The following is a 230,686-nucleotide window of genomic DNA, read 5'->3' on the forward strand; positions in this document are numbered from 1 at the left end:
CGAGTAGAGCCATACACAAAAAGCTATGGCTTAATGAGCGATAAAAAAGATACATTACAATCAAGCTTGGATATTATTGTTAGGCAGCAAAAAAACCATGAAGTGTCTATGGAGCAAGTGTATCAACGTTACTTGTCGCAGTTTACACAAATGCAACAGACTATTGCGCAATTAGAATCTACAATGGGTCAATTTGGGAGCTAAACATAGATGTTAGATTTAAATGATGGCTTTTCAGCCTATAAAAGTACATCAGTAGATGCAAAAGCGGCCAGTGCCGATATTCATAAATTAGTTTTGATGTTATTTGATGGTTTTTCAGATGAGCTTGAAAAAGTCACTGGCCACATAAAACAAAAAAGATACGATAAAAAAGCAGAAAGTATTGAAAAGCTGATGCGTATTTTAGGCGGGCTTGAGGCCTCATTGGATCTTGAAAAGGGCGGTGAGGTAGCGCAAAACATGCAAAACCTTTATCAGCATTGTGGGCAAGCATTATTACAAGCCAGTATGAAGAATGACTTGAGCTATATTGACTCCACCCGTGTAGTGATGACCAACTTGCAAGAAGGGTGGCAAGGCTTAGGCACACAGTAAACGTTTAAAAGCCAGCTACCCATAGCTGGCTTTTTTATTTTAAATTCAGCTGCTTTTTAAACTTCCTCTATTACCTAAGTGACCATCCTACTGCTAATTCATGACAGATTACTTCCTTCCTAGGGGGAAGTTCCGCTTCCGCTTTTTACTGCTTTTATTTAATTTAACGTTAAAAAACAAAGGTTTAATCTTGGCTTGCTTTTTGCTAAATGAAATGTGAACTTATAATGAATTTAGTATTGCCAATGGAACACTCTCAAAAATACGCAGCGCAAAAAATGGAACAATTACTTAGTGCTATGGAAAATGCTATCCATGAGAGTAATTGGTATCAAGTTAAAGCAGCCGATAAGCAGTTACTTGCACTTTACACACAGTTACAAAGCATGCCTTGGTTTAGTTCAATGGTAGCTGAACAAAATAACTTAAAAGCACGTTATGTTGACTTAATTGACCTTGTGGGCCAAAAGCAAGCGGCCATTAAAGTACAAATGCAGCGCCATCAAGAGGATAAAGAGGGCTTAATGGCTTATAAAAAAGTACAACAAGGACAGTCGTTATGAGTATTCAAACAAGTACAATGGTGTCAAAGGCTGACTTTGGCAGTGTTGCTAATAAGCAAAGCATATTAAAAAGCAGCTCACCAGCAGATGCGCAAGAACAACAGAACGAGCTTGTGCCATTTTCGCTTTCTTCAAAGCAGCAGCAAGCAAAACAGCAAAAATTGCATGTTGAGCAACCTCGCGAGAGCTCAGAACAGCTAGCTCAAGAAGAAGTCACTGAAGAATTGGATGAAATAATAAATCCATACTTTTTTAGCACCGCTAATTATAACCTCGATAACAATAAAAAAAACGCGCCTGTTATGACTATACTTAACCCAAATAATAACCTTTTAGTTGATATCGACACTGTAGTAGTGGAAACACCACCAGTACAGCTTGTTATTGATGAGCAGTTAAAGAGTAAGCCTTTAGAGACTCAGCACGAAGTCAGCATTGTAGCTCAAGAGCCCGCTAAAACTGCGCTCGCACAAAATACGACTGTGCATAGTGATGCTTTAACTGTGCCTGCTGCAGCTATAAACGTAGCGCCAGCGGATACACTCGTTAATAAAGAATTAAACACACTCGATTTAGCCAAAACACCACAAACATTGTATTCACAAGCGCTTTTGAACCGATTAAATCAACCATCAGTAATGTCGAACACTTATGGACAAGCGCAGTCAAGTAGCTTAACCAGTGAGCAAATATCCACACAACCGAGTATTGGGCTCAGTAAACTCGAGCTTGCTGCGCTGTCACAAAATCCGCAATCGAAAATATTTAATGCTGAAAGCCGTGAAGGTAGCAGTCAAAAATCAGCATTAGTGAGTGCTTTCTCATCTGCCGCCACCGCACCAGAAACCTTTGAGTGGCAAAAAGAGAAATTAAAAGAGGCACCTAGTGAATGGGGGCAGCGCTTATTACATGTACTTGGCGATAAGGTAAAATTGCAAATAGGGCAGCAGCTACAGCGGGCGCAAATTAGATTAGACCCTCCTAACCTCGGCAGTATTGAAATATCTATCAATATAGAAGGGGATAAAACTTCAGTCAGTTTAATTACGAGTAATACGCAGGTAAGAGATGCCATCGCGCAAACTTTAGAGCAGTTACGCCAGTCTTTGTCGCAAAATTCGAATACCACAGTTGATGTTAATTTGAGTGATAAACAGCAGCAATCTCATCACCAAAATGACAATGACGACATTGCAAGTAATCACACTGAGATGCCTGTACAGGATGATGACAGCAACACTCGCGCATCTAAGCTGCAATCAGACTCGTTAGATTTATTAGTATAACTACCTTGGATTAAGAGAGATAAAAGTGAAAAAAATAATAATAGCCCTAACTGTAATTGTACTTATTGCGTCTGCATTTTTTGCGGGACAGTTTTTTAACGGCAGTGACTCATCAGAAGAAGGCCCGCAAGCCGATATAACAAAGGTTGAATATCATCAAATGGAGCGCTTCATTATAAGCGTATCAGAAGGGTCAGTTGCGCGTTATTTAGTGCTCGACTTAGTACTTGTAACTTCGCCGTCTATTTTCAATACAGGGACAGAAGCGATGGAGCCGCTAGTGAGAAATGTACTCGTAAAACAGTTTGCTAATATGAGCCACAGCCAAGTAAAAGAAGCTTTTAAAGATATCGATGCAATTCAAAAAGATTTACTCGAGCAGTTTAATGTGGTTTTAGCAAATGCGGTTTCAGTTCGATTAGATAACGTACTCGTTACGAACGTCTTCATTCAATAGGTCATCGCTATGATGCTGCAAGAAGAGTGGGGTGAGTTAATAACAGAACCACCAGTCACCTTTACACCACAAAAAGAGACGCAACTATTATCGCAGTACGCTTACTTGGTTAATCGGGCGGCTGCACACATGCGCACTCAAGTGGGCATTATTGTCGATAGTGATGATATTTACCAAATAGGCATTATTGCGCTGCTTTCGTCTATTCGTCGCTATGGCCGGGATTTAGATGAGAAATTTGCTGCATTTGCGTTTAAGCGTATTCGTGGTGCTATGTTAGATGAATTTAGGCGTGTCGATTGGCGCCCTCGCCAGTTGCGGCAGCAGTCTCATCAGCTTCGTGATATGAGCCGTTCATTGCAAAAAAAGCTTGGTCGTGATGCAACAGACACCGAAATGTGTGAGGCGTTAGGGATTAGCCATAAAGAGCTTATTCAGCTGCATTACAGTGAGCAAGCTGAAGCATTTGATAGCCTTGAAGCGCTATTGGAGGCTAATCCTAACTTAGCACTTACCTGTGCACATACACACGAAAAAGAAGAGACAGCAGCCACCCTCAAAGTGGCGATGAGCAAACTAAATACCCGAGAAAAGCTGCTCTTACAATTATATTACATGCACGAAATGAATATGAAAGAAATAGCATTAACGCTCGATTTAACCGAGGCACGTGTTTGCCAACTTCATAAACAAGCACTTGAAGCGCTCACACAAACGCTTCAAAAAATCTAATACCTAAGGAATAAAGAATGCAAAGAGTTATAGGTTTAATAGTAGTACTTGCAACAGTATTAGGTGGTTTTGCGTTTGCGGGCGGCAACATCGCCACTATGTGGCAGCCATACGAGTTTTTAATTATTTTTGGCGCAGGCTTAGGGGCGCTAATTGTGGGTAATTCAAAATATGTACTGACAGAAATGTTATCGCAATTAAAGTATCAATTTATTAGTGGTAAAGGAACCGATACGTCTGAGCTTTACCATGACTTACTACTGGTTATTTACTCTTTATTAGATTTAGCCAGAGTGAAAGGTATAAAGGGATTGGATGAGCATGTTGAAAACCCAGAAACTAGTTCTATTTTTCTTGCTTACCCAAAGGTGTATGAGTTCCCTCAGCTAGTAACTTTTATTTGCGATAACTTGCGTTTATTTAGTATGGGAAAAATCAACTCGCATGACTTTGATGCCATGTTAGAGCAAGAGATTTACACCATTGAAGAACAGCGTCTTAAGCCTTCTCATTCACTGGCTAATATAGCTGAAGCTATGCCTGGTTTTGGTATTTTAGCAGCGGTTGGCGGCATTATTATTACTATGCAGCACCTTGATGGACCTTTAAGTGAAATTGGCTACCATGTAGCCGCGGCGTTGGTGGGTACTTTTATTGGTATTTTTGCTTGTTACTGTTTAATTGCACCGCTTGCCTCAGCGATGGAGCAGTATGTAAAAAAACAAGTGGCGATGTTTGAGTGTGTGCGTGCCATGTTAGTGGCGCATGCTAAAGGGCATGTGCCTATTGTGGCGACTGACTCAGGCAGAAAATTAATTAATGAAGAAATTAAACCGACCTTTACCACCATGGAAGAGTGGATCACTAACAAGGCGGCTTAATAATGGAAAACAAAAATCAAGAAATCATCATCAAACGCTCACGTCGAAGAGCAACCGAAAAGCCTCATGGTGGTGCTTGGAAGGTTGCCTTTGCCGATTTTACTTTGGCGATGATGGCGTTTTTTATGGTGATGTGGATTATGGCGATTACCAATGAATCAGAGCGTGAAGAAATAGCACACTACATGCGAACTCACTCAATTTTTGATGGTGGCCCCGCTATTTTTGACCCTCAAAATAGCCCATTCCCCGTTGATTTAGGGGGTTCTCCTTCAGTAATTAAACACCTAGAGTCTGGAATTACGCCTCCGGACTCTCCAAAACCTGGAATGAGTGAAGTATTACAAGTGCCCGATGGCACCGTTGAGCCTAAAGCTGGGCAAGGCGAGAAGTTAAACTCAGCGATTGATAGCCAATTTGAAGCTTCATCTGAGCTGAGCTTATTACTGGAAAGTATTGAGGAACTTAGTAAAGAAGAGTTACTAAAAAATAACTTACTAGTTGAAGAAGTGCCCCTGGGGCTAAGAGTGATCATTAGAGACGACAAGCATCATCAAATGTTTGAACGCTCAAAGTCGCAAATGACCCCATTTTTTGAAGATCTGTTTCTATACCTTGGCGGCTTAGTTAAAGACATTAACAACAAAATTATTATTTCTGGGCACAGCGATGCCAGCTTATTTGTTGATGGCAGCTCTCGTAATTGGGACATTTCTGGCGATAGAGCGCAGCAAGCAAGAAAAGTAATGACTATGGGCGGAATGCCATCAAGTCAGGTGCTTCAAGTAAATGCGTTTTCATCAAATCGGCCAATTAATAAAGAAAATAAGAAAGCCAGCGAAAACAGACGTGTTGAACTGCTGATCTTAACTAAAGATGCGCAGGATAAATTTAACCAATTATTTGATGATAGCAACATTAACAATCCGATAAAAAAAGCGGCTGGTGCGGCAACGGCTAACAAACCCGTGCTACGTCTTGAAGAGAATTATGAGTAACCAACCAGACACTAAACGAAGTTACAAAAGATGGAACTTAAACCTCAAAGATAATTACGAGCCTGAGTCAGTTCAGCTTGGCGGAGTAGGCGTGCAGTTATTACGCCGTTGTTTTATTGATATTTCACTATGCCATGGTGTGGCAAAAGATATTAGCGTGGGCGGTGTGGGTTTATTAGTGCCTGCTGAAAAGACGATCCCCAATAAAATTATTGTGGTGTTTGATAAAACTAATCGATTGGCAGGCAAGGTGATGTATCGTCGTGCAGTGAGTGAAAAATTAATGTTTTTAGGGGTTGAGTGGATAAGCAAAAATGAGCGCTTACGCAGCGATATTGTTAATCGTTTACAGTTACAAGCCCAATTGAAAAAAGCCAAAAAGACGAGCATAAGCTGAATATAAATGAATCAGGAAAAACAGTGGTATGAGTAAAACGTTAAACGCTAAAACAAAGCTAATTAAAGCGAAAAATTCTGAGCATATTACTCCATTTGCACTCACGCTTGAGCAAAGAGCATATGAACAAGCACAACAAAAAGCAGCGCACATAAACGTTAATATTCGTAAAACTTTGGAGTTAGAGCTAGCCCAATTGTTTAACGACAGCCGTTTTGATGTCGAAATTTCGCCTTGTTCGCATTCGGTTATTAACAGTTGGTTTAAAGAATCCCCAAGGATATTTCTTGCCTGTCCTTTATTTGCGCCTACTCAAGGTGAGGCCTATTTAGCGCTTGATTATCAAAGTGCATATAAAACAGCGGATTTATGCTTAGGTGGGCAATTTAATAATGTTAACAGCACAGAGCAAGTCTCTGACGAGGTGAATAACGAATTAAGCTCAACAGAAAGCCGTATTTGTGGTCGTTTACTACAGCGCCAAGTGCAGGGCATTCAAGGCTTATTATTTAGAGAACGCTCAGCGTTATTAGGTGAGATACAAAAATCTCATACCTTACCTGAAGCATTACAATACTTAGCCTTTAAAGTGCGGTTTATATTAGAAAACCAAGTAATAAGTTGGTTTTTATGGCTGCCAATTAGCTTTTTTTGCGCAGCTGATAGCGAGCAAGATTTTGCAAATAGTAACACACTCAATACTGATATGTGGGCACAGTTTGCGGTGCAAGGTCAGATTGAAATGGCAAAGAAAAAAGTCACTTTAAAGCAATTAAAAGCTTGTGTGGCCGGCGGTGTATTACCCATTGAACTTAACGAAGCAGCGCTATTTAACCTAGGCCATAAACAAATATTTAAAGGCCAAGTCGTTGAGCAAGAGACTGGCTTAGCATTTCAAATTACACAATTATCAAATAATACAACGAGTAACTAAATTATGAACGAGAACCTTGATAGCGCCTTAGCGGGCTTAGAGCTTGATGCTTTTGATGGATTTGATGACAAATCTGCTGATAAAACTAATGAAGGGAATATGTCATTTTTTCAAGATGTTCCTTTACTCGTCACTCTTGAAGTAGCAAGTACTGAAATTACCTTAGGCGAGCTTAGTCAAGCCAAAGAAGGCGATGTGCTTAAGCTAGACAAAGTAGCTGGTGAAGCGCTTGATGTAAAAGTGAATGGGGTATTTTTTGCTAAAGCAGAAGTGGTAATGGTTGAAGGGCAGTATGGTTTGAAATTTGCTCAAACAGATACCGCAAAGGATCAGTAAACAAATGAATAAACGCGTAATTTTTAAAGTTAGCCTACTGTTAATCATGTTGTTTTTACCAAGCTGGCTAAATGCAGAAGAACTTACGCTGTTTTCTCTAAAAGATACGGCCGACGGACAAGACTACAGCGTTAAACTGCAAATACTCTTATTAATGACGGTATTGAGTTTATTGCCTGCGCTACTGATGGTTTTAACGTCGTTTACCAGAATCATCATTGTATTGGCGATTTTGCGCCAAGCTATGGGGTTACAACAAAGCCCGCCGAATAAAATTTTAATTGGCATCTCACTGATGCTCACTATGTTGATTATGCGACCAGTTTGGCAAGACATTTATCAAAACGCGTATACGCCTTTTCAGCAGCAAACCATAGGATTAGAGGAAGCTTTACTCACCGCAGAAAAGCCTTTGCGTGCTTTTATGCTCAGACAAACTCGCGAAAGTGAATTACGCCAAGTGTTATTAATAGCCAATGAGCCAACCACTCTCACCGCGCAAGAGATTCCGTTTGAAGTGTTAATGCCTGCGTTTGTATTAAGTGAGCTCACAACGGCCTTTCAAATTGGCTTTATGTTATTTATTCCTTTTTTAATCATTGATTTAGTTGTTAGTAGTGTGCTGATGTCTATGGGTATGATGATGCTATCACCGCTGATCATCAGCTTACCGTTTAAGCTCATGGTATTTGTACTTGCCGATGGCTGGTCAATGATAGCAGGTACGCTGGCAGCAACATTTGGAATGTCACCATGACCCCAGAAATGTCGGTAGAGCTTATTTCAAGCGCAGTTTACACCATCATAAAACTGATTTTAGTCTTAATTGTGCCGGGTTTAATACTTGGTATTGTGGTGGCTATTATTCAAGGTGCGACCTCTATTCAAGAGCAAACCCTAACGTTCTTACCGCGTATGTTATTAACCTTATTAATGGTGGTATTTGCGGGACATTGGATGCTACAAATTATGATTGATTGGTTTGATAAGCTCAAATTTATGTTACCTGGGGTATTTGGTTGAGCTCATTACTCTCTTTAACGTCTACTGATTTAGTTAGCTGGATGGGCACGCTTTGGTGGCCATTTGTACGTTTTTCTGCACTTTTATGGTCTATGCCGGTATTTGACAATCCGGCGGTAACGCCACGCTCTCGTATTTTAGTGTCTATGATGTTGGCTTTTTTAGTTGCTCCGCAGTTACCACTTGCACCTGCTATTGACTTGTTTTCTTTAGATGCCGCCATCTTAACCTTCGAACAAATTATTTTTGGGGTAATGATGGGGTTATCGCTGCGTATTTTGTTTGAAGTAATGGCAATGATAGGGCTGATCTTATCCATGCAGATGGGCTTATCAATGGCGCTTGTTATGGACCCCGGCAGTGGTAACCAAGTGGCATTATTGGGACAGTTATTTTGGATTATGTGTGCATTACTGTTTTTTGCCGCAGATGGTCACTTAATAACTTTGCAGGTTATGGTAGAGAGCTTTCATAGCTTTCCGATTGGTCGCAGTATTTATGAGTTTGATATTCAGGCGATTATTATGTTGTTTGCGTGGATGTTTTCCTCTGCATTATTGCTGTCGCTACCAGGGATAGTCGCCATGTTATTGGTTAACTTAACTTTTGGTGTAGCAAGTAGGGCGGCGCCGTCATTAAATATTTTTGTATTGGGTTTCCCTATGTCGCTATTGATGGGGTTTTTCTGCGTATTTATGACCTTAGAGTACACAGGAAGTGCGTTTTCAAGGCTAACGTATCATGTGCTAACAACCTTTGCACAAGCGATGAGGTAGCGGTATGTCTGAAAATAGCTCGCAAGAAAAAACAGAACAACCCACAGAGAAACGGCTAAAAAAAGCCAAAGAAGACGGCCAAGTCGCGCGCTCAAAAGAGCTCAATACCGCTATTTTATTAATGGTTAGTATTGCTGGGTTATTGTGGTTTGCCAATTTATTTTACAGCTTATTTGTAAACTTAATGAACAGTACTATGGTGCTGGATCACTCTATTATTAATAATAAAAAAATGATGCCCATCGCGTTGGGTGACGCCATTATGAATATGCTATCGACTCTCACGCCGTTTTTATTATTAAGCTTTTGCGCAATGTGGATCACTGGGTGTTTACCTGGTGGGTTTGTGTTTTCAAAAAAACTCGTGGCGCTAAAAATGAGCAAGCTCAACCCACTAACCGGGTTAGGCAAAATGTTTGGTAAACAGTCGTTAGTAGAGCTACTTAAATCAATACTAAAAATAACCTTACTGGCGATTTGCTTATATACCTTTTTAACTAAGCTGTGGATGCAGCTGATGGTATTACAAAACTTAGATATAAAAGTGGCGATAGGCCAAGGCATTGAGTTGTTATTTTTATCGTTAATGATCACGGTAACTTTACTACTTTTTATTGCAGTTATTGATGTGCCTTTTCAGCAAAAACAGATTGCTGATAAAATAAAAATGACCCACCAAGAAGTAAAAGAAGAGCGTAAATCTTCAGATGGTAGCCCTGAGATAAAAAATAAAATTCGGCAAATACAATATCAGCAATCGAATAGAAAAATTGAAGAGCGTGTTCCCACTGCTGATGTGATTGTCACTAATCCTACTCATTATGCTGTGGCAATAAAGTACAGTGAAGAAGCGGCTAAAGCCCCTTATGTTGTCGCTAAAGGCGTAGATGAAATGGCGCTGAGAATACGCGAAGTCGCCCGCATGAATAACAAAGAAATTATAGAGATCCCCGCATTAGCACGGGCTATTTACTTTTCGACTCGGGTCGACCAAGAAGTGCCCAACGGCTTATACAGTGCGGTTGCCTATGTACTGACCTATGTATTGCAATTAAAAGCATACAAGCAAGGGCGAGGACAAGCACCCGCCGCATTGCCTGAATTAACAATCCCTAAAAACTTACAGAAACCTTAGATGTTGGAGTTATAATTTGAACTGGCGCAGTTTTACTCAACCTTATACCGCTATTCCTATTTTGCTGTTAGCTGTTTTGTCGATGGTTATTTTGCCATTACCAGGATGGTTATTAGATGCATTATTTACCTTCAACATTGTATTGTCGGTGATTGTATTGTTGGTCGCTGTGTCTACTAAAAAGCCACTCGATTTTTCTGTATTTCCGACTATTTTGTTAGTCGCTACCTTGATGCGTTTAACCCTAAATATTGCCTCAACACGTGTGGTGTTACTGCATGGCCATGAAGGCTCAGATGTGGCAGGTCGCGTTATTCAGGCCTTTGGTGAAGTGGTTATAGGCGGTAACTACGTCGTTGGTATTGTGGTGTTTGTTATTTTAATGGTGATTAACTTTGTGGTTATTACCAAAGGCGGTGAGCGTATTTCTGAGGTGGCTGCACGCTTTACTCTAGATGCCATGCCCGGTAAACAAATGGCAATTGACGCCGATTTAAATGCCGGATTAATTGGCCCTGAGCAAGCAAAAGAGCGACGCAGTACTATAGCCCAAGAGGCCGATTTTTATGGCTCTATGGATGGCGCCTCTAAGTTTGTGCGCGGTGATGCCATTGCCGGTTTAATTATATTAGTGATCAACCTGTTGGGCGGTGTATCAATAGGTGCTTTCCAACATGGTTTAAGTTTAGCCGAAGCGTTCCAACGTTTTGCGCTGTTAACTATAGGTGATGGCTTAGTTGCGCAAATTCCTTCGTTATTACTCGCGGTTGCTGCGGCAATTATTGTTACGCGTATGAACGATGAAGGCGATGTAAGTGAAGCAGTAGGTAAGCAGTTACTTGCCTCTCCGCGTGTTATTTTTACTGCTGCATTAATTATGGTTACGCTTGGTATTGTGCCAGGTATGCCCACTGTCGCCTTTTTAGGGTTTGCCGCGCCATTATTTTATGTTGCTTGGCGATTACAACGCTCTCTCCCCGATAACTCTTTAATTGAAGCCGAACAAATGACCGACACCATTTTAAGTGAGCAACAGGCTAACTTAGAATGGGGAGATATTTCTCATGTTGATAAGTTGTCGGTTGAGCTTGGCTTTCGTTTGGTTTATTTGGCCGATAAAGACAAAGGGGAAGAGCTGGTAAAAACCTTAAGAGGTGTGCGTAAAAATCTTTCTGAGCAACTTGGATTTTTATTACCGGAGATCAGAATAAAAGATAACCTAAAATTAAATCCACAAGAATACAAAGTAAACTTAGCCGGTGTGCCTGTTGCAAGTGCTAATGTAAACGCCAAAGAGTTACTCGCGTTAAATACCGGTGATGTATACGGCAGCTTAGATGGTGAATTAACCACTGATCCTGCTTATGGGCTTGAGGCCGTTTGGATAAAAGATGACAGCAAAACCCAAGCATTAAATATGGGTTACTCTGTGGTTGATTTAGGCACCATTATTGCTACTCATACCGGCAAAGTGATCAAAGAACATTTAGATGAGTTATTTAGTTATGAAGACGTACAAAAGCTAAATGAACGGCTAAAAGAAATCTCACCTAGCTTAGCCGAAACCTTCGAAAAAGCATTACCGACTAATTTACAGCTAAAAGTGATTCGTTTACTACTAAAAGAACACATAAGTATTAAAGACATAGTCACTATTGCCGGCACATTAATAGACAGCGTAGAGGTAACTAAAGATCCAATTTTGCTGGTTTCAGACGTACGCTGTGCACTGCAAAAAGTATTGGTAAAACAGGTGATGGGTAATCGTGATGAACTCAGTGCTTACAGCCTAGATGAAAAGCTAGAAAGCACTTTACAAAGCTCACTTGATCAAGCCATGCAGGCGGGCAAAGTAGTACTAGATAGTTTTGCGGTAGATCCTAATTTACTGGGGCAATTTCAACGCACCATGCCGATGATAGTCGAAGACATGAAATCAAGAGGTGTAACACCAACATTAATTGTGGTTCCACAGCTAAGACCGCTGCTGGCACGTTATGCTAAAACTTTTACTAAAGGCAGCTTAGTCGTTCTTTCTTATAATGAAATTCCAGATACTATCCGCGTAGATATACTCGGTTCGTTAGGATAAATAGTTGTAAATGTAGTGTAAAATGAATTGACTATGAATTTTATAGAGTAATGTTTGCATTTAGTGATATTTAGCTATAGTCTACTGTTTTTATTGTACATAATTACTAGTTTTTATGTTGGTTTAAAATAATGCATAAGTAAATTAAACGGCAAACTATGCGAAAGCATAGGACGCAAAGCTCCCAGTCTAAGGCAATCGCTACGATCGTGGGGTTACATTAACTTAGTGATATTCATTAATACTGTGTTTGTATTTGTTGTATTTCGCTATTGATTTAAAAAACTTAATTGTTCTATTTAACTTTATACGGAATATACATGAATAGATTAACTCAGCTTATTAAATTTGCATTGCCCTGTGTTGTGTTTGTGTTGCCGCAGGGGCACGCATCAGAGCAAAATCTGGTGCAAAGCTACGAAAACTCCACCTGGTCAGTCAGTAGCAACCCGTTTGCTTGCTCTCTCAAGCAGCGCTTTGATAATTATGCGCTACTTGAAGTGAAATCAGTACCTGCACAACAGCAACAACTTGTATTTACTTGGCTTTTACAAGATAAACCGATAAAAAGTTTGCATGTTCTCTCTCGTAAAGCCGATTGGCAGCCAGCAAATACAGTTCTCACGCCGTTAAACTTTATGTCTAAAGATATTAAAGACAATGAAATACAATTTTCTGCAGATATGACCCCATTACTTCGCGTTATTAAGCAGGGCGGTTGGTTAGACAGCATTATAAACTTTGGTGATGAACAACTTCGCCTTACCTTTACTAATACCCATAGCGATAAAATAGTTGCAGATTATCAGCAGTGTTTAGCTAGTTTATCTCCGCTTTCTTGGGAGCAAGCACGCGACCATCAATTACAGTTTGCTAGTGGGCAGCGCACAGTAACAACGGCTAAAGATCTTAAATTTTTAAAAGATTTAGTGCGTTACATCTCTTTAGACAGCCGTGTAAGTAAAGTACTGGTTGATGGCCACACGGATAATACGGGCTCGCCGCTATCAAATCGGCTGCTTTCAAAAGAAAGAGCAGATGACGTTGCTGCCAGACTCATTGAATTTGGTTTACCAAAAGACATGTTAGAAGTAAGAGCGCATGGTCAACGTTATCCCATTATAAAAAATTCAGAGCAGGGCGCATCGTCTAATCGCCGTGTTTTAGTTCGTCTTTTCCGACACTCAAGTTAATTGCACCGCAAAGGAATAATATGAGTCAAAGATACCTTTTATGGATCAGTGAACAACAGCCAACGTCTGAAATTCAGCAGGTTGTATTTGCCGAAAACTTTAAGTTTCTGCATACAAACTCCATCAGCGATGCGGTTAGTCACTGCCTTACCAGTAAGCCAGAGCTTGTGTTTGTTGATGCAGATACTCAACAGCTCGAACTGGTTGAATTAGTAAAATTACTGCGTAAGACATGCCCCACTTCGCAAATTGTGACGTTAGTCGATTCTTCACAAAGTGAAATTGCTTCAAAAACAATTAATGCCGGTGGCGCAGTTGATTATTTATTAAAACCTTTCTTTGCAGAACAGCTTAAAAAAACAATCAGAAACACTGATTCAATGAAGCATGGGTTTGAAGATTTAATCGCTGCTTCAACTAAGTCACAGCAAGTACTTCGTTTGGCTAATCGCGCAGCTCAAACCGCCGCAGGGGTGTTGATCACCGGCGAATCGGGAACAGGTAAAGAGAAGTTAGCGCACTTTATTCATAAAGCTTCAGAGCGTAGAGATAAGCCATTTATTGCGGTTAACTGTGCCGCTATTCCTGAAAATATGCTTGAAGCCATGTTATTTGGTTTTAATAAAGGCGCGTTTACCGGCGCGGTGAATGCTCAGCCAGGTAAATTTGAGCTGGCCAATGGCGGTACTATTTTACTTGATGAAATTACTGAGCTGCCATTGGAACTTCAAGCTAAATTACTGCGCGTATTACAAGAGCGAGAAGTTGAAAGACTCGGCAGTCATCAAAAAATAAGTTTAGACATTCGCATTATTGCCGCCTCTAACCGCGTATTGCGTGAACAAGTTGAGCAAGGCGCTTTTCGTGAAGACTTATTTTATCGATTAGATGTATTACCGCTTAGTTGGCCTGCACTTCGGGATCGTATTGATGACATCATCCCATTGGCACATCACTTTATAAAAAAATACGGCAGCTCTGAATTCCACATTAGCAAGCAAGCCGAAGATGTGATGCTTTGTTACAACTGGCCGGGCAATGTACGAGAAATTGAAAACGTAATCCAACGAGCTTTAGTGATGGCCAGAGGCGTTGAAATTCAGGTTGAAGATTTAAATTTACCAGCATGCTCACCAGTGGCAGTCGATTTCTGTGCTTCTCAGTTAAAAGAGAATAAAAAGCAGGCGGAGTTTGATTATATATACAGTTTATTGAGTCGATTTAAAGGGCATCGCACCCAAACTGCACAGGCGCTTGGCGTAACTACCCGAGCATTAAGATACAAAATTGCCGCTATGCGTGAATGCGGTATTGATATTGATGCAATTGCATAATTTGAAGGAAAAAAAGAATGTCGCCAATTGAAAGTCAACAAATGATGCTGGGCAAAATGATGGACATGCAAAAAATTGCAGGTCCAGAGAGTATAGAGCCGGCTGCTATCAGTAATCAAAATGTAAATATTAGTGAAGATTTTAAGCATGTTATTCGCTCTATCAACGCCCAACAAAATATTGCCGGTGAGATGGTTAAAGCCGTTGATACTGGTGAAAGTGAAGATGTGGTAGGCGCAATGATCGCTAGTCAAAAAGCGGGGCTTAGTTTTTCTATGCTGATGGAAATGCGCAATAAAGTGCTCAATGGCATTGATGATGTCATGCGCATGTCACTGTAGAGGCTGATATGAAAGGAGAATTAGCAAAAGTACCTGAGCAAAATGAGAGTAACCTAAAAGAAAGAGTGGTTAATCTCTCAAACAAATTAAACTTCGGCAACTCAGGTGACAGAAGTGTTGCAACTATTGCATTGTTAGCCACCTTAGTGGCGGCGACCATAGTCCTTATTTTATGGACCTCGGCTAAAAACTACGTACCGCTTTACGGTAATCAAGAAAGCTATGATAAAGCCAATATTTTAGAAATTTTAGATAAAGAACAAATCACGTTCCGCATTGATACCGACAGCGGTAATATTTTAGTGCCACAAGAAAAACTGGCTGATGCGCGAATCACGCTTGCGGCTAGAGGAATAAAAGCCTCTATGCCTGAGGGTATTGAGAATATTAGCGACAAAGTGTCTATGGGCACTAGTCAATTTATCGAATCTATGCAATACCAGCATGCCTTAGAAGGTGAGTTGGCACGCACCATTATTAACATGCAAGGCATACGTAATGCGCGCGTGCACTTGGCAGTCCCCAAGCGTAGCTTGTTTGTTGGTCGTACAGAGCAAAAAACCGCAGCGTCTGTGATGGTTGATTTAGCGCCAGGGCATGAGCTTAAACCAGAGCAAGTGGAAGCCATTATTGCACTGATTATTGGCAGTGTGCCTGGGCTTGATTCTCGTTCTGTGTCGGTGGTGGATCAGCGTGGTAAATTACTCAGCGGCGACTTATTTGATACCACCCCAGTAGGCAAAGAAACCGATAAAAAGCTCGCCTTTATTGAAAAAGTTGAGCGCAATATAGAGCAACGCGCCTCTATAATGTTGTTGCCAATTTTGGGTGAAGGTAATTTTAGAATTCAGGTTTCCAGTGATGTTGATTTTAGCGTGGTAGAAGAAACACGTGAAATGGTTGATCCACAAAATGTATTAACCCAAGAGTTTATTAAATCAGATAGCACCTTAGATCAACTGGCGGCGGGCATTCCTGGCTCTTTAGCTAATGAGCCACCTGTGCCTAATGAACAAGCTGAAGATGAAAACAACGAGCGTACTTCACAACGAAGTGAGAGTAAGCGACAGTTTGAAAATGGTCGCTCAGTGACTCACACCCAATTTGAAGTAGGCCGTATTAAAAACATGAGCTTATCAGTACTTATTAATGAGCAAGTAGCTGGAACAGCTGATGGCTGGAGCGAAGCAAAGCTCGCTTCATTAGGTGAAATGGTAAAAAAAGCCACGGGGTTTAACGACGCACGCGGCGACCAATTTAACATCACTAGCTTTGCCTTTGTAGAGCAAAAGATTTTAGCACCGGGTGAAGGCCTTGAGTGGTGGCAAATGCCCGAGCTTAAAGAGTATGCTCGTTATATTGTGGGTACTTTAATTAGTTTATTACTGATTTTATTTGGTGTGCGTCCTTTAGTTAATCACTTGATAAAAGGTAAAAGTAGCGAAGCAAACAACGCCATGGCAACCGCTGATAATGAAGTTAAATCAGCCTCTGCAACAGAAAGACAAAGCAGTCCGCTTGATGACGCCATTAATGCTAAATCGCAAATAGAAAACTTAACCGCCAAAGAAGGCGAAAGCGAACATCAAAATATGTCGTTACCGCAAATAGGCAATGACTTTGAAGAACAAATAGCGCACATGCAGTTACTTGCTAATAAAGAAACCGAGCGTGTCACGTCGGTAATAAAATATTGGGTAGAACAAGGAGTTGAAATTGAATCAAGAAAAGCTTGATAAAGGCTCACAATTACCGGCGTTAGATCGCGCCGCTATTTTATTGCTAAGCATGGGCGAAGAAAATGCCGCCAGTGTTATTCGTAAATTAGGCCGCCGTGAAGTACAGGCTATTTCTGAGCGCATGGCTAAAATTTCAAATGTTACTCAACAGGATGTTGCAGGCACCTTGAGTGAATTTTTTGATTGTTACCGCAATGAAAGTGGTGTCAATGGCGCGTCGCGTGTGTATTTAGAGCGAGCACTTGATAAAGCCGTCGGCCGTAAGCTTGCCAAAACTATGCTTGATGATATTTATGGTGGTGCAATGAATGACGATTTACGTCGTTTAGAGTGGATCCCGCCAGAGCTTATAGTACGCTTTTTAGATCAGGAACATGTGCAAATGCAGGCGCTGTTTTTGGCCTTTTTACCCCCAGAGCAAGCCTCAGCCATTATTGTACTGTTTCCAGAATCGAAGCATGATGATTTACTGTACCGTATTGCCAGCCTTCGTGAAGTGAGCGAACACGTTATTGATGATGTGCGTTTAACGCTTGAATCGTGTATTGAATTTGTTGGCCGCCAAGTAGGTGCACAAGTGAATGGTGTCGATAAAGCGGTAGAAATTATGAATCGTTACAACGGTAATAAGAGCCAAATTATCGAACTCATGAAAAAACATAACACTAACGTAGCTGATGAAATACAAGAGAAAATGTACGACTTTGATGGCTTAATTAAGCAAACAGACGAGACACTAACCTTGTTGCTTAATGACATTCCAGATGAGTTATGGACGATGTCGTTAAAGGGTGTAAACAGTGAGTTTTTAGCGCGTGTTTTAGGTGCATTACCTAAACGTTTAGCGCAGGTGTACCAACAACAAATTGATGGTTTAAGCGCGCAACCACTGAGCAAAGTGATTGCCGCCAGAAAAGAAATTATGTCGATAGTAAGAGACATGAGCAAACAAGGTGATATTGAATATCGCTTATTTGAAGAAGAGACCGCAGGCTAACTATGAGTCAAGCATTTAGGTTTCCCACTTTAAATAAAAATGAGCAACATCAAACGCTGCAAGAGCGTTTAGATGCTGCTCAGCGTGTTGGTTTACAGCAGGGCTTTGAAAAAGGTCTTGCGCAGGGGGCAACCGATAAGCAAAGTGAGTTAGAGCAACAAATGGAGCAACAAATAGAGCTACGGGTTGCTGAACGTCTTGAAGCGCAAAAAACACAGCTTATTGAACGTTTTAACACTTTATTTGATAAAGCTAATAATGAGCTACTTAACTTTAATGATGAGTTTAAACAAGACCTTGCCTTAATGATAAGTACCTTGGCTGAGCACGTTATTGACTGCGAGCTAAAAGTACGCCCCGAAATACGCGCGCAGCTTATTGAAAAAGCCATTAACTTGCTTAGCAATCGCGATGTAGTAACAAAAATTATGTTCTCAGGGGCTGATCGTCACTTTTTCGATGATGCACGTTTAGCTGAGTTTTCGGTGCCGACTTACTTTGATGAGGCTCTGATCAGTGGAGACGTTGAACTGGTGGCAGAGCAACAAACACATCGATTTTCTTTTTCAGAGCGATTACAAAGCCTTTTGGATGAAGTGATACCTGAAATTTTAAAAGCGCAACCGCATGACTAACCCACTTCATACTTGCTTAAAGTCTGCGCTGAAAGCGCTAACCCCGCCTGAATTAGTTAAAAGTTATGGCCGCTTAACGCGAGTAAATGGTTTAACGCTTACCGCTACCGGTGGGCAATTTGCTATGGGTGAAAAATACCAAGTAGAAAGTGTTGATGGTCACTGGTATGACGCTGAAGTCGTAGGCTTTAATCAAGATGAAGCCTATTTAATGCCCCTGAAAAAAATACAAAATTTATATTCAGGTGGACGCGTTAGGCCAGTTATAAAAAACACTCATGTGGCTATTTCTGAAAAGTTATTAGGGCGTGTGCTCGATGCGCAAATGCAGCCGATTGATAACTTAGGCCCACTTGAACAAGACAGCACAAAAAACGCCAGTAAATTGGGTAACGATTATTCTTTAACGCCGCTGGAGCGCAAAGGCGTTATCGAGCCGTTAGATGTGGGTATTCGCGCCATTAATAGCTTATTTAGTGTGGGAAAAGGCCAGCGTTTAGGGCTATTTGCAGGTTCGGGTGTAGGTAAAAGTAAGTTGCTTGGCATGATGACCCGCTTTACCTCTGCCGATGTGGTTATTGTAAGCCTTGTCGGTGAGCGTGGTTGGGAGGTAAAAGATTTTATTGAGCAAAGCCTTGGTAAAGAAGGCTTAAAAAAAGCCATTGTAATAGCATCGCCAGCAGACGATTCTCCCTTATTGCGTATTAAAGCGGCCGAGCTTAGCCATAAATTGGCGGCCTATTTTAGAGATAAAAATTCAAATGTATTGCTGTTGATGGACTCATTAACCCGTTATGCGCAAGCACAGCGAGAAATTGGTTTATCGGTAGGTGAGCTGCCTGCATCCAAAGGATACCCGCCATCGGTATTTAGTAAATTGACTCAACTGGTCGAGAGTTCGGGTAATAGTGAAAAAAGCAAAGGCAGCATGACCGCCATTTATACAGTATTAGCTGAAGGCGATGATCAACAAGATCCAATAGCCGATAACGCCCGAGCAATTCTTGATGGCCATATAGTATTGGATCGCACCTTAGCAGAAAAGGGGCACTATCCGGCCATTAATATTGGTTCATCGATTAGCCGAGTAATGCCAAATATAGTAAGTGATGAGCAGCTAAGCTTTTGTTATAAATTGAAAAAGCTTTATAGCCGCTATATGCAAGTGCATGAGCTTATTCCTTTAGGGGCGTATCAAGCAGGTAAAGATCCGGAACTCGATAGTGCGGTAAATTTGTACCCACAAATCGAATCATTTCTATGCCAAGGGTTGAACGAACAAGTGGATTTTTCACAGTCAATAACTCAATTAAATGCAGTGATGGGTAAACTGAATGCTTAATAAATTTTTAGGATTACAACAACAAAAATTAGATAAAATGCTGGCCGAGCAAACTCAGTTGCAACAAAGAAGTAACCTAGAGCAGCAACGCTTATCGCAGCTTCAGCAGCACATAAACAGTATGGATAAAAACCAGCAAATGAGCTCGGCGCTGAGCTTACAAAATTTATCAGGGATGAAGCGTATTTTGTCTGGCTTATCGACGCAGCAACAAGCGCGTATTGATGATTCACAGCAAGATGAATTACGTCAGCAGCAAGCTTGTTTTAAGCAAATGAGCTTCACCAAAGGCATAGAAGGGATTGTGAGTAATAGGCATCGTGCTGATCAAAATAAAGCGCAGCAGCAAGAGGCTAAAACGTTAGACGAAATGATCAGCCAAGCACATAGTCGTACTCTGCATAAATAACTACTAATTTTTGCTACAATGGCGGCAAAGTAATTTAGGGTAAATAGCGTGCTGCCGGTTCAAGAAATATATACTTCACTCATTGATGCTTTAAAAGCCAACCCAATCACCTTACTGCAAGCGCCGCCTGGTGCTGGTAAATCAACATGGTTGCCATTACAGCTTATGCGCGATGGGCATTATAAGCACATCGTCATGTTAGAGCCGCGGCGCTTGGCAGCAAGAAATATTGCTAACTATTTAGCGCACTGCCAAAACGAAACGCTAGGGCAAAGTGTCGGTTTACGGGTGCGAGGTGAAAGTAAAGTCAGCACACAAACTCGCCTTGAAATAGTTACCGAAGGCATGCTTACGCGCATGTTACAAAATGATCCTGAGCTTAGTGATGTTGATTTACTTATTTTTGATGAGTTTCATGAGCGTTCCATCGCAGCAGATACCGCACTGGCTTTTGCTTTAGAATCGCAAGCGGCACTGCGTGAAGATTTAACCATTATGTTGATGTCGGCCACCCTTGATAGCGAACGCTACACTGGGTTTTTTAATTGCCCAGTAATTCAATCAAACGGGCGAAGTTACCCCATTGACGAAATATATTGCCCAATAAAAGATGAAAGCCGCTGGCTTGATGCTATTCCACCAATAATAAAACAAGCACTCAATGAGCAAACAGGCAGTGCGCTGGTATTTTTACCTGGCCAGCGTGAAATACTGCGAGTGCAGCAAGCGTTGATCGACTTGCCCAGTAATTGTATTGTTGCCACATTATTTGGCGAACAAGATAAAGCCAATCAACAAGCAGCAATTGCACCAGCGCCTCAAGGGATGAGAAAAGTAGTATTAACGACCAATGTTGCCGAAACAAGTTTAACCATTGAAGGTATTAGAATTGTTGTTGATAGCGGCAAGCGCCGTGCAGCCAGCTTTAATTTAAAAACCGGTGTCACTGAGCTCACTACGCAAAGTATATCGCGTTCATCGGCAGTACAACGCGCAGGGCGTGCAGGACGAATAGAACCAGGGGTTGTGTATCGGTTAGGTTCCAAACAAACTTTTGAAAGACGAAACAGCCACGATAACCCTGATATTCTTACCTCAGATATTAGCCAACTGATGCTTGAGGCGAAGCAGTGGGGCGCAAGTATTAGTGAACTCACCTTACTTGACCCGCCGAGTGAGCAACAATGCAGCCAAGCTACTAATTTATTATCTATGCTTGAAGCCATAGATAGTAACGGTAAGCTCACCACGCTGGGTAGTAAAATGTTGGGCTTTGGTGCCGATATTCGCTTAGCGCATATGTTATTAAAAGCGCAAATGTTAGAACCACAGTTAAGTGGGATTTATCGCTTAGCTATTTATTTAGTGGCCTTACTAGAAAGCCGAGTTAGCACTGCCAATGAGCTCAACCTAGCACTGCATAGTCAACAACAACGACCACATCCGGTGTTTAAGCAGCAATTAAATTATTGGTTAAAACGCTTAAAATTTACCGACAGTCGTACAGATTTAAACACTGAACATTTAAGCTTATTAGTGTCGCTTGCCTATCCAGATCGGATTGCTAAAAAACGCGGCAATGGCTACTTATTAGCAAATGGTGCAGGGGCTGAACTAAACCCTGATTATTGGCATAAAGACGAATATATAGCTATTGCCAGTATGGGCGGGCATAAAGGCGGGCGAGTTTTTGCAGCCACGGCGCTAAATCCATTAGCACTTAAAGAGTATTTACCGCATTTATTCACTGAGTTGACTCGCTGCGAGTTTGATGAAAAAGCCGCTCGGTTTATTCATCAAGATGAAGTAAAACTTGGGGAAATTACCCTTAGTAGCCAACCAAGTAAACATAAGCTTGATAAAACAGAGCGGGCCAAGGCATGGCTTAGTTTGTTTGCCAAACAGGGCTTTTCACTGTTTAACGAGCAAAAAGAAAGTGAGCAACTACTTATTAGAATGTGCCTAGCCAGCAAATTGATGCCAGAACAGTTTCCTATTATTAATCAGCAGCAGCTCATTGAAACAGCAGGTGATTGGTTAGGGGTATACCTTGAAGATATTAAAACCCTTGAGCAACTTAAAAAGTTTAATTATTTTGAGGCACTACAAAACAGTTTTAATTGGCAACAGCAAAGCGAGCTAAAATCTTTACTCCCACTGCGACTAACAGTACCAAGTGGCTCTAACATAAAAATTGAATACCAACTTGATGGCCCCGCCAAGCTCAGTGTGCGCATGCAAGAAGTATATGGTTTAACCAGTACACCTATGTTAGCTAACGGTAAATTAGCATTGCTAATGGAGTTGTTGTCTCCAGGCAAGCGTTCACTACAGTTAACCCAAGACTTAGCACATTTTTGGGATAGTAGTTACCGCGAGGTACAAAAAGAGATGAAAGGGCGCTACCCCAAGCACTTTTGGCCAGACGACCCTGCCAATAGCGTTGCCACCAATAGAGTAAAAAGCAGAATGTGATCACGCTTCCTTAATGTCGCTTAATGTTAAACGTTGACCATACAAATAACGAACATTTTTGGGCGTTTTACAAGCACTAAACTATTATTACTTTAATGCTGATATTTTACTGGGTAAGACTTATTACCCTAGTGTACATATGAGCCGTAAGGTAGCGAGCGTTTGTAACTAATTGAAGATGCAGCTAACAATCTAAAAGTGATAATAGAGGGAACATGCATGAAAGGCGTTATCTTTAGAGGGCTTGAGGCACTGGTTATTGAAAAATGTGGCATGGCAGCATGGGACGACTTACTTGAAAAAAATGCACCGGAGGGTCGTGTTTATATTTCTGCAGAAAGTTATCCAGATGAAGAAATAGTTGGTTTAGCACAAGATGTAGCAACTGCACTTTCTATGTCTATGCCAGAGGTATTAAAGGCCTTTGGAGAGTATTTATTTTCTCACTTAAAGGCACGTCATCCAAGCATTGTTGCTAACTTTAATTGCTTTGCTGATCTCATTATTGGTATTGATAAAGTAATTCATGTTGAAGTCGCTAAGCTTTATCATGAGCCTAATTTACCTGAAATTGACGCCCAAATTATTGAAGACGGGCTTATTTTAATGCGTTACAACTCTAAGCGGCAGCTTTGTATGTGCGCCGAAGGGCTTATTTTTGGTGCTGCGTCTCATTATGGAGTTGATGTTAAACTTAACCATGCTCAGTGTATGCATGATGGGTTTGATTCGTGTTTAATTGAAATAAAATATGAGACTCCCCATGGCTGAAGACGACTACAATTATAAAAAAGCGTATTTGCGCGAAAAATCAGCTAGAGATCAATTAGAAACCCTACTAGAAGACAAAACACGGGCATTGTTTATTGTTAATCAAGAGCTGGAAGAAAAGCTCGAAACGGTCAAAAACCAACAAATAACCTTAATGCAAAGTGAAAAAATGGCTACGCTAGGGACACTCTCTGCTGGCATGGCCCACGAAATAAATAACCCGCTTGCTTACATAACCAGTAATGTAGAAAGTATAAAATTTATAAAGCCCGTGTTGGTTTCGCTAATGACGGCGGCTCAACAATTTGTAAATAAATCGATTTCAGTATCGCAGTTAGAGTCTATTTTAGTTCAGCTCAATCAAGAGAACGATTTAAGCTTTATTGTGGATGATATTGATGACTTAGTTAATGATACCCAAGAGGGTTTAGAGCGTATCGCTCATATTGTTAGTAACCTTGTCGACTTTGCAAGCCTAAAAGACAACGTAACTGCAATGGCAGATATTACAGAATCATTAAATGGCACGCTAAAGCTACTCGAAAACCAGCTGGGAACGTGTGCTATAGAGTTACACATTGAAAAGTTACCTCTAACACAGTGTAATATATCATCTATGAAACAAGTTTTTGTAAACTTATTAATTAATGCCAAACACGCCTGCGACGACTTGCGCGATCAGCAAGGGAAAATAATAGTTAAGCTGTTTGCCGATAAAAACAATATTTACATAGAGGTGGCAGATAACGGCTGTGGAATGGACGCTGATACACTTAAACAAATGTTCGATCCTTTCTTTACCACTAAACCCGTAGGCCAAGGCACTGGTATGGGAATGGCTATGGTTTATAACATACTCAAAGAGCACAATGGCACTATAGAGGTTGAAAGTGAAGTGGGTAAGGGGTCTTTAATACGTTGTGTAATAGCTATTACTACATAACTTTGTAAGCTTAAAGTTTACAATATAGGCATGGCTACAATGTGTGTTGTGGCTATTGAGCGTAGGTATAAGTATCTTAACTCGACACTTCTTGTCCGCCGTGTTGCTCGGCTAAATCATCAAGTTCGGCAACGGTATAATCAAATCCGCTTTCATCATATTCGTAGCTTACTTTAACGCTGTCGCCGCCATTAAAAAGACGTGTTTTTACGTCATTGACTGGCCAATCTTTTAATTCGTGTAAAAAGCGGTTGGCTACTTGTGATGACTCAAACCGGTAACTAATCTCTGTTTTCATAAATAATAATACCCTGATAATTTTACCCCCGTAGTTTGTTGATTTTTACCAAGGAGTCAAGTTATCTACTTTAAAAGGGCAATAAATTATGACTTTATAGATACTTATCGGTCATAGTAATCTAAATTGGAGTGTTAACAGTATAAAGCTGTTTAAAAAACAATAACCATATAACAATAACGGAGTAGGCAATGAAACATTTAGTGACCTTAGTTGGGCTTATCGCTTTTTTAATGGTGGTACTACCGGGACCCCTTTATAAATTTAATATCGTTGAACTAGGCACTGCTTTTGCCGGTTTTAGATTAGGTGTTTATGTCGGTGGAGCAGCATTAGCCTTATTATTAGTTCAAGTGCTATTTATGCGTAAAACAGTGAGCTTAGCCAGTTCAGTGATCACTGTTATTTTTGCAGCAGTTGCTATTGCAATGCCGCTTAACATGATGAATACAGCAAAAAGTGTTCCGCCAATTCATGATATTTCTACCGATTTAATTAACCCTCCTGAGTTTGTTGCGGTTGTGCCTTTGCGTGCTGATGCACCTAATCCTGTTGCATACGCGGGAGAAGAAACGGCAGCGCAACAACGAAAAGCATACCCAGAACTAAAATCGCTCGAGTACAACCAAACGCAACTAGAATTAGTGGCAGCTACAACAAAAGCCATGGAAAACCTTGGTTGGGAACTGGTTAATAGCGATGTTAATAATGGCATTGTTGAAGCAACAGACACCACAACCTGGTTTGGCTTTAAAGATGATGTTGTCGTGCGTATTAACGACAAAGGCAGTAAGCGTGTGTTAGACATACGCAGTAAATCTCGCATTGGTAAAAGCGATTTAGGCAAAAATGCCCAGCGTATTAAAACCTTGATTGACGAGTTAAACGCCGTTGTGGTGCAGTAATTGATAAAAATAGCCCAGCATTATGCTGGGTTTTTTGCAGTTGCTACGTCAGTTCATGTTCAGAGCTGATAATGCATACTGTGTGAGTTATAAATTTTAATAAACTATGGAGTTATTATGAAAACAGTCGGATATGCAGCAAAAAGCCAAGGTTCTGAACTTACAGAGTTTTCTTTTGAGCGCCGCGATTTACGAAATAACGATGTAGCAATAGAGATTTTATATTGTGGTGTCTGTCATTCAGACTTACATGCAGTGCGAAACGATTGGGGTGGCAGTAACTACCCATTAGTACCAGGGCACGAAATTGTTGGTAAAGTAATTTCGGTTGGTAGCGATGTTACTAAATATCAGCAAGGCGATACCGTTGCTGTAGGCTGTATGGTTGACTCGTGTCAAAGCTGCGACCAATGTCATAATCACGAAGAGCAATTTTGTCGTGAAGGCATGGTTGGCACTTACAGTGGCAAAGACAGAATAAATGGTGAAATGACTCAAGGTGGCTACTCTAAGCATGTAGTGGTGCGTGAAGAATTTGTGCTTTCAGTACCTAAAAATTTAGAGCTATCTCGCGTTGCGCCTTTATTGTGTGCTGGCATTACTACTTACTCACCGCTGCATAAATGGGGTGTTAAAAAAGGCAGCCGTGTTGCAGTTGTCGGCCTTGGAGGGCTTGGCCATATGGCGGTTAAAAATGCCGTGGCAATGGGTGCAACGGTTACGGTTATTGGCCGCACTGAATCTAAAAAAGAAGATGCTATTGAGCTAGGTGCACAGCACTATTTAGTGTCGAACAACGATGATGAAATGAAAGATGCGCAATCAGCGTTTGATGTGATCATTGATACTATACCGGTAAAGCACGACCTATCACTGTATACACCGCTACTTGATATTGACGGCACGTTAGTGATTGTTGGCCAAGTAGGCCCTGTTGATGAGCTAAACACAGTGCCATTGTTAATGGGTCGTCGTCGAGTGGCAGGATCCTTAATTGGTGGCATTGCAGAAACACAGCAAATGCTCGATTTTTGTGGTGAGCACAATGTATTACCTGAGTGTGAAATGATCAATATAGATGAAATTAACACCGCTTATGAGCGCATGGAACGCTCAGATGTGCGCTACCGTTTTGTTATTGATATGGCGTCGATTGACGTTTAATGATCATATAAATTAACCTTAAAAAGAGCCGCATAGCGGCTTTTTTTCGTTCTTAATAAATAATGGTCTGAGACTCTATAATTTATGTAAAAACAGCGGCGATAAAATTGAATTTAAAGTATAGCTTAATTAGTTTTTAGTAATGAAAACAGAATTAAATTTAAAACAACGCCAAATTAAAAATACTAGCTACTTGGTTAAATGTACCTTGATTTGGTTACTCACCTTAGCGTTATGTAGCTTTGGCCCGACATTAATTTGGGATCGCGCCGAGATAATTAGCGGCTTTTTTATAGTTGTAAATGTAATAGCCGGCATTGTAATGATTTTGGCTAACAAACGTTACTTACAGGGGATGGATGAGCTGATGCAAAAAATACATCTCAGTGCCATGGGGTTTACCCTAGGTGCAATATTGGTAGGTGGGCTTGCGTACACTAATTTGCAATTGAGTGGCTTAATTGATTTTAAAGCACAAATATCCGATTTAATGTTTTTAATGGGGGCAGTGTATTTAATTAGCGTGTATGTGCTTAATAAACACTATTGCGCAGGTGATGAATGAAAAATCGATTAAAAGTATTAAGAGCCGAGCATAACTACACCCAAGCAAGGTTGGCCGAGCTGCTAGATGTTTCTCGCCAAACTATTAATGCGATTGAAAAAGGTAAGTTTGATCCCAGCTTGCCACTGGCCTTTAAGGCAGCAAGGTTGTTTGAGTTAAAAATAGAAGATATTTTTGACGACGAACAGGGTTAAAAATTAACAAAGTGCGACAATATGTCGCGCTTTTTAGATTGCTACAGCAAGTATAATTTACCCACAAAAATTTTGTGGTAAATCAATAATGACTGATAAAAAAAATTCTTTAACCTCTTATTTATTATCCCCTTTAGCGCTTGTTATAAGTAGCGTATTATCGCCAGTTGCTTTTGCAGATGACACCTCAATTGAAGTGATTGAAGTGCACGGCCAAGCACAAAATAAACACCTATCATTAGGCTCATCTGAATCGCTATTAACCGATTTAGGAGTGGACTTTTCTGCTGCTGGTGGCATGGCCAATTTACCTGTTTTAAATGGTTTAATGGGCGATCGAGTGGCGGTACTGGTTGATGGGGCGCAAATCACCGCCGCCTGTGCTAACCAAATGAACCCGCCACTGTCTTATATTTCAGCCAATCAAATTAGTAGCTACAAAGTGGTTGCAGGTGTTTCTCCAGTAAGCGCGGGAGGCGATAATATTGCAGGTGTGATTGCTGTTAATTCTATTTCACCTCAGTACAGTGAAAACAGCGAACTTGCATGGCATTCAGGTTATGTGTCAGCCCAGTACAACACCCTTGATAACGCCAAAAAGGTCGGCGCAGGTATGCGCATTGCCAGCAATGTACTTAGTTTTAATTATCAAGGTGCGTTCAGCGATGCTAACAGTTATGAAGATGGTAACGGCGATTTAGTGCTCGATACCCTATACCGCGCGCAAAACCATAGTTTAAGTGCTGCCATGCGCGATGATAAGCAACAATTAGTGGTTAAGCTAAGTCATCAAAAAATACCCTATCAAGGCTTTGCTAATCAATATATGGATATGACAGATAACACCAGCTATGGCGCTGTTGCCCAGTATCAGCGTGCTTTTACAAGCAGTGAGCTTGAAGCGCAGTTAAATTGGCATAACGTAAAGCATGAAATGGGGTTTTTTAGCGCAGAAAAAACCGGAAAAATGCCCATGAAAACTGATGCTGAGGATATAAGCACCCAGTTAAAATGGCGACTAGCGCTTGATAACAACAGCCAGTTACTACTCGCGCAAGAGTATCACCACATGAAATTAGATGACTGGTGGCCTGCAGTTGAAGGCTCAATGATGATGGGACCAAATGACTATAACAATATTAATAATGGCCGGCGTCAGCGTATTGCTTTGCTTGGAGAATATGAAAGCCAACTAAATACTCGCTGGTGGTTAAATGCAGGCATTCGATTTGAAAATGTAATGACCAACACTGATGATGTGCAAGCATATAATGCAGGCATGGCTGCAATGAATGCAATGGCCATGGCGATGCCAAGTGATGCAATGGCCGCTAAAAAGTTTAATAACCAAAGTAAAAAACAAACAGATAATTTAGTTGATGCAAACGTGCTGATTAATTATCAACTAAGCAATAACGACGAACTACAAATTGGCTTAGCCCGTAAAAATCGTGCGCCTAATTTATACGAACGCTACAGCTGGGGCGTAGGTAATATGGCCACCACCATGATTGGATGGTACGGCGATGGCAACGGCTATATTGGTAATATAAACCTTAAACCAGAAACCGCACACACGCTAAGCAGCACGTACACCCGCATGGCAAAAGATGACAGCTGGCGTATAAGTGCTAACGCGTGGGTGAGCGATGTAAATGATTATATTGATGCCAACATAGTAAGAAGCTTTAACCGCACAGCGTTTGCTGCCAATACCCGTAATGTACTTATGTTTAATAACGTAGATGCCAGGCTTTATGGTGTAAAGCTAGATGCGGTTTTAGCACTGCATGAGTCTAAGCAGTATGGTAACTGGTCATTAAAAGCGAATATTAGCAACACCCGTGGTAAGCGCGATGATACTAATCAGCCGCTTTATCAAATTAAGCCGCTGCAAACCCAATTTGCCATTAACCAGCAAGTTGGCCGTTTTGAAAACGCACTCACGTGGCAGTGGGTCGATAGTAAAACTCGCGTAGATAGTAACCGCCTAGAAAACCAAACTGAGCAGTATCATTTACTTAATTTAAGCTCAAAAGCCAGTTGGGATGCACTTACCGTGAGTGTTGATATTACCAATCTGCTTGATGAGTATTATCAATTACCACTTGGTGGCGTAAGTATTGCTGAGTTTAAACAAGACATGTCGCAGGGCTTTAATCAATTAGCAGGGCAGGGGCGCTCTATAAATTTAGCCATGAGTTACGCGTTTTAAGATGATAGAGTAAGTTAGTATAAGCCGTCAGATTCGATTTTAGGTTAATCGAGTCTGACGGTTTATTGCCATTTTTCTAAGAGCGTATATTGAATAATCAAGCTGTTTGAAGCTGGTTTGTATGATATTTAAACTATTATTCACATTGCCAATTATTTAAATGCTCAATAATAAAGTCATCAATCTTTTTATGGATTGAAATATTATCTTGATTAACTAAATAGCTAATGTTGATATTTTCGAACTCTATATCTCTAAAGCAGCTATAATTATCTACCGCGCTATATCCGCAGCTACCCCAATACAAAAAAGTATTTTCCGATTTAGTATATAAAGTGAAACTATATTTTTCATGTTCAACAGGAATATACAGATCTTTAGCATCAGAGAATGTATTAAAAAAACTAGCATTAACATTACGCTCAAGCTTTCGATGAGGCAGCAGGTTAACCGATATAAAGTTATTCAATGGGCTTTCATCATTTTGATAGTCAACGGGCTGAAACTTCTTTATATGTTGAACAACATAATTAGCTGGAAAGAACAAAATAGGAGCCTTTGATAATTCCTTATCAAGTGCGTTGTCACCCTTATTTGAGTTAATAAAACTTGCTTCTGAAAGGTACTTATTAGGAAAACATCTACCTTGCCATTTTGTTTCAGAATTATTCTCATTACAGCCTGTCATGAGTAAAGTTAGGACTAAAACCATTTTTTTCATCGTCTTGATAACCTATGTTTGCATTACAATCATTGTAATGTGATTTTGGCTGTAATTTTTACGTACCAGTAGCATTTCAGTTAACTACCTTGCTGACGTAAATTAGTACTTGTTTGTAGCTTTAAGCTGTCCTCTGAATTACTTTTCCATTAAAGCGAATTTAACTAATTAAAACAACAAGCCTATTAAATCGTTACTTATTTATACTTTAAATACATACATTACTGCTTGTGACAAAAATCTATAAACTGCTTTAACAGCGGGTTTTTGTACTTGTCTTTATGCATTACTAACCAAAACTGCCTTTGCATGGGGTGGTTTAAATTAAGCTGTGTAACACGGCCATCTTTTAGGGCATATTGCGCAGCAAGTGATGATAAACATCCTAACCCTAAGCCATTTGCTACACAGTTTATAAGCGCTTCTGTGGTATTGAGCTCTACGCTTTGCGTCCAATTTTTAATTTGTGGCGCAAGGCTATGTAAAAAGAAGGAACGCGAGCCTGAACCAGGTTCTCTTAATACCCATTGGCTACGATTAAAGTCGTTAAAGCTAAGTTGCTTTTTTGCAGCCAATGGGTGGTTTATTGGGGCAATAATACACATGGCGTCATGGCTAAACACATTAGAGACTAAATCGCTTTGATGGGCTTGGCCCTCAATAAGTGCTATATCGAGCTCGTAATCTATAAGTTTTTGACAAATAAGCGTCGAATTGGAAATCAGTATTTGTTGTGAATAATGCTGTCGCTGTGCTCTAAATTTGCTTAGTAAAGCAGGTAATACATGATTACCAATCGTGTCGCTGGCACCAATTTTTAAAGTTCCGCTGGCAGGGGCGTTGTCTAAAAACAAGGTGTCGATAGTGTTTGCCCGATTTAATAGTTCATCAGCAAGGGGCAGTAGTTTTTGCCCTTCTTGATTTAATAATAACCGATTATTTACACGATCAAATAATGGATGGCCTAACTGCTTTTCAAGTTCGCTAAGCGCCATACTCACCGCCGCTTTAGATAGAAACAATGATTCAGACGCTGCTGTAAGGGTGCTGTGCTGGGTTATGCCGACAAATACTTTAAGTTGCTTAAGTGAAATATTCATTATGCTATGTTTAGTTTGCCTGAACGTGTGTTCTATATAATTAGATTTAACTTAACAAAATGCAAGCGTAAACTTCTCTGTAAGTTACAACCACAGGGTGGAATAGAGATGTTTAAACATATAAAAACAAAAGTATCTGGTGCACCAACACCAATGGGCGGTTTGGCATTAGGTATTGCCAGCCTAGGTTGGGCTTGGGAGAGTATGGCTAACCTAAATGGCGTAGCACAATATACCGGTGCCGCTATTGCGAGCGTATTATTGCTATTGTTAACACTTAAGTTTTTATTACATCCTCAGCTGCTTAAAGCCGATTTAGCCCATCCGGTTGTGGGAAGTGTGGTGCCTACTTTTGCTATGGCTACTTTAGTGGTGTCTAATTCTTTAGGGCAGTTTTACTCCCTTGCGGGAGATGTGCTTTGGGTTGGTGCATTTTTATTGCATTTGGTGTTTTTAATAAGCTTTATTGCTCATCGCGTGATTGAATTTAAAATTGAGCATATGGTGCCAAGCTGGTTTGTACCGCCGGTTGGGATCATTGTTGCCGATGTCGCGTTTTCAGGGAATCCGGCTCTGCTATTTTTAGCACAAGGGGCGCTTTATTTTGGCATGCTGATGTATGCAGTTATGTTGCCTATGATGATTTACCGGATCATTTTTGCTGCGCACATTCCTGATGCTGCACAACCTACATTGGCTATTTTAGCGGCGCCAGCAAGTTTATCGTTAGCTGGTTACTTTACAGTTATCAGCGAGCCGTCACCGGTTATTATTGGCTTGTTATTTGGAATTGCGGTACTGATGACCTTTATAATTTACGTCGCATTTTTTAAATTACTGCGCCGTCCATTTTGCCCAGGTTACGCTGCCTTTACTTTCCCTATGGTTATTGGTGCTACCGCGTTATTTAAACTCGCCGCATGGATGCATACAGTGGGAATTGATTTGCAGTTTGTTAAGCAAATACAGTATTTAGCAACGTTTGAATTGATTGTGGCAAGTGGGGTAGTTTGCTATGTGGCGGTTCGTTATTTGGCTCACTTTAAGCTTTTTAACACTCAATTTAAGCCTCTCACCCTATCGCAATAACGATTAAGCGCTTGTTTGCACTACCTCGGTAGCACCGTGCTCAATTGCTTGTTCGGCATCTTGCTCAGCAAGCTTTGCGCGCTCTGCTTTTGAAACATAAGTCGGTTTGTTGCTTTTATGCAGCTTGGCATTAGCGCGCTTATCTTTCTTTTGAAACTTAGTAACGATTTTTTTTCTGCGATTCATGATTAACCCCATAATTTTGAGCTGCGCATTATACAGGCATCTTGTTCAAAGCTGTTAGATAAATTATAAGCTTTGCTTGTGGGTCTGCCGCAAAGCGCTGTTTGTCACTTTACAAGGAGGTTATAATTAATGCTCTTTGTTGTTAATTAAATGGAATCTGTTTTGAACAAGCTAGCTTTAGCAAGTATTGCCTTATGTGCATTTAGCGCTCATGCACAATTAAATAAACACAGTGAAAGCGTGGCCGATTACGCAGTTAATAACTATCAAAATGCACAGGTGCATACGCTTACTAATTTAGTATCGTTTCCTACGGTTAATAAAAGTGAGATCAGCGCACCACAAAACCCCGACTTTATAGGCTTTAAAGCATTATTAAAAATGAAAGCCGCTGAACTGGGCTTTGACTACCAAGATTTAGGCTATACCGTACTCATAGGCATGGGTGAGCAAAAAGAAAAAGTAACCATAGTGACTCACGGCGATGTACAACCTGCAAACGCCAGTAAATGGAAACAAAGCCCATTTATTATTGATACCTCAGAGGCGGGTAAATTAGTTGGCCGAGGTACCGAAGACGATAAAGGCGCTATAGCTACCGCTTTATATGCGATGAAAGCCATAAAAGATAAAGGCATAACCCTTGATAACCGCATTGAGCTGATGGTTTATTTGGCCGAGGAATCTGATTGGGGGCCTTTAACCGAATTTATGAAAACCTATGAGCAACCAAAGTATGCAGTCACAATTGACGCCTCATATCCCGTGGTGGTTGCTGAAAAAGGCTGGAGCTTAATTGCGCCAACATTTGATGCAACATCACCACAAACCGATGTGTATGTAAGCAATGTAACGGGTGGTGCCTTTGCTAGCCAAATCCCTGAAGATGCCAGCTTAACTTTGCATAATGCGAGTACTGAATTAGTAGCTCAATTAAAACAAACAGCTAAGGCACTTAAGAGAGTAGAGTTTACCTTTGATGATCAAACAGATGGAACTTTAATTAGTGTTAAAGGCATGTCGGCACATTCATCTGAGCCAGAGTCAGGTGTTAACGCCATTGCTTATTTGGCTGAACTATTTAAAGCCGTTGAGCTTGAAAACAACAGCGACGGTCAGCTCATTAAGTTTGTAAACCAGTTAATTGGCCTAGATATTCACGGTAAACAATTTGGTGATATTGCGTATAAGCATGACTTTATGGGGCCAATGACGGTAGCGCCCACAGTTATTGAACGAGACGGTAATAACCTAACGTTAGCGGTTAATGCTCGTCGTCCTATGGGTAAAGAGGCTGACTTACTAGATCAGCAAATTAATAGTGCGCTTACCCAATGGCAAGCTGATAATAAAGTAACATTAGCTAATGTTAAAACCACCATTGGCACACCTATGCTGCTTGATGACGCACCTCATGCACAAAAGTTACTTGATATTTTTAAACATTTTACTGGTGATCAAGGCGCAGATTTTGTCTCTATTGGAGGTGGTACTAACGCTAAATTATTTGATAATGCCGTATCGTTTGGCCCATCAATGCCGGGTAAACGCTATACAGGTCACTCAGAGCATGAATTTATTACGCTTGAGCAACTAGCACTTAATTTACGTATGTACACCGCAATGATGATAGAGCTGGGTAATATGTAATTAACCAATAGCAAAAACTAAAAAACCGCCTTGATGGCGGTTTTTTTATAACAACTAAATGTTATTGAAAATTAACGTCTGGTAAGCACTCAAAGCCTGGTTTGGCAAACAAGTAGCCTTGCATTAATTCAATGCCGACACTTTTTAGCCAGTGATATTCTTCAACTGTTTCAATGCCCTCAGCCAGTGCCATTACGTTTAGCTCTTTGAACATATTTAAGCAGTTACGCACAATAGTTTGGCGTTTTGTGTCTTTGTCGATATCGCGTATAAGTGCCATATCGAGTTTAATAATATCTGTTTGAAAGTCAGCTAGTAAGTTTAATCCAGAATAGCCTGAGCCAAAATCATCGGTAGCTGTTTTAAAGCCTAATTCTTGGTAGTAGCTTACAACCCGCTCAACGTGGCTGCTGTCTTCTATTTTTTCAACTTCAGTAAATTCAAACATAATATTAGTTGTAGGGAAGTTGTACTTTTTAGCCGCTTCTAGGGTAGTGCGAATACAGCGCTCAGGCTTATAAATAGCGTTGGGTAAAAAGTTAATGCTTAGCATGGTGTTTATGCCTAGCTTAGAGGCAAGTGCAATAGCTTTAATTCTACATAATTGGTCAAAGGTGTAGCGGTTGTCGTCGTTTACTTGGGAAATAATAGAGAAAGCCGACTCGTTGTTTAAACCACGAACCAATGCTTCATAGCCATAAATAGTGTTGCTCTGGCAATTTATAATAGGCTGAAACGCCATGGTAAAGTCAAAGTCTAGTTCGCTAGAATCAGCGCAGTTGCTACAAGATACTTTTTCGCAACTTTGTGATTTTTCGTTCATGCATCCACCTTTGTATTTAACCAACACTAAAAGATGGTTAAGTTTTTTATAATCCTAACAAAGTATTGAGATTTTACATAATTATATTAGTAAACATTAATATAACTCATAATAAAGTTTTTATTTAATTCATGAAAAATTAGCAGTAAGGTTATGCTAAAACATAATCTTACTGCTACGCAAAAAGTATAATTGGTTTACAAAATTAGTTAAGTGTTGCCGTTAGCTTTATGCTGGTATTGAGTAGTTTTGAAATCGGGCAGCCTTTTTTGGTGTCTTCACACAGGGCTTGAAATTGCTCATTGGAAATATCAGTAATTTTTGCATTAACTACCAATTCAATTTCACTCACCGCAAAGCCATCGTCTACTTCATCTAAGCTTACTGTCGCTTTGGTGCTTATATCGTCAGCAGTAAAGCCTGCTTCTCCTAATGCCAATGATAACGCCATACTAAAGCAAGCACTGTGGGCTGCACCAACTAGCTCCTCTGGGTTAGAACCGGGCTTATCTTCAAAGCGAGTATTAAACCCATACGGCTGGTTATCGAGTGCACCACTTTGAGTTGATATAGTACCTTTACCACTTTTAATATCGCCAGACCAATTTGAGCTTGCCGTTTTTTTAATTGTCATCATGTTCTCCTTGTTTAATGTAAGTTTTTCAGCATTGATATCAGTTGTATGTAAAATAATCCGATAATTGCTTAAAAATGTACGTAGTAACATGGAGGCTGCAAGATAAACGCCAATCTCTATTTGCTACGTTTACATCGCTCAGAACAATAAATAACGTTATCCCAGTCTCGTTGCCATTTTTTACGCCACGCAAACGGTTTATTACACACAGGGCATATTTTTTCAGGTAGGGTTAGTTTTTTATGTGCCATAGTTATTTGTCTGACTGCTTTTTGGATTTACGTACCGAGGGAGTGATGGCTACATGTTTTTTTAGTATGGCATGAATAGCACGTTTAACATCGCTACGCTCTCGGTATTGCCACAATCGCTCGCGTGCCTCTTTAGATGCTCGAGTTAAATCAAGCATCGGCTCTGGGTAATCTTCACCAAGTTTAAAGTCGTTAAATAACGCTTCCATTGGCGTTTGTTGCCAGGGTTGATGTAAATATTCAATGGGGAGCTTTTCAAGTTCGGGGCACCATTTTTTTATAAATGCGCCGGTTGGGTCTTGATCTTCAGATTGTTTAATGGGGTTGTAATGGCGAATAGTATTAATGCCAGTAACCGATGCCTGCATTTGTATTTGCGGATAATGAATACCTGGCTCAAAGTCTAAAAAGTAATTAGCCAGCGGAAAACTTGCCTGTTGCCAGCTGATGTTTAAATGATGGGTTACAAAGCTCACCAGCATAGCGCGCATTCTAAAGTTAATATAACCGGTGGCTTTTAAACAGCGCATGCAGGCATCAATAATAGGAATACCGGTTTGCCCCTGTGCCCAGCGTTCAATATCGCTAGTAACCTTAGCGTCATCACGATACGGAAATGCATGGTAACCCGGATTTAAGGCTTTAAATTCCATGCTGCATTCGCTTTCAAACTTTTGCATAAAATGGCAATGCCAATGCAGGCGAGATACAAACGCAGCAAGCGGACGCTTCCAGCCTTTTTTATCGGGATGGGTTGAATGGTATGCGTCTATCGCCATTTGATACACCTGCCTAAGACTAATATTGCCCCAGGCTAAATAGGGCGAAAGCCTAGAGCAATGCGTGCGGCTCAAGCTCGGGCTAGAGATCCCTTTTTGATAGCCTTTACCGCGCTCGGCAAAAAAACTGTGCATAACATCGCGGGCAAGTCGCGGCCCTCCATATTGAAAGTTGTCATCGTCAGCTGTGTAACTGTCTGGTAATTCTGGCGATTGGTAGTGTGTGAGTGTCACTGTTTTAATGTGTTTCCAATCTGGGATGGCAATTGGCGCTTGCATTGTTTGTTGCCAGCATTCATTCCAATTATTGCGATTTTTTTTACCCCGAATGACAGCCCCCGTTGGTGACTCTAACCAGTTAATCTGATTATGTTGGCACCATGCTTTAATCGCTTTATCGCGTTCAAATGTATTATTTAAGCCGATTTCTTGGTGACTAAAGAGATTAATTATTTCAAACTGGGTGTGTAGCTCTTCAAGCAACGACTGCATATTTTGTTTAAATATGTACACGCAGCTATTAAAGCGATCAAGTTGTTGGTTTAAATCACATAGCGACTGATACACAAAGCGCCAATGTCGCTCGTTATAATGAGCATCTTCGAGTAACAGCGGCTCAAAGTTGTACAGCAATAATGTTGGAAGCCCATTGCTAAACGCATGTTTAAGCGGTTGATGATCGCTTAAGCGTAAATCGCGTTTAAACCAGACAATGTTTATTTTTTGGCGCATGAAATTAAACTATTTGCTAACGGTGTAGTATTAATGAAGATCCAATCTATAAGTACGTATTGCCTAGTACTAGGGTTTAGTTTTTAACTTAAAAGTGAGAAATAATGTTTTTAGATTTAATGCAAAACAGCAACCGCTCTGTTTATAGCTACTTAGTTGGCGGTATTAGTCCACGACCGATTGCATGGATAAGCACGCTAAGTAGTGAGGGGGTAAGCAATATTGCACCTTACTCTTTTTTTACCGTAGCAAGTTGTCAGCCTGCAGTGTTAAGTGTTACTCAAGTTAACCCCAGCGATAAAGCCAATAAAGATACACTGACAAATTTACTAGCCACCAAAGAATGTGTGGTTAATATTGTTAGTCATGCCTTAGTAGAGCAAATGAACCAAAGCTGCGCTAATTACCCTAATAATGTCAGTGAGTTTGATGAGGCCAGCATAGAGAGAGTCACAAGCCAGTTAGTTAATCCGCCGAGTGTTGCAGCTTCAAAAGTACGCTATGAATGTAAGCTTCGAGAAGTGATCACTATTTCAGATGAACCAAGCGGTGGCAAAATGATGCTCTTAGATGTAGTGGGAATTTTTATAGATGACGCCACGTTGGTAAATGGCTACATAGATCCGACACGTTTAGATGCAGTAGGTAAAATGGGCGGCGATTACTTTAGCACCACCAAAGATAAGTTTGTATTAAAACGCCCACAACTTTAAAGGTGAGCGCTTTAATTACATTAGGTTAAACAGCACGCTATTTACTCTGTTTTTGGTAAAAACAGTGCACTCATTGCACCCAAAAACCCTAATCCGCTGTAAAGCAAAATAAGCTCTGCGGTTGATAAAAACGATTCTAATAAGCCTATGCTGCCCAACATCAGTAATAAAACCCCAATAACGGTATTACTAACCGACACATAATCGGTGCGTTTGTTACCCTCTGCCATATCGACGAGGTACGTTTTTCGCCCTAAGCGTACTCCTTGGTGCGCAACTGAGAGTAAAAAGTACAAAATAGGCATAGCCCACCAATTTAGTAGCAACTCGTTATACCAAGTTGCAATAACAAATACAGCCAGCCCATTAATGGTAACCAAAGTGGCACTGAGTACTAGCACTCGCTGGCTAGATAAGTCGCTTAAGCGTCCCCAAATCGGCGCTGAGACTAAGCTTGCAAAGCCGGAAACGGCAATAAAGGTGGCAAGTAAAGAAAATTCAAACGACTGTTTACTGGCTAAAATAATATAAAATGGAGCGCTCAATGCTGAACAAAGCAGTAGGGCACGTGTAATAACAAAATGCGCAAATTGCTTATCTTGGTACAAAATTTTTAACTTTGAAAACGCATGCAATAGACCATTATTTGCCCCTTCGGTAGCGCCACTATATTCATTAATTTGTGCGTAAAAAAACGCGGCAATCAGCCACATCAAGGCACCCAGTAGTAAAGCGATGATCACAATATCTTGATCTTTTTGCTGTGAAAAAAACCACATCATGAGACCAAACGTTAAGGTAGCAAAACCGGCAATACTTGCAGCAAGCCCGCTAATATTACCGCGTTGCTGTTTAGGAATAACTTTGCCCAGCACATCTTTTGCAGCGACAGAGTTAAACCCTCTAGCAAGGCTAAATAAAATTAATAAGCCAATAATGGCGTAGCCTGCTTGTGCGCCTTTGAGGGTAAACGCCACCGCAACCATGGCTAAAATGCATCCTGCTTGCATCACTGCACCTATTACCCATACCCATTTACGAACGGGGAGTTTGCGAATAACGTTAGCAATAGCAAGTTGGGGCAGTAATGAACCCGATTCTCTGATTGGTACTAACCAAGTAATAAAACTCGCTGGTACATTTAAGCTTTGCATTAACCATGGCAGCGTTATTTTGGGGTTGAGTAGCGCATCAGCAAACTTACTAAACAGCTGGCTAATGAGTAAAATAATAAAATTACCGGGTACTTCCTGACAGGCATTGTCGTCGATGGCTTTGCAAGCTCGGGCGTCTTCTTCATTGTTTAAACGTTTATAAATTTGCTCTTTTGTTAGTTTTTTCACAATTAATAACTACGCTATCAGTGTAAATATTTAGATATATTAAGATGGTATGCTTAACTTTTCTACTTTTAGGGTTAAAAAGTCATGTTACCTGCTAAGAATGAAGGAGCCCCTAATAAACACAAAAAATCAGCTAAGCGCTGATTTTTTATTTTTACTAAACTGGAGCCTTATTCAAAATCACGAGCACTGTGGCGCTCTGCGAGTTGTTCATCTTCTGCTCCCCAAGTACGGTTAACGCGACGGCCTCGTTTTACACCTGGGCGCGCTGCTATTTGCTTAGCCCAACGAACCACATGGGTATAAGATGCAACATCTAAAAATTCAGCGGCATCATATAAGTCGCCTAATACCAGTGAGCCATACCATGGCCATATGGCAATGTCGGCAATTGAATATTCGCTGCCTGCCATGTATTCGTTGTCACTTAAATGGCGGTTTAGTACATCTAGCTGACGCTTAGTTTCCATGGTGAAACGGTCAATCGGGTATTGCATTTTGGTTGGCGCATAGCTGTAAAAGTGACCAAAGCCGCCACCTAAATAAGGCGCCGATCCCATTTGCCAAAACAGCCAATTACGACATTGTGTTTTAGCTTGAAAATTATTAGGAATAAGCGCATCAAACTTTTCGCCAAGGTATTGTAAAATAGCGCCTGATTCGAATACAGGGGTTGCTGGTGTTGTAGAGTGATCCATCAACGCAGGTATTTTTGAGTTTGGGTTTATATCAACAAAATCAGAGCCAAACTGGTCGCCTTCACCAATATTAATTAAATAAGCATCGTACTCAGCCTCAGTAATACCAAGCTCTAATAGCTCTTCAAACATAATACTGACTTTTTGCCCGTTGGGGGTCGCTAATGAGTAAAGCTGAAATGAATGTTTGCCAATAGGCAGTGTTTTATCGTGAGTTGCACCTGCAATTGGGCGGTTAATGTTTGCAAATTTACCGCCACTTTCATTGTCCCATGTCCATACTTTTGCTGGGGTGTAGTCGTTGTTATCACTCATAAATAGCCTCTAATAGTTTAAACGTGCGTATTTGCTTTGCCCGTTGTTGCTTTTAATTTATCTGCTTTTGCTAATTTATACCCTAAAAAGAATCCACTAAGTGCGCCAAACAGATGGCTTTCAAACGAGATATGCAACCGCTGTGGAAACACGCCCCAAATAAAGCCACTGTATAAAAAGGCCACCACCACGGCTATAAAAATAGATTTAAAAGAACGTCTTACAATGCCATAGCATAAAATAAATCCCCATAACCCATAAATAACGCCACTTAAGCCGACATGAATATTGCCACGAGCAAACATCCATACCAGTAATCCACCGACTAATGCGGTGAATATAAATACACTATAAAAACGCTTTACGCTGTATTGGCAAATTAACCAGCTTAAAACAATGAAGGGCAGCATATTACTAGCAAAATGCCACCAGCTACCGTGTAAAAAGGGAGCGCAAAGAATACCAATCAGCCCTTGAATGCTGCGTGGGTAAATACCTAAACCATTTAAACTAATGCCTGGCAGGCTGTTAATTAGTTGCAACACAAAACAAATAGTCACAATGCTTATAATGGCAAAACGGGTGCTGCTAAGTAACGACAAGGTGGATGGTTTATTTTGCATACGGTGCCCTTATTTATAGTAAGAGTGGCCAGTATAGGAATAGTGGTGAGTAATGAAAAGCAAATTAAAAAGCACAGCGATTAAACTGTGCTTTTTATACTGATTAATTGTAATTAACCAAGCTTGGTAAGTAATTTTTTAGCTGCTAGCTCAGAGCTTGCAGGGTTTTGACCGGTGATCACTAAACCGTCTTCAAGCGCAAGAACGCCCCAGTCGTCGGTTTTTTGATAGTCACCACCTTTTTTAATCAGCTCGTCTTCGACTAAAAATGGCACTACATCTGTTAATTGAACAGCGGCTTCTTCAGTGTTACTAAAGCCGGTAACTTTTTTACCCGCAACCAATGCATTGCCATCAGCATCTTTTGTATTTAAAAATGCGGCGCTCGCATGACACACTGCTGCCACTGGCTTTTGTAATTTTACAAAATCTTCGATGAGCGAGATTGAATCTGTGTTATCTACTAAATCCCATAATGGGCCATGGCCGCCTGGATAAAATACCGCATCAAAATCTGAAGCATTCAGTTCACTTAGTACTTTTGTGTTTGCCATTAATGCTTGCGCTGCACTGTCGTTGTCGTATCGCTTGGTTGCATCAGTCTGGAAGTCGGCTAGTGTACTGGTTGGGTCGATTGGTGGTTGACCACCGTTTGGTGAAGCTAGAGTGATTTCTGCGCCAGCATCTACAAATGCATAATAAGGGGCGGCGAATTCTTCTACCCAAAAACCTGTTTTTTCACCGGTATTGCCTAAATCAGCGTGTGAAGTAAGTACCATTAGTATTTTCTTAGCCATTATTTTTTCCTTCTGATGATTTAAAATTGTAATCTTTGCTTAGCAATTACTATATGCACTAACCCAACCTTAAACAACGATGATAAATTTAACTTTATTGATTTAATAATTGATACAATTGAAGGGTTGAAGTTAAAACCGCACTGGAGCGTCCATGAAAGTCTCGTTTGAACAATTAAAAAGTATGGTGGTATTTGCACAAATAGTTGAGCAGGGCAGTTTAACGGCAGCGGCAAAGCAACTAGGGTTAACGCGGGCAGTAGCCAGTTATCATTTAAAAAAGCTAGAAACGCAACTTGAAGTAACCTTGCTTAATCGTTCAACACGAACTATGGCGCTTACTGAAGCCGGTATAGCTTACTATGAGCGTTGCCGAGTTATTACCGAGCAGGCTAATGCTGCCAATCAACAAATAGAAAATATAAAAAGTGAACCCCAAGGATTATTAAAAATTAGTTGTCCAGTTAATGTGGGGATGCAATTAATAGTGCCTGCAATTAATACCTTTAAGCGCCAATACCCCAAAATTGATATAGATTTACAGTTAACCGATGACGTGGTGGATATTATTAAACACGGGTTTGATTTTGCAATTAGAGGAGTTGCGCTGCGCGATTCAAACCTACAGGCAACGAAGTTAACCACAATGAGTACCTGTATTTGTGGCGCGCCTGATTATTTTTCGCATTATGGCAAGCCTACTACGCCCGATGAATTAGCACAGCACCAGTGGGTGGTTTATCAGCTAGGGAGCAAAACCTTGACCTTGCAAAAAGACGGTAAAAAAGTCGACATTACCATGCAAGGATCGCTCAGTACTAATAACGCCGCTGCACGGACTGCATTTGTAGAGGCAGGACTTGGCATAGGGCGTATACCGCTATACGATGCATGGCCAAAAGTACAAGCGGGTTTACTGCAAATTATAATGGACGACTACAAAAGCAAAGACATTGAGTTGTATGGAGTTTTCCCGCCGGGGGCGACGGGATCTAAAAAGTTACGCTTGTTTATTGATTATTTAAAAGCGTACTTTGTAAAACAGCATACTGCATTAGGTATGCGTAAGGGCTAGCGCTCGGTTAAATAAGGCAACAGCCTGTTGATACATAACTATGGCGAGAGCTGCATCGTATCGCTCGCCTTCATCACGCATAAAGGCATGTTGCGCGTTAACTTCTTGCCATTGGTAATTTATACCAGTACGAACAGCTTGCTGGTATATTTTGTCTCGGCCATCTTGTGGTACATGAGGGTCTTGTTTACCCCAAATAAAATGAATTTCACCGAGTATGTCGGCCATGCGTTCAAATGAGTTATTACCGGGTTGTGCGGGCAGTGTATTACTGTGTATATCGGTGGCGTATAAACAAAACGCGGCTTTTATAAGTGGGTTTAAAGCGGCTCTGTAAGCTAAATGCCCACCAATACATACACCCATAGCTCCCACGTTTCCTGAACAATAACTTTGGCGTTTTACAAACTCGATAAGGCTTTGTGTGTCGCTATCATGATGCTCTAAAGGTTTAGACCATTTATCGTTATTACCTTTATCTTTACCTTCGTCATCATAAGTCAGCACAGTTCCGATAGGGTTAAGCTCATGAAACACTTCTGGCACAAGTACCACAAAACCATGACTGGCTAAAATAGCTGCACTGCGGGCAATAGGTGCCGTTTGCTGGAAAATTTCAGAATAAAAAATAATGGCAGGGTATTGCCCCGATGTTTGTGGGCGGTAAATAGTGGTTCGCATTAACCCTGTAGGCGTTGGTAAGTCAGCGTTATGGTGTTGAATGATCATAAAAGCGCTCAGTAAAATAAATATAATAGCTGAGCGCGGTCAAATAAACACGCCCTAAAGTTTAAATACTTGCAGGCATTTTATTGCAACTGGCGTAATAGCTAACCGTAGCTGGCCAATCAGAAAATATACCGATTACACCAACCTCTTTTGCAAGTACATCAACCACGGCCATCATGTCACCATCGTTATCTATAACATCACTAATTGACTGGTAATAGTATCCGCCTCCATTATTCAGCGGCCCTGAACGTTCAAGACTCCATGCAATAATATTAAGGCCTGCGGCTTTAGCATCAATAGCGTACTGTGATGGCACGATATTACTTTCATTATCTATGGTTAATAGCATCCAAATGGGTGGAGCAATAATTTTAACACCGTCATTAAAAAGCGAAGCCATACTAGGTTGCCATGTGTCGGGGTTGTTAGGATCAAACCCTGCATCGCTATCTCGGCCATCTAAATAAACGCTTTGCGCTGCAAATTCAGGGTTAGTATTAATCCAATATTGTACGTCAGCTAAATTAAATGATTGCGGAAAAACACGCGAAGCGGGTACCTCCATTTGCGTATATTCATCTAGCATTTTTTGTGCGTATTGCGTTTGGGTCATACCGTTAAAGGGCATACTCACTTGAGGTGATTTAAGCTCTGGGGTCATTTTTACTCCGAGCTGTTTAAATAGTGCAATACTTTGTTTGTGGGTCATGAGTGTACCTGAGGTGGCGTATAAGTCAGTGCGCCAACTTGCTGTACCTTTCATGTAATCGCTAACATTAGTGGCACTGGTGTTTGCGCCATCCATTTTACCCTCAAGGGTTAAAAACTCTGCCAAGCTAATATCACTGGTACAACATTTAGCTGAAGCAGGCGTGCCACTGCTAGAGTTTGCTGGAGTAAATGGCTCACTGCATTTAGCCGCAAGTTCTGGAATAGCTAAAATGTTAGTGGTGGTGTGCAAGTCGCACTGAGAATGGCGGCATACTAGCTCTTTATCATTGGTAAAGGTTACATCGCATTCGACAATACCGGCGCCCATACGAGCAGCCGCTATGTAAGACTCTTTTGTGTGCTCTGGGTATTGCATGGGGGCACCACGGTGACCAATTGAAAAATCAGTACGATAAAAAGGGCCTTCTTTACACGATTCTAATTGTGTTTTTAGTGCGCTGTCAGCCATATCGTCAATTAAGTAGTCGGGGCGAGTACCTAGTTGCGTATTGGTGCCTTGTGCCACTTCAACAATAACCGGGGTAGGTACTTCAACAATTTCAACGTCAGTGTTGGTAACAACCACTTCTTTTTCGACTATTTTTACATCGTCATCACAGCCAGCGAGTGAGCTTAATAATAAAAAAGTTGTTAGAAAAGGTATGCGCTTCATTATTTGTCCTTAAAAATAAAAGTGGACGCTACCTTACTAATTATTAATGACAATTTCACTACAGAGTGATTAATTTGCTGATTTAACCATTATTTGGTTTACCACCAAGGCAAACAGCATCACTCCCGCGCCAATAGTTAATCTAAGTAGGTCTGCGTCTCTATTCCAAATAAGCACATTAACAATTATACCGGCAGGAATAAGCAAGTTGTTCATCACCGCCAGCGCGCCAACATTAACAAGCGTCGCGCCTTTATTCCACATAAAGTAGCCTAAACCGGAGGCCACAATGCCTAAATAAATCAGTATGCCCCATTGAGTTGAGGTACTTGGTAATTTGTTAAGATCACCAAATAAGGCGTAACAGGCGCTTGCAACAATTAGTGCGCCAATAAAAAACCAACCAAATACGGTTTTATCATCGAGTTGTTTATTAAGCATTAATCGTTTGTAGGTTACTTGGCCGATAGCAAAACTAATATTAGCGCCTTGAACCAGTAGTAATCCGACTAAAAAGTTACTGTCTAAGTTTTCATAACGAATGGTAATAGCCCCTAACACGGCAATAAACGCGACGATAAAAAACTGCGGATTAAACTGTTTATTTAGCGCATCGTTTAAAAGCGTAATGTAAAGCGGGGTCATTACAGTAAATAACAGCACTTCTGGCACACTTAAAAACAAAAATGAGTGGTAATAAAAGCCATACATAACCCCCAGTTGCAGTGCTCCTATCAGCATGAGTTTAAACGCAAGTGGGGTAGGGATTTTCTTTAAAAAAGGCAAAAATACTAACGCTGCTAAAGCCACACGAATTAGCACACTAAACCACGCATCAACTTGGCCTGCTAAATACACACCAATTAAACTAAACGAAAACGCCCAAAGAAGGGTAACTGCAAATAAATAGCCCATAACACTCATCTTGTTTTAAGTAATGGTGTCAGTTTATCTGTTATATATTGTTCTATAAACAATAAAAGCCCGCAAGCGGGCTTTTGTATCAGTTGCTTAAAAATATTAATTAATCAACTAAACCACGGCGCTTAAGCAATGCATCAGTCGTTGGTTTTTGACCTCTAAACTCAATGTAGCTTTGCATTAAGTCACGGCTGTTACCTTTTGATAGGATCTCTTTACGGAACTTATCGCCATTTTCGCGCGTTAAGCCACCGTTGTTTTCCATATGAGCAAAGGCATCAGCGGCAAATACTTCAGTCCATAGGTAAGCGTAGTAACCTGCTGAGTAACCACCTGCAAACGTATGGCTAAAGTAGTTTGATTTGTAACGAGGTGGTACAGGGTAGTAATCGATACCGTGTGCCTTTAGTGCTTCGCTTTCAAACTGTTGTACATCAGTTACTTTTTTATCAGAACCAAATGAGTGCCATTCCATATCCAGTAATGCTGCAGCTAAATATTCAGTGGTACCAAAACCTTGGTTGAACTTTTGCGACTCAAGTACTTTATCAAGTAGTGCTTGAGGAATTGGCTCACCTGTTTTGTAATGCTTAGCGTAGTTAGCTAATACACTTGGCTCAATCATCCAGTCTTCATGTGCTTGTGATGGAAATTCAACAAAATCACGCGCTGTAGCAGTACCTGCTAGGCTTGGGTATTTAACGTCAGAGAATAAACCGTGTGCTGCATGACCAAACTCATGGAACATAGTCGACACTTCGTCAAACGTCATTAGCGTTGGCTCGCCTTCTGCTGGCTTTGGAATATTTTGTGCGTTATAAATAACCGGTTTTGTGCCTTTTAAGCCGCTTTGGCTTACGTATGCACTCATCCATGCACCGCCACGCTTACCTTCACGTGCATATGGGTCCATGTAAAATAAGCCTATTGCGCTGCCATCAGCATTAAATACTTCAAACGCCATGACGTCTTCGTGATAAAGCGGTAGGTCTTTACGCTCTTTAAATGTAATGCCGTAAAGTTTTTCCATTGCAAAGAATAAACCGTTATGAATAACCGATTGCATTTCAAAGTAAGGCTTAACTAAGGCTGGATCTAGGTCGTATTTTTCAGCACGAACTTTTTCTGCATAGAAAGACCAATCCCATGGTTTTAGTTCAAAACTTTCACCAGAATCGTTAATTACTTTTTGAATCGCTTTTGCTTCTGCTTGCGCTTTTTCAACTGCTTTTGGCGCGAGGTCATCTAAAATACCGTACACGTTATCAGTGGTTTGAGCCATGCGTGAAGTCATTACATACGAAGCCCAATCTTTAAAGCCTAACAGTTCTGCTTTTTGTGCACGTAGGTTAGTTTCTTTAATAATGATAGGGCCGTTGGTTTTAGCTGCACGGTTGGTTGATGCTTTAAAAATCTGCTCACGCAGTTCACGGTTTTCAAGGCTAGATAAAATAGGCTGTTGTGTGGTGTTCACTAGGGTGATCATGTAGCCGTCTTTGCCTGCTTTTTTAGCAGCTGCTGCAAGACCTGCAATTTCACCTTCAGATAAACCAGCTAGTTTGCTTTTATCTGTTACTAAAATAACGTCTTCTTTAAACGATTTTAATACGTTTTGAGAAAACTCCGTTGATAGTTTTGCAAGCTCAGCGTTAATTTCACGCATTTTTGCTTTTTCAGCATCATTTAGTTTAGCACCCGCTTTAACAAATTGTTTGTAGTAAAAATCAACAAGACGTTGATCTTCAGCGCTTAACTTATCTTTGTTGTCGTATACTGTTTGTACACGTTCGAACAATGCACCATTTAGATAAATGTCATCAGAGTGTGCTGAGAACACAGGCGCCATTTTTTTATCAATGCGCTGGTACTCATCGTTAGAAATAAGACCTGATAAGTTGTAGAAAGCAGCTGATGCGCGGTTTAATAGCTCACCTGCAAGTTCCATTTCTACCAAGGTATTTTCAAAAGTAGCTGGTTCTGGATTATTAGCAATTGCCATAATTTCTGCATTATGTTGTGCAATACCTGCATCAAATGCAGCTTCGTATTCAGTGGTACCAAACTTATCAAACTCAGGAGCCATGTATTGCAATGGGCTTGGTTTAAATAATACATTGCTTGCGTTGATATCTTGCACTTGTGCTGTGCTTTGTTGTTTTGTTTCTTGGGTGCTTTCAGAAGAACAGGCAGATAATAAAAGTGCACTAGCAATCGTAGTGGCGATCAGTGTTTTACGCATAATAACTCCATAAAAAATAGTAGCCGAAATAGGCTTTTCGAGTCGAAAACCCAGTTAACTTACCAAATTTTGACTTATATACAACAAAGTTTATCGATTTAAAGCGGGATTTAAACGCAAATTAGGTGATAAAAACTCGGTATGTAAATAAAAAAGTAGAAAAATACAGCAATTATGCAATTAGCTTTAAGTTTGTTGCTGCGTATTTAAGCTAACCGCATGCTAAACTTGGGGTATTATTAGCGCATAAAAATAATCGTTTGTGTGCGACCTTACACATGGAAAATCAATGAACTTAGAACAAATTAATCACATTCTCGCCTTCGTATTGTTTAGCTACAACGACATTCACATTACCGTGGCAAAAGTAATTCAAGTGCCGCTAATTTTGTTTACTATGTGGGTTGTGGTGACTCAGATTGGCAAGTTAATTAAAAAGTCATTACTTGCACGAAAAATGAGCCCAGATGCAGTGCATTTATTCACGCGTTTTTATTTCATTTTAAGTATTGCGATTTTACTTTTTACCTCCCTTGAGGTGCTCAACATTCCATTAACCGCATTTGCCTTTGTATCGGGTGCCATTGCCATCGGTGTGGGGTTCGGTGCACAAAATATTATTAATAACTTTATTAGTGGCTGGATATTAATGTGGGAGCGGCCAATCCGTATTGGCGACTTTTTAGAGGTTGGCACTGCTAAGGGGGTGGTTGAAACCATTAATACTCGCTCTACTCGTATTCGCAGGAACGACGGTGTTCATATGCTGATACCCAATAGCCAGTTATTAGAAAACACAGTTACCAACTGGACGCTTATTGATGGTAATGCGCGCTCATCTGTGAGCGTAGGCGTAGCTTATGGCTCTGATGTGTTATTAGTTAAAAAGTTAATTCAGCAAGTATTAGATGAGCATGAGGCAATATTGGCAACGCCTCAATCAACCGTATTGTTTGATGATTTTGCAGATAGCTCGCTAGTTTTTAATGCTATTTTTTGGGTGTGCGCTGAATCAGAAACTCGATTAAGACAAGTCCGCAGTGATATTCGTTTTAGGATTTATGAAGTGTTTGACCAACATGATGTGGTGATTGCATTTCCACAGCGAGATCTTCATATTGATGGTGAAATTGTTCTTAAACGCTCATTAGTGAAAAAGTAGTATTTAAAAAAGTGTCGCGTTATTCCGCTATATTTTTTAACAACTCAACGTAAGGACATATGTCCGCTTTTTGGTTGTTTAGTTGCTAAAAGTACACTAAATGTCGGGATAGTGCGGTTAAGTGTTAAAAATAAGTTTAATTTTTAGTGTTCAGTATGCAGTAAATAAATTACACCATGATATAATCTTGCGCATTCAGTCAGCCTTATTTATGCCGTTTTTGTACTCTCGGTAATAAGGTCCGCGCCGCATAGAGCAAGTCGCGAAAAATTGACTGAATCCGTAATTATTTAATTGCGCAACACATCAACCGTTGAACAAGAGTGCACTAAAAAGGTTAACCCCGACATGAAAGCAATGAAAAGATCTACGTTAGCAACCCTTATCAATGCAACGTTGTTCTCTGCCGTAGCAGGTACGTCAATTTCAGCCGTAGCTGCTGAGCAAGAAACTACTGCTAAGAAGAACCAACTAGAAGTTATTCAAGTTACTGCTCGTAAACGAGTAGAAAACGCTCAAGAAGTGCCTGTTGCTGTTTCAGCCTTGCAAGGCGATAGCTTAGATGCTTACAGCTCAGCTGGTATGGATATTCGTTTTATGAATGCGAAAATCCCAAGTTTATCTATTGAATCTTCATTTGGCCGTTCATTCCCACGCTTTTATGTACGTGGCCTTGGTAACACTGATTTCGATTTGAATGCTTCGCAACCAGTGTCGCTTGTGGTTGATGAAATTGTACAAGAAAACGCAATCTTAAAAGGTTTCCCTGTATTTGACGTAGCACGTGTTGAAGTGCTTCGTGGTCCTCAAGGTACATTATTTGGTCGTAATACACCGGCTGGCCTAGTTAAATTTGATACCGTAAAACCAAGTCAAGAATTTGAAGGCTATGGCTCTGTATCTTACGGTAGTCGTGGTGCTGTTGACTTTGAAGGCGCTGTTGGTGGTTCATTAACAGATCGTTTATCAACACGTGTTTCAGTACTTTGGCAAGATAAAGACGATTACATTGATAATCGTGCACCAGGTTTTGAGCAAAAAGATGCCTTAGGTGGTTACACTGAACAAGCAGCCCGTATTCAATTTTTATATGAAGGTGACGATTTCACTGGATTATTTAATTACCATGTTCGTGATTTAGATGGCTCTCCAATTGCCTTTCGTGCTAACACTATCAAACCTGGTACTAACGATTTAGTTGATGGTTTTGAAAATGACGTGGTGTATCACGATGCCGCATCTCGTGCGACGCAGCAAGTGGAATCGCAAGGTGCAAGCCTTAAGCTTGAGTGGGACTTAGCTAACCATACAGTAACGTCAATCTCTGGTTGGGAAAGTGCAGAAATTTACTCTCGTGCTGACATCGATGGTGGCTACGGTGGGTTCTCCATCAATGATGTTCCAGTTGCAATGGGCCCTGGTTTTATTCCTTTCTCTTCAGAAAGTGCTGATGGTATTCCAGACCAAGACCAATACACGCAAGAACTTCGCTTATCAAGCAACTTTGCTGGTGACGTAAATTACCAAGTGGGTGTTTTTTACTTCGACGAAGCATTAACAATTGAAAACTTTAGCTATGATACAGCCAATAATGGCGTATTAAACGGTTTTGTTAGTCAGCAGCAAGACACTAAAGCATGGGCTGTATTCGGCTCAGTTGATTACACTATTACTGATGATTTAAAAGTAACCGCGGGTCTTCGTTATTCAGATGATGAGAAAGAATTCTCAGCTAACCGCACGCTTAGCCCAATTGGTGGTGCAGCGACTTATATCGAAAAAAATGTTAGCGATGATCACGTAAGCTGGGATTTATCAGCTAACTACAAAATCAACGATGACGTAAACTGGTATGGCCGTATTGCTAACAGTTTCCGCGCACCAAGTCTTCAAGGTCGTATCTTATTTGGTGATGAAGTAACCGTTGCTGATTCAGAAACTGTTACCTCGTTTGAAACAGGTATTAAATCTGATGTGTTAGATGGCCAAGGCCGTGTAAATGCAACAGTATTTTATTACACTATGGATGACCAGCAGCTAACGGCAGTGGGTGGTGGTGCTAACTTTAACCGTCTATTAAATGCTGATAAAACAACCGGCTATGGTTTCGAAATTGATTCTGAGTGGGTGTTAACTGACGAATTAAATGCAACCTTCAACTTAAGCTACAACAAAACTGAGCTTAAAGATAAAGATTTAGCCGTTGCAGTGTGTGCACAGTGTACTGTTACTGATCCTACGTTCCAAGTACCAGGTGCATTTGGTCCTGAAGATCGTGCTATTTTAGATGGCAATAGCTTACCGCATGCACCAGAGTGGATCTCTAACATCACACTTCGTTACACTAAAGAACTCGCTGAAGGTGATTTCTTTGCTTACGCTGATGTGTCGTACCGCAGTGAGATTGACTTTTTCTTATATGAATCAGTTGAGTTTGAGGGTAAGCCACTGACAGAAGTAGGTTTACGTGCAGGCTATGCATGGGCGCAAGGCGATTACGAATATGAAGTATCAGCATTTGTGCGTAACATGTTTGACGAGCAGCAGACGATTGGTGGTGTTGATTTCAACAACAATACAGCCATGGTTAATGAAGAGCGTTACATTGGCGCTGAGTTTAAAGTTAACTTTTTCTAATCGATAAATTTAACGTTAAATTGTAATTATTGATAAAAGCCTGCCTAGTGCAGGCTTTTTTATTTTGGTAGAGCTGCTAAAGTAGCGCCCATATGTTTATTAAAGAGAAAAAGTAATGGCTGGATTTTGGAATTACCGTGTAATTTATTGTGAAGCAACCAAAGATGAAGCTGCGCAATATCAAATACACGAAGTGGAATATAACCTAAATGGTAAAGTAACTAACTGGTCAGAAACTGGTGCAGCACCATTTGGAACCACATTAGATGCGTTAAAAGATGATGCTGAGCGCTTAAAAACCGCCTTCGAAAAGCCGATACTTAAAGTAATGCGCAAAGCCCGAGGTTATGAGTTAGTTGATGTAGATACCGGCGAAGACGCTTATGCTGAGCCGCCAGCAGGTTTGGCTGAGTAACACAAATTATTAAAAGGTGCCTTGGCACCTTTTTTATTACCTAAAGTTTAGGTTAAATAACCAGGAGAAAAGAATGTCAATTGAAGCGGTATTATTTGATATGGATGGCACTTTGGTTGACTCGGAAAGTGTGCACTATAACTGCTGGAGCCAATTACTTGCGCCTTTTGGTGTGTGTTATAAAGAAGATGATTTTTGTAGGCGCTTTTCGGGACGTCCCACTATTGACGCTGCAAAGGAAATAAAACAAGTTCATAACTTGTCTGTAAGTAGCCGCTATTTAGCGGATGAAAAATATCGCTTATTTAGTGAGTACGTTAAAATCAATTTACCGCCTTTAATGCCTTATGCTGAAAATGTTCTGTTAGCGGTTAAAGAGCAAGGTTTAAAAATGGCGTTAGTAACAGGCAGCGCAAGGCATGAAGCTGAGCCAATACTAAAAGGATTAGGGTTTTATAATTTATTCGATACCGTTGTTACTAAAGATGATGTAATTAATCCAAAGCCTGCCGGTGATCCCTACTTATTAGCACTTAAAAATATGCAGGTTGCTGCACAAAATGCGATTGCCGTTGAAGATACTTTCACCGGTGTAACCGCAGCGAATAATGCTGCTTTAGCTGTGATAGCTATCGCTAATAAACATACACAGGAGCACGACTTTAGTAAAGCAACACAGCAAATGCAAAGCTTTGAAGAATTTTGGCACTGGCTTCAATCTCAACTATAGTTTAAGCCATATTTAAATTTGCAAGGATGCAGCAATGATTAAAGCAACGCTGTTTACTTTTTTAACCCTCATTAGTTCGGGCTTATTGGCGCAATTGCCTCCAGTGCAACTTGCTAATGTTTACGATGAAACTAAGCATGAAGATATTCGTCAATATTTGGTGAGTGAAAAGTATGACGGAGTAAGAGCAATCTGGACGGGAAAGCAGTTTGTAACCCGTCAAGGCAACTCCATAAACCCGCCTAAGTGGTTTACCGCTCCTCTGCCAGACGTTTGGCTAGATGGTGAGTTATGGACCAAGCGGGGTCAATTTTCTGTACTCGGTGGTATTGTCAGAACAAAAATACCCAACGATTTGCAGTGGCAAAGTATTACTTATCAGGTATTTGATATGCCAGATGCCGGTACGCCTTTTCACCGTCGTTATCAAAATTATCTGTCACTCATTACTAAGCTAAATAGCCCCCATATTAAAGCGGTTAAGCAATATCAATTTAGCGACAACCAGCAACTCAGTGATTATTTTAATCAGGTTACTAAACAAGGCGGCGAGGGCGTTATGCTTCATTTAGCAGAGGCTAAGCATACAACTGGTCGCTCTAGTGCATTGTTAAAACTCAAGCCATATTTAGATGCCGAAGCGTTAGTAATTGAACATTTACCGGGTAAAGGTAAATACACAGGAATGCTTGGCGCATTGAAAGTACAGACAAAACAGGGGCTGATATTTTCTATTGGCACGGGTTTTAGTGATAAAGAGCGAAAGTATCCGCCAGCTATAGGCTCAACAATTACTTATCGGTACCACGGGTACACTAAAAATGGCTTGCCGCGTTTTGCCAGCTTCTTACGGGAAAGACCCGAAAAATAAAGAGTGTAGGCCAATTCAGTATATATTTTTTAGCAATTATGCTAAATTGCGCGGCCTTTTTAGTGATGTTTGGTGATCTATGTTTGTTGGTTTTGATTATGGTAGTTCTAATTGTGCTATGGGTGTTTTAAACGAAGAGCGTGTTCAGCTCATTCCTTTAGAGCAAGGCAAACATTATCTTCCATCAACTCTATACACACATCATAGTGCTTTAGTCGTTGATTTTGTAGCGCAGCATTTAAACGGCTCAGATCATGAGCATGGCTATAAAACCGCGCGCCAACCCTTGCTTAATACACTCCCGCGAATTAAATCAGACCTAGATCTACAAGCCGGCGATGAGACTCTATTTATCGGCCGTGAGGCGATTAGTGAATATGTGCAATTTCCTGAGGAAGGTTATTTTGTAAAATCCCCTAAATCATTTTTTGGCGCTACTGGTTTAAAGCAAGGACAAATTAATTTTTTTGAAGATATTGCCACAGCAATGATTTTAAAAATAAAACAACGTGCTGAATTATCGTTAGGGTATACGCTGAGCCAAACTGTTATTGGTCGCCCAGTGAATTTTCAAGCGGTTGGTGGTGAGCAGTCAAACCAACAAGCCGTGGGTATTTTAACACGCGCAGCAAACCGAGCCGGCTTTAAAGATGTTGAGTTTTTATATGAGCCACTTGCCGCGGGGATCGATTATGAAAGTGATTTAACGCAAGACCAAAAAGTGCTAGTAATAGATATTGGTGGTGGTACAAGTGACTGTTCATTTGTACAAATGGGGCCAAGTTTTAGGAATAAACAACAACGAGACGCAGACTTTTTGGCACATAGCGGAAAGCGAGTAGGCGGTAATGATTTAGATATTGCTCTGAGCTACCATGGTTTGATGCCGTTACTTGGCTTAGGCAGTACTTTTAAATCGGGTTTACCATTACCTAACCAGGCATTTTGGCAAGCATGTAAAATTAACGATGTGAATTTACAAAGTCAGTTTTATAGTGCTCAGCATTATCGTGAACTGAGTGCACAGCTACGCGATGTGAGTGCGCCCGATTTATATAAACGGCTAATACATTTACAGCAAAATAAACAAGGACATCAATTAGTTCAACAAGCTGAAGCGGCAAAAATTGCATTGAGCTCGTCTGAAAACTTTAATTGTGATTTAACATTTCTAGATTCATCACTTGATAAAGATATTTCTATTAATGAATTAGCATTAGCCGTTGACGATAGTATTAGCCAAATAGTGACATTAGCAAAACAGGCCATTGCAGATGCAAACACTACCCCAGATGTAATTTATTTAACGGGTGGTAGTGCGCAATCACCACTGATCAAAGCGGCTTTAAAAACCCACTTAGGCGACATTAAAATGGTTAACGGTGATCACTTTGGCAGTGTCACCGCTGGTCTGACTAAATGGGCGAGTATGCTTTATAAATAAGCTGTTATAAAGAGATTTGTCGGGTTGCGAGGTACTTTTCGTAATCTGGCAAAGAACGCTCAAATTCGCTGTCCATAAGGGGAGAACTTAGTAACATATCAGCGCTTACTTCATTACAAGCAACAGGAATGTTCCACACCGCGGCTAAACGAAGCAATGCTTTTACATCGGGGTCGTGCGGCTGAGATGCCAGAGGGTCCCAAAAAAAGATTAATACATGAATTTCATGTTCCGCTATTTTAGCACCAAGCTGCTGATCACCCCCCATAGGTCCACTGAGTAATTGTACGACATTCAAACCGGTGGTTTTTTCTATTAAATGTCCGGTTGTACCAGTGCCGTATAGCTTATGTTTACTTAGCATTGGAGTGTGTTTTTCACACCATAATTTTAACGCGGCTTTTTTTCCATCATGTGCAACAAGGGCTATGTTTTTCTTAGCTGGAAGAGATTGTATTTTTTGGTCCATGCTGATTCTTATTAGTTAGAGTAATAAATTGATAGCCAATGCAATAAATACAATGCCTGTGAACCTATCTATCCAGAGCTGGCTATTTGGGTGGTTTCTAAAAAACTGGGCTATTTTATCGCCGAAATAAATATACGTGCAGTCGATAGGAAAAGCAAAGATTGGATAAAGCAGGCCAAAAAAAGCCAGCTGAAAAGTTGCAGATGACAAGCTAGGGTCTACAAATTGTGGGATAAAAGCAATAAAAAACAAAGCTACCTTAGGGTTGAGTACTTCGGTCATCATCGCTTGAAACATCACGTTTTTGTTTTTACTAGTTGTAACATGAGGCTTATCGTCTTGCTCGCAAATGGGGGGCACAAAGGTGCCTTTAAGCATCATAAACCCTAAATAACATAAATAGGCTGCACCTGCATACTGTACGCTGGCATACGCTGTTTCAGAGGCTTTTAAAATAGCGCTTAAGCCGACAACCGCAAAAAATGTATGTACTACGCCACCTAAGGCAAAGCCAAAAGCACTTTGCATACCTGCTTTTCGTCCATTAGCAAATGTTTGTGCCATTAAAAACGCGTTTGATGGTCCAGGCGCAACGGCCATTAAGAAGCTGGCGAGTAAAAATGAGAGTAAAAAGTCAGGATTGATCATTGCACTTGATTCAAAAGAGGTTGGTAGTTAATGTTATCAAGCATATAGAAAAATAAAAAGCGGGCATATTGCCCGCTTGGTAAAGAGTTTTAACTACAGTGCTAATTGCCTGTGGTGATTACTATTCACAGGCTCAGCAAACGTATTTTATTAGGCATATTTAGTATAACGAAACAGTAAGTAAGAAAAGGGAATTAATAATAAAAAGTGTGTGCCTATAAGCTCGGGTGTAGATAAGTTTAAATATTGAGTAATAAACACCAATAAACTTGCCCCACTCATTTGCATCGCTCCTAAAAGAGCTGAGGCGGTGCCAGCTTGCTTAGGGAACAGACTTAAAGCTCGTCCAGCGGCAGAGCCAAGTGTTAAAGCAAAACCAAAGGCAGCAATAAACATAGGGATCATTAATGCTAATGGGGTTTTATATTGGCTTAATACTAGCATCAGTAAGCCTGCACTCACTAACAACACAAGACCTGCTTTTAGTGCTCTTTTTGGTTGGCGTTTAATGTAAATAGGCATGATAAAGCTAGCAAGAATACTAAGCACTGCATTAAGCGAGAACCAAAAGGTAAAGTCGGCTACGCTGCCCCCTAATTCAGTAATAAGCCAACCAGGAGCCAATGTTACAAATACTAATATAGCTGACATAGTGACCATACATAGCAAGCTATTAAATAAAAATAACGGAGTTGAAATAATTGGGATAAAGCGCCTTAGATCTAAGATATGCCCCTGGTAATGGCTGTCTACTGGGCGTGTTTCTCTAAACAATAATAAGGTGACAATAAATCCTAATAATGCAAAACCAGTTAGAAATAGAAAGTTCATTTGCCAACCAAACTGCACGGTTAACCACGCACCTAAAATGGGTGCTAACGCTGGAATAAAGCACACGATCCCGTTTAGGTAGGTAATTATTTGGCCACTGCGTTCACTACCAAACTTATCTCTTACTATTGCAAAAGCAACAACAAAGGTGGCGCATGCGCCTAACCCTTGAATTGCACGAGCAAACATCAGTATTAAAAAGCTAGGAGCATAGTATGCACCTAATGCCGCCAGTCCATATAAAGTTACACCGGTTAAGGCTACCGGCTTACGTCCAAAACGATCAGCAAGAGGGCCTGCAATTAATTGCCCCAAACCAACAGTAAGCATAAAAATAGCCACCGTTTGCTGTACTTGTTTTTCGCTCACTGAAAATTGCTCTGCAATAGTAGGAAAGGCAGGTAAATAAATATCAATGCCCATAGGACAAAAAATGACGAGTAACGCTAAGATCAGTAATAAAATTAAGTTTGGTTTAGCGGGCTGTGTTTGCATCAGGTCTCCTTTTGTCGGTATTTTAAGTGGCGACTGATGAAAAAGAAAGGGCTTATGACCGATGCATCAGACATGTTACCTACTTTTAACTTTATTATGATTATTTTTGTTTAAGTATCACACTTCTTTAAACTGATCCGATGTGTTAATTTGCTTTTTAAGCAAAGACAATGGAAAAACAATAATGAGTAATGAGTCTGCATTAATAAAAACGTGGCATAAATTTAAAAAGCTGCCGTTTGGTAACTGGCTGTTTAGTAAAGCCGTATGTTTTAAAGCGCCTTACTTTGGCTCTATGAAACCTACTATTTTAGATTTAAAAGCAGGGCACTGTAGTGCTGTGGTTAAAAACACACGCCGTGTACACAATCACATTGGCACTATTCACGCTATCGCACAATGTAATTTGGCTGAGCTGTGTGCGGGGGTGATGGTTGATGCAACGGTACCTTATAAAACCCATCGTTGGATCCCTAAGGGAATGACAGTACAGTACCTGGCTAAGGTAGACACAGACGTTACTGCTATCGCTGAGATTGACTTGCCTCATCAATGGATTGATAAAGAAGATTTAGTCGTACCGGTAAAGCTTTACAATACGCGTAACGAACTGGTTTTTACCGCAGACATAACCATGTATATAACACAGAAAAAGTAAGTGTATAAGCCGCTAACGGGATTTTAAAGAGGTGATTAATGGTTTAGCCAAACAGGCAGGCTAAACCATTATAAACTAATGTAGCTAGCTTTTAGCAGCAGGCTGCTTATTTACAAACGAAAGCCCACTGTCTTCATTATCAACAATGGCTTTTACATCGTGAACCGGTTTTGGCTTATCTTTAGTATGTTCAATGACTTCTTTTTCAAAGCGCTGCTTTAAACTACCTTCAATAATAGCACCTGCTTCTATGCTCAGGGTGTCGTGAAAAATATCGCCAAGTACATGAGCATTATTTTCAATTTTTACTTCACTTGCATTTAAAGAGCCTATAATTTTACCTTTAACAACAACACTACTTGCCTCAACAACGCCTTCAACAACACCTGAGGTGCCTATTACTAAATGTTCGGCTTTAATGTCACCGTCGATTCTTCCGTCGAGCTGCACTTCGCCTTGGCTTACTAAAGAGCCCGTTATACGCACATCGTTAGAAATGATTGAGGGAGTGTGACTCACTCGCTTAATGGATGAGTCTGTTTTTACTTGTTTATTTTTACCAAACACGAGAAAGCGCCTTTGTTATTTTTAGTGGATTGACATGCTTGTCGTCTATTAATACTTCATAGTGTAAATGAGTACTTGTACTTCTTCCGGTACTGCCCATTAAACCAATTATATCGTGCTTTGCAACAACCTGGCCTTTTTTTACTTTAATTTTGTTTAAGTGACCAAAGCGAGTCACAATACCGTTTTTATGCTCTAATTCGATAAAGTTACCATAACCGCCATTACGCCCTGCACGAAGAACAATGCCATCGGCAGGGGCAAAAATTTCTGTTTTATGCCACCCAGCTAAATCAATACCTTTATGAAAAGCGCGTCTTTTATTCATTGGGTCTTTTCTAAGCCCAAAATTACTAGAAATGTAATACTTAGCAGCAGGCAAAGGCAGAGTGTTTGGCAATGCCGTTAAAAAGCTCTCAAGCTGGTTTAACAGCAATAGCTTATCGGCAATAGCAAGAAAAGTACTTGGTATTTTACTTTCATCGAGTATATCTAGCGGGCCACCTTGCGCCGTTGTTTGTGTGCTTAATGTTAGATGTTGCGCCAGTACGTTCTCAAGAACCGTGCCTTGAAGCATTTCTATAATCGCATTGTGCCGTTGATTAATCAGCGCAGCCAATAACGTGAAATTAGTATCGTACTGCAGATTTAGCATGATATAGCGCTGCTCAAAACTGGTTAAACTGTTTTGTGCATGCTTATTTTGTGTTTTATCTTCTTCGAGCGGCTCATGAAATTCGCTTTCGTTCTCATTAATAGGAGAAGATTCAAGCTCACCCTCTAATTTTATTGCATCTTTACTTATAGAAGCTGGGAGTGATTCAATCATACCTTGTAATAAAGCTTGTTTTTGTTCTAGTTCAGCTAACTGCTCTTGTTGCAATGCGTAGCGTTGTTGCTGTTGCTTTACTTTTTGTTGCCATTGTACTTGCTTATCAAGCTGAGTTTGCTCGATATGAGAAATTTGGTGTGTTTGCATGTAAACACGGATACTCGAAATACTGATCCATGCAATAGCAATGAAAATAATAGCAAGCACAGAAACCTGTAACCAAGGCGCCAAAACAACATGCTTTACTTCACCATTTTGGCGAATAAGCAGCTGACGAGCTGGAAAATGCTTATGAAAGAAAGATTTTATAAATACAGGCATGTTACATATACACTGGCTATTAACGGATTTAAGATAGCAATTTGAACTAAAAAAGCCAGAAAAAAATTGTAACTTCGGCTTAATTAATAAAAAAGGGCGGCTTATTCAGCAACCCTTTCTTATTAGTTTATTGATTTTATGTATTAATTTGCTGGTAGTATGGTGCTCTCCACTGAGCCAAAGCCAATTCGTGCAAAGCCTTCTTTTTCACACCAGCCACGCATTATAACGTTGTCGCCGTCTTCCAAGAAGCTACGCTGTTCGCCGTTGCTTAAAGTTATTTTTTCTTTGCCACCACGAGAAAGCTCAAGTAATGAACCCGCTTCTTCGTGAGTAGGTCCTGATTGCGTGCCAGAGCCCAGCATATCGCCTGGCATAAAGTTACAACCGTTTACGGTATGGTGAGTTACCATTTGCGCTACAGTCCAGTATGAGTGCTTAAAGCTAGACTTAGACACTTGAGTTGGGTTGTAGCCTTCATCACGCATTTTTTGCGTTAGAATTTTAACATCCATTTGAATATCAAATGCGCCTTGATCACGGTTAGCCGTTGATTCTAAGTACTCTAGTGGCTGCGGATCGCTTTCATCACGCGTCCAACTTGTTCTGTATGGTGCAAGTGCTTCGGTGGTTACAATCCACGGAGACACGGTTGATGCGAAGTTTTTAGCTAAGAATGGACCCAGTGGTTGGTATTCCCATGCTTGTAAGTCACGTGCTGACCAATCGTTGAAAACACAAAAGCCGAATACATGCTTTTCAGCATTTTCAATTGCAATAGCATCGCCAAGCTCATTACCCTTACCTAGATAAATACCTAGTTCCAGTTCGTAGTCAAGGCGTTTACATGGGCCAAATGAAGGAACTTCTGCATCTGGCGCTTTAGTTTGTCCTTTAGGGCGATGAAACTGCTGTCCAGACACGCCAATAGACGATGAGCGACCATGATAACCAATCGGCACCCATTTGTAGTTTGGTAGTAAGGGGTTATCGGGACGGAATAAACTTCCTACGGCAGTCGCATGATAAATTGATGTATAAAAGTCAGTGTAATCGCCAATGCGACACGGTAGAGCAAATTCAATTTCGGTTTGTGGTATAAGCGCTTGTGCTAGTTGATCTTGATGAGCAGAGCCTTCACGTAATGCTTTAGACAGTGCTAAACGAAGCGCTGACCAATATTGCTCACCTAATCCCATAAACTCGTTCAAAGTCGGGTTACTTGCAGATGCAACGGCTGTTTGGGCGTCACCTGAAAAAATACCGAGTTCATTTACTTTTGCTAAATCAATAACCTGATCGCCAATGGCAACAGCACCACGAAAAGCTTCATTGCTATTTTTGCGACGTACTTCTGCAAAAGGTAGGTTTTGAATAGGGAAGTCACATTGTGCATCATTTGCTGATGCTACCCAGCTAGTTAAATTTATATCATGGGTTTCGTTAATTAAACTCATTACATTTCCTTTGGTTTAGTTGGTCGCGCTTATCAGTATAAATATCAATTTATTAAATAAGAATATAGCACCCGTTAATTTCATCTATTACTTAGCTATATGGTGATGAAAAGCGCGATTTAAACACACAGAGAGATAGTTTTACCTCTCAATTACGATTAAACGACAAAAAGCAGCGAAATACGCTGCTTTTTAAAGTTACTTTATTTGCTTATAAAACGCCGCGGCGTTCTTGATCTCGCTCGATTGATTCGAATAGCGCTTGGAAGTTACCTTCACCAAAGCCGCCATCATCAACTCGTTGAATCATTTCAATGAAGATAGGACCAAATAAGTTTTTAGAGAAAATTTGCAGTAAATAGCAATCTTCGCTTTGGCTATCAACAAGGATTTGATGTTCACGGATTTTTTCTTTGTCTTCTTTAACCCATGGAACACGGTCAAAAATAGTATCGTAGTACTCTGGAATAATATCTAAAGTAGCGATAGTCGATTTATCAAGTTTATCTAGTGAGCTTACTAAGTCGTCAGTTAAGAACGCTAAATGCTGCACACCTGGGCCATTGTATTCACCTAGGTATTCATCAATTTGGTTATTGTCGTTGCCTTTACCTTCATTGATTGGAATAGAGAAGGTGCCACATGGTGATTTTAATGCATATGAAAGCAGGGCTGTTTTTTGGCCCTTAATATCAAAGTAACGCACTTCGGTAAAACCAAACACGTCTTTGTAAAAGTTAGCCCATGTTTCCATAGTACCTTTATATACGTTGTTGGTTAGGTGGTCGATACGTAAGAAGCCTTTACTCTCTACTTTGTTTGGCTCGCTCAGATCTTCGAAATCATTATCGTAAATAGAGCCTTTATCTCCAAATTGTTCAATAAAGTAAATTAAGCTATCGCCAATGCCGTAAATAGCAGGGTACGGTAAGTCTTTATTAGCTGCATCAGTAGCTGGCTTAGCGCCGCGCTCAACCGCTGCTTCAAACGCTGCTTGAGCGTTCTCTACACGCCAGCCCATAGAACAAATTGCTGGGCCGTGGTTTTTAGCAAACTCAGCTGAAAAGCCGTCGCGTTCATTATTTAGTAAAAAATGAATATCGTTTTGGTTGTAATAAACAATGTCTTTACCTTTGAATTTTTTTAATTTTGAAAAACCAAAATCGGTAAACACTTTGTCCATGTAATCGGCATCGGGTGTTGCGTATTCAGTAAACTCAATACCAACCAAACCTAAAGGATTATTTACTTCACTCATTATAATTACTCCCGCAATTAAGCACTGCGATTATTAGTTATCGTATTGCCTGCATGATTAACTAGATTACTGCTTTGGGGAAGAGGGTGTTGTGATTTAGTAAATAGCGCGTGTGTAAATTTTACGGGACGGTTAGCAAAGCATGACATTTATTTACATACGAGCCTAGGTAAGTAAAAATTAGCTAGCTCGGATAATGTACGTGTTTTTTATGTATGTTACTGAATTTATTTGTTTTAAATTTAATTGCCCATCTGTTTTTTTAGTTCTTTCACACTAAAAAAAGAGTGGTTTTTGTATTCTATTGTTTACACTCAACCTGAGCGTAGCTGCTCACAACATTAACAAAGCAATAGATACTGAGGGTTTGATTCACTAACTTCATTTACTGTGTAGTATTACATTGTAACAATTAGGTTAGTTAGCCATAAAAATACCCCCTGCAGTTAGCTGCAGGGGGTATTTAATATCATTAGTCAAAGCGCATAATTACGCACTGTGATAAACCTAAATTATTGTGCTGGTGCGGTTTGTTCTAAACCTTGTTTTTCCCATACCTTAGCTTTGAAGCTCATCAGCACTAAGATGATACCTACACCGATACTAAATAATGCAATTTGTAAGTAAAGGTTAGGAATTTCTGCAACATTGTTAGGATCAAAGTTACCAGCAAGTAAGCCTGAAATTACGTTACCAATTGAGTATGTCAGTACAAATACACCCATCATTTGACCCGTATAGCGACGAGGAGATAATTTACTTACCGCACTCAATGCAACTGGGCTTAAACAAAGCTCACCCACTGTATGTAAGAAATACGTAGTAACCAGCCAGTAAGGAGCTACTTTTAAGCCTTCAGCTGCGTAATGCGCTGCCATAAACATAACTAAAAAGCCTGAAGCCATAATAACTAAGCCCAACGCACATTTTACGCTGTAAGTAGGCGAAACCATTTTCTTAGATAAATTAATCCAAAGAGCGGCAAAAAATGGTGATAGGGCAATAATAAATAGCGAGTTTAAAGATTGGAACCAAGTCGTTGGAATTTCAAATGTGCCAATAAGACGGTCTGTGTAGTCACGAGCAAATAGGTTTAATGAAGAACCCGCTTGTTCAAAGCCAGACCAAAAACACGCAGAAGCGACACAGACTAAAAATAGCGCCCACATTCTTTGCTTTTCAGCGTCGGTTAGTTTGCCTTTGAAATAAACAAGGCCAAAGTAAATGAAAAAGATAACAGTAAATACAACTGCTGTGTAACCTGCAACAATAGTCGGGTTAATAACTATAGCGCCTGTCATCGCAGCAGCAGTCACACTGGCAACAACAATTACAAACGCAGCAATACCGCCCCATGCGCGTGAAGCACCTTTAGGGCTTAATGGATTCGCAGGTAACGAGCTATGTTCTGGTAAGTTATTAAGTGTACGTTTGTATTGTATTAAACCAATAGCCATACCTACAGCAGCTGCACCAAATGCCCAGTGCCAGCCTACGTTTTCCATAAAGTAACCACAAACGTAGTAACCAATTAAAGAACCTAAGTTAATACCCATGTAGTAAATAGCGTAACCACCGTCACGGCGTTCATCTTCGTCAGTATAAAGCTGACCAACCATGGCACTGATATTAGGTTTAAGTAAACCAGTACCCGTTGCGACAAAGATTAAACCAATGAAAAAAGAATATTCATGCGGAACGGCTAAAATAATGTGGCCACACATGATGATGATACCGCCGTACCATACTGCTTTTTGACCACCAAATAATCTATCTGCTAACCAGCCACCAGGTAAACCTAAAAAGTATACTGAACCTGTGTATAAGCCATAAATTGCAGCAGCAGAAGCAACGGTAAATCCTAAGCCTTCTTGTTGTAAACTTGCTGTCATAAATAATACGAGCATAGCTCGCATACCGTAGTAACTCATTCGTTCCCACATTTCTGTGAAAAACAGGGTTGAAAGTCCTTTAGGGTGACCAAACCAGCCACTGTCAGAATTTGAACTCATATTTACTTCCTAATTCATTATTGTTTTGATGACCTTGTGGTTTTTTATTTAGCTAAATTGTTACTTCTAAAAAGTATAATAAATGCTCGATCATCAGTGTTTTTATGCAGCTAAGGTAATGGTTTGCTAAACGCAGCTATACGTTTAGGTAAGAGTCACACCCTTATCCTAGTTACAATTGCGCTTAAGTATACATAGACCTTTGTACGAGGGGAAGCGTTGAGCGCGCTATCACACATCCGTTATGTAATTGTTAAATACCAACACCTAAAGTTCTAGTTGTTGCACTAAACACCTAAACTTATCAAAAAAGATATTTAACAACACAGGTAACATTGTCTTTGCAAAGCTATCTTTTATCCGGTTTTAAGTTCTATTGAAAAAATATAAAACCGCTTTATTTACGGGGGGTTACAAGCATCAAGTTATTCAACAATCGTTAACCTTTACTACTTTATTTTAATAATCACCGTTTAGATTAAACATGAGCAAATATTAGCGCATGCACAGCAGTGATTAGCCCATTGCAGAATATAATTTATACAAAGTTAGTTTGGCTATATTTACATGTAATGACCCCCGACTTTTAGTGAGCAGCCAAGATTAAATATTTTAAGTGCTTGAAAAAGCGCTCTAGGGAGTAAAAAAACATTTTTCGTCCAAATTTCTTTACAATAAACTATGCTGATAATCATAGTTAGCGTATTATTCACGCCAATTAGTTTTTTCCTTACCTGAGGGTGTATGCGTTTAGATATTCACTGTGCAGACCGAGTTGGTATTGCTCAAGAGATTCTTAATATTTTAGTTAGCTACAATGTTGACTTGAAAGGAATTGAAGTCGACTCAGTTAATTGCCGTATGTATGTGAGTTTTCCTGAAATTGAATTTGAACAATTTCAAAAAATTATGCCTTCAATTCGATTGATCGATGGTGTACATGATGTACGTACCACCGCGTTTTTACCTTCTGAACGTGAGCACAATGAATTAAACACCTTATTAAGAGCACTGCCAGATGGTGTTATATCTATTGATGCTAAAGGCTGGGTGCGTTTGTGTAACGACGCGGCGTGTAAAGACTTACAGCTAACAGAAAAAGAAGTCATTGGCGCCAATATCAATAATTTACTTAAAGGTTTTAATTTTACCCGTTGGTTAGAAGGCAAAGAAGTACTTGGGCAAACTACCCGTGTAGAAGTGGCAGGTGAAGACTTTATTGCCGATATTTTACCTATTGCTGTACCACAAGGCAGTGAGGGGGATGTATTAGCGGGTGCGGTAATTAATATAAAATCGCAAAGCCGCCTAGGTCAGCAAGTGAGTGCGTTTAGACGCTATGGCCAAGAAAGCTTTGCGACAATTCACAATTTTAGTACGGCGATGCGTCGTGTTGTACGCGAAGCGCGTAAAATGGCGCAACTTGAAGCCCCTATTCTTATCACCGGTGAAACCGGCACAGGTAAAGAGTTATTAGCGCGAGCTTGTCACTATGCATCTAACCGCTCAGTAAAACCGTTTATTGCTTTATCGTGTGCCTCGTTACCAGATGATGTTGCCGAGTCAGAACTTTTTGGTTACGCCGGATATGAAGAAAATGCAGCGCCTAAACGCGGTGTACTTGAACAAGCGGATGGTGGAACAGTATTTTTAGATGAAGTGGGTGAAATGTCGACTCAGCTCCAAACTAAATTACTGCGCTTTTTACAAGACGGTACGTTTCGAAAAGTAGGCGACGAAAACGAAGTTAAAGTAAATGTTCGCATAGTTGCTGCTACCCAAAAAGATTTACCTGCAATGGTGCAAGAGGGCGTATTTAGAGAAGACTTATACTATCGCATTAATGTACTAACGTTAGAAATTGCACCACTGAGAGATCGTAAAGCCGATGTTGGCCCACTTGCCGAGCACTTTATTCAAAAATATGCGCAGCAAAATGGCCATACTGTGCCTGAGCTATCTGAAGAATGTTTAACGTTTTTACAAGATTACCCATGGCCAGGTAATGTGCGCCAATTAGAAAATGCTATTTACCGTGCGGTATCGTTGTTAGAAGACAGTGAATTGCGAGTTGAGCATTTACAACTGCCGACCTTTACTCATGATTTAGGCTATTTAGAGTCTGATTTTGAGGGCTCGCTTGATCAAGCGGTTAAGCGTTTTGAAGCTACCTTATTGCGTAAGCTTTATCCAGCTTATCCAAGTTCACGTCAGTTAGCTAAGCGCTTAGGGCTGAGTCATACAGCGGTAGCTAATAAACTACGTGATTACGGTATTAATCGTAAAACGGTTAAAGTTTAAAGATAGATATTAAAACAACCTTTCTTAGTGATTGACCCCTTGGTGTAAAAATACCCTAGGGGATCAATTGCTATGATACACTCACAAAAAACAAACTGGTAAGACCTCTACTGTGAACTTATATTTTAGACTGCTGCTATTATTTTTCAAAATTAAACGTAATCGTGATTATCAATCATTGTTAGACACGGTTGATATAGACTACAAAGCACTGCCAAGTGACTGTGATATTAATTTGCACTTAACTAATTCACGCTATTTAGCAATGATGGATTTATCGCGCACATGGATGACCGAGCGAGTTGGTTTACTAAAGCAAATAATGAAGCGTCGTTGGTTTCCTATTGTTAATGCAACCGCCATTACTTATATCCGTGATATTAAGCCTATGCAGCGCTTTACCATTAGTACCCGTTTAGTCGGCTGGGATCATAAATACTTTTATATTGAACAAAAATTTCATTCAGAGCGTGGCTTACATGCAATTGCCTATGTACGTGGCGTATTTAAAAGTAAAAAAGGGGTGGTAAGCGTTGAGCATATGCTGGAGGTTGCTGGTTTTGAAGGCGTAGCACCTATTTTACCGGCAGAAATAATTCATTGGAAAGAAATGCTTGAGCAAAAAAAAGTAAATAACTTACCTCGTTAATTACACGCAAAAAAAAAAGGCCTTACGGCCTTTTTAACACACACATAATCGTTATTAAAACGAGTATTTAAGACCAAACATAGCTACAACAGGGTCAAGTGACACGGTTGAAGTTAATGCTTTTGCGCCATTAGCATATACAGTCGCATCAGTATCAATATCCATGATAGATACCATAGCGTGTAGGCCCCATTTCTCATCAATCTTGTAGTTAGCACCTACTTGAGCAACAAAACCAAATGAATCATCTAGTTTTACTTCCACGTCGTCAGTATTTAAAGTTGCTTTAAGTGCTGCAGAAGGCTGCTCGTCAAAGAACGTCGTGTAGTTAATACCTACACCAACAAATGGACGAAGTGCGTAGCTGCTGTCTAAAAAGTGGTATTGTGCAACCAGTGATGGTGGTAAATGTTTAATGTCGGCAATTTTATTACCAGCTAAACCGCCTGTACCTTCTACATCATGAGAGAATGGCGTTGCTGCAATAAGCTCTAACACCCATTGGTCGTTAAATGCATAATCTACAGTAATACCTAACTGAGTATTTGAATCACCTTTTAAACCAAGAGTAGGTGCTTCGTTAATCTTTGAGCCATCGTTATCAGGGTTAACATTAATTGCGCCAACATTAACGCTAAAGTTAGCGTGTGCTGCAGGAGAAAGAGCTAGTAAAGAAGTAAGTATTGCAATGCTTAGTTTAGTTTTCATGTTGTTCTCCGTGAACTACTGTGTGACTATTTGTTGATTGAGGCTATTATCGCTCGAGTTTAAAAATAAAAACCTGTTCTAGATCAAAGTTTCAAAAGCGTATAAGTAAAGAGCCTCTATTTATTGATTTAGATTAAACTTTTACTTACTTAGTGCTCAAAAATTATTGACTGATCACTTAAATACCGGCCGTAAACGAAGTATTCAGAATATAATCAGCTAGTTTTGTTAAACTAAGTCTATGTTCACGGTTTAATAAAAGTAAGCGGCCTCATGACTCCCTCTGGTCAACTATTTCTTCAAGGCTCTATTGCCAAAGCGCTATTAAAATTAGGCATTCCTATTGTCCTCATTAATATTTTGCAGTCTGCTTATCAGCTTACAGATGCTTTTTGGGTTGGCCGGTTAGGGGCTGCGCAAGTGGCTGCTGTATCTATTAGTATGCCTGTCACATTTTTAGTTATTGCGATAGGTTCAGGATTTGCTATGGCTGGGGCGATTTTATCAGCCCAATACATGGGGGCAGGACAACAAGATAAGGTTAACCATGTTGCCGCGCAAACGGTGTTAATGGTGACATTAGTTGCACTATTACTTGGGTTACTAGGCTATGCATTATCACCTTATTTTTTAACCTTACTGGGGGTTGAAGCGGCCGTATATAGTGATGCGCTTAAGTTTATGCATGTATCTTTTATTGGCGTTATTTTTGTATTTATTTATGCCATGTTTCAATCGCTGATGCGGGGTATTGGGCAAACTAAGGTGCCGTTAATTATAGTCAGCACAACCGTGTTACTTAACTTTATACTCGATCCGTTATTCATATTTGGCTATGGTCGTTTTGAGGGGCTTGGTGTGATGGGCGCTGCGCTAGCAACATTGGTTACACAGAGCTTAGCGGCGCTTGCGGGCATCATTATATTTTTACGTGGTCGCCATGGTATTCAATTACAGCTAAAAAGCTTTTACCCCGACTGGCACTATATTAAGCGCGCTTTTTTCTTGGGAGCGCCAGGCTCTATTGAATTATCGACACGTGCATTTGGTTTGATCATCATGTCATTTCTAGTTGCCAGCTTTGGTACTACGACAATTGCTGCTTATGGTGTTGGCTCTAATATTTTGCAAATGGTGATGATCCCCGCTATGGGCTTATCAATGGCGGTATCAACCTTGGTTGGGCAAAATATGGGGGCTGGTAATATCAAGCGGGCTGAGCAGATCACTAAACTTGCTAGTGTGTGGGGCTTGTTAGGGCTCTCATGTGTTGGCGCCATTGCATATTTATATGCAGATTCATTAGTTGCATTTTTTATTCCTGACGATAATGACGTTATTACTAATGGGGCGCAGTTTATTCAAGTAATGTGCTTAAGTTGGGGTGGAATAGGGGTGCAACTTTGTATTGTTGCTGCTTTTCGTGCCTCAGGTAATATGCTCAATGCAATGGTTATCGCGTTATTATCACAATGTGTAGTGCAGTTCCCTGCCGCTTATATTCTTTCTAATCATACTGAGCTTGGCGATCAAGGCATTTGGTATTCTTTTGCAATTACTAACATAACCATCGCATTGATAGCATTTGCATGGTTTATGCGTGGCTCTTGGAAAAAAACCAAGTTAACTAAAGAAGATAAGCACATAGTGCAGGTTACACGAGAAACATTAATAGAAGAGGGCGCACGTTAGCTAGTAAATTCATAATGCGGTCATAAAAAGTCGTTGTAATAAATACACTGCTAAAACGAGGTGTGTTTATTATGACAAAAGCTATCAATACAAAAGCACAAGCGCCGTACTTAACTATTGCACAGTTAAAAACAGTGAGTCACTTACAAACTCTGATCCGATTTAAATCGATTACTCCTAATCCAGCTGGTGGCATTGAGTGGCTTGCGAACCACCTTACTGAGTTAGGCTTTAGTACAGAGCAATTTAGTTCTAATAATGTGACAAACTTAATTGCAAAAATAACCTTTGGGGCAGGCCCCGTGGTGGCATTTTCTGGCCATATTGATGTGGTACCCGCAACGCAAGGTGGCTGGTTAGCCGATCCGTTTGGTGGACACATAATTAACGATGCAATTTATGGGCGTGGTGCCGCCGATATGAAAGGAGGCATTGCCGCGATGCTTAGTGCAACGCAGACGTTAATAAACAGCGCGCAGCAAAAGCAGGGAACATTATTTTGGCTGATCACCTCAGATGAAGAAGGTGAGGCGGAGCATGGCTCTGTGTTGATTGCCAAGCGATTAGCACAACAGGGCGTTGTGCTTGATGGCTGTATTGTTGGAGAGCCAACCAGCCACCTGCAGGTAGGTGACACTATAAAAAATGGTCGACGTGGAGCCTTATCTGCGCGATTAGCTATTCAAGGAAAGGCTGGGCATGTAGCCTATCCTGAGAATACCATTAATGCTGCGCACATCAGTGCTGAAGTGGTTAATAGACTCACACAAATAGACTGGCCTTTAGATGAACTTAGTTCAAAAACAACGCTGCAAGTCACCGGTATTAATATTGATAATGTGCTAGATAACCTCGTGCCAGCTCAGTGTGATATTACTTTTAATATTCGCTATAGCCATGGGTATAAAAGTAAACATGTTAAGCAACGTGTGTTTGCTGCACTGAAGGATTTCAGCGAGCATTTGGTTATACAGTGGGAGCGTCCATGTGAACCCTATTATACAAGCCATAAGATTGAGAGTTGCTTACTCGCTCAGTTAGAGCAGGCAATTTTTAAAGTGACGGGGAATTATCCTTTATTAAGCACCAGTGGTGGGACGTCGGACGGACGATTTTTTGCACAGCAAAAAACACAAGTCATAGAGTGTGGGGTACGAAACCATAGCATTCATCAGGTTAATGAACATGTACCGATTTGCGACTTGTTAGAAATAGAAAAGATTTATACGCAATTACTCGATGGTATTTTTACTCAGCCTTGAAGTATTAATAACTATTAAAGCGCCGCTTAATGCCGCTTTAATAGTTATTCGATTAAGGGTTAACGCTTTAACTTGCTGATGCTGATTTATCAGTACCCAAGTAGCGCTTTGCTTTGCTTGGTTTTACTTTTTCAAGATCAACCAATACTAGGCCATCAATACAATTATTGAATTGTGGATCAATACTAAAGCTTAAAAATTTAACACCATTTGGTTCGCATAGCTCTGTATATTGTTTAAATAGTGTGGGTACATGCGTGCCCATGTTAGCGAGTATGTGTTTAAGCTCTACAAAATCTTCTTTTATATTATTACCCTCGAACAAGTTAGTGCACTGAGTTTGCTGATCAGGTGTGTGACGAAAAGCATTGTTAGGCGTTGCGAGTGATTTTTCACAGCCATAATAGTGCTGATAATAATGCACTAATAAAGACTTTGCCTGCTCAGGTAGTGCGTTTGACACACTCACCGCACCAAATAAGTAACGGTATTGAGGGTAGCGATTTATAAAAGCGCCAATACCATACCATAAGTAGTCGAGACTTTTTCTGCCCCAATATTTAGGTTGTACAAAGCTTCGGCCTAGCTCTATGCCTTGTTTAAAATAAGGATTCATATCTTGGGTATAATTAAATAGGCTATCGGTATAAAGCCCACTTTGTGAGTGTTGTTCAATCACATCCTGTGCACAAGCTAATCGGTAAGCACCCACCAACTCTAGTGCATGTTCATCCCACAATACTAAGTGCTGATAGTGCATATCGTATTTATCTATGTCTCGGCGGTTTCCACTACCTTCACCTACAGCCCGAAAAGCGATTTCTCGTAAGCGGCCCAGTTCACGAAATAAGGGAGAGCTTCCTTGGTATTGGTACAAATAAATCACCATGCCATCACTGGTTTTACCTAAATGTTCGCAGCATTCTATGGCTTTTTTTAATTCTTTTTTACATTCAGGAGAGGCGATCGGAGCATGAGTTTTTAATGGTAGCGTTTTTTTTGTGGTTAAACGGTATAGTTGCTTACGGATTAGCTCAACCACTTCTTTGTCTTTTAAGTCTGGGATTAAATAAGACTCAGGGGCAATAGAAGCGCCAATTTCAAACTCGAGTGATTTTTGACGTTGCTTAAACATTTCTTTTACCAGTAACAAGCTAGCCAGTGGTTTATAAAGCATTGATGCGCCGTAAAACAGCGGGCTATTTCTGGCTTTAATATAAATAGGCAAAATAGGGCTGTTAGCCTTTTTTGCAATGCGTAAAAAGCCACTGTTCCATTTGCAGTCTTTTATACCCGTAGGACGAAGTCGAGAAACTTCACCGGCAGGGAAAATAAGTAACGCTCCTTCATTTTTTAAGTGCTGGTGGATATTACTCAGCTCTTGTTTTTTACTTTGCCCTGATAGGTTATCAACGGGTAGTAATAACGAATGCATGGCGTCAACGGTCATTAACATACGGTTAGCCACCACTTTTAAATCGGAACGCACTGTTGATAACACATTAATTAATGCAAGTGCATCTAAGGATCCGATAGGGTGGTTTGCAATAATGACAATTTTCCCTTCACTGGGAATGTTTTCTATTTGCTTAGCTTTGTAGCGAGTTTCAAAGTCAAGTTCATCAAGCACTTGCTCTACAAATTCTATTCCTTGAAGGTGGGGATAGGCAGTTGCAAAGTTTGTAAATTCTTGTTCATGTAATAAGTAGCTAAGACTTTTCTTTACCATTTTTTTTATTTTAAATGAGTTAGTTAACTGTGGTAAATTGGTTGCTATTACTTTATCTACACTGATCATACGCACCTCTTTTTTTATACTAGGCTAAGGCCAATATGTTTAGCTTAGAGTGCGGATATGACAATACGCGGTCAGTTGTGTGACTTTTTAAAACCGTTTACCTACTATTGAATTGAACCGTACCAGTACTACTATTTAGGGTTACTTTTTAAGGAATCATCATGTCAGTTTTAGTCGCGATTACCGGTCGAGATAACACAAAATTAATTGCAAAAATGCAATCACAATTACCCAACATTCAAATTGAGCAGCTTGATGACTGCAAAGATTTTGCAGGTGTGGAATTTGTACTGGCTTGGAATGCGCCCGCGTCTTTATGGCCAAAGTTATTAAATTTGAAAGCGGTGTCATCGTTTGGTGCTGGGGTTGATAGTATCGATTTAAGTTTACTACCTGCACATGTTGAAGTGGTGCGGATTGTCGATAAACAGTTAGCCAACGACATGGCTGAATATGTACTTACTCATGTATTAGCGCAAAAATTGCGATTAAAAGAATATTTCTTAAAACAACAGCAAAGTGAATGGAAGCCCAAAAGAGCGTATAGGCACGATCGAGTCAGTATTTTAGGGTTTGGCGAATTAGGCCAAGCATGCGCCCAAAGGTTGGCTAATAATGGCTTTAAAGTTAATGCTTGGAGCCGAAGCCCTAAAACATCAACGATAGCAGCACTCTACCATGGTGATCAGGGACTAAATGATATGTTAGTGAATACAGATTATTTAATCTGTCTATTGCCACTTACTAGCAATACCAAAGGTATTATTAATCAACAGTTGCTTAAGCAACTTCCTGAGCACGCCGTGTTAATTAATGTGGCCCGAGGTGAGCATGTCGTTGAAGCTGATTTGCTCGATGCGCTCAATAACGCACGTTTACTAGCAGCAACGCTTGATGTATTTGCCAGTGAGCCACAACCAAGCAAACACCCTTATTGGCAACACCCAAATATTACTTTAACGCCGCACTGTGCTGCGTTGTCAGATCTAGATAGTGTTATTGAGCAAATAGCAGAAAACATTTTGCGTTTGAAAGCGAGACAACCATTAATAAATTGTATTAATAAGCAGCAAGGTTATTAATTTAGAGTTATTGGCCTTCAAGGATTAAAATTTGTTTAATTTTTAACAGAAACAGCTTGTTAACATTTGTAATTTTTACTATTGTTAAAAGCTGTTCTAACAAAAATAATAAATAGGATGAATTATGAAACCCAATCAAGGGGGCGCAAAAATTAGCATTGTGGTTGTATCTATCATTATTTTAGGAATATCTGCGTGGTTTAATCAAGCTAATGCAGCAGCGTTGATGCTTAACTAACCCTTATTAGCACAGCAAGATTTAACTGCGCTTGCTGTGAATTTCTCTGTTTTGATGCTTTTTATCATCACTCTTCTTTAGTAAGACATATGTTGCCCCACTTCCTCCATGCTGCCTGAGTGCAGTATGAAATGCTAAAACACAAGGAATTGTTTGCAGCCACTGATTTACGTAACTTTTTAAAATCCCCGGTTTGGCTTTATTTTTAATACCTATTCCATGACGAACAAGAACCATTCTTATATTGCGCTGGTGGCAATCTTTAATAAAGGCAAGCAACGAAGCATGGGCATTTTTCAAAAGTTGCCCGTGTAAATCTAATGTCGCATCGAGCTGATATTTAGCTAATCTTACGTTTTTAAAAACCGGGCTTTGCACGCCATCCCGTTTAAAACTTAATATGGCGAGTGGGTCGAGCAATTCTAGTGGTTCATCTAACGAATTAAATTGTTCACTGCTTAAATTTAATTGTGCCGCTTTGTTTTTTTCTTGCTGAGCGATAACTGTTTTATGGTTTTTAGGTGGCAATGTCACTGTATCGTGACTGATAGGGGTAACATCTTCCATGGAGGATAAGAATAAATCGAAATCTGACAACGGCATGGGCTTATCTCAAAATAGGCAAGGGTCTGTTGACCTTTGCGGATTAAAATTTGTTCAAACTAGGGGTGGTTTAATCGCGGCGCGAGGTTTGTAACCTAGTGGGCTAAGTAAAAACCGAGCAACAAAGAGTAAATCGCCCTTAGGTAGAACCCAAAGGGCAGCGCCTGTTTGGCATTGATGCTGCGTTATCACCTATTTATGGGGAATAACCACACCACATAGGCTCTGCCTTGCCTAAATACCAAACAGACTGCTGAAAATTTAACCTTGAAAGGTCAACAGACCCAATACGAGATAAATTTTAACTTAGTTCAAACTAAGACCCAAGATTTTTAAAGCTGTAGAATAAAAAAAGCCCAGAAAAACTGGGCTATAAAATATTCTAAGGGGAAGTAATTAGTGCTGAGATACAGTAAATTGTCCAAAAGTATAAACTTTAAACAAATAAAATGTGTTGATCAAAACTAAACTCATATTTGAAATAATACTCGACGACATAAGATCTAAGCTAAATGATAAGAATAACAAACCACAAGCACTAATCGCTGCAACGCGAAGCAGTGTCAGTTGGTTAATAAAGAATGCACCTAAACCTAGTGCAAGTAGTAATGTATTTAAAAGCCAATCTAGCTCGTTTAGCATGGTCGTTTCAATAGTTCAGTTGTTGAAAAAAGGAGCGCCATTATGTTGATCTTTTGCACAGCTTTCAACCAAGTAATTTTAAATTTTCAGATTAGTTTTTTTAATGTTAAAAGTAAGTAAGCAATACTGAAAATATTCCTTTCTCAGCAATAATTCGATATTTTTGGCAGCTCTGCGGTTGCTGTAAATCAATACATAGGTAAAGGGTTCTATGCTCCTTATCCAGTCGCGGGTGTAGGGTTGAGTCCAGTAGTTTTGGTTCGCTTGAAAACAACCCTGGCCAATACACACTTTGGCTTACCATAGATGATTTTTTATAAGTAAGTAAACTCGGCTTTGGTATTAAAACAAGTATAAATAATAATATCGCGAAAATAAAAAGCAGGGTCAACTTGATGCCACACTTTGCGCTACTTGAGTGTAGTTTTAATTGTGAGCCAGTGTTTGCAAGCTTATTACTGGATCTTTGTTTAACAGTAGCGGCTTTATTTTTTTTGCGGCGACTTTTTTTTGTGGTTTTCGACATAAAGCAAATCTGGCCTTTTTAGCTTAGCCCTCTATAATAAAGTAAATATTTGTATTTTAAGCAAATCACCAACTTCGCAGACATGGCTTTAGCCTATAAGGATTGTATATGAATACGCAGCTATCTATTTTAATAGTTGACGATGTTAGCACTGTGCGTAGCTTTCTAAGTCAAACATTAATGCATTTAGGGATAGAGAATGTAAAAGAAGCGTCAACGGCCGCGCAGTGTATTAGCGAGTGTCGCGCAGCCAATTTTAATATTATATTTTTAGACATAGAACTACCTGATGGCGATGGTAAAGAACTTATTGCGCAAATTAATGAGTTATCACCAGAGACAAACGTGGTGATGGTGTCGGCTCATTCAGGCGTTGAAAATGTGAAGGATGCGATAGAAAGAGGGGCAAAAGGGTTTGTGGTTAAACCATTTTCACCAAAGAAAATTGCGGCGATGTTGAAAAAGTTTTATCCAGAGCTTGATAACGTTTAAGAGGCGTATTTATTTTGGGCAAAAAAAAACCGGCAAAAGCCGGTTTTTTTAATCTTGCAAAAACAAATTATAGCGCTTTAATTTTAGCAGCTAAACGGCTCTTATGACGAGCAGCTTTGTTTTTGTGGATTAGACCCTTAGTTGCGTAACGGTCTAGGATAGGTGTAGCAACAGAAAAAGCTTGCTGTGCAGCTTCTTTATCGCCAGCTTCAATAGCTACGATTACTTTTTTGAAGTAAGTACGCATCATTGAACGACGGCTTGCGTTGTGCTGACGGTTTTTTTCGCTTGTGATAGCGCGTTTTTTTGCAGACTTGATGTTAGCCAAGGTTTGCTCCTAACAATCTTAAATAAAGCTTAAATTAAAGGCCGTGGAATATGCCTGTTTTTATCATGAATGTCAATTTAATTTTAACAATTCAAGAAAAACTGCTCCTTATAACGAACATCAATTTGCCGCTTTAGCAGTTAATAGCGCTATTGTAACAAAGCAAGGGGTTCCAGCCTAGTGCTTTAAAGCGATTTATAAAAAAGACTATGGCATAATTAACTTAATTGCTGGTTTTTAATATGGATTTATAGTGTCAAAAGGTTTGTTTCGTTCTGGGATGATTGTAAGTGCAATGACAATGATCTCGCGTATTTTAGGGCTAGTACGAGATGCCGTCGTGGCTAATCTGTTGGGCGCAGGCGCTGCGGCCGATGTATTTTTATTTGCTAACCGTATTCCTAATTTTTTACGCCGTTTATTTGCCGAAGGGGCTTTTGCGCAAGCATTTGTACCGGTATTAAGTGAAATTAAACAGCAGCAAGGCGATGAGAAGGTCAGAATATTTGTTGCCCAAGCCGCCGGCACGTTAGGCACTATTTTACTGATAGTGACACTTTTTGGTGTAATAGCATCACCTGTTATTGCTGCATTATTTGGTACTGGTTGGTTTATTGATTGGTGGCAAGGGGGGCCTGACGCAGAAAAGTTTGAGCTTGCCAGTTCGCTATTAAAACTTACTTTTCCTTATTTGTTTTTTGTAAGCCTTGTGGCGCTCAGTGGCGCGGTGATGAACGTTTATAATCGTTTTGCCGTTGCGGCTTTTACCCCGGTGTTACTCAATGTATCCATCATTAGTTGTGCCATTTTATTACACGACCAATTTTCTGTAGGCGCTTATGCATTAGCCGTTGGCGTGTTTTTAGGAGGCGTGGTACAGCTATTATTTCAACTGCCGTTTTTGTATAAAGCAAAAATGCTAGCGCGCCCGCGCTGGGGTTGGCAAGATGAAAATGTGAAAAAAGTACGCAAGTTAATGCTTCCAGCCTTATTTGGTGTATCAATTAGTCAAATTAATTTGCTGCTCGATACAGTAATAGCCTCGTTATTGATGACGGGCTCTATCGCTTGGCTATATTACTCAGATAGACTGATTGAATTTCCACTTGGTTTATTTGGCATCGGTATTGCGACGGTTATTTTACCTGCGTTGTCAAAATTACACAGCAGTAAAAAAAGTAGCGACTTTCAACATACCCTAGATTGGGGAGTGAGGTTTGTGATTTTTTTAGGGCTTCCAGCAATGATAGGATTGATGATTATAAGCCCGCTTATTATTACCGTGCTGTTTGATCATGGCGCTTTTAAAGAAGCGGGTATTGATCATGTTAAGGCGGTGAGCTTAGGGGTGGTTGCCTACTCAGTGGGATTAGTCAGCTTTATGTTAATTAAAGTGCTCGCGCCTGGGTTTTATTCTCGCCAAGATACTAAAACACCGGTACGCATTGGTATTATTACTTTGGTACTAAATATGGTGTTTAATATTATGCTGGCCCCATTTATTGGCTATTTAGGTTTGGCACTGGCAACCTCAATGTCGGCAAGTTGTAATGCCTACTTACTGTATCGACAGCTTAAAAAAGAGAATGTTTATCAGTTTTCCAGCATGAGTGGCTACTTCACTTTGAAGTGTTTGTTGGCAAGTATAACAATGGGCGCATTGGTTTGGTTTACCAGTAGGCAATATGACTGGGTTAGTTGGCACTTTAGCGAACAAGTTATGTTATTGGTTGTGTTATTAATTATTGCGATTGTTAGTTACTTTTTTATGTTGTTTTTGATGGGTGTTAGACTAAATACGATAAAAAGTGTAGCAATTACTGAATCAAATTAAAAAAAAGATTATAATCGGACACTCTGCGGCCCGAGGTCGCATTTTATCGCTCGCTGAAAAAGGCATTAGGTGGCATGGAGCTAATTAGAGGTATACACAATATACGCCCACAACACTTTGGTTGTGTGCTGACCATTGGTAATTTTGATGGTGTTCATTTGGGTCATGCTGCCGTATTAAAAGGGCTTTTAGCTGATGCAAAAGAAAATAATTTACCCAGCACCGTAATGTTATTTGAGCCTCAGCCACAGGAGTTTTTTGCAAAAAATAACGCTCCGGCTAGGCTGACTCGACTGCGTGATAAACTTCGTCTATTGAGTAACTTAGGAATTGAACGCGTTATTTGTATTAGCTTTAATCAGGCTTTTGCAAACATGCATGCTGAGCAGTTTGTTAGCGATATTTTAATTAAAAAGCTGGGCGTTAAAGCATTAACGGTTGGTGATGATTTTAGGTTTGGTAAACAGCGCCAAGGTAACTTTAGTCTATTGGCAACTATGGGCACCCAAGTGGGAATGAGTGTTAAAAGCACTGCCAGCTTTAGGCAATTAAATGCTAGAGTAAGCAGTACCTTGATACGAGAAGCACTTGCTGAAGGTGACCTAGTTAGTGCAAAAGTTATGCTTGGGCATAATTATGCAATATCTGGACGTGTTATTCATGGCTGGAAAAAAGGCCGCGAACTGGGTTTTAGAACGGCAAATATTGCGCTAAAACGTCAAGTTTGTCCGGTCAATGGTGTATTTGCGGTTCAAGTGATGATCGCAGGAAAGCAAGTTTTTGGGGTGGCTAACATTGGAAACAAACCCACGTTTAATGGAACTCGTGCCTTATTGGAAGTTCATCTTTTTGATTTTGCACAAGATATTTATGGACAATTTATGCATGTGGAGTTAATTGAAAAGCTCCGCAATGAGAAAAAATTCGAGACATTAACACAACTGACGGCACAAATAGCAACCGATGTTGCCGCCGCTAAGCAGTGTTTTGGTTTAAATTAGGTAGCCGATAGAAACGGAAAGTAGGATTAATGAGCGACTACAAACATACTTTGAATTTACCGGAAACAATGTTTCCAATGCGTGGCAATTTGGCACAACGTGAACCAAAAATGCTTAAAGCATGGTATGAAGACGACCTATACGGTCAAATTCGCAGCGCGAAGAAAGGTAAAAAAACTTTCATTTTGCATGACGGCCCTCCGTATGCAAACGGCGATATCCATTTAGGCCACTCAGTAAATAAAATATTAAAAGATATTATTGTTAAGTCTAAAACTTTATCAGACTTTGATGCGCCATACGTACCAGGTTGGGACTGTCATGGTTTACCAATCGAGTTAATGGTTGAGAAAAAAGTTGGTAAACCCGGTGTTAAGGTAACTGCGGCAGAGTTTCGTGAGAAATGTCGTGCCTATGCTAAAAAGCAAGTGGAAGGCCAAAAAGTAGACTTTAAACGTTTAGGCGTTTTTGGTGATTGGGATAAACCTTACCTAACAATGAACTTCGACTTTGAAGCTAATGCCATCCGTGTACTGGGCCGCATTATAAAAAATGGTCACCTTCATAAAGGTGCTAAGCCTGTGCATTGGTGTACAGATTGTGGTTCAGCATTAGCTGAGGCCGAAGTTGAATACCAAGATAAACAATCTCCAGCTATTGATGTACGTTTTACTTTTACAGATCAAGATGCGGTAGTTAATGCGTTTGATTTAGCGGCTGGCCATACAGGAACAGGTAGCGTAGGAACCGTCATTTGGACTACGACACCATGGACTTTGCCTGCAAACCGTGCGGTAGCTGTACATGCTGATTTAGAATACGCGCTAGTACAAGTAGAAGATGAAGGCGTTCAGCAACGTCTTATTATAGGTTCTGAGCTGGTTAAAGATGCGATGGATCGTTTTGGTTTTAACCATTTCCATATCCTTGGCTATGTTAAAGGCGCAGCACTTGAAAACTTAACCGTAGCACACCCTTTTTACGACTTTAATGTTCCTGTTATTGTTGCTGAGCACGTAACAACAGATTCTGGTACGGGCATCGTGCATACTGCACCAGGTCATGGTCAAGAAGATTTCGTGGCTGGTCTTGAGTACAACCTTGAAGTAGCTAACCCTGTTGGCGCAAATGGTGTGTACTTACCTGATACTGAATTATTTGCCGGTCAACATGTGTTTAAAGCCAATGCGAGTGTAATTGAGGTATTAAAAGAAAATAATGCCCTAATGCATCACCATGCATTAACGCACAGTTACCCACATTGTTGGCGCCATAAAACGCCTATTATTTTCCGTGCCACACCACAATGGTTTGTTAGCATGGATCAGGCTAACTTGCGCCAAGATTCACTGGCTGAAATTAAAAATACTCAGTGGTTACCTGAATGGGGCGAAAGCCGTATTGCTAACATGGTTGAAGGCCGCCCTGATTGGTGTATTTCACGCCAACGTACTTGGGGTGTACCTATTGCGCTGTTTGTTGATAAAGACACGGGTGCATTACACCCAAATACTCAAGAGCTGATTGAGCAAGCAGCAGCGCTTGTTGAAAAGTCAGGTATTCAAGCTTGGTATGACTTAGACCCAGCTACTTTACTAGGTGAAGAAGACGCACAACAATACATGAAAGTGCAAGACACACTCGATGTGTGGTTTGATTCAGGTGTAACTCATGCCTGTGTTGTTGATGCGCGTGAAGATTTAACCGGTCCTGCTGATTTATACCTAGAGGGTTCAGATCAACACCGTGGTTGGTTTATGTCATCAATGATGACCTCTGTGGCAATTAATGGTCATGCACCTTACAAGCAAGTACTTACGCATGGCTTTACGGTTGATGAAAACGGCCGCAAAATGTCTAAGTCATTAGGCAATGTTATTTCACCACAAAATGTGATGAATAAACTAGGTGCTGATATTTTACGTTTATGGGTAGCATCAACTGATTACACGGCAGAAATGACGGTATCAGATGAAATATTCAAACGTTCAGCAGATCGCTACCGTCGTATTCGTAACACTAGCCGTTACTTACTTGCTAACCTTAGCGGTTTTGATCCAAAAACAGATCAAGTTGCTATTGATGATATGGTTGAGCTTGATAAGTGGATTGTAGGGCGTGCTGCACAGTTACAAGATGACATTTTAGCGGCGTACGATAGCTACCAAATGCTATTAGTGACGCAAAAGCTAATGAACTTCTGTACCGGCGAGTTAGGCTCGTTCTACTTAGACGTTATAAAAGATCGTCAGTACACGGCAAAAAGTGACAGTCATGCACGTCGTTCTTGTCAAACTGCGCTGTACCACATTGCTGAAGCGATGACGCGTTGGATGGCACCAATCATGAGCTTTACAGCACAAGAAATTTGGGAAGCACTTCCAGGTGAGCGCAGTGACTATGTATTTACTTCAACTTGGTATGAGGGCTTACAAGCACCAACTACGACCAAGTTTAGTAATGAAGATTGGCAAGCTATTTTAAATGTGCGTGACGAAGTGAACCGTCTGCTAGAAGCTGCACGTAAAGAAGAAGTGATTGGCGCTACGTTGCAAGCAACGGTTAACCTGTTTGCAAGTAAAGAACTTGCTGCAAAACTGGTTGCACTAGGTGATGAACTTCGCTTTGTGTTACTCACTTCAGCTGTAAATGTTACTGAAGTAGAGAGCCAGCCTGCAGATTCACAAGCAACCGAAATTGAAGGTTTATACATTAGCGTATCAGCAACTGATGCTAAAAAGTGTGAGCGCTGTTGGCATTATAGTGAAGATGTAGGTATTGAACCTGCGCACCCTGAAATCTGTGGTCGTTGTGTTAGTAACGTTGACGGTGAAGGTGAAAAGCGTCAATTCGCTTAGGAGTTGTTTTTAGTGAGCAAACTAGCCCAAAAAAGTGGTTTAGTGTGGCTTTGGTTGAGTCTATTACTACTAGTAATAGACTTTGCCAGTAAAACACTGGTTGTAAACACCATGGCCTATGGTGAGTCAATTAATCTACTGCCTGTTTTTAGTATCACTTATGTACATAATTACGGTGCAGCTTACAGCTTTTTAAGCGAAGCGGGTGGCTGGCAACGTTGGTTTTTAAGTGTAATAGCAATTGCAATTAGTTGTTTGTTGGTATGGTGGTTAAAGCGCCTTCCTGCGTCTAATAAAGTATTGTGCGGTGCATACTCGTTAGTGTTAGCGGGTGCTATTGGTAACTTATACGACCGTGTTGCTTATGGTTACGTTATTGACTTTTTACATGTGTTTTACGAAGACTCACATTTCCCCGTATTTAATATTGCAGATTGTGCTATTTGTGTAGGCGCTGCGTTATTACTATTTGACGCCTTTACAGGCGAAGAACCAAAGGAGCATAAAGCATGAGCCAAGCTGTAATTGGTGAAAACTCAGACGTTATTTTTCATTTTTCTATTAAACTAGAAGATGGCTCTGCCGCTGACTCAACAAAAGTGCATAACAAACCTGCCAAGCTCACTATGGGTGATGGCAGTTTAACCGCTAACTTTGAAAAATGTTTGCTTGGCCTAACTGCGGGTGAAAGCAAAACATTTGAGCTTGAGCCTGAGGATGCCTTTGGTCAACCCAATCCAGATAATATTTATTATGTAGATCGTAGTAAGTTTGGTGCAGAAACACCGGCTAAAGTAGGTGCGATTATTGCGTTCACTCAACCTGATGGTACTGAACTTCCGGGTTTGGTTCGTGAAGTGCAAGGTGAGTCAGTTACTATCGATTTTAATCACCCATTAGCGGGTCAGCGTTTAACGTTTGAGGTTGATATTATTGAGGTGCAAGGCTAATGGAAATATTATTAGCTAATCCACGAGGCTTTTGCGCCGGTGTTGACCGCGCAATTAGTATTGTTGAGCGCGCTTTAGATATTTTTGAAAAGCCAATCTATGTGCGTCACGAAGTGGTGCATAACCGTTATGTGGTTGATGGTTTAAAAAATCGCGGCGCCGTATTTGTTGAAGAACTTGATCAGGTTCCTGACGATAGTATTGTTATTTTCAGTGCTCATGGTGTATCTCAAGCTGTTCGTGCAGAAGCTAAACGCAGAGAGTTAAAAGTATTTGATGCAACCTGCCCATTAGTGACTAAAGTGCATATGGAAGTAACCCGTGCTAGTAGAAAAGGCATTGAATGCATTTTAATTGGTCACCACGGACACCCTGAAGTTGAGGGTACCATGGGTCAATACGATAACCAGCAAGGTGGAATTTATCTTGTTGAAACAGTCGATGATGTATTAAAGCTTGATGTAAAAAATGCGGATAATCTTTTTTACTGCAGCCAAACAACTCTATCAGTAGATGACACTGCCGATGTGATTGATGCTTTACGTAGTAAATTTCCCACAATTGATGGTCCACGTAAAGATGATATTTGCTATGCAACACAAAACCGCCAAGATGCGGTTCGTGATTTAGCTGATAAAGTGAATGTGTTATTAGTTGTGGGTGCTAAAAATAGCTCTAACTCTAATCGTTTACGGGAACTTGCCGATAAAATGGGTACACAAGCCTACTTAATAGATGATGCTAGTAATGTTGAAGCATCATGGTTTGATGGTATCAACAGTGTAGGTGTGACTGCCGGTGCATCAGCTCCTGAAGTATTAGTTCAGCAAGTCATTACACGCTTAAAAGAGCTTGGTGGCAAACAAGTAACAGAAAACCCAGGTGAAGAAGAAAACATTGTTTTTGCTGTGCCAGTAGAGCTGCGTTAGTCTATTAATAGATAAAAGGAGGGTCGAATGAGTAAGCAACTGACACCAGATGCACTACTTTTTTCGGCCCTTTTTAATGAGCGTGGTGTACTTGCATCCCTCATAGTAACCCAAGTCGTGGCTATTATTTTAGCTTTTGCTCCTAATGCTGGCGGTGACATATGGCTGCATTTGGGAGAGATTAGTTTATTTCTCCATGTAACCGTATTAGTAAGCACCTCTTTTATATATATTTGTCGCCGATTTCTTGCAAAACAGCCTCAGTTTATTCAGCTTAGTTTTTTTATTGCTGTATATAGTTTGAGTACTGCTTTATTTAGTCTGGCTTTTTCTTATATTGCTTTTGATATAGAAAACGAAGAACAACTTACGTTTTTTGTGTTACGTAATTGCATTATTGTATTTTTGCTTACCTTACTTTTTGTACAATTTTTGCTTATTCATTTTGAAAAAGAGCAGCAAGCCAAAGCACTCTCTCGTGCAGAGCTTGATGCTTTGCAGGCGCGGATCAGACCCCATTTTTTATATAATAGTTTGAATACGGCAGCAGAATTAACGCATCATGATGTTGAGGCTGCAGAGCATGCTATTTTAGCATTAGCGGCGCTTTCGCAGGCTGCAATGCGGTCAGGGCAAAGTGTATTACTCAGTGATGAAATAGTATTAACTAAACAATATATTGCTCTTGAGTCATGGCGTTTTGCTGAGCGCTTACAGGTTAAGTGGTCATTACCAGAAAATCTCCCTGCGCTCTATATTCCATATCTAACATTACAACCTTTGGTAGAGAACGCAGTATGCCATGGTGTAGAGCCCAGCCAAAGTGGTGCTACCATTAGTATTGAGCTGCATGTTACAACACATTATTTAACCTTGATTGTGACTAACCCTGTACCTATTGAAGCCGCTAATACTAGAGAGCATAACGGTATGGCAATTGATAATATCCGTTCTCGTTTAAGTATTTATTATAAAGATCAGGCGCAACTGACAATAACTAACAAAGAAAATAAATTTAGAGTTAAAGTGGTTATTCCAAAACAAACAGAGCACATGTTATGAATGCACTGATTGTAGATGATGAGCCTTTAGCCAGAGCACGCTTAAAACGTTTACTTAGTCAGAGCCATACATCTATTCAAGTGCAAGGTGAGGCCGGTAATGGCAATGACGCTTTAATAAAAATAAAAAAACTTCAGCCTGATTTAGTGTTTTTAGATGTTGATATGCCAGGCTTAAATGGCATCGAAGTGGCCAATCAACTCAATAGCTTTGCGGTTCCGCCGGCAATTATTTTTATAACTGCTCACCCTGAGCATGCACTTGATGCGTTGCAACTAAATGCAGCAGGGTATTTGGTAAAACCTATATCAGTAAAAAGTTTGCAACATGCATTACAACAGCTAGGACGTTTAAACAGAGTACATCTGCAACAGCAACAAACAGAAAAAGTAACGTATCAACTGGCTGGCACTATCAGAAGTGTTGAAATAGAGAGTATTTTTTATTTTAACGCAGAGGAAAAGTATACCAAGGTTGTGTTTGATCAAGGGGAAGCTTTAATTGAGGACAGTTTAAAGCATCTTGAAATGCAATACCCGCATCATTTATTAAGAATTCATCGACATACTTTGGTGAATAAAAACAAAATTATTGCCCTACATACGCTTCAAAACCATCAACATGTTATTGAACTTGATGGTTGTACTACTTTGTTAGCTGTAAGTCGTCGAGCACTCAAAAGCGTAAAAAGTGAACTTTAATACGCCTACCTATTAACCGCTTATCAACATAATTAACCGTTAGTCATGGTTCTAGTTGAATCTAATCTGTAATTGCATACACTTATTATCAGGTAATTATTATTTGGTTTTACTATGTATTTGAGTACGTTTAAATTGCAAAAAGGTTTTACCCTTATTGAAGTCCTAATTGCGTTTATTATTCTCAGCTTTGGTTTATTGGGCGCTGTAGCCCTGCAAGCAAAAGCAAAGCAAGCAAGCTTTGATTCAATGCAACGTGCTGCTGCTGTTGCGCTTGGTAATGATATTATTCAACGTATTCGAGCTAATGATACTTCGCAGCTCGCGACCCTTTACGATGTAGAGTTTACTAGTGAAACCACTAAGAAATCGTCTAAAACATGTTTTACAAGCTCATGTAGCAACGCGCAAATAGCTAGTTTAGATATCGAGCAATGGAAACGTGCTATTCGAGCCCGAGAGAATACCGGATCACTTGATGGTGCAACTGTGTGTATTAACCCTGAAGTGGTAGCGGGTTCTGGTGGGAAAGCATATAACCTTGAGGTTATTGTTTCTTGGCAGGGTCGACAAGAATTTAAAGCAAGTGAGGCGACAGGTAAGATTGGTTGTGGCGTCGCAGATAAAAAGCGTCGCTTAGTCGTGCTTAATAGCTATGTATACGTTAGGAGCTAAAATGAAGCAAACAGGATTTACACTCATTGAAATGATGATATCTCTATTTATAGGGGGATTAATTTTGGGTGGGGTAATGTTTACTTATATCGGTATGAAAGTAACCACCAAAGACACAATGACTATAGGCGAGTTACAAGAGTCAGGCCGTTTAGCTATAAATATTATGCAACGAGATATTGAGCAAGTTGGTTTTTGGGGAACATTTTATGATGATTCATTTACCGCTGCAAACACATCATCATTGTCAAATCCTACTAATGACTGCTTTGAAGGAGCTAACAATGGCAGTTTTCCAGATTTAACGAGTAGTAGTAACTTTAGATCTTTATACGCTAAAACGGCGGCAAGTTCTAATGAGCTCAACTGTGTAAAAAACCCAATTAAAGGGACTGATATTTTACAGGTTAAGTTTTTACAAGGTAATCAACTAGAAGTTGATGCCTCAGGTGTTAATGAAACGCAAAGCGATGAGAATTATTTTATTGCTGAGCAAGAAAATGCACGCTTTGAGCGAGGTATTGTTGACCCTACTAGCGTAAATATCAATGCGTCGGTATGGCCGTATAGTCATCACAGCTATTATATTGCAGAGCAAACTTATACGGTAAATAATAAGAACCTTACTGTACCGGCACTAATGCGAAAGCGTTTAGTAGGCGGGTCTATAAATACTGAAACTATAATGGAAGGCGTGGAAAATATGCGTTTTGTTTTTGGTTTAGATACTACCAACGATAGTCGCGTTGATATCTATAAAAGCATCAGTGATATGAACGCCAGCGACTGGGAAAACCGTAGAGGTATTTTAACAGTACAAGTTTTCTTACTGATCAGAGCATTGCAGCCAGATCCAGGCCTTAAAATTAAGAACCAAACGTACATATTAGGGGAAGATGCTAATAGTCGCTCTCTTACTTTTTCAGATAATTTCAGACGAACTGTTTTCACGACGACTATTCGTTTAAATAATGTGGGAGCAAATTTATGGCGTATTTAACTCATATGAAAAAGAAACAACAGGGTGTTGTACTTATTACAGCACTTATTATGGTGATAGCAGTGACAGGAATTGCGGTTACTTTAATGAGTAGCAGCAGTATTGATATTAAAATTACAAATGCAGCTCAAGAGCGTGAAGTTGCAGAAAATCAACTAATTGGTGAAGTACAGCGCATTATTGCTGATGAAGCTAGTAAAGGGGCTGCTAATCAGTTCTTTTTAACCCCTGAAGAAGTATCAGATAACGGTGTTGTTATGGCTGAACGCGATGATATGAAAAGCAATATGATTAACTTAAACAATGGTGTACTTGATTTAGAATGCCCTCGTCGTTTTAATTTTACTGCTGGCATTTCATGCAACATGGTGCAAGTTTCTACAACCATAGAGTACGGCTCCAAAAGTAAACACCAACTAACAATTGTTACCGGCGTAGCCCAAGAGATGGCTAGCATAAGTAAGGGGTTTTAATATGAAACTTACACTAAACAGAATGTTCATGCCTATATTTGCAATATTAATTGGCATGTCAGCTCATGCTGAAGATATAGAGCTGTATGTTAACCATAATGTGGAGACAGATGAAAAGCCACGCGTAATTATGATTTTTGATACATCAGGCAGTATGGCTTGGGATGTAAACGATGGCAATGCCTGTTACATGAGAAGCGGTAATCGTTATTACGAGGTCGATTGTTTTGAAAGTAAAGACAGCTATAAACGTAATGAGCAATGTTACAAACGAACTAGCTACTACAATTATGAAGCCACATGTAGTGATAGTCGTTTAAGAGTTGCACAAAATGCGATTACGCAATTAGTGAACGATAATGATGATATTGAATTTGGTTTAATGCGTTTTAATGGCAGTAGTGGCGGTTATGTACTAGCCAGAGTAGGTGCTGAAAAGTCAACGTTGCTCAATAAAATTGATGAGCTACCTGCTAGTGGGTCAACCCCATTAACTGAAACATTATGGGAAGCGTATTTATACATAACAGGCCAAGATGTTTACTATGGCGATAACACTAATAATCGAGATTTTACCGCTGAGTCATCAGGAGTTTATAAATCACCTTTTGCCCCAGTAGCGGGTGAGCCATTACGTTGTGACAATAGTATCAACATTATTTTAATGACAGATGGAGATCCTACCAACGATTCTAATAGAAATAATGACATATTTAACCTTCATGAGGATTATTTTTCTGAAAATGCGCCTGTTGTCAGCAATAGTTATTTGGCAGCGCTGGCAAAAATTATCCATGGTACAGATGATGTAAAAGTTGATTTGTATAGCAAAACCAATAATGTACTAGATATTGGTCGTGTATTTCCTATTGGCTTTGGTACTGGAATGAGTAACTCAGGTAAAAACTTACTTACTGAGACTGCAGACTATGGCGGTGGGCAATATTTGCATGCCAATACTGCAGCACAACTGTCAGACGCACTTAAAAATACGATTTCTCGTATTCGTGAAGTAAACGATAGTTTTTCATCGCCATCAGTGGCCAGCAATAACGTAGACCAAACTCGCAGCCGTGATGCTCTTTACTTTGCTATGTTTTATCCTGAAACAGGGGCTCGCTGGCGTGGTAACCTCAAAAAGTTAAAAATTACAGGCAATCAGATTGTTGATGCGACTAACAAGCTTGCTCTTAATAGCGACGGTTTAATTTCAAAAGATGCAAAAACATTTTGGCTACCTGCGGGCCAACCCGCTGATGGTAATGCGGTTGCACAAGGTGGCGTAAATCATTATCTAAGTACGATAGATCCACTAGCTCGTAATTTATTCACTGAAAATCAAGGCTCTATTGTTAGCTTTGATACTTCGGTTGTCAGCGATATTCTTAGTGGTATTGTTGATAACCCGCTAACCTTAACAAGCCAAGATGTTAATTGGGCTAGAGGGGTCGACGTTGATGATGAGGATAAAGATGGCTCTTCGCAAGATCAACGCTCTGATATTTTTGGCGACCCATTACATTCCAAGCCTATTGCTATCGACTATGGCAGTGATGATATACGAATTCTTATAGGAACAAATGCCGGGTTTTTACATATGTTTAAAGATGCTGGCGAGACTGTAAGCGAAAGTTGGGCGTTTATACCTTCAGCATTATTTGACATTATTAAGCCACTCAGAAATAAACAAGCAGATAGCAAGGTATATGGCATGGACGGCCCTATCAGTGTTTACTTTAGTAATAAGAGTTTGAATAGCGAAGGTTTAAATGACGGTATTATAGATGCTAGCAAAGGAGATGCTGTTTGGGCTTTTGCTGGTATGCGTCGTGGTGGTAAGAATTACTATGGCTTAGATATTACAAATCCGAACCAGCCAAAGCGCCTTTGGAGCAAACCAATTGAAGGCGGCAAAGGCGATTTTACGGAATTAGCACAAACATGGTCAAAACCGCAAATAGCTTATATTAAAGCTTTTGGTAATAAACCTTTACTCGTATTTGGTGCAGGTTACGATACAAATAAAGACGCGGCTATAAGAGCTGAGGATTCCCGTGGTCGAGGCATTTATATTGTTGAAGCAAAAACAGGTAGCTTAGTGTGGGCATTAACCCCAAATAGCAATGGTTTTAAAGGTAAACATAGCATTGCCGCTGATTTAACTACGCTTGATTCAGATTATGACGGCTATATTGACCGAATTTATGCTTCAGACACCGGTGGTAATATTTGGCGAATTGATATGCCAGGAGAAGATAGCAGTGAGTTTAGTCACTTTAAACTTGCTGAGCTTGGTAGCAATCAAAATACCCAAGACAGGCGCTTCTTTTATAAGCCTCTGATTGCGCGTACTTTGTTTAGTAAAGTAACAGAGACGACCATCAACGGTGATAAAGTTATTACCCGTTTAGATACTCCTTATGATGCTGTTGTTATCGGCAGCGGCAATCGTTCAAAACCAACGAATACAAATGAGCAAGATCAGTTGTTTATGATTCGTGATGAAAATACGCTGACACGCTCATTTAAAATCAATGCGCCTGCGGCAGTTAAACCCTCCGACTTAATGATTATGAACGATGACCCGTTTGGTAATACTTTAGATGACATAGATGGTTTTAATCTTGTTGAAGCTGAGTTGGCAAAAAAGAAAGGGTGGCGCTACGAATTAGCCAAAGGTGAAAAGTCATTAGCTGCAGCTACCGTTGTTGGCGGAGTTGCTTATTTTACTTCTTTCACGCCAGCATCTGATGCCGTTGTAGAGAATCAATGTTCTTTAAGTGGAGGCGGTGGTGCGCTTTATGCGTTTCATTTGCATTACGGTACAAAGGTGTATGAACAGCTCAAATTTGTAACCAGTTACGATGTGCCCGATACACCACAGCTATACTTTGGTTCTTCTTGCGTGGATGCTAATACCGATGGACAGTGTGATGATGGTCCTGATGGTCCTGATGGTCCCGATGGTCCTGATGGTCCTGATGGTCCTGAAAGGAAGCCACCCGAAAGTAAATTTTATTTCCCTGGTCCTTTAATTAAAGGTGATTCCAAACCATTTGTACCCGGTAACATTTCAGGGCCTGGTCTAAAAATCGAAGATGGAACTATAAAGTTACTAGAGAGTGGCAACAGTGGCTTTGGCTTTAAAACGCAGCAAACATATATTTATAAGCGTGAAGAAAACGATGAGATAAACAATTAAGGGCTGTATATGAATAAGACACAACAAGGATTTACATTAATTGAGGTAATGATCACAGTAGCGATTGTTGGCATTATTGCCGCAATTGCATTGCCGAATTACACAGAGTATGTAAAAAGGGCATCACGCGCAGAAGCTGCATCTGCGCTGTTAGATGCGGCAAATAAGCAAGAGCAATACTTTGTAGATAACCGAGTTTATTCAACTTCGTTTAGTGACTTAGGTATTCAAAGTAAAACTGAAAACGGGCATTTTGAGTTAGCAATAAATGTGGTTAATAGTAATGAATTTACAATTACAGCGAAACCCATCGCTGGAGCTGTTAAAGGGGATGCTGATTGTACTGAATTGTCTATTAATGATTTAGGCTTAAAAGGGGCTAAAGGCAGCAAAGGTAAATCAGATATAACCTATTGCTGGGGTAGATGATGCTAATTAACCTTACTCTGAATTGTATACCTATCTCAAGCAGCTATTTTTAGCGCTAATTGCGTTGAACCTACTTGCAATAGGCCAGCTACTGACGTGAAGTCTGGCTTTTTACACTGTAAACCCCCTAACTAGAATTCAGGTTAGTTATTTTTGCATCTATTTGTGGACTTTATCCTTATGCGACCTGTTTGACTTATAGATAGAGCAAGCCCTTCAAGGTTTGCTTTTTCACTATTAGGGCAATAGATAAAAGTACCATTTTGAAAGCCATTTAAAGAGCCGTCGGGTCTAAAAGTTATTGCAGTTCGGGGGTACTCTAAGCTATCAGAGGGATGGGTATGTTCAAAGGTACTAATAAGACGTTCGTCATTATCCAAAGATGTTGACTTGTCATGATCAGTAAAAAGTGACACACCCGTGTGCCACTCACCATCTAAACATTGTTTATCTTTCAAAGCGCACAGCGTTACGTAGTTGCCATGCTCTATAGCATAAAGACGTGCTAAATTAATATTTCGGTGTAATAGACTAACCTGATTATCTGCGCGATTGAGCGCCAAGAAGTCAGGAGCAAACGACAAAGAGAGTTGACTCAGTATTGCAATAACTAAAATGGTTACTAGTAATTCTACTAACGTAACGCCATCGTTTTTGTGAACACTTATAATTAACTTCATCCCTGAAGCCTTACATTGAACAGTCCATTATATTAGTTTAGTAAATAATCAAAAAACGACAAAGTATGAAATGGCTTTTAGCTGCAGGTTTGAGTTGTGTCACCTATATAAAAAGCAGTTCCTGATTGAGACAGTGTTAACCCTTTATTATTTTCATTAGTACCATTAGGGCAAAAAATAAAATTTCCAGGTTTAGTGGTGATACGACCGCTGGTGTTAAACCGTATCCGTCTATCTCCAGCTGTGAATGTTACCTTATCATTAAGGCTAATTTTTTCCATGACGCGAATTAAGCTGTCAGAGGAAGAATTATATTGACCATCATTATTTGCATCAATAAAGGTTATAATAACTTTATTACGATCCCACCTTGCTCGGCATTGCATACTATCATCATTGTTTTTAACCTCCGAATGCTGAGCTGCACAAATAACCACAATCTCATCAGTACTAGCCGCTTGTGAGCGCGCAAAACTAATATTACGCTTAAGCTCCAATAAAAAGTTTTCGCCTCGATTTTCTTCCAGCATATCGCTACTATTCCATATTGCAATACTTGCTATTATTGCAACAATAGCAACGGTAACCATTAACTCTAATAGAGTAAATCCTGTATGCTTGGTTTTCATATAAATCTCATTAACTCGGTGATGTTGAAAGGTCAACAGACCCTAGTATAGTTATTTTTATTAAAATAATCATACCATGATTATTTTTCACCTGTGCTATTCAATCACTTTGTTTGCTATGAACCTCATGATTGTCTAAAATCGAGGCAACTGAGGCTTTCAAAAGTAACTAATATGAAAAAAATAGAAGCAATCATTAAACCGTTTAAGCTCGATGATGTGCGCGAAGCACTATCTGATGTTGGCATTACGGGTATGACAGTAAGTGAAGTCAAAGGGTTTGGTCGTCAAAAAGGTCACACCGAGCTATACCGTGGCGCAGAGTATATGGTTGATTTCTTACCAAAGGTAAAGTTAGATATTGTGCTTGGTGATGAAGATGTTGAACGCGCTATTGATGTGATTGTTAAAACCGCACAGACAGGCAAAATTGGTGATGGTAAAATATTTGTCACTGAGGTAGAGCGTGTTGTTCGTATTCGTACTGCAGAAGAAGATGAAGACGCGATATAATCGTAGTCTTGAGTAAAAAAGGCGCTACTTTTATTTGAAAGTAGCGCCTTTTTCGTATTATTTATTTCTACTGTTAAATTTGCGCGTTTGCGCTGCATTCTCACTTAATTCAGTCAATCCAAGCTTATCGTAGCTTTTTTCCATCATGGCTAGTGCCGCATCCAAGTAGCTACTTTGTGAGTAGTGCTCTACCACAAACTTACCGCGATTCGCAGCTGCTAAATAGGCTTCACGTTCGTAGTAGTAAGTCGCAACTTTTAGCTCGTAACGTGCCATGCGGTTTAATAGCCAAACTAAACGACGTTTTGCTTCTGGCGCATAGTCACTTTCTGGAAAACGTTTAACTAAGGTTGATAGATCGGTATAAGCTACACGGGTACGTTTAGCGTCTCTGTCGGCTCTATCTACACCAAAGTACTCTTGGAAAGCATTTTTATCCGCTTTAATATTAACCAAGCCACGCATGTAGTACATGTAATCTAAATCTTTGTGGTTTGGGTTTAAGCGAATAAAACGGTCAATGGTAGCAAGTGCCTGCTCTGTATTACCTGATTGGTAATGTGCGTACACTAAATCCATTTGTACTTGTTTTGAAAACGGGCCAAACGGGTAGCGAGAATCAATTGCCGCTAACAGTTCAATTGCACGTGCGTATAAACCAGAATCAAGCGTTTGTTTTGCATCTTCATATAGTGCTTGTGCTGATCTGTTTGGTACTCGTTGAATGTCTTCTTGGTCAGGTGCAGACGAACAAGCCCCTAAACTAAGCACTGAAACTGAAAAAACAATGGCGAATGCACGTTTCCCTATTTTATTTATCATTTTATTTGTTACCTTCGATGTCTTCGGCTAGGCCAAGTGGGTAAAACCGAGTAAACTATGCGTATTATGTTATGCTTTTATTAAAAGCGATTCTAACCCAGTCAAGCAAAGCTTGCACTGGTAAATTGGGTAAAGTTACTAATGTCAGAGCAAATATCTCTCCAAGCCGAGGTCCCAACAGACTTAGGTGGTAAACGTCTAGACCAAGTATTAGCACAATTGTTCCCTGATTATTCACGATCACGGATAAAAACGTGGATTTTAGATGATAAAATCACCGTTGACGGCGAAATTTTCAACACCCCGCGTGAAAAATTACTCGGTGGTGAAGTTGTGGCTGTTGAAACAACAATAGAAGCACCTCGTGAATACGAAGCACAAGATATCAAATTAAACATCGTTTATGAAGACGATGATATTTTAGTTATCAATAAACCAATGGGATTAGTGGTTCACCCTGGTGCAGGTAACCCTGACGGTACGGTGTTAAATGCATTACTTCATCACTTCCCAGAAATTATTAACGTACCACGAGCGGGTATAGTTCATCGTCTTGATAAAGACACAACGGGTTTAATGGTTGTCGCGAAAACGATTCAGGCACAAACTCATTTGGTTAAAGCCTTACAAAAGCGCGAAAATTTCACACGTGAATATGAAGCCTTATGTAATGGTACTATGACCGCCGGTGGTATGGTTGAAAAAGCGATTGGTCGTCATCCAACTCAACGTACGCACATGGCTGTTCATGAAATGGGTAAACCAGCGATTACGCATTACCGTGTGGCAGAAAAGTTCCGAGCTCATACTCGTTTGCGTTTACGCCTTGAGACCGGACGTACACACCAAATTCGCGTGCATATGGCTTACTTAAACCATCCACTAATTGGCGATCAATCTTATGGCGGCCGTCCTCGTCCACCAAAAGGAGCAACCCCTGAGCTGTTTGAGTTACTGCGTAGCTTTAAGCGTCAAGCGCTGCATGCTGTAAAATTAAGCATTGCTCATCCAATTACTGGTGAAATGATGACCTGGCAAGCACCTATTCCTGATGATATGGTCCAGATGACACAAGCACTGCGCGAAGATACAAAAGCAAATCCAGATATAGCTAGTTAATTATGTCTGGCTTATCAGCTACATGGCAACCTATTCAGGGTGTAGGCACATTGAGTACTACACGGGATGGAGGTGTGTCAAAGCCTCCATTTGATAGTTTGAATTTAGGGTTACATGTAGGTGATAACAGCCAAGATGTATTAACCAATCGAGCGCATGTAAATAGTTACATACCTAATCCTGCTGTTTGGTTAAATCAGGTTCATAGCGCTGATGTAATTTTAGTGGATGAAGCGTTTGACGCTAATCACATACTGACGGGGGATGCGCTTTACACGCAGTTACGCAATCAACCTTTAGCTATAATGACCGCTGACTGTTTACCTATTTTACTTACCTCAAGCGATGGCCAAGAAGTGGCTGCAATTCACGCAGGTTGGCGAGGATTAGTGCAAGGAATTATTAATAATACAGTTAGCTGTTTTAAACATGAGCCAGCGAATTTACATGCGTGGTTAGGTCCTGCAATAGGAGCTAACCGATTTGAAGTCGGCCAAGAGGTCGTTGCAACATTTACAGCCAATAATCCAGCTTTGCATGATGCGTTTAAACCTCAAAATAACGATAAATATTTAGCTGATATTTATTACATTGCGCGTACTTTGCTAAACCAACGGGGTGTTGTGAATATTAGTGGTGGTGAATACTGTACGTTCTCTCAAAAAAATCAGTTTTTTTCTTATCGACGTGACGGCCAAACCGGTCGTATGGCAAGTTTGATCTGGCGCAAGTAAATTACTATTAAGTGATTATTTTTCCCTCAATACCTTGAACAAATCCGCTAACATACCCATTTATAAAGTAATTCGTTTTTTTATAGGTAAACCCCCATGCGTTTAGATAGATTTACAAGTAAATTTCAGTCTGCGCTTTCAGATGCGCAATCATTAGCGCTAGGTCGCGATCATCAATTTATTGAACCCGTTCACCTTATGTATGCTTTATTAAAGCAAAGTGGTTCAAGTGTGCGCGCCTTATTTGCACAAATGGGCATTAGCGTGGATGAGCTCAATACTAAACTATCTCAAGAGATAGAAAAATTATTTAAAGTAGAAGGTGTTGGTGGCGATGTGCAATTGTCAAACAACATGGTTTCACTTATTAATCTGTGTGACAAGTATGCCCAAAAACGCAAAGATAAATATATCTCAAGCGAACTGTTTGTTTTAGTTGCATGTGAAGATAAAGGGCCGCTTGGCAGTGTATTTAAAGCACTTAATATCACCGCTAACAAAGTTGAAACTGCCATAGAAGCAATTCGCGGTGGTCAAAAAGTTGATGATCCTAATGCTGAAGAAACTCGTCAAGCACTTGAAAAGTACACTATTGATTTAACTGAGCGGGCGGAGCAAGGTAAGCTTGACCCTGTAATCGGCCGTGATGATGAAATTCGTCGCACCATCCAAGTATTACAACGCCGCACCAAAAACAATCCTGTGTTAATTGGTGAGCCTGGGGTGGGTAAAACCGCGATTGCCGAAGGGCTTGCGCAACGTATTATTAATGGGGAAGTGCCAGAGGGCTTAAAAAACAAGCGCGTACTCTCGCTTGATTTAGGCGCGTTGGTTGCTGGGGCCAAATACCGAGGTGAATTTGAAGAGCGTTTAAAATCAGTTTTAAATGAATTGGCCAAAGAAGAAGGCCAAGTGATTTTGTTTATTGATGAAATTCATACCATTGTTGGCGCTGGTAAAAGTGATGGCGCTATGGATGCGGGTAACATGTTAAAACCTGCATTAGCACGAGGAGAACTTCATTGCGTAGGTGCAACGACCTTAGATGAATATCGTAAATACATTGAAAAAGATGCTGCACTTGAGCGCCGTTTCCAAAAAGTATTAATTGAAGAACCATCGGTTGAAGATACTATCGCTATATTACGTGGTCTAAAAGAGCGTTACGAATTACATCACTCAGTGGAAATCACCGATCCGGCAATTGTTGCTGCAGCGCAGTTATCACATCGCTATATTAGTGATCGCCAATTACCTGATAAAGCAATTGATTTAATTGACGAAGCGGGCTCTTCTATTCGACTGCAAATTGATTCAAAACCTGAAGCCTTAGATAAGTTAGAGCGTCGTATCATTCAGTTAAAAATTGAAGATAACGCCTTGGCTAAAGAAAAAGACGAGGCGAGTCAAAAGCGCCGTGCAGAAATGGTTGAGCTGATCACTGAGCTTGAGGTGCAATACCGTGAACTCGATGAAGTATGGAATGCCGAAAAAGCGTCTTTGCAAGGTACGCAAGTCATTAAAGCTGAGCTTGAACAGGCACGACTTGATTTAGAAGTGGCACGCAGAGCAAGCGATTTACAGCGCATGTCAGAACTGCAATATGGCCGTATACCCGAGCTTGAGCGTAAGCTTGATTTAGCATCACAAGCCGAAATGCAAGAAATGAGCTTACTTAAAAACCAAGTGGGCGAAGATGAAATAGCTGAAATTTTATCACGTTGGACCGGTATTCCGGTGGCACGTATGCTTCAAGGTGAGCGTGAAAAGCTATTGCAAATGGAAGCGCAATTACACAATAAAGTGATAGGGCAAGATGAAGCGGTAGTTGCTGTGGCCAATGCCATCCGTCGTTCGCGCGCAGGGCTTGCTGATCCGAATCGTCCTATTGGCTCATTTTTATTCTTAGGGCCAACAGGGGTGGGTAAAACAGAGCTAACAAAAGCGTTGGCTGGCTATATGTTTGACACCGAAAGTGCCATGGTGCGTATAGATATGTCTGAGTTTATGGAAAAACACTCAGTCGCACGTTTAGTCGGTGCGCCTCCAGGGTACGTAGGTTACGAAGAGGGCGGTTATTTAACCGAAGCTGTTCGTCGTAAACCTTATTCGGTTATTTTGCTTGATGAAATAGAAAAAGCGCATCCAGATGTGTTTAATATTTTATTACAAGTTCTTGATGATGGTCGTTTAACAGATGGTCAAGGCCGTACTGTTGATTTTAAAAATACGGTTATCATTATGACCTCTAACTTAGGTTCAGACATTATCCAAGAGCAATCGGGGAGTAATGACTATGACGAGCTTAAAGCTAAGGTAATGGGTGTACTGCATAATGAATTCAGGCCTGAGTTTATTAACCGTATTGATGAAACAGTAGTGTTCCACTCGCTTGCACATAGCCATATTAAAGAAATTGCAGATATACAGTTAAGTAAATTGCGTGAACGATTAACTGAGATGGGTTATTTACTTGAATTGACAGATGCTGCGCTTGAGCGGATTGCTGCTAGTGGTTTTGACCCGGTTTATGGCGCTCGCCCACTTAAGCGTGCAATACAACAAACTATTGAAAATCCGTTAGCACAAAAGCTGCTTAATAATGATTTTCAACCAGGCTGCATCATTGTTATTGATGCAAGTGGTGAGGGCTTAGAGTTTACTAGCCGATAATCTGAGCACAGTAAAGAGCCGCTGAAAATAGCGGCTTTTTTGTTTTTGATTCAAAGGAGTGGATTAAACTTTAAAGGTAAGCAGTAAATCATTTACTTTTCGTGAGCCTTCCACCAATTCAGCAGCGCCATGCGCTACGCTATAACTAAGCTGTAAATTGTCATCCCCCAAACCTTTAATTTTTTCAACATTGCTGCCAATGTCTCTACTTACCACTTGTTGTTGCTCTGCGGCAGCTGAAATATCGGTGGCAAGCTGTGAAATTTCACTAATTTGAGTAAAAATACTATCCAGCTCTTGCTGCGTTTGACCTGTAGTGTTCACACAGTCATCGGCTTGTTGTTTTGTGCTCTGCATGATTTTAGACCAGCTAAACAAGGTATCTTGAATCTCTTTAATGGAGCTATGAATTTGTGCTGTGGCGTTTTGAGTACGTGAAGATAATGCGCGCACTTCATCAGCGACCACCGCAAAACCCCGACCATGCTCACCAGCACGGGCAGCTTCAATCGCAGCGTTAAGTGCTAACAAATTGGTTTGCTCTGCAATGCCTTCTATTTCACTCATTACCTGACCAATTTTATCGGCCTCAGAGGCAAGTCCTGTGGCTGTGGTTGCCGCTTGCTCAACTTGCATAGCTAAGTCAGATACCATTTTGCTATTATCGGCAATATGACTTTTTATATCAGAGCAGCTTTGATAAGTGATCCCCACTTTATCTGCGGTATTATTAGTATTATTAGAAATTTCACCAATGGTGGTGCTCATTTGTGACATTGCAGTGGCTATTTGCTCAAGCTGAGTTCCCTGAGAGGAAATTCCTTGTTCGGTCAGCGTAGATTGCTGATCTAAGCCTTGAGCAATTGTATTAAAACTCAAGGTTGAGTCTTTAACACGACCGAGTACCGTTTTTAACTTGGCGCAAAGCATTTGCTCTCGGTAATCACTAATACTGTGAGGGTGTGAACCACTAAATACATAACGAGACACCGAATCAGCCTGACTCTTTTGCTGCTTTAGGGTCGCAGGTGTTGCTATTAGTTCATCATAATTTAAAACTAGAATGATAATACACACCATCAAGTTAACCGCTGCAATCGCGATTGATCCCCAAATAGCAACACAGGCTAACCAAACTAAAACACCGGCTATGCTTAAGCCTTGTCTGAGTGAGGTGTGTTCACGCCAGCTAAATAGTGACTGATTAGCGTTAATTTTGGCATACAGTTTCTGTGCTCTGCGTTTTGCGCGTTGCGAGAGTTTTACACGCACAGACTGATAACCAATCAATTGGCCATGTTCAAAAATAGGTGTTACAAATGCATCAACCCAATAGTAACGGCCGTCTTTACATAAATTCTTTACAGCTCCTCGCCACGAATGGCCTTGCTTTAAGGTGTCCCACATTTCTTTAAATGCCGCCTTAGGCATGTCAGGGTGGCGAACTATATTGTGGTTTTTATTAATGAGTTCATCCATTTCATAGCCAGCAATACTGCAAAATTCATGATTAGCATAGGTAATAACACCTCGAAGATCGGTTGTTGAAACTAACTCTTGCTGCTCTTCAAAAGTGACTTCTTCATCTATCAAGCTTTGATTACGACGCATAGTAATCCTTTATCATCCTTTATTGGGGTGGCTATTGTAATTACTAAAACTAATGTACGTTAGTGATAAGTTTTAAATAGCGGTAGTAAGTCATTTTTTTTGATGTTTTTATGATCTTTATCAATTTTAAGGGTAATTGAATTTTTTAATTATGACAAACTTTTAACAAGAGATTCACCCTTTCGCATGGGGGGGAATAATACGTTGTTGGTAGGAGAGGATTGTGGCAAATAATATGTAAAAGAAATTGTATATTGCTGGTGGCAATGGCAAGATTATCTTTTATAGCGTGAAACAAAGCGTGTTTAAAATTCATTAAAAACTATATCTAATAAATTCATATAGTTTTTTCTTCATTTAATCTTGAGTAAAGGTAATTAGACCCCATAACCTCATGATTAAGCCACTTGGCTCGAGGAAACTTTTTTTTGGCAACTTATAATTTAAAGAACACGCTCAACGCGCTATCTAATGCAGATAATCAGCATGCTATTAAAGGTATTATGCGCGGTATTGAGAGAGAATCACTAAGAATTAAACCTGATGGTTCTATTTCTAAGCAAGCTCACCCTGAAGGGGTTGGCTGTGCGCTTACCAACGGACATATCACGACTGACTTTTCTGAGTCTTTACTTGAGTTTATTACACCGGTTAGCGAGTCATCAACGCAAACGTTACAACAGCTAAAAGATTTACAAAAGTTCACCCTAGAACATATGGGCGATGAACTGCTGTGGCCAATTAGTATGCCGTGTTTTATAAATCATCAGGACGATATTGTATTAGCACAATTTGGCGATTCTAACGTTGGTAAAATGAAAACCTTATATCGTGAAGGTTTAAAGAACCGTTACGGCAGTATGATGCAAGCGATTGCCGGCGTGCACTTTAATATTTCTTTTCCAGAAACGTTATGGCAGTCACTACACTCACTAAAGCAAAGTAGCGCGAAGCTTGAAGACTTTATATCTGATGGGTACTTAGCATTAATTCGCAATTTTAAACGCGAGTTGTGGTTAATTAGTTACATGTTTGGTGCGTCACCGGCATTGTGTAGTTCATTTTTGCAAGGGCGTAAAAGTGATTTACCGTTTAAAAAGCTAGGTAAAGGTACTTTATATTTAGAAGTAGGCACGGCGCTTCGATTAGGTAATCTAGGTTATACCAACAGTGCACAGTCATCATTACGCGTGATGTATAACTCATTAGATGAATATGTAGCAGGGCTTAAAAAAGCCATAAATACGCCTTCAGATATTTATGGCAGTATTGACGACTACACCAGTGCAGAGCCAAAGCAATTAAATAAAAATATTCTACAAATAGAGAACGAGTTTTACTCGCCAATTCGCCCCAAGCGTAATGCTAAAAATGGTGAAACACCCACCGATGCTTTACTAAGAGCGGGTATAGAATATATTGAAATTCGTGCATTGGATGTTAACCCATTTAGTGAAGTAGGCATTGATTTAGAGCAAATACACTTTTTAGATGTATTTTTAACCTATTGTTTATTAAAAGACTCAGCGCCTATGGACTGGGAAGAGCAAGCGCGAAGCACTGAAAATCTTGATACAGTAGTAAACCAAGGCCGAGAAAAAGGCCTAATGCTTAATTTTAATAATGAGCAGCGCAGTCTTGAATCATGGGGTGATGAAATATTTAATCAGCTCGTTGATGTTGCTAAGTGGATGGATAGCGCGTACGGGGTTGATTATTACTCAAACACTATTAAGCGCATGGCAACGTGGGTGCATAATCCTACATTAACTTATTCAGGGCGTTATGTTGAGCAATTAAAAGCATCAGGGCTAGATAATGGTCATTATGCACTCTCACTTGCTCAAAAGTATAAACAAAGCCATGATATAGCCAGTTATACTGAATTCTCAAAGTCGTGGTTAGCGCAACAAGCGACAGAGTCTTACCAAGCTCAAAAAGCAATTGAGCAAGCCGATAATCAATCATTTACTGCATTTTTAGATACATATTTTAGTAAGTAGTAGGCAAAAAAAACGCAGCTCATAGTAGCTGCGTAAATATTCTTTAGGGATGAAACAATGCTGTACTGCTGCATTCATAGATTCAGACCCACGCTTTTTTAAAAAGTTCAGTGAGATCTTAAAAAATGAAAAAAAATATTATTACTTTATCTCTAATGCTTACTTTAGCGGGGTGTGCCACTGCGCCACCTAAGCAACCCGAAGATATTTGTAAAATCTTTGAAGAGAAATCTGACTGGTATTTTGATGCTAAAGACGCGCAAGATAAGTGGGGCTCTCCCAAACACGTATTAATGAGTATGATGTACCAAGAAAGTTCTTTTCGTCATGATGCCGCGCCACCCATGGAATACTTTTTATGGATAATTCCAACCGGCCGCGCAAGTGATGCCTATGGTTATTCTCAAGCTAAAACTCCAACTTGGTCTGATTATATTCGTGAAACAGGTAATAGTGGTGCTGATAGAGATGAATTTGAAGATGCGATCGATTTTATGGCGTGGTTTGTTTATAAAACTCACAAAGTTAATGGCGTTTCTAAATGGGATGCTTACGCACAGTATTTAAATTATCACGAAGGGTGGGGCGGTTATAAGCGAGGCACTTATCGTAAGAAAAAGTGGTTAATGAGCGTTGCCAATAAAGTAAAACATCGTGCAAGCCGTTATGGAGCACAGCTAAGACGCTGTGAGGATGATTTAGACAAAGGTTGGTTAGAGCGTTTATTCTTTTAACTAATCTAAACCCAGATTAATAAAAAAGGAGCCATTTGGCTCCTTTTTTGTTGGTTTATTTTTTACGTTTATTGGGCTGAATTTTAACTTGTTTAATCATGTTTTCTTTCACTTCAAGTACCTCAACCGGATAACCTGCAATACGAATGCTTAAGTTAGCATCAGGGATGTCTTCTAAGTACTCAACAATGAGGCCACTTAGCGTTTTAGGGCCATCTAATGGGAATTCCCAACCCATTTCTTTATTTAAGTCGCGTACGTTAGCACCACCATCAACAATATAAGAGCCATCATTTTGTGTGGTTACTTCTTCACTCGGTGTACGAGTTTGAGTAGTGGTGAAATCGCCCACAACCTCTTCAAGAATATCTTCTAGAGTAACTAAGCCTTGGATATCGCCATATTCATCAACAACAATACCAATTCGTTCTTTTGATAATTGGAACTTCAGTAGTTGGGTGTTAAGCGACGTTCCCTCAGGAATAAAGTAAATTTCACGTACAGCGCGCAGTAGCGAAGGTTTATCGAATTGCTCTTTAGTAAGAAGACGCAATGCATCACGAGAGTGAATAAATCCCACTGCATCATCTATATTGTCGCGATATAAGAGTACGCGAGTATGTTGAGCATGAGTCAGCTGTTTACTAATTATTTTCCAGTCATCGTTGATATCAATCGCCACAATTTCATTGCGGGGTATCATAATATCTTCAACGGTAACCTGTTCTAAATCTAAAATTGAGGTCAGCATACTCTGGTGGCGCGCCGGGATCAAAGCCCCTGATTCATTAAGCACGGTTTTTAATTCTTCTTTACTCATGCTGTGCTCATCTATTTGTGCAGCACTAATACCAAATAAGCGTAATATGCCGTTGGTCATCCAGTTAACAACAACCACAAACGGGAAGAGTATTTTTAACAAACCTTTGAGTATCACAGAGCTGGGAAAAGCGACTCGCTCAGGATAGAGGGCAGCCAGTGTTTTTGGCGTTACTTCAGCGAAAATTAGTACAACAAGTGTTAATGCACCTGTCGCTATCGCAATACCTAAATCGCCATACAAGCGTATACCAATAATGGTAGCTACCTGAGCTGCCGCAATATTAACCAGGTTATTACCAATGAGTATCAGACCTATCAACCTATCTGGTCGACTCAGTAATTTACTAACGCGTTTCGCAGCACGATGGTTCTCTTTAGCGAGGTGTCGCAAACGAATACGGTTGATTGACATGATTCCGGTTTCTGACCCGGAGAAGTAAGCAGAAAAAAGCACCAATAAACCTAATATGATAAACAGGGTACTTGTCGATATGTCGTCCAACGATGGATCCTTTTTTTATAAACCAATGCGTATTAAGCTAGAGTGAGCTTTCAGAGTCAAGTTAAAACTTATTCAGGACCACTTCTTGTATAAAACGGCTACCAAAATAAGCGAGTGTGAGTGTAAAAGCGGCAATCATTATACTAACTACCACTACTTTTCCTCGCCAACCACGTTTTACATGGCCAACCGCAATTGTAGTGAAAATGGCCCAAGCAACTAAGGATAGGATTGTTTTGTGAATAAACTCTTTGGCAAACATGCCATCTAGAAATACAAATCCGGTAATAAGCGCCACACTTAATAATACGGTGCCTAAGTTTAATAACTGGTAAAGTTGGCGCTCTACTACCATTAGCGGCGGTAAGTGACTGTGAACTATCGCTAGGTCTTTTCGTTTTAAGCGTTTATCAATAAAGTAAAACTGTACGCCATACAAAGTTGCAATAATTAAAATGCAGTAGGCTAATAATGACAGTGATATATGCGCAACTAGCGCCAGCTCTACATTAATACTTTGTAATAGAACATGATGAGGGATAAATAAGCTAGAAATTGTTAATAGCGCAGCAAAACCATAAACTACAGGTAGTAGCAAGGTCGCGGGAAACTTCAAAGAAACGGTAGTAACACACAGCACGATAATCCAGCAAGTCAGCAATGCCACATTAACAATGCTTAAATCTTGTCCATCAGCTCTAAATACCGAATTTACTAAAAGCAGCATGTGCGCCAAAATAGCGACCGTACTGAGTATAATAGTAACTTTTTGGCTCGGGCCCTGATGATGAAACAACCGCGAAAGCACGTGAGACGTTGCTAACACATAAAATAAACTGGCAATAATAGTTAAACTAATAATCAGCATTTTGCTTTGGCCACTTAATTGAAGTCAAATAATTCGTGTTCGTTATGTGGCCATTGTATTTTATAGCAAAGCAAATGCATAGACCCTGTAAAAAGAAACTCAATAAGCAGCATTTCAGCACTGTATTGTATGCCACCATTTACGGTATACTATTTCTAATTGAATTTTAATAACATCGACCTTATTAATAGAGTTGATTTCAACGTCTTTTCGGAACCGTTACATGTTTGAGAACCTCCAAGAACGATTAGGTAAAACCCTAAAAAATATTAGTGGCCGTGGCCGCCTAACTGAAGACAACATTAAAGATACACTTCGTGAAGTGCGAATGGCATTTTTAGAAGCCGATGTGGCGTTGCCTGTTGTTCGCGAGTTTGTAAAACAAGTAAAAGAACGCGCAGTGGGTATTGAAGTTACTAAAAGCTTAAGTCCTGGCCAAGTATTTATAAAAATTGTGCGTGAAGAACTTGAAAAGGCCATGGGTGAAGCTAATGAAGAGCTAAGCCTTAACGCGCAACCTCCGGCTGTTGTGATGATGGCGGGTCTTCAAGGTGCTGGTAAAACAACCAGTGTGGGTAAACTGGCTAAGTTTTTAAAAGAGCGCAAGAAAAAATCTGTGCTGGTAGTGAGTGCCGATGTTTACCGTCCTGCGGCAATTAAGCAGTTAGAAACATTAGCGACAGAAGTAGATGTAGAGTTTTTCCCAAGTGACATTTCACAAAAGCCAGTTGATATAGCACAAGCTGCTATTTCTCACGCGAAAAAGAAATTTATTGATGTGGTATTAGTCGATACTGCAGGTCGCTTGCATGTTGATAATGACATGATGGATGAAATCAAAGCGCTTCATGGTGCAATTAACCCAATCGAGACTTTATTCGTTGTTGATGCAATGACAGGTCAAGATGCTGCAAACACTGCAAAAGCATTTGATGAAGCTCTACCGCTTACCGGTGTGATTTTAACTAAAACAGACGGTGATGCCCGTGGTGGTGCTGCGTTATCTATTCGTCATATTACCGGGAAACCTATTAAGTTTATGGGTGTTGGTGAGCGTACTGATGCACTTGAACCTTTCCACCCTGATCGTATCGCCTCACGTATTTTAGGCATGGGTGATGTACTTTCATTAATCGAAGAAGTCGAGATGAAAGTAGATAAAGAGCAGGCAGAAAAAGTAGCGAAAAAAGTATTTAAAGGTGATGGTTTTACACTGGATGATTTTGCTGATCAATTAAAGCAAATGAAAAATATGGGCGGCATGATGTCGATGCTTGATAAACTGCCAGGCATGCAAAACATCCCAGATGCAGTAAAAGGCCAAATGGGTGATAAAACCTTTATTCAAATGGAAGCGATTATTAGCTCTATGACGAAAAAAGAGCGTGCACGCCCTGAAATCATTAAAGGTTCGCGTAAAAAGCGCATTGCAGCTGGGTCGGGTACTCAAGTACAAGAGATCAATAAGCTGCTTAAGCAGTTTACCCAAATGCAAAAAATGATGAAAAAAATGAAAGGTAAAGGTGGCATGCAAAAAATGATGCGTGGCATGAAAGGGATGTTACCACCGGGAATGATGGGTGGCGGTGGCCCGAAATTTTAAGAATTTAAGCTTTAACATCTCCAATATGAGACAAAAAGTAATCAATAAAGAGGCAAAGTGCCTCTTTATTGTTGAATAAACTATGCACAGAATAGCTTGTTCACATACTTTTTCTTCTTGGATCACGGTTTAATCTACTAAACTGCCTTTTTGCATCACTTCTTACTTGCATTGTTGCTAAAAACTCGTACAATTCACCGGCTCCCCATACTGGGGAGTAAATCTTATTAATGAAAACAGTCAATCTATTTAGAGGACGGTATGGTAACTATTCGTTTGCAACGTGGTGGCGCTAAAAAACGCCCTTTCTATCAAATTGTGGTTGCGGATAGCCGTTTCTCGCGTGACGGTCGCTTCATCGAGAAAGTTGGTTTCTTTAACCCAATCGCTTCGGGTCAGGAAGAAAAACTTCGCTTAGATTTATCTCGTGTAGATCACTGGGTAGGTCAGGGCGCAGGTCTTTCAGATCGTGTAGCTAAATTAGTTAAAGACGCTCGTAAAGCGGCTTAATAGGCGTAAGTGTAACCATGAGTCAAGAGAACACCTCATCAATAATTGTCGTAGGAAAGCTCGGCGCCCCTTATGGTATAAAGGGCTGGCTTAAGGTACATTCATTTACTGATGATCCCGCAGGGATCTTCGATTTCAGCCCGTGGTTGATAGGGCAACAAGGTAAATGGCAGTCCTTAGAAGTGGTCGACTGGCGTCGCCACAACAAAGGCTTTATCGCTAAATTTGCGCAAGTAAACGACAGAGACGAAGCAATGGCTTATACCCATGCAGAAATCTCAATGGATGCAACGCAATTACCAGAACTCCCGCAAGGTGAGTTTTATTGGCGAGATCTCATTGGCATGTCGGTTATGACTGATAAAGGTTATAATCTTGGCATTGTTGATGACTTGATGGAGACAGGCTCAAATGACGTACTGGTTGTTAAAGCAAACAGTAAAGATGCATTTGGTCAATCGGAGCGTTTAATTCCTTTTTTAACTGACTCAGTTATAAAAGAGGTTAAATACGACGTGAAAGAAATTACCGTAGACTGGGATCCTGGGTTTTAATGACTCAAACTAGTTCATTATGGGTTGGGGTGATAAGCCTTTTCCCGGACATGTTTGACGCAATTACCCAACAAGGGGTTACTGGTCGCGCAGTAAAAAATGGATTAATCGATTTTAACTGCTGGAACCCACGAGACTACGCTTTAGACAAGCATAGAACCGTAGATGATCGTCCTTACGGGGGCGGACCCGGTATGTTAATGATGGTTAAACCATTAGAAAAAGCCATCCTTGATGCTAAAAAAGCGGCAGGCGATGGTGCTAAAGTAATTTATATGTCCCCACAAGGGCGCAAACTTGATCAGCAAGGAGCTAGCGAATTAGCTAACTCTGAAAAACTGATTTTGATTGCCGGTCGATATGAAGGTGTAGATGAGAGAATAATAGAGTCATACGTTGACGAAGAATGGTCAATTGGTGATTTTATTTTGAGTGGTGGTGAACTACCAGCCATGACACTAATTGATGCAGTAGCGCGATTAGTGCCAGGCGTGTTAGGACACAATCAATCAGCAGAGCAAGACTCATTTTCGGATGGCTTGCTAGATTGTCCTCACTATACACGACCAGAAACATTGGACGACAAACAGGTTCCTGCTGTATTACTCAGTGGTAATCACCAAGCGATAGCAAAATGGCGGCTTAAGCAGTCATTAGGTAGAACTTGGTTACGACGTCCTGACTTGTTGCATAACCTAGCTCTGACTGAGGAGCAAGCGGTATTACTCGCAGAATTTCAGCAAGAGTACCAAAAAGCTTGTGGCTAGAAGACAGTTACACCTAGGAAAGTGAGAAACATAATGGCAAAAGTAAACCAAAATATTATTAAAGCGCTTGAAGAAGAGCAGCTTAAAACAGACGTACCTGCATTTGGCCCTGGTGATACAGTGGTTGTACAGGTAAAAGTAAAAGAAGGTGCTAAAGAGCGTCTACAGGCCTTTGAAGGTGTTGTAATCGCTAAGCGTAATCGTGGTCTTCACTCAGCATTCACAGTTCGTAAAATCTCGAACGGTGAAGGTGTTGAGCGTGTATTCCAAACGCATAGCCCTCTTATCGATAGCGTAACAGTTAAGCGTCGCGGTGCAGTTCGTCGTGCTAAGCTTTACTATCTACGTGAGCGTTCTGGTAAATCTGCACGTATTAGAGAAAAACTTAACTAATACGCGCTGTTTATCAACGCAAAAAAACGGGTTGCAACCTTTGGGTTGCAACCCGTTTTGGTTTTAATGCTATTGCGATTTTTTAGCGCTATATTTAAAAACCAATACACATCTTCAAATCACAATATCTTCTTACTTCTTGCAAAAAATGATGTACAAAAATGAATGATAAAACGATAGTTACACACAACGGCAATTTTCACGCAGATGATGTTTTTAGTATCGCTGCGCTTAAAATTATTTTCCCTTCTTTTACCCTGATCCGCACACGCGATAATGCGATTATTAATGACGCCGATGTGGTTATTGATGTTGGCGGTCAATATGACCCACAAACTGACCGATTTGATCATCATCAACGTGGCGGTGCTGGCGCTCGTGAAAATGGTATTCCTTTTTCGTCATTTGGCTTGGTGTGGAGAAAATATGGCTTAGCAATATGTGATGATAACCAAGATGTGGCGAATGCGGTGGATGCAGGGCTTGTATCAACTATTGATGCCATTGATTGTGGTCATGTTGAAGGGGTTGCTACAGGCATTAGCTTAAGCCAAACAATTTCTATGTTTAACCCAACATGGGAAGAGGAAAGTGATTTTGATACTGCTTTTGATCAAGCGGTTGAATTTGCACACACTTTACTGATTCGTTTTGTAGCTTCTGCCCGAGGTGGTTTAAATGCTAAAAAGATTGTTGCTCAAGCAATAAAACAAGCTGATGATCCTCGATTAATCGTGTTAGAGCGCTATACTCCGTGGAAAAAAACCGTACATAGTTTATCTGATGAGGCATTATTTGTTGTCTACCCATCTCATTCTGGCAAGTGGATAGTGCAAACGGTGCCTGCAGAATTAGGCTCTTTTGAAGACAGAAAGTCATTACCTTCACCATGGGCAGGATTATCAGATGAAGAATTTCAAGCGGTAACCGGTATCGATGATGCTATGTTTTGTCACAATGGCTTATTTATCGCTGGTGCAGAATCATTCGACAGTGTTATGTCGCTTGCGGCTATGGCATTAGAATACTAGTCCTTTTAATCGCGTGCTGATTATTTGTTAAAAGTGGCTTTTAGCCACTTTTAATATTCCCCTACTTAACTCAAGCTAGCCTATTGCAACTCAATTCAATGTAGTTAGCGCTGAAATAGCTGCTTGAGATAGATTTATTATCTCGTGTTCAGGTTACTTACTGCCTTACCCCACTCCACTCCACTCCACCTTGGTCTTAGTTGATAGACAGGTGGCGATCTTTTCCATAATTTGCCTTTTAACCCCCAACGTATCCTGTTAGTATTTATCGTATTGATTAGTTTACTTTTTTGTAATTATTAATTTACGATTTTGCTTTTTTGGGATGGAATGAGAACGTGGCAGAGATAAGTGATTTAGCGCAGCTAAGAACAGACATAGATGAATGCGATGCGCAACTGGTTGCCTTACTTGCAAAACGCAATGGCATTACTCAACAAATAGGCGCAATAAAACAACAAACTGGCGCGCCATTACATGCACCCGATAGAGAAGCCAATTTATTAGCTGCGCGACGCCAAGAGGCTATTAATCAAGGTGTGAATCCTGATTTAGTTGAAGACATTCTCAGACGCATGATGCGTGAAGCTTATCAAAATCAACAAGCCAAATTAGCCTGTGCCGATCCACGATTATCGCCAATTGTTATTGTTGGCGGTGAAGGGGCCATGGGGCAGTTATTTGCAAAACAATTTCAGCGCTCGGGATACGAAGTCAAAATTTTAGATAAAGCGCAGCAATCGCAGGCAGTCGATATTCTAAAAGGTGCAAAACTGGTGATGATCAGTGTACCAATAAATGCCCTTGAAACAGTTGTTAATGCACTACCGAAACTTGATGATGATTGTTTGCTGGTTGATATTACATCAGTTAAACAAGCCCCATTAACGGTACTTAAAAAAGTACATAGCGGGCCTGTTGTTGGCTTACATCCCATGTTTGGCCCTGATATTTCTCATTGGGTGAAACAAACTGTGGTGGTATGCGAAGGGCGCAGTCATGAGGTGGCGCAAGGGTTATTAAAGCAGCTACAAATATGGGGTTGTCAGTTAGTTGAGCTAGATGCTAAAAAGCATGATGAAGCAATGCAAATTATTCAGGTTATGCGCCATTTAACCACCTTTGTGTACGGTCAGTTTTTAGCAAAACAGGGGCATACACTTGCCGAGTTAAGAAGTTGCTCATCACCTATTTATCAATTAGAGCTAATGATGGTTGGCCGTTTATTTGCGCAATCGCCAGAGCTATACACCGATATTATGTTAGCGCAATTTGACAATGTCGAAAGCTTATTAGCGCAGTATCAGTCGCTGTTTTCAGAGACGCTTGAAAAGCTAAAAGCAGGAGATAAGCCCGCATTAATTGATGCTTTTGCAGATGCAAAGTCTTACTTCTCAGATTCAACGGCGCATTTTTTAACCCAAAGCCGTAGTTTATTAAATAAAGCGAATGATGCGAAAGTACTCGATTAAAAAGAATAGCTCCGTGAAAAGAAAAGGGCCGCTAGGCCCTTTTAATATTCGATTAGTTTTCAACACTAACAGCTTGTAAAGACTCACTTTGATAACAACCAAGTACACGAACATATTGAGTGTGCTGTTTAAGCTCTTCTAATGCATGCTTCACTTGGTTATCGATTAAGTTAGCCTCCAAGTCTACATAAAACACTTCTTCCCACGGATTGCCAGGAGTGGGCCGAGACTCTAGTTTCACTAAATTAATATTATGCTGTTTAAAAATCATTAACGCATCGGCAAGCGATCCGGCTTGTTGTTTGGTTGACATAATTAAACTGGTTTTAGTAGGTATTTGAGTTGATACTTGCAGTGGTTTTCGTGCAACAACAATGAAGCGGCTATGATTTTCTTTTTGATTGGCAAGATTCGCCTTGATCACTTCAAGGCCTACATTTTTACCAGCTTGCGCTGAGCCGATAGCTGCACTGTTTGGTGTGTCAAGAGCTGACTTTAATGCACTTGAGGTCGAATCACAGGTTTCATGTTGAAGTTCACCAAGACCCTGTAAAAAACGACTACACTGGGCAAAGGGTTGTGGGTGTGCAAATACCTTAGTTAATTGGCTTAACTCAGTTCCTGGGGCTGCTAATAAGCAATGCTCAACGCTATGAGTAACTTCACCGACAATAGAGACTTGTGCATGCTGCAGTAAATCAAATACTTCATTAATACTACCCGAACTGGTATTTTCAATTGGCAGTAAGCCAAAGTCGGCTTGACCTTTTTCTACTTTACCGGTGATTTCTTCAAATGAGGTGCAACCAATTTCAACTAATTTACCCTGGCGACGGCTAAAATATTTATGACATGCAAGCTGACTATAAGAGCCTTGACCGCCTAAATACGTTACGCGATGGGTTTCACTGAGTGCGTCAGGGTTTAAATTCTTTTGAAGCATGGCTTGTTGATGCAATACGGAGTCTTCTAATATCGTTTGAAACACGTTGTTAACGTAGTAAGCGTCAAGCCCTAAGGATTTGCCATAGCCAATAAGTTTTTCGAGCAAAGCCAGTTCACGGGCCTCATCACGAATGGGTTTATTATTTGCAATTTTATATTCAACTACGCCATGACTAATGCGGCGTCGCTTTGCTAGTAAAACAAGTAAATCGGAGTCGATTTCATTTATATCGTGCCTGAGAGTATCAAGTACATCGTTGCTCATTTGGTTTTCCTCATTCCAAAAATATCACTGATTTTGCAGTGAAAATAAAAAAGCCTCCCAGTTGGGAGGCTTTACTATTCGATTGATTTTATCTCACAAACAGGGAAGCCTCTTCTATATAAAGAAGCTAAAAAAAGAAAAAAAAGTGTGTGAGTAATTTATATTCATACCCTTAATGTATGAAGTGTCACTCCCAATGTCAACAAGCACTTACCTGATGTGGATTTTTTACCTAATATATGTACAAAAGGCGTTGTTTTTTAAAAGTTTATAAATAATTTATAATTCTGATTTAAGTTCTGGTATATTTCTATTACTTACGAAAATAATAATTATAAATAAGGTTGGCTTTTTGTGTATCGACGCCCTCCATCTCGATTTGGCATAAACTCACTCAGTGTAAAGTTATCATTGTTGATCTCTGGCATCTGTTTAGTGGCAGGTATTTGCGCGGCTGCATTAATGCTCAAGTCAGAAGAAAAACAGCTTGTTTTTGAAGAGCATGAGGTATTAAAGCAATCAAATGAATTATTAATAAACCAGTTTAACAACTTGATAGCGACCAAAGTTAAAATAGCAGAGCAAGCTAATATTGTTGTTAGCGAGCAGCTATTTGAGGGCCAACTGTCTTTTAAAAATAATACTACACAGACAATGCAGCTCACCAATGATGGCTCAGTGCGCAGTGCATCAGCGGATGGACTATCAGCCGCGTTTATTCCCCAAGCTGCATACTCTCCCTTTTATAAACAGCTAATTGCTGATTCTGAATCGCTTTGGAAAGTTATTTCACCTACGTTAATTCAAGATTTCTATAATTTTTACCTTATAACTGAAGATAACTTTATTCGTGTTGCACCACCAAACTGGGCACTTAATGTTCCCGGAGATTATACGTTTAATCAAAGTGAAAGCTTTAATTACGCTAAGTCGTTAACCAATCCACAACGTGATCCGCAGTGGTCTAGGGTTTACTACGATAACGTATGGAACAAATGGGTTGTGAGTTTAATTGTCCCTATTTATAACGATGATGAGTTTTTAGGCGTTACAGGCAGCGATATGTCACTCGACTCCTTAATATCGCAATTACCCGTAGGCGGAAAAGAAAAACACCTTGTAGTATTTGATGAGCAAGGGCAATTATTAGCGCACCCAAACTTAGGTTCTGATAGTTATACAAAATACGGTGAGACAGGTAAAAAGCTGCTACCAGAAGACTTTATTTCCCCAGAACTAAAGCGCGTAATTGATAGCGCTGGACAAATACAGTTACCAGAATATGCCGATTCATTTTCACTAAATGATGAAGACTATATTATCAATATTCACAAAGTGGAAGGCGTAAACTGGTATGTGGGTGTATATCAAAAACGTTCCTCAACGTTATCGGCATTGAAAGATTTAAAACTTAAGTTTTTTGGTTTATTTATTCTGTATGCCATTTTAGTTGCTTTACTATTACACCAAGCACTTTACCAATTGGTATTAAGACGCTTACATTCGTTGGTTTATGCAGTTACTAACTTCGGTAAAGGTCATCTAGAAATTGAGTTTCCAAAAGAAAACAAAGATGAAATTGGCACGCTTAATGGCTCATTCAAAGACATGACCATTGAAATACGTAAACTCATTGATGGCTTAAATCAGCGTATAATAGAGAAAGAAATCGCGGAGAAAGCAGCAAACCGCTTATCTAAAGCGGTTGCGTTCTCGGGTACGGGCGTGGTGATCACCGATGAAAATTTTGTCATTGAATACGTTAATCCAAAAATGTTGGAGATGACTGATTTTGTCGAGAATGATTTCTTACGCCAGCCATTACTGACAATTATTGCCAATGAGATGACCATGTTGGTAGAGGATATTGACATTGATTTGCGTAATCGTAATTACTGGCGAGGAGATACGCTTATAGAAGCGCTAAATAAGCCGCCAATATGGGTATCGCTCAGTGTGTCACCTATTCGAGAAGATGGTGGTAAAATCACTAGTTACGTGGCATCAGCACAAGATATTTCGTTTGTGAAAGAAAGTCAGCGAAAAATGGAACAGCTCGCTTATTTTGACACACTAACTGGGCTGGCTAATCGTACATTCTTTAGAATGCAACTTAGAAAGTCGATGGCGCTTGCTGAAAGAGGGCGTTACTCGTTTGCTTTATTTTATTTTGATCTGGATGAGTTTAAGCGTATTAACGATACCTTAGGCCATGATGCGGGCGATCAGCTATTGGTTGAAGTGGCAACACGCTTAAAACAGCGCTTACGAGCGGAAGATACCATAGCCCGTTTAGGGGGGGATGAATTTGCTGTTCTACTTAGTGGTATTGAACATCAAAAAGAAGCATCTGAAGTCGCTGACACTATACAAAAAACCTTAAATCAGCCGATAAAACTTGGCAGCAATGAAGTGATTGTTAGTGCAAGTATTGGTATTACCTTAGCGCCTTTTGATAGCCTAGAAGAAGATCAGTTATTAAAGCATGCCGATTTAGCTATGTATGAAGCAAAAGCCAAAGGGCGTAATACCTTCCATTTTTATAGCCAAGATTTAAATGCAGCAGCTAATGAACGATTATTCCTAGAAAATGAGTTGCGTCATGCGATTAAAGAAAAGCAACTCACGTTACATTACCAGCCACAAGTTGATTGTCGCGATAATAGCGTGGTGGGGTATGAAGCATTACTTCGTTGGTTCCATCCTACGCAAGGGTTTATTCCTCCGACTAAGTTTATTCCGATAGCTGAGGCAACGGGTTTAATTGTGGAGCTCGGTAAATGGGTGCTACAACAAGCGTGTGAGTTTACGAAGCGACTAGAACAACAAGGTAGAGCAAGTAATATGTCGATCAATCTGTCAGCAAGACAGTTTAAAGACGCAAGCTTAGTGCCTATGCTGAAAAAAATAATTATAGAGACGCAGATTAATGCTAAAAGTCTGCATCTTGAATTAACCGAAAGCATGCTGATGGGGAATGTTGAAGCGGCTATTGAGCAGTTACATCAACTTAAAAAGTTGGGTATCTCAATTTCTATTGATGATTTTGGTACGGGTTATTCTTCACTTAGTTACCTTAAGCGTTTCCCTGTCGATATTCTTAAAATTGATCGCTCGTTTGTCAAAGATATACCTGAGGATGATAACGACATGGAGATCACTGCGGCCATTATTGCTATGGCACAAAAGCTGAAGCTTGATGTAGTTGCCGAAGGGGTCGAAACAATCGAGCAAGTTGAGTTTTTACAAAACAATAATTGTTTTATTGTTCAAGGCTATTATTTTAGTAAGCCAGTGGCTGAGGATGATATTCCCGCATTATTTGATCAATTAGCAGCGCTAAAAATTATTAAATAAGCAAGAATTGCGGGTTAACCACCCGCAATTTTTACTTTAAATTTTAATCCTTCTAAAATCGCTTTTAATTTGTCGCGATCATCACCTTGTACTTCAATAACACCTTCTTTTACTGCGCCCCCTTGGCCCATCTTACTTTTTATTGTTTTTGCTAACTTTTTCAAATCATGCTGTTGTGGATCAAGACCAACAACCAGCATTACACCTTTACCTTTTCGGCCTTTGGTTTGACGTTCTATGCGAATTGACCCGTCTTTAAATAGTTTTACATCCAGTTCTTTTTCTGGCTTTGGCTGATCAATTCGCCCTGTTGCTGTTGAATACACTAAGTGACTATCACTCATAATTAACCTACTTAAGATTGAATATAATAATGCGGCAAATAATAACAAATTTGTGAAGCAAAGGCGTAATTTTTGCACCTAAGCTGAACACCTTTTAATGCCCCCAAAGATAAAGCAACCAGTTTAAATACCGCAATTATATCTATGAATAAAAGTGTTTAAAGATTTTAAAAAAGCACTTTAAATTGGCTAGCACTATAAAAACATCCATGCTACTATTTCGGCATTATAGATGTATGGACGTCCAAATGGTTAATTCTTACTTAGAGTATGCTCAACTTAATGTTGAGCCACAGTTAATTCACGCTGAGCTAGAAAAGCTTGAGCAATACCTAAATAAAAATGCTGCACCAGCCGTGCGTTGGGAATATCAAATTCCTGAGCTAGGTGAAGGTGGGGCATGTAGTTTATTTGGTTACCTACAGGATGAGCCGTTTAAACTAAGCGATTATGTCAGCCAAAGTACGCAAACAACTGAAAAATTAGCGCAACTTCAATTGATTGTTGACTACGTCATTGAAAACACAAAGCTTGATTGGTACGGCATTTATCAGAATACCCACACCAATGAAGGGGAGCAGTTATTAAAGCTGGCTTATTTTGGTGCGCCGAGTCGTCCTTTATTTCCGCTTACTGCTGAATTTGCGACTGCCAGCAATAACGTTCAAGTAGCGCTTAGTGGTAAAGGGCGCGTTATTAATAATGTTGAGCAGTATTTAGCGGCAGGCGGTGAATATTACACCTGTGATCCGAAAGTAAAAGCAGAAGCCTGTTTACCGCTATTTAATGCACAACATCAGTGTATAGGTATTGTTGATGGTGAAGCCTTCAGCACTGATTTTTTTGATAAAGCGACGCTCGCGTTATTAATTGCGTGCTGCATTAAAATTCCTCACTTTTTAGTGTAAATAACACTAGTCAATCTAGTGAGTTTTTATGTTAAGCTTATCGCAACAGCTAACCCCTAAATAACGAAGAGATAGCCAATGTTCTCAGTATTAAAACCATTACCAACAGACCCTATTCTTGGCCTTATGGCGGCCTACAAGCAAGATACTAACCCAAATAAGATTGACTTAGGGGTTGGTGTATATAAAGACGAGCAGGGGAATACCCCAGTATTAAAGTCAGTAAAAAAAGCAGAAGCATTTCGTTTAGAAAATGAAATGAGCAAATCTTACATTGGTCTTGCTGGTAATTTAGATTACTGTCAACAAATGGAAAATCTTCTACTAGGTGAACACCCTGCATTATTAGCTAACCGCGTACGCACAGCACAAGCTCCTGGCGGTACTGGTGCACTTCGTGTTGCTGCAGAATTCATTGTACGTTGTAATCCAGATGCAACTGTATGGGTAACCAATCCAACGTGGGCAAACCACATTAGCTTATTTGAAGCTGCAGGCTTAACGGTAAAAGAATACCCATACTACGATTACGAAAACAAAGATTTATTGTTTGATGAAATGGTTGAAACACTAACACAGGTGCCTAAGGGCGATGTGGTGTTATTACATGCATGTTGTCACAACCCAAGTGGTATGGATTTAAACGAAACACAATGGAATACTATTGCTGAACTTGCAAAAGATGTGGGTTTTACGCCATTAATTGATATTGCATATCAAGGTTTTGGCTCTTCTTTAGAAGAAGATGCGAATGGTTTACGTATTTTAGCCAATGCGGTTGAAGAGTTGATCATTTGTTCATCATGTTCTAAAAACTTCGGCTTATACCGTGAGCGTATTGGTGCCTGTTCAATCATTGCAAAAGACAGTGCAACAGCTGATATTTCAAACTCGGTGTTATTAAGTGTGGTACGTAGCATTTATTCTATGCCGCCAGCGCACGGTGCAGACATTGTAAACACTATTTTAAGCAGCACAGAATTAACGCAGCTATGGCACAGTGAACTTGATGAAATGCGTAACCGTATTAATGGTTTACGTAGTTTAATTAAAGACAGCCTGGCAGCAAAAGATATTGCTCAGGACTTCTCGTTTATTGACCGCCAACACGGTATGTTCTCTTTCTTAGGTATTAATAAAGAGCAAATCGAGCGCCTACAAAAAGAATACGGTATTTACATTGTCGGTTCTAGCCGTGTTAACGTAGCAGGTATTAGCCAAGCAAATATCAACTACTTTGCTAACGCAGTTGCTGATGTTTGTAAGTAATCAGTAAGAAGCTTTGGCTTTTAAATAATAAAAAAACCGCACACTCGTTGCGGTTTTTTATTGTTTCTATAATGGCTTAAAGCCAGCGAATAGCACCTGAAATACGTTCATTATACATATCAACTGGTGAGCCAAGGCTTGCAATTAGCACGGTATCGGCCTGTTTGCCACGATTTATATGGCCAGCATAGCGAGAGTCATTAAAATCATCAGAGCCAATTTCAAAAATTTGGTTATCGCTTGGCACAATAAACACGGTCATAGGCCCAAAGTCAGACTCAAACACTAAATGTAAGCCTCTCTCACCTTGAAAATCGCAAAAGGTAACGTAAGTGACTTTACCAGGCAAATCACTAATTTGACCGCCAAGTAAAGCCAGCTTTTCATTAACAGCTTGTATGCTAATTGGTTGAGTCTTATTTAATGCATAAATTTCATGGTAAACATGAGCTAGTGCATGCTCACCAGCCGTTTGATTAATGCTTTGCTCTTCGCTAAACATAAACGCACTGACTGCAATCACAAATGAAGCCGCTAAGGCCAAATGTACTCGGTCAAACTTAAACCATGAGCGTGCACTAACCACGTTATCCTTTTGCTCAAGTTCATCTGTTCTGGCTTTTTCTTTTAACGAGGTATTTAAAATAATTCGTTCAGCAAGATTGTCAGGCACAGGGATTTCAAGCGCATTGTCGAGTTGTTTATCGAATGCTTTGCTTTCATTCAAAAATTGTTGTCTGTCGGCACTGCTGTTTGCAAATTCCTGTAGCTCTTTGTCCAGCTCATTTGGCTGCGCAATTGTGCGGCGACGAAACTCAAGTTCATCCATTATTTTGATGCTCCTTTAAGTTGTTCATCATCACGGCTTAATGCCTCTTTAAGTTGATTTTTTGCTCGAAATAAACGTGTCATGACCGTATTTTTATTTAAGTTAAGAATGTCTGCAATTTCATCTCCGGTGCAGCCCATTACCACCTGTAGCAACAGCGGCTCTTTGTATTCATCAGCCAATAAAGAAATTTGTCGCTGGATAACGGTTTGTTCCATTGCTGTATCTAAGCTATGGCTGGTTTGATCCACTAGTGTGTCGTTATCTACATCACTGTAATCAAATTGCTTGCGCTCAAAGCGTCTGGCATTCTCACGCCTTAAAATGGTCAGCAACCATGGCTTAGCTGCTTTTTGGTCGAGTAACGAATCAAGCGAGCGCCATGCACGTAAAAAGGTTTCTTGCACTAAGTCATCCGCAATAGTCGGGTCGTTACATAACCAGTAAGCAAAGCGATAGAGTTCCTTGTGATAAACATGAACCAAGGCTTCGTAGCGTTGTTGTTTTTCAGCCATATTTATTAAGACCCGATCATTCGATTTTTTATTTCCAAACATAAGTACTTTTTAATTAAAATTATTATAGGCCAAAAAAGTAACTAAGATTCTTATTAAGAATATAGCTCTTTTAACGCAGATGATGACTTAGCTGTGTGCGATTGATGTTTTTTTAATAAACTAACAATCGCTTCTAAATCAGTGCTGGCCGATTGGTTACCGTACAACTGTGCTTGTAAATTATTTACCTGCGCAGTGAACTGCGAGTTGTTTATCATAGCGCATAAATGGGTGAGAGCTCCTACCTTTTTATCTGTTCGAGTTAGCGCGTATAGATTAAGTGCATCGTAAAATGCTTTATTATCACGGCTTTTAGCAAGTATTTGCAGTGTTTTTAATTCTGCTTGCTGATTGCCTCTATGATTTGCTTGCGCCGTTTGTTGCGCTTCTTTAGCTGAGCGTTTTATAAAGTAAAGAACCAGGGTCACAATCCATAATACGTAACCTAATACGGCTACAATAATAAGCCATAGAGGCGTACTAGTATGGCGTTGCACGCTGAGCGCTTGCTGCGTTGGCTCTGCATCCGTGTTGTTTAAATTACTTTCAACGGGAGGGCTCAGCGAGTTTGCTGGTGCTGTGGTGCTTGGTGTTACCGTAATTGTGCGCTCTGGTAAAGTTGCGTAACTAATTCGGTTCATTTTGGTGTTATACCAAGGCAGGGTAATTTCAGGCAATGTATAGGTGCCTGGGGTTTGTGGAAGTAGCGCAAATGAGGCGCTTTGCTGTGATACCACTCGACCATCGCGCACTGCATTATTAGTTTCTTTTTCATCCGGGTAGCTGCGAATACCATCAATAGTAGGCATATCAATTTCGGGTAGTTGCTCTTTAGTCACCCCTAAGGCGGTAAGCATAATAGTGCGTGTTATTGGCGTGCCGGCTTCAACGGTATTATCGTCTGGTTGCCATTGCTCGGTTAGACTTACTAATTCACTGGGTAACCAATCACCTTGATAATTCTCAGGGATGGGTTTGATTTCGATCTGTTGTTCATCGCCAAGTGCCGACACCTCTAGTTGGCGATAGTTTTGTTGAACACGCCCTTGAAAAACAGGTGCTTCAATGATGTATGCACCACTTTTTTGCGGCTGAATTAAATAATTACGAGTGATCACTAAATAACGTTTACCGTTAACCAGTTCATAATCTTCACTTTGCTTACCTAGCTGGGTGAGTTGAGCATCTTCCATGCTTGGTGTGCTTAAGCTGCCATCAAGTAGCTCTTTAGCTAAGTAAAGTTTAATGGTGTAAACGCCAGCCTCTTGCACAAATAAGCTGTTATTTGTAAGCGAGCTTTTTAAAAATATATCATCATTTTTGCCCGCATCGCTGCTTCGCTCTTTAACCGACAAGTTTATCGGTTGAGAGCTGAGCCCTGCAACACTAAAAGAAGGAATTGTGTATTCGCCAGCTTTGCGAGTCATTAACTTAACAGACCACGATGTTTGTTTTTTAATGCTGCCGTTAATAATGTTGGTGCGGCTACTTAAGCTCATAGGGCCGACTACGAAATCCTTTAACAGCGCTGAAGTATCGGGTTGTTGCCCTTTGATTGAATCATCAACGCTAATATTGAGCATAAAAAACTCACCCGCCAGTACCGGGTTTTTATCAACGCTTGCCTCTAATGAAGTGGCGGCCATTAATGGCATGGCAGTTAATAGCAATAAACAGCAAAATAATCGCATTACCATGATTTTTCTACTCCTGTTGGACGGCGTTGATATTGTCTTTTTTGGGCTTCTAATTGCATTTTGTTTCTTAATAAAATAGCGGGATCGTCGGGCACTTTTCTTAGTAACTGATTTAGTTGCTGTGCTTTCTCTTTTTCTTCATTAGTAAGTTCAGCCGCCTGTGCCTGCATAGCTTGTTGTTGTGCTTGCTGCTTTTGCTCATCAGATGGCGGTTGCTCATTCATTTGATTGGGTTGACTCTGTTGCTCGTCTTGCTGAGGCTTACTATCGTCGTCTTTGTTCTCGTCTTGCTGGTTTTGTGATTGAGCTTGCATGTCAGGCTGATTTTGCTCATCTGACTGCTCGCCAGATTGGCTTTGTTGATCTTTTGATTGCTCCGAGGGTTCACTCGATTGCTGCTCTTCACTGTTTTGGCTGTCATCTTCGCTTTTATCTGCGTTATTTTTATCGCCATTTTTTTGCTGATCTTGTTTTGATTTATCTGCACCATCTTGACTTTGCTCATCTTGATTTTGCGAATCATTTCCTTGTTGGTTTTCCTGGTCTTGCTGTTGCTTAAGTAACTGCTCAACTAACGCTTGGTTATCGGCTGCTTGGGTAAAATCAGACTGTAGTGATTGCGCTTGTTTGTAAGCGTTTATAGCAGCATCTAATTGTCCGGCTTTAGCCAGTGTATTACCGTAATTGTAATAACCAGTGGCTGATTTATCTTGACTAAATTCGTTCAGAGCGCTTTCAAACTGACCTTGCTGATACAATGCAGCGCCTTTGAGAGCGCTGGACTTCGCTTGCGCTGCTTGTTGATACTCTTGGTTGTTGTAAGCTTCTAATGCACGCTGATCGGTATTTTTAAATAGTGTTGGTAACTCTACTGCATGAGCATTTTGCTGAGGTATAAAGCTTAGCAATAGCACCGCACCAATAAACGCAGAGCGTCTAAATAAGTATAGAGCTAAGGGCAGTAAAATAAGCAAGCCATAAATGCCAGCATCGATTCGCCACAAGGCTAAATTGGGTTTTTCACTTTTTAGTATTTCACTGTTTGCTTGCGGTGAAAAAATGGCAATATCACTATTGCTTGGTTGATAATTAGCGTACTGGCCGCCACTATTTTTTGCTAGTCCTTTAAGTAAAGAACCATTGAGTGTGGGCACTACAATTTGGCCGTAACTATCTTTTAAAAATCCGCCTTCAGGTAACTTTATTGGTGCACCTTGCTCAGTGCCAATACCGTAAATATTTAGTCGATACTGGCTACTGTTAGTAAAACCACTTATATCACTTTGCTGTTGTTGTTCAATACCATCGGTGATCAAAATAATATCACCATCTAGGTAGCCTGCTTGAGTGAGCAGCTCTTGTGCCATGTCTAAACCTGCCAGCACGTTTGAGCCTTTATCAGGCATAATTTCAGGGCTTAAGCTAGGAATAAGGTTGGCGAGGGTGGTTGCATCATTGGTCAGTGGAGAAATGGTATAGGCAGTGCCTGCGTAGGCTACTAATGCAGTATCACCTTCTTTAAATAACTCAATCATATCGAGGGCTTTAAAGCGAGATTGCATTAATCTATTAGGAGCAATGTCGGTGCTATACATAGAGTACGACATATCCATTACAATAACGCGGGCACTTTTGCTTTGAAATACAGGGACTTGTTTTTCCTCAAAACTTGGGCCTGCACTAAATATAATGGCTAAACTGCAAAATAACGCAACTAGCCACAGCGGCTGACGAGCCTGATTATTTGATTCACTCATAACAAATTGTGCTAAATGTGGCGCAATAAGTGGCGCCGATTGGGCTTTTTTCTCTTTAAGCATGGCAATAAAAAACAGCCCTAGCGCAGGGAGTAGCAGCCATAAAATAGCGGGGCGAATAAATTCAAAATCCATTAGCTTGGCTCCTTCAATGCACGTACTGTTTTTAAAAATGCCATTGCACTTATTAATAGAATGGCCAGTAATAACGGATAATAAAACAAGGCTGTTTGCGGGCGAAAGGTTTGCTCATCGGCACTAATTGGCTCGAGTTTATCAAGCTCTGCATAGATTTGTTGCAGCCCAGCGACATCTTTGGCTCTAAAGTACAGACCTCCGGTTTGCTCGGCAATATTTTTCAGTAAGCTCTCATCTAAATTACTTCCTCCAGAGCCCATATTAAATAAACTAAAACCACGTGGGTTATCAGAGCCGACTCCGATGGTGTACACTTTTATGCCTTCTTCACGAGCCAGTAATAGGGCATCTTCGGGGTCAAGGTTTCCTGCGGTGTTTTGTCCATCTGTTAGTAACACCACAATGCGATTACTTTCTTTTTTACTAGCAAAGCGTTTAACCGATAAACCTAAAGCGTCACCAATAGCCGTGGCACGTCCTACTAAACCTATTTGTGCTTCAGTAAGCATTTTGCTGACGGTTTTTACATCACGGGTGAGAGGTGTTTGCAAAAACGCGGTATCACCAAACAATATTAGCCCAAGTCTGTCGCCTTGACGCTGCTCTATAAAATCGCTAAGCACTGCTTTAACCATAGTTAAACGGTCAACATATTGGCCATTATAAGCCATGTCTTGTTCTGTCATTGAGCCCGATAAATCCACAGCGAGCATAATGTCGCGACCTTCATTAGGCAGCGATATAGGCTCATCTAACCAAGTAGGGTTAGCCGATGCTGTTACTAATAATGCCCATAGCAACCATTCAAGAGTGTTTAACTTACGTGCACTGGGCTCTACATGTTGATTATTTAAATTATGCGATGCAAAACTTGGGATGCGTAAACGTGTCGTTGCATTACTTGCTGCGGGTTTTAATAGCAGTAACGTTAAAGGAAGCGGCAGTAATAAAAACAGCCATGGCCAGCTAAATTCAAACATGCAGTGGCTCCTTTAGCTTAAATTGTTTAATAGCTTGGCGAAACTTATCACTGAGTGCCGGTGGTGTTTGTGCTGTGCTATATAGGCTTGAAATTTCATCTTCATTAAAACCAATTGCAGCAAGTTGACTTAGGGTTTTACACCAGTTAGCTGTGGATTGCGCTGCTAAGCGTGGATCGTAATAGGTGATCACTAAACGCTTTAAAATAATATGCAATTGCTGCGCTGATTGTTGTTGATTAGCTAATTTAATCGCATTACGTTTTGGTTTTTTAAATTGATAGTTTTTGTACATAATTATAATTAAGCCACACACTAAGCACAGTGCAATGCTAATAACTACCCACCAAGCAGGGGCTAACGGCCACCAGTCAACGTGAGAGGGAGCAATAATATCGTGAAGGCCATCAAGTGGAGAGGTTTGCATGATTTATCTTCTCACTAATTGCAGTTCCAGCGCAGTGGCTGCATCGAATGATAATAGGTTAAGCCCAGATTTTGTTAAACGATTAATACGCGCGCTAAATGCTTGCTCGGCATTTTTGGCAAATCGTTCTCTAAAACTGTTATCCATCAAAGGGAGGGCAAACTGCTGATTATTAGCACTTACCGTAACCGCTTGTTGGAAAGCAGGTAACTTATGCTCGAAGGGGTCGCTAATATGGCAGCCTATCAATTCACAGTGCCGAGCAAGTAATTCGAGTTGTTTAAAGCTGGCGTCATCTAAGGCGTTAAAATCGGATACGATATAAACCAAACTACCGGGTTTAGCTAAGTGATTTAAACGCTTAAGGTTGTCACTAAAGTTATTACTGGCAGGTTTATCAATATTTTCAAGTGCCTGCTGATGGGCGTCGCATAAATTATGACACAGCTTTAACACGGCCTTTTCACGGGCACTAGGTTTAAGCTCTAAATGCGAGTGCTGATTAAACACAACACCGCCAATTCTATCGCCACGTTGGCAAGCAGACCACGCAACCAAGGCACTAATATGTGCAGCTTGCACCGACTTTAATAATAATTGAGAGCCAAATAACATGGAGTTTGAAAAGTCAGTAAATACAAATACCGGGCGTTCTTTTTCTTCTTGAAAAAGTTTGGTGTGGGTTTCACCGGTACGAGCCGTGACCCGCCAATCAATAGAGCGTATGTCATCACCGTGTTGGTAATGGCGCACTTCGGCAAACTCCATGCCACGGCCTTTATGCGGCGCTAGATATTGCCCCGCTAAGGTATTTTTTATTCTAACTTTAGGTGCCAGCTCAAGCAGTTGCGCTTTTGCTTTATAATACATCAGCTCTTTAAGCGATAAATTAACACCATGGCTATGACTTAATTTAAGCCATGCCTGAGAATCAAAGTGTGTTTGCATAACTTAAGGTACAGCAACTAGTTCAACAATACGGCTAATAACCTGCTCTTTTGTAATACCATCGGCCTGTGCTTCGTAACTTAAAATAATACGATGGCGTAATACATTATGTACCACAGCTTGAATATCGTCAGGCGATACAAAATCACGACCACTTAACCACGCATGAGCTCTGGCACATTTATCCAAAGCAATGGTGGCACGTGGGCTGGCGCCGTACTCAATCCAGCGGCCAAGTTGCTCATCTAAGTTTGCGCCTTCTCGAGTAGCAATAATCAACTGAACTAAGTATTGCTCTAGTGGCTCTGCTAAATACAGACCCAAAATCGCTTTTCTAGCGGCAAACAACTCTGCTTGCGAAATTTGCTCAAGCACTGGAACTTCATCATTAAGTGCTTCACCACGGGTTAGGCGTAAAATATCAAGTTCGTGCTCAGCCCCTGGATAATTAATACTTAAATGTAATAAAAAGCGGTCTAATTGCGCTTCAGGCAGTGGGTAGGTTCCTTCTTGCTCAAGCGGGTTTTGCGTTGCCATCACTAAAAATAGGTCACTAAGTGGGTACGTATTTTTGCCCACAGTAACTTGGCGCTCTGCCATTGCTTCTAATAAAGCCGATTGTACTTTCGCTGGTGCTCGGTTTATTTCATCCGCTAATATGAGGTTATGAAATAAAGGGCCTTTTTCAAACACAAACTCACTGGTTTGTTGACGATAAATATCAGTACCAGTTACATCGGCTGGTAACAAGTCTGGGGTAAACTGAACACGCTGAAACGAGCCTTCAATACCTTTTGCTAAAGCATTAACCGCTCGCGTTTTTGCAAGCCCCGGAGGGCCTTCAACAAGTAAATGACCATCGGCTAATATAGCAATTAAGAGTGCTTGAGTGAGCGCTGGCTGGCCAATAATTTGGGTGTCTAAATACGTTTTTAAGTTTGAAAATGCGTTAGCTGCCATAATAAGTGGACTGTCCTCGTCAGCTTAAATAATACCTAAAGTGGTTAGGTAACAAATACTGAGCTAGTTATAAGGTTTATAAGTGGATAACTCAAGAGTTAGACTGATTTTTTGAAAATAGTTCGTTATTTTTTAACGCTTTTTAGCCTAACACAAAACTTTGTAAAACCTGCTAAAAAAGCCTATTGTATTACCCTTACACAATGTATGTAGTGATTTACAATGGCGCTTTATGATTAATTTACGTTTATCTATTGGCTTTATCACACGGGTTGTTTAGAATCGAGGAAAACATACAGGTCTGACCTGTCAGCGGGAGAGAATAATAAATGTCTGAGCAAAACATACTTAAAACACCAAAAGGCGACCGTATTGCCATTGTAAGCGGCCTACGTACTCCTTTTGCTAAGCAAGCAACTGCGTTTCACCATGTACCAGCATTGGATATGGGTAAGCTAGTAGTTAATGAAATGCTTGAGCGATTAAATTTCGACAAGTCAGAAATCGATCAACTGGTTTTTGGTCAAGTAGTACAAATGCCAGAAGCGCCAAATATTGCACGTGAAATTGTATTAGGTACAGGTATGCCAGTGGGCGTTGATGCATATTCAGTGTCACGTGCGTGTGCAACTAGCTTTCAAGCAATTGCAAATGTTGCCGAATCTATTATGGCAGGCTCTGTAAACGTGGGTATTGCTGGTGGTGCCGATTCATCGTCTGTATTGCCAATTGGTGTAAGTAAAAAATTAGCCGGCAGTTTAGTCGATTTAAACAAAGCCCGTACGCTTGGTCAGCGTTTAAAAATATTCTCAAAACTACGTTTAAAAGATTTATTACCAGTGCCGCCAGCGGTTGCTGAGTACTCAACGGGTTTATCAATGGGACAAACAGCTGAGCAAATGGCTAAAACCCATAATATTAGCCGTGAAGATCAAGATGCTTTAGCACATCGTTCTCACTCATTAGCAACTCAAGCTTGGGCCGATGGCAAGTTAAAAGATGAAGTAATGACGGCGCACTTACCGCCTTATAAAAGCTTTATTGAAGAAGATAACAATATTCGTAAAAACTCAACGGTTGAGGGTTATGCCAAGCTTAAACCCGTATTTGACCGTCAGCACGGCTCTGTGACTGCCGCTAATGCAACCCCATTAACCGATGGCGCAGCTGCAGTGTTAATGATGAGTGAAAGCAAAGCAAAAGCATTGGGTTACGAAATATTAGGCTACGTACGCAGTTTTGCGTTTTCAGCCATAGGCGTAGAAAAAGACATGCTAATGGGGCCTGCTCACTCAACGCCAATCGCGCTTGATAGAGCAGGTATTACGCTAGCTGATTTAGATCTTATTGAAATGCATGAAGCGTTTGCATCGCAAACCTTAGCGAATATGAAAATGTTTGCTTCAGATAAATTTGCACAAGAGCACTTAGGGCGTAATAAAGCCATAGGTGAAATTAACATGGATAAGTTTAACGTTAACGGCGGTTCACTCGCTTATGGTCACCCATTTGCGGCAACCGGCGCGCGTTTAATTACACAAAGCTTATACGAGCTTAAGCGTCGTGGCGGTGGTTTAGCGTTAACGACTGCCTGTGCTGCGGGTGGTTTAGGTGCAGCCTTTGTATTGGAGAGTGCGTAATGACAGATTCAGTATTTAATTTAACGGTTGATGATAACAAAATAGCCGTGGTAACCATTGATGTGCCGGGTGAAAAAATGAATACCCTGCGTGACAGCTTTGCTGACGATTTAAAAGCATTATTAGCACAGGCTAAAGAGCATGCTGTTAAGGGGATGGTATTTATTAGTGGCAAAAGTGATAACTTCATTGCCGGTGCCGATGTAAAAATGTTAGACGGTGTTGAAAAACGCGAAGATGCATTAGCTATTAGTGAGTTATGTCATCAAGCATTTTTTGATATGAAAAAACTACCGTATACCACGGTTAGTGCTATACATGGCCCTGCTTTAGGTGGTGGTTTAGAGTTTGCTTTAGCCTGTGATTATCGTGTTGGTACCGATAGTGATTTAACAAAAATTGGCTTACCAGAAGTGCAACTTGGTTTATTACCTGGCGGTGGTGGTACACAACGCTTAACTAAAATCGTGGGCATTCAAAAAGCCCTTGAGTGGATGCTAACCGGAAAACAAATTCGTCCTAAACAAGCAAAAAAAGCCGGTGTATTGGATGATTGTGTACCACAAAGCGTACTGTTAAAAGTGGCTAAAGAGTTTGCGGCGAAGAAAAAGCCACAAGCTAAAGAGCCTAAACTTGATAAGATCAGTAAGCTATTAGAATCAAACCCGTTTGGTCGTAACTTTATCTTTAAAAAAGCTAAAGAAAACGTACTTAAAAAAACCGGTGGTCATTACCCAGCGCCGCTTGCGATTATTAAAGCGGTTCGTGCAAGCGTAGAGCTTGATGAAATGAAAGCGTATAAAACCGAAGCCGAAGGCTTTGCTACGTTAGTAATGAGTGATGAGTCTAAAGCACTTCGCGGTATTTTCTTTGCAACCACTGAAATGAAAAAAGAATGGCGCAACGATGACGCTCCTGCGATTAGCAAAACTGCTGTGTTAGGTGGCGGATTAATGGGCGCAGGTATTGCCCACGTGAGCGCGGTTAAGGCTAAATTACCGGTACGCATTAAAGATGTGGCAGAGCAGGGCATAAGTAATGCCATGAACTACACTTACAAAATCTTAGATAAACGCCTTAAGCGCCGCATTATGTCAAAAGCTGATATGCAGTTAACCATGAACCGCATTACTGGCACTACGGATTACAGCGGCTTTAAGCACATAGATTTAGTGATAGAAGCAGTATTTGAAGATTTAGAGCTTAAGCAAGGTATGGTTGCTGATGTTGAGCAGCAATGCCAAGCTAATACTATTTTTGCAAGTAATACCTCGTCATTACCTATTTCGCAAATTGCAGCAAAAGCAGAACGCCCTGAAAATGTAATTGGTTTACATTATTTCTCGCCAGTAGAGAAAATGCCACTGGTTGAGATCATTCCTCACGAAGGCACGTCACAAGAAACCATTGCTCGTGTAGTTAACTTTGCACGTAAGCAAGGTAAAACACCAATTGTGGTAAAAGATATGGCTGGTTTTTATGTAAACCGCATTTTAGCGCCATACCTTAATGAAGCGGCGAACTTAATGCTTGCTGGTGAGCCGATTGAAAAAATAGACGCGGCCTTAGTCGAGTTTGGTTTTCCGGTTGGACCGTTGGCACTGCTGGACGAAGTGGGTATTGATATTGGATCTAAAATTGCGCCAATTCTTGAAAAAGAATTGGGTGAGCGCTTTAAAGGGCCTGATGCTTTCTCGCGCATGATTGATTCAAAACGTCTTGGTCGTAAAACAGGGCGCGGTTTTTATGAATACGACAAGAAAGGCAAAAAGGTCGATGAGTCAGTCTATGAGCTACTAGGTGTAACCCCAGCCCCACGTTTAAATAAAAACGAGATTGCTAAGCGCTGTGTTTCACAAATGCTTAATGAAGCGGCTCGTTGTTTAGATGATGGTATTATCGCAGGCCCGCGTGATGGTGATATTGGTGCTATTTTTGGTATTGGTTTCCCACCGTTCTTAGGTGGCCCGTTTAGCTACATGGACAAATTAGGTGCGAGTAAAATAAGCTCTGATATGTCTACACTGGCTAACAGCAATGCCATTTTTGCACCCTGTGAATCACTGGTTGCAATGGCTGATAAAGGCGATAAGTTTTACACTACAGTCACTAAAACAGCTGAAGTTGAGTCAGATCAGTCAGATGATAAATCGACTGATACTCAAAATGAGATGACTGAGCACAAAGATTAATGTTTTAAGTTAACGTAAAAAAGCCGCAAATTATGCGGCTTTTTTTATGTTTGATAATCAGAAAATATAGAGATATATACGCTTATTTACAGTAAGGCTTCAATAGCCTGTTTGTCTTTATCTGGCATGTTGTCGACCACCAAATTAAATGAATTATCAATCATACGCTCAATTTCACCTTGTGGTATTGAGCCGTCTAAAATCACTGTATTCCAAAGGCGTTTATTCATATGATAACCTGGAATCACCGAAGGAAAAATATCTCGTAATGACTGTGCTTCATCAGGGTCGCACTTTAAGTTTAGCCACCAAATAGGTTCGCCGTTTTCATCGGTTTCACCCTCATTGCTCAGTGCAAGGGTGGCGAACATCTTATGGTTTACTTTATATACATCAACATCTTTAGCAAAAGGTTGCGTTAGTTTAACTAACGGTTTGTTCATTAAATAAGTATGTACAGTTTGTTGGTTCATGAGCCATTCCTTGAGGTCATAATCGATATCTTAACCATAGCATTTTTTCATTAGCTTTGTGGCATGAAATATTATTTGAGCTTATTATTTCTTAATTTATAGACTGATATATTGGAAGTTAGTTAAACCAGTAACTATGTTGGAACTGGAAATGTAAATAAAGTTTTTTTGTTAAGCACTGGCTAAACAGATTTAGGCAAAGACAAGTATGCAGTAACAGCAGCATCACGTTTTGTCAGGTCTGTTTGGTACGAGTGTTTACTATACGTAGTGCAATACGAGACAGGCTCTCCGACACTTAATAAAAAATCATTATGGTCGAAATTGCTCAATACTTTTTTCCAGCGCTCTTTGACTTTAACTGGCGCGCAGGGCAAAGAGTCCAAAATACGTTTAGACTCCTCAAAGTTGCTATTAATAGCGACATTGAGCATATCGTCGTTTGCGGCCCCTAGCCAACTTGTACCACTGGTGCCCACACATAAAAGTGGCATATAAGGCGCAAGCGCTGGGCATACATCATTTCTATACACGTCAACCTTCCAATAGCGACGAGCTATTTTTACAAACTGATCAAAATCCTTTATTGATGTAAAGTTTGAGGTAGCTAAGGATAAAATCTCTATTCTAGGTTTATTGGCATTTACGGTGTCGTTAGCAACATCAATATACCAAGGACCAAGTATCAATGCGTTTTGAAAGTACTGATCTTGCAGTGAGCCCCATGCTTTTTGTAAAGAGTTACCTTGTACAATTAGATTTTTTAATAAACTGAGCCCAGATTTTTTAGTGGTAGGTAATTCCGTTTGCAGTAGTGCAAATACCTCATCGCGTATTTCTCTACAGCGGCCAATAGGGTAAGGTTTTTCTGCAAAGTAAGGAATTGATGGTGCAAGTTTTAAATCAGCTAATAAGCGTAAATGAGCTAGATCAGCGCATATCAATGCACGTTGTTTTGGTGTAAAGTGTTCATTAAGCACGTATATTCCTTTGAGTGATTGTTTAATTCTAGTCCTGAAAGGTCATCAGACCCTAATGGAAAATGAATACTTTCAAATTATATGTGATTTTAGCGTAAATCCTTGGGAGTAGGGTAATTTGGATGAACTACATTTTTATGGGCATGAATCGAAGGGATGGGTGCTTCAGGCTTGGCTTTAATGAGCTTAACCAAGGTACTTAAATCGTATTTAGGTTCGCCGTAAAATTCATGCCAAGCTTGCGGAATACTGTTTGGATCTGCCGCTTTAATTACATGTGCCATCCATTGCTTTCTCAGTTCGGCCCACTCCTTAGTTTGTTTTCCACTTTCGGTAATCCCTAAAATTGGCCTTAATTCAACATACAGTGTTCTTCTTGCACCTTGGCTGCGCTTTACTCCTGAACTATGTAAAACCATTATGTCATGAACTATGATGTCACCTGCTTTAGCGGGTTGTTGTACTACATTAGGAATATCCCACCCATATTGATTGGAAAGTTTGTAAATATCTAAAACTTTATGCTGGGTATTTGGTACGTAGCGTAAACAGCCATCTTCTAAAAGAGCGTCATCAAGGTATATACCAATATTTAAATAAGGATATTGCCTAGAATGAGGAGCATCCTGATGCCAGGTAATATGAGGGTGTGGGTACGGGTATTTATAAGCTACATCTAATTGCAAGGGGACTGCGCCATCTCCTACCAATTCTTTATAAACTTCGATGAGTGGTGGGCTAGCTAATAGTTCAATTATTAATTCAGGTGACTCGAATAGTAAGTCGTTATAACGAAAAAGACGAGGCACACCTGAGTCTGTTGAGATACAACATTGATTATTGAGTTGCCCATTGTGAAAATTCTCTAGTGCTAATGCTTCTAATTTATCTGAAAAACGTTGTAATTTTTTAAGTAATGTTATCGAAAGTGCATTTTCAAAGTGAACAAAACCGTTTTTTAGGAAAAAGTCATGTTTATTTGAGGATATTTTCATAAATTAAATTGTCCTTTTTATTTTAAACAAAGTTCATCCATTTTTTGCAAACTATATATTTGGAAGCGTTTCTATCCAGCGACAGTCTCTGATCCACTTGACCATTACAGGGTAACCTTTGTTTGGGCAAGTCATTTGCCATGCTTGTAATAATGGAAACCCAAAACCATTCCCATTTTCAAAAGCATGCTTTAAAGTCTTACTCGCACCTTTATAAGCATCTTTATGAAAGATAATATCTAGTGATAATGACAAATGAATAGCTGCTGCAACAGCCCAAGCTGTCGCAGCCATTTCTTCTGCGTGCATAGCTTGTTTCTCTCTGCCCGCAAGCAAGCCATTCTTATAAAAGTCAGCATCTAATAGGGGCCTAAAAATTGGCTCACAGACAGCAATATGCCCAGCCTCATGAAGGATATCACCAGGATAGAACCCATTGACAAAATCAAGCAATAAAACGCCTTTTTCTAGCTTAAGGCCGGGCAAAAAAGTTCTTTCGTCTAAGGTTTGATACCGGTGCTTTATTCCGATATGAGTAAGAAAGGCGAGAATTTTTTCAATCTCAGTGTCCATGCCACTCCCTGTATTTAGCAATTACAATTGTTGCTTACAATAATATAGCACTCTATTCTAACTAAGTTTAGTCAGCGTTAATAAATCAATTTAAGGTGTTTTGCTTGTCTAAAATCAGGCGCGAAAAGGAGTTATTATGCAAAATGAATTGAGAGTAAAAGTACCTCCTCTGAAAACAACAATGCAGAGCATATTGCCCTGTTATAACGAAACTGGGCGTTTAGGTTTATTTCAATTAAAGCGAATGTGGCACAAAGTACAGTTTCAAAAGCAAGGCTGTGCAGATAAAAAAATAATAGAAGATGAATGGTCACTCGATGTGATGATCATGGATATTTTAGGCTTAGGGCTCACACCGACAATAGAGTCTATTTTTGCGAGTGATAGTTTTTTAACATTCGAAAACTGGGTAGAGCAGCATTATGGTATGGCTATTTCAAAGACGGCTAAAAGTGAGTTAAATGAAAAGATAGCTGCATTTTTCCAGCAAAAGGGCCTTAAACAACAAAAAATATTGCTAAATCAGCCTCGTCATTACGTTCTAACATCGCAGCAGTGGCAAAGCTGGGATGATAATGGTTACGTTATTATTCCTGAGCTAGTGGAAAAAACGCTATGTGAAGACGTTTGTAACATGGTATATGAACGTTTGAATATGGATAAACATAATCCTGTTTCATGGTATCGAAATCATGAACTTAAACAGGGAATTATGGTACAAATCTTTAATGATATAACCATGCAGGTTATTCGGCATCAGCCTCAGGTGCGAGATGTATTTGAGCAATTGTGGGGTGAAAACAATTTAACTGTAAGCACTGATAGGCTTAGTTTTAATCCACCTCAGACAGAAAGTTGGCGATTTCCTGGGCCAAATCTTCACTGGGATATAAACTTTAATAAACCGCTCAGATTTGCAACGCAAGGATTACTATACCTTACTGACGTTGCCGCTGAACAAGGTGCATTCAGTTGTGTACCTGGCTTTCATAAAAAAATAGACAACTGGCTTGCTAGTTTACCTAAAAATACCAATCCACATCATTTTAATTGCCAACAATGGCACAGTACTCCATTAGCTGCAAAAGCAGGTAGCTTAATTGTATGGCGACATACATTACCGCACGGTAGTTGTTCAAATAAGGGGAGTACACCTCGAATTGTACAATATATAAATATGAGCTCATTATAAAGCTAAGCAAAATCAAGCTAGTTTTACTAAGCCTTTTATTTTTATGATGTTTGATATAAGTAAAATAAATTGAAAGCTATATAAATAAAGAAAGTTAAAGTTGTACCTTAAAACTTTTCAACTAAGCTTAGATCTGAACATAGTATTAGTTCACTAATGGAATTTATTACAATAATTGGACATCAAAGGAACAGTTCACAATGGAAGAACAAAGTTCAAAACCTATAGAAGGTTTGCAATACGTAGATCCCCAAGTTGATGAGTTATTAAGGCATACAATACGAACTCAGCTTGAATCTCTTCTAAAATCCAAATTAACGACGGATCAACGCCAGCAAGCTTTGCAGAAAAGCTTTGTAGATGCGATGACTTTGGTATTGAGCAAAACGCAAATCGAGCATATTCTATTAGTGAACGCTTTTGAGTCTATGTATGATCATGCTGTGCAATCAATGGCATTGGCTCAGCTTAGCCAAAAACAGTTAACTCGGCAATATGTCTCAATATCCGGTTTAATAATGTCTCCCCATAACTGCAAACATACCATAAAAGATGTGTATCGTATTCAAGGTTACGCACGAGGGGTTGATAAAGCAATAAAAGGTAAGCTTGAGCATCTGCCATCAATCACCATTTTATATCCTGCTTGTGGGCCTTTTGCACCACTACTAATCCCTCTGCTTAGTTATTACAAAGAGAAAAAAATTTATACCGAGGAACAAATCAAAGTAACTTTAGTTGACATACAGCCAGGTGCTTTGCTGTCGCTACATCAGTTAGTTAAAGATTTAGGCCTGCAAGGTTATGTTGACCAAACATTAGAGGTAGATGCAACACAATTTGAACCCGATAGCGATTTTGATTTGCTAATAGTTGAAGCCATGCAGCATGGTTTTACAAAAGAAGGACAACTCAGTATAGCTAAGCATTTAGTTAAATTTTTGAATATCGATGGTTGGGTGATACCGCAAAATGTATCTATCAAAGGAATGTTGGTGATAGGCGAAACAGAGTTTAATCAGCAGTGGAAAGGGGCTGAGTATAGCCATTCACTTAACCGAGACTCTCAGGCACTGCAAGATAGAGTTGAGTTAGGAGAAATACTTAAGCTCAACAAAACAACCTTGTTGAACATGCAAGAACTAGAACTGCAAAACAACATAAAAGTGATCCCAGCAAACCAAATTACGTTGCCGACTAATGTGGAAGATATGAGCCAACGAATTTTGGCTATATATGCTGATATAGAGACATTCGCGCAAGAAGGTATTGAGCAATATGACTCAGGGATCACACATCCAAAGCCAGATATGACCTTTTATATTGATACCAAACCCAAAGACGTTGAGCATACTCATTTTGTCGCCAATAGTGGAGATACGGTGCAGTTTTATTATCAGCTGAGTGGTTTACCGGGGTTTGTGCCTGTAAGGGTATAAGGAAGGGACATTTTATGTATAAATATGCTTTTTTTACAGGCAGTTGTTTGAGCTTACCGGCAATTAATTATTTAATTAAAAGCGATCAATTAGCGTGTGTTATTTTGCCAGATGCGGCGATAAATCCTGACTTACAGCAATTGCAACAGTGGCTGCAACAGCAGCAAATAACCATACTGCATTACAATAAATTAGACGACCAACCATTCCTTGCTAAGCTAGATGAGTTAAGAGTTAATCGCGGCTTAATTTACTTATTTAGACACCAAATCAAAACGCCTTTAATTCAATATTTTAATGGCGCACTGGCAAATGTTCACCCAAGCTCTTTGCCTGATTACAAAGGGCCTCAGCCGCTTTATTGGCAAATCCGTAACGGCGAACCACTTACTAGGCTCACGATTCACAAGGTAACAGAGGAGTTAGATGGTGGCGATATAGGATGTGATGTTGAAATAGACATTCATCCCTTTGATACCATCAAATGTCTTCATCAAAAAGTAGCACAATATTTACCTTATTTAGTCTCTCAATTTATTCAACTAGACCAAACTGGCGAGCTTCGTTGGCAAAAGCAAAGACCTAACAGCAATAAGCTCGCTCCTACTTTGCAGCACTCGGAGTTGGTCATTAATTGGCATCAACATAGCAGTACTGATGTTGTCAATATTGCAAGGGCAGGCAATGCTGATATGGGGTGTGCTGTGTTTTATGTTGGGCAAAGTGCATTTCAATTATTGCAAGCCACTGAGGTTGAGTGCGTGCTACATGGCATTCAACCAGGCACTGTTATTGAGTTGGATAAACAAACAGGTTTGGTCATTAAAACCCATGATAGTGCGCTTAAGTTAGACATTATTGGCGCACAGCAAGGCTACCTTGATGGCTACCGTTTTGCACTACTGTTTGCAATAGACCCAGGCATGGTACTGGGTAAGTAAAAAGATAAGCAGTAAATATTTTAACAGGCTTAGTTAAGATGGAAACGATAGTAGTTTGGCTGTTGTATTTATCACTCCTGCATTCTGACTATGCGCGACATTAATCTCAAAAGCGAGACAGATATGAATATAAAAATAGGTTTAACCAACCGTTATGGGTATGAGCTTATTGCGTATCCTTTTAATGGTGGTGCTTATCCTCAAAGCGGAGAAAGAATAGCACCGCTTGAAGGCAAAGGAGAGGTTGTTGTAGCCAGTGGTGAAAGCGTGATTATTGATGTGCCCGGAATAGGTGCTTTGTTGGTGCAATTTTTGGGTGTGCAAAAACTAGAAAACCTCCATGACAAGCATTGTGAAACACCAAGTGAGTTTGATAAATATGAACAGATGGCGCTATTGCGTTATAAAACAACGGAGTTGTACTGGCGTTTTGCAAGCAGTGATGATGCTGCACAGCTTGAATTGAGTGTTAATGATATTGGTACAGTATGCCTTGATAAGGTGTTATCAGGAGAAGCCCGACGTATCTCATTACCTGAGTTTTTTATACCTCCCGTGTTTTTACCTGATGGTGTTACAGTTCAACAAGTAAACAATGAATAAACACCGATGATTAAGTTTACGTTCAATGTAAATACACATAGCGATTAGCTCACAACCGGGTTATTACCCAAAAATGAAAATATCACACACTCTGTTTGTGTTGTTTTGCAACAAGAGTATAAAATAAATTATGAGGAATTAAATATGGCGACTGAACCATTTATTGGCACACTTACTGCGTTCGGCGGTACTTTTACCATTGAGAATTGGGGTATGTGTTGGGGGCAGATGCAGGCAATTAGCGAGAATACGGCTTTGTTTTCATTGTTTGGGGCGATGTATGGTGGCGATGCTCGTACCACCTTTGCTTTGCCAGATTTACGAGGTCGTAGCCCAGTTGGTCAAGGGCAGATGCGAGGAGGGCATGATTATCGACAAGGCATAATGATGGGGACTGAGCGCATAAGTTTGGCTACAAGCCAGATGCCAGCGCATTCTCATACCGCTATTTTTACGCCCTGGGGTGGTGGTAGCCCTATTGCAGCAAAACTTGAAGTTGCTACTAATGGAGGCACATCTACAACGCCAAGTACAAGCACTTACTTAGCAGCAGGTAGTACTAGTGATAACTATGTGGCACCTGGATTAGGTGGGGTTGACTTAGTAGACATACCGGGTCTTACAGTAACTGGTGGTGGCAGTGAGGGTGGAACCGTGACTGTAGGGGCAACGGGGGGTTCCGAACCGATTGGAATAATTAACCCCTTGTTACCACTTAACTGGTTAGTAGCTCTGCAGGGGATTTACCCATCAAGGAGCTAGCCATACTCTGGTTATGTTGTTAGCTAAGGTGTAATTAATAGTGCTTGTAGCTGCTATTTAAACTATAATTGGTTGTTTTGAAAACGTATATCATCGAGCTTAGTGACGATGATATACGTTCAACAGTTTGAACTTTCGTTAAAAGTAAGCGCCAGTTTTAGCGAAAGTTAGAGTAAAGCGAGTTACTATGAGTGAGCATATATAAAGGATTTAAACAATGCATTTTGATTTCGCACTTCCCAAGTATGTTAACCCACAGAGCATGTGTGTTAACTATAATAAAATGACAAAACTAGCCTTGTTTATGTCCGCAATTTATAGCACACATGCTGTTGCAGGGACATATGATTTTAGTTCAGTATCTGGCTCTGGAACACCAACGCTAACGACCACGGTAGACGGTATTACATTAACAGCAACTCAGTCAAACAGTAATAATATAACCCTTACTACAGGCTTTTTAGATCCTGGCACCTCTAACAATAGTGATACTTGGACCATTACCTTTAGCTCACCGATAAATATAAGCCAGTTTCAAATGGGTGAAATTTTTGATCTACCAGATGGTATTTATATTTTTACACCAGATAGTGGTACGGCGGTCAGTATTGATGCGGATGATCCGGCTATTGTTGGCTCTATTGCCACCTTAACACCAGGTGACTGGACATCGGTTAATTCTGTAACAATGAGTTATGATTACCCTTCTAATTCGTCTCGTGTGGGCGTTGATAATATTCAATTTACTGCTGCGCCAGCAAATTTCGCCCCAGTTGTTGATTTAAATGGTGGGATTCCAGGTACAGGGAGTTTTTCGGCGTTTACTGAAGGCAGCCCTGCTACCGTGATTGCACCCGATGCTGAAGCCGGTGATAGTGATGGCGACTCAATAACAACAATAACCGTTGCATTAACAAATGATCAAGATGGCGCCTCAGAAGGCCTTAATGTATCTGCCAGTGCGCAAAATGCACTGAGTGGAATTAGTGGTGCATCAGATATTAGTTTACAAGACACAATTTCTATTACAGGTGCAACTGCAACAACGGCTGAAGTTACCACTTTCCTTAAAGCAATCACGTATAACAATACCAGTTCGTCGCCCAACACAACTTCGCGGACAGTGTCAGTTGTTATCAATGATGGCACTGAAAACAGTACTAGCCGTACAGCGACAATTTCAGTGGCTAATCTTACAGCAGCTAGCTCTACAGCAGCGGGTTTTAGCACCTTAGATGGTACAAATTTAAATCCGGCAATAACGTTTAGTAGTGATGATGAGGTTTTAACTGTATCTTCAGCAAGCCATATTATAGGGTCTACAGCCCAGGGTGGCGATGGTACAGATGAGATTATTGTTATAGATGGTAGTGATCTCACACAATTTACCAGTTTAACCTCCTTTGAAACGCTCTCTACTTATAATGACGGCTCATTAACGCTCAGCGAGTTGCAACACGATGCGTTTACAACGATAAATGGCGCTGGAACAAATACATTTACTTTGGCAAGTGCAGATGGTGATAGCAGCGTAATTGCAGATGCAGACATAGAAACGTATGTTTTAAATGCTGCTTTTAATATTACTTTAGCTGGGACCGCGCAAAATGTTACCGGTAGTAGCAATGCTGATACTATTAATATTGCTGGATTGAGCGTGACAGGTACGCTTGCTGGCGGCGGCGATACCGATGTACTGCAAATGAGCACCGGTGCTGATATTAGTAATGCCACGGTAAGTGCATTTGAGTCTTTAGCATTAAATAGTGGTGCTTCAGTGACGATGACTGAGGCGCAGCACGACAGCTTTCCTTCGATAACAGCAAGTGGCACTGATTCAATTACCATAAGCACCGCGACCGATGGCCTAACTGGTAATAGTTCGGTTGAAACGTATGTGTTGAGTGCAGCGAATACATTTACGTTAGGCAATGCATCACAGAATCTAACCGGTAGTGGTGGTGACGACACGGTTAATGTGAATGCACTGAGTGCGACGGGTATTTTAGCGGGCGGAATTGGTACCGATACCTTGGTTGTTACCAACGGTGGTAATATATCAGGTGCGACAGTCAGCGGGTTTGAAGATTTATCGGTTGCTGCTGGTGGCACAGTCACCCTAGGCGCATCTCAGCTTGCGAGTTTTTCTGGCACAGTATCAGGCAGTGGCACTGAGACAATTTCTGTTTCAGGAGATGGTAATGTAAGTACTGTTTCGGCAATAGAAAGTTATACCTTAAATGACGATAGTACGAATACGCGCTCGGTTACTGTCACTAATGCTAGCCACTCTGTAACTGCAACCTCTGCGACTGATGCAATTACGTTTGATTTAGGTTCACTTACATTTACTGGAATCATTACCGGTGACAATACTGTTGCAGATACACTGAGTTTAAGTAATGGTGCAAATATATCAGCTGGGACCATAAATAATATAAATAACCTAACCTTGGCATCTGGTGCTTCAGTTAACATGACGACCAGCCAGCACCAAGGATTTTCAGGCACAATCACGGCTCCAGGCTCAGAGTCTATTACCATTAGCGGAGATGGCGATTTTACTACTTTAGCAGGTGTTGAAAGCTATAGCGTGGGTGATGACAGCACTAATACTAGAATCATTACAGTTTCAAGCAGTAACACCAATGTGGATGCTACTTCAGCTACTGATGTTGTTACGTTTGCAATAGGCACTAGTGCATACACTGGTACCCTTACAGGCGACGCAACAGCAAGTGATATTGTTAACGTATCTGATGGCGCGGATGTCACAGGAGGGGGCTTCTTTAATATTGGTACATTAAGCTTAGCCTCTGCTGCAACAGTAGCAATTGATGTTAATAATATTAATGATTTTAATACAGCCATTACAGGCTCTGCTGGCGCTGATACGCTAAAACTTATGGATGGTGGTATTTTTAATTTTTCCAGCACCACGGTATCGGGTATTGAAAATCTGGCAATCGGCACTAACAGTAACACGACTATCACCTTAACCGATAATTTTAATACTGATGCTGGCGTTGTGTCTTTTTCTAATGCTAGTGGCAGTGCTATTACAGCTGCAGTGACGCTAGATGCAAGTGCATTTAGCGCTGACATTTTAACAATGACCTCATCAGATTTTAGTGGTGATGATGTACTTAAAGGTGGCTCTGGGGCCGATACTTTACGCCCAGGCGCTGGTACAGATACGTTAACAGGTAACGCAGGTAATGATAATTTTGTAGGTAGCTCATCTCAATTATCAGGCGATACAATTACCGATTTAGCCGCAGGCGATCGTATTACTATTGCTGGTATTACAGGGCTTTCAGCCAGTAACGTACGTTTTAATGGCACAAGTACATTAGAAGTAGATACCAACGCCACTGATTTTAACATTTCTGAGCTAACTCTTGCTCTTACAAACGCACCAGGCAACGACCTTACCTTTACGGTTACTGATAGTGGCCCTGATACTATCATTACTTTTATTTCACCGAACTCAGCACCCACATTTAGTTCGCTTAATGGCGGTGCTACATTTATCGAAAATGGCAGTACAGTGATAATAGATAGCGATATGACAATTGCAGATGCTGAGCTTGATGCACTTAACAGCAACGCAGGGGATTACAACAATGCTAGCTTGACTATTCGCCGGCGCGATGGCGCAAGTACAGAAGATATATTTGCTCATTCGGGACTACTCAGTACATTAACTGAGGGAAGTACATTTAGTTACAATGCTAATAATATAGGGACTGTTACCACAAACTCGGCAGGCACTTTAACGCTAACATTTAATAGTAATGCCACTTCTGCAATCGTAGATTCTGTTGCGCAAGCTATTACCTATGCCAACAACTCAGATGTGCCTTTAAATGCAACTGTGCTTGACTATGTATTTGATGATGGCGCGGTTCAAAGCACCGGTACTAATCAAGCGTCAGTCAGTATTACCTCTGTTAATGATGCGCCTACAGTATCAGCAATCGGGGCTAACCCAACCTTTACAGAAAATGGCTCAGCAGTGGCTATCTTCTCTTCCGCTGCTGTTAGCACGGTTGAGAGTGGGCAAAATATTGAACAAATATCACTAACAGTTACTAATGTAAAAGATACGGGCCATGAGTTTCTTCAATTTGGCACCGATCTTATCAACTTAGAGCACAATGCATCGGGTACTTATTCGGGAGCCGTTAACTTTAGCTACACGGTTATGTTAAGTGGCTCAACGGCAACAGTAACGGTTACCGCAACAGATTCAGCTGCAGTATGGCAAAGTTATGTGCCGTTCTTACAGTATAAAAATACCAGTGATTCGCCTACCACCGACAATAGAGTTGTTACACTTACATCAATAAAAGACAGTGGCGGTACATCTAATGGTGGCGCAGATAGAGCAATTGGTAGTTTTGGCTCTTCTACAGTAATCGTAGTGGGTGAAAATAATGCGCCTACTGATATCAGCCTTTCAAGCTCTACGATTAGTGAATCAGTTGTGGGGGCAGGTGCTGATGTTGGAGTATTAACGACTACGGATGCTGATTCGAGCAGTCATACTTATTCGCTAGTTTCATCTACATCAGCTGCAACGGGTAGTTGTACCACAAGCGCGGGCAATAGTTTTTTCCAAATCAATGGCAACACGTTAGAAACCAAAGCGGCATTACCACTGGGCGCTTATACGGTTTGTGTGCAAACAGATGACAGTGCCGAAACCTTTAAAAAATCATTTACTATAACAGTAATTGAAGCGCCTAAACCGACTACCCCTGAGATCAGTGGCACAGCAGCTACAAAAGTAAATCAAGATGAGCTTTATAACTTTACCCCTTCGGCAACAGACCCACAAAATAAAGCACTGACGTTTAGCATTGCTAACAAGCCTAGTTGGGCTAGTTTCAATACTGCAACAGGTAATTTATTGGGTACGCCCACTAAGGCAAATGTAGGGCTTTATCCAAACATTACTATCGCTGTTAGTAATGGTAGCGAGCAGGCAAGCCTGTCACCTTTTAACTTGGAAGTGGTATCAACAAATAGTGCTCCGATTGCACCTAACTTAAGTTTAGAGCTTGATGAAGATTCTAATATTAGCTTTTCCCCTGATATTACAGATGCAGACTTAGACACACTAACAATTAGCGCTGTGTCGCAGCCTCAATTTGGTACATTAACCAAGCAAGCCAATACATTCACTTATACACCTAATGCAGACTATTTTGGCCCTGATAGTTTTAATTATCTTGCAGATGATACAAAGGAAAAATCTGCTATTGCTAAAGTGAATTTTACGGTGGCTTCCATTAATGATGCGCCAATTGCTAATCCAGATAGCTATTCATTAAATAGCAACGCTGATAATCGCTACTCACTTGATGTGTTAGTTAATGATACCGATGTTGATGACGATGAATTGGTAATTGTTAGTGCTAACGCTAGCGTGGGAACAGTGCAAATTGAAGAGGGAACGCTGGTTTATCAGACCCAGGCAAGCACCAAAGGGACCATTCAAATTAATTATTTGATTGAAGACCCTGATAAAGAAATGAGTAGAACAACAGCAACATTAACGTTAAATAATCAAGCCGAAAATTTGCCAACCATCGAAACACCGGCTGATATTGATGTAAATGCAAAAGGGTTGTTTACAAAGGTCAAGTTAGGTGTACCTTCGGCAATGGATAGCGAAGGTAATAAATTAGCAGTCTCATTAGTTAACCCAAGTTTGTTGTATGCGCCAGGTAAGCATTTAGTTTACTGGAAAGCTGTAGACAGCAGCGGGCTTGAAGCAATCGCAACGCAAAATGTAAACGTGAGTCCGCTTATTTCGCTTAGTAAAAATAGCGAAATAGCTGAGAATAAAACACATAGCTTTAATGTGTTTTTAAATGGTGAAGCACCCAGTTATCCAGTGACGATTGCCTATGAAGTATCGGGTACTGCTGATAGCTCTGATCATGATTTAGTGTCGTCAGAGTTGGTTATTAACAGTGGCACGCAGGGACAAGTTAATTTTACAACGTATGCAGACTCCGAAACGGAAGGCAATGAAACCGTTGTAATTACACTGGCAGATACACTAAATTTAGGTGCGAAGTCTTCAGCCACAATCACTATTGTTGAAAATAATGTAGCACCTACTATTAGTACCAGTATTACACAAGGTTCTCAACAAAGATCACTTGTTACCATAGGTAATGATCTTGTCACGATTAAAGCTGTTGCTCAGGATGCAAATCCGAACGATAACGTAACGTTAAAGTGGGTATCAGAGGATAATAAACTCCTTAATACAAGCGTAAATGAAAACGAATTTGTTTTTTCAACACAATCACTAACTCCTGGTATTTATAAAGTAACGGTAACAGCGCAAGACTCTGGCGAGCCAAGTCTCTCAACAACAAAAGATGTTTACGTTGAAGTATTAACCTCACTTGAGGCGCTAGGGCAGGAAGATTCCGATGGTGACCTTATCCCAGATGCACAAGAAGGTTACGGTGATAGTGACGGTGATGGCATTCCTGATTATTTAGATGCAATCAGTGAATGTAATGTCATGCAAGAACAAGTTAAAGACAGTGATAAGTTCTTAGTAGAAGGCGAGCCGGGCGTTTGCGTTAGAAAAGGGGTTACAGTTTCACAAAATGCAATGGGCGGTGTTCAGTTGCTTGATAGTGAATTACCTGAAGATGAAGGCGCGGTAAATACAGGCGGACTATTTGATTTTATCGCAACAGGTTTACCTAATGCTGGAGATACTTACAGCATAGTAATACCGCAAAGAAAACCAATCTCACAAAACTCTGTTTACAGAAAATTAAAAGAGGGACAGTGGATTGATTTTGATACATCTGGTGACAACCAATTACTTTCTACAGCAGGTGAGCCTGGTTATTGCCCTCCACCAAGAGGTAGTGAGTGGACGCAAGGGCTAACTGAAGGTGCATGGTGTGTACAATTACAAATTGTTGATGGTGGCCCTAATGATGACGATGGCAAAGCGAACCGAACGATAGTCGATCCAGGCGGTGTTGCAATTATTCGTACATCGAACCAGCTTCCTAAGGCTAATCAGGATGAGATAACAATTGGTGCAGGAGAATCGGCGACTATTGATGTATTGAAAAATGATACAGATCTGGACGGCGATACACTTACTTTAAGCGGCGCGACGGCTGATTTTGGTGATGTAAGTATTGTTGATGAGCAGTTACTGTATACCCCACCAGCTGGATTTGTTGGTGTTGCGATTATTGAATATAGTATTAGTGATGGCAAAGGGGGCACATCAAACAGCCAAGTTAAAGTTAACTTAGTTATAAATAATGCACCAACAGCTGTTTTTGATTCGGCAACAACCACAGATAACACATCGATAGAAATAGATGTACTTCGTAATGATTCAGATATTGATGGTGATGAATTATTTGTCGTTAATGCAGTTGCAGCTCAAGGCACAGTAACAATTAACATTAACGGCACTTTACAATACATACCTAAAAGTGGCTTTGACGGTGTTGATATTATTGATTACACAATAAAAGATAGCAAAGGTGCAAAGTCTACAGCACAAGTAAAAGTGACGGTTAGCGCTGTTAAATCAGTGGCCATCAGTAATAAGTCATCAGGAGGAAGTATGGGAGGTTTGGGTTTATTACTGATTTCAGTACTTGTTATTAGTCGAAGAAGATCAATACTTCCAAGCTTTGCAATAGTAACGACTAGTTGTTTAATTAGTACCAGTGCAATGGCTGATACATGGTCGTTTGAGGCCACGCTAGGTGAGTCTAAAGCAAAGCATTCTTTAGCAACTAAGGACAACAAGGCTAATTTAGATTCTATTGATGATACTGATACTAGCTGGTCAATTGGCGCTTATTATGACCTGTCACCCAATTGGGAAGTCGCTATAAGATATATTGATTTAGGTGAAGGTCGAGCCGATTTAACTGCCCAAACAGTGAAAGCTGATGCAGATAAATTACATCAAGATTATTCACGCTTTGTACCGGTGTTACCAAAAGGGGTGGCAGCTGAAGTAGGTTACCGACATATGCTTGCTGAATCTTTAAGTACAAAGGTATTTTTAGGCGCTTATCGTCATCAGTATAAAATACAAAGTAGCATCACGGATGGAGCTCCCTTAGAGTATAAAGAACACGCTACCAAACCTTATATAGGTGCCGCTTTAGGTTATTCGGTTTATAAACAGACTGAATTATTACTAAAGTATACTTATTATAAAGTTTCAAAAAATGATGTAAGTGAGTTATCAGCAGGAATAAAAGTACGCTTTTAAGTTGATGCGTAGTGTGATCAGCGCCGCTATTAGCGGCGCTGAACCACATATTTTTAAAAAGTATGACTAAGTTGTTTTGTTTCTATTGAAGATTCTTCAGTTCGTGGTATGTTTCTCGCAATCAAAAAAACAATAGGAATTCACCCATGCCAAAGGCGAGTGATGTTAAAAAAGGGACGGCTATTGACTTTAATGGCCGTGTATTAGTAGTAAAAGATATTGTACGCTCAGTACCACAAGGTCGTGCTGGTGGTAGTTTATACCGTATGCGTTTATACGATGTAGTAACGGGTAGTAAAGTTGACGAAACATTTAAAGACAGCGATATGCTTAACCTTGCTGATTTAACTCGTCGTGAAGCCATGCTGTCGTACATTGATGGCGATGAGTATGTCTTCATGGATAATGAAGATTACACGCCTTACAATTTAAATAAAGACGCCATAGCGGAAGAAATTCAATTTGTTAATGAAGAGACCCAAGGTGTGCACGTTATTGTAATTGACGGTACTGCTGTAGGTCTTGATCTTCCTTCAAGTGTTGAGCTTGTTGTTGAAGAAACTGATCCTTCAATTAAAGGGGCTTCAGCTAGCGCTCGCTCAAAGCCTGCACGCTTATCAACTGGCTTAACAATTCAAGTGCCAGAGCATATTTCAACCGGTGATCGTATCCGCATAAATACTGCTGAGCATAAGTTTATGGGTCGTGCTGACAAGTAAGCTGTAATGAATTGATAATTGAGAGCCGAGCTTTTAAGTTGCTCGGCTTTTTTGTGTCTGATTTATAAGCACCGCCACTAAAGAATACGTTGCTTTAATTTTCGCCAGTTTAACGCTATTATATGCGCCTTAATTTTTCAGCAGTCAGATGAGCATGGTATTATTTATTTTACTCAGTGGTGTGTTTATCGCACTTATGTATATTGAAACCATTAAAAAGGGTATGCCTGTTAAGCGTTGGTTATTTTTGGGTGGATTATTAGGGCCTGCAGCCTGGTGTTTATTTAATCTACATTATCGACGTGCATTAATACGTAATATTGGTGCAAAAACGTGTCTATGGCGTGCTTAGCTAGTCGCTCTAACTAAGCTGAGTTTTGATTGGCTTTGCTGTTGTTTTAAAAATGCAGTGAATTCATCTTTTGAGAGTGGTTTAGAATAGTAATAGCCTTGTAGTGTTTCACAGTTAAGCTCTTCCAGTATACTTATTTGTGAAGCTTGTTCTACACCTTCAGCAACTACATGTAAATCAAGGTTATGTGCAATAGTGACAATAGAGTCCACCATATTGCGGCCGCGTTCGGTTTTCATATCATCAACAAAGGCTTTATCTATCTTAAGCGTATTCAGTGGAAACTGTTTCAAATACGCCAGCGACGAATACCCAGTACCAAAATCATCCATAGCTAAATGAATGCCACGGGCACTTAGAGAGCGCATAATAGCAATGGCTTCTTGTGGGTCGTCCATTACCGTGCCTTCAGTGATCTCAAGCTCTAAAAAGTAAGAGGGCAGTTCATTTTTTTGTAAAATCACATCAATGCGCGAAGTTAAATCGGGTAAGCTAAACTGTTTTGCTGATAAATTTACCGCAACACGAGCGTTAAATAATCCAGCGTCTAACCATTGTTTTACGTCACGACAAGCTTTGTTTAAAACCACTTCACCAATTTCAATAATTTGCCCTGTTTCTTCGGCGATTGGAATAAATACCCCCGGGCTAATAACCCCTTTTTTCGGCGTAATAAAACGCACTAACGCTTCCATTCCAGCAAGCTTACCAGTACGAATATTCATTTTAGGCTGATAATACACCTCAAAGTGATCTTCTTTTAAGCCAAAGCGCATTAGGTTTTCTATTTGTAGTCGCTTTACTGCTTGGCGATTCATGTTGTCATTAAAGAACAGGTAGCTGTTACCTTTCTTTTTCGCATGATACATAGCGGTATCGGCGTTCTTTAATAGTATTTCAGGGGTGTTACCATCTTCGGGGAATAACACTATGCCAACACTGGATGTGATAGCAAGTTCATGTCCTGCCATTTTAAATGGTGTGGCTATTGCTGCTAAAAACTGTTTCGCCATGCGGGTGATGGTGAGAATATCGTTGGTGTTTGACATAACCAGCGCAAATTCGTCGCCGCCTAGGCGATAAAACACATCATTTTCACGGGTAAGCTTATTTAAGCGCATAGCAAGCTTTGCCAGTAAGCTGTCACCTAACTGATGACCCAATGAGTCATTTATCTTTTTAAAGTTATCTAAGTCAAATACTAGCAAGGCATGGTGTGAATGCTCCTTTGCTAATTTTTTTAAGTCAGAAAAAAATAAATTACGGTTTGGTAAGCTGGTGGTGCGATCTCGATTGGATAAATTATTGAGCTCAGACTCCGTTTTTTTACGCTCGGTTAAATCAGAATACACCACCACGTAATTGGTAATTTGATTTTGCGCGTTTTTAATTTCATCTATCGAGATTTCAAATGGTAGTAGAGCATGGTCGCTATTACGCAGCTTTACTTCTTCTTGAATATGTTCATGCTTTCGAACGGTGTCTTTTATGGACTCTATATAGCCTCTGTCGTAACCGGCTAAATGAAATTCTTTTTTAAGGTATTGCTCACGTACACCACCGAACAAAGTTAAAAAGCTGGGATTAATGTCAACAAGCTTAAAATCTTTATCATAAATAGCCAGTGCATCGGTAAACGACTCAACGCATTTTGCAAATAGGTTTAGTCGCTCTTCGGTTGATTTGAGCTGAGAAATATCTCTTACCGTGCCAGTCATTCGCAATGGACTAAGGTTCGCGTCTTTTTCGATTATTTTTCCACGGTCGAGTACCCAATGCCATTTACCAAAGCTATCTTTAATACGATAAGTGGCTTCGAAAAAAGTACTCTCTTCAGCAAAATGTTTTTTTAGTAGATAATCTACATGGGTTAAATCGCGAGGGTGTATTAGGCTTTTATTCGGTGGGAATTCTACTAGATTGTTGTTATTCAGTACGTACTTGTCGTTAATACGAATAACCTTGCCGGTTTTTATATTCCAGTCCCATAGTGTGTCACCACTGCCTTCTACGGTGCTTTTTAAACGCTTTTCAGATTGCTGTAATTGAGAATGTGAGCGTTTTAGAGAGTGAATAACCGTAAACAAATAAATTAACAATAACGTCATTATTGCGCACACGCTAACGACAAGCGCATTTAAGTTCAAGCTAAACGATGACTCAAATGCACTAGCAGAATGGGCTGTGGCCAAAGTGGCCAACAATAGAATGTATTTTATTATTTTTATTTTTTTCATTGTCTTACTTCTTATTTACAAAAGACAATCTAAATCAAGCGCGCGCAAGAGTCAAAGAGAATGAGAATAAAGTGGTAGATTCTTCGGTTGATTCACAGATTTAGCGCTTAAAAGCTCATATCTTGGGCGATCTGCATTAAAAATTTCAGCTGCATAGGCTTTTACATCCTCAAGCGTTAATGCGTTTAAAGAATCCAGCAGGCGTTGCTGCATATTAAACTGGTGATCGCCATTGCCAATAGCAAGCCATAAACGTTGTGAACGTAAACGCAAGTTTTTGTCTTTTTCGGCAATATGCGTTGTTAGCCCATATTTTTGTTGCAGCCAGGCTTGCTCTGTTAGTTCATCAATGGTTGATAAATACTGACTGATGAACACATTATGCCTGTGTAGTAACATGCTTGGTTCAAATTTAGGTGACTGAATATAAAAAGCAATTCCGGCACGAGTATTAAAGGGCGCATAACCGGCACCGACCAAATAACCCAATTGTTGTGTGGTGCGTAGTTCATTGAAATAATCTTGATTAATTAAGTGATTAAGCGCCATCATTTTTACTTTTTCATCAACATCATCGCTTAATGCTTGGTAGTAAATCACCATGGCATTATCGCTACAAGCGAGTTCTAATTCGTAACGAGTCACTTTAGTAATTTCAAAGAGTGGGCGCTTTAAATCTTCTATAACTGCTGACTTTTTAAGGTGTAGTGCCACCTTTTTCTGAAACTCAAGGGCTTCACTTTGCTGCCAATTGCCATGTAAAAAAGACTCAACATGAAGTGCATTAAAAAACGCCTGTCTAAACTCATTAAACTGATGAAAACAGGTATCTTTAAGTGCATTTGCTAACTCGTCAGGCTGTGGGTTCCACGGCATTATCTTAGCGCCTAATATACTAAAGAGCTCACTAACAGGTTTATTTTGGTTACTATTGCGCCAATGCCTTACCAGTTGCTTTTTATATTCAGCAAAGCGTTTAGCACAAATTTTTACGTTAAATAGTGCATCAATTAGTTGATCAACCAGCTCAAGTTGGCTTGAAGATAGCCCCGCAGTATGCAAGGTTAAGCCACCTTGGTGAGAGGTTAAGTGATAACTTAAGCCCGCGAGCTCAGCTGGATAAAACTGTTCGCCAACACTATCCATAAACAAATCAGAAAACAATCGAGTCAATGCCATATGCTTTACATCTTTAACTGCAAAGTCAGAGTCCATGGCTAAATAAAAATGCCCTTTGGCCACTCTGAAGGTGGCATCTTGTTTAAACCAAAAGTCAAAGCCAGCTTCTTTTACCAGCAACGTTGGATGAGCTTGCTGCGACTCTATTGGATATAAAACAACATCTTTAGCTAAATAAGGATTTGCGTTAGGTAATAACATTTCACCCTGTGGCTGACTAATTTGTGCCAACGCTTCGAGCCAATGCAGTGACAATTTTTCAATTTTATACGGTGTGTTATACCAAGCAGCTGTGTGTTCAGGCTCTACACCCGGATGAATCAGCACTAAACGCATATTGTGAGGGGTTAACCATTGCATTGCCATTTCATGAGTGGTGGCTTTAAAGCCTTCCATTAAATAGTCGCCCTGTAAGTAATTAACTTCATCGTAATGTTGCATGTTAATACTTAAGTTACTGACCCAGTCAATCAGTCGAGATTTTTCTTGGTTATCAAATGCGATCTGTAGCAGTTTTTGTTTATCTTGATACAAGCGAGGCAGTTTGTTGATGTTGTTATTTATTAGGCAAATGTATTCAAATACCATTTCAATAATGTCTTCGTAGTATTCAATGCCTTCATCGGTCAGCGCCATGCTAATATTAAAATCTTTAAAGTTACTACCGTTGATGCCACCTCCGGCAGAAAGAGCATTGATCCAACCTTGTTCTTTAAGCACAGAATACAACGAGCCTTGCCCTTCGTACCCTAGTAAATGGGCAATAAAACTAACTGTTTTATGACGGTAAAAATCGTCTATGTTTGGCATGGCAAAGCTAATAATCAGCTTTTGTACGTGTTTATGTGGCTCTATATGAAGCAACTTACCTAAGTCTTGGCTGCGATAAAGCGGCGCTTCTATAGGTGGTTTTAATTTACCTTGTTTGCCTTTAATTTGGCAAAAATGCTGAGTTGCCCATGCTTCTAGTGTATCTAATGATTCATTGGCACAAATCACTAGAGTCATCCATTGAGCTTGGTAATGCTGATTAAAAAAGTCACGTAATTCATCACTAATACAGCGTTGTCTATCGGCTAATGTTTGTAGGTTGCCTACAGAGAACTTAGCAAATGGATGTGCAGGGTTAACAGTTTCTTTATGCACTTGATATATACGTCGGCCATCGTCTTTAATCTTTAATTTAAACTCAGCCTCAATGGCATTTCGTTCTTTTTCGGTTTCTGCGGGATCCAAGCTGGGCGCTATAAAAAAACGGCTAAATTGCGCTAATGCCGATTCAATATGATTGTTATTAATATCAAAAAAGTAGCAGGTATGCTCCGTGCCAGTCCAAGCATTGGTGTTACCACCAGATTGAGAGACAAAATTATTAAAACTACCGGATTCAGGATACAGATCAGTGCCTAAAAACAACATATGCTCTAAAAAATGCGCTAAGCCCTGCCTATCAAGAGGATCGTCAAAGTGACCAGTGTTAACGGCCATAGAGGCTGCCGCTTTTGCTGAGTCCTGATCGCGCACTAAAAGCACTTTTAGACCATTGTCCAGTGTTAGTGTGCGGTAAGCTCTGTTATCATTGGTGCTGATTTTCAAATGATGCTCCTGAAACTAAACGTATAATTGTTAACAACAGATGATAACTTCAGGAATGCGACGCTATTTACCTGAACATCATGAAAGAACTATTTTAAGAAAATAAATAGGTTTGAGTTATTAATATAGCGGAAATTCGAGCAAATTGGCTACTGTTTTATATTCTTTAATTGGTTGATTTTTTATGAAAACAATCTTGATAATGCGTCATGGTGAAGCAATACCTATGCAGGCTGATGATGTCAGTAGAAGTTTGACTTCTATGGGTCAGCAACAAGCTGAAAAAATGGGGCTATGGTTGCAAAAAATGCACGCTCCCAGTGGCTTGTTAGTTAGTCCTTATGTTAGAGCGCAGCAAACCGCTGAGGCTGTTAAAAAAAGTAATCGTTTTTTATTTGAAGAAACCTGTCACGATATTATTCCTGAAGGGAACCCTCAGGTTGCAGCAGATTATTTAGAAACGTTAATTGCCCTCCACCCAGAATGCGATACCTGGCTGGTTGTTGCCCATATGCCTATGGTGAGCTATTTGGTTGACCAACTATGCGCGGGTAACATGCCAATTTTTAACACCGGTGCAGTTGCCCAAATTAGTTATGATGAAGCGAGCCATAAAAGTGATTACATCACCATAAATGCGCCAGCTAATGTAACCGTATAAACTACGAACCTCCCCAGCTTAAAGCCTGACGATAAAACGTGGTTAGGCATTTATCTAAAGTAAAATGGTTAACCACACACTAAAACTCAACACACTTAATACTGTAGATAAAACCACTGCACTGGCAAGGGTATCTTGGTGTTGTTTTATTTGGCATGCAATTAAATAGGCATTAACGCCTAATGGTGATGCACTTAATAGCACCAGTACTTTTAGCAGTGACTCATTAAGTGTAAATACGTGTGTGCCTAGCAATAATACCAAGGCAGGTAATATGACTAATTTTAATAGACTGGCAATGGCCGCTGCTTGCCAGTTATCGCTAATTTTATAAAAAGCTAAGTTAGCGCCCAATACAAATAACGCACAAGCAATAGCTGGTTCGGCTAAAAGCGCTAAGCCCTTAGTTAAGTCAGCAAATAAAGTAATCCCTGCCAAATTAACCAATAAACCAGTGCTAATACTTAACACCACTGGATTGAGTAGCATATTTTTGGAAAATGCTGACCAAGAAAACACATGACTAGCGCTGTTTGCACTAATTAAAAAAGTAAGGGTGAACAATAATGCGCTATGAAAGGTAATGATCATAAAAATAATGCCCATCATTTGCTCGCCTAATGCGGCAATAATAATAGGTAACCCCACCAATACAGTATTGGAATAGCTACTGCCAAGAGCAAACACGCTATGGCGTTCGTATTGAAGTTTTTTAGAGAGAATGTAGCGGTCAATAATTAGGGCAAAAAGGTAAATTAAAATAACCGGAATGTAAAAACTTAAAAAGCCATTTAAGCTGACACTGGTTTGTAAGTCTGCTTTGGCCATATTTAAAAATAAAAAGCTCGGCACACTAATATAAAAAGTAAACTTACTTAATCCAGCTATATGGATACGCTCTAAAAAGCCACTGCGGCTAGCAATGTAGCCACATAGCACAATAAATATCAGCGGGAATATAATCGAAAATATATGCACTAAAAGGCTCTTGTTGATTAGCGTCTAAACTCATCACTTTGCGGTAAATTAATTAATATCAGTACCGCACCTTTACCGCCATATTCGAGCGGTGCTTGATGCATAGCAATAACATCGGGGTGTTGCACTAAGTATTGCGGCACTTTATGCCTGAGGATATGGCCGCCAATTCCGTGTACAACACAGGCGCAGTAATAATGCTTTTTTTTACACTCATGAATAAGCCCTGCGAGTTCATCTTTGGCTACTTCTTTATTTAAGCCATGCAGGTCTAGAGTTAAATCAGGTATAAAATCCCCTCGACGAAGTTGTTTCGCTAAAAAACGATCCTGACCCTGTTGCACATAATTAACAGTACCGTTAGTGTCTATATCTGGCACATATTCATCAGAAAAGAAAAATTCTGATTGTTGTTGCTTTTTTTGCTGGGCAAATTGCTTCGCTTGTGACACTTTAGGTTTATTACTAAAACGGTGAGTGTCTTGTTTGAACACGCGCGCACCGCTGATACTTTGACGAAACAAGTCAATGTCATCAGGACTAATTAGGCTGTTTGAGTGGGGATCTTTTTTCATAGCGGCAGTCTAAACAAAAAAGTGGTAAAAATCGAGTAAAAAGGTGTGATACCCAAGCAGCTTTGAGGTGCATAGTGCAGCGCCAATAAGGTTAATTTAAAAGCGATTTATACTGCGTTATTGATTTGAACAACAGAGTGACTATTACACTTGCAATCAATGCCTTGTTTAAATTACCTTTAATTCTAACTGTCACTCGCACCTAGAGGTGGCTTGGGTATACAATAGGGCAATCATGGGGCCCATAGTTGTGCCTCGATTGAGTTTATTTTTTGAAAGTAGCAGGCAGATAATACTGATGAGTGAATTACTAATAGAAGAAGCAACCCTGGATGAAGCTGTTGCAGAACTTTCAACCTTACATGATTGGCTTCGTTGGACGACAAGTCAATTTGCAAGTAGCGGTATTTTCTTTGGTCATGGCACCGATAACGCATGGGATGAAGCGGTAAGTTTGTTATTACCAGCACTTAGCTTGCCAATTGATGCACCCAAAGAGCTGATGCATGCCCGTTTAACTAGCACTGAAAAAAACCGTTTAGCAGGCTTAATTGCCGAGCGCATTAACGATTTTACCCCAGTTCCATACCTGACCAACATTGCATGGTTTGCCAATATGCCATTTTATGTGGATGAACGTGTATTAATTCCTCGCTCGCCTTTTGCTGAGCTTATTAATAATCGTTTTACACCTTGGCTAGAGCAGCCAGAGTCAGTAGGGCGTATTTTAGATTTATGTACGGGATCGGGTTGTATTGCGATTGCATTGGCACAAGCATTCGAAAATGCGCAAGTTGATGCGGTTGATATATCCTATGAAGCGCTTGAAGTGGCTGATATCAATATCACCGATTACCAACTAAGTGAGCGCGTATTACCGATCCAGTCTGACGTATTCAGTGGTGTGCCTGGGCAAAAATACGACTTAATCGTAGCAAACCCACCGTACGTTGATGCTGAAGATATGGCTGATTTACCACGTGAATTCCATCACGAGCCAGAGCTTGGGTTAGCATCGGGTCACGATGGCCTTGATGTAACACGTACTATTTTAGATCAAGCTAGTGAGCATCTAACAGATAACGGTTTGTTATTTGTCGAAGTAGGTAACTCTATGGTACATATGGATGCACTGTATCCAGGCGCACCATTTGAATGGATTGAGTTTGAACAAGGCGGATTAGGGGTGTTTGTTATTAGCAAGCAACAACTAGATGCCTACTTTGCACAGTAATTATTAATACTAGCCATTCATCCCAAATGGCTGGGTAACACTATAGCCGAGATAATTCTCGGCTATAAGTCATTAGGAATGAGGAAAGTTAATGGCAGGTAATAGCATAGGGCAGTTATTTAAAGTGTCCACCTTTGGCGAAAGCCACGGCGTTGCATTAGGCGGCGTTGTGGATGGCACGCCAGCAGGCCTTGAGATAACAGAGGCCGACATACAACACGATTTAGATAGACGAAAACCAGGGCAAAGCCGCTATACCACGCAGCGCCGTGAGAGCGACCAAATTAAAATTTTAGCGGGTGTTTTTGAAGGTAAAACCACCGGTACCAGCATTGGTTTATTAATTGAAAATACCGATCAACGTTCACAAGATTATGGCAAAATTAAAGACGTGTTTCGTCCAGGTCACGGTGACTATACCTACTGGCATAAGTACGGCCTGCGCGATTACCGTGGTGGTGGCCGCTCATCTGCGCGTGAAACCGCTATTCGAGTTGCCGCAGGCGCCATTGCTAAAAAGTATTTAAAACAGTTTCATGGTATTGAAGTTAAAGCATGCTTGAGCCAATTAGGGCCAATAAAAGCCGAAAACTACGATTGGGATGAAGTGGAAAATAACTTATTTTTCTTCCCAGATACAAGTAAGCTTGAAGCACTTGATGAATATATGCGCGAGCTAAAAAAACAAGGCGACTCAGTGGGTGCTAAAGTAAAAGTAGTGGCTAAAAATGTACCAGTTGGATTAGGTGAGCCAGTATTTGATAGGCTAGATGCCGAACTTGCACATTCATTAATGAGTATTAATGCTGTTAAAGGCGTTGAAATTGGTGATGGCTTTGATGTAGTCGAGCAAAAAGGCTCAGAACATCGTGATGAGTTAACCCCTGATGGGTTTACCTCAAATCATGCCGGCGGCGTGCTTGCAGGTATTTCAACGGGGCAAGATATAATCGCATCAATTGCGCTTAAACCGACATCGAGCATTACTATTCCCGGTAATAGTATTAACACCGAAAATGAAGCGGTTGAGATGATCACCAAAGGTCGTCACGATCCTTGTGTAGGAATTCGTGCTATTCCGATTGCTGAGGCTATGATGGCCATTACTTTAATGGATCATTTACTTCGTCAACGCGGTCAAAACCCACATGTACACCACGAACATGGGCCAATTAAAGGCGCTATTTAAGCGCCTTACGTTTAAAACTATACTAAACGGGCAATAGCGCGTTTAGTATATACAGGCTATACATCTTTATTGCCGCTCAATAATTTAAATGTGCTCAGCGCACCTAAAAATAAGAGAGCTGTTATTATGCAAAAAAACAATCAAGCTTCCATCTCACAAACTGAATATAAAGCCACCATAAAACGGCTCGAAGAGTTTAGCCGCTTTACCGATAGCAGCATTGGTATTCCGTTTACTAAATTTAAATTTGGTGTAGAGTCGTTGATTGGGCTTTTACCTGTGATGGGTGATTTAGCAGGGCTTATTTTGTCTGGCTATGTACTAATTGAAGCGCAGCGCTTAGGTGTTAGCAAGCGAGTAAAAAGCCGTATTATTATAAATATGTTGATTGATTTTGTTGGCGGGCTCATTCCATTTTTTGGTGATATTTTTGATGCCATGTTTAAAGCAAATACGCGTAACACCCGCATACTTAAAAAACATTTAACAGATAAGCTAACCACAAACCCATAAACATTATTAGTTTAAAATGTGTAATTAGCCCTGTTATTAACTATTTATTTGGCATCAAAAAAGTACTTAGCGAGTATTTCTTTTTGTTGACCAAACTGATCAGATACTCCAATTCCAATCCCAATTATTTCCCCTTGTGCCTGCGGTGGCTCAGCGTGCAGTGCTTTTTTTACTAACGCTAATGCTGGGCTTTGTTCATTCGCGAGTAGTGTTAAATGCGGCTGAAAATTCTGAAATACATTAGGGCTGCCATAACGTTCAAAAGCCACAAGTTTATTAGGGTAATGCTTTACCCAGCTAGGCACTGGTGCTTGATGATCGCGAAGCGGCTCAAGCTTGAGGGTAACCTCATCGGCTAAGCGTTGTAACTGATATGATTTTTCTAAGTTTATAAATGCCCAATTACTTGGTGATACACTAAATCCATTGGCTTTTATCTCAAACGACTGATGCTCTTTTACAATGCGCTCAACCATTTGCTTAATTTCGTTTTGTGCTTCAAGTGGGTAATCCGTTAAATACAAGGTGGCGTGTACGGGTAACCCTTGTTGGTAAAACGTAGTAATTTGGTGCGAGGCCAATTCATTGCTGGTGTTAGCGACTAGCTCAACAATAGGCTTAGAGGGAATAGCAAATACGTTAATACTTATGCTTTTTGCATAACTGCTGGCAGAAGTAGCCAACAGTGTTAAAAAAGTAAAAGAGATAAATAGCCACGACAAAGAGCTGTGTTGTTTAACCATAAGAGTGAGTCAATTCAGGTTTTTGGTTGGTGTATGGTAAGCGTAATTAAGCGTTCAGTAAATAAAGTATGGTAAGGAAGCCTTAATTAATGCATCGCTAATTTTTTACTTTGTAGATAAAAGTACGTACAATTCGCTTCGTTTTTAGTGTGCTTTATACTAATTTTATCTGTCTTTAAAGCATCGGGTTCAAACGAGTATACGAAGTATTTATGCACCAAGTAGCTGATCTAATGTCTATTTTCGAACACACTTTTTACCAAAGCTATAACACGCGTTTGGTAAAAGGTGAGCATGAGCCTATTTACATTCCCGCAAATGATACAACTCCATATCATCAAATTGTGTTTGCCCATGGTTTTTATGCCAGTGCACTACATGAAATAGCTCATTGGTTAGTGGCAGGCTCGCAACGCCGTTTAAGTGAAGATTATGGTTATTGGTATTGCCCTGATGGGCGCGATGCTACACAGCAAGCGGAGTTTGAATCAGTAGAGGTAAAACCTCAAGCAATAGAGTGGGCATTGAGTGTGGCTGCTGGGTTTGATTTTAACGTATCGGTAGATAATTTAAATGGTGAGCAAACTTGTCGATTTGCGTTTCAATCACGTGTTCATGCAAAGTTATTAGAGTTGTTGCAAAACGGGTTTAACCCAAGAACAACCTTACTATTAAAAGCACTGTGTAAATTTTATAACACCACGTGGCCATTACATGCTGCGCAGTTTTCATGGCATTCTCCCGAGGAGTTAAAAGATGCAGTTTAAGTTAGGATTGATTGTAAATCCGGTCGCAGGGCTCGGTGGTAGTGTTGCGCTTAAGGGCAGTGACGGTGAAGACACCGCTGCTAAAGCCATCGCATTAGGTGCAGAGCCTAAGTCAAATAGCCGCACTAAAGCTGCACTTGAAGTGCTGGTACCTCATCAATCAAACATTACTATTTATACTGTTAATGATGAAATGGGGGAGCAAACAGCAAAAGCGTTGGGCTTTAATACGCAAGTGGTTTATCAAAGTAACTCACCCACAACCAGTGACGATACTGAGGCTGCAGCTCGTTTATTACAGCTACAAGGTGTTGATTTAATCTTATTTGCTGGTGGCGACGGAACGGCGCGCAATATTTGCCATGCTGTAGAAGACTCTGTACCCGTATTGGGCATTCCTGCTGGGTGTAAAATTCATTCCGGCGTGTATGCCATAACGCCAAAAGCCGCAGGCCGTGTAGTTGAAATGCTGGTAAAAGGTGAGCTGGTAACATTAAGCGATGCTGATGTGATGGACATTGATGAAGTGGCTTTTCGCCAAGGAACAGTAAAAGCAAAACGTTATGGTGAAATGCAAGTGCCAAGTGAAGTGCGCTATGTACAAGCGGTTAAAAATGGCGGTAAAGAAACTGACGAGCTGGTGTTAGCAGATATAGCTGCTTATGTCGTTAGTGAAATGGATGCCGATATCCTCTATGTCATGGGTAGTGGCTCTACCGTTGGCGCAGTGATGGAAGAGATGGGGCTTGAAAACACCTTACTCGGTGTTGATCTCGTTGAAGATCAAGCTTTAGTAGGGCAAGACCTAACAGCCCAGCAACTTCTTGAACTTACCAAAGAACGTAAAACAAAATTAGTGATCACTCTAATTGGCGGTCAAGGGCATATTTTTGGTCGAGGCAATCAACAACTCAGTCCTGCGTTAATTAAAGCGATAGGCCGCGATAATATTATTGTGGTGGCTACTAAAACAAAATTACAGGCTTTAAATGGCCGACCGCTGATTTGTGATACCGGCGATAGCAAATTAGATGATGAATTAAGCGGTTATATACGTGTAACCAGTGGGTTTAACGACCATATTATGTATGCAGTAGGTCATCAAGATGGGCTGCACCCAGAGGAGAAGTAACACATGAGTTTAGTAAATTACATAGATGCTGCGCAGCAATATTTTGATGATTTAGTGATAAAAGCCACCGATGACGAGTTATTTGCTGGCGGTTATTTACGCGGCCACTTTGATTTAGCCGTAGGTTATGCACAAGTTGAAGAGTTAAATCTAGAAATTGCAGAACTAAACGACACGGTTGAAAAAAGCTTAGTAAAAGCTTATCGCAATGGCGAACTTAATGAAGATGATAAAGCACTCGTAGTAAGAATATGGGATGAAGTAAAAGCACTTGCATAAGCTTTTTTTATTCATTAAAAATAGCGCGGCTACTGAGCCGCGTTTTTTTGTGCCTAAAAAAGAACTTGTTTATTCAGTTAAAATTTACCTCATTCCTTAGATACGCTAAAGTAGCACAGTCTAAATTCTAGGGAACAAGTGAAATGAATAACAATAATGATGCGACAATGCCAACTGGCATAGTTGCGCGATTTTTAAATTTTGTTGAGCGGGTAGGTAATAAGCTTCCTGATCCAGCAATTATCTTTTTGTTTGCCATGTTATTAATCTGGTTTTTGTCTTGGTGGTTTTCAAGCGTCACATTTGATGCAATAGATCCTCGTACTGGCGAAGCCATTATCATTAATAACATGCTTGCCAGCGATTCGTTGGCCACTTTTTTATCTTCTATGGTAAAAACTTTCACCGGTTTTGCGCCACTGGGTGTAGTACTGGTTGCTATGCTAGGTGTAGGCGTTGCAGAGCATTCGGGCTTTATTAATACCGGCCTTAAATTAATGCTCAAAGTAACGCCTAGAAAATTACTAACACCCTCAATTATTTTGGTAGCTATTGTGAGCCATACGGCTACCGATGCAGGGTATGTGCTGGTTATTCCACTTGCTGGGGTAATATTTTTTGCAGCAGGTCGTCATCCGCTTGCCGGTATTGCAGCGGCATTTGCTGGGGTAAGTGGTGGCTTTGGTGCTAACTTTATTCCATCTGGAATTGACCCATTACTGCAAAGCTTTACGCAAAGTGCAGCACAAATTATTAATCCAACAATGAGCATTAACCCGCTTAATAACTGGGGCTTTGCTTCAGCATCAAGCTTATTTATTGTGATGTTAGGTTGGTATATCACCGATAAAATTATTGAACCACGTTTAAAAAATTCACCAGTTGATGGCGAAACTCAAGACCTACCAGCATTTGAAGATGCCCGTAGTGACGAAAAGCGCGCCTTTCTTATTGCCAGTAGCGTAATGATTGCAGGTATTGCATTATTAGCGTATGTATCTGCACCCGCTGATTCAGCGATGCGCAGCAGCGATGGTTCTTTAACAAACTTTAGTTCACCATTAATGCAATCAATAGTGCCGCTAATCTTCTTATTATTTTGGATCCCAGGCGCAGTATATGGTTTTACCGTAGGCACCTTTAAAAGCTCTAAAGACATGATAGACGCGATGAGCAAAGCCATGAATGGTATGGCGTATTACATTGTTATGGCATTCTTTTGTTCATTATTTATTGCTGCATTTAGTAAATCAAACCTAGGTGCTTTACTGGCAATTGAAGGGGCTCAAGTATTAAAAGCAATGGAGTTACCAAGCTCTGTGACGGTTGTGGGCATTATTTTCCTAACTGGTTTTGTAAACTTGTTTGTTGGTTCAAGCTCGGCTAAGTGGGCACTATTAGGTCCGGTATTTGTACCTATGCTAATGCAGCTCGGTATTTCGCCAGACTTAACGCAAGCAGCGTACCGTGTGGGAGATTCTAGCTCTAATATTATCACCCCGCTAATGCCATACTTCCCGCTGGTGGTGGTGTACTGTCAAAAATACGTTAAAGGCACAGGCATAGGTACGCTTATCGCGATGATGCTACCGTATTCAATCGCCTTTATGATCGGTTGGAGTATCTTCTTGCTAGGCTACTGGGCACTCGGTATCCCATTAGGACTTGATGCCAGCTACGTGTATCCCGCTGTGGCGCCTTAACTTATATCTTGATTCATAAACCTCACTCACTCGAGTGAGGTTTATATAAAAGTGCTGTAATATTCAAAGTAAGTCTAAGTTATCTTTCTAAATCTCTCACTATATAACCAAACAAACTAGCCTCACCAAAAATATAAACATAATCGTTTTTGTTATTCATTATTGTAGACTTATCATCGTACCACCTAAAATCATGAGTTTCGTTTGTTTTAGGATCTTTAAAATATAAACGAGTACAATTATCTTCATAATCAGAACCACACTTTTGTACATCAGTTAGGATATATTCCTTATACCAATAGTCGCCTTGCGTGTAGTAAGCCCATAATTTAATGGGGGCAGAGAATAAAAAATAGAGACTTGCATAGATTAACAAAGGGATTAATGGGTACGCGAATATTAATGATAATTTCGTTTTTGTATCTGAAAAACTATATTTAAGATGCTTCCTGTATTTACTGCAGCGTCTATATTTATTGAATACAAGTATATTTAAATAGATGAATGATGCGCCACAAATAATAGGGAATGCTATAAAGAAAATAACGTCGTATATTTCATTTGTGATAAATGGTGGATCTGTAAAGTCCATTAAAATAGGAATAATGATGCATAATAAAATAGGTAACATTATTACTACAAAGAGTAAGTTATCGTAATTTCTTTTCAATTTTTAATTCGTCCATGAATTATAGCCTTTGCTTAGTTTACATAAATTTTATTGTTTTAAAAATCAAAGAAAACATGTTTATACACATTAATTAATCTGAGTTTTGGATAATTAAGCTATCTCAAGCAGCTTTTTTAACGCTAATTGCGTTGAACTTACTTACAATAGGCTAGCTATTGACGCGTAATTTCGCCTTGTTTTTACTGCAATCTCTGGTTAGAGAAAACAAACAAAATATTTTTAATTCAATATGTTAGTTAAGTACCTAATACTGGCTTGCGGCTTCGAGTTACGAAGATTAAGCTGACCTGATACCTGAATTTCAGACACAAAAAAACCTTGGCACTTTCGTGGCAAGGTTTTTTTACTAAAGAGTCGTTGCTTACTTAGCGGTGAAGCTAACTGGGCGACGTTCTTTACGAGGGCCGCTACGCTTATCAGGGCGTTGGCCATCTTTATTAAAGCTACGCTTCTTGTCACCAGCAGGGCGTTCAGAACGCTCGCCGCGTGGCTCAGAAGGGCCTTGATCTTGTGTTAATGTCATACCCATTGGGCGTTTACAGATAAACACTTTTTGGAAGTGATCAAGTACATCTTTAGGCATGTTTTGCGGTAATTGTACCGTACTGTGACTGTCGTGAAGACGAATGTCACCAATAAACTTGCTTGAAATGTCTGCTTCGTTAGCAATTGCACCAACAATGTTCTTAACCTGAACACCATGCTCACGACCTACTTCGATACGGTACGTATCCATAGGGCCTGCATCACGGCTATTACGCTCGCGAGGTTTACGCTCAGCGCGCTCACCGCCACGTTCGTTACGACGGCCACGGTCACCACGATCATTACGGTCGTTGCGAGGGTTGCGTTCGTTACGCTCACGCGGTTGAATCTTAACTTCTTCAACTTTAATTGGCGATTGTTGCTGTGCTAAACACAGTAATGCACCCGCTAAGTCTTCAGGAGCAAGCTCAAGTTTTTGTGCCATGTTGGCAGCCACTTCGTTAAAGAAAGTAATATCTTTGTTTTCAAGTGCAAGCGTAAGCTTTTCTTGAAGCGCATTAATACGTTTCTCTTCAACAACTTTAGCTGTTGGTAATTCAACTTGTGCGATTTCAGATTTAGTATGACGAATGATATTTTTAAGTAAATAACGCTCGTTATGCTTAACGAAAAGAATCGCTTTACCAGTACGACCAGCACGACCTGTACGGCCGATACGGTGAACGTAGGCTTCAGAATCTTGTGGAATGTCGTAGTTGATAACTAAGCTTAAACGGTCTACATCAAGACCACGTGCCGCTACGTCTGTTGCAATAACAACGTTTAGCATGCCGCTTTTTAAACGATCAACTGTGCGCTCACGCGCTTGCTGGTTCATGTCACCGTTAAGCGGCGCAGCAGAAAAACCTTCGCGCTCTAATAACTCAGCTAGTTGTACTGTATCGTTACGTGTACGTACGAAAACAATAGCACCTTCATATTGTTCTGCTTCTAAGAAACGGACAATGGCTTTGTTTTTATGTACGTGTGCATTCCAAAACACTTGCTCTACTGACGATACAGTTGAGTTGCGTGCAGAAATATGAACCTGTTCAGGATTGTTCATATATTTGCTGCTGATGTTTTGAATTTGCTTAGGCATAGTCGCAGAGAAAAGACATGTTTGCTTTTCACGCGGCGTTTTTTCCATGATGTTTTCAACATCATCGATAAAGCCCATACGTAGCATTTCATCGGCTTCATCAAGTACAAGTGCTTGTAAAGCATCAAACTTGATAGTGCCACGGTTTATGTGATCGATTAAACGACCCGGTGTAGCAACAATAATCTGTGCGCCACGACGAAGTGCGCTCAACTGGATGCTGTAGCTCTGGCCACCATATAGTGCCAGTACTTCAACACCACGAGTGTGTTTTGCATATTGTTCAAATGCCTCAGCTACTTGGATCGCAAGCTCACGGGTTGGTGTGAGTACAAGGATCTGTGGCTGTTTCACAGACGGGTCAATATTATTTAGTAATGGCAGTGCAAATGCTGCTGTTTTACCTGTACCCGTTTGTGCTAGTCCCAGTACGTCCTTTCTTTCTAGCAATAACGGTATACATTGAGCTTGGATTTCAGATGGTGTCTTGTAACCCAACTCTTCAACTGCCTTTAAAATTGCAGGAGAAAGATTTAGAGATTCAAACGTGACTGGTTCTGACATTAATACGCCTCAACGAATTTAAAGAGGCGCGCATTGTATAGGAAATACGAGGCAAATGCTTGTATAAATTACAACTAATTTATATGTGTTTGATGTTGGTCGAAATTTAACCAGCCCAAGTTGTGCGTTAATTAAGCTGGTTAACAATATACCTACAAATTTACTGGTAAAGGCCTAGGTTTTCTTTGGCGTAGGCTTCAAATTCTGTAAAACCACCAATGTGTGTTTGGTCTACAAAAATTTGTGGCACAGTCGGGCATGGCTTGCCTGCAGACTTTTCTAAATCTTCTTTACTGATGCCTTCTTTGATGATGTCGATGTAGCGGTATTTAAAATCATCGCGGTCATTAGCAAGTTGCTCTGCAACATCTTTAGCGCGAACACAAAAAGGGCAGCCTTCACGGCCAAAAATTACTGTTAACATAACGCTCTCCTCAAATTAGTTGACCCTAGTGTAACTAATTTCATTATTTATTACAGTGCAAAAAAACGATTATTGTGTTCGCTTTTTTCAGGGCCTGTAAAAAAATAAAAAATATTTTATAAAAAAATCTTGAAATAAAATTGTCCGCCCATAAATAGTTATTTGAGGACGCCTGATGGGTCTTCATTTAAACAGAACTATTTGAAAATTATATTATTAATTAAATTTTGCCGTTACTTGTTCAAACGAAAAGTGGCAGCAATATATCGCTTAAATATGAGGATATTATTATGCGTACAGTAGATTTATCACCCCTATACCGTTCATTCATTGGTTTCGATCACTTAGCATCATTAATGGATGCCGCTGCACGAACTGACAAGCAGCCAAGTTTTCCTCCATACAACATCGAAGCGCTTGATAAAGACAAATACCGTATCACTATGGCAGTTGCTGGATTTAGTGAAGACGAGTTAAGCCTACAATCTGAAAACAACACGTTAGTTGTATCGGGCACTAAAGCAGGTAAAGAACAAAACGATGAACGTAAATTCATTCATCAAGGCATTGCCGAGCGCAACTTTGAGCGTAAGTTCCAGTTAGGTGACCACGTTAAAGTACTTGGCGCAGACCTAGCCAACGGCTTACTGAGTATTGATCTTGAGCGTGAGATCCCAGAAGCGCTGAAGCCGCGAAAAATTGAAATTGGCTCAGGCAATATGCTAGAAAGTAAATAGCTTAGATAGCACACGTATTTTCCCTGTGAAAAGCCGCCATTTGGCGGCTTTTTGCGTTGTTAGTCTTTTAAATCTATTTGCATTTGTTTTAAAGCGTTAATTTTATCTATTGCAACTTGTAGTTGTTCTTGTGAAAGCTTTTTTTGTCGGCCTTTAGCAAGTAAGTCTTCAAGCTTTAATATTTTGGCTTTTGCAGCAATAACAAAACGTTGTTCTAGCTGTTTTTGCTGTTCAAGATGGAAATCTTGATATGCCTGGTGATTATTTAAATCACCACTGTACTGAGCCACTGGCTGAGTATTTTTTACTATGTTAGGTAAATAGGCCACAGAGGTTATTGTTGGCAAGGGGGGAGGACTAGTGTTACTAATTGTAGCCGTTTTCAATTGCGTGCTTTCCAACTCTTGAGTCATGTCATCAGCTGTCAGCTCAAGGGACGTTGTTTGCTTGACACTTTTAGCTTGGTCAAGGCCATCAATATTCTCTATTGTTGGTTTGCTAGTATAATGAGTGAAAAGTGTGTAAATACCAACACAAGCTAAAGCAATGACAGAAACGAAATTTTTTTTACTCATAAAATTACTCCCGTCTTATTTTGCCACTTGAGCCAGTTATTTTCATACTGTTGTGCCGCTTTTTGTTTTGCGATGGCCTTTGTTGCTTGGTATCGAACGGTTTCATCTTCTGGCAAAAAGTAATCAAACTGATGCTCATAACTGTGTATCACCACCCATTCACCACTAGGTGTACGTATAACAGCGGAAATGGTGTTTTCTTTAGTTGTGAACGCAAGTTGTACAACCCAACTACTTTTGTTTTTGCGGTTTAATTCACTATTGTATTGAGCATATATATCTTGTTTTCCTGATATTACTAATGCTTGTTCAAGTGATTTGTTATCCGCCAACGTGCGAAAGTCTACAGCATTGGCTCGATTAGCAAATTGAGCTCCGTGGGCTTTTACCTGACTTAAAAATTTAAACTGCGATTTATTTGCTTGATAAAACGCTTTAATTTCGCTTTTGTTTACTTGTTGCTCTAGCTTTTCAAGAACAGGGCTCTGCATGTGCATCATTGTATTTATGCCTAGCCAGCTTTGAATGGAGGGTCGCAAAATATCTCCTTTAGCTATTTCATACAGATGTTCAATATCAATATTCTGTTTTGCCAAAATCGGTTTGGCTTTTGAAAACGCTATATTGAATTGCCGTTTTTTTATTAATTCACTTTTGAATAGTTCACTATCTCCTCTATGGAGTTTAAAACGTACCTGCATTGATAGTGTATCGATAAATTCATATAAATTAATAGAATTATACAAAATAGGGGTTAAATCGATCTGCTGCATTTTTTTAATCAAGCTTTGCACATATTGACCATTTTTAGGGTAGGGCCCTAATGTGTGTTTAAGCCAATGGCTATCATAAGTGTCAAGCTTTACCTGACTTGACTGTGCCTTTATAGCTAATTGCGAATCGAACAGATTTTTTAAGTAACGTTCAACATGGTATTGAGTACTAAAACCAACGGCAGATTGTCGTTTTATTATTGCAGGTGTTTTTAGCGCTGCTTGTTGTAACAAAAACTGATTCTCATACAGACGAGTTCTAACTTCATTGATTGTAATTTCAGGTTTGTGCTTTAAATAAGCACGATGCATAAAGTTAACTTCATCACTACTGTATTGTGTAAATGAGGCCATTACTAGGGAGTGGTAACACGCCCCTAGTAATGTAATCACTAAAATAGCCATTTTTTTCATTAGCGAGCAACCATGGCGTGGTTCAATAAGTGCACCACCATTGCTATTGCATGGGGCACTACTTGCTTAGCTATATTAAGGCGATCAAAATGATCTTTTGAATTGAGTACAATTCCACCCTGTGCATAAGAAAATGAACCGCCTTGAGTTAATAATGGGCGAACATCTTGGCTATTTTTATCTAAAGGCGAGAACGTTTGCATTGCTTGAGTAACGAGTGATAAATCGTTGAGCTGCTCTTGATCATAGTAATCTTTTACCCAACTTTCCCAGCTAGAGTGGTTAAGGTCTGATGTGGTCCATGTGTGGTGAGGTTGTAATAAATCAGTCGTATGAAATACAAACCCTAATACTTGAGGATTTCCGCTTTGTAAGTAACTTTGATACCAATATTGCCCTAAATTATCGATAGGTTGAAATGGCATTTCTTCAAAGTCATCGTACATAGAATAGGTTGAGTTGCTATCGATTCTGTAGTGAGATTCTGTTACACCATAACTGTTATATTTTGAAGAGTCGGCATTGAACCAACCTGTTTCTCCCCCTTTACCATCATCAAGGTAGTCACCTTTAAGCCAAGCAGATGCAAGATTATCAATAGTGCCCCAAACGGTGAGCTTCTCATAATTATAACCACCAAAATCGTTTCCATGTTGGTCTGCACCTTGGGTATGATTTTGAAAATGCCAATAGCTTGTATATTTAACTATACTTTGCGCTGCTCCCCATACAGGCGCTTGAACACACGAACCTGTAATGGCACCACAGAAAAAGGTGTCTTCAAAGTCATCTACATCATAAGCCGCTTGTCCTAGCAGCTCGGCTAATTCAGAGATTGTCAGATTGTTTTGTGCAGCGTACTGACGTAGGGCAGCATATTCGGTGCTGGCTGGGTGTTGCTGCATATAATTTACGGCATCAAGAACAATACGTTTGTGAGTTTCTTGACTAAAAGCTTGAGCTTGGCTTGTACCGAGTAATAAAAGTGTCGCTGCAATTAATTGTTTTTTCATTTTATTCTCATCATAGTTTGGAGTAAGAGGTGCTATTAAAAAATAAGCTCATTACATTGCCATGACAAATAAATTAAACATTTAATTAACAATATTACCTATTTTGGTACTTTAATATTAACTATCAAGAATGCTGCCGCCAATTGACGGCATTTATATTTAAAGCTTTTCAATATTATTTAAATAGTTGTTACCTTGCTCTAAGGTTGCTTGGCGTAATGATTCATCTTGTTTATCCCAATTACGATAAACCATCCCTATTCGTGGGTTTTTCTCAAGTCGCTCTCGGTGTTTTTGCATAAACTGCCAGTAAAGGCTGTTTAGCGGACACGCATCTTTGCCCACTTTCTCTTTCACTTTGTATTGGCAGCTTTTACAGTAGTCACTCATTTTATTTATATAGTTGCCGCTAGCCGCATAAGGCTTAGTGGCAATGATGCCATCGTCAGCAAACTGGCTCATCCCTCGTGCGTTAGGCATTTCTACCCACTCAATAGCATCAATATAAACACCTAAATACCATTCATCCACTTCATCGGGACTGATGGCGGTTAATAAACAAAAATTACCTATTACCATTAAGCGCTGAATATGATGGGCATACGCGCTGTCTAAGCTTTGTGTTAATGAGTGGCTTAAGCAATTCATTTTTGTTTTACCATTCCAAAAATAACTCGGCAGTGCACGAGTTGCATTAAGCTGGTTTTTGTTGGCGTAATCGGGCATGTTTTTCCAATACACGCCACGCACATACTCGCGCCAACCCAGTACTTGGCGAATAAAGCCTTCAACCTGAGAAATAGATATTTCATCTTGACGTTGTTGGTACTCTTTAACAACACGGTCGATAACATAGCGAGGGGGTAAAATTTTGGCATTTAACGCAAACGATAATCGGCTGTGATAAAAGGTATCCTTATCAGGGCATTGATCTGTCATCGCATCTTGAAATTGACCAAAGCGAGGCAGTAAATGTGCACAAAAATGATCAAGCGCACTTATTGCTTGCTTACGGGTTGTTGGCCAGCTTAATTGCGTGTCTATCTGTCCAAAGTAATTTATTTTATGTTTATCTAAACGCTCAATAATGGCGCTAACATCATTTTTAAATAATTTGGGTTTGGGGATATCGGCTAAATCACTTTTTGAAAACTTATTACGGTTATTGGCATCAAAGTTCCATTGCCCACCGGCAGGTTTGTCATCTTCCATTAAAATATCAAACTGCTTACGCATTGCCCGATAAAAATGCTCCATAGTGACGTGTTTATCTTTTTTAAAGCGTTTATCTATGTCGTTAAATGCTAATAAAAAATGCTCGCTGTCACAGGCATTCACCGTTAACTCGCTATTAGTCGCGAATTCGTGAAGTTGTGTTTTTAAACGGTACTCATCTGGGTATTGATATTCAATAGAGGTGCATTCATGCTGCTTGGCTAAACGCTTTAAAAGAGCGGGTAAGTCATCATCGTCTTTGGTGTCATCTAGCGTGAGATGTAAAACATTGAAGCCAGCATCTTTTAATGCATTAGCGAAGTTTTCCATGGCTTTAAAAAAGGCTGATATTTTTTGCACATGGTGTTTTACATAGTGTGCTTCTTGCATAAGCTCAGCAATAACAAATACGGTGTCGTCTGATTTGTCTTTAAACCACGAATGAGCAGGATTGAGCTGATCACCTAAAATCAATCTTAGTGTGTTGTATTTTTTCATAATTAGCCAAAATTCACTCTTATACGTGATATTTTTAAAAGCGATCTATTTCTTAAAGTATGCTTAACCTGAACTCTGGTTAAGAGGTTTACTAACATATTAAATCAAAAATGATATTTATGTTTATTTTCTCTAGCCAGAGATTTTCAGTGAAAACAAGGCGAAATTACGCGTCAATAGCTAGCCTATTGCAAGTAAATTCAACGCAGTTAGCGCTGAAAATAGCTGCTTGAGATAGATTTATTATCCAAAGTTCAGGTTACCGATAATAGAGCACCGAATGCAATTTAATACAGCGGTTGATTGTAACGATTCAAATTTTATAGCAAACATAGTGTAGGTAAGGCGATAAACTAGGTTGCTTTTTTTATCAACTTATTAGTTATTATGGTTGCTAATTTAGCGGCACATCCTTATAATAGCGGCCATTGTTTAGTAGGTTATAAAATTTACTAACAGCGATATTAAGTTATTAACTTTTTATCTATTGGCGCGGGATGGAGCAGTCTGGTAGCTCGTCGGGCTCATAACCCGAAGGTCGTTGGTTCAAATCCGGCTCCCGCAACCAATCTTAATAGTAGGTTTAAACTTACTACTTTATATCGCGCATTCTAAGTAATGCGCGTTTTGCGTTTAAGCTAATGAAGTTTAATTTGGTCAGGGTACTGACTCGCAACCAAGCTTGGCCCTAGGCCACACAGTTTTTCGTTTTTTGGTGTGACGCCCCGCTTGGTTCGGGGCGTTGTTGTATCTGCACCGTTTGATTTAATGTTTATCGATTAAATCAAAATTTAAACTCAGTATTTTAGGGCTATAAGCCCTTTTTTTGTTTGTATGGAGGATTTTCGTGACAAAACTTGAACAAGATTTAGTAACCATGTTAACGCCTGCGGTAGAAATGCTAGGCTTTGAATTACATGGTCTTGAGTTTGTACAAGCGGGTCGCCATTCTACCTTAAGAGTATACATTGCTCACGAGGATGGAATTTCAGTTGACAACTGCGCAGATGCCAGTCGTCAAATTAGTGCGATTTTAGACGTCGAAGACCCGATTACAAACGAATATGATTTGGAAGTGTCGTCTCCTGGTGTTGATCGTCCATTATTCAAACAAGATCACTACGAGCAGGCGCAAGGAGAGGAAGTACGCGTGCGTACTAAGCTTCCACAAGACGGTCGCCGTAATTTTAAAGGCGACTTAATAGCAGTTAGCAGCGATATGATCACATTATCTAGCGATGGTGCAGAGCATTTAATCATGCTTAGTAACATTGAACGTGCGAACATAATCGCAAAGTTTTAATTCGAGTGCGAAGGAATAGGGCAAGCGAGGCATTACCCATGGCAAAAGAGATATTATTGGTTGCTGAAGCCGTTTCCAATGAGAAAGCGGTTCCAAAAGAAAAGATTTTTGAAGCTCTAGAGTTCGCATTAGCGACAGCGACAAAGAAAAAGCATGATGGTGAAATTGATGTACGTGTTGCAATTGACCGTAAAACTGGCGATTACGATACATTCCGTCGCTGGCAAATAGCTGAAGTATTAGAAGATGGTTCTTTAGAGAATCCATACAGCGAAATCACGTTAGAAGCTGCTCAAGTTGAAGAACCAGACTTGAAAATGGGCGACTACGTAGAAGAGCAGATTGAATCAATTAAATTTGACCGCATAACAACACAAATGGCTAAGCAAGTAATCGTACAAAAAGTACGTGAAGCAGAGCGTGCCTTAGTGGTTGAAGCGTACAAAGATCAGCAAGGCGAGCTAGTAACGGGTGTTGTTAAAAAAGCAACGCGTGATGCAATCGTACTTGATTTAGGTAATAACGCCGAAGCGGTTATTTACCGTGACGACATGCTGCCACGTGAAAACTTCCGCCCAGGCGATCGTATTCGTGGTCTTCTATATGAAGTTAAACCAGAAGCACGTGGTGCACAATTATTTGTAACCCGTTCTAAACCAGAAATGCTGATGGAATTATTCCGCATTGAGGTGCCAGAAATTGGCGAAGAGATGATTGAATTACGTGCCGCAGCTCGTGATCCAGGTTCACGCGCTAAAATCGCAGTTAAGTCTAATGATAAGCGTATAGACCCTGTAGGTGCGTGTGTTGGTATGCGTGGCGCACGTGTTCAAGCGGTATCGTCAGAACTTGGCGGTGAGCGTGTTGATATCGTACTTTACGATGACAACCCAGCACAGTTTGTTATTAACGCAATGGCACCAGCAGAAGTGGCTTCAATCGTAATGGATGAAGACACTCACTCAATGGATATTGCTGTTGAAGCTGATAACTTAGCACAAGCTATTGGTCGTAATGGTCAAAACGTACGTTTAGCAAGCCAGTTAACTGGCTGGGAATTAAACGTAATGACCGTTGATGAAATGCGCGCTAAGAACGAAGCTGAGTCAGATAAGTTAATTAACTTATTTACTGAAAACTTAGATATTGATGACGAGTTTGCGTCATTACTTATCAACGAAGGTTTCTCAACACTTGAAGAAGTTGCGTATGTACCTGCTTCTGAGTTTTTAGAAATCGACGGCTTAGATGAAGAAACAGTGGACGTATTACGTTCACGTGCAAAAGATGCATTAACAACGAAAGCCCTTAAAACGGAAGAAAGCTTAGAAGGCGCTGAGCCTGCTGAAGACTTACTTGCGCTTGAAGGCTTAGAGCGTCATTTAGCATTTGTTATGGCAAGTAAGGGTGTAGTAACACTTGAAGACTTAGCTGAGCAAGGCATTGATGAGCTTGTAGATATTACAGAGCTATCTGCAGAGAAAGCGGGCGAGCTAATTATGGCTGCACGTAATATTTGTTGGTTTGCAGACGAGTAATTTATTAACGGAGGTATTAGAGACTATGGCAGAAGTAAATGTTGAAAAACTAGCCGGTGATATAGGTACAACTGTTGATAAATTGCTACAGCAGTTTTCACAAGCCGGTATTACTAAACAAGCAGGCGATAATGTAACAGAAGCTGAAAAAGCAACGTTACTTGATCACCTAAGCAAGCAACATGGCGGTACTGGATCTGAAGGTCCAGCGCGTATGACATTGCAACGTAAGAGCAAAAGCACATTAAGTGTGACTGGCTCTACGGGTAAAGCAAAGGCTGTGCAAGTTGAAGTTCGCAAAACCCGCACTTACGTGAAAAAAAGTGCTGTTGAGCAAGAGCAAGAACAGCAACGTCTAGCCGCTGAAGAAAAAGCGCGTCTTGAAGAGCAGCAAAAAGCTGAACAAGAAGCCGCAGAATTGAAAGCGAAACAAGAGGCAGAACGTAAAGCGAAAGAAGACGCTGATCGTAAAGCCAAAGAAGAAGCTAAACGCAAAGCAGATGCTGAGCGTAAAGCGAAACAACAGCAGATGACCCCTGAGCAAAGTGCTAAGTCTGAGAAAGATCGCATCGAAGCTGAGCGTCTGCAAAAAGAAGCAGAAGAGGCCGCATTGAAGAAAGCTGAAGAAGAAGCGAAACGTCAAGCAGAAGAGGCAAGAAAGCTAGCTGAAGAGAATTCAGCACGCTGGAAGAAAGAAGAAGAAGAACGTAAGAAACGCGAAGAAACCGCGGATCACCACCTTACGACTTCAACTTACGCACGTGAAGCAGAAGATGTAGCAGATGCTCGCGAAGAGCAAGGCTCACGCCGTGCGAAGAAAAAGAAAAAAGCGCCAGCAAAAGATAAATTTGCAGCGTCTAAAGGTAAAAAAGGTAAGCTAAAAGCGCCAGCGTCATTACAGCACGGTTTCCAAAAACCAACGGCTGATGTTAAAAACGAAGTGCGTATTAGTGAAACAATTACAGTTGCTGAGCTTGCGTCACGCATGGCTGTTAAAGGCGCTGAAGTTGTAAAAACAATGATGAAAATGGGTGACATGGTTACGATTAACCAAGTTATTGACCAAGAAACTGCGCAACTTGTTGCAGAAGAAATGGGCCATAAAGTTATCATCGTTAAAGAAAACGAATTAGAGCAAACAGTACTTAACGACCGCCATGAAGATGGTAAGTCTGAGCCTCGTGCTCCAGTAGTAACTGTTATGGGTCACGTTGACCACGGTAAAACGTCAACGCTTGATTACATTCGTTCAGCTAAAGTTGCTTCAGGCGAAGCCGGTGGCATTACGCAGCATATTGGTGCATACCACGTTGAAACTAACGGCAACATGATCACTTTCTTAGATACTCCGGGTCACGCCGCGTTTACATCTATGCGTGCTCGTGGTGCAAAAGCGACTGATATCGTAATCCTAGTAGTTGCAGCCGATGATGGTGTAATGCCACAAACTAAAGAAGCGGTACAGCATGCTCGCGCAGCTGGCGTTCCTTTAATCATTGCTGTTAACAAAATGGATAAAGAAGGCGCAGATCCAGACCGCGTTAAAAACGAGCTAGCTCAGCTAGACGTTATCCCAGAAGATTGGGGCGGTGATACGCAATACGTTCACATCTCAGCTAAAACAGGTCTTGGTATTGATGACCTTTTAGAAGCAGTATTAATGCAATCTGAGCTGTTAGAACTAAATGCACCTAGCGAAGGTATGGCTGCAGGTGTTGTAATTGAATCACGTCTTGATAAAGGCCGTGGTCCAGTAGCGTCTATCCTTGTTCAATCAGGTACGCTTAACCAAGGTGACATTGTATTATGTGGTCTTGAGTATGGCCGTGTTCGTGCAATGCGCGATGAAAACGGTAAAGACATTAAATCTGCGGGTCCTTCTATTCCTGTTGAGATTTTAGGTCTTTCTGGTATTCCAGCAGCGGGTGATGAAGCAACAGTAGTTAAAGACGAGCGTAAAGCACGTGAAGTTGCACTTTACCGTCAAGGTAAATTCCGCGATGTTAAATTAGCGCGTCAGCAAAAAGCGAAGCTTGAAAACATGTTTACTAACATGACTGAAGGCGACGTGTCTGAAGTTAACGTGGTACTTAAAGCAGACGTTCAAGGTTCAATTGAAGCAATTTCAGACTCACTAACTAAACTTTCTACTGATGAAGTAAAAGTGAAGATTGTTGGTTCTGGTGTTGGTGGTATCACTGAAACAGATGCAACTCTTGCTGCAGCGTCTAACGCAATCGTAGTTGGCTTTAACGTTCGTGCCGATGCATCAGCGCGTAAAGTGATTGACTCTGAAAACTTAGACCTTCGTTACTACAGCGTAATTTACGCACTTATCGAAGAAGTTAAGCAAGCCATGTCTGGTATGCTTGCTCCTGAGTTTAAACAAGAGATCATTGGTCTTGCTGAAGTACGTGATGTATTTAAGTCTCCAAAAATTGGCGCAATTGCTGGTTGTATGGTTACTGAAGGTACTATCAAACGTAGCGCACCAATTCGTGTACTTCGTGATAACGTGGTTATTTACGAAGGTGAACTTGAGTCATTACGTCGCTTTAAAGATGACGTACAAGACGTTCGTAACGGCATGGAATGTGGTATCGGCGTTAAGAACTACAATGACGTTCGCGTTGGTGACCAAATCGAAGTATTTGAAACAGTTGAAGTACAACGTAGTCTTTAATTGTTGTTAGGTGTTGTTGGACATTCAAGGTCGTACCTCGATAGCCCAACATACCCTATGCTAAGATTTTAAATGGGGGCTCAGCCCCCATTTGTGTATCCATTATTTAGTTAACTTGTTATTGTTTTTCAATAAGTTATAATTTTAGGAAAGTGAAATGAGAGAATTTTCTCGCACTGATCGTGTTGCTCAGCAAATTCAAAAAGAAATTGCTGTGATTCTACAACGCGAAATTAAAGATCCGCGCTTAGGCATGGTGACAGTGTCTGCGGTAGAAGTATCACGCGATTTATCTTATGCCAAAGTTTTTATCACGGTGTTTAACACTGAAGACGAAAATGCAGCAAAACAGAGTGCAAAAGTACTGAACGAAGCAACGGGCTATATCCGTTCGTTACTAGGTAAGCGTATTCGCGCACGTATTATGCCAGAGCTTAAATTTGTGGTTGATAACTCATTAATGGAAGGGATGCGCATCTCTAACTTAGTGGACTCTATCATTCGTGAAGATAATGCTAAGCATGTTGATGATGAAACAGATAGCGAAGAAGGCACTAAAGACTAATGGCAAGACGCAGTAAAGGCCGTCCAGTTGATGGTATTTTGTTGTTAAACAAACCAGAAGGCATTTCATCAAACAAGGCATTACAGCAGGCTAAAGGTATTTATTTTGCGCAAAAAGCGGGGCACACAGGTGCGCTTGATCCGCTTGCGACCGGCATGCTGCCAATTTGTTTTGGTGAAGCGACTAAGTTTACCCAGTTTTTACTCGATACAGATAAAACCTATGTTGTTCGAGCTAAGCTAGGTGAACGTACTACCACATCAGACTCTGATGGCGAAGTGGTCGAAACTCGCGATGTGAATGTTACTTCCCAATTACTAAGCGAAGAGATTGCTAAGTTTTTAGGTGAGTCAGACCAATATCCATCAATGTATTCAGCGCTTAAATATGAAGGTAAACCTTTATATAAATATGCGCGTGAAGGTATAGAAGTTCCTCGCAAATGTCGAAAAATTAACGTATTTAGCTTAACGCTTGATGAGTTTGATGAGCAAGCTAACGAGATACAAATGACTGCACATGTATCTAAAGGTACGTATATTCGTACTATCGTTGATGACTTAGGTGAAAACTTAGGCTGCGGCGCGCATGTGATTATGCTGCATCGTAGTGCTGTTGGGCATTACCCTGCAGATAAAATGGTCACACTTGAGCAGTTAGAAGCGTTATTAAATCAAGCGAAAGAACAAGACGTTGCGCCTTCAACTTACCTTGACGAACTATTATTGCCAATGGACACCGCGTTAGTTGATTTACCCGTTGTGGAAATTACTAAAGAGCAGGGAATGGCATTTAGCCATGGTCAAGCTGTGGTGTTGGGTAAAGCCCTGCCTGAAGGTGCAATAAAGGTACTGGCTGACGGAATATTTATTGGTACGGGCGAACGTAATCCTGATGGCCATTTAAAGTCAAAGCGCGGCTTGTCTAATCAACAACCAGAGTAAAGTTTAACTTGTAGTTATGCTGATAATTGGTAGAATACGCCCGCTTAATCGTTTTGGCTGAATTAGTGATCGGCTAAAGCACCTATTAAATTTAACTTTTGGAGTTATTATGTCACTAAGCAATCAAGAAAAAATCGATATCATTGCTAAATTCGCACGCGCTGAAGGCGACACTGGTTCACCTGAAGTACAAGTAGCATTACTTACTTTTGATATCAACAAGCTTCAAGGTCACTTTGCTGATCACAAGCATGACTTCCACTCACGTCGTGGTCTGCTTCGTAAAGTAAGCACTCGCCGTAAACTGCTTGATTACCTTAAAGGTAAAGATATCTCGCGTTATACTGCGTTAATCAAAGAGCTTGGCCTACGTCGCTAAGAACTTGATTATCAAAAGGGGAGCTTTTTAGCTCCTTTTTTTGTGTCTAAATTTCCCCATACCCACATCGATTAATCCCCTTGAAATATCAGCTAAAAGCCACATTGTAAGTAACAGCAAAGTACATAATTTAGCAATGCGTTTATCTCTGGACTAAGCTCGCAATTTTACCTGACTTTGTTATATACTATGGCGCGTAGATAAAAAGGTTTATTTACGGTTATTTACATCATTGCCAATTGTAGTACTTAATTGATTTCCAACTGAATACAATTATGTACTGTAATTGGTACTTTGATGAAAACTTAATTAATACTAAAAATACATTTAAGGAATATTTTAAGTGCAAGCAATTATAAAAGAATTTCAACTAGGTCAACACACAGTGACGCTAGAAACAGGTGCTATCGCTCGTCAAGCTGACGGCGCAGTACTAGCAAGCATTGGCGACACGTCAGTACTAGTAACGGTTGTTGGTAAGCGTGAAGCTCAACCAGGTCAAGACTTCTTCCCACTAACAGTTAACTACCAAGAGCGTATGTACGCTGCTGGTCGTATCCCAGGTGGTTTCCTTAAGCGTGAAGGTCGTCCTAACGATGGCGAAACACTTATTGCACGTCTTATTGACCGTCCAATTCGTCCACTTTTCCCAAATGGTTTCGTAAACGAAGTACAAGTTATCGCGACTGTTGTTTCTGTAAACCCTGAAATCCAACCTGATATGGTTGCGATGATTGGTACATCAGCAGCACTTGCTATCTCTGGTATCCCGTTCAGCGGTCCAATTGGTGCATCACGTGTTGGTTACATTAACGGTGAATACGTACTTAACCCGACACTAAAAGAGCTTGAAGAGAGCCAACTTGACTTAGTTGTTGCGGGTACTGATAACGCAGTACTTATGGTTGAATCAGAAGCAGACGTACTTGCTGAAGACGTAATGCTAGGCGCGGTTGTATACGGCCATGAGCAATCACAGTCTATCATCAATGCAATTAACGAATTTAAAGCAGAAGCAGGCAAGCCTACTTGGGATTGGACTGCACCTGAGAAAAACGTTGCATTAGAAGAGAAAGTAGCAACTCTTGCTGCTGATAAAGTAGGCGAAGCTTACCGTATTACTGATAAAGTAGCGCGTAAAGAAGCATTAACTGCTGCAAAAGATGCGGTTGTTGAAGCACTAACAAGCGAACTTGCTGAAGGCGAAACGCTTGATAAGCAAGAAGTAGGTAAAGTATTCGGTTCACTTGAGAAGAAAATCGTTCGTGGCCGTATCGCTGCTGGCGAAAAACGTATCGATGGTCGTGAACCAGATATGATCCGTGCTCTAGATGTAATGACGGGCGTACTTCCACGTACTCACGGCTCTGCAATCTTCACACGTGGTGAAACGCAAGCATTAGTAACAGCAACACTTGGTACAGAACGTGATTCACAGTTAATCGACGATTTAACTGGCACGCACAAAAACCACTTTATGCTTAACTATAACTTCCCTCCGTTCTGTGTAGGTGAAACTGGTTTTGTTGGTTCTCCTAAGCGTCGTGAAATCGGCCACGGTAACCTAGCTAAGCGTGGTATTGCAGCAGTAATGCCAACATTGACTGACTTCCCATATTCAATCCGTGTTGTATCTGAAATTACGGAATCAAATGGTTCATCTTCAATGGCATCGGTTTGTGGTACGTCTTTAGCGCTTATGAACGCAGGTGTTCCAATTAAAGCCTCAGTTGCGGGTATCGCAATGGGCTTAGTTAAAGAAGAAGAAAACTTTGTTGTTCTTTCAGATATCTTAGGTGATGAAGATCATTTAGGTGACATGGACTTTAAAGTAGCGGGTACAACTAACGGTATCACTGCACTGCAAATGGATATCAAAATTGAAGGTATTACTCAAGAAATCATGCAAATCGCGCTTAAACAAGCGAAAGCTGCACGTTTACACATTCTAAATGTAATGGACGAAGCGATTTCTGCACCTTCTGAAGAGTTATCTATGTTTGCTCCGCGTATTTACACGATGCAAATCCCACAGAAGAAAATCGCAGAAGTTATCGGTAAAGGTGGCGCAACTATCCGTCAGCTTACTGAAGAAACGGGTACTACGATTGAAATCGGTGATGATGGCACAATCAAGATTGCTGCTACAGACGGTGAAAGTGCAGCAAATGCAATTAGCCGTATTGAGCAATTAACTGCTGAGCTTGAAGTAGGTACTATCTACGAAGGTAAAGTGGTACGTATCGTTGATTTCGGTGCGTTTGTAAACATTCTTCCTGGTAAAGATGGCCTAGTGCATATCTCACAAATCAGCACTGAGCGTGTTAACAACGTTGCTGATCACCTTAGCGAAGGTCAAGAAGTTAAAGTTAAAGTACTAGAAGTAGACCGTCAAGGCCGTGTACGTCTAAGTATTAAAGAAGCAATGGAATCAGCAGCACCTGCAGCTGACGAGTCTAAAGACGCGTAATTGCTAATCTTTCATCCAGATAATTACTGGATAGTATAAAAAGGGGCTGTTTAGCCCCTTTTTTTATGCTTTAATGTTAGCAACCTATTGTGTTCAAGACGTTAAGTAACATATAACAAGAATGAACCTTACAAGACAGCTTATGTCTTATCTATTTGCTACTTACCTCGGTATTAAGGATTTTAATGAGACTTAAACATTTAGCCTTGGCATCTTTTGCTATTTTGTCTTTAAGCGCTTGTCAGGCTACTACTAAACCCGCTGCTATTATTAATGTACCATTTACTGCGCCACTTGCATCAGACTTTAGAAATGAAATTGCCATTGCTCGTTTTTCAGAGCTATTAAATAGAGCAGACTTGAGTAAAGAACAACAAGCAAAGCTCTATTATGACCGTGGAGTACTGTTTGATAGCTTAGGCATGACGACTTTATCGCGAATTGATTTTAACCGAGCGGTTAAACTTAAGCCTGATTTGGCTGAAGTCTATAACTTTTTGGGTATTCAGCATACCTTGATGCAGCAATACGAAAAAGCATACGAGTATTTTGATTCAGCCATAGAGTTAGACCAAGAACATGAATATGCGTATTTAAATCGTGGTATTGCTTTGTACTATGGTGATAGAGCGACGCTTGCAAAGGATGACTTTAAAACATTCTTGGAGCGCTCTCCTAACGATCCTTATCGTGTATTGTGGCTTTATTTAGCTCAAGCAGCACAAGATAAAACCGCGGCAATCGCTGCGTTAAAAGCCAATGCGGCGGCCCTTGATGAAAATGAATGGGCATATCAGCTTATTGCCTTGTATGTAGGTGATATGAGTGAAAAAGCATTTTTTTCAGGGATAGCCGATGGTGTAAGTTCACAACAAGAATATGCTCAGCGTTTATGTGAAGCTTATTTTTACTTAGCTAAACAGCACCAAGCCGCAGGCGAGCTTTCAATTGCCACAGATTACTTTAAATTGGCGCTAGCAACGAACGTACATGAATTTATAGAATATAAGTATGCGCGTTTAGAGCTTGAGTTGATGGCCAGTGAAAGCGCTGGCTAATTATTTAAAACTAAGTGCTTTATTACTGTGCGCTAGCGTTATTAGTGGCTCGAGTAATAAACAAAATAGCATTGGCTTTTGGCAAGTATTACATGCCAAGGCCAATGTGATTGACAGTTATTGGCAATTCCCTCGTTACTTTGCAAACCACATATTACAATTACCCACCACAGCCTTAGCAACCTTAGCTCGCAATAAAATAGCGGATGCTCAATATGGCTATGGGTTGTCATTATTAATCAATAATCAAACTGAAACGGCTAAACTATTTTGGCAAGCAAGTTTGGATAAAATTACACGAGCACAGCAAAAAAAACTCGCCGACTCGTTATTTTCGCAACAGCGTTGGCAGGATTTAGCGCTACTAAAAAATCAAAATAAGCTTCCTAAAGGCGATATCTTTTATCACCTGCAATTACAGCAACAAGCACCCATAGAAACGTTAAGTAAATCATTTATGAATAAGTTAGGGTTTTTAGTTGCAAGCAAGCAAATTGAGATACAAAAGCAGTGTACATTTAATGTATTAATATTGAGCGATCACCGTGATGGTTTATACAGGCTCAATCAATTTCGTAACGCGTACTTTCAAAACCCAGAGCCGAGTCTCAATACCTTTTGTTTTTCAAAACCAGTTTATGTGGGTAATGCAATTAGTTGCAATAGTACTGAATCCTCCCGTGCTGTGTGCAATTGGCAACAATCATCGCTTAAAAAGCGGCTTCCCACTGGGTTCGATTTTGCTGTTATGATGCCTAAGCAAGGTACTGCCAGTGTAAAAAATGGTTTAATGCATATTAATTCACAGGCTAGCTACGCGGTTTTTTTGCATGAGTTAATGCACTTTAATGGCTTTGAAGATGAGTACGCTTTACCGGTAAAAAAGCAAGCGTGGTTATGTCAGCTTGATGGGTTTGTTGCTCCCAACTTATTTATTGCAAAAAAATCAGTTGCTCCCAAAGGGTGGCACAAAAGCCAAAGCTGCCAACAAGGCGGCACTGCTTATAAGCCCAGTGCACAGTGGTCGATTATGCAATATCAGCAGTTAGGCCTATCAGCGCAATATCGTATTTTGTGGCAAAAGCACATAGCACTTAATGCTCATTTATTTGTACGATTTTAGTGATTGGATATTCCGCTGTAAACTGTCTGAAAGCTGAGCTTATTTGGCTACTGTTCATTAATTTATAAGTATTTTTGTTTGATTATTGTTCCGCTAGCGGCGCTTTCTATAGACAAAAACTGCGTTTATCAGTATAACTATACGTATTAATGTTGTTAAAAAACAGACATAAAACGTATACCCAAGTCACTTTGGTATTTAATAATAACAAGTAGCGAATTGATAAACTTTATGATTCAAAAAGGCCCTTCATTATGACTTTGCTCTGGATACCCCTGTTATCCTTATTCGGCAGTGTTATTTCTGCATGCACCGGCAAACTTTCTCGAAATCAGGCAACGAGCCTAACGGCTATTGCGCCGTTAGCCGCGCTTGCAATTACACTTTATCATGCGCCCGCGGTTCTTGCGGGGGAAACCATTCGTTTTAGCGCACAGTGGATACCAGCCTTAGGGTTAGATATTTCCTTGCGCTTGGATGGATTGAGTTTACTGTTTTTATTTATGATTCTAGGAATAGGGTTACTAGTAATTTTGTATGCCCGTTATTACCTAAGTCAAAATGATTCATTGCCAAAACTATTTAGCTACTTAATGTTATTTATGACCGCCATGCTGGGCATTGTTATGTCAAACAATGTGATTCAGTTATGGGTATTTTGGGAGCTAACCAGTATTAGCTCGTTTTTGTTAATCAGTTATTGGTGGCACAAATCAGAGGCGCGCAAGGGGGCGCGCATGGCATTAGCGGTAACTGGCGCCGGTGGTTTAGCCTTACTCGGTGGCTTAATGTTGTTAGGCGATATTGTTGGAAGCTACGACTTAGACACCATTTTAGCTAGCAAAGCGATTATTCAATCTCACGACTTATATGAATTGGCATTAGTACTAGTATTATTAGGTGCTTTTACTAAATCTGCACAATTTCCGTTTCATTTTTGGTTACCGCATGCCATGGCTGCACCTACGCCGGTTAGTGCGTATTTACACTCTGCCACTATGGTAAAAGCAGGTATCTTTTTACTTGCGCGTTTTTACCCCGCATTGGCGGGTACCGATACCTGGTTTTTATTAGTTGGTTTGACCGGTTTAACCACATTATTATTTGGCGCTTATATCGCGTTATTCAAACATGATTTAAAAGGCTTGTTAGCCTATTCAACGATTAGTCATTTGGGTTTAATTACATTATTACTAGGCCTAGATACACAGCTTGCGACCGTTGCCGCTATTTTTCATATTATTAACCACGCGACGTTTAAAGCGTCGTTATTTATGGCAACCGGCATTATTGACCATGAAACCGGTACTCGTGATATGCGTAAACTCAATGGCATGTGGCGCTACTTACCTTATACGGCCACCTTGGCGATGGTGGCTGCTGCCGCTATGGCAGGTGTACCGTTGTTAAATGGTTTCTTATCAAAAGAGATGTTCTTTGCTGAGACACTGCATCAGCAGGTACTTGGCTCAATGTCGTGGCTAATCCCGGTGCTGGCAACTGTAGCGGGTGCGTTGTCGGTGGCGTACTCATCACGCTTTATTCATGACGTGTTCTTTAATGGTGAGCCCATTGATTTACCACGTACCCCTCATGAAGCACCGCGTTATATGCGTGTGCCTATAGAAATCTTAGTGGTACTGTGTATTTTAGTGGGTATTTTTCCACACTTTGCCGTTGATGGTATTTTATCGGCCGCTTCACTAGCCGTACTTGGTGAAGCAATGCCTGAGTATAAATTGACTATTTGGCATGGTTTCAACTTACCTCTACTTATGAGTGGTATGGCGGTAATTGGTGGTTTATTTATTTACGTTAATCGTAAGTACTTGTTCCAGTTCCAAGCGTCGTTACCTCCTTTTAACGCTAAAAAAATCTTCGAGCGTTTTTTAGCGGTAGTGGTCAATTGGTGTCAAAACAAAATCCAATCAACAGAAAATGGCTCATTACAACGTTATGTATTTATAATGTTAGGCGTTGTATTACTTGCCTCTGGTTGGCCATTATTTGAAATGAAGCAGCTAGCCGGTAGCGTGCCTAATACACCGGTTGATATTCAAAACGCAATTGGTGCAGGACTACTCATAATAGGTGCAATTGCTACCGTTATTTGGCATCGAATTCGAATGGTGTCGTTATTAATGCTGTCGATTGTGGGGTTAATGGTGTCGGTGGCGTTTACCCGTTTTTCAGCGCCTGACTTGGCCTTAACGCAACTTACTGTAGAAGTAGCCACTATTATACTATTAATGTTGGCACTGTTTTTCTTACCTCAAAGCACGCCAAGAGAGTCAAGCTCATTGCGTATTTTACGTGATGTGGTTATTTCCTCTACCGTGGGGATCATAATTGCTAGTATTTGTTACGCCTTACTGACTCGTCCGCTTGATTCAATTTCTGAGTTCTTTATTGCTAACGCCAAAACAGGCGGTGGTGGCACTAATGTAGTTAACGTTATTTTGGTTGATTTTAGGGGCTTTGATACTTTAGGTGAAATTACTGTACTAGGTATTGCCGCACTGGGCATATTTAAACTGTTATCAAGAATTCCACTTTATATGCCAGCGAGCGATAGTGAAGGGCGTCCATGGTCTAAAGATCGCCATCCTATTTTATTGGCTTGTATTTCTCAAAGCTTACTGCCATTAGCGCTATTAGTGTCTGCTTATATTTTCCTACGCGGTCATAACTTACCTGGAGGAGGCTTTATAGCAGGCCTCGTAACTTCTATTGCCTTTATTTTACAATATATGGCGCATGGTACTGCGTGGATAAATGAACGCTTTGATGTTAACTATCGAAAAATTATTGCATCAGGTATTGCTATTGCCATGTTTACAGGTGTGGGAAGTTGGTTCTTTGACAAGCCATTTTTAACTACCTGGTTTGATTACTTTGATATTCCGTTTGTTGGTAAAACAGAGCTTGCCAGCGCCATTGTATTTGACTTGGGCGTGTACTTAACTGTTGTTGGCGCTACGCTGATGATCCTTGCGAGCTTAGGTAATATGACCGCGAACGCAGAGAAAGAAGAGGTAAATATTTAATGGAACTGTTATACGCATCTTGCGTTGGCGTGTTAGTCACCTGTGGCGTGTTTTTATTGCTAAGAGCGCGTACATTCCCAGTGGTACTGGGGCTGACAATGATTTCTTACGCGGTTAATTTGTTTTTATTCTCATCAGGGCGCTTAACAATTAATAAAGCCGTGGTACTAGGGACTGGCGCTGATTACGCTGACCCGCTACCACAAGCCTTAGTGTTAACAGCCATTGTAATTGGCTTTGCGATGACTGCGTTTGTGGTTATTTTATCTATTCGTGGCCGAGCAGATTTAGGCAACGACCATGTTGATGGCACCCTAACTAAAAATAAACGCAAGGAGAGAAAATGATTCAGCATTTAGCATCTTTGCCTATTTTACTGCCAATGTTAGCGGCAATTATTTTGTTGCTCCCACCGTGTGGCAAAAGCTTATTTGCACGCCGATTTATGTCTAGTTTAATGGCTATTTTAACCTTTGCAGTCACAGTATTACTGCTGGTTCAGGTTAAAGATAACGGTATTATTGTTTATGCAATAGGTAACTGGTCTGCACCATTTGGTATTGTACTGGTTGCAGATATGCTCTCGACCTTGTTAGTCACTTTAACCGCCTTTTTGGGGGTTGGCGTGGCTTTATATGGCTGTGCTGGTGATGATGAACAAGGTAGCTTTTTTCACCCTTTAATCCATTTTTTAATATTAGGGGTAAATGGTGCATTTTTAACAGGGGATTTATTTAACGTCTTCGTATTTTTTGAAGTGTTATTAATTGCCTCTTATGCGCTGTTAATGCACGGTGGCGGTAAACCCAAAACGCGCGCGGCTCTGCATTACGTTATTTTAAATTTAGTTGGTTCAAGCGTATTTTTAATTGGTTTAGGTATTTTATACGGTGTATTAGGCACCTTAAATATTGCTGATATGGCCAATAAAGTACCGCAACTAACTGGTGATGACGTTTATTTAGCGAAGGCAGGTGGTTTACTGCTATTGGTGGTGTTTGCACTTAAAAGTGCGTTATTACCATTGCATTTATGGTTACCAAACGCCTACTCAAGTGCCACACCTGTGGTTGCTGCATTATTTGCGATTATGACTAAAGTTGGTGTTTACGCAACCTTACGTGTATACACGGTTATTTTTGGTGAACAAGCTGGCGAACTTGAGCATATGGCGCAGTCTTGGTTATGGGCGCTGGCTATTGCCACCATAGTGATTGGCGCAATAGGGGTGTTAGCCGCACAAGATTTACGTAAGCTTACCGCTAATTTAGTACTGGTTTCTGTAGGGACGTTGGTGGCATTAGTCGCACTCCAAAACATAAATGCCACCGCTGCGTTGCTTTACTATTTAGTGCATTCAACGTTAGTGACTGCGGCGCTATTTTTACTTGCTGATTTAATTGCAACACAACGAGGTAAAGCTGGTGATCGATTAGTCGGCGGGCGTGCAGTAAAGCAACCATTTTTATTAGGTGCGTGTTTTATTATTGCCGGTTTAACCGTTATTGGTATGCCACCTTTTTCGGGCTTTGTTGGCAAAATTTGGATTTTAAAAACGACCTTAAATAGCGAGCAAGCACTGGTATTTTGGCCTGTTTACTTAATTATGAGCTTAGCGCTAATTGTGGCTATATCACGTGCGGGTACTAGTTTGTTTTGGGAACGTAAAGACAAAACAGGTGATGCTAGCGATGTTGCCAATGCCCACCCGCTACAAGTGACCGTGTTAGTTGGTTTATTGGCAAGCTCAATACTACTGGTTATTTTTGGTGACGTGGCAACACAGTACGCCCTCGAGGCGGCAACACAGCTTCACGATATTAGTGGTGGTATTAATGCGGTACTCAAGGGAGGTATGTAATGCGCTTACAAGCTCGTTTTGGTTGGTTACCTACGCCGTTTCGTAGTTTATTTTTATTTATAGTATGGCTCTTGTTAAATAACAGTGTGTCGGTAGGGCATATTATATTAGGGGCGCTACTCGCGTTGCTAATACCGTTATTTAGTATGTCGTTTAGAGACCCGCAACCGCTGATATTAAAGCCGGGGCTAGCACTTAAGCAATTACTAATCGTACTTTACGATATTATAGTGGCTAATTTGCAAGTGGCATTATTAATACTGGGCCCTTCAAAAAATCTGCGTCCAGGCTTTGTTAAAGTGCCTATAGATTTAATGCATGAAATGCCAATTACTATTTTAGCAAGCTGCGTGTCTTTAACGCCGGGTACGGTAAGTGCCGAGGTTTACCCGCTGATTAAATCGCTTAATGAAGACGATGAACCGGTACAGCGTTATTTATTAATTCACGTGTTAGATTTAGATGATGAGCAAGCGCTTATTAAACAAATAAAAGCACGTTACGAAGCTCCCCTAAAGGAGATATTTCAATGTTAGATACAGTATTACTGATTGTTTTTTCAATGGTTGGATTGTCGTTATTACTTAATCTATGGCGACTTATTATTGGCCCATCAGTACCGGATCGTATTTTAGCGCTCGATACTATGTACATTAACGTGATTGCCTTGATTATTTTATATAGCATTAGTATGGGCACGGGGCTGTACTTTGAAGCAGCCTTACTTATTGCCATGCTTGGGTTTATAAGTACGGTAGCTGTATGTAAGTATTTACTTCGTGGCGACATAATTGAGTAAGGTATTAAAATGATAAGTGAATGGATCGTATCAATATTGCTGCTGTTAGGCGGGTTATTTATTTTAATTGGCTCAATTGGTTTAATTAAATTACCTGATTTTTTTATGCGTTTACATGGGCCAACAAAAGCCACCACTTTAGGTATGGCGAGTATACTTACCGCTGCTATGGTATTTTTTGCTAATTCAGTCAGTGGCTTAAGTGTAAAAGAAATATTAATCACTATATTTCTATTAATCACTGCACCTATTAGTGGCTATATGCTGATTAAAACCGCTATTCATCATAAGCTTAAAGCTAAAGAGGGAACGAAAGGGCTCGATAATATCGAAAAAGATTAGCTCTGGGAATAAACGATTAAAAGCCGAATAAACACCTGTTATTCGGCTTTTTCGTTTTTTGGTTGTCCCCATTTACAACACTTGTTGAACATGTGATTATGACGCTAATTCAAATACAAAAAGGATATTAATATGGGTAAGGTAATACTGCTTTCACTTTTAATTTTTTCAACTAACCTTGCAGCGCAAACTGCCAAACAGCAAAAAATTGATGAGCTGGTAGAGGTGATGAACATGGATGCCATGGTTGACTCTATGTATGCGCAAGTTGAGGGCATGATGCAAAATATGTCAGTGCAAATGGGCGTAAAGCCAGATGAGAAAGCAATTTTCGACAAATATTATGCTGATATGACCGAGGTATTAAAAACAAAAATGAGCTGGCAAAAAATGCAGCCGATGATGATTAACCTCTACGATAAACAATTTACTAAACAAGAAATTAGCGACATGTTAGCTTTTTATAAGACAGAGTCAGGGCAGGCTATTTTGAAGAAAATGCCACAAGTAATGCAAGAATCAATGCAAATGTCACAAGCCTTAGTACAAGACGCTATGCCTGAAATTCAAGCAATTGCGGGTGAGCTTGGTGAAGCACTTAAGCAATCTCGAAGCAAAACAAACTAAGGACTACAGTAACTCTCAAATTTAGCAGTCACTTATGGTGGCTGCTCTTATCTTAACTTTCTTCCACACTCCCAGCCATATGCTTAATTAATTGTTGACCTATGTGTTACACATAGGTTTATTATGTTGTCATTACATAGCCAGCCAGAGGTTTAATGATGTACGTAAAGCAATTAGCCAATACTATGGGCGTGACCCAAGACACAGTTCGTCATTACACGCGAATAAAGCTGCTTAATCCTATTCGTGGTGAGCGCAATGGTTATCAAGTGTATACCGCAGCCGATCAGCAACGTTTAAAGTTTATTATTAGTGCGCGTCAACTCGGTTTCTCAATAAAAGATATTCAACAAATTATTGCACAGTCGGAGCAAGGGCAGTGCCCTTGTCCGCTCACACGACAATTAATAGCAAAGCGACTAGAGGAAACAGAGCAGCACTTTCAAGAAACACTTAAATTACGCACGCGAATGCAAGCAGCGGTTAAACAGTGGGATAAATCGCCTGATGGGGCTGTAAGTGCAGATATATGTAGCTTAATAGAGACCTTTGTTGATCCAATCTCTGAAGTTAAAAATACTAAGGAAGCGTTATGAGTAATCAACCCACCACGCAAAACTTTATGATTGAAGGCGCAAATTGTGGCAGTTGCGTGGCTAAAATAGAGAAAGCACTGAAAAATGTAGAGGGTGCGCAGCGCGTTGAAATGAACTTTGCCGATCGAACTGTGCAAGTAGAAGGTTCGGCTAAGGCTGAGCAGCTAATGCACGCTGTCGCTGATATTGGCTATCAAGCTAAACCTATGAACAGTGATTCTCAACAAGACGCCCTAGATGAAAAAGCCGAAGCTGATAACGCGCACTACAAAAAACTTATGCGCAATATGCTATTGGCATTGGGTTTGGGTGCGCCATTAATGCTTTATGGATTAATCTTTGATATGAGTGTCACTAGCAATGCCCAGCGTATTGGCTGGTTTATTGTTGGAATGATGACGTTAGTCGTAATGATTGTGTCGGGTAAGCAATTTTATACTGGCGCATGGCAGTCATTTAAAAATCATACGGCTAATATGGATACCTTGATTGCGCTTGGTACGGGAACAGCCTGGCTATATTCAATGGTGGTGGTGAGCATGCCAAGTCTATTACCAGAGGTGGCTAGGCACGTTTATTTTGAAGCCTCAGCAATGATCATAGGCTTAATTAGTCTTGGCTTAGCTTTTGAAGTAAAGGCGCGAGGGCGTACCTCTGAGGCGATTAAACGCTTAATTGGTTTACAACCTAAAACGGCACGGGTGATCCGAGATAACCAAGAGCAAGATGTAGCTATAAGCCAAGTTATTAAAGGTGACTTGATTCGTGTCCGCCCTGGAGAGAAAATTTCAGTCGATGGAGATGTTATTGAAGGCAGCAGTACACTAGATGAATCAATGCTCACTGGTGAACCGATGCCGGTTAATAAGGATGAGGGTGACAAGGTTGTTGCTGGCAGTATTAATAAAAGTGGTACTTTGTTGTTTAAAGCAACCCATATAGGCAGCGAAACCACCTTAGCGAATATTATTAATATGGTTAAACGTGCACAAAACTCTAAACCCTCAATTGGACGCTTAGCTGATGTTATTTCAGGCATATTTGTACCCACAGTGATGATTATTGCGGTGCTAGCAGGCTTAGCATGGCTTAATTTTGGCCCACAGCCGAGTATTGCTTATGCGGTTGTTGCAATAACCACAGTTTTAATTATTGCTTGCCCGTGTGCACTTGGTTTAGCTACACCGATGTCAATTATGGTCGGCATAGGTAAAGCTGCTCAGTCGGGTATACTTATTCGTAACGGTGAAGCGCTACAAACAACAGCTAAAATCACCACCATGATCTTAGATAAAACAGGCACTATAACCGCTGGTAAGCCAACCGTGACCGATGTGGTTACGTTCAACCAAAGCGACAGTACCGAGGTGCTAAAGTTAGCAGCTAGCCTTGAAAGTAGTTCTGAGCATCCATTAGCCGAAGCCATTGTTAATTATGCTAAAAACCAAAATATCACCCTTGAAAAAGTCAGTAATTTTAATGCTATCACTGGACAAGGTGTGATCGGTACCATTAATGAGCAAAGCCTATTTTTTGGCAATCAGGCACTGATGAAAAGCCACAATATAGATATTGCAGAGGCAATACCTCAAGCCGAGCAGCTTGCTAGCGCTGCTAAAACGCCGATGTACTTTGCTATTGGCAATCAATTACATGCCATAATCGCAGTTGCTGACCCAATAAAAGAAGATTCAGCTGAGGCCATTAAACGCTTACAAAATAAAGGTATGCAGGTGGTTATGCTGACAGGCGATAACCAAGCGACCGCTAAAGCCGTTGCCAGCAAAGTCGGTATTACAGACTTTATAGCGCAAGTAATGCCAGATGATAAAGCCAGTGAAGTGACTAAGCGTCAATCTCAAGGTGAAATTGTAGGCATGACTGGTGATGGTATAAATGATGCGCCAGCATTGGCACAAGCCGATGTTGGATTTGCCATTGGCACTGGCACAGATGTAGCTATTGAAAGTGCGGATATAACGCTGATGCGAGGCTCACTTCATGGTCTTGCAGATGCCATTGCAATTAGTGGCGCAACCATAACTAATATTAAACAAAATTTGTTTGGGGCGTTTGTTTATAACATTGCGGGTATTCCGATTGCTGCAGGGCTGTTGTATCCGTTTTTTGGTTTACTACTAAACCCAGTCGTAGCTGGCGCGGCAATGGCTTTATCATCGCTTACTGTAGTCACTAATGCAAACCGGTTACGTTATTTTAAAGCCAGTAACTCGTAACTTTATTTATAGGGGATTTAATTATGTTATTAATTAATTTATTAGGCGTTTTACTTATTGTCGCTATTATTTATTGGTTTTGGTTGTATGAGCCGAAGTAAACAGTCATAGCAATCAAATAGCCATTACTGTGGGTAACGGGGTGTATTATTATCCAGCGTATATTAAGGTAGCAGCGAACAGGACTCTGACCCTGAGCTTTAATTGACAAGACAGTTCTCCTTGCGCTGAAACAGTTCCCCGCTCAAACTTGTGAAACGCCAAGTATAGGTGAAAATGCGGCTATTGAATTACTTTCGCTTGATGTTGGAGAATATGCTTTTCATTGCTAAATACAAATGTTTAAAGGGAAGTTTTTGGTTTTTTAATAAAACTAAACGTATCCCTGATGCGTATTCTCAAGCAGAAGACATAAAAGGTGTAGTATGAATAAATTAAACCCTAAAAAACTGCTAAATAGTAAATGGACTGCCATCCCAGCTATTAATAAAGAAAAGCACTTTATTATTGTTGAGGTAGAATTTGATGAAGACGCTAATGTGATTGAATGTATCACTGAAGCGGTGATGTCAAAAAATCAATATCCTATTCAGTGGCGCGACTTAAAAGACGAACAAAGATGGCGCCAAGGCTGGAAGTGACCCCATATACTCATGCCCAAATAAGTGGGTATGAGTGATATCAAATTAGTATCCCGCACGAGACTCATTCCTTACTTTTAGTATTTATTCGCCATACGGCGACAAATCCTGCTTTTTCTCTCCCGGTTAAAAAAAATAATTTATATTTTTCTACAAATCAATTTAAGTTGTTTATTTTCAATTTGTTATCTATTTAATTTAACCTGTTTAATTTCGCGTTGTTAATTTGTTCAGTGGCGATTTATTCCTATAGCGGCTCAGTCTTGTTGTTTTGAGTTTAATTAGAGATAGATGTGTCTTTTTTAGATGATTTAAGTTGTTGAATTTTAATGGGTATTTTTTTAGTTAAAAGTAGCTGTTGCAAAAGAGCAACAAAATGTTGGGCATTTTTAAGTAAAAATCACATTTTTATTTTTAACTTATTGTTTATAAATAAAAAATTAAACATGGCATCGAAGTTGTAATACCTAAGCTGTATTTAGCAAAAAGTGATTAAGCTTAACGCTTAACCTTACAACCCAATGAAGGAATTACGTTATGACAACATTTAAATCAACACTGGTATTAATGGCACTTGCTTCTTCATCTGTGGCGTTTGCTGCAACAGATTTTGACACAATGGATGTGGATGGTAATGGCGCAATAAGCCAAGCTGAAGCATCAGTAGACGCTTCACTTATGAGTAAGTTTACTGAGCTTGATACGGATAAAAACGGCGAGCTTTCTAAAGCAGAATTTTCTAAGGCTTAAAAGGCCAATGCTCAACGCTATTACATATTCTGAGTTGCCAAAGACAACCTAAATAGGCAAGGGAGCCTATGAAAGAGAATAACTAGGATGTACGGTTGTAGCGTTGAGTTAATTAATTTATACCCAAACATTGCATACTTTGAAGGATTAATATTATGAAAAAATTACAGTCAACTCTTGTACTTATGGCACTTGCTTCTTCATCAGCAGTATTTGCCAGCACAGACTTTGAGACTCTTGATGTAGATGGTAGTGGCGCAATTAGCCAAGCTGAAGCCTCGGTTGCGGCCGAACTTATGGAGCAGTTTGCAGAGCTGGATGGTGATGGCAATGGTGAACTTTCTAAAGACGAATTTTCAGCATACTAACTTTCTAATTCCCTAAGGATCTTTGAAAAGGATTTCTTACCCACTTTTTTATTAAGCTAAGGATTTATTATGAAAACATTTACTAAAACGCTTGCTTTAATTGCACTTGCTTCGTCTTCTGCCGCTTTTGCTGCGGTTGACTTTGATTCTTTCGATACTGATGGCGACGGCGTTATTAGCCAGCCTGAAGCACAAACTAATTCGCAACTAGCTAAATTATTTGATGACTTAGATATTGACGGGAATGGCGAATTATCTAAGCAAGAATTTGCCAAAGTTCAGTAACAAACACGCACAATCTTTAACGATACAGATAAAAGCAGCCGAATAATTTCTCGGCTGCTTTTTTATTTACTTATCTTCTAAACGTTTGGTTTTAAAATCAGATTCATTTATCCACTTAGGCCAGTCGCCATTATTGGCAAGTTGACTGGCTATATCTATAACCAGCTCGATATCTTGTTTTGCACCAGCTAGTGACCATGTATCTGAATAGTCGTCGGCTTCTTTATGGTATTTATGACTGATGTAGTCAGGGTCGGTATCACCTAAGCTCATAAACAGTAAACTTGGCACGCCTTGTTTAGCGAGTGAGAAATGATCTGATCTAAAAAACAATCCATTTTGTGGGCGAGGATCCATTTTTACCACGCGTCCTTGTGCTTTAGCCGCGCTTGCTAAGTAATGCTCCATTTCGGATAAGTTGCTACCGTATTGCAAAATATAATCGGTTTCATCGAGCACGTTCATACCATCGATATTTAATAATCCGACCATTTTTTTAGTGGCAATCATATTCCCATTGGCAAATTCTTCTGAGCCGATTAGACCTGTTTCTTCGGCGGTAAAGTTAGCAAACAGGATTGAGCGCTTAAACGGCTTTTGCTGATGCATCTTGCTCATAATGCGAGCAATTTCAAGCGTTGCTGCAGTGCCTGAAGCATTATCGACTGCGCCATTATAAATTTTAGGTCCACTGTCGGTTTGTTTAGTACCAAAATGGTCCCAATGGGCACTAATAATAACGTATTCGTCAGGGGTTTCACTGCCTGTAATTTGTGCAACCACATTATGTGATTTAGCGTGTGACACTTCATTTTTAAATGCAAGGTTCGCCTTTAAGTTCAATTCCTTGGCTTGAAATTGCTTACTTAATGCGTGTTGCTTTAATTGTTGATAATTTAAGTTTGCCGATGCGAATACTTGTTCAGCCGCATTAAGTGTTAACCAGCCCATAACTGGCAGTTCAGATGCATTAAGGTTGTTGTCCATCAAGCTATACTTGGTGCCCGTGTTTGAGCTTTCAACCACGCCCCAAGGGTATGCGGCTGGGGCTGTTTCATGAACAATAAATACCGCTTTTGCACCTTGGCGCGCGGCTTCTTCATATTTATAAGTCCAGCGGCCATAGTAGGTCATGGCATTGCCTGTAAATAGTGTATCGTCTTGGGTGGCAAAGCCCGGATCGTTCACCAGCACAATAACGGTTTTATCGGTTACATCAACATTGGCATAGTCATTCCAGTTATATTCTGGCGCGTTAATCCCATAGCCAACAAACACAATATCGCTATTGCGTACATCAATAATCGGCTGTAACTGCTTTGTACGGGCGGTGAAGTCTTTACCTGCAGTAAAGCTAAGCTCTCCCATAGTTAATTGCATTTTTTGATCTGCAGTTAGCATGGCCATTTTAACTGGCTGTAAATATTTCCCTTGATACGCGCCAGACAACCCCATAGCTTGGTATTGCTCACTTAAATAACCAACGGTTTTAACTTCACCTAAGGTAAGTGGGCCGCGTCCTTCAAAGTCATCTGATGCTAAGGTTTTAATATGCTGCTTAAGATTGTTTAAACTAACGCCTGAGCTGTTTTCAAGAGATGAAGCTGGCGTTGTAGGCTCAGAGCAACCCGTTAGTGCACTAGCTAAAAAAAGTGCAGTGATTTTTATATAAGACATAACTACTTAAAATAATAATTTTTTCGACTATAACCCCAAGTAACCGTTAAATGCGAATTTTTATCTCTTTTAACCTTATTTTTATGTCGCTTACCTCTTCACCTATTTACCCGTTCATCGCCTTTAGGTAAGTTAAAACAATAACAAAAGGGATAAAGCAATGAAGCAATTTAATCGTCGAGACTTTTTAAAAGCAGCCAGTGTTGCCGCAGCTGCAGGTGTAGTGAGTGGTTGTGCATCAAGTGGAAGTGCTAATGCAAGCGCACCAAAACAGCAAGGGCGCAGCGTTATTGGTTTAGTCGCGCCTAAAATGGATGTGGTTAGAGTGGGCTTTATTGGTGTGGGTCAGCGCGGTTATGGACATGTAAAGCGCATGAGCCATATTGAAGGTGCGCAAATAGTCGCTATTTGTGACACGCACACTGAGGTGCTAGAGCGAGCTGCCAATTATTTAGTTGATAAAGGGATAGCTAAGCCGGCGTTATATACTGGCACTGAGCGGGCCTATCAACAAATGCTTGAACGACAAGACATAGATATAGTCATTATTTCTACTCCTTGGGCATGGCATGCACCTATGGCTATCGATACTATGAACAGCGCAAAACATGCTTTTGTTGAAGTGCCCTTGGCACTGACTGTTGACGAAATGTGGCAGATTGTAGATACCGCCGAACGTACTCAAAAAAATTGCATGATGATGGAAAATGTGAATTACGGTCGCGACGAGTTAATGGTATTAAACATGGTGCGCCAAGGTGTATTTGGGGAGCTGTTACATGGCGAAGCGGCCTATATTCATGAGCTTCGTTGGCAAATGAAAGAGCTTGAGCACAAAACAGGCTCATGGCGAACGCAATGGCATGCAAAACGTGATGGTAACTTATACCCGACCCATGGATTAGGCCCTGTATCGCAATATATGAATATAAACCGTGGCGATAGGTTTGATTTTTTAACCTCAATGAGCTCACCTTCGCTGGGTAGAAGTGCCTATGCACAACGTGAATTTGCAGCGGATCATTCCCGAAATCAGCTTAATTATATTGCCGGTGATATGAACACGACACTGATTAAAACTCTCAAGGGGCGCAGTATTATGGTACAGCACGATACAACAACCCCTCGGCCATACTCTCGACATAATTTAATCCAAGGGACGAATGGGGTGTTTGCCGGTTTCCCTAATCGTATTGCGCTTGAAAATGGCGGATCAACAAGCTTTCATGAGTGGGATTATGATATGAGCGCATGGTATGAGCAGTACGACCATCCCCTATGGATTAAAATGGGTGAAGAAGCACAGCGCAATGGCGGCCACGGGGGCATGGACTTTTTAATGTTTTGGCGAATGATTTATTGCCTAAGAAATGGCGAACCGCTGGATCAGGACGTTTACGATGGCGCAGCGTGGTCGGTTATTTCACCATTATCAGCCCAGTCTGTGAGTGAGCGTAGCCGTTCAATTGATATTCCCGACTTTACTCGTGGTGCATGGCAAACAGCAAAGCCTTTAAGCATTGTAAGCTAAGGTTTATAGCAGGCACAAAAAAAGAGCGCATGCGCTCTTTTTTATTTAACAGTTTATTACAGTAGGGATCAGCTACTTCTTACATCTACTTTTAATTTAAGCTTTTGTCCTGGCTGCAAATATTTTTGTCCGGCAAGGTTATTCCATTTAATAATATCGCTTACCGTTAAATTAAACTTAGACGCTATACGCGCTAAAGAATCGCCTCGGCGCACTTTGTAGGTAATAGTACGATTAGTATTACTCGTCGACTCTTTAGGCTGGCTAGCTGACTTATAAACTACCAATTTTTGATTTAAACGCAGTACTGCATTTTTTTTCAGCTTATTCCACTTAGCTAATTCACTCATCGTTACATCGTATTCGCGGCTAATATCCCATAGGGTATCGCCACTTTTTACCGTATGAGAAAGTTTAGTGCGTAAACTTTTATTAGCGGCCGCACGTACTTGCTGAGGTAAATGTTCACTGTTAATTTTACCATCAGTGAGTGGTACTAAAATTTGTTGACCCACACGAATTACGTTTGAGTTAAGCTTATTTAATGACTTAATTGCGCTGATACTAGTGGTAAATTTATCTGCAATCACCGACAAGCTATCGCCACGTTTAACCTTATATTGCTGCCAACGAAGACGGTTTTTAATCGCTGTAGCGGTAAGCTTTTCAGTGAATTGCTCTACTTTATCGGTAGGAAGTAATAAAAAGTGTGGGCCATCAGGATCGGTTGCCCAGCGGTTAAACCCTGGATTTAATCGATATAGTTCGGTAAGGGTCATATCGGCCATATCCGCAGCCAGTGCTAAATCTATTTGTGACTCAATATTAACCACTTCGACTACTTGTGCGTTAATTATTGGCTTCCACGACACTTTAAACTCATCTGCACGTTTTAATAAATCAGCTAAAGCTAATAATTTAGGCACGTAGGCGGTGGTTTCACGAGGTAAATCTAGTGACCAAAAGTCGGTAGGCAAATGCTTTTTACGATTCTTTTTTATCGCACGCAGCAAGCGGCCTTCACCTGAGTTATAGGCGGCAATTGCGTTCAGCCAATCACCTTCAAGGGTTTTGTGTAAGTATGAGAGATAATCAAGTGCAGCGCGAGTAGACTGCACAATATCGCGACGACCGTCATACCACCAGTTTTGTTTTAAATCGAAACGCTCGCCGGTTGCGGGCATAAACTGCCAAATACCCGATGCAGTACGGTGCGAATAGCCATAAGGGTCGAACGCACTTTCTACAATGGGTAAAAGTGCAATTTCGATGGGCATTTCACGCTTTTCAATTTCTTCAACAATAAAATGTAAATACGGCTCAGCACGTTTAGAAATGCGATCTAGGTATGCCTGATGACGTGCATAATAATTACGCTCAGCGACCACTGGGCGATTTTGTGGAATATCAATAGATAATTGGTAACGAATACGCTCCCAAACATCGTCAAACACAGGGGCTTCTTCTTCAATATCATTTACTTGTTGATATTGCGCATTAATCATTAATGCAGTGCTAATATCATTTGGGCTGGCGCCTTCAAGTTGGTTTTGAACTTGATTTTGTGAATCTGTGTCTAATGTTGTCAATGTTTGACAACCGCTTAGCGTCATCGCTAAAACCAATAAAAGAGGAGATTTATTCATAAATACCAATACATAGGGTAAAAAACTCGGCGAATACTACTCATTATGAGCCAACATTGCCACTTGTCATCGTTAAAAATCCAAACAAATATAATTAGAAAGTGTTAACTTATTGTTATTTAAAATGAACAGTTAATTATTTTTGTTACTGGCTTAAAAATTATCTTTGAACATCCTCAGACTAGCAAAGTTTTCCCAAGGTTCATTGTTTTTTGTAACTAAACAATACTCTTTTGGTAATGACTTTGTAATATCGGGCAAATTACTACGCATAAAAGGGTTAACTTTAAGCTCTTGGCCTATGGTGCTTGGCAAGCTTATTTCATCATTTTTTCGCAATTCATCTACTTTCTGGCTGTAAGCGAGTAATTCGGGGTTTCGTGGCTCAACCGCTTTTGCAAAGGCCAAGTTTGCTTGGGTGTATTCGTGGGTGCAATATACTTTGCAATCACTTGGCAATGCTCGCAACTTATTAAATGAATGCCACATTTGCTCTGGGCTGCCTTCAAATAAGCGCCCACAACCACCACTAAATAGGGTGTCGCCAGTAAAGGCCAGTGCATCATTAATATAACAAATATGGTCTAGGGTGTGCCCAGGGGTGGCTATAATTTCAAATGGAATGTTTAAAACGCTAATTGTATCACCTTCATTTAAAGGCGTTGTTATTCCCTCAAATGGGCTATTACTTGGGCCGTAAACTGTGATGTTAGGGTACTGCTTTACTAATTGAGCTACGCCATCGGTATGATCATAATGATGATGGGTAATTAAAATACCGCCAAGGGTTAAGTTATGCTGTGCTAAATGCTCTAAAACTGGCGCTGATTGCCCAGGATCAACCACCCACGCTTGGTTATTCTGCTCGGTGGTTAAGCACCAAATGTAGTTATCAGAAAAGGCTTTAATTGCTTTGACTTGCACCATGTATCGTTGCTCTATAAAGTGGTATTTAATTAATATTATAACGAGCTTATATAATGAAACCAGCCCTTAGTTTTCAAGAAGGTCCCAAACCGTTGTCCTGGCAGCAGTTTCCGCATGGTGATTATTTACGTTGTGATATAGAACGCAAATTGTCGCCGTGGTTACCGCGTATGTTTGGCTATCATATGCTTAAATTAGGTAATTTAAGTGCTGAGCTAGATACAAGCAAAAGCTCCATTAAGCATCAAGTATGCGTTGCAGAGCCTGGCCCATACACGGGGGTGGTTGCCGATATAGACGAACTGCCTTTTTATGAGCACTCTATAGATGCTTGCATTATGAGCCATTGTTTAGAATATCACTCAGATCCACATCATATTTTACGTGAGGCTCATCGAACCCTTATTCCAGGCGGTTATATCGCCATTACGGGTTTTAATCCGTTTAGCTTTTGTGGGTTAGCGCAGTTACTGCCGTTTAGCCGTCAAAAATTACCGTGGACAGGCCGATTTTTCACACCAGCACGGGTTAAAGATTGGCTAAATTTACTTGGATTTGAAATTGTGGCCGATGAGCGCTTTATTTATTCGTCGTTGGCACGCGGTAATCGCTTATCGCGGTTCGCATTTTGGCGCAGCTTTACCAAGCAATATTTAAAACCTATGGGGAGTGTGTATATGCTGGTGGCACGAAAGCGTGTTGCGCCACTTACGCCAATAAAACCTAAGTGGCATGCTCGCCCACAATTTGCCCCAATAAAAGGGGTAGGGCTTAGGCAAACCTCAAAACAGCATTATCAACAAAATAAAAAATAGCATGATGTAGAGGGTTACGGTTGGTAACCTTCATCATCGAGTAAATTGTTGCTGCTGGCTGCATCACGAGCAAGGTCGTCAACAATTTCGTTATATTTGTGGCCACTGTGGCCTTTTACCCATTTCCAGGTAACGTTGTGCTCGGCACAGGCTTTGTCGAGACGTTTCCATAAATCGACATTTTTAACCGGTTTTTTAGCAGAGGTTTGCCAACCGCGTTTTTTCCAATTGGTGATCCAAGACTCAATACCCTGCTTAACATATTGGCTATCGGTAGTCAGGGTTACAGGGCAGGCACGATTAAGAGATTCTAGCGCCACAATGGCTGCCAGCATTTCCATACGGTTGTTGGTTGTAAGCTTATAACCTTGGCTTAATTTTTTTTCATGGGCTTCATAAATCATAAAAATACCATAACCACCGGGGCCTGGATTACCTAAACACGAACCATCGGTGTAAATCTCTACGGTTTTTTGCACTGTTTTACCTTGATATTATGTACAATAAAGTGATTATAGAAAGATACCAGAGTCAGGCTTAATTCGATATGGCACGCAGACAAATAGTTTTAGATACAGAAACCACCGGCATCGACCCTAAACAAGGGCACCGTATCATCGAGATCGGCTGTGTGGAGCTTATGAATCGCCGGTTAACCGGCAATAATTTTCACGTTTACATTAATCCGCAGCGCAGCATTGAAGAAGAAGCAATCGATGTTCACGGTATTACTAATGAATTTTTACGCGATAAACCGCTTTATCGTGATATTGCCCAAGAGTTTTTTGACTATATTAAAGGGGCTGAGTTAGTCATTCATAATGCGCCGTTCGATATTGGCCATATGGATAATGAATTTGCGTTATTAAATCAAGGCTATCAAAACACCCATAGTTTTTGTGGTGTGCTTGATACCCTTAAAATGGCGCGTGACTTGCATCCAGGGCAAAAGAACAACCTAGATGCACTTTGTCGCCGCTACGATGTTGATAACACTAAGCGGACGTTACACGGCGCCTTACTGGATTCTGAAATTTTAGCCGATGTTTACCTGGCAATGACCGGGGGGCAAGTAAAGCTAAACCTAAATCAAAACAAAGATGACTCAAGTGAAGATCAAAAAGGCGGTATTAGACGCCTAAGTAGCGACAGAGCACCTTTGGTAGTTATAGCAGCTAACGATGCAGAGCAAAGCGCACATCAAACGCGTTTAGACATTGTACAAAAGGAGGGCGGCCATTGTTTATGGCGCGCTGAATAGGGCATTATTATGAAAACGCTATTAGTAGTTTCACTGCTTTTAATTGCCGTGTGTTTCCACCCCGATGCACACAGTGTAAAGCAAGTTGAAGAGTTAAAAGGCAGCGGTAAACAAAATGAAATCCCGTTACTGGATAACCGTTTTCGTGTTGATGACAAAATTGATGAAATAAAATTAATATTTTTTAGACGCCCAGGATCGCCTGCCGTAATTTTAGTAAGACCCGATGGTACTAAATACTTTGCAACCAATGCGGTGAGAAACACTAGTCTTGATTGGTACGATGAATTAAATTATGACTTAGTGGTTATTCGCAATCCCATGCCTGGGCCGTGGCAAGTTATTGGCCAAATAATGCCAGAAAGCCGCATTGTTGTTATTGGTGAGTTATCGCTAAAAGTAGACCCACTGCCTAAAATTCTGTTTCAGGGTGAAACTGTAAAGGTAACTGGTGAGATTTTAAATGATGGCGAGCCGATTCGCGCCAACCTATTTAAAGATGCGGTATCGCTTAATGTAAGCTTTGTGAGCACCAATAATGAAAACTTTGAAAACTTTGGTGCAGGCATACAGCAAGTAACTGAATTCAAAGATGATGGCTACGGGTTCGATGAAAGCGCTAAAGACGGTGTCTTTACCGGTGAGTTTACCTTAAATTTCACACCTGGCGAGTGGCGCCCTGAGCTTTATATTACCACTGATGTATTAGAGAGGCGGGTGGTTCAAGAACCTATTGTTGTGCATGAGCCGCCTTTTAGCTTCACCTCCATTGAAGCAACTGAGGAGGGGGAAGATCACCGTATTACCATCAATATTGATGATAAGCTTTTAAAACCTGAAACGGTGATCATGCAAGGTAAAATTTATTACCCCAATGGCGAAGAGCAGGTATTTTACTTAGATAGCAACAGCACCACAGCAAGAGAGCTGGCTTTACAAGATTATGGTTGGGGACGCTACAATATTGAAATCTCTGTTTTTGGCTCAACAATCAATGACCGAGAGTTTATGGCTACATTGCCAACCTATTTATTTGAAATAGAAAGACCGATTGAAGTGATTCCAGAAATTCCAGTTGCCAGTGTTAGCGAACCAGAAATTATTCCTGTGCCAGTTGTAAAACCAAAAGTAATGGCCACGGGATTAATGATTAGTTTAATTGTTGGTGGAAATTTGGCCATTTTATTTATAGGTTGGTTATGTATTCGTGTTTTTGTGCAGAACAAACCATTAAAACTTAAATTGAATTTAGCTTTTTTAAATAAAAAGAAAGCTGTTGAGTCAAAAAAAGCTGAACAGCAAAAATCAGATGAACCAGAAAGTAGCTCAAAAAATGATAAATCAGGTGGAATTTTAAACCTTTCGATGTCAGATGACTAAAAAACCTGTAAAAAAACAAAAAAGCCCTTGACGAAGCAGGGGCTGGTTCGTATTATTCACGCCGCTGTCAGGGGAGACTCAGACAGAAACGAAAATGCGGAGTGGTAGTTCAGTTGGTTAGAATACCGGCCTGTCACGCCGGGGGTCGCGGGTTCGAGTCCCGTCCACTCCGCCAATTTTCGACAATTTGTAAGTATGCGCTGGAGTGGTAGTTCAGTTGGTTAGAATACCGGCCTGTCACGCCGGGGGTCGCGGGTTCGAGTCCCGTCCACTCCGCCAACACTTACACAACATATGGTTGTAAAACATATTCTTATTATGGAGTGGTAGTTCAGTTGGTTAGAATACCGGCCTGTCACGCCGGGGGTCGCGGGTTCGAGTCCCGTCCACTCCGCCAATAAGAAAAAATAACAGTTTAAATACGCGCTGGAGTGGTAGTTCAGTTGGTTAGAATACCTGTCTCTTATACACAGCCTTATCGTCGGCAGCGTCAGATGTGTATAAGAGACAGGTTTAAATACGCGCTGGAGTGGTAGTTCAGTTGGTTAGAATACCGGCCTGTCACGCCGGGGGTCGCGGGTTCGAGTCCCGTCCACTCCGCCAACTATTTAAACACTGTTATATTACAAAATTTGTATGCTGGAGTGGTAGTTCAGTTGGTTAGAATACCGGCCTGTCACGCCGGGGGTCGCGGGTTCGAGTCCCGTCCACTCCGCCAACAAATTAAGTAATGACAAGTAAAAAGATATCTCTGCGGAGTGGTAGTTCAGTTGGTTAGAATACCGGCCTGTCACGCCGGGGGTCGCGGGTTCGAGTCCCGTCCACTCCGCCATTTGATATCGTAACAAAATTAGTAAGTGCATTACCCCATGCACATACCACTGCGGAGTGGTAGTTCAGTTGGTTAGAATACCGGCCTGTCACGCCGGGGGTCGCGGGTTCGAGTCCCGTCCACTCCGCCACTTGTTATTTCCTCAATAACAAGTTAAAAAATACTTCCCTAATTAATAACAGCTAATATATTTTCTATCAGCTATCAGCTATCAGCTATCAGCTATCAGCTATCAGTCACAATTAACAAGTCAGCCTTGATAGGCTTGAGTTAAAAAAAACCTAGTTTAATTTTTAGTTTAGTTCAAAGCTTTACGTGTTATCAAAATTCAAATTATCTTTTAAAACAGTTCTTATTGTCCTTAGGCTAAGTCATAACGCCGCAGATGTAAAAAGCTTATCTTTATAGTGAACTATTAGGGTGAATCGCTGTTGATGATACAAACGGTTTCAGAGCTTCTGATGCTGTTTCAACTTGCTATAAAAGGTTTGTCGCTATTAGAAAATGACGCTACTTTATCGTTATTGTTTTTTAAAGCTGTTGGGGTGGGTTTTGTTTATTATAAAAGTTTATTTATAATATAAAGCTGATCTAAAAAGGATATTTTATGATTGAAGTGATTGGCTTAAATAAGCAGTTTGCCGCCAACGTTGTATACCATGATTACAATAAGGTGTTTAGCAGCCAAAAAGTGTGTATTGATACACCTAACGGCCAAGGCAAAACCACGTTACTTATGATGCTAGCGGGGCTTGAAAAGCCGCAAAGTGGCACATTTTTATTTGCAGGGGAAACACTTAAAGAACTAGATAAACAGGTCGCTATTGCTACTGATCGTATTGCTTTACCAGATTTTTTAACTGCCAATCAAATTATACATTTATCTGTTAGTACACTCGGTTGCCCATGGCCTAATGCAATGGTTAGTGGTTTTAATTTTGGCGAATTTCTTAATACGCGTTTTGATGCATTATCCTCAGGCAATCAAAAAAAGTGCCAGTTAATTTTAGCATTAATGCGCAAGGCACCTTATCTATTACTTGATGAGCCGAGCGCAGCCCTTGATCAGGCAAGCATCCAATATCTTCTTTCCTTACTTGACACTTACTTAGCAGATAAACTAAACGGGCAAATTATTATTACTTGTCACGAACCTACTGTGTTTGTTGAACATGGCTTTGAGCGCATATCGTTATGAATATTGCACCAAGTAAACACCCATTAGCTCAATATAGAGTGTTTATGGGTTACCGGTATTTAGCTTATAACCAAGAGCTTAAGCAATTATTATTACAACTGAAAAGTTTTGGGTTGTTATTTTTAGTGGTGTTAGGCTCATCGATGTTGGGTTTGATATTGCTACTTTTTTTAGGTCTCGGAAAAATTATAGACAGTAGCGCAGCACCACAATACGGTGCACAAATGGCCTTATTTTATTTGTTATTACAAAGTGTGATGTTCAGCGCAATGAAGTCAGCAATTAAAAATAGTCAGCAGCGGCTATTCCAGCAAACTATTGCGCGATCAGTGTGGTTATATTTAGTTGATATTAAATTATTAACGCTAAGCAATGCTTGGTTAATAGCCAGTGTATTAATTGCGCTAGATTTAACGCTATCACAATGGGTTAAAGTACCGCACTTTGTTGTATTTATGTTGTTGCAATTTAGCTTGGGCGTTTTGTGCATATACAAACCCAGCGCACTGATATATGGCTTTATATTTAGCACGATATTAGTGTGTGTTCCTATTTATATGCAACCGCTCACCTATCATATAGGCTTTGCTTTACTGTTTACGCTGAGTCTTTTTGTTCCCGTGGTTAATGTTAACGGGCGAATTGCAGTAAGTTCAATATTTGGTTTTTGGTTTTGTTATTTACTAAACCATAGCTGGGTACTTGTTTGGCGCGTGTCGCTACTTTTATGTATATTTATGGCATCAGCGGCACTAATAAACGAACGTGCTGATTTGGTACCTATACTCGTAGTGTTGACCATGGCTTTTATTGTGCTCTTTAGTAGCTCTTTGCAATTTGATTGCGGTAAAGTTCACGAGCAGTATCGATTGTTTTTTAAAACATGCCAGCGAGAACTTGCCTTTTATATTAGCCAGTTTTTACCTAGCCTATTGCTGTTTTTAGTAGCAACGATAAGTTATAGCGTTATTTTTGGTCACATTCATATTGCATTATTTTTTATTGGTAATATGTGGTGTGTAATACAGGTTTACTTTGCGCAAAAAAAACCAGCGCATTATGCGCTGGTTTGGCTAATTTTAGCAGGGTTAATGCTAGCTTTACTAAATTAGTTAAGCTGCATCTGCCTTTTTAGCTTTAGCTTTGCTATTACGCGCTGCTTTGCCGGCAAGTAAATCTGCAGGGTCAAAGTCATCAACGTTAATCACGTCTAGACGATCTTTTTCAACTGCAGCAAGCTTATCGGCTTCTGCTTGGCTTAAAATACCCGCTTCTAAACCCATTTGCGCCACTTTATCAAGCTGGAAGAATGGCAGCTTTACGCCTTTCTCCTTACATACACGCTCAAACAATGGCTCTACTTCTAGAACGTCTTTAAGCGTTTGCTCTTGACGGCCTACAAGGTTAAGCGGTTCGTTTGTAAGGTATACATAGCTTGCTAAACGATTACGTGTTTCGCTAGGAACTTGTAACAACTGCGCTAGTTTGTGCTCAAGTTTGTCGGTAGGTTTACGAACCGGACGACCAAACGGGAATAACAATACTTTTAAAACACCACGTAGTGGAGCCGACGGCATATTATTGATTAAATCAGCAAGTGCACGCTGGCAGTGGTAAAGGTGATCCTGACAGCTCCATTGAACCAATGCAAAATCTTCTTTTTTACGGCCTTCGTCGTTGTAACGTTTTAGCGTTGCAGATACTAAGTAAAGGTAACTTAATAAGTCGCCTAAACGGGCTGAAATACGTTCTTTACGTTTAAGAGAACCACCAAATACCGCCATGCTAATGTCTGACATAAGTGCAAGTGATGCACTAAAGCGAGACGCAATACGGTAAAACTCTGCCGTTTCGTCTTTGTATGGCACGCTAGTAAAGCGAGCGCCAGTAAGCGCAAGCCACTTAGTACGTACTAAGTTAGACATGGTAAAGCCAATGTGACCCATTAGCGCTTTGTCAAATACGTTAAGCGCTTCTTCGCGGTCTTCAATTTCACACGCACCTAGCTCGGTAAGTACAAATGGATGACAACGAATTGCACCTTGACCATAAATAATCATATTACGGGTCAAGATGTTTGCACCTTCAACGGTAATGGCAATTGGTGCACCTTGATAGCCACGACCCAAATAGTTATTTGGCCCAAGCATGATCCCTTTACCGCCTAGCACGTCCATTGCATGAATGGTTGAATCGCGCATTTGCTCGGTAAGGTGGTACTTAATAATCGCCGACACAACTGATGGCTTTTCGCCTAAATCAACTGCGCCAGTAGACATGCTTACTGCAGCGTCTGAGCTGTAAGCATAACCAGCAAGTTTAGCCATTGATTCTTCAACCCCTTCCATTTTACCAATAGGTAAGCGGAATTGACGACGAATACGGCTATAAGCACCGGTTGCTACTGCAATCATTTTAATGCCACCGGCTGAATTTGACGGCAACGTAATAGCACGACCAACCGATAAACATTCAACTAGCATACGCCAGCCTTGACCAGCCATTTCTGGGCCGCCAATAATGTAATCAAGTGGGACGAAAATATCTTTACCGCGAGTAGGGCCGTTTTGGAACGGCACATTAAGCGGGAAGTGACGACGACCAATTTCTACCCCAGGGGTATCTGTTGGGATAAGTGCACAGGTAATACCTGGCTCTTTAACGTCGCTTAATAATCCATCTGGATCTTGTAACTTAAATGCTAGACCAAGTACCGTAGCTACAGGCGCAAGTGTTATGTAACGTTTGTTCCATGTAAGGCTTACACCAACTACTTCTTCGCCATTCCATTGCCCTTTACAGACTACACCGTAGTCTGGAATTGAGCTTGCATCAGAACCCGCCTCTGGCGAGGTAAGTGCAAAACATGGAATTTCTTGACCGCTTGCTAAACGCGGTAAGTAATGATTTTTTTGGTCTTCAGTACCATAGTGCTGTAATAGCTCACCTGGACCTAACGAGTTAGGTACACCAACAATTGACGAAAGCAATGTTGATTTACTGGTTAGTTTTTGCAGTACACACGATTGTGCAAATGCAGAGAATTCTAAGCCGCCGTATTCCTTTTTAATGATCATGGCAAAGAACTTGTTATCTTTTAGATATTGCCATACATCCTGAGGTAAATCAGTCAGCTCATGCGTAGCTTCCCAATCATCAAGCATACTACATACAACTTCAACAGGGCCGTCGATAAATGCCTGCTCTTCAATAGTAAGTTTTGGAACTGGATACTGGTGAAGCTTTTTCCAATCTGGATTACCACAAAATAAATCCGCTTCCCACCACGTAGTACCGGCATCAATAGCTGACTTTTCGGTGTCAGACATGCTCGGTGTTACTTTTTTAAAGATGGTGAAAATAGGTTTGATAATGTATTGCTGGCGAATACCAGTAACAGAAAGAGGCACTGCGATGATTAAAAAGATCACCCAGCTAATTAAACCAAAAGCACCAGCAAAGGTACCAATTAATAATGTTGCGGTAGAAACACCAAGTGCTGTGTTCCAACTCGCTCTGTGGTAAAGCGCAATGCTGAGCAGTGCGATTAAACCAAGTGTAAATATGAGTGTCATTGCTAATTCCTTAATAGAGGTCAGACCACCTCGTTTAGAGTAGCGCTAGTAACGCTAAGTTTCAAGTACATTACTTAGATTAAAGTGTAGTTATCGGTACGATTATTACAATCCGTTGTATGTTATACGAACAGTTTGACAGTAATCGTTTATTTTGGCTTGTTATAAAAAATATAAGCGTTAAAAAATCACTTAATCTAATAGTAATATAAGTTTAATTAAGTAAATATACTTATGATGTTCAGTGTACGCTTATTAAAAATAGAACGATATTAATTGATATCGTTCACGACACCATTTACCGCCGTTTTTGTGTGTTATAAACAATCAAAGTGTTGTGCTTAAGCTGTGAAGGAGCTAAGAGTCGAGAAATGATACATAGTATATTAGATAATATTGAATGATTAATTAGTAGTATTTGGTAGGAGGTAAATTGATAATACCTAATAAATTAAAAATGAATGATGAGGTTAGGATAATTGCGCCTTCAAGAAGTTTATCAATTATTGACAAAGAGACTCGAGAAATAGCAAATAAAAGATTTGAAGAGCTTGGCCTCAAATTATCATTTTCAAAAAACTGTGAATTAATAGATGATTTCTCGTCTTCATCCATAGAAGAAAGAATTGAAGATTTACATGAAGCATTCTTAGATAAAAAAGTAAAAGCTATCTTTACTGTTATCGGGGGCGATAATGTAAATCAATTACTAAAGTATATTGACTATACGATTGTTAAAAGAAATCCAAAAATTATTTGTGGTTATTCTGATACTACAGCTTTATCAAATGCAATATTTCATAAAACTGGACTAGTAACTTACTCTGGGCCTGCATACTCAACTCTGGGAATGCTCAAGGGGATTGACTTTTCAATAAATTATATTAAAAAGTGTTTATTCTCAAGTGCTCCTTATGAAGTTATAAATCCAGCACAGTGGAGTGATGACTTATGGTTTATAGATCAGGAAAAAAGAAACTTTTATAAAGACAATGGTATAAAAGTTTTAAACCATGGCAAAGCAGAAGGAAAAATAGTTGGAGGGAACCTTTGCACTTTAAATTTACTTCAAGGAACTGAATTTATGCCTGATTTAACAAATTCTGTATTATTTATTGAAGATGATGAGTTAACATCCCCTTCAAACTTTGACAGAGATCTTCAATCATTAATTCATCAAAAACATTTCGATAAAGTTAAAGGAATAGTCATTGGGAAATTTCAATTAAAGTCAGAAGTATCTGAGGTCTTACTTAAAAAAATTATAAAATCTAAGCGAGAGCTAGCGTCAATCCCCGTGCTTTATAATTTAAACTTTGGACATACAACACCCCATATATGTTTTCCTATTGGTGGATTTGTGAAAATAGATACGGAAAGTTATAAACAGATAATAATAGAAAAACATTAGCTAAGAAATATTCGAGTCAATAGCCTTAATATAATTATCAATATAAATTTGTATCCACTTGCTAACGCTCTTCAGCTGTTTAACAATAACGTCATTAAAGAAATAAAAATAAATTATATGCACACAAAAATCCAAAGTGAAACCAAAACTGTGACCGCGTGCCAGATTTAATTGTTTATTTAGTTTTAATTTATTGAATTTAAGGTTTATTTATTTTATGTGTGAATTACTTGGCATGTCAGCCAATGTGCCAACGGATATTTGTTTTAGCTTTTCAGGGTTGTTGGAGCGTGGTGGAAATACTGGCCCGCATAAAGACGGCTGGGGCATTACTTTTTATGAAGGTAAAGGGTGCAGAACCTTTAAAGATCCAGAGCCAAGTTACCAGTCAGAAATAGCAAAGCTGGTAAAAGCGTACCCAATTAAAAGTGTATCGGTTATTAGTCATATTCGCCAAGGGAATCGTGGTCGGGTGTGTCTTGAAAACACTCATCCGTTTACCCGAGAGTTGTGGGGGCGCGAAATAACCTATGCACACAATGGGCAGCTTTCAAATTATCACGATTTAAAACCAGAGTATTATCGCCCTGTGGGAAACACCGACAGTGAACTCGCTTTTTGTTGGTTACTTGACAAAATTCGCGAAAAATACCCAAAGCGCCCAAGTAATATGGCGTCGGTTTTTAGATATGCCGCCAAGCTTTCACATACACTGCGTGAAAAGGGCGTATTTAATATGTTATTGACCGATGGTGTATTTGTTTTAGCGTATTGTACTAATAACTTACATTATATAACGCGCCGTGCGCCATTTGGTAAAGCTACATTGATTGATGCTGACATGGTGATCGACTTTCAACAAGAAACCACACCAAACGATGTAGTAACGGTTATAGCAACAAGGCCATTAACTAATGATGAGCGCTGGCAAAAAATGCAGCCAGGAGAGTTTGTGTTATTTAAAATGGGTGAATTAATGTAGCTTGGGTAGCTAGAGTGAAACGAAACCCGACTCAAAGTTTCAAATTGATAAAGTGTATAAGTGTTAAAAATGAAAAACCCAAGTTATGTTTGTCACACTTGGGCCTTTCATTTGCACCTTGTAAGCAATTTACTCTGGTGTTATTTCGTTTTTCACTTCTGCAGGTAAAGCAGGTGGGTTGATCACGGTAAACGATTTCATTTGCACTTCAAACTGCTCCACACCTTTTTCACCCTTCCACATGCGCACTAGCATGTAATCCATTTCTGGGGCAAACCAGGCTAAAGCTTGGCGTTTATCGTTATCGTATAAGCGTTTAACTTTCACTGCTTCTACATTACCTATAGGCAGAGAAATCATTTCGGTTTCTACCACTTCAAAGTCGTAGTCACGGCAATTACCTTTTTTATCAACCAACGGAAACGAGAAGTTGGTTTTGCCTTTTTTAAGACCTTCACGAACTTGTACTTGATAAGAAATACCATCTTGGAAGTTATCATGCCATTGGCATTTTAACGGGTAATCGCTGGTGTTACTGGTAACCGTTTTGGTTTGACGGTCAAAGTTAATTTCATACTTTTTGTCAGGCCCAGTGCCTGTGCGGATCATAGCGTACTGAATTGGCTCTACGTTATCATTTATAAAGCTAAAGGTTGATGACTCCTGACGTGAGTCAGAGAAAATCATCCATTCAATATCGCTGTGGTAAGTGACTTGGTAGTTATTATTATCGAGTTTTTTTAGTTCACGCTCGGCTTTGCCATGATTAGTGCCTTTGCGCAAAATATCATAACTAGCTTGGTACTGGGTTAACTCGCCTGCAATCAGGCTGGTAGGAAGTAATAAAGTGCCCGCACATAGTAGCCAAGCACTTAATTTTTTATTTTGGGTAGTGCGCGCCGTGTGCAGGAAGTTGTTTTTCGTCAAGAACTGCATAATCTGCTTCCATCGTAAGTCGTTGTTCACTGAACCACTTGACCACCAAAGGATAAATTATGTGCTCTTGCGCATGCACACGTTTAGCGAGCGTGTCTGCTGTATCGTTTGCTAATACAGGCACTTTAGCTTGAAGAATAACGGGTCCGCCATCTAATTCTTCAGTTACAAAGTGAACACTAACGCCGTGAACGTCGTCTTTTGCATCAATTGCTCTTTGGTGGGTATTCAGCCCCTGGTACTTAGGCAACAAAGATGGATGAATGTTCAACATTTTTCCAACATATTTTTGCACTAAGCTAGGAGTTAGAATACGCATAAACCCAGCTAATACAACTAGATTTGGTTCAAAAGAGTCAATTATATGCATTAACTGGGCATCGTAAGCTTCGCGTGAGTCAAACTCTTTATGACTCAGTACTTGCGTAGCAATGCCTACACTTTTTGCACGCTCTAACCCATATGCGTCTGCTTTATTACTAATAACAGCCGCAATATGAGCGTTTATCTCGCCGCTTTCACAGGCATCAATAATGGCTTGTAAATTTGAGCCACTGCCTGAGATTAAAACTACTAGACGAGTGGGTGCCATTACGCAGCACCACCTACAATTTCAACTTGCTCTTCGCCCGCAACCGCATCTTGAATTTCACCAAGGTGCCATGCGTTTTCGCCAAGATCTTTTAAAATGTTAATGCTGTTATCAAGTTGATCTGCAGGTACAACTAACACCATACCTACGCCACAGTTGAATGTGCGGTACATTTCGTGAGTGGTAATATTGCCATTTTCTTGCAACCAACTAAATACAGTAGGCCACTGCCAGCTATCACCTTTAACAACCGCTTTAGCAGATTCAGGTAATACACGAGGGATATTTTCCCAAAAACCGCCACCAGTAATATGCGAAAGCGCATGCACATCTACTTGCTTAAACAACTCAAGTAATGGCTTAACGTAAATGCGTGTTGGTTCTAAAAGGTGCTCACCTAAGGTTTTGCCATCAATCACTTGGTTAGTATCAGCGTTAGAGACTTCTAATACTTTACGAATTAGTGAGAAACCGTTTGAGTGAGGGCCGCTAGAAGCAAGCGCAATTAGCTGATCGCCTGCAGCTACTTTAGTGCCATCAATAATTTTTGATTTTTCTACCACACCGGTACAAAAGCCTGCCATGTCGTAGTCTTCACCATCATACATACCTGGCATTTCAGCTGTTTCGCCACCAATTAGGGCACAACCTGAAATTTCACAACCTTTACCAATACCGGTTACTACGTCGGCTGCTGTGTCTACATCTAGTTTACCCGTTGCATAGTAATCTAGAAAAAACAGGGGTTCAGCGCCTTGTACTATTAAATCATTTACACACATCGCAACTAAGTCGATACCTACGGTATCGTGCTTTTTAAGGTCAATTGCTAAACGTAACTTAGTGCCAACACCGTCAGTGCCTGCTACAAGTACAGGTTGCTTATAACCTTCAGGAATTTCGCAAAGTGCGCCAAAACCACCAATTCCGCCCATCACTTCAGGACGACGAGTTTTTTTAACTACACCTTTAATACGCTCAACAAGTGCATTACCAGCGTCGATATCTACGCCCGCGTCTTTATAGCTTAGAGACTGTTTTTGTTCGCTCACAGGTTTTCCTCAAAATAGTTGTTTTGATGCTTACTTAGAAACGCGCGTATTTTACAACAATTGCAGGGGCGCGGCTAGTTGAAATCTAGATTTGATTTTAAAGACAAGGACACTTGTCCGCTAATTGTTGCATTAGTAAACAAAAAAAAGCGCCCAATGGCGCTTTTTAACATGGAAATAAAAATTAATACTACAAATTAGGCTTTTGCTGTAAGTATCGCTCTAAGTGGAGCAGAGTAGCCTTCAATGGTTTTACTGGTGTCAGTAGGGTCTAAAAAGTCAACTAAAGATTCGTTTTCCATCCAGTCAGTTTTACGCTGCTCGTCGAGCGTTGTAATAGCGCAATCTTTAATTTGCACATCTTTAAAGCCAACACGTTCCATCCACAGTTTTAATGCAGCAGTGCTTGGAATAAACCATACATTACGCATTTTCGCGTAGCGGTCGGTCGGAACCAGTACGGTGTTTTCATCGCCTTCAATAACTAAGGTTTCAAGCACCAGCTCACCGCCTGGGCGAAGCTGTGCTTTTAATTGCGCTAAAAAGTCGATAGGTGAGCGACGGTGATAAAGTACTCCCATCGAAAATACCGTATCAAATGCTTTAAGTTCTGGTAGGGCTTCAACACCTAATGGTAATAAATGCACGTTTTCATCAGGGTTAAAGTGTTTAATAGCCTGAAATTGGCATAAAAATAAGTCAGATGGATCAATACCTACCACAAACTGAGCACCTTCACCGCGCATACGCCATAGGTGATAACCCGAGCCACAACCAATATCTAATACAGTACGGCCTTTTAATGGCTCAATATGCGGTAGGAGTCGATCCCATTTCCAGTCACTGCGCCATTCTGTATTAATGTCGATACCGTGCACATTAAATGGGCCTTTACGCCAAGGCATCATCCGTTTTAATAAATGCGTGGTTTGTTTTTGCTCGCCTTCAGTCATTTCGCCAGGCGCGCCTATTGCTACTTTGCTGACAATATCAACGTGGTTTGTTGATACCTCAGGTAAGTTTTTTAGTACTTTTTGCCATTGAGGCAAATCGCCATGGCTAGCCTCTTGTTGCCAATGCTTTAATTGCGCGGGCAAGGTTTCTAGCCAGTGGCTAAGTGGGCTTTGTGCAATTGCAGCGTAAAATTGGTTAAACCATGCAGACATGTGTCACTCTCTAAATTATTTAATTGCTACCATTGAGCAAAAATTAAAACATTGATACCACACTTGCGTTTGGCTAAAACCAATGTCGCTTAAACGTTGTGTATGTGTGCTAAGTGTATCGGGGCGCATTACGTTTTCAATGGCGGTACGCTTTTGGCTTATTTCAAGCTCAGAGTAGCCATTATGACGCTTAAAGTCGTGGTGCAAGTCAATCAATAGGTTATCGCATTGCTCGTTTTCGGCTTTAATTTTTTCACTTAGTAGCAAAACGCCACCGGGCTTTAAATTAGCGTATATTTTTTCAAGTACCGCTTTGCGCTGCGCTGGTGGAATAAACTGCAGGGTGAAATTCATCGCCACTACCGATGCATTTTGAATATCGAGCTCGTTGATATCACCTAAAGTTACAGTTACAGGAACGTCTGATCTGAACCCTTGTAAATGGACCTTACAACGCTCCACCATGGCTTGTGAGTTATCTACAGCAATAATGTGGCAGCTATCAGTTTGAATATTACGGCGCATACTTAGGGTAACCGCCCCTAACGAGCAGCCTAGGTCATACAAATTTGAATTTGGCTGAGCATACTCACCGGCTAATTTCCCCATAGTACTGACTATGGTGGCGTAACCGGGTACCGAGCGTTGGATCATGTCGGGAAATACTTCAACCACATTTTGATCAAAACTAAAGTCTTTTACTTGTTGCTCAGAGGCATAAATACTGTCTTTTATACTCACGAAGGCAGTCTCTTTGAAAATAATAGTGCTATTTTAACATTTTATACTGGATAGTCAGTGATAAATTCAGTAGCTTGACTAGAATTATGAAGAATAAGTATAAAAGAGATTATTAAATGAGCAAAAGTAAAGTTATTAGCACCGACGATATATTAGCAACATTATGCCACTCAGTAACGGGTGTACTTTCATCAGCCAGCGGCAACGAGATCAGCTATTCAGCCATGGTACAAAAAATTACTCGTACTTGTATGCGACCAGACATAGGCTGTTTTGTTTTATTTGATGGGGGCTTTACCGGTTTAGTCGTTACCAACTTTACGGCGCAAGCTGCGATGGAAATTTATGGTGATTACATGCGTAATATGGGCATGCCAGAAGAGGAGATCGCGCATAGTCACTTATCTGATGACGTTTCAAACGTGATGGGTGAGTTGATGAACCAAATAGTGGGCGACTTCACGTCAAAAGTGCGTGAACAGCTACATACCTCTATTACCCAAAATCAGCCAAAAATGATGGCTATTAACAAGCAAGTGCAAATATCGGTTGATACCACTATGGATCGTCCGCAAGCACGCCGTGTAACGTTTACCACTCGCAACCAAAATATCTTCTATTTAGAGTTGGCGATGGATAAAACAGAGTTTATTAAACTTCACGATTTTGACATTGTAGAAGCCATAGACCCAGACGACATTATCGCAAACGAAGCCAAGCAAAAAGCGGATAAGGAAAAAGCAAAACAGCCAAAGCAAGATGATAGCGACGACGACTTTATGGCCGAATTAGGGCTTTAACGTTTTTACGTAGGTTGGGTTGAGTGAAACGAAACCCAACGAGCTTTTGAGCTGTCAGCTTGTAGCTATTAGTAAATTATAAAAACGCGGTTTAGCATCGCGTTTTTTATTTTTGAGTGCTTTAGTTATGATTCAATACGTAATTATATTTTGGCTGATCGCTCAATTATAGGGATTCTCACCCCTCGCAATAGCTACACAAAAAATCCGTAAATCCAGCTCTAGCTGATGGTACTGCGGCTCCATATGGCAGCACAGTTTATAAAAGCCTTTGTTATGGTCTTTTTCTTTAAAATGCGCGAGTTCGTGCACCACTAATGCTTTTAATAATGGCTCTGGCGCGCGCAGTAAATCGCTGTTGATGGCTAAATCATGCTTGCGGGTTTTACCTTGCATACGGTACGTGTGGGTACCGAGCGCATTGGTAACCATATCACCTTGTTTTTTAAACGCAGCGCGTCCAAACGGTGGGGCGTTTTTTAAATACTGCTTTTTAAGCTCAGTGGCGTAGCTATACAGTAACTTATCACTGGTAATACGATGCGCCTGCGGGTACTTTTTAAGTAAATACTCACATACCTTTCCTGCTTTTATTAGGCCTAATACTTGCTCAACGATATTGGCAGGGTAGCCGGTAAAGTAACGTGCGTATTCACTCATTATTGTCTCTGTATTTTGAATTTATTTTTAAAAAAGTGCTTGCTGGTGGGCTTCTTTTTCGCCACTAAATGGATTGAGTACGTTGTGATTATACCCCAAATCTTGACAAAATTGGCGAGCTAGTAAAGGCGCTTCACGGTTATCAGCGGTATGAAAAAACACATAGGGGCTTTTGCCCTCATCGAGCCACTGGCTTACTTTGCTAAGCCAAGGCTGATAAAAGGTCTTATAATCGTTTTCTAAATCAGCAATAACAAAGCGCGCCATAGGCTGCGAGCCCGTTGCAATAGCGTGCACTGGTAAATGCGGCTTTTTCTGTTGTGCGTCTATTAGCGCTTCGGTGGTTGGCTTTACCGCAAAGAGCGCCCGAGTATCCATAGCAATGCGATTTATATTGTGTGCCATTAAAAGCTGATTAAGTGCGATTTCGGCCTCACCTTTTTTGAAAAAATCAGGGTGGCGTACCTCAACCCCATAGTTTAGCTCTTTAGGAAGTAAATCTATAAAAGCGGCAAGCTTAGCTAAATGTTGTGGCGCAAACGCTTTAGGTAATTGCAGCATTATTTGCCCTGTTTTTTCAAATAGCGGGGCGAATAAATTAAGCCAATTAGTTAGCTCATGTTGCACGTTAGTAAGTTGGAGTTCGTGACTAAAGCGCCGATGAAATTTAAAGGTAAATTTAAACTCATCGGGTACACTCGCAGCCCAGCGTAATACAGTGTCAGGCGAGGGGTCGGCGTAAAAGCTAGTATTACCCTCTACCGAATTAAAATGCTGCGCATATTCGCTAAGCATATCGGCATTTTTACACTGGCGTGAAAATAAGTTTCCTTTCCATGCGTTGCTCGACCACTGCGGGCATCCAATATATAGCATACAAACAAAAGCCTTGTTATAAAGTGCCGGTAGTGTAACAAATAACAAAACAGTGCGCTGTAAATTCAACCTAGAAAGGTAAACACGCCCTAGCATCTTCAACCGACTTGGGTATAATGCAGGGCTTAATTTGATTATTTTGAATTGCTAGCGGTTTTATTTTCATTTTGGTGTTTATAAAAACTTTTAAAACAACGGTGTTTAACCGCTATATGCCTTTTATCTGACAGGAAAACTATGCGCTCTATATACTGCGGACAGCTAAATAAAACTCACGTAGATCAGGAAGTTGAACTATGTGGCTGGATCAACAAACGACGTGACCTTGGCGGACTTATCTTTGTCGATTTACGTGATAGAGAAGGTTTAGTACAAGTTGTATTCGATCCGGAAGTTGAAGGATTAATGGAAACAGCTAACAAACTTCGTCAAGAATTTTGTGTTCAGTTAAAAGGGATTGTACGCGCTCGCCCAGATAGCCAAGTAAACAAAGATATGGCAACCGGCGAAGTAGAAATTTTAGGCACGGGTTTAACTATTATTAACCGCTCTGAGCCTATGCCACTTGATTTTAACCAAGTGAACTCAGAAGAGCGTCGTTTAAAATACCGTTACTTAGATTTACGTCGTTTAGAAATGAGCGACCGCATTAAATTACGTGCTAAAGCAAGCAGCTTTGTACGTCGCTTTTTAGATGAAAATGGCTTTTTAGATATCGAAACGCCAGTGCTAACTAAAGCAACGCCTGAAGGTGCGCGCGATTACTTAGTACCAAGTCGTGTTCATAAAGGTAGCTTTTACGCATTACCACAGTCACCACAGTTATTTAAGCAATTGTTGATGATGTCGGGTTTTGACCGTTACTACCAAATTGTTAAATGTTTCCGTGATGAAGACTTACGTGCTGACCGTCAACCTGAATTTACTCAAATAGATTTAGAAACCTCGTTCATGAGCTCTGATCAAGTACGTGGCATGACAGAGAAAATGATCCGTGAAATGTGGCAGTCATTACTAAATGTTGATTTAGGTGATTTCCCAATTATGCCTTACTCTGAGGCAATGAGCCTATATGGTTCTGATAAGCCAGACTTACGTAACCCAATGAAGCTTATTGATGTAGCCGATTTAGTAAAAGACGTAGAATTTAAAGTATTCTCAGGCCCAGCAAACGATGAAAAAGGCCGTGTTGCAGTACTAACGGTACCAGGTGGCGCATCACTTTCTCGTAAGCAACTAGATGATTACACTAAGTTTATCGGTATTTACGGTGCTAAAGGTTTAGCATGGATGAAAGTAAATGACCGCGATGCAGGCGTTGAGGGCGTGCAATCGCCAATCGCTAAATTCTTAAATGAAGACGTGATCACGCAGTTACTTGAACGTACTAATGCACAAACAGGCGATATCATTTTATTTGGTGCGGATAAACGCAACACCGTAAATGAAGCCATGGGCGCACTTCGTTTAAAAATTGGTATTGATTTAGAAATCACTAATTTAGATAGCTGGGCACCACTTTGGGTTGTTGACTTCCCAATGTTTGAAGAAGATGACGAAGGCACACTACACGCTGTACACCATCCATTTACTGCACCAAAAGATATTAGTGCCAGTGAGCTTGAAGCAAACCCAGCAGCGGCTATTTCAGATGCTTACGATATGGTATTAAACGGCTACGAAGTGGGCGGTGGCTCGGTACGTATTCACAATGCAGATATGCAAGAAGCGGCATTTAGAATTTTAGGTATTGAAGCGCAAGAGCAGCAAGATAAATTTGGTTTCTTACTTGATGCACTTAAATACGGCACACCACCGCATGCAGGTTTAGCGTTCGGTTTAGACCGTTTAGTTATGTTGCTATGTGGAACTGATAACATTCGTGACGTTATTGCTTTCCCTAAAACCACACAAGCATCGTGTTTATTAACAGATGCGCCTAGCAAAGCAAACAGCGATTCGCTGACAGAGCTTGCTATTAGTGTAGTTGAGAAAGAATTACCAAGCGCAGAATGAAGCTAGCTTAACCATAGTGTTTAGTTAGATCAAAACCCCTTAGGCTAAATACCTAAGGGGTTTTTTGTTTGGCATAACCCAATTTAGGTGCTTTATATTTATGAGTGAGCTATTTAAAGATAGTCATTATTTCGATCAGCCATTTTTAAACTTTACAGCAAATGCAAAGCGCTTTAGCGATATTGAGTTTGAACAATGTCAGTTTATTGAGTGCGATTTTAGTCACAGCCAGTTTAATGCCTGTCGGTTTATAGAGTGTGAGTTTATTAACTGTAATTTGACTGAGCTTAATTGGAATTACAGCTCACTAGAAGAGGTGAGCTTTGCAAATTGTAAACTCAATAGCATAATGTGGGGACAAGTAAATTGGCCGCAATTAGCGCTAACGTCACCGGTGAGTTTTAAACAGTGTGAGCTGAGCCATAGTTCGTTTTTTGAATTACAGTTAAAAGCCTTAACAATGACGAACTGTTTTGCCAAAGATGTCGATTTTAGGCACGCTAACTTAGCTCAAAGCAACTTCTCGGATACTGACTTTAGAGACAGCCTGTTTCATCAAACTAATTTGAGGAAAGCAAACTTTGTTGGCGCAACGCAATTTAATATTGATATAACAAGCAATGATGTGAGTAATGCAAAGTTTGAACGGCTTGAAGCGTTAAACTTATTAGCTGGACTTGATATCGAGCTGGTTGATTAGCCGCAAGAGCTTACGGCTAATACGTATATTTACTATTAGCAAGCAGGGCCATTTTTGTTACGTGCACTAGCAAGTGCGCGGGCTATGCTCAGTAGCTCAGGCGAAATATCATCAGCGCCATCTTTAATCAGTTTAGTTACATCACCTGATGAATATAAGCTATCACGCGGTGATTTAATTCCCAGCTCTCTCACAAAGTCTTTGGTTTTACCTGTACTGCCGGTTTCAATGAACTTAAAAATAATCCGTTCGTTGTTACTTTTCGGCTCGGCTTGTAACACTTTAATTTCTTCTTGGTAGGCTTCAATTCTGCTTTGGAGAATGTCGATGCGTTGTTCAATGCTGCTATATGATTTCATGAATGGATTCTTTTGCGATAATAGTAAAACAATAATCGCTATTATCGCACAAATTAGCAAAGGCGCGCGCTAACCTTTATAATAAAAATTAATGTTAGTTAAAAATGTATAAGTAATACAAGGGAATGCATGTTAAAAATTATAAAAAAGCGTTTAATGTTAAGTGCACTGACTTTAAGTTCTACGCTATTTGCATCATCAAGTTATGCCCAAGACGATGCAATCATTGATGAAAGTCGTAATCGCTCTATACCTGTAAATATTACCCTACCAGCTAACCACCTTAAGTGCAGCGCGCAAGTCAAATGCCCTGTGGTATTTGTAAATGCAGGGTATGGCATTAGCCACGATGAATACACCTTTGCGAGTAAGTTATTTAATGCGCAAGGCTATTTAAGCATTGCGGTAGCACATGAACTTAAAAGTGACCCTGCACTTAATCGTGCGCAGCCATACCTAACTACTCGTATGGAAAATTGGCACCGGGGTGTTGTAACCCTCAAATTTTTAGTCAACGAGCTAAGTGTTAAATACCCTGAGTATGATTTTACAAAACTCACTTTATTTGGCCACTCAAATGGTGGAGATATTTCAGCCTTGTATGCAGCTATTTATCCAAGTGAAGTAAGCCAATTAATTACGCTCGATCACCGCCGCATGTTATTGCCACGCAATAAAAACACACGCGTGCTCACACTGCGCGGTAGTGATTATCCAGCCGATGCAAACGTGCTTTTAACCGACCAAGAGTTAACCGTTTATCCTGTTACGCAAACGTTGATAGAAAAATCACGTCATAACGATATGTACGATGGCGGCCCTAAATGGCTGGTAGGTAGAATGAGTAAAGAAATAACGACTTTTTTAGAAAATTAAACGATACAGTCAGCTTTAAAATCCTAAATAGCGCAGTTAATACTGCGCTTATTCATGTAGTCACTCCACTAATTCACTAACCATCAGCGGGCTATTATGTAGCGTTTTATGCACAGGGCATTTGTCGGCTATTTCGAGTAATCGTATTCAACATAGCGATTAGCCCACGTAGCAATAACATCGGCTGCGTAGTTAGCGTCTTCTTTATTACTGAGTAAGTGATCGGCATTATCTAAACTTATAAAGCTTTTTGGATGCTTGGCAGCGGCGTAAATTTTTTCGGCTTCACTAATATTCACGGTAGCATCAATAGGAGAGTGCATAACTAACAAAGCACGCTTAAGCTTACCTATATGGCTGTTATCGTATTTGGCGATGTCATCTATAAATTGTTTTTTAATCGTAAATTCCCGCCCGGCTAAACACACTTTTGCTTCACCCGATTGGTTTATTTCATCTAAATGAGCAGCAAAATTATGGGTAACGTGCTGAGCATCCGATGGCGCACCTATAGTCGTAATGGCCGATACTTCGGGTATGTGCTCTGCTGCTGCAAGCACCGCAGCACCACCTAAACTGTGGCCTATCAATAACTGAGGTGCTTTAAAGTGTGTTCTTAAGTGATTGGCTGCAGCCACTAAGTCTTGAATGTTTGATGAAAAGTTACTGTTGGCAAAGTCACCATCGCTATTACCAAGCCCTGTAAAATCAAAGCGTAATACAGCAATGCCTTGCTGAGTGAGCGCGCGACTTATTCGTGTTGCAGCCGCTACATCTTTAGAGCAGGTAAAACAGTGAGCAAATAAGGCATAAAATTTCACTTCACCAGAGGGCTGTTCAAGTTGTCCAGCGAGTTCTAATTCACCGCTTTTAAAAGAAACTTTTTGTCGCATGTAGAGAGCCTTAACAAGTTGATATAGTGTGTGATGCTGATAAGGAATAGATTGGTACGATGGGGTGAAAATTCAATACAAGCGTTATTTTGATCTTGATCAAGGCAGAGAAGGCTTGCTTATTGAGTGCGGACATATGTCCTTATAATTTCAAGGGGGTTTGTCTATCCTCGCACAGCATAAAAATGCAGCCTTTATTACTTGAATTAAGTAGTTAAGCTATATTTGAATGTAATACTAATTTCGTGTAGACCTGTGGCTTAAGCGAATTAGTAAATGGCTTCTAACAACCTACTTACTGGAATGTACCATGCAATTACCTACAGTTGATTATAAAGCGGACGATGCGGCTGCGCAATTTGTTGAATCGTTGAGAAATACTGGTTTTGGCGTATTAAAAAACCATCCTATTCCGCAATCTTTAGTTGAGTCTATTTATAAAAATTGGCAAGACTTTTTTAACTCAGAGCAAAAGCATGAGTTTTTATTTTCAAAAGAAACGCAAGATGGTTATTTTCCACCGTCGGTATCAGAAGTAGCTAAAGGCCATACGGTAAAAGACATTAAAGAGTACTTTCATGTTTACCCTAAAGGCCGTGTTCCTGCACAATTAGAAGCAGATGTACGTGAGTACTACCGTTTAGCTAATGAATTTGCGGCAACATTATTAAGCTGGGTTCAGGCTGAAGCGCCTGAAGAAGTGCGTGCTAAGTTCTCTATTGATTTAAAAGATATGATTGCCCAGTCTGAGCAAACGTTGTTACGTATTTTACATTACCCGCCAATGACAGGTGATGAAGAGCCTGGTGCTATTCGTGCTGCTGCGCACGGTGATATTAACTTATTAACCGTATTACCGGCGTCAAATGAGCCAGGCTTACAAGTACAAAAAACCGATGGCGGTTGGTTAGACGTGCCATGTGATTTTGGTAGTTTAATTATTAATATTGGTGACATGCTACAAGAAGCATCGGGTGGCTACTTCCCATCAACGATTCACCGTGTAATTAATCCATCGGGTAAAGCAACAACCAAATCACGTATTTCATTACCATTGTTTTTACACCCTCGTCCAGATGTGGTGTTATCTGATCGCTACACAGCAGATAGCTACTTACAAGAGCGTTTACGTGAGTTAGGTGTAAAATAATCTTTTAGCATTTGTAATGCTCAGGTAAATAAAAAGCGGCTGTTTAGCCGCTTTTTTAGTATTTGTGTTTATTGATTTGGCACAAAGTAAATAATGGCATGCATTCTGAGCCACTAAAGGTATAATGCGCGCAACTGGCCACTTTGGCCTAATTTGAAATAGAGAGTTTATATGAGTTTTGATGGTTTAGGTTTATCACAGTCTTTAGTTAATGCGGTTTTAGAAAAGGGCTATGAAACGCCAACGCCTATTCAGGCTCAAGCTATTCCAGCAATTATTGCACGTCGCGATGTAATGGCCGCAGCGCAAACCGGTACCGGTAAAACCGCTGGTTTTACTTTGCCACTGATTGAGCGTTTATCGTCGGGTACTAAAGCAAAAAGTAATCATGTTCGTGCGCTTATTTTAACGCCAACCCGTGAGCTTGCGTTGCAAGTAAGTGAAAATGTTGAAGAATATGCTAAGCATTCAAACGTGAGTTCGTTTGTTGTTTACGGTGGTGTTAAAATTAACCCACAAATGCAGCGCCTGCGCAAAGGGGTTGATATTTTAGTGGCGACACCAGGGCGTTTAATTGATTTACACAATCAAAACGCGGTTAAATTTGATAGCGTTGAAGTACTGGTTTTAGATGAAGCCGACCGTATGTTAGACATGGGCTTTATCCATGATATTAAGCGCCTGATTGCAAAAATGCCTGAAAAGCGTCAAAACTTAATGTTCTCAGCCACGTTTTCGGATGATATTCGCGCGCTGGCAAAAGGGTTAATTAACGACCCCGTTGAAATTTCTGTTGCAGCTAAAAACACCACCGCAAAAAGTGTCACGCAAAGCGTATACGCAGTAGACAAAGCACGTAAAACGGCCCTATTAAGCCATTTAATTCGTAGCAACGATTGGCAACAAGTACTGGTATTTAGTCGTACTAAACATGGTGCTAATCGTTTAGTTAAGCAACTTGAACGCGATGATATTGTTGGTGCGGCAATCCATGGCAATAAATCTCAGGGCGCGCGTGTTAAAGCACTAGAGGGCTTTAAAAGTGGTGAAGTGCGCGTATTAGTGGCAACCGATATTGTTGCACGTGGTTTAGACATTGTTGAATTACCGCATGTTGTAAACTACGACTTACCTAATGTATATGAAGATTATGTTCACCGTATTGGCCGAACTGGTCGTGCGGGAGCATCAGGGCATGCTATTTCGTTTGTAACGGTTGACGATGCAATAGATTTATACGGCATTGAGCGCTTTATTGGCGAGCTAATTCCACGTGCTGAAGAAGAAGGTTTTGAACCGGCTAACCCTGTTGCTGAGCGCGCACTCGATGCACGCCCGTTACCTGCTAAAAAGCCAAAGAAAAAACAACCATTTAATAAGCCTAAATCAGATAGCAGCAAGCCTAATAGCAAAAAGCCTAACAATGGTGGCAATGGTACGGGCCCACGTCGTGGTGGCTCTAAAAAGCCAGCAGCTAAAACCGATGATAATGCACAAAACCCATGGGCAAAGCGTCAATCGGTTGGGGGCAGTGGTCAACGCCGTCGTCGTCCAGCAAATAACGACTAATTAGGTTTAGTTCGCTTTAATAAAAACGCGCTTACTTTTACTGGTAGCGCGTTTTTTAATGCCTATCTTAAAGCTTTACTAACCGATTAAATAATTAACTGCTAATCCTACAAATAAAGTAACACTAACGCTCAGTAACGTTCCTAGCATCACATATTCAGTGAGTTGTTTATCTTTGCTGGCACTTAAGTCGCCAAATCTAAACACCGATTTAGCGGCAATTAAAAACCCAAGCCCTGCAAACTGATCTAATAAAATAAATGTCAGCATAAGTACTCTTTCAAGCATACCAATACTTTGTCCTGCTAAGGGGAGGCTACCATCACTAGAAAAGTGATTAGTTAAACGCTCTAACATCATTCTTATAAATACCGCACTGGGACTTAAAATAATAAGGTAACCAGCTATAACCCACAGCACTTTATCGTTGCACAATAACGCCATCACATTGTCAGCAAATTGCTGATTGTCAGTTAGCCAAATACTTATCGCAATAATGACAGTGATATGTGCAATTTGGTCTAATAAAAAAGGCACTACGCCTTTATTTGAATACGATTTAGCAATATCAATAAAGTAGTGACTGATCATAATAATGCCGGTCGCCAGTAATACGCTGCTTAGTTGTTGCCAGCCAAAACTATATTCCCAAAGTGCCACTACGATTGCACTGGTAATTCCGTGAACCAATACATGGTAGTAAAGTTTTTTTGCTTTAAAATGACGGGTGTTTCTGTCGTTTACCCAGCTCATGGGTTACCAATAAAAATCAGCGAGTAAGTGGCCAATAATCAGTGCAACGAGTAATAGTGAAAATTCCATTAGTCATGTCCTTGCTGTTTGTTTTTAAGCTGTTGTTGTGCATGTAAAATAAATCGTTCTATCAGCTGATAGTTAGCAAGATTAAGCAGCTTTGTAACGTTTTCGCGGCTGGTGTTGAGCTCTTTAGCTAAAGCTGCATGGTTGTTATTAGTATGGGTTAAATATACATACAAAGCATTTGCTTGTTTTTGGGTTATTTTACACAATAATACATCGACAAACGCTAGGTTTAGCTTAAAGCTCTCATCAACTGATTGATCTGCAATAGCAAATGTAAAACGCTGATTTGTCATTTTATCTAGCTCATGTCCAGAGAGAGTAAACGCAGAGCCTGTAGCAGTTTTTATACTCGTACTAGGGTTATCTATGTGCCCCAACGCCATACTTTGGCGCAATTCATAACCGGCAGATTTTAACTGTAGATAAATAAGAATAGCGGTGGTAACTAACTGTTCACTTTTATCGAGTTGCAGTTGAAATGCATCCCCGCGGTAAATATCCCAAGATGTTGTTTTATTGCAATTTGCACGTAAACTTTGCTCTAGCTGGTCAAGCATGGCATCGTATTGTTGTTTAGGTATTTTTTGCGATTTAATAATATCGCCGCTGATCACACCAATCATAAAAATCCAAATAGATTATTTATATGTAACTAAATTTGGTTACATTGTTAAATGTAACCGTATTTGGTTACATTGGGTTTGGTAACTAATTTAGGTTACTTAACACGCAATTGCAAGTATTACTCATTGGGACATAATAATGACCTCACAACAAAGCAGTAAACCTCGTGTAGGTATTTTTGTCGATGTACAAAATATTTATTACACCTGTCGCGAAAGCTACGGTAAAAACTTTGATTACAATGCCTTTTGGCGAATGATGGAGCAACAATACGATATAGAATGTGCGTTCGCCTATGCAATATACCGAGGTGATGAAAAGCAAAATCAGTTTCAAAATATTTTGCGCGCTATTGGCTTTGAAGTAAAACTAAAACCCTTTATTCAGCGCCGTGACGGCAGTGCCAAAGGCGATTGGGATGTGGGTATAACCATAGATATGCTAGAGCAGGGGAAGCAGCTTGATAAAGTTATTTTACTCTCGGGTGACGGTGACTTTGCATTATTACTTGGGCATTTAAAAAATCAATATAATGTTCCGTGTGATGTATACGGTGCTGATAAATTAACCGCAGAGGTACTTAAGCAAAGTGCCGAGCAATTTCATTTAATTGACAAACAGCTACTACTTTAAAAAGTATAAGTATTGTATTTTTGATTTATTTTTGAGCAGAATGTTTGCGTTGATCATGAGAGTATTTAATACAACGGGTGCATAGATTAATTAAGCCTAATTTAGGCTTTTTTTATGGCGATAATAAATTGGGTTTAGTGGATGAGTATGGTAATTTTAAGATTCAATTAGTATCAAGGAATTACATGCTTAACTACAGTAATATGCCATTAGACAGAGGCTCAAATGCGCGCAAAGATCCTACTTGGGTAGACGCAAAAAAAACAGCAGACAGTTTATGGCTTTTAGTTAAAGGCAATCACACCTTATTTGCTAACAGTAGCCCTGAGGTGGTGTATTTAGCTTACCAACAAGTGGCGCATTTAGATTTAACGCAGGCTATTCTTTTAGGATCAAATAAACAGGATAATGCCGTATTTGCGCTAGACGTAACTGAACTCGAAGAGTCGTTATTAGCAACGATTGTTGGTGATGCCAAGTTTGCAGATATTCGTCAATATGGTACTCAAGTAGCACTTGAAGATGGCTCAAATGCAGCGCTTGCTCGTGGGTTGTGTTACTGGCATGCCACTCATAGTTTTTGTGGTCGCTGTGGTACCAAAAATCACTTAGTTGAAGGGGGGCATTCACGTTTATGCGACAACGCAGCCTGTATGCACCAAACTTTTCCGCGTACCGATCCAGCCGTTATTATGGTAGTA

Annotated in this window: 209 protein-coding genes, 8 tRNA genes, 2 pseudogenes, 1 riboswitch and 1 other annotated feature (2 of these 221 cut by a window edge); of the genes and pseudogenes, 143 read left to right on the forward strand and 76 right to left on the reverse strand. The window is 40.4% G+C overall.

All coding sequences use genetic code 11. From position 1 onward, the window contains the following. The 27 genes from fliD to FLM47_RS04620 all read left to right on the forward strand — a co-directional run. Positions 1-204, forward strand: the 3' end of a protein-coding gene (gene fliD, locus FLM47_RS04490) for a flagellar filament capping protein FliD (protein ID WP_178955422.1). The gene continues 1,095 nt to the left of window position 1, outside the view; only the last 204 of its 1,299 coding nucleotides appear in the window; its start codon lies beyond the left edge, outside the window; its stop codon occupies positions 202-204. Between the two features lie 6 nt (positions 205-210). Continuing rightward, a complete protein-coding gene (fliS, locus tag FLM47_RS04495) occupies positions 211-597 on the forward strand; it encodes a flagellar export chaperone FliS (RefSeq protein WP_138607562.1) in 387 nt (128 codons plus the stop codon). 227 nt (positions 598-824) lie between these two features. Next, positions 825-1,160 carry a hypothetical protein gene (locus FLM47_RS04500; RefSeq protein ID WP_178955424.1) on the forward strand — a complete coding sequence of 112 codons (336 nt, stop codon included), beginning with the start codon at positions 825-827 and terminating at the stop codon, positions 1,158-1,160. Continuing rightward, positions 1,157-2,446 carry a flagellar hook-length control protein FliK gene (locus tag FLM47_RS04505; protein ID WP_178955426.1) on the forward strand — a complete coding sequence of 430 codons (1,290 nt, stop codon included), beginning with the start codon at positions 1,157-1,159 and terminating at the stop codon, positions 2,444-2,446. The genes FLM47_RS04500 and FLM47_RS04505 overlap by 4 nt, the downstream gene beginning before the upstream one ends. A gap of 25 nt (positions 2,447-2,471) precedes the next feature. Continuing rightward, positions 2,472-2,903 (forward strand): flagellar basal body-associated FliL family protein, encoded by a 432-nt coding sequence (locus FLM47_RS04510; protein ID WP_138607568.1) that lies wholly within the window; start codon positions 2,472-2,474, stop codon positions 2,901-2,903. Positions 2,904-2,912: 9 nt separating this feature from the next. Continuing rightward, positions 2,913-3,635 carry a FliA/WhiG family RNA polymerase sigma factor gene (locus tag FLM47_RS04515; protein ID WP_178955428.1) on the forward strand — a complete coding sequence of 241 codons (723 nt, stop codon included), beginning with the start codon at positions 2,913-2,915 and terminating at the stop codon, positions 3,633-3,635. A gap of 17 nt (positions 3,636-3,652) precedes the next feature. Further along, positions 3,653-4,516, forward strand: coding sequence for a flagellar motor stator protein MotA (motA, locus tag FLM47_RS04520; RefSeq protein WP_010391179.1), 864 nt, complete (start codon positions 3,653-3,655; stop codon positions 4,514-4,516). A gap of 2 nt (positions 4,517-4,518) precedes the next feature. After that, positions 4,519-5,514, forward strand: a complete 996-nt coding sequence (locus tag FLM47_RS04525; RefSeq protein ID WP_218651585.1) for a flagellar motor protein MotB — start codon at positions 4,519-4,521, stop codon at positions 5,512-5,514. Further along, entirely contained in the window at positions 5,507-5,911 is a 405-nt protein-coding gene (locus FLM47_RS04530) for a PilZ domain-containing protein (protein WP_138607576.1), read from the forward strand. Before FLM47_RS04525 ends, FLM47_RS04530 begins: the two co-directional genes overlap by 8 nt. Positions 5,912-5,939: 28 nt before the next feature. Then, complete coding sequence (locus FLM47_RS04535; protein ID WP_178955430.1) at positions 5,940-6,845, forward strand: FliM/FliN family flagellar motor switch protein; 906 nt, start codon at positions 5,940-5,942, stop codon at positions 6,843-6,845. 3 nt (positions 6,846-6,848) lie between these two features. Beyond that, complete coding sequence (locus FLM47_RS04540) at positions 6,849-7,181, forward strand: FliM/FliN family flagellar motor switch protein (RefSeq protein ID WP_055011667.1); 333 nt, start codon at positions 6,849-6,851, stop codon at positions 7,179-7,181. Positions 7,182-7,185: 4 nt separating this feature from the next. After that, a complete protein-coding gene (gene fliP, locus FLM47_RS04545) occupies positions 7,186-7,938 on the forward strand; it encodes a flagellar type III secretion system pore protein FliP (RefSeq protein ID WP_075170636.1) in 753 nt (250 codons plus the stop codon). Beyond that, positions 7,935-8,204 carry a flagellar biosynthetic protein FliQ gene (locus tag FLM47_RS04550; protein WP_138607580.1) on the forward strand — a complete coding sequence of 90 codons (270 nt, stop codon included), beginning with the start codon at positions 7,935-7,937 and terminating at the stop codon, positions 8,202-8,204. Before fliP ends, FLM47_RS04550 begins: the two co-directional genes overlap by 4 nt. After that, a complete protein-coding gene (fliR, locus tag FLM47_RS04555; protein WP_055011669.1) occupies positions 8,201-8,980 on the forward strand; it encodes a flagellar biosynthetic protein FliR in 780 nt (259 codons plus the stop codon). Before FLM47_RS04550 ends, fliR begins: the two co-directional genes overlap by 4 nt. 4 nt (positions 8,981-8,984) lie before the next feature. Beyond that, entirely contained in the window at positions 8,985-10,115 is a 1,131-nt protein-coding gene (flhB, locus tag FLM47_RS04560) for a flagellar biosynthesis protein FlhB (protein WP_138607584.1), read from the forward strand. 16 nt (positions 10,116-10,131) lie between these two features. Then, a complete protein-coding gene (gene flhA / locus FLM47_RS04565; protein WP_010391191.1) occupies positions 10,132-12,207 on the forward strand; it encodes a flagellar biosynthesis protein FlhA in 2,076 nt (691 codons plus the stop codon). Positions 12,208-12,347: 140 nt separating this feature from the next. Next, positions 12,348-12,430, forward strand: a riboswitch (cyclic di-GMP riboswitch). Positions 12,431-12,527: 97 nt separating this feature from the next. Beyond that, positions 12,528-13,400, forward strand: coding sequence for an OmpA family protein (locus FLM47_RS04570; protein ID WP_178955432.1), 873 nt, complete (start codon positions 12,528-12,530; stop codon positions 13,398-13,400). A gap of 20 nt (positions 13,401-13,420) precedes the next feature. After that, positions 13,421-14,734 carry a sigma-54 dependent transcriptional regulator gene (locus FLM47_RS04575; RefSeq protein ID WP_178955434.1) on the forward strand — a complete coding sequence of 438 codons (1,314 nt, stop codon included), beginning with the start codon at positions 13,421-13,423 and terminating at the stop codon, positions 14,732-14,734. Between the two features lie 17 nt (positions 14,735-14,751). After that, complete coding sequence (locus tag FLM47_RS04580) at positions 14,752-15,075, forward strand: flagellar hook-basal body complex protein FliE (protein WP_010391195.1); 324 nt, start codon at positions 14,752-14,754, stop codon at positions 15,073-15,075. A gap of 8 nt (positions 15,076-15,083) precedes the next feature. Then, on the forward strand, positions 15,084-16,811 hold the full coding sequence (gene fliF / locus FLM47_RS04585) for a flagellar basal-body MS-ring/collar protein FliF (protein WP_178955436.1): 1,728 nt from the start codon (positions 15,084-15,086) through the stop codon (positions 16,809-16,811). Continuing rightward, positions 16,792-17,811 carry a FliG C-terminal domain-containing protein gene (locus FLM47_RS04590; protein ID WP_010391197.1) on the forward strand — a complete coding sequence of 340 codons (1,020 nt, stop codon included), beginning with the start codon at positions 16,792-16,794 and terminating at the stop codon, positions 17,809-17,811. Before fliF ends, FLM47_RS04590 begins: the two co-directional genes overlap by 20 nt. Before the next feature lie 2 nt (positions 17,812-17,813). Beyond that, a complete protein-coding gene (locus FLM47_RS04595; protein ID WP_178955438.1) occupies positions 17,814-18,446 on the forward strand; it encodes a FliH/SctL family protein in 633 nt (210 codons plus the stop codon). Beyond that, positions 18,439-19,788, forward strand: coding sequence for a FliI/YscN family ATPase (locus FLM47_RS04600; RefSeq protein WP_178955440.1), 1,350 nt, complete (start codon positions 18,439-18,441; stop codon positions 19,786-19,788). The genes FLM47_RS04595 and FLM47_RS04600 overlap by 8 nt, the downstream gene beginning before the upstream one ends. Continuing rightward, positions 19,781-20,197, forward strand: coding sequence for a hypothetical protein (locus tag FLM47_RS04605; RefSeq protein ID WP_010391201.1), 417 nt, complete (start codon positions 19,781-19,783; stop codon positions 20,195-20,197). The genes FLM47_RS04600 and FLM47_RS04605 overlap by 8 nt, the downstream gene beginning before the upstream one ends. 48 nt (positions 20,198-20,245) lie before the next feature. Further along, entirely contained in the window at positions 20,246-22,672 is a 2,427-nt protein-coding gene (gene hrpB / locus FLM47_RS04610) for an ATP-dependent helicase HrpB (protein ID WP_178955442.1), read from the forward strand. A 219-nt stretch (positions 22,673-22,891) separates the two neighbouring features. Continuing rightward, positions 22,892-23,443: a heme NO-binding domain-containing protein gene (locus tag FLM47_RS04615; protein WP_178955444.1), complete on the forward strand. Its 552-nt coding sequence runs from the start codon at positions 22,892-22,894 to the stop codon at positions 23,441-23,443. After that, a complete protein-coding gene (locus FLM47_RS04620; RefSeq protein WP_178955446.1) occupies positions 23,436-24,386 on the forward strand; it encodes a sensor histidine kinase in 951 nt (316 codons plus the stop codon). Before FLM47_RS04615 ends, FLM47_RS04620 begins: the two co-directional genes overlap by 8 nt. A gap of 76 nt (positions 24,387-24,462) precedes the next feature. Here FLM47_RS04620 and FLM47_RS04625 read toward each other — a convergent pair whose 3' ends face one another. Further along, positions 24,463-24,684: a hypothetical protein gene (locus tag FLM47_RS04625; protein WP_008108632.1), complete on the reverse strand. Its 222-nt coding sequence runs from the start codon at positions 24,682-24,684 to the stop codon at positions 24,463-24,465. A 191-nt stretch (positions 24,685-24,875) separates the two neighbouring features. Here FLM47_RS04625 and FLM47_RS04630 point away from each other — a divergent pair, with 191 nt between their 5' ends. From FLM47_RS04630 to FLM47_RS04650, 5 genes are all read left to right on the forward strand, one after another. Further along, positions 24,876-25,589 (forward strand): DUF1499 domain-containing protein, encoded by a 714-nt coding sequence (locus FLM47_RS04630; RefSeq protein WP_178955448.1) that lies wholly within the window; start codon positions 24,876-24,878, stop codon positions 25,587-25,589. Between the two features lie 117 nt (positions 25,590-25,706). Next, complete coding sequence (locus FLM47_RS04635) at positions 25,707-26,753, forward strand: NAD(P)-dependent alcohol dehydrogenase (RefSeq protein WP_178955450.1); 1,047 nt, start codon at positions 25,707-25,709, stop codon at positions 26,751-26,753. Between the two features lie 142 nt (positions 26,754-26,895). Continuing rightward, positions 26,896-27,318, forward strand: a complete 423-nt coding sequence (locus tag FLM47_RS04640; protein ID WP_178955452.1) for a hypothetical protein — start codon at positions 26,896-26,898, stop codon at positions 27,316-27,318. Continuing rightward, positions 27,315-27,512, forward strand: coding sequence for a helix-turn-helix transcriptional regulator (locus FLM47_RS04645; RefSeq protein WP_008108814.1), 198 nt, complete (start codon positions 27,315-27,317; stop codon positions 27,510-27,512). The genes FLM47_RS04640 and FLM47_RS04645 overlap by 4 nt, the downstream gene beginning before the upstream one ends. Positions 27,513-27,600: 88 nt before the next feature. Next, positions 27,601-29,727 carry a TonB-dependent siderophore receptor gene (locus FLM47_RS04650; protein ID WP_178955454.1) on the forward strand — a complete coding sequence of 709 codons (2,127 nt, stop codon included), beginning with the start codon at positions 27,601-27,603 and terminating at the stop codon, positions 29,725-29,727. A gap of 136 nt (positions 29,728-29,863) precedes the next feature. On the opposite strand, the gene FLM47_RS04655 is transcribed toward FLM47_RS04650, so the two are convergent. Continuing rightward, on the reverse strand, positions 29,864-30,448 hold the full coding sequence (locus FLM47_RS04655) for a hypothetical protein (protein ID WP_178955456.1): 585 nt from the start codon (positions 30,446-30,448) through the stop codon (positions 29,864-29,866). Positions 30,449-30,669: 221 nt separating this feature from the next. Continuing rightward, positions 30,670-31,548: a LysR family transcriptional regulator gene (locus FLM47_RS04660; RefSeq protein ID WP_178955458.1), complete on the reverse strand. Its 879-nt coding sequence runs from the start codon at positions 31,546-31,548 to the stop codon at positions 30,670-30,672. A gap of 108 nt (positions 31,549-31,656) precedes the next feature. Between FLM47_RS04660 and FLM47_RS04665 the strand changes: the two genes are divergently transcribed. Then, complete coding sequence (locus tag FLM47_RS04665) at positions 31,657-32,637, forward strand: TDT family transporter (protein WP_138607608.1); 981 nt, start codon at positions 31,657-31,659, stop codon at positions 32,635-32,637. A 3-nt stretch (positions 32,638-32,640) separates the two neighbouring features. Here the strand turns inward: FLM47_RS04665 and FLM47_RS04670 are convergent, their stop codons facing one another. Then, positions 32,641-32,823, reverse strand: coding sequence for a DUF2986 domain-containing protein (locus tag FLM47_RS04670; protein WP_178955460.1), 183 nt, complete (start codon positions 32,821-32,823; stop codon positions 32,641-32,643). Between the two features lie 162 nt (positions 32,824-32,985). On the opposite strand from FLM47_RS04670, the gene FLM47_RS04675 reads away from it, so the two are divergent. Next, positions 32,986-34,473 (forward strand): dipeptidase, encoded by a 1,488-nt coding sequence (locus tag FLM47_RS04675; protein WP_178955462.1) that lies wholly within the window; start codon positions 32,986-32,988, stop codon positions 34,471-34,473. A 61-nt stretch (positions 34,474-34,534) separates the two neighbouring features. On the opposite strand, the gene FLM47_RS04680 is transcribed toward FLM47_RS04675, so the two are convergent. The 4 genes from FLM47_RS04680 to FLM47_RS04695 all read right to left on the reverse strand — a co-directional run bounded on the left by FLM47_RS04680 (position 34,535) and on the right by FLM47_RS04695 (position 37,695). Continuing rightward, on the reverse strand, positions 34,535-35,296 hold the full coding sequence (locus tag FLM47_RS04680) for an EAL domain-containing protein (protein WP_178955464.1): 762 nt from the start codon (positions 35,294-35,296) through the stop codon (positions 34,535-34,537). Between the two features lie 205 nt (positions 35,297-35,501). Beyond that, complete coding sequence (locus tag FLM47_RS04685) at positions 35,502-35,930, reverse strand: OsmC family protein (protein ID WP_024601924.1); 429 nt, start codon at positions 35,928-35,930, stop codon at positions 35,502-35,504. Positions 35,931-36,049: 119 nt separating this feature from the next. Further along, positions 36,050-36,184: a DUF2256 domain-containing protein gene (locus tag FLM47_RS04690; RefSeq protein WP_076921450.1), complete on the reverse strand. Its 135-nt coding sequence runs from the start codon at positions 36,182-36,184 to the stop codon at positions 36,050-36,052. Between the two features lie 2 nt (positions 36,185-36,186). After that, positions 36,187-37,695 carry a cryptochrome/deoxyribodipyrimidine photo-lyase family protein gene (locus FLM47_RS04695; protein ID WP_178955466.1) on the reverse strand — a complete coding sequence of 503 codons (1,509 nt, stop codon included), beginning with the start codon at positions 37,693-37,695 and terminating at the stop codon, positions 36,187-36,189. A gap of 104 nt (positions 37,696-37,799) precedes the next feature. Between FLM47_RS04695 and FLM47_RS04700 the strand changes: the two genes are divergently transcribed. After that, positions 37,800-38,408: a flavin reductase family protein gene (locus FLM47_RS04700; RefSeq protein WP_178955468.1), complete on the forward strand. Its 609-nt coding sequence runs from the start codon at positions 37,800-37,802 to the stop codon at positions 38,406-38,408. Positions 38,409-38,449: 41 nt separating this feature from the next. Here the strand turns inward: FLM47_RS04700 and FLM47_RS04705 are convergent, their stop codons facing one another. From FLM47_RS04705 to FLM47_RS04720, 4 genes are all read right to left on the reverse strand, one after another. After that, positions 38,450-39,751, reverse strand: coding sequence for an MFS transporter (locus FLM47_RS04705; protein WP_178955470.1), 1,302 nt, complete (start codon positions 39,749-39,751; stop codon positions 38,450-38,452). A gap of 170 nt (positions 39,752-39,921) precedes the next feature. Continuing rightward, a complete protein-coding gene (yghU, locus tag FLM47_RS04710) occupies positions 39,922-40,764 on the reverse strand; it encodes a glutathione-dependent disulfide-bond oxidoreductase (protein ID WP_178955472.1) in 843 nt (280 codons plus the stop codon). 17 nt (positions 40,765-40,781) lie between these two features. Next, the gene (locus FLM47_RS04715) at positions 40,782-41,387 is read right to left on the reverse strand and encodes a rhomboid family intramembrane serine protease (RefSeq protein WP_178955484.1); all 606 of its coding nucleotides are present in this window, start codon (positions 41,385-41,387) and stop codon (positions 40,782-40,784) included. A 113-nt stretch (positions 41,388-41,500) separates the two neighbouring features. Continuing rightward, a complete protein-coding gene (locus FLM47_RS04720; protein WP_008108786.1) occupies positions 41,501-42,184 on the reverse strand; it encodes a type 1 glutamine amidotransferase domain-containing protein in 684 nt (227 codons plus the stop codon). Positions 42,185-42,338: 154 nt separating this feature from the next. Here FLM47_RS04720 and FLM47_RS04725 point away from each other — a divergent pair, with 154 nt between their 5' ends. Beyond that, positions 42,339-43,259: a LysR family transcriptional regulator gene (locus FLM47_RS04725; protein WP_178955486.1), complete on the forward strand. Its 921-nt coding sequence runs from the start codon at positions 42,339-42,341 to the stop codon at positions 43,257-43,259. Here the strand turns inward: FLM47_RS04725 and FLM47_RS04730 are convergent. The 4 genes from FLM47_RS04730 to FLM47_RS04745 all read right to left on the reverse strand — a co-directional run bounded on the left by FLM47_RS04730 (position 43,239) and on the right by FLM47_RS04745 (position 48,535). Beyond that, positions 43,239-43,988, reverse strand: a complete 750-nt coding sequence (locus tag FLM47_RS04730; protein WP_178955488.1) for a dienelactone hydrolase family protein — start codon at positions 43,986-43,988, stop codon at positions 43,239-43,241. The genes FLM47_RS04725 and FLM47_RS04730 overlap by 21 nt on opposite strands. Positions 43,989-44,049: 61 nt before the next feature. Continuing rightward, a complete protein-coding gene (locus FLM47_RS04735) occupies positions 44,050-45,375 on the reverse strand; it encodes a glycerophosphodiester phosphodiesterase family protein (RefSeq protein ID WP_178955490.1) in 1,326 nt (441 codons plus the stop codon). Positions 45,376-45,444: 69 nt separating this feature from the next. After that, positions 45,445-46,290 (reverse strand): carboxylate/amino acid/amine transporter, encoded by an 846-nt coding sequence (locus FLM47_RS04740; RefSeq protein WP_178955493.1) that lies wholly within the window; start codon positions 46,288-46,290, stop codon positions 45,445-45,447. A gap of 109 nt (positions 46,291-46,399) precedes the next feature. After that, on the reverse strand, positions 46,400-48,535 hold the full coding sequence (locus tag FLM47_RS04745) for a M3 family metallopeptidase (RefSeq protein ID WP_178955495.1): 2,136 nt from the start codon (positions 48,533-48,535) through the stop codon (positions 46,400-46,402). Between the two features lie 289 nt (positions 48,536-48,824). On the opposite strand from FLM47_RS04745, the gene FLM47_RS04750 reads away from it, so the two are divergent. The 6 genes from FLM47_RS04750 to yegD all read left to right on the forward strand — a co-directional run bounded on the left by FLM47_RS04750 (position 48,825) and on the right by yegD (position 55,794). Continuing rightward, positions 48,825-49,697, forward strand: coding sequence for a mechanosensitive ion channel family protein (locus FLM47_RS04750; protein WP_178955497.1), 873 nt, complete (start codon positions 48,825-48,827; stop codon positions 49,695-49,697). Between the two features lie 348 nt (positions 49,698-50,045). Then, positions 50,046-52,334 (forward strand): TonB-dependent receptor, encoded by a 2,289-nt coding sequence (locus tag FLM47_RS04755; protein ID WP_178955499.1) that lies wholly within the window; start codon positions 50,046-50,048, stop codon positions 52,332-52,334. 115 nt (positions 52,335-52,449) lie between these two features. Continuing rightward, positions 52,450-52,749: a hypothetical protein gene (locus tag FLM47_RS04760; RefSeq protein WP_008109576.1), complete on the forward strand. Its 300-nt coding sequence runs from the start codon at positions 52,450-52,452 to the stop codon at positions 52,747-52,749. A gap of 73 nt (positions 52,750-52,822) precedes the next feature. Beyond that, positions 52,823-53,479: an HAD family phosphatase gene (locus FLM47_RS04765; protein WP_178955501.1), complete on the forward strand. Its 657-nt coding sequence runs from the start codon at positions 52,823-52,825 to the stop codon at positions 53,477-53,479. 34 nt (positions 53,480-53,513) lie between these two features. After that, complete coding sequence (locus FLM47_RS04770; protein WP_178955503.1) at positions 53,514-54,350, forward strand: DNA ligase; 837 nt, start codon at positions 53,514-53,516, stop codon at positions 54,348-54,350. A 79-nt stretch (positions 54,351-54,429) separates the two neighbouring features. Further along, positions 54,430-55,794, forward strand: a complete 1,365-nt coding sequence (gene yegD / locus FLM47_RS04775; protein WP_178955505.1) for a molecular chaperone — start codon at positions 54,430-54,432, stop codon at positions 55,792-55,794. A 4-nt stretch (positions 55,795-55,798) separates the two neighbouring features. Here yegD and FLM47_RS04780 read toward each other — a convergent pair whose 3' ends face one another. The 3 genes from FLM47_RS04780 to FLM47_RS04790 form a co-directional block, all read right to left on the reverse strand. Continuing rightward, positions 55,799-56,263, reverse strand: coding sequence for a methylglyoxal synthase (locus tag FLM47_RS04780; RefSeq protein ID WP_138609705.1), 465 nt, complete (start codon positions 56,261-56,263; stop codon positions 55,799-55,801). A 15-nt stretch (positions 56,264-56,278) separates the two neighbouring features. Continuing rightward, on the reverse strand, positions 56,279-56,911 hold the full coding sequence (locus FLM47_RS04785) for a LysE family translocator (RefSeq protein ID WP_178955507.1): 633 nt from the start codon (positions 56,909-56,911) through the stop codon (positions 56,279-56,281). Between the two features lie 150 nt (positions 56,912-57,061). Continuing rightward, positions 57,062-58,237 carry a multidrug effflux MFS transporter gene (locus FLM47_RS04790; protein ID WP_010391252.1) on the reverse strand — a complete coding sequence of 392 codons (1,176 nt, stop codon included), beginning with the start codon at positions 58,235-58,237 and terminating at the stop codon, positions 57,062-57,064. A gap of 184 nt (positions 58,238-58,421) precedes the next feature. On the opposite strand from FLM47_RS04790, the gene FLM47_RS04795 reads away from it, so the two are divergent. Then, positions 58,422-58,895, forward strand: a complete 474-nt coding sequence (locus tag FLM47_RS04795) for a hotdog fold domain-containing protein (protein ID WP_008109556.1) — start codon at positions 58,422-58,424, stop codon at positions 58,893-58,895. An 84-nt stretch (positions 58,896-58,979) separates the two neighbouring features. On the opposite strand, the gene FLM47_RS04800 is transcribed toward FLM47_RS04795, so the two are convergent. The 5 genes from FLM47_RS04800 to FLM47_RS04820 all read right to left on the reverse strand — a co-directional run bounded on the left by FLM47_RS04800 (position 58,980) and on the right by FLM47_RS04820 (position 65,342). Beyond that, positions 58,980-59,462 carry a polymer-forming cytoskeletal protein gene (locus FLM47_RS04800; protein ID WP_178955509.1) on the reverse strand — a complete coding sequence of 161 codons (483 nt, stop codon included), beginning with the start codon at positions 59,460-59,462 and terminating at the stop codon, positions 58,980-58,982. Continuing rightward, on the reverse strand, positions 59,452-60,615 hold the full coding sequence (locus tag FLM47_RS04805; RefSeq protein ID WP_178955511.1) for a M23 family metallopeptidase: 1,164 nt from the start codon (positions 60,613-60,615) through the stop codon (positions 59,452-59,454). The genes FLM47_RS04800 and FLM47_RS04805 overlap by 11 nt, the downstream gene beginning before the upstream one ends. Before the next feature lie 143 nt (positions 60,616-60,758). After that, positions 60,759-62,072 carry a fumarylacetoacetase gene (gene fahA / locus FLM47_RS04810; protein ID WP_178955513.1) on the reverse strand — a complete coding sequence of 438 codons (1,314 nt, stop codon included), beginning with the start codon at positions 62,070-62,072 and terminating at the stop codon, positions 60,759-60,761. Positions 62,073-62,283: 211 nt separating this feature from the next. Continuing rightward, complete coding sequence (gene hppD / locus FLM47_RS04815; RefSeq protein ID WP_076918939.1) at positions 62,284-63,330, reverse strand: 4-hydroxyphenylpyruvate dioxygenase; 1,047 nt, start codon at positions 63,328-63,330, stop codon at positions 62,284-62,286. A gap of 512 nt (positions 63,331-63,842) precedes the next feature. After that, on the reverse strand, positions 63,843-65,342 hold the full coding sequence (locus FLM47_RS04820; RefSeq protein WP_008109550.1) for a peptide MFS transporter: 1,500 nt from the start codon (positions 65,340-65,342) through the stop codon (positions 63,843-63,845). Between the two features lie 744 nt (positions 65,343-66,086). On the opposite strand from FLM47_RS04820, the gene tyrR reads away from it, so the two are divergent. After that, complete coding sequence (tyrR, locus tag FLM47_RS04825) at positions 66,087-67,643, forward strand: transcriptional regulator TyrR (RefSeq protein WP_008109548.1); 1,557 nt, start codon at positions 66,087-66,089, stop codon at positions 67,641-67,643. Between the two features lie 112 nt (positions 67,644-67,755). Beyond that, positions 67,756-68,292, forward strand: coding sequence for a thioesterase family protein (locus FLM47_RS04830; RefSeq protein WP_008109547.1), 537 nt, complete (start codon positions 67,756-67,758; stop codon positions 68,290-68,292). A gap of 54 nt (positions 68,293-68,346) precedes the next feature. Here the strand turns inward: FLM47_RS04830 and FLM47_RS04835 are convergent, their stop codons facing one another. Next, positions 68,347-69,000, reverse strand: a complete 654-nt coding sequence (locus tag FLM47_RS04835) for an OmpW family protein (RefSeq protein WP_010391257.1) — start codon at positions 68,998-69,000, stop codon at positions 68,347-68,349. A 273-nt stretch (positions 69,001-69,273) separates the two neighbouring features. On the opposite strand from FLM47_RS04835, the gene FLM47_RS04840 reads away from it, so the two are divergent. Beyond that, positions 69,274-70,692 carry an MATE family efflux transporter gene (locus tag FLM47_RS04840; protein WP_054202105.1) on the forward strand — a complete coding sequence of 473 codons (1,419 nt, stop codon included), beginning with the start codon at positions 69,274-69,276 and terminating at the stop codon, positions 70,690-70,692. A gap of 71 nt (positions 70,693-70,763) precedes the next feature. Further along, positions 70,764-71,954 carry a succinyl-diaminopimelate desuccinylase gene (dapE, locus tag FLM47_RS04845; protein WP_178955515.1) on the forward strand — a complete coding sequence of 397 codons (1,191 nt, stop codon included), beginning with the start codon at positions 70,764-70,766 and terminating at the stop codon, positions 71,952-71,954. 67 nt (positions 71,955-72,021) lie between these two features. Here dapE and FLM47_RS04850 read toward each other — a convergent pair whose 3' ends face one another. Beyond that, a complete protein-coding gene (locus tag FLM47_RS04850; protein ID WP_178955517.1) occupies positions 72,022-73,752 on the reverse strand; it encodes a lysophospholipid acyltransferase family protein in 1,731 nt (576 codons plus the stop codon). Positions 73,753-73,913: 161 nt separating this feature from the next. Between FLM47_RS04850 and FLM47_RS04855 the strand changes: the two genes are divergently transcribed. Beyond that, positions 73,914-74,834 (forward strand): glyoxylate/hydroxypyruvate reductase A, encoded by a 921-nt coding sequence (locus FLM47_RS04855; protein ID WP_178955519.1) that lies wholly within the window; start codon positions 73,914-73,916, stop codon positions 74,832-74,834. 259 nt (positions 74,835-75,093) lie between these two features. On the opposite strand, the gene smrA is transcribed toward FLM47_RS04855, so the two are convergent. Next, positions 75,094-75,675, reverse strand: a complete 582-nt coding sequence (smrA, locus tag FLM47_RS04860; protein WP_178955521.1) for a DNA endonuclease SmrA — start codon at positions 75,673-75,675, stop codon at positions 75,094-75,096. Between the two features lie 396 nt (positions 75,676-76,071). Continuing rightward, positions 76,072-76,317 (reverse strand): hypothetical protein, encoded by a 246-nt coding sequence (locus FLM47_RS04865; RefSeq protein WP_008114416.1) that lies wholly within the window; start codon positions 76,315-76,317, stop codon positions 76,072-76,074. 634 nt (positions 76,318-76,951) lie between these two features. On the opposite strand from FLM47_RS04865, the gene FLM47_RS04870 reads away from it, so the two are divergent. Further along, a complete protein-coding gene (locus FLM47_RS04870) occupies positions 76,952-77,335 on the forward strand; it encodes a response regulator (RefSeq protein ID WP_138607618.1) in 384 nt (127 codons plus the stop codon). Positions 77,336-77,402: 67 nt separating this feature from the next. Here FLM47_RS04870 and rpsT read toward each other — a convergent pair whose 3' ends face one another. Then, on the reverse strand, positions 77,403-77,663 hold the full coding sequence (gene rpsT / locus FLM47_RS04875) for a 30S ribosomal protein S20 (RefSeq protein WP_008114420.1): 261 nt from the start codon (positions 77,661-77,663) through the stop codon (positions 77,403-77,405). Between the two features lie 295 nt (positions 77,664-77,958). On the opposite strand from rpsT, the gene murJ reads away from it, so the two are divergent. The 13 genes from murJ (at position 77,959) to FLM47_RS04940 (ending at position 92,777) form a co-directional block, all read left to right on the forward strand. Further along, the gene (gene murJ, locus FLM47_RS04880) at positions 77,959-79,497 is read left to right on the forward strand and encodes a murein biosynthesis integral membrane protein MurJ (protein ID WP_041709107.1); all 1,539 of its coding nucleotides are present in this window, start codon (positions 77,959-77,961) and stop codon (positions 79,495-79,497) included. A 74-nt stretch (positions 79,498-79,571) separates the two neighbouring features. Further along, complete coding sequence (gene ribF / locus FLM47_RS04885; RefSeq protein ID WP_075170608.1) at positions 79,572-80,498, forward strand: bifunctional riboflavin kinase/FAD synthetase; 927 nt, start codon at positions 79,572-79,574, stop codon at positions 80,496-80,498. Positions 80,499-80,527: 29 nt separating this feature from the next. Next, positions 80,528-83,356: an isoleucine--tRNA ligase gene (gene ileS, locus FLM47_RS04890; protein WP_178955523.1), complete on the forward strand. Its 2,829-nt coding sequence runs from the start codon at positions 80,528-80,530 to the stop codon at positions 83,354-83,356. A 12-nt stretch (positions 83,357-83,368) separates the two neighbouring features. Next, positions 83,369-83,869, forward strand: a complete 501-nt coding sequence (gene lspA / locus FLM47_RS04895; protein WP_131690731.1) for a signal peptidase II — start codon at positions 83,369-83,371, stop codon at positions 83,867-83,869. Then, positions 83,866-84,306, forward strand: coding sequence for an FKBP-type peptidyl-prolyl cis-trans isomerase (gene fkpB, locus FLM47_RS04900; protein ID WP_010391275.1), 441 nt, complete (start codon positions 83,866-83,868; stop codon positions 84,304-84,306). Before lspA ends, fkpB begins: the two co-directional genes overlap by 4 nt. After that, positions 84,306-85,235, forward strand: coding sequence for a 4-hydroxy-3-methylbut-2-enyl diphosphate reductase (ispH, locus tag FLM47_RS04905; protein WP_178955525.1), 930 nt, complete (start codon positions 84,306-84,308; stop codon positions 85,233-85,235). Before fkpB ends, ispH begins: the two co-directional genes overlap by 1 nt. Positions 85,236-85,262: 27 nt before the next feature. Then, on the forward strand, positions 85,263-86,297 hold the full coding sequence (locus FLM47_RS04910) for a sensor histidine kinase (protein ID WP_178955527.1): 1,035 nt from the start codon (positions 85,263-85,265) through the stop codon (positions 86,295-86,297). Beyond that, positions 86,294-86,998 (forward strand): LytTR family DNA-binding domain-containing protein, encoded by a 705-nt coding sequence (locus FLM47_RS04915; RefSeq protein WP_138607626.1) that lies wholly within the window; start codon positions 86,294-86,296, stop codon positions 86,996-86,998. The genes FLM47_RS04910 and FLM47_RS04915 overlap by 4 nt, the downstream gene beginning before the upstream one ends. Positions 86,999-87,112: 114 nt before the next feature. Beyond that, entirely contained in the window at positions 87,113-87,673 is a 561-nt protein-coding gene (pilV, locus tag FLM47_RS04920) for a type IV pilus modification protein PilV (RefSeq protein WP_178955529.1), read from the forward strand. A gap of 1 nt (position 87,674) precedes the next feature. Beyond that, positions 87,675-88,673, forward strand: a complete 999-nt coding sequence (locus tag FLM47_RS04925; RefSeq protein ID WP_178955531.1) for a PilW family protein — start codon at positions 87,675-87,677, stop codon at positions 88,671-88,673. Continuing rightward, entirely contained in the window at positions 88,661-89,146 is a 486-nt protein-coding gene (locus tag FLM47_RS04930) for a pilus assembly protein PilX (RefSeq protein ID WP_138607632.1), read from the forward strand. Before FLM47_RS04925 ends, FLM47_RS04930 begins: the two co-directional genes overlap by 13 nt. 1 nt (position 89,147) lies before the next feature. Further along, entirely contained in the window at positions 89,148-92,348 is a 3,201-nt protein-coding gene (locus FLM47_RS04935; protein ID WP_178955533.1) for a pilus assembly protein, read from the forward strand. Between the two features lie 9 nt (positions 92,349-92,357). Further along, positions 92,358-92,777 (forward strand): type IV pilin protein, encoded by a 420-nt coding sequence (locus tag FLM47_RS04940; protein ID WP_138607636.1) that lies wholly within the window; start codon positions 92,358-92,360, stop codon positions 92,775-92,777. A gap of 143 nt (positions 92,778-92,920) precedes the next feature. On the opposite strand, the gene FLM47_RS04945 is transcribed toward FLM47_RS04940, so the two are convergent. Beyond that, complete coding sequence (locus tag FLM47_RS04945; RefSeq protein ID WP_138607638.1) at positions 92,921-93,457, reverse strand: GspH/FimT family pseudopilin; 537 nt, start codon at positions 93,455-93,457, stop codon at positions 92,921-92,923. Positions 93,458-93,534: 77 nt separating this feature from the next. Beyond that, entirely contained in the window at positions 93,535-94,086 is a 552-nt protein-coding gene (locus tag FLM47_RS04950; RefSeq protein ID WP_138607640.1) for a GspH/FimT family protein, read from the reverse strand. 174 nt (positions 94,087-94,260) lie between these two features. Between FLM47_RS04950 and FLM47_RS04955 the strand changes: the two genes are divergently transcribed. Then, complete coding sequence (locus tag FLM47_RS04955) at positions 94,261-94,599, forward strand: P-II family nitrogen regulator (RefSeq protein ID WP_008114445.1); 339 nt, start codon at positions 94,261-94,263, stop codon at positions 94,597-94,599. Between the two features lie 57 nt (positions 94,600-94,656). On the opposite strand, the gene FLM47_RS04960 is transcribed toward FLM47_RS04955, so the two are convergent. Beyond that, complete coding sequence (locus FLM47_RS04960; RefSeq protein WP_138607642.1) at positions 94,657-95,421, reverse strand: outer membrane protein assembly factor BamD; 765 nt, start codon at positions 95,419-95,421, stop codon at positions 94,657-94,659. Positions 95,422-95,562: 141 nt separating this feature from the next. Between FLM47_RS04960 and rluD the strand changes: the two genes are divergently transcribed. The 3 genes from rluD (at position 95,563) to clpB (ending at position 99,947) form a co-directional block, all read left to right on the forward strand. Then, positions 95,563-96,540: a 23S rRNA pseudouridine(1911/1915/1917) synthase RluD gene (gene rluD / locus FLM47_RS04965; protein ID WP_008114448.1), complete on the forward strand. Its 978-nt coding sequence runs from the start codon at positions 95,563-95,565 to the stop codon at positions 96,538-96,540. A 2-nt stretch (positions 96,541-96,542) separates the two neighbouring features. Next, the gene (gene pgeF / locus FLM47_RS04970; protein ID WP_178955535.1) at positions 96,543-97,274 is read left to right on the forward strand and encodes a peptidoglycan editing factor PgeF; all 732 of its coding nucleotides are present in this window, start codon (positions 96,543-96,545) and stop codon (positions 97,272-97,274) included. A gap of 96 nt (positions 97,275-97,370) precedes the next feature. Beyond that, complete coding sequence (gene clpB / locus FLM47_RS04975) at positions 97,371-99,947, forward strand: ATP-dependent chaperone ClpB (RefSeq protein ID WP_178955537.1); 2,577 nt, start codon at positions 97,371-97,373, stop codon at positions 99,945-99,947. Positions 99,948-100,010: 63 nt separating this feature from the next. Here clpB and FLM47_RS04980 read toward each other — a convergent pair whose 3' ends face one another. Then, positions 100,011-101,558, reverse strand: a complete 1,548-nt coding sequence (locus tag FLM47_RS04980; protein WP_178955539.1) for a PAS domain-containing methyl-accepting chemotaxis protein — start codon at positions 101,556-101,558, stop codon at positions 100,011-100,013. A gap of 428 nt (positions 101,559-101,986) precedes the next feature. On the opposite strand from FLM47_RS04980, the gene gshA reads away from it, so the two are divergent. Both gshA and FLM47_RS04990 read left to right on the forward strand, forming a co-directional pair. Beyond that, complete coding sequence (gene gshA, locus FLM47_RS04985; protein WP_178955540.1) at positions 101,987-103,561, forward strand: glutamate--cysteine ligase; 1,575 nt, start codon at positions 101,987-101,989, stop codon at positions 103,559-103,561. Between the two features lie 125 nt (positions 103,562-103,686). Then, positions 103,687-104,295 (forward strand): hypothetical protein, encoded by a 609-nt coding sequence (locus FLM47_RS04990; RefSeq protein WP_131690740.1) that lies wholly within the window; start codon positions 103,687-103,689, stop codon positions 104,293-104,295. A gap of 55 nt (positions 104,296-104,350) precedes the next feature. Here FLM47_RS04990 and FLM47_RS04995 read toward each other — a convergent pair whose 3' ends face one another. Further along, positions 104,351-105,619: an HlyC/CorC family transporter gene (locus tag FLM47_RS04995; RefSeq protein ID WP_013464491.1), complete on the reverse strand. Its 1,269-nt coding sequence runs from the start codon at positions 105,617-105,619 to the stop codon at positions 104,351-104,353. Between the two features lie 61 nt (positions 105,620-105,680). Next, positions 105,681-106,487: an inner membrane protein YpjD gene (locus FLM47_RS05000; protein WP_138606286.1), complete on the reverse strand. Its 807-nt coding sequence runs from the start codon at positions 106,485-106,487 to the stop codon at positions 105,681-105,683. 223 nt (positions 106,488-106,710) lie between these two features. Between FLM47_RS05000 and ffh the strand changes: the two genes are divergently transcribed. The 7 genes from ffh to tyrA all read left to right on the forward strand — a co-directional run bounded on the left by ffh (position 106,711) and on the right by tyrA (position 112,817). Next, positions 106,711-108,090, forward strand: a complete 1,380-nt coding sequence (ffh, locus tag FLM47_RS05005; protein ID WP_010391303.1) for a signal recognition particle protein — start codon at positions 106,711-106,713, stop codon at positions 108,088-108,090. A 261-nt stretch (positions 108,091-108,351) separates the two neighbouring features. Further along, on the forward strand, positions 108,352-108,600 hold the full coding sequence (gene rpsP, locus FLM47_RS05010; protein WP_006792801.1) for a 30S ribosomal protein S16: 249 nt from the start codon (positions 108,352-108,354) through the stop codon (positions 108,598-108,600). A gap of 17 nt (positions 108,601-108,617) precedes the next feature. Further along, on the forward strand, positions 108,618-109,154 hold the full coding sequence (rimM, locus tag FLM47_RS05015) for a ribosome maturation factor RimM (protein ID WP_058403461.1): 537 nt from the start codon (positions 108,618-108,620) through the stop codon (positions 109,152-109,154). Further along, on the forward strand, positions 109,154-109,921 hold the full coding sequence (gene trmD, locus FLM47_RS05020; RefSeq protein WP_058551019.1) for a tRNA (guanosine(37)-N1)-methyltransferase TrmD: 768 nt from the start codon (positions 109,154-109,156) through the stop codon (positions 109,919-109,921). Before rimM ends, trmD begins: the two co-directional genes overlap by 1 nt. A gap of 33 nt (positions 109,922-109,954) precedes the next feature. Beyond that, entirely contained in the window at positions 109,955-110,314 is a 360-nt protein-coding gene (rplS, locus tag FLM47_RS05025) for a 50S ribosomal protein L19 (protein ID WP_008132530.1), read from the forward strand. Between the two features lie 161 nt (positions 110,315-110,475). After that, positions 110,476-111,345 carry an MYG1 family protein gene (locus tag FLM47_RS05030; RefSeq protein ID WP_178955542.1) on the forward strand — a complete coding sequence of 290 codons (870 nt, stop codon included), beginning with the start codon at positions 110,476-110,478 and terminating at the stop codon, positions 111,343-111,345. A gap of 338 nt (positions 111,346-111,683) precedes the next feature. Further along, positions 111,684-112,817: a bifunctional chorismate mutase/prephenate dehydrogenase gene (gene tyrA / locus FLM47_RS05035; protein ID WP_178955544.1), complete on the forward strand. Its 1,134-nt coding sequence runs from the start codon at positions 111,684-111,686 to the stop codon at positions 112,815-112,817. 52 nt (positions 112,818-112,869) lie between these two features. Here tyrA and FLM47_RS05040 read toward each other — a convergent pair whose 3' ends face one another. Continuing rightward, positions 112,870-114,027, reverse strand: a complete 1,158-nt coding sequence (locus tag FLM47_RS05040) for a chorismate mutase (protein ID WP_178955546.1) — start codon at positions 114,025-114,027, stop codon at positions 112,870-112,872. A gap of 43 nt (positions 114,028-114,070) precedes the next feature. After that, positions 114,071-114,186, reverse strand: a sequence feature (Phe leader region). Between the two features lie 195 nt (positions 114,187-114,381). On the opposite strand from FLM47_RS05040, the gene FLM47_RS05045 reads away from it, so the two are divergent. Beyond that, on the forward strand, positions 114,382-117,384 hold the full coding sequence (locus FLM47_RS05045; protein ID WP_178955548.1) for an EAL domain-containing protein: 3,003 nt from the start codon (positions 114,382-114,384) through the stop codon (positions 117,382-117,384). Positions 117,385-117,398: 14 nt separating this feature from the next. Here FLM47_RS05045 and FLM47_RS05050 read toward each other — a convergent pair whose 3' ends face one another. Then, positions 117,399-117,728 (reverse strand): translation initiation factor, encoded by a 330-nt coding sequence (locus FLM47_RS05050; RefSeq protein ID WP_008114484.1) that lies wholly within the window; start codon positions 117,726-117,728, stop codon positions 117,399-117,401. 248 nt (positions 117,729-117,976) lie between these two features. On the opposite strand from FLM47_RS05050, the gene FLM47_RS05055 reads away from it, so the two are divergent. Both FLM47_RS05055 and FLM47_RS05060 read left to right on the forward strand, forming a co-directional pair. Then, positions 117,977-118,636, forward strand: coding sequence for a GAF domain-containing protein (locus tag FLM47_RS05055; protein ID WP_138606277.1), 660 nt, complete (start codon positions 117,977-117,979; stop codon positions 118,634-118,636). Between the two features lie 78 nt (positions 118,637-118,714). Further along, positions 118,715-119,905, forward strand: coding sequence for an amino acid aminotransferase (locus FLM47_RS05060; RefSeq protein ID WP_138606275.1), 1,191 nt, complete (start codon positions 118,715-118,717; stop codon positions 119,903-119,905). A 76-nt stretch (positions 119,906-119,981) separates the two neighbouring features. Here FLM47_RS05060 and FLM47_RS05065 read toward each other — a convergent pair whose 3' ends face one another. Genes FLM47_RS05065 through FLM47_RS05100 form a run of 8 tightly spaced genes read right to left on the reverse strand, consistent with a single transcriptional unit; the run spans position 119,982 to position 128,198 of the window. After that, positions 119,982-120,734 (reverse strand): DUF3379 family protein, encoded by a 753-nt coding sequence (locus FLM47_RS05065; protein ID WP_138606273.1) that lies wholly within the window; start codon positions 120,732-120,734, stop codon positions 119,982-119,984. Further along, the gene (locus FLM47_RS05070) at positions 120,734-121,291 is read right to left on the reverse strand and encodes a sigma-70 family RNA polymerase sigma factor (RefSeq protein WP_036933611.1); all 558 of its coding nucleotides are present in this window, start codon (positions 121,289-121,291) and stop codon (positions 120,734-120,736) included. The genes FLM47_RS05065 and FLM47_RS05070 overlap by 1 nt, the downstream gene beginning before the upstream one ends. Before the next feature lie 53 nt (positions 121,292-121,344). Then, entirely contained in the window at positions 121,345-122,988 is a 1,644-nt protein-coding gene (locus FLM47_RS05075; RefSeq protein ID WP_178955550.1) for a BatD family protein, read from the reverse strand. Next, positions 122,982-124,880 (reverse strand): VWA domain-containing protein, encoded by a 1,899-nt coding sequence (locus FLM47_RS05080; RefSeq protein ID WP_178955552.1) that lies wholly within the window; start codon positions 124,878-124,880, stop codon positions 122,982-122,984. The genes FLM47_RS05075 and FLM47_RS05080 overlap by 7 nt, the downstream gene beginning before the upstream one ends. Beyond that, complete coding sequence (locus tag FLM47_RS05085) at positions 124,880-125,863, reverse strand: VWA domain-containing protein (RefSeq protein ID WP_055011727.1); 984 nt, start codon at positions 125,861-125,863, stop codon at positions 124,880-124,882. The genes FLM47_RS05080 and FLM47_RS05085 overlap by 1 nt, the downstream gene beginning before the upstream one ends. Continuing rightward, the gene (locus tag FLM47_RS05090) at positions 125,856-126,290 is read right to left on the reverse strand and encodes a DUF4381 domain-containing protein (RefSeq protein WP_010391338.1); all 435 of its coding nucleotides are present in this window, start codon (positions 126,288-126,290) and stop codon (positions 125,856-125,858) included. Before FLM47_RS05090 ends, FLM47_RS05085 begins: the two co-directional genes overlap by 8 nt. A gap of 3 nt (positions 126,291-126,293) precedes the next feature. Beyond that, complete coding sequence (locus FLM47_RS05095; RefSeq protein WP_054202133.1) at positions 126,294-127,238, reverse strand: DUF58 domain-containing protein; 945 nt, start codon at positions 127,236-127,238, stop codon at positions 126,294-126,296. A gap of 3 nt (positions 127,239-127,241) precedes the next feature. Beyond that, positions 127,242-128,198, reverse strand: a complete 957-nt coding sequence (locus FLM47_RS05100) for a MoxR family ATPase (protein WP_178955554.1) — start codon at positions 128,196-128,198, stop codon at positions 127,242-127,244. Between the two features lie 329 nt (positions 128,199-128,527). On the opposite strand from FLM47_RS05100, the gene fadI reads away from it, so the two are divergent. Next, positions 128,528-129,838, forward strand: a complete 1,311-nt coding sequence (gene fadI / locus FLM47_RS05105) for an acetyl-CoA C-acyltransferase FadI (protein WP_010391348.1) — start codon at positions 128,528-128,530, stop codon at positions 129,836-129,838. Beyond that, on the forward strand, positions 129,838-132,030 hold the full coding sequence (gene fadJ / locus FLM47_RS05110; RefSeq protein WP_178955556.1) for a fatty acid oxidation complex subunit alpha FadJ: 2,193 nt from the start codon (positions 129,838-129,840) through the stop codon (positions 132,028-132,030). Before fadI ends, fadJ begins: the two co-directional genes overlap by 1 nt. An 86-nt stretch (positions 132,031-132,116) precedes the next feature. Here fadJ and FLM47_RS05115 read toward each other — a convergent pair whose 3' ends face one another. The 4 genes from FLM47_RS05115 to FLM47_RS05130 form a co-directional block, all read right to left on the reverse strand. Beyond that, the gene (locus FLM47_RS05115) at positions 132,117-132,503 is read right to left on the reverse strand and encodes an MmcQ/YjbR family DNA-binding protein (protein WP_054202136.1); all 387 of its coding nucleotides are present in this window, start codon (positions 132,501-132,503) and stop codon (positions 132,117-132,119) included. Positions 132,504-132,685: 182 nt separating this feature from the next. Continuing rightward, positions 132,686-133,483 (reverse strand): hypothetical protein, encoded by a 798-nt coding sequence (locus tag FLM47_RS05120; protein WP_178955558.1) that lies wholly within the window; start codon positions 133,481-133,483, stop codon positions 132,686-132,688. An 89-nt stretch (positions 133,484-133,572) separates the two neighbouring features. Continuing rightward, positions 133,573-134,478 carry a phytanoyl-CoA dioxygenase family protein gene (locus tag FLM47_RS05125; RefSeq protein WP_178955560.1) on the reverse strand — a complete coding sequence of 302 codons (906 nt, stop codon included), beginning with the start codon at positions 134,476-134,478 and terminating at the stop codon, positions 133,573-133,575. Positions 134,479-134,529: 51 nt separating this feature from the next. Beyond that, positions 134,530-135,051, reverse strand: coding sequence for a hypothetical protein (locus FLM47_RS05130; RefSeq protein WP_138606259.1), 522 nt, complete (start codon positions 135,049-135,051; stop codon positions 134,530-134,532). A 136-nt stretch (positions 135,052-135,187) separates the two neighbouring features. Here FLM47_RS05130 and FLM47_RS05135 point away from each other — a divergent pair, with 136 nt between their 5' ends. The 8 genes from FLM47_RS05135 to FLM47_RS05170 all read left to right on the forward strand — a co-directional run bounded on the left by FLM47_RS05135 (position 135,188) and on the right by FLM47_RS05170 (position 149,352). Beyond that, entirely contained in the window at positions 135,188-136,243 is a 1,056-nt protein-coding gene (locus FLM47_RS05135) for a phytanoyl-CoA dioxygenase family protein (protein WP_178955562.1), read from the forward strand. Between the two features lie 200 nt (positions 136,244-136,443). Further along, on the forward strand, positions 136,444-137,682 hold the full coding sequence (locus FLM47_RS05140) for a hypothetical protein (protein ID WP_178955564.1): 1,239 nt from the start codon (positions 136,444-136,446) through the stop codon (positions 137,680-137,682). 14 nt (positions 137,683-137,696) lie between these two features. Beyond that, entirely contained in the window at positions 137,697-138,623 is a 927-nt protein-coding gene (locus tag FLM47_RS05145) for a formyltransferase family protein (protein WP_178955566.1), read from the forward strand. A 123-nt stretch (positions 138,624-138,746) separates the two neighbouring features. Further along, complete coding sequence (locus FLM47_RS05150) at positions 138,747-139,226, forward strand: hypothetical protein (protein WP_138606251.1); 480 nt, start codon at positions 138,747-138,749, stop codon at positions 139,224-139,226. A gap of 144 nt (positions 139,227-139,370) precedes the next feature. Beyond that, entirely contained in the window at positions 139,371-139,988 is a 618-nt protein-coding gene (locus FLM47_RS05155) for a phage tail protein (RefSeq protein WP_178955568.1), read from the forward strand. Positions 139,989-140,205: 217 nt separating this feature from the next. After that, positions 140,206-148,281, forward strand: a complete 8,076-nt coding sequence (locus tag FLM47_RS05160) for an Ig-like domain-containing protein (protein ID WP_178955570.1) — start codon at positions 140,206-140,208, stop codon at positions 148,279-148,281. Between the two features lie 146 nt (positions 148,282-148,427). Further along, the gene (gene yeiP, locus FLM47_RS05165; RefSeq protein ID WP_010391355.1) at positions 148,428-149,000 is read left to right on the forward strand and encodes an elongation factor P-like protein YeiP; all 573 of its coding nucleotides are present in this window, start codon (positions 148,428-148,430) and stop codon (positions 148,998-149,000) included. A 148-nt stretch (positions 149,001-149,148) separates the two neighbouring features. Then, positions 149,149-149,352: a hypothetical protein gene (locus tag FLM47_RS05170; protein WP_138606245.1), complete on the forward strand. Its 204-nt coding sequence runs from the start codon at positions 149,149-149,151 to the stop codon at positions 149,350-149,352. Here the strand turns inward: FLM47_RS05170 and FLM47_RS05175 are convergent. Together FLM47_RS05175 and FLM47_RS05180 are read right to left on the reverse strand one after the other, a co-directional pair. After that, entirely contained in the window at positions 149,349-151,589 is a 2,241-nt protein-coding gene (locus FLM47_RS05175; protein ID WP_178955572.1) for a bifunctional diguanylate cyclase/phosphodiesterase, read from the reverse strand. The two genes, FLM47_RS05170 and FLM47_RS05175, sit on opposite strands and share 4 nt — an antisense overlap. A gap of 51 nt (positions 151,590-151,640) precedes the next feature. Beyond that, the gene (locus FLM47_RS05180; RefSeq protein ID WP_178955574.1) at positions 151,641-154,364 is read right to left on the reverse strand and encodes an insulinase family protein; all 2,724 of its coding nucleotides are present in this window, start codon (positions 154,362-154,364) and stop codon (positions 151,641-151,643) included. Positions 154,365-154,548: 184 nt separating this feature from the next. On the opposite strand from FLM47_RS05180, the gene sixA reads away from it, so the two are divergent. Then, the gene (sixA, locus tag FLM47_RS05185) at positions 154,549-155,025 is read left to right on the forward strand and encodes a phosphohistidine phosphatase SixA (RefSeq protein ID WP_171039596.1); all 477 of its coding nucleotides are present in this window, start codon (positions 154,549-154,551) and stop codon (positions 155,023-155,025) included. A 54-nt stretch (positions 155,026-155,079) separates the two neighbouring features. On the opposite strand, the gene FLM47_RS05190 is transcribed toward sixA, so the two are convergent. Next, complete coding sequence (locus FLM47_RS05190) at positions 155,080-156,003, reverse strand: AEC family transporter (protein WP_138606239.1); 924 nt, start codon at positions 156,001-156,003, stop codon at positions 155,080-155,082. 17 nt (positions 156,004-156,020) lie between these two features. Next, positions 156,021-156,578 (reverse strand): endonuclease SmrB, encoded by a 558-nt coding sequence (gene smrB / locus FLM47_RS05195; protein WP_138606237.1) that lies wholly within the window; start codon positions 156,576-156,578, stop codon positions 156,021-156,023. A gap of 298 nt (positions 156,579-156,876) precedes the next feature. On the opposite strand from smrB, the gene prmB reads away from it, so the two are divergent. The 3 genes from prmB (at position 156,877) to FLM47_RS05210 (ending at position 159,514) form a co-directional block, all read left to right on the forward strand. Then, entirely contained in the window at positions 156,877-157,812 is a 936-nt protein-coding gene (gene prmB, locus FLM47_RS05200) for a 50S ribosomal protein L3 N(5)-glutamine methyltransferase (protein ID WP_076918988.1), read from the forward strand. A 91-nt stretch (positions 157,813-157,903) separates the two neighbouring features. Next, a complete protein-coding gene (gene aroC, locus FLM47_RS05205; protein WP_138570430.1) occupies positions 157,904-159,001 on the forward strand; it encodes a chorismate synthase in 1,098 nt (365 codons plus the stop codon). Between the two features lie 126 nt (positions 159,002-159,127). Then, positions 159,128-159,514 carry a DUF4112 domain-containing protein gene (locus tag FLM47_RS05210; RefSeq protein ID WP_178955576.1) on the forward strand — a complete coding sequence of 129 codons (387 nt, stop codon included), beginning with the start codon at positions 159,128-159,130 and terminating at the stop codon, positions 159,512-159,514. 44 nt (positions 159,515-159,558) lie between these two features. Here the strand turns inward: FLM47_RS05210 and FLM47_RS05215 are convergent, their stop codons facing one another. Next, a complete protein-coding gene (locus FLM47_RS05215) occupies positions 159,559-160,257 on the reverse strand; it encodes a 2'-5' RNA ligase family protein (RefSeq protein ID WP_178955578.1) in 699 nt (232 codons plus the stop codon). Between the two features lie 212 nt (positions 160,258-160,469). Between FLM47_RS05215 and FLM47_RS05220 the strand changes: the two genes are divergently transcribed. The 4 genes from FLM47_RS05220 (at position 160,470) to FLM47_RS05235 (ending at position 164,138) form a co-directional block, all read left to right on the forward strand. Continuing rightward, positions 160,470-161,024 (forward strand): elongation factor P hydroxylase, encoded by a 555-nt coding sequence (locus FLM47_RS05220; RefSeq protein ID WP_178955580.1) that lies wholly within the window; start codon positions 160,470-160,472, stop codon positions 161,022-161,024. Next, complete coding sequence (locus FLM47_RS05225; RefSeq protein ID WP_178955582.1) at positions 161,014-162,156, forward strand: ATP-NAD kinase family protein; 1,143 nt, start codon at positions 161,014-161,016, stop codon at positions 162,154-162,156. The genes FLM47_RS05220 and FLM47_RS05225 overlap by 11 nt, the downstream gene beginning before the upstream one ends. Positions 162,157-162,159: 3 nt before the next feature. After that, positions 162,160-162,435, forward strand: a complete 276-nt coding sequence (locus FLM47_RS05230; RefSeq protein ID WP_010391380.1) for a YfcL family protein — start codon at positions 162,160-162,162, stop codon at positions 162,433-162,435. Between the two features lie 143 nt (positions 162,436-162,578). Then, on the forward strand, positions 162,579-164,138 hold the full coding sequence (locus FLM47_RS05235) for an AbgT family transporter (protein ID WP_010391381.1): 1,560 nt from the start codon (positions 162,579-162,581) through the stop codon (positions 164,136-164,138). A 1,052-nt stretch (positions 164,139-165,190) separates the two neighbouring features. Here the strand turns inward: FLM47_RS05235 and FLM47_RS05240 are convergent. Next, positions 165,191-167,020 carry a DEAD/DEAH box helicase gene (locus FLM47_RS05240; protein WP_054202149.1) on the reverse strand — a complete coding sequence of 610 codons (1,830 nt, stop codon included), beginning with the start codon at positions 167,018-167,020 and terminating at the stop codon, positions 165,191-165,193. A 160-nt stretch (positions 167,021-167,180) separates the two neighbouring features. After that, positions 167,181-167,444, reverse strand: a complete 264-nt coding sequence (locus tag FLM47_RS05245; protein WP_008114535.1) for a GrxA family glutaredoxin — start codon at positions 167,442-167,444, stop codon at positions 167,181-167,183. A gap of 290 nt (positions 167,445-167,734) precedes the next feature. Here FLM47_RS05245 and FLM47_RS05250 point away from each other — a divergent pair, with 290 nt between their 5' ends. Then, positions 167,735-168,181 carry an Hsp20 family protein gene (locus FLM47_RS05250; RefSeq protein WP_016899448.1) on the forward strand — a complete coding sequence of 149 codons (447 nt, stop codon included), beginning with the start codon at positions 167,735-167,737 and terminating at the stop codon, positions 168,179-168,181. A 59-nt stretch (positions 168,182-168,240) separates the two neighbouring features. On the opposite strand, the gene FLM47_RS05255 is transcribed toward FLM47_RS05250, so the two are convergent. The 4 genes from FLM47_RS05255 to FLM47_RS05270 form a co-directional block, all read right to left on the reverse strand. Further along, positions 168,241-168,756, reverse strand: coding sequence for a hypothetical protein (locus FLM47_RS05255; RefSeq protein ID WP_178955584.1), 516 nt, complete (start codon positions 168,754-168,756; stop codon positions 168,241-168,243). After that, the gene (locus FLM47_RS05260) at positions 168,753-169,841 is read right to left on the reverse strand and encodes a peptidyl-prolyl cis-trans isomerase (protein WP_256872128.1); all 1,089 of its coding nucleotides are present in this window, start codon (positions 169,839-169,841) and stop codon (positions 168,753-168,755) included. The genes FLM47_RS05255 and FLM47_RS05260 overlap by 4 nt, the downstream gene beginning before the upstream one ends. Before the next feature lie 101 nt (positions 169,842-169,942). Continuing rightward, positions 169,943-170,956 carry a phospholipase gene (locus FLM47_RS05265; protein ID WP_138606217.1) on the reverse strand — a complete coding sequence of 338 codons (1,014 nt, stop codon included), beginning with the start codon at positions 170,954-170,956 and terminating at the stop codon, positions 169,943-169,945. Between the two features lie 159 nt (positions 170,957-171,115). After that, on the reverse strand, positions 171,116-172,669 hold the full coding sequence (locus FLM47_RS05270) for a cryptochrome/photolyase family protein (protein ID WP_178955588.1): 1,554 nt from the start codon (positions 172,667-172,669) through the stop codon (positions 171,116-171,118). Between the two features lie 491 nt (positions 172,670-173,160). Between FLM47_RS05270 and FLM47_RS05275 the strand changes: the two genes are divergently transcribed. From FLM47_RS05275 to FLM47_RS05385, 23 genes are all read left to right on the forward strand, one after another. Further along, a tRNA-Met gene (locus tag FLM47_RS05275) sits at positions 173,161-173,237 on the forward strand. A gap of 279 nt (positions 173,238-173,516) precedes the next feature. Continuing rightward, positions 173,517-173,972: a ribosome maturation factor RimP gene (rimP, locus tag FLM47_RS05280; protein ID WP_008114543.1), complete on the forward strand. Its 456-nt coding sequence runs from the start codon at positions 173,517-173,519 to the stop codon at positions 173,970-173,972. A 38-nt stretch (positions 173,973-174,010) separates the two neighbouring features. Next, the gene (nusA, locus tag FLM47_RS05285) at positions 174,011-175,510 is read left to right on the forward strand and encodes a transcription termination factor NusA (RefSeq protein ID WP_010391392.1); all 1,500 of its coding nucleotides are present in this window, start codon (positions 174,011-174,013) and stop codon (positions 175,508-175,510) included. Between the two features lie 25 nt (positions 175,511-175,535). Next, positions 175,536-178,193, forward strand: coding sequence for a translation initiation factor IF-2 (gene infB / locus FLM47_RS05290; RefSeq protein ID WP_054202155.1), 2,658 nt, complete (start codon positions 175,536-175,538; stop codon positions 178,191-178,193). 157 nt (positions 178,194-178,350) lie between these two features. Further along, complete coding sequence (gene rbfA / locus FLM47_RS05295; RefSeq protein WP_008467148.1) at positions 178,351-178,758, forward strand: 30S ribosome-binding factor RbfA; 408 nt, start codon at positions 178,351-178,353, stop codon at positions 178,756-178,758. After that, positions 178,758-179,702 carry a tRNA pseudouridine(55) synthase TruB gene (truB, locus tag FLM47_RS05300; protein ID WP_054202156.1) on the forward strand — a complete coding sequence of 315 codons (945 nt, stop codon included), beginning with the start codon at positions 178,758-178,760 and terminating at the stop codon, positions 179,700-179,702. The genes rbfA and truB overlap by 1 nt, the downstream gene beginning before the upstream one ends. A 109-nt stretch (positions 179,703-179,811) precedes the next feature. Next, the gene (rpsO, locus tag FLM47_RS05305) at positions 179,812-180,081 is read left to right on the forward strand and encodes a 30S ribosomal protein S15 (protein WP_006793376.1); all 270 of its coding nucleotides are present in this window, start codon (positions 179,812-179,814) and stop codon (positions 180,079-180,081) included. Between the two features lie 343 nt (positions 180,082-180,424). Further along, positions 180,425-182,551: a polyribonucleotide nucleotidyltransferase gene (gene pnp / locus FLM47_RS05310; RefSeq protein ID WP_138606213.1), complete on the forward strand. Its 2,127-nt coding sequence runs from the start codon at positions 180,425-180,427 to the stop codon at positions 182,549-182,551. 185 nt (positions 182,552-182,736) lie between these two features. Further along, positions 182,737-183,609, forward strand: coding sequence for a lipoprotein NlpI (gene nlpI / locus FLM47_RS05315; protein ID WP_178955590.1), 873 nt, complete (start codon positions 182,737-182,739; stop codon positions 183,607-183,609). Further along, a complete protein-coding gene (locus FLM47_RS05320) occupies positions 183,593-184,732 on the forward strand; it encodes a hypothetical protein (RefSeq protein WP_178955592.1) in 1,140 nt (379 codons plus the stop codon). Before nlpI ends, FLM47_RS05320 begins: the two co-directional genes overlap by 17 nt. A gap of 254 nt (positions 184,733-184,986) precedes the next feature. Further along, positions 184,987-187,779 carry a monovalent cation/H+ antiporter subunit A gene (locus tag FLM47_RS05325; protein WP_138606207.1) on the forward strand — a complete coding sequence of 931 codons (2,793 nt, stop codon included), beginning with the start codon at positions 184,987-184,989 and terminating at the stop codon, positions 187,777-187,779. Then, entirely contained in the window at positions 187,779-188,126 is a 348-nt protein-coding gene (locus FLM47_RS05330; RefSeq protein ID WP_054202160.1) for a Na+/H+ antiporter subunit C, read from the forward strand. Before FLM47_RS05325 ends, FLM47_RS05330 begins: the two co-directional genes overlap by 1 nt. Beyond that, positions 188,123-189,640: a monovalent cation/H+ antiporter subunit D gene (locus FLM47_RS05335; RefSeq protein ID WP_178955594.1), complete on the forward strand. Its 1,518-nt coding sequence runs from the start codon at positions 188,123-188,125 to the stop codon at positions 189,638-189,640. Before FLM47_RS05330 ends, FLM47_RS05335 begins: the two co-directional genes overlap by 4 nt. Beyond that, entirely contained in the window at positions 189,640-190,176 is a 537-nt protein-coding gene (locus FLM47_RS05340; RefSeq protein WP_054202162.1) for a Na+/H+ antiporter subunit E, read from the forward strand. The genes FLM47_RS05335 and FLM47_RS05340 overlap by 1 nt, the downstream gene beginning before the upstream one ends. Then, positions 190,170-190,439 (forward strand): K+/H+ antiporter subunit F, encoded by a 270-nt coding sequence (locus FLM47_RS05345; RefSeq protein WP_008114565.1) that lies wholly within the window; start codon positions 190,170-190,172, stop codon positions 190,437-190,439. Before FLM47_RS05340 ends, FLM47_RS05345 begins: the two co-directional genes overlap by 7 nt. A 9-nt stretch (positions 190,440-190,448) precedes the next feature. After that, positions 190,449-190,781: a Na+/H+ antiporter subunit G gene (locus FLM47_RS05350; protein ID WP_008114566.1), complete on the forward strand. Its 333-nt coding sequence runs from the start codon at positions 190,449-190,451 to the stop codon at positions 190,779-190,781. 132 nt (positions 190,782-190,913) lie between these two features. After that, positions 190,914-191,408 (forward strand): DUF2059 domain-containing protein, encoded by a 495-nt coding sequence (locus tag FLM47_RS05355; RefSeq protein WP_178955596.1) that lies wholly within the window; start codon positions 190,914-190,916, stop codon positions 191,406-191,408. Between the two features lie 158 nt (positions 191,409-191,566). Continuing rightward, the gene (locus FLM47_RS05360; protein WP_138596719.1) at positions 191,567-192,004 is read left to right on the forward strand and encodes a MerR family transcriptional regulator; all 438 of its coding nucleotides are present in this window, start codon (positions 191,567-191,569) and stop codon (positions 192,002-192,004) included. Beyond that, entirely contained in the window at positions 192,001-194,241 is a 2,241-nt protein-coding gene (locus FLM47_RS05365) for a heavy metal translocating P-type ATPase (protein ID WP_178955598.1), read from the forward strand. Before FLM47_RS05360 ends, FLM47_RS05365 begins: the two co-directional genes overlap by 4 nt. 425 nt (positions 194,242-194,666) lie before the next feature. After that, positions 194,667-194,882 (forward strand): TIGR02450 family Trp-rich protein, encoded by a 216-nt coding sequence (locus FLM47_RS05370; protein WP_010391412.1) that lies wholly within the window; start codon positions 194,667-194,669, stop codon positions 194,880-194,882. Between the two features lie 537 nt (positions 194,883-195,419). Continuing rightward, on the forward strand, positions 195,420-195,632 hold the full coding sequence (locus FLM47_RS05375; RefSeq protein WP_178955600.1) for a calmodulin: 213 nt from the start codon (positions 195,420-195,422) through the stop codon (positions 195,630-195,632). 155 nt (positions 195,633-195,787) lie between these two features. After that, the gene (locus tag FLM47_RS05380; protein WP_178955602.1) at positions 195,788-196,000 is read left to right on the forward strand and encodes a calmodulin; all 213 of its coding nucleotides are present in this window, start codon (positions 195,788-195,790) and stop codon (positions 195,998-196,000) included. 69 nt (positions 196,001-196,069) lie between these two features. Beyond that, a complete protein-coding gene (locus FLM47_RS05385) occupies positions 196,070-196,285 on the forward strand; it encodes an EF-hand domain-containing protein (RefSeq protein WP_178955604.1) in 216 nt (71 codons plus the stop codon). Positions 196,286-196,351: 66 nt separating this feature from the next. On the opposite strand, the gene FLM47_RS05390 is transcribed toward FLM47_RS05385, so the two are convergent. Further along, entirely contained in the window at positions 196,352-197,962 is a 1,611-nt protein-coding gene (locus FLM47_RS05390; protein WP_178955606.1) for a M28 family metallopeptidase, read from the reverse strand. A 160-nt stretch (positions 197,963-198,122) separates the two neighbouring features. Here FLM47_RS05390 and FLM47_RS05395 point away from each other — a divergent pair, with 160 nt between their 5' ends. After that, complete coding sequence (locus tag FLM47_RS05395; RefSeq protein WP_178955607.1) at positions 198,123-199,493, forward strand: Gfo/Idh/MocA family protein; 1,371 nt, start codon at positions 198,123-198,125, stop codon at positions 199,491-199,493. Between the two features lie 68 nt (positions 199,494-199,561). On the opposite strand, the gene FLM47_RS05400 is transcribed toward FLM47_RS05395, so the two are convergent. Beyond that, on the reverse strand, positions 199,562-201,139 hold the full coding sequence (locus FLM47_RS05400; protein WP_178955609.1) for a LysM peptidoglycan-binding domain-containing protein: 1,578 nt from the start codon (positions 201,137-201,139) through the stop codon (positions 199,562-199,564). A 153-nt stretch (positions 201,140-201,292) separates the two neighbouring features. Beyond that, positions 201,293-202,066: a hydroxyacylglutathione hydrolase gene (gene gloB, locus FLM47_RS05405; protein WP_178955611.1), complete on the reverse strand. Its 774-nt coding sequence runs from the start codon at positions 202,064-202,066 to the stop codon at positions 201,293-201,295. Positions 202,067-202,119: 53 nt separating this feature from the next. Here gloB and FLM47_RS05410 point away from each other — a divergent pair, with 53 nt between their 5' ends. Further along, positions 202,120-202,881, forward strand: coding sequence for a class I SAM-dependent methyltransferase (locus tag FLM47_RS05410; RefSeq protein WP_138606196.1), 762 nt, complete (start codon positions 202,120-202,122; stop codon positions 202,879-202,881). Positions 202,882-202,895: 14 nt separating this feature from the next. Here the strand turns inward: FLM47_RS05410 and rnhA are convergent, their stop codons facing one another. Further along, positions 202,896-203,360, reverse strand: coding sequence for a ribonuclease HI (gene rnhA / locus FLM47_RS05415; RefSeq protein ID WP_138606194.1), 465 nt, complete (start codon positions 203,358-203,360; stop codon positions 202,896-202,898). A gap of 68 nt (positions 203,361-203,428) precedes the next feature. Here rnhA and dnaQ point away from each other — a divergent pair, with 68 nt between their 5' ends. From dnaQ to FLM47_RS05470, 11 genes are all read left to right on the forward strand, one after another. Continuing rightward, on the forward strand, positions 203,429-204,142 hold the full coding sequence (gene dnaQ / locus FLM47_RS05420; protein ID WP_010391424.1) for a DNA polymerase III subunit epsilon: 714 nt from the start codon (positions 203,429-203,431) through the stop codon (positions 204,140-204,142). 9 nt (positions 204,143-204,151) lie between these two features. After that, positions 204,152-205,522, forward strand: a complete 1,371-nt coding sequence (locus tag FLM47_RS05425) for a TIGR03503 family protein (protein ID WP_178955613.1) — start codon at positions 204,152-204,154, stop codon at positions 205,520-205,522. A 98-nt stretch (positions 205,523-205,620) separates the two neighbouring features. Next, a tRNA-Asp gene (locus FLM47_RS05430) sits at positions 205,621-205,697 on the forward strand. 27 nt (positions 205,698-205,724) lie between these two features. Continuing rightward, positions 205,725-205,801 (forward strand) — tRNA-Asp (locus FLM47_RS05435). A 41-nt stretch (positions 205,802-205,842) separates the two neighbouring features. After that, positions 205,843-205,919, forward strand: a tRNA-Asp gene (locus FLM47_RS05440). Between the two features lie 129 nt (positions 205,920-206,048). Continuing rightward, positions 206,049-206,125: transfer RNA gene (locus FLM47_RS05445), tRNA-Asp, on the forward strand. Positions 206,126-206,163: 38 nt separating this feature from the next. After that, a tRNA-Asp gene (locus tag FLM47_RS05450) sits at positions 206,164-206,240 on the forward strand. 37 nt (positions 206,241-206,277) lie between these two features. Next, positions 206,278-206,354, forward strand: a tRNA-Asp gene (locus FLM47_RS05455). A gap of 53 nt (positions 206,355-206,407) precedes the next feature. Further along, positions 206,408-206,484, forward strand: a tRNA-Asp gene (locus FLM47_RS05460). A 477-nt stretch (positions 206,485-206,961) separates the two neighbouring features. Beyond that, positions 206,962-207,552: an ATP-binding cassette domain-containing protein gene (locus FLM47_RS05465; protein ID WP_178955615.1), complete on the forward strand. Its 591-nt coding sequence runs from the start codon at positions 206,962-206,964 to the stop codon at positions 207,550-207,552. Then, positions 207,549-208,664, forward strand: coding sequence for a DUF6136 family protein (locus tag FLM47_RS05470; protein ID WP_178955617.1), 1,116 nt, complete (start codon positions 207,549-207,551; stop codon positions 208,662-208,664). Before FLM47_RS05465 ends, FLM47_RS05470 begins: the two co-directional genes overlap by 4 nt. Here FLM47_RS05470 and fadE read toward each other — a convergent pair whose 3' ends face one another. After that, positions 208,665-211,127: an acyl-CoA dehydrogenase FadE gene (gene fadE / locus FLM47_RS05475; protein ID WP_178955619.1), complete on the reverse strand. Its 2,463-nt coding sequence runs from the start codon at positions 211,125-211,127 to the stop codon at positions 208,665-208,667. A 433-nt stretch (positions 211,128-211,560) separates the two neighbouring features. Between fadE and FLM47_RS05480 the strand changes: the two genes are divergently transcribed. Both FLM47_RS05480 and FLM47_RS05485 read left to right on the forward strand, forming a co-directional pair. Further along, entirely contained in the window at positions 211,561-212,538 is a 978-nt protein-coding gene (locus tag FLM47_RS05480; RefSeq protein WP_232735458.1) for a S66 peptidase family protein, read from the forward strand. A 217-nt stretch (positions 212,539-212,755) separates the two neighbouring features. Continuing rightward, positions 212,756-213,520 (forward strand): class II glutamine amidotransferase, encoded by a 765-nt coding sequence (locus tag FLM47_RS05485; protein WP_178955621.1) that lies wholly within the window; start codon positions 212,756-212,758, stop codon positions 213,518-213,520. 129 nt (positions 213,521-213,649) lie between these two features. Here FLM47_RS05485 and FLM47_RS05490 read toward each other — a convergent pair whose 3' ends face one another. The 5 genes from FLM47_RS05490 to cmoA form a co-directional block, all read right to left on the reverse strand. Beyond that, positions 213,650-214,447 carry a DUF3108 domain-containing protein gene (locus FLM47_RS05490; RefSeq protein WP_232735522.1) on the reverse strand — a complete coding sequence of 266 codons (798 nt, stop codon included), beginning with the start codon at positions 214,445-214,447 and terminating at the stop codon, positions 213,650-213,652. Beyond that, positions 214,401-215,048, reverse strand: a complete 648-nt coding sequence (gene purN, locus FLM47_RS05495; RefSeq protein ID WP_054202175.1) for a phosphoribosylglycinamide formyltransferase — start codon at positions 215,046-215,048, stop codon at positions 214,401-214,403. The genes FLM47_RS05490 and purN overlap by 47 nt, the downstream gene beginning before the upstream one ends. Continuing rightward, positions 215,048-216,100: a phosphoribosylformylglycinamidine cyclo-ligase gene (purM, locus tag FLM47_RS05500; RefSeq protein ID WP_055011761.1), complete on the reverse strand. Its 1,053-nt coding sequence runs from the start codon at positions 216,098-216,100 to the stop codon at positions 215,048-215,050. The genes purN and purM overlap by 1 nt, the downstream gene beginning before the upstream one ends. Before the next feature lie 197 nt (positions 216,101-216,297). Further along, on the reverse strand, positions 216,298-217,266 hold the full coding sequence (gene cmoB / locus FLM47_RS05505; RefSeq protein WP_178955623.1) for a tRNA 5-methoxyuridine(34)/uridine 5-oxyacetic acid(34) synthase CmoB: 969 nt from the start codon (positions 217,264-217,266) through the stop codon (positions 216,298-216,300). Between the two features lie 15 nt (positions 217,267-217,281). Then, positions 217,282-218,007 (reverse strand): carboxy-S-adenosyl-L-methionine synthase CmoA, encoded by a 726-nt coding sequence (cmoA, locus tag FLM47_RS05510; RefSeq protein WP_008111640.1) that lies wholly within the window; start codon positions 218,005-218,007, stop codon positions 217,282-217,284. A gap of 116 nt (positions 218,008-218,123) precedes the next feature. Between cmoA and FLM47_RS05515 the strand changes: the two genes are divergently transcribed. After that, positions 218,124-218,807, forward strand: coding sequence for a DUF3334 family protein (locus tag FLM47_RS05515; protein ID WP_178955625.1), 684 nt, complete (start codon positions 218,124-218,126; stop codon positions 218,805-218,807). Between the two features lie 162 nt (positions 218,808-218,969). Here the strand turns inward: FLM47_RS05515 and FLM47_RS05520 are convergent, their stop codons facing one another. Together FLM47_RS05520 and FLM47_RS05525 are read right to left on the reverse strand one after the other, a co-directional pair. After that, on the reverse strand, positions 218,970-219,467 hold the full coding sequence (locus FLM47_RS05520) for a M48 family metallopeptidase (protein ID WP_178955626.1): 498 nt from the start codon (positions 219,465-219,467) through the stop codon (positions 218,970-218,972). Between the two features lie 27 nt (positions 219,468-219,494). After that, on the reverse strand, positions 219,495-220,343 hold the full coding sequence (locus FLM47_RS05525; RefSeq protein WP_178955628.1) for a DUF72 domain-containing protein: 849 nt from the start codon (positions 220,341-220,343) through the stop codon (positions 219,495-219,497). A 237-nt stretch (positions 220,344-220,580) separates the two neighbouring features. On the opposite strand from FLM47_RS05525, the gene aspS reads away from it, so the two are divergent. Beyond that, on the forward strand, positions 220,581-222,359 hold the full coding sequence (gene aspS, locus FLM47_RS05530; protein WP_013464572.1) for an aspartate--tRNA ligase: 1,779 nt from the start codon (positions 220,581-220,583) through the stop codon (positions 222,357-222,359). Between the two features lie 100 nt (positions 222,360-222,459). Further along, positions 222,460-223,059, forward strand: coding sequence for a pentapeptide repeat-containing protein (locus FLM47_RS05535; protein ID WP_075169531.1), 600 nt, complete (start codon positions 222,460-222,462; stop codon positions 223,057-223,059). 35 nt (positions 223,060-223,094) lie between these two features. Here FLM47_RS05535 and FLM47_RS05540 read toward each other — a convergent pair whose 3' ends face one another. Further along, positions 223,095-223,418 (reverse strand): hypothetical protein, encoded by a 324-nt coding sequence (locus FLM47_RS05540; RefSeq protein ID WP_008111621.1) that lies wholly within the window; start codon positions 223,416-223,418, stop codon positions 223,095-223,097. A gap of 129 nt (positions 223,419-223,547) precedes the next feature. Between FLM47_RS05540 and FLM47_RS05545 the strand changes: the two genes are divergently transcribed. Next, on the forward strand, positions 223,548-224,294 hold the full coding sequence (locus tag FLM47_RS05545) for an alpha/beta hydrolase (RefSeq protein ID WP_178955630.1): 747 nt from the start codon (positions 223,548-223,550) through the stop codon (positions 224,292-224,294). Between the two features lie 134 nt (positions 224,295-224,428). On the opposite strand, the pseudogene FLM47_RS05550 reads toward FLM47_RS05545, so the two are convergent. After that, positions 224,429-225,187 (reverse strand): annotated as a pseudogene (locus tag FLM47_RS05550) (alpha/beta hydrolase family protein); the annotation flags it as partial. A 310-nt stretch (positions 225,188-225,497) separates the two neighbouring features. On the opposite strand from FLM47_RS05550, the gene FLM47_RS05555 reads away from it, so the two are divergent. Continuing rightward, entirely contained in the window at positions 225,498-226,337 is an 840-nt protein-coding gene (locus tag FLM47_RS05555; RefSeq protein ID WP_008111615.1) for an isopenicillin N synthase family oxygenase, read from the forward strand. A gap of 171 nt (positions 226,338-226,508) precedes the next feature. Next, positions 226,509-227,906: a DEAD/DEAH box helicase gene (locus FLM47_RS05560; RefSeq protein ID WP_178955634.1), complete on the forward strand. Its 1,398-nt coding sequence runs from the start codon at positions 226,509-226,511 to the stop codon at positions 227,904-227,906. A 78-nt stretch (positions 227,907-227,984) separates the two neighbouring features. Here FLM47_RS05560 and FLM47_RS05565 read toward each other — a convergent pair. Together FLM47_RS05565 and FLM47_RS05570 are read right to left on the reverse strand one after the other, a co-directional pair. Next, a pseudogene (locus FLM47_RS05565) lies at positions 227,985-228,728 on the reverse strand (DUF3307 domain-containing protein). Further along, complete coding sequence (locus FLM47_RS05570) at positions 228,728-229,351, reverse strand: hypothetical protein (protein ID WP_178955636.1); 624 nt, start codon at positions 229,349-229,351, stop codon at positions 228,728-228,730. The pseudogene FLM47_RS05565 and the gene FLM47_RS05570 overlap by 1 nt, the downstream one beginning before the upstream one ends. Positions 229,352-229,490: 139 nt before the next feature. On the opposite strand from FLM47_RS05570, the gene FLM47_RS05575 reads away from it, so the two are divergent. Beyond that, on the forward strand, positions 229,491-229,985 hold the full coding sequence (locus tag FLM47_RS05575) for an NYN domain-containing protein (RefSeq protein WP_010391464.1): 495 nt from the start codon (positions 229,491-229,493) through the stop codon (positions 229,983-229,985). 185 nt (positions 229,986-230,170) lie between these two features. Continuing rightward, positions 230,171-230,686, forward strand: the 5' portion of a protein-coding gene (gene nudC, locus FLM47_RS05580) for an NAD(+) diphosphatase (protein ID WP_178955638.1). 411 nt of this gene lie beyond the right edge of the window; the window shows 516 of its 927 coding nt (coding positions 1-516); the start codon lies at positions 230,171-230,173; the stop codon falls past the right edge of the window.

It is taken from the genome of Pseudoalteromonas sp. Scap06 (genome assembly GCF_013394165.1).
Taxonomy (GTDB): domain Bacteria; phylum Pseudomonadota; class Gammaproteobacteria; order Enterobacterales; family Alteromonadaceae; genus Pseudoalteromonas.

Excerpts from the sequence above, each read along its gene's own strand:
- fliS (WP_138607562.1), top strand. The coding sequence starts at position 211 with ATGTTAGATTTAAATGATGGCTTTTCAGCCTATAAAAGTACATCAGTA.
- FLM47_RS04500 (WP_178955424.1), top strand. The coding sequence starts at position 825 with ATGAATTTAGTATTGCCAATGGAACACTCTCAAAAATACGCAGCGCAA.
- FLM47_RS04505 (WP_178955426.1), top strand. The coding sequence starts at position 1,157 with ATGAGTATTCAAACAAGTACAATGGTGTCAAAGGCTGACTTTGGCAGT.
- FLM47_RS04515 (WP_178955428.1), top strand. The coding sequence starts at position 2,913 with ATGATGCTGCAAGAAGAGTGGGGTGAGTTAATAACAGAACCACCAGTC.
- motA (WP_010391179.1), top strand. The coding sequence starts at position 3,653 with ATGCAAAGAGTTATAGGTTTAATAGTAGTACTTGCAACAGTATTAGGT.
- FLM47_RS04525 (WP_218651585.1), top strand. The coding sequence starts at position 4,519 with ATGGAAAACAAAAATCAAGAAATCATCATCAAACGCTCACGTCGAAGA.
- FLM47_RS04530 (WP_138607576.1), top strand. The coding sequence starts at position 5,507 with ATGAGTAACCAACCAGACACTAAACGAAGTTACAAAAGATGGAACTTA.
- FLM47_RS04535 (WP_178955430.1), top strand. The coding sequence starts at position 5,940 with ATGAGTAAAACGTTAAACGCTAAAACAAAGCTAATTAAAGCGAAAAAT.
- FLM47_RS04540 (WP_055011667.1), top strand. The coding sequence starts at position 6,849 with ATGAACGAGAACCTTGATAGCGCCTTAGCGGGCTTAGAGCTTGATGCT.
- fliP (WP_075170636.1), top strand. The coding sequence starts at position 7,186 with ATGAATAAACGCGTAATTTTTAAAGTTAGCCTACTGTTAATCATGTTG.
- FLM47_RS04550 (WP_138607580.1), top strand. The coding sequence starts at position 7,935 with ATGACCCCAGAAATGTCGGTAGAGCTTATTTCAAGCGCAGTTTACACC.
- flhB (WP_138607584.1), top strand. The coding sequence starts at position 8,985 with ATGTCTGAAAATAGCTCGCAAGAAAAAACAGAACAACCCACAGAGAAA.
- FLM47_RS04570 (WP_178955432.1), top strand. The coding sequence starts at position 12,528 with ATGAATAGATTAACTCAGCTTATTAAATTTGCATTGCCCTGTGTTGTG.
- FLM47_RS04575 (WP_178955434.1), top strand. The coding sequence starts at position 13,421 with ATGAGTCAAAGATACCTTTTATGGATCAGTGAACAACAGCCAACGTCT.
- FLM47_RS04580 (WP_010391195.1), top strand. The coding sequence starts at position 14,752 with ATGTCGCCAATTGAAAGTCAACAAATGATGCTGGGCAAAATGATGGAC.
- fliF (WP_178955436.1), top strand. The coding sequence starts at position 15,084 with ATGAAAGGAGAATTAGCAAAAGTACCTGAGCAAAATGAGAGTAACCTA.
- FLM47_RS04595 (WP_178955438.1), top strand. The coding sequence starts at position 17,814 with ATGAGTCAAGCATTTAGGTTTCCCACTTTAAATAAAAATGAGCAACAT.
- FLM47_RS04600 (WP_178955440.1), top strand. The coding sequence starts at position 18,439 with ATGACTAACCCACTTCATACTTGCTTAAAGTCTGCGCTGAAAGCGCTA.
- FLM47_RS04605 (WP_010391201.1), top strand. The coding sequence starts at position 19,781 with ATGCTTAATAAATTTTTAGGATTACAACAACAAAAATTAGATAAAATG.
- FLM47_RS04615 (WP_178955444.1), top strand. The coding sequence starts at position 22,892 with ATGAAAGGCGTTATCTTTAGAGGGCTTGAGGCACTGGTTATTGAAAAA.
- FLM47_RS04620 (WP_178955446.1), top strand. The coding sequence starts at position 23,436 with ATGGCTGAAGACGACTACAATTATAAAAAAGCGTATTTGCGCGAAAAA.
- FLM47_RS04625 (WP_008108632.1), bottom strand. The coding sequence starts at position 24,684 with ATGAAAACAGAGATTAGTTACCGGTTTGAGTCATCACAAGTAGCCAAC.
- FLM47_RS04630 (WP_178955448.1), top strand. The coding sequence starts at position 24,876 with ATGAAACATTTAGTGACCTTAGTTGGGCTTATCGCTTTTTTAATGGTG.
- FLM47_RS04635 (WP_178955450.1), top strand. The coding sequence starts at position 25,707 with ATGAAAACAGTCGGATATGCAGCAAAAAGCCAAGGTTCTGAACTTACA.
- FLM47_RS04640 (WP_178955452.1), top strand. The coding sequence starts at position 26,896 with ATGAAAACAGAATTAAATTTAAAACAACGCCAAATTAAAAATACTAGC.
- FLM47_RS04645 (WP_008108814.1), top strand. The coding sequence starts at position 27,315 with ATGAAAAATCGATTAAAAGTATTAAGAGCCGAGCATAACTACACCCAA.
- FLM47_RS04650 (WP_178955454.1), top strand. The coding sequence starts at position 27,601 with ATGACTGATAAAAAAAATTCTTTAACCTCTTATTTATTATCCCCTTTA.
- FLM47_RS04655 (WP_178955456.1), bottom strand. The coding sequence starts at position 30,448 with ATGAAAAAAATGGTTTTAGTCCTAACTTTACTCATGACAGGCTGTAAT.
- FLM47_RS04660 (WP_178955458.1), bottom strand. The coding sequence starts at position 31,548 with ATGAATATTTCACTTAAGCAACTTAAAGTATTTGTCGGCATAACCCAG.
- FLM47_RS04665 (WP_138607608.1), top strand. The coding sequence starts at position 31,657 with ATGTTTAAACATATAAAAACAAAAGTATCTGGTGCACCAACACCAATG.
- FLM47_RS04670 (WP_178955460.1), bottom strand. The coding sequence starts at position 32,823 with ATGAATCGCAGAAAAAAAATCGTTACTAAGTTTCAAAAGAAAGATAAG.
- FLM47_RS04680 (WP_178955464.1), bottom strand. The coding sequence starts at position 35,296 with ATGAACGAAAAATCACAAAGTTGCGAAAAAGTATCTTGTAGCAACTGC.
- FLM47_RS04685 (WP_024601924.1), bottom strand. The coding sequence starts at position 35,930 with ATGACAATTAAAAAAACGGCAAGCTCAAATTGGTCTGGCGATATTAAA.
- FLM47_RS04690 (WP_076921450.1), bottom strand. The coding sequence starts at position 36,184 with ATGGCACATAAAAAACTAACCCTACCTGAAAAAATATGCCCTGTGTGT.
- FLM47_RS04695 (WP_178955466.1), bottom strand. The coding sequence starts at position 37,695 with ATGCGCCAAAAAATAAACATTGTCTGGTTTAAACGCGATTTACGCTTA.
- FLM47_RS04700 (WP_178955468.1), top strand. The coding sequence starts at position 37,800 with ATGTTTTTAGATTTAATGCAAAACAGCAACCGCTCTGTTTATAGCTAC.
- yghU (WP_178955472.1), bottom strand. The coding sequence starts at position 40,764 with ATGAGTGATAACAACGACTACACCCCAGCAAAAGTATGGACATGGGAC.
- FLM47_RS04715 (WP_178955484.1), bottom strand. The coding sequence starts at position 41,387 with ATGCAAAATAAACCATCCACCTTGTCGTTACTTAGCAGCACCCGTTTT.
- FLM47_RS04720 (WP_008108786.1), bottom strand. The coding sequence starts at position 42,184 with ATGGCTAAGAAAATACTAATGGTACTTACTTCACACGCTGATTTAGGC.
- FLM47_RS04725 (WP_178955486.1), top strand. The coding sequence starts at position 42,339 with ATGAAAGTCTCGTTTGAACAATTAAAAAGTATGGTGGTATTTGCACAA.
- FLM47_RS04730 (WP_178955488.1), bottom strand. The coding sequence starts at position 43,988 with ATGATCATTCAACACCATAACGCTGACTTACCAACGCCTACAGGGTTA.
- FLM47_RS04735 (WP_178955490.1), bottom strand. The coding sequence starts at position 45,375 with ATGAAGCGCATACCTTTTCTAACAACTTTTTTATTATTAAGCTCACTC.
- FLM47_RS04740 (WP_178955493.1), bottom strand. The coding sequence starts at position 46,290 with ATGGGCTATTTATTTGCAGTTACCCTTCTTTGGGCGTTTTCGTTTAGT.
- FLM47_RS04745 (WP_178955495.1), bottom strand. The coding sequence starts at position 48,535 with ATGCGTAAAACACTGATCGCCACTACGATTGCTAGTGCACTTTTATTA.
- FLM47_RS04750 (WP_178955497.1), top strand. The coding sequence starts at position 48,825 with ATGAACTTAGAACAAATTAATCACATTCTCGCCTTCGTATTGTTTAGC.
- FLM47_RS04755 (WP_178955499.1), top strand. The coding sequence starts at position 50,046 with ATGAAAGCAATGAAAAGATCTACGTTAGCAACCCTTATCAATGCAACG.
- FLM47_RS04760 (WP_008109576.1), top strand. The coding sequence starts at position 52,450 with ATGGCTGGATTTTGGAATTACCGTGTAATTTATTGTGAAGCAACCAAA.
- FLM47_RS04765 (WP_178955501.1), top strand. The coding sequence starts at position 52,823 with ATGTCAATTGAAGCGGTATTATTTGATATGGATGGCACTTTGGTTGAC.
- FLM47_RS04770 (WP_178955503.1), top strand. The coding sequence starts at position 53,514 with ATGATTAAAGCAACGCTGTTTACTTTTTTAACCCTCATTAGTTCGGGC.
- yegD (WP_178955505.1), top strand. The coding sequence starts at position 54,430 with ATGTTTGTTGGTTTTGATTATGGTAGTTCTAATTGTGCTATGGGTGTT.
- FLM47_RS04780 (WP_138609705.1), bottom strand. The coding sequence starts at position 56,263 with ATGGACCAAAAAATACAATCTCTTCCAGCTAAGAAAAACATAGCCCTT.
- FLM47_RS04785 (WP_178955507.1), bottom strand. The coding sequence starts at position 56,911 with ATGATCAATCCTGACTTTTTACTCTCATTTTTACTCGCCAGCTTCTTA.
- FLM47_RS04790 (WP_010391252.1), bottom strand. The coding sequence starts at position 58,237 with ATGCAAACACAGCCCGCTAAACCAAACTTAATTTTATTACTGATCTTA.
- FLM47_RS04795 (WP_008109556.1), top strand. The coding sequence starts at position 58,422 with ATGAGTAATGAGTCTGCATTAATAAAAACGTGGCATAAATTTAAAAAG.
- FLM47_RS04805 (WP_178955511.1), bottom strand. The coding sequence starts at position 60,615 with ATGCCTGTATTTATAAAATCTTTCTTTCATAAGCATTTTCCAGCTCGT.
- fahA (WP_178955513.1), bottom strand. The coding sequence starts at position 62,072 with ATGAGTTTAATTAACGAAACCCATGATATAAATTTAACTAGCTGGGTA.
- hppD (WP_076918939.1), bottom strand. The coding sequence starts at position 63,330 with ATGAGTGAAGTAAATAATCCTTTAGGTTTGGTTGGTATTGAGTTTACT.
- FLM47_RS04820 (WP_008109550.1), bottom strand. The coding sequence starts at position 65,342 with ATGAGTTCAAATTCTGACAGTGGCTGGTTTGGTCACCCTAAAGGACTT.
- tyrR (WP_008109548.1), top strand. The coding sequence starts at position 66,087 with ATGCGTTTAGATATTCACTGTGCAGACCGAGTTGGTATTGCTCAAGAG.
- FLM47_RS04835 (WP_010391257.1), bottom strand. The coding sequence starts at position 69,000 with ATGAAAACTAAACTAAGCATTGCAATACTTACTTCTTTACTAGCTCTT.
- FLM47_RS04840 (WP_054202105.1), top strand. The coding sequence starts at position 69,274 with ATGACTCCCTCTGGTCAACTATTTCTTCAAGGCTCTATTGCCAAAGCG.
- dapE (WP_178955515.1), top strand. The coding sequence starts at position 70,764 with ATGACAAAAGCTATCAATACAAAAGCACAAGCGCCGTACTTAACTATT.
- FLM47_RS04850 (WP_178955517.1), bottom strand. The coding sequence starts at position 73,752 with ATGATCAGTGTAGATAAAGTAATAGCAACCAATTTACCACAGTTAACT.
- FLM47_RS04855 (WP_178955519.1), top strand. The coding sequence starts at position 73,914 with ATGTCAGTTTTAGTCGCGATTACCGGTCGAGATAACACAAAATTAATT.
- smrA (WP_178955521.1), bottom strand. The coding sequence starts at position 75,675 with ATGCCGTTGTCAGATTTCGATTTATTCTTATCCTCCATGGAAGATGTT.
- FLM47_RS04865 (WP_008114416.1), bottom strand. The coding sequence starts at position 76,317 with ATGCTAAACGAGCTAGATTGGCTTTTAAATACATTACTACTTGCACTA.
- FLM47_RS04870 (WP_138607618.1), top strand. The coding sequence starts at position 76,952 with ATGAATACGCAGCTATCTATTTTAATAGTTGACGATGTTAGCACTGTG.
- murJ (WP_041709107.1), top strand. The coding sequence starts at position 77,959 with ATGACAATGATCTCGCGTATTTTAGGGCTAGTACGAGATGCCGTCGTG.
- ribF (WP_075170608.1), top strand. The coding sequence starts at position 79,572 with ATGGAGCTAATTAGAGGTATACACAATATACGCCCACAACACTTTGGT.
- ileS (WP_178955523.1), top strand. The coding sequence starts at position 80,528 with ATGAGCGACTACAAACATACTTTGAATTTACCGGAAACAATGTTTCCA.
- fkpB (WP_010391275.1), top strand. The coding sequence starts at position 83,866 with ATGAGCCAAGCTGTAATTGGTGAAAACTCAGACGTTATTTTTCATTTT.
- ispH (WP_178955525.1), top strand. The coding sequence starts at position 84,306 with ATGGAAATATTATTAGCTAATCCACGAGGCTTTTGCGCCGGTGTTGAC.
- FLM47_RS04910 (WP_178955527.1), top strand. The coding sequence starts at position 85,263 with ATGAGTAAGCAACTGACACCAGATGCACTACTTTTTTCGGCCCTTTTT.
- FLM47_RS04915 (WP_138607626.1), top strand. The coding sequence starts at position 86,294 with ATGAATGCACTGATTGTAGATGATGAGCCTTTAGCCAGAGCACGCTTA.
- pilV (WP_178955529.1), top strand. The coding sequence starts at position 87,113 with ATGTATTTGAGTACGTTTAAATTGCAAAAAGGTTTTACCCTTATTGAA.
- FLM47_RS04925 (WP_178955531.1), top strand. The coding sequence starts at position 87,675 with ATGAAGCAAACAGGATTTACACTCATTGAAATGATGATATCTCTATTT.
- FLM47_RS04930 (WP_138607632.1), top strand. The coding sequence starts at position 88,661 with ATGGCGTATTTAACTCATATGAAAAAGAAACAACAGGGTGTTGTACTT.
- FLM47_RS04935 (WP_178955533.1), top strand. The coding sequence starts at position 89,148 with ATGAAACTTACACTAAACAGAATGTTCATGCCTATATTTGCAATATTA.
- FLM47_RS04940 (WP_138607636.1), top strand. The coding sequence starts at position 92,358 with ATGAATAAGACACAACAAGGATTTACATTAATTGAGGTAATGATCACA.
- FLM47_RS04945 (WP_138607638.1), bottom strand. The coding sequence starts at position 93,457 with ATGAAGTTAATTATAAGTGTTCACAAAAACGATGGCGTTACGTTAGTA.
- FLM47_RS04950 (WP_138607640.1), bottom strand. The coding sequence starts at position 94,086 with ATGAAAACCAAGCATACAGGATTTACTCTATTAGAGTTAATGGTTACC.
- FLM47_RS04955 (WP_008114445.1), top strand. The coding sequence starts at position 94,261 with ATGAAAAAAATAGAAGCAATCATTAAACCGTTTAAGCTCGATGATGTG.
- FLM47_RS04960 (WP_138607642.1), bottom strand. The coding sequence starts at position 95,421 with ATGATAAATAAAATAGGGAAACGTGCATTCGCCATTGTTTTTTCAGTT.
- rluD (WP_008114448.1), top strand. The coding sequence starts at position 95,563 with ATGTCAGAGCAAATATCTCTCCAAGCCGAGGTCCCAACAGACTTAGGT.
- pgeF (WP_178955535.1), top strand. The coding sequence starts at position 96,543 with ATGTCTGGCTTATCAGCTACATGGCAACCTATTCAGGGTGTAGGCACA.
- clpB (WP_178955537.1), top strand. The coding sequence starts at position 97,371 with ATGCGTTTAGATAGATTTACAAGTAAATTTCAGTCTGCGCTTTCAGAT.
- FLM47_RS04980 (WP_178955539.1), bottom strand. The coding sequence starts at position 101,558 with ATGCGTCGTAATCAAAGCTTGATAGATGAAGAAGTCACTTTTGAAGAG.
- FLM47_RS04990 (WP_131690740.1), top strand. The coding sequence starts at position 103,687 with ATGAAAAAAAATATTATTACTTTATCTCTAATGCTTACTTTAGCGGGG.
- FLM47_RS05000 (WP_138606286.1), bottom strand. The coding sequence starts at position 106,487 with ATGCTGATTATTAGTTTAACTATTATTGCCAGTTTATTTTATGTGTTA.
- ffh (WP_010391303.1), top strand. The coding sequence starts at position 106,711 with ATGTTTGAGAACCTCCAAGAACGATTAGGTAAAACCCTAAAAAATATT.
- rpsP (WP_006792801.1), top strand. The coding sequence starts at position 108,352 with ATGGTAACTATTCGTTTGCAACGTGGTGGCGCTAAAAAACGCCCTTTC.
- rimM (WP_058403461.1), top strand. The coding sequence starts at position 108,618 with ATGAGTCAAGAGAACACCTCATCAATAATTGTCGTAGGAAAGCTCGGC.
- trmD (WP_058551019.1), top strand. The coding sequence starts at position 109,154 with ATGACTCAAACTAGTTCATTATGGGTTGGGGTGATAAGCCTTTTCCCG.
- rplS (WP_008132530.1), top strand. The coding sequence starts at position 109,955 with ATGGCAAAAGTAAACCAAAATATTATTAAAGCGCTTGAAGAAGAGCAG.
- FLM47_RS05030 (WP_178955542.1), top strand. The coding sequence starts at position 110,476 with ATGAATGATAAAACGATAGTTACACACAACGGCAATTTTCACGCAGAT.
- FLM47_RS05040 (WP_178955546.1), bottom strand. The coding sequence starts at position 114,027 with ATGAGCAACGATGTACTTGATACTCTCAGGCACGATATAAATGAAATC.
- FLM47_RS05050 (WP_008114484.1), bottom strand. The coding sequence starts at position 117,728 with ATGAGTGATAGTCACTTAGTGTATTCAACAGCAACAGGGCGAATTGAT.
- FLM47_RS05055 (WP_138606277.1), top strand. The coding sequence starts at position 117,977 with ATGGTTAATTCTTACTTAGAGTATGCTCAACTTAATGTTGAGCCACAG.
- FLM47_RS05060 (WP_138606275.1), top strand. The coding sequence starts at position 118,715 with ATGTTCTCAGTATTAAAACCATTACCAACAGACCCTATTCTTGGCCTT.
- FLM47_RS05065 (WP_138606273.1), bottom strand. The coding sequence starts at position 120,734 with ATGGATGAACTTGAGTTTCGTCGCCGCACAATTGCGCAGCCAAATGAG.
- FLM47_RS05070 (WP_036933611.1), bottom strand. The coding sequence starts at position 121,291 with ATGTTTGGAAATAAAAAATCGAATGATCGGGTCTTAATAAATATGGCT.
- FLM47_RS05075 (WP_178955550.1), bottom strand. The coding sequence starts at position 122,988 with ATGGTAATGCGATTATTTTGCTGTTTATTGCTATTAACTGCCATGCCA.
- FLM47_RS05080 (WP_178955552.1), bottom strand. The coding sequence starts at position 124,880 with ATGGATTTTGAATTTATTCGCCCCGCTATTTTATGGCTGCTACTCCCT.
- FLM47_RS05085 (WP_055011727.1), bottom strand. The coding sequence starts at position 125,863 with ATGTTTGAATTTAGCTGGCCATGGCTGTTTTTATTACTGCCGCTTCCT.
- FLM47_RS05090 (WP_010391338.1), bottom strand. The coding sequence starts at position 126,290 with ATGCAAACCTCTCCACTTGATGGCCTTCACGATATTATTGCTCCCTCT.
- FLM47_RS05095 (WP_054202133.1), bottom strand. The coding sequence starts at position 127,238 with ATGCAAACACACTTTGATTCTCAGGCATGGCTTAAATTAAGTCATAGC.
- FLM47_RS05100 (WP_178955554.1), bottom strand. The coding sequence starts at position 128,198 with ATGGCAGCTAACGCATTTTCAAACTTAAAAACGTATTTAGACACCCAA.
- fadI (WP_010391348.1), top strand. The coding sequence starts at position 128,528 with ATGTCTGAGCAAAACATACTTAAAACACCAAAAGGCGACCGTATTGCC.
- fadJ (WP_178955556.1), top strand. The coding sequence starts at position 129,838 with ATGACAGATTCAGTATTTAATTTAACGGTTGATGATAACAAAATAGCC.
- FLM47_RS05115 (WP_054202136.1), bottom strand. The coding sequence starts at position 132,503 with ATGAACCAACAAACTGTACATACTTATTTAATGAACAAACCGTTAGTT.
- FLM47_RS05125 (WP_178955560.1), bottom strand. The coding sequence starts at position 134,478 with ATGAAAATATCCTCAAATAAACATGACTTTTTCCTAAAAAACGGTTTT.
- FLM47_RS05130 (WP_138606259.1), bottom strand. The coding sequence starts at position 135,051 with ATGGACACTGAGATTGAAAAAATTCTCGCCTTTCTTACTCATATCGGA.
- FLM47_RS05135 (WP_178955562.1), top strand. The coding sequence starts at position 135,188 with ATGCAAAATGAATTGAGAGTAAAAGTACCTCCTCTGAAAACAACAATG.
- FLM47_RS05140 (WP_178955564.1), top strand. The coding sequence starts at position 136,444 with ATGGAAGAACAAAGTTCAAAACCTATAGAAGGTTTGCAATACGTAGAT.
- FLM47_RS05145 (WP_178955566.1), top strand. The coding sequence starts at position 137,697 with ATGTATAAATATGCTTTTTTTACAGGCAGTTGTTTGAGCTTACCGGCA.
- FLM47_RS05150 (WP_138606251.1), top strand. The coding sequence starts at position 138,747 with ATGAATATAAAAATAGGTTTAACCAACCGTTATGGGTATGAGCTTATT.
- FLM47_RS05155 (WP_178955568.1), top strand. The coding sequence starts at position 139,371 with ATGGCGACTGAACCATTTATTGGCACACTTACTGCGTTCGGCGGTACT.
- FLM47_RS05160 (WP_178955570.1), top strand. The coding sequence starts at position 140,206 with ATGCATTTTGATTTCGCACTTCCCAAGTATGTTAACCCACAGAGCATG.
- yeiP (WP_010391355.1), top strand. The coding sequence starts at position 148,428 with ATGCCAAAGGCGAGTGATGTTAAAAAAGGGACGGCTATTGACTTTAAT.
- FLM47_RS05170 (WP_138606245.1), top strand. The coding sequence starts at position 149,149 with ATGAGCATGGTATTATTTATTTTACTCAGTGGTGTGTTTATCGCACTT.
- FLM47_RS05175 (WP_178955572.1), bottom strand. The coding sequence starts at position 151,589 with ATGAAAAAAATAAAAATAATAAAATACATTCTATTGTTGGCCACTTTG.
- sixA (WP_171039596.1), top strand. The coding sequence starts at position 154,549 with ATGAAAACAATCTTGATAATGCGTCATGGTGAAGCAATACCTATGCAG.
- smrB (WP_138606237.1), bottom strand. The coding sequence starts at position 156,578 with ATGAAAAAAGATCCCCACTCAAACAGCCTAATTAGTCCTGATGACATT.
- prmB (WP_076918988.1), top strand. The coding sequence starts at position 156,877 with ATGAGTGAATTACTAATAGAAGAAGCAACCCTGGATGAAGCTGTTGCA.
- aroC (WP_138570430.1), top strand. The coding sequence starts at position 157,904 with ATGGCAGGTAATAGCATAGGGCAGTTATTTAAAGTGTCCACCTTTGGC.
- FLM47_RS05210 (WP_178955576.1), top strand. The coding sequence starts at position 159,128 with ATGCAAAAAAACAATCAAGCTTCCATCTCACAAACTGAATATAAAGCC.
- FLM47_RS05215 (WP_178955578.1), bottom strand. The coding sequence starts at position 160,257 with ATGGTTAAACAACACAGCTCTTTGTCGTGGCTATTTATCTCTTTTACT.
- FLM47_RS05220 (WP_178955580.1), top strand. The coding sequence starts at position 160,470 with ATGCACCAAGTAGCTGATCTAATGTCTATTTTCGAACACACTTTTTAC.
- FLM47_RS05225 (WP_178955582.1), top strand. The coding sequence starts at position 161,014 with ATGCAGTTTAAGTTAGGATTGATTGTAAATCCGGTCGCAGGGCTCGGT.
- FLM47_RS05230 (WP_010391380.1), top strand. The coding sequence starts at position 162,160 with ATGAGTTTAGTAAATTACATAGATGCTGCGCAGCAATATTTTGATGAT.
- FLM47_RS05235 (WP_010391381.1), top strand. The coding sequence starts at position 162,579 with ATGAATAACAATAATGATGCGACAATGCCAACTGGCATAGTTGCGCGA.
- FLM47_RS05240 (WP_054202149.1), bottom strand. The coding sequence starts at position 167,020 with ATGTCAGAACCAGTCACGTTTGAATCTCTAAATCTTTCTCCTGCAATT.
- FLM47_RS05245 (WP_008114535.1), bottom strand. The coding sequence starts at position 167,444 with ATGTTAACAGTAATTTTTGGCCGTGAAGGCTGCCCTTTTTGTGTTCGC.
- FLM47_RS05250 (WP_016899448.1), top strand. The coding sequence starts at position 167,735 with ATGCGTACAGTAGATTTATCACCCCTATACCGTTCATTCATTGGTTTC.
- FLM47_RS05255 (WP_178955584.1), bottom strand. The coding sequence starts at position 168,756 with ATGAGTAAAAAAAATTTCGTTTCTGTCATTGCTTTAGCTTGTGTTGGT.
- FLM47_RS05260 (WP_256872128.1), bottom strand. The coding sequence starts at position 169,841 with ATGCATCGTGCTTATTTAAAGCACAAACCTGAAATTACAATCAATGAA.
- FLM47_RS05265 (WP_138606217.1), bottom strand. The coding sequence starts at position 170,956 with ATGAAAAAACAATTAATTGCAGCGACACTTTTATTACTCGGTACAAGC.
- FLM47_RS05270 (WP_178955588.1), bottom strand. The coding sequence starts at position 172,669 with ATGAAAAAATACAACACACTAAGATTGATTTTAGGTGATCAGCTCAAT.
- nusA (WP_010391392.1), top strand. The coding sequence starts at position 174,011 with ATGGCAAAAGAGATATTATTGGTTGCTGAAGCCGTTTCCAATGAGAAA.
- infB (WP_054202155.1), top strand. The coding sequence starts at position 175,536 with ATGGCAGAAGTAAATGTTGAAAAACTAGCCGGTGATATAGGTACAACT.
- rbfA (WP_008467148.1), top strand. The coding sequence starts at position 178,351 with ATGAGAGAATTTTCTCGCACTGATCGTGTTGCTCAGCAAATTCAAAAA.
- truB (WP_054202156.1), top strand. The coding sequence starts at position 178,758 with ATGGCAAGACGCAGTAAAGGCCGTCCAGTTGATGGTATTTTGTTGTTA.
- rpsO (WP_006793376.1), top strand. The coding sequence starts at position 179,812 with ATGTCACTAAGCAATCAAGAAAAAATCGATATCATTGCTAAATTCGCA.
- nlpI (WP_178955590.1), top strand. The coding sequence starts at position 182,737 with ATGAGACTTAAACATTTAGCCTTGGCATCTTTTGCTATTTTGTCTTTA.
- FLM47_RS05325 (WP_138606207.1), top strand. The coding sequence starts at position 184,987 with ATGACTTTGCTCTGGATACCCCTGTTATCCTTATTCGGCAGTGTTATT.
- FLM47_RS05330 (WP_054202160.1), top strand. The coding sequence starts at position 187,779 with ATGGAACTGTTATACGCATCTTGCGTTGGCGTGTTAGTCACCTGTGGC.
- FLM47_RS05335 (WP_178955594.1), top strand. The coding sequence starts at position 188,123 with ATGATTCAGCATTTAGCATCTTTGCCTATTTTACTGCCAATGTTAGCG.
- FLM47_RS05340 (WP_054202162.1), top strand. The coding sequence starts at position 189,640 with ATGCGCTTACAAGCTCGTTTTGGTTGGTTACCTACGCCGTTTCGTAGT.
- FLM47_RS05345 (WP_008114565.1), top strand. The coding sequence starts at position 190,170 with ATGTTAGATACAGTATTACTGATTGTTTTTTCAATGGTTGGATTGTCG.
- FLM47_RS05350 (WP_008114566.1), top strand. The coding sequence starts at position 190,449 with ATGATAAGTGAATGGATCGTATCAATATTGCTGCTGTTAGGCGGGTTA.
- FLM47_RS05355 (WP_178955596.1), top strand. The coding sequence starts at position 190,914 with ATGGGTAAGGTAATACTGCTTTCACTTTTAATTTTTTCAACTAACCTT.
- FLM47_RS05360 (WP_138596719.1), top strand. The coding sequence starts at position 191,567 with ATGTACGTAAAGCAATTAGCCAATACTATGGGCGTGACCCAAGACACA.
- FLM47_RS05365 (WP_178955598.1), top strand. The coding sequence starts at position 192,001 with ATGAGTAATCAACCCACCACGCAAAACTTTATGATTGAAGGCGCAAAT.
- FLM47_RS05370 (WP_010391412.1), top strand. The coding sequence starts at position 194,667 with ATGAATAAATTAAACCCTAAAAAACTGCTAAATAGTAAATGGACTGCC.
- FLM47_RS05375 (WP_178955600.1), top strand. The coding sequence starts at position 195,420 with ATGACAACATTTAAATCAACACTGGTATTAATGGCACTTGCTTCTTCA.
- FLM47_RS05380 (WP_178955602.1), top strand. The coding sequence starts at position 195,788 with ATGAAAAAATTACAGTCAACTCTTGTACTTATGGCACTTGCTTCTTCA.
- FLM47_RS05385 (WP_178955604.1), top strand. The coding sequence starts at position 196,070 with ATGAAAACATTTACTAAAACGCTTGCTTTAATTGCACTTGCTTCGTCT.
- FLM47_RS05390 (WP_178955606.1), bottom strand. The coding sequence starts at position 197,962 with ATGTCTTATATAAAAATCACTGCACTTTTTTTAGCTAGTGCACTAACG.
- FLM47_RS05395 (WP_178955607.1), top strand. The coding sequence starts at position 198,123 with ATGAAGCAATTTAATCGTCGAGACTTTTTAAAAGCAGCCAGTGTTGCC.
- FLM47_RS05400 (WP_178955609.1), bottom strand. The coding sequence starts at position 201,139 with ATGAATAAATCTCCTCTTTTATTGGTTTTAGCGATGACGCTAAGCGGT.
- gloB (WP_178955611.1), bottom strand. The coding sequence starts at position 202,066 with ATGGTGCAAGTCAAAGCAATTAAAGCCTTTTCTGATAACTACATTTGG.
- FLM47_RS05410 (WP_138606196.1), top strand. The coding sequence starts at position 202,120 with ATGAAACCAGCCCTTAGTTTTCAAGAAGGTCCCAAACCGTTGTCCTGG.
- dnaQ (WP_010391424.1), top strand. The coding sequence starts at position 203,429 with ATGGCACGCAGACAAATAGTTTTAGATACAGAAACCACCGGCATCGAC.
- FLM47_RS05425 (WP_178955613.1), top strand. The coding sequence starts at position 204,152 with ATGAAAACGCTATTAGTAGTTTCACTGCTTTTAATTGCCGTGTGTTTC.
- FLM47_RS05465 (WP_178955615.1), top strand. The coding sequence starts at position 206,962 with ATGATTGAAGTGATTGGCTTAAATAAGCAGTTTGCCGCCAACGTTGTA.
- FLM47_RS05470 (WP_178955617.1), top strand. The coding sequence starts at position 207,549 with ATGAATATTGCACCAAGTAAACACCCATTAGCTCAATATAGAGTGTTT.
- fadE (WP_178955619.1), bottom strand. The coding sequence starts at position 211,127 with ATGACACTCATATTTACACTTGGTTTAATCGCACTGCTCAGCATTGCG.
- FLM47_RS05485 (WP_178955621.1), top strand. The coding sequence starts at position 212,756 with ATGTGTGAATTACTTGGCATGTCAGCCAATGTGCCAACGGATATTTGT.
- purN (WP_054202175.1), bottom strand. The coding sequence starts at position 215,048 with ATGGCACCCACTCGTCTAGTAGTTTTAATCTCAGGCAGTGGCTCAAAT.
- cmoB (WP_178955623.1), bottom strand. The coding sequence starts at position 217,266 with ATGTCTGCATGGTTTAACCAATTTTACGCTGCAATTGCACAAAGCCCA.
- FLM47_RS05515 (WP_178955625.1), top strand. The coding sequence starts at position 218,124 with ATGAGCAAAAGTAAAGTTATTAGCACCGACGATATATTAGCAACATTA.
- FLM47_RS05520 (WP_178955626.1), bottom strand. The coding sequence starts at position 219,467 with ATGAGTGAATACGCACGTTACTTTACCGGCTACCCTGCCAATATCGTT.
- FLM47_RS05525 (WP_178955628.1), bottom strand. The coding sequence starts at position 220,343 with ATGCTATATATTGGATGCCCGCAGTGGTCGAGCAACGCATGGAAAGGA.
- aspS (WP_013464572.1), top strand. The coding sequence starts at position 220,581 with ATGCGCTCTATATACTGCGGACAGCTAAATAAAACTCACGTAGATCAG.
- FLM47_RS05535 (WP_075169531.1), top strand. The coding sequence starts at position 222,460 with ATGAGTGAGCTATTTAAAGATAGTCATTATTTCGATCAGCCATTTTTA.
- FLM47_RS05540 (WP_008111621.1), bottom strand. The coding sequence starts at position 223,418 with ATGAAATCATATAGCAGCATTGAACAACGCATCGACATTCTCCAAAGC.
- FLM47_RS05545 (WP_178955630.1), top strand. The coding sequence starts at position 223,548 with ATGTTAAAAATTATAAAAAAGCGTTTAATGTTAAGTGCACTGACTTTA.
- FLM47_RS05555 (WP_008111615.1), top strand. The coding sequence starts at position 225,498 with ATGCAATTACCTACAGTTGATTATAAAGCGGACGATGCGGCTGCGCAA.
- FLM47_RS05560 (WP_178955634.1), top strand. The coding sequence starts at position 226,509 with ATGAGTTTTGATGGTTTAGGTTTATCACAGTCTTTAGTTAATGCGGTT.
- FLM47_RS05570 (WP_178955636.1), bottom strand. The coding sequence starts at position 229,351 with ATGATTGGTGTGATCAGCGGCGATATTATTAAATCGCAAAAAATACCT.
- FLM47_RS05575 (WP_010391464.1), top strand. The coding sequence starts at position 229,491 with ATGACCTCACAACAAAGCAGTAAACCTCGTGTAGGTATTTTTGTCGAT.